Source organism: Fibrella aquatica (genome assembly GCF_041321135.1).
Lineage (GTDB): Bacteria > Bacteroidota > Bacteroidia > Cytophagales > Spirosomataceae > Fibrella > Fibrella aquatica.
This window is the reverse complement of the sequence record NZ_JBGGWF010000001.1, coordinates 288358-519043: the sequence shown is the minus strand read 5'-3', so window position 1 is coordinate 519043 and position 230686 is coordinate 288358. Positions and strand designations below refer to the sequence as shown.

General features: G+C 51.2%; 152 protein-coding genes, 1 tRNA gene and 2 pseudogenes (2 of these 155 running past the window's edge). 86 read left to right on the top strand and 69 right to left on the bottom strand.

Features of this window, described 5'->3' with window-relative positions; genetic code table 11:
• Window positions 1-581, bottom strand: partial view of a histidine phosphatase family protein gene (locus ACAW87_RS01825; RefSeq protein ID WP_370721438.1) — the 5' portion only. It extends 55 nt beyond the left edge of the window; only the first 581 of its 636 coding nucleotides appear in the window; it begins with the start codon at window positions 579-581; the stop codon falls past the left edge of the window.
• 65 nt (window positions 582-646) lie between these two features.
• Between ACAW87_RS01825 and ACAW87_RS01820 the strand changes: the two genes are divergently transcribed.
• Window positions 647-1066: a hotdog fold thioesterase gene (locus ACAW87_RS01820; RefSeq protein ID WP_370721437.1), complete on the top strand. Its 420-nt coding sequence runs from the start codon at window positions 647-649 to the stop codon at window positions 1064-1066.
• Window positions 1067-1114: 48 nt separating this feature from the next.
• On the opposite strand, the gene ACAW87_RS01815 is transcribed toward ACAW87_RS01820, so the two are convergent.
• The gene (locus tag ACAW87_RS01815) at window positions 1115-1435 is read right to left on the bottom strand and encodes a hypothetical protein (RefSeq protein ID WP_370721436.1); all 321 of its coding nucleotides are present in this window, start codon (window positions 1433-1435) and stop codon (window positions 1115-1117) included.
• A gap of 274 nt (window positions 1436-1709) precedes the next feature.
• On the opposite strand from ACAW87_RS01815, the gene ACAW87_RS01810 reads away from it, so the two are divergent.
• On the top strand, window positions 1710-2708 hold the full coding sequence (locus ACAW87_RS01810; RefSeq protein WP_370721435.1) for a c-type cytochrome: 999 nt from the start codon (window positions 1710-1712) through the stop codon (window positions 2706-2708).
• 87 nt (window positions 2709-2795) lie between these two features.
• Here ACAW87_RS01810 and ACAW87_RS01805 read toward each other — a convergent pair whose 3' ends face one another.
• Window positions 2796-2990, bottom strand: a complete 195-nt coding sequence (locus ACAW87_RS01805; protein WP_085412350.1) for a cold-shock protein — start codon at window positions 2988-2990, stop codon at window positions 2796-2798.
• Between the two features lie 385 nt (window positions 2991-3375).
• Between ACAW87_RS01805 and ACAW87_RS01800 the strand changes: the two genes are divergently transcribed.
• The 4 genes from ACAW87_RS01800 (at window position 3376) to ACAW87_RS01785 (ending at window position 5997) form a co-directional block, all read left to right on the top strand.
• The gene (locus ACAW87_RS01800; protein WP_370721434.1) at window positions 3376-3852 is read left to right on the top strand and encodes a hypothetical protein; all 477 of its coding nucleotides are present in this window, start codon (window positions 3376-3378) and stop codon (window positions 3850-3852) included.
• A 140-nt stretch (window positions 3853-3992) separates the two neighbouring features.
• Window positions 3993-4526: a hypothetical protein gene (locus ACAW87_RS01795; RefSeq protein ID WP_370721433.1), complete on the top strand. Its 534-nt coding sequence runs from the start codon at window positions 3993-3995 to the stop codon at window positions 4524-4526.
• Window positions 4527-4686: 160 nt separating this feature from the next.
• Window positions 4687-5295: a thioredoxin family protein gene (locus ACAW87_RS01790; protein ID WP_370721432.1), complete on the top strand. Its 609-nt coding sequence runs from the start codon at window positions 4687-4689 to the stop codon at window positions 5293-5295.
• A gap of 153 nt (window positions 5296-5448) precedes the next feature.
• Window positions 5449-5997, top strand: coding sequence for a sll1863 family stress response protein (locus ACAW87_RS01785; protein ID WP_370721431.1), 549 nt, complete (start codon window positions 5449-5451; stop codon window positions 5995-5997).
• A gap of 128 nt (window positions 5998-6125) precedes the next feature.
• Here the strand turns inward: ACAW87_RS01785 and ACAW87_RS01780 are convergent, their stop codons facing one another.
• Window positions 6126-8447, bottom strand: coding sequence for a glycosyl hydrolase family 95 catalytic domain-containing protein (locus tag ACAW87_RS01780; protein WP_370721430.1), 2322 nt, complete (start codon window positions 8445-8447; stop codon window positions 6126-6128).
• Between the two features lie 141 nt (window positions 8448-8588).
• On the opposite strand from ACAW87_RS01780, the gene ACAW87_RS01775 reads away from it, so the two are divergent.
• From ACAW87_RS01775 to ACAW87_RS01765, 3 genes are all read left to right on the top strand, one after another.
• Window positions 8589-9311 carry a DUF3291 domain-containing protein gene (locus ACAW87_RS01775; protein ID WP_370721429.1) on the top strand — a complete coding sequence of 241 codons (723 nt, stop codon included), beginning with the start codon at window positions 8589-8591 and terminating at the stop codon, window positions 9309-9311.
• A 161-nt stretch (window positions 9312-9472) separates the two neighbouring features.
• Window positions 9473-11587 carry a peptidylprolyl isomerase gene (locus ACAW87_RS01770; protein ID WP_370721428.1) on the top strand — a complete coding sequence of 705 codons (2115 nt, stop codon included), beginning with the start codon at window positions 9473-9475 and terminating at the stop codon, window positions 11585-11587.
• 162 nt (window positions 11588-11749) lie between these two features.
• Window positions 11750-12004, top strand: a complete 255-nt coding sequence (locus ACAW87_RS01765; RefSeq protein WP_370721427.1) for a hypothetical protein — start codon at window positions 11750-11752, stop codon at window positions 12002-12004.
• A 33-nt stretch (window positions 12005-12037) separates the two neighbouring features.
• On the opposite strand, the gene ACAW87_RS01760 is transcribed toward ACAW87_RS01765, so the two are convergent.
• Together ACAW87_RS01760 and ACAW87_RS01755 are read right to left on the bottom strand one after the other, a co-directional pair.
• Window positions 12038-13699, bottom strand: coding sequence for an FAD-dependent oxidoreductase (locus ACAW87_RS01760; protein WP_370721426.1), 1662 nt, complete (start codon window positions 13697-13699; stop codon window positions 12038-12040).
• 10 nt (window positions 13700-13709) lie between these two features.
• A complete protein-coding gene (locus ACAW87_RS01755; RefSeq protein WP_370721425.1) occupies window positions 13710-14213 on the bottom strand; it encodes a hypothetical protein in 504 nt (167 codons plus the stop codon).
• A 123-nt stretch (window positions 14214-14336) separates the two neighbouring features.
• Between ACAW87_RS01755 and ACAW87_RS01750 the strand changes: the two genes are divergently transcribed.
• Together ACAW87_RS01750 and ACAW87_RS01745 are read left to right on the top strand one after the other, a co-directional pair.
• A complete protein-coding gene (locus ACAW87_RS01750; protein ID WP_370721424.1) occupies window positions 14337-15407 on the top strand; it encodes an NADH:flavin oxidoreductase/NADH oxidase in 1071 nt (356 codons plus the stop codon).
• A gap of 63 nt (window positions 15408-15470) precedes the next feature.
• Window positions 15471-16730, top strand: a complete 1260-nt coding sequence (locus ACAW87_RS01745) for a metal-dependent hydrolase family protein (RefSeq protein ID WP_370721423.1) — start codon at window positions 15471-15473, stop codon at window positions 16728-16730.
• A 99-nt stretch (window positions 16731-16829) separates the two neighbouring features.
• Here ACAW87_RS01745 and ACAW87_RS01740 read toward each other — a convergent pair whose 3' ends face one another.
• Window positions 16830-18209 carry a sensor histidine kinase gene (locus tag ACAW87_RS01740; RefSeq protein ID WP_370721422.1) on the bottom strand — a complete coding sequence of 460 codons (1380 nt, stop codon included), beginning with the start codon at window positions 18207-18209 and terminating at the stop codon, window positions 16830-16832.
• Window positions 18210-18323: 114 nt separating this feature from the next.
• Between ACAW87_RS01740 and dtd the strand changes: the two genes are divergently transcribed.
• The 4 genes from dtd (at window position 18324) to ACAW87_RS01720 (ending at window position 22443) form a co-directional block, all read left to right on the top strand.
• Window positions 18324-18773: a D-aminoacyl-tRNA deacylase gene (gene dtd / locus ACAW87_RS01735; RefSeq protein WP_370721421.1), complete on the top strand. Its 450-nt coding sequence runs from the start codon at window positions 18324-18326 to the stop codon at window positions 18771-18773.
• A gap of 137 nt (window positions 18774-18910) precedes the next feature.
• Window positions 18911-19552 carry an O-methyltransferase gene (locus tag ACAW87_RS01730; protein WP_370721420.1) on the top strand — a complete coding sequence of 214 codons (642 nt, stop codon included), beginning with the start codon at window positions 18911-18913 and terminating at the stop codon, window positions 19550-19552.
• Window positions 19553-19555: 3 nt separating this feature from the next.
• The gene (locus ACAW87_RS01725; RefSeq protein WP_370721419.1) at window positions 19556-21868 is read left to right on the top strand and encodes a LysM peptidoglycan-binding domain-containing protein; all 2313 of its coding nucleotides are present in this window, start codon (window positions 19556-19558) and stop codon (window positions 21866-21868) included.
• Between the two features lie 5 nt (window positions 21869-21873).
• The gene (locus ACAW87_RS01720; RefSeq protein WP_370721418.1) at window positions 21874-22443 is read left to right on the top strand and encodes a DUF3109 family protein; all 570 of its coding nucleotides are present in this window, start codon (window positions 21874-21876) and stop codon (window positions 22441-22443) included.
• A gap of 26 nt (window positions 22444-22469) precedes the next feature.
• Here ACAW87_RS01720 and ACAW87_RS01715 read toward each other — a convergent pair whose 3' ends face one another.
• A complete protein-coding gene (locus tag ACAW87_RS01715) occupies window positions 22470-22634 on the bottom strand; it encodes a hypothetical protein (protein WP_370721417.1) in 165 nt (54 codons plus the stop codon).
• A gap of 139 nt (window positions 22635-22773) precedes the next feature.
• Between ACAW87_RS01715 and ACAW87_RS01710 the strand changes: the two genes are divergently transcribed.
• The 13 genes from ACAW87_RS01710 to ACAW87_RS01650 all read left to right on the top strand — a co-directional run bounded on the left by ACAW87_RS01710 (window position 22774) and on the right by ACAW87_RS01650 (window position 44089).
• Window positions 22774-23340, top strand: a complete 567-nt coding sequence (locus tag ACAW87_RS01710) for a 3-coathanger stack domain-containing protein (RefSeq protein WP_370721416.1) — start codon at window positions 22774-22776, stop codon at window positions 23338-23340.
• Window positions 23341-23491: 151 nt separating this feature from the next.
• Complete coding sequence (locus ACAW87_RS01705) at window positions 23492-25816, top strand: glycosyltransferase family 4 protein (RefSeq protein WP_370721415.1); 2325 nt, start codon at window positions 23492-23494, stop codon at window positions 25814-25816.
• 32 nt (window positions 25817-25848) lie between these two features.
• Entirely contained in the window at window positions 25849-27336 is a 1488-nt protein-coding gene (locus tag ACAW87_RS01700; RefSeq protein WP_370721414.1) for a glycoside hydrolase family 130 protein, read from the top strand.
• A gap of 352 nt (window positions 27337-27688) precedes the next feature.
• The gene (locus ACAW87_RS01695; RefSeq protein ID WP_370721413.1) at window positions 27689-30817 is read left to right on the top strand and encodes a SusC/RagA family TonB-linked outer membrane protein; all 3129 of its coding nucleotides are present in this window, start codon (window positions 27689-27691) and stop codon (window positions 30815-30817) included.
• Between the two features lie 10 nt (window positions 30818-30827).
• Window positions 30828-32411: a SusD/RagB family nutrient-binding outer membrane lipoprotein gene (locus tag ACAW87_RS01690; RefSeq protein WP_370721412.1), complete on the top strand. Its 1584-nt coding sequence runs from the start codon at window positions 30828-30830 to the stop codon at window positions 32409-32411.
• 10 nt (window positions 32412-32421) lie between these two features.
• Window positions 32422-33393 (top strand): DUF1735 domain-containing protein, encoded by a 972-nt coding sequence (locus ACAW87_RS01685; RefSeq protein WP_370721411.1) that lies wholly within the window; start codon window positions 32422-32424, stop codon window positions 33391-33393.
• Between the two features lie 434 nt (window positions 33394-33827).
• Complete coding sequence (locus tag ACAW87_RS01680) at window positions 33828-36968, top strand: SusC/RagA family TonB-linked outer membrane protein (protein ID WP_370721410.1); 3141 nt, start codon at window positions 33828-33830, stop codon at window positions 36966-36968.
• Window positions 36969-36978: 10 nt separating this feature from the next.
• A complete protein-coding gene (locus ACAW87_RS01675; protein ID WP_370721409.1) occupies window positions 36979-38568 on the top strand; it encodes a SusD/RagB family nutrient-binding outer membrane lipoprotein in 1590 nt (529 codons plus the stop codon).
• A 10-nt stretch (window positions 38569-38578) separates the two neighbouring features.
• Window positions 38579-39547: a DUF1735 domain-containing protein gene (locus tag ACAW87_RS01670; RefSeq protein ID WP_370721408.1), complete on the top strand. Its 969-nt coding sequence runs from the start codon at window positions 38579-38581 to the stop codon at window positions 39545-39547.
• A gap of 407 nt (window positions 39548-39954) precedes the next feature.
• Entirely contained in the window at window positions 39955-40467 is a 513-nt protein-coding gene (locus ACAW87_RS01665; protein WP_370721407.1) for a hypothetical protein, read from the top strand.
• Window positions 40468-40507: 40 nt separating this feature from the next.
• The gene (locus ACAW87_RS01660) at window positions 40508-40864 is read left to right on the top strand and encodes a hypothetical protein (protein WP_370721406.1); all 357 of its coding nucleotides are present in this window, start codon (window positions 40508-40510) and stop codon (window positions 40862-40864) included.
• A 187-nt stretch (window positions 40865-41051) separates the two neighbouring features.
• Window positions 41052-41489 carry a thioredoxin family protein gene (locus ACAW87_RS01655; RefSeq protein WP_370721405.1) on the top strand — a complete coding sequence of 146 codons (438 nt, stop codon included), beginning with the start codon at window positions 41052-41054 and terminating at the stop codon, window positions 41487-41489.
• A 185-nt stretch (window positions 41490-41674) separates the two neighbouring features.
• Window positions 41675-44089, top strand: a complete 2415-nt coding sequence (locus ACAW87_RS01650; RefSeq protein ID WP_370721404.1) for an endonuclease MutS2 — start codon at window positions 41675-41677, stop codon at window positions 44087-44089.
• A gap of 28 nt (window positions 44090-44117) precedes the next feature.
• Here ACAW87_RS01650 and ACAW87_RS01645 read toward each other — a convergent pair whose 3' ends face one another.
• The gene (locus ACAW87_RS01645) at window positions 44118-44765 is read right to left on the bottom strand and encodes a phosphoribosylanthranilate isomerase (protein ID WP_370721403.1); all 648 of its coding nucleotides are present in this window, start codon (window positions 44763-44765) and stop codon (window positions 44118-44120) included.
• A 276-nt stretch (window positions 44766-45041) separates the two neighbouring features.
• Between ACAW87_RS01645 and ACAW87_RS01640 the strand changes: the two genes are divergently transcribed.
• Entirely contained in the window at window positions 45042-46319 is a 1278-nt protein-coding gene (locus ACAW87_RS01640) for a citrate synthase (RefSeq protein ID WP_370721402.1), read from the top strand.
• A gap of 170 nt (window positions 46320-46489) precedes the next feature.
• Here the strand turns inward: ACAW87_RS01640 and ACAW87_RS01635 are convergent, their stop codons facing one another.
• Window positions 46490-47035: an REP-associated tyrosine transposase gene (locus ACAW87_RS01635; protein WP_370721401.1), complete on the bottom strand. Its 546-nt coding sequence runs from the start codon at window positions 47033-47035 to the stop codon at window positions 46490-46492.
• 234 nt (window positions 47036-47269) lie between these two features.
• Between ACAW87_RS01635 and bioA the strand changes: the two genes are divergently transcribed.
• Window positions 47270-48547, top strand: a complete 1278-nt coding sequence (bioA, locus tag ACAW87_RS01630; RefSeq protein ID WP_370721400.1) for an adenosylmethionine--8-amino-7-oxononanoate transaminase — start codon at window positions 47270-47272, stop codon at window positions 48545-48547.
• A gap of 61 nt (window positions 48548-48608) precedes the next feature.
• Here bioA and idi read toward each other — a convergent pair whose 3' ends face one another.
• A complete protein-coding gene (idi, locus tag ACAW87_RS01625) occupies window positions 48609-49181 on the bottom strand; it encodes an isopentenyl-diphosphate Delta-isomerase (RefSeq protein ID WP_370721399.1) in 573 nt (190 codons plus the stop codon).
• A gap of 108 nt (window positions 49182-49289) precedes the next feature.
• Here idi and gcvT point away from each other — a divergent pair, with 108 nt between their 5' ends.
• The 4 genes from gcvT (at window position 49290) to ACAW87_RS01605 (ending at window position 53591) form a co-directional block, all read left to right on the top strand.
• Window positions 49290-50381, top strand: coding sequence for a glycine cleavage system aminomethyltransferase GcvT (gcvT, locus tag ACAW87_RS01620; protein ID WP_370721398.1), 1092 nt, complete (start codon window positions 49290-49292; stop codon window positions 50379-50381).
• Window positions 50382-50489: 108 nt separating this feature from the next.
• Entirely contained in the window at window positions 50490-51200 is a 711-nt protein-coding gene (locus ACAW87_RS01615) for a 2-phosphosulfolactate phosphatase (protein WP_370721397.1), read from the top strand.
• Between the two features lie 113 nt (window positions 51201-51313).
• Window positions 51314-51805: an NADH-quinone oxidoreductase subunit C gene (locus ACAW87_RS01610; protein ID WP_370721396.1), complete on the top strand. Its 492-nt coding sequence runs from the start codon at window positions 51314-51316 to the stop codon at window positions 51803-51805.
• A gap of 121 nt (window positions 51806-51926) precedes the next feature.
• On the top strand, window positions 51927-53591 hold the full coding sequence (locus ACAW87_RS01605; RefSeq protein WP_370721395.1) for a hypothetical protein: 1665 nt from the start codon (window positions 51927-51929) through the stop codon (window positions 53589-53591).
• Window positions 53592-53701: 110 nt separating this feature from the next.
• Here the strand turns inward: ACAW87_RS01605 and ACAW87_RS01600 are convergent, their stop codons facing one another.
• The 4 genes from ACAW87_RS01600 to ACAW87_RS01585 all read right to left on the bottom strand — a co-directional run bounded on the left by ACAW87_RS01600 (window position 53702) and on the right by ACAW87_RS01585 (window position 57926).
• Window positions 53702-54634 carry a glycosyltransferase family 2 protein gene (locus tag ACAW87_RS01600; protein WP_370721394.1) on the bottom strand — a complete coding sequence of 311 codons (933 nt, stop codon included), beginning with the start codon at window positions 54632-54634 and terminating at the stop codon, window positions 53702-53704.
• 65 nt (window positions 54635-54699) lie between these two features.
• Window positions 54700-55872 carry a lycopene cyclase family protein gene (locus ACAW87_RS01595; protein WP_370721393.1) on the bottom strand — a complete coding sequence of 391 codons (1173 nt, stop codon included), beginning with the start codon at window positions 55870-55872 and terminating at the stop codon, window positions 54700-54702.
• Window positions 55873-55983: 111 nt separating this feature from the next.
• Window positions 55984-56739, bottom strand: coding sequence for a bacteriorhodopsin-like (locus ACAW87_RS01590; protein ID WP_370721392.1), 756 nt, complete (start codon window positions 56737-56739; stop codon window positions 55984-55986).
• A 248-nt stretch (window positions 56740-56987) separates the two neighbouring features.
• Window positions 56988-57926, bottom strand: coding sequence for a Brp/Blh family beta-carotene 15,15'-dioxygenase (locus ACAW87_RS01585; protein WP_370721391.1), 939 nt, complete (start codon window positions 57924-57926; stop codon window positions 56988-56990).
• Between the two features lie 457 nt (window positions 57927-58383).
• Between ACAW87_RS01585 and ACAW87_RS01580 the strand changes: the two genes are divergently transcribed.
• The gene (locus ACAW87_RS01580) at window positions 58384-59796 is read left to right on the top strand and encodes a site-specific integrase (RefSeq protein WP_370721390.1); all 1413 of its coding nucleotides are present in this window, start codon (window positions 58384-58386) and stop codon (window positions 59794-59796) included.
• 125 nt (window positions 59797-59921) lie between these two features.
• Here the strand turns inward: ACAW87_RS01580 and ACAW87_RS01575 are convergent, their stop codons facing one another.
• The 5 genes from ACAW87_RS01575 to ACAW87_RS01555 all read right to left on the bottom strand — a co-directional run bounded on the left by ACAW87_RS01575 (window position 59922) and on the right by ACAW87_RS01555 (window position 66648).
• A complete protein-coding gene (locus ACAW87_RS01575; RefSeq protein ID WP_370721389.1) occupies window positions 59922-62384 on the bottom strand; it encodes a DUF3987 domain-containing protein in 2463 nt (820 codons plus the stop codon).
• Between the two features lie 323 nt (window positions 62385-62707).
• A complete protein-coding gene (locus ACAW87_RS01570; RefSeq protein WP_370721388.1) occupies window positions 62708-63043 on the bottom strand; it encodes a hypothetical protein in 336 nt (111 codons plus the stop codon).
• A 244-nt stretch (window positions 63044-63287) separates the two neighbouring features.
• Complete coding sequence (locus tag ACAW87_RS01565; RefSeq protein WP_370721387.1) at window positions 63288-64571, bottom strand: hypothetical protein; 1284 nt, start codon at window positions 64569-64571, stop codon at window positions 63288-63290.
• 768 nt (window positions 64572-65339) lie between these two features.
• Complete coding sequence (locus ACAW87_RS01560) at window positions 65340-66197, bottom strand: relaxase/mobilization nuclease domain-containing protein (RefSeq protein ID WP_370721386.1); 858 nt, start codon at window positions 66195-66197, stop codon at window positions 65340-65342.
• Window positions 66187-66648, bottom strand: coding sequence for a hypothetical protein (locus tag ACAW87_RS01555; RefSeq protein WP_370721385.1), 462 nt, complete (start codon window positions 66646-66648; stop codon window positions 66187-66189). The genes ACAW87_RS01560 and ACAW87_RS01555 overlap by 11 nt, the downstream gene beginning before the upstream one ends.
• 247 nt (window positions 66649-66895) lie before the next feature.
• Between ACAW87_RS01555 and ACAW87_RS01550 the strand changes: the two genes are divergently transcribed.
• The 3 genes from ACAW87_RS01550 to ACAW87_RS01540 are packed head-to-tail and all read left to right on the top strand — an operon-like array spanning window position 66896 to window position 68510.
• Window positions 66896-67264 carry a hypothetical protein gene (locus ACAW87_RS01550; protein ID WP_370721384.1) on the top strand — a complete coding sequence of 123 codons (369 nt, stop codon included), beginning with the start codon at window positions 66896-66898 and terminating at the stop codon, window positions 67262-67264.
• Between the two features lie 12 nt (window positions 67265-67276).
• Window positions 67277-67990 (top strand): P-loop NTPase family protein, encoded by a 714-nt coding sequence (locus ACAW87_RS01545; RefSeq protein ID WP_370721383.1) that lies wholly within the window; start codon window positions 67277-67279, stop codon window positions 67988-67990.
• Between the two features lie 4 nt (window positions 67991-67994).
• Window positions 67995-68510, top strand: a complete 516-nt coding sequence (locus ACAW87_RS01540) for a hypothetical protein (RefSeq protein WP_370721382.1) — start codon at window positions 67995-67997, stop codon at window positions 68508-68510.
• Here the strand turns inward: ACAW87_RS01540 and ACAW87_RS01535 are convergent.
• The 5 genes and pseudogenes from ACAW87_RS01535 to ACAW87_RS01515 all read right to left on the bottom strand — a co-directional run bounded on the left by ACAW87_RS01535 (window position 68511) and on the right by ACAW87_RS01515 (window position 76029).
• Window positions 68511-69233 (bottom strand): annotated as a pseudogene (locus tag ACAW87_RS01535) (M48 family metallopeptidase).
• Window positions 69234-69235: 2 nt separating this feature from the next.
• Window positions 69236-72475, bottom strand: a complete 3240-nt coding sequence (locus tag ACAW87_RS01530) for a type I restriction endonuclease subunit R (protein ID WP_370721381.1) — start codon at window positions 72473-72475, stop codon at window positions 69236-69238.
• 183 nt (window positions 72476-72658) lie between these two features.
• Complete coding sequence (locus ACAW87_RS01525) at window positions 72659-73393, bottom strand: DUF3800 domain-containing protein (protein WP_370721380.1); 735 nt, start codon at window positions 73391-73393, stop codon at window positions 72659-72661.
• Between the two features lie 526 nt (window positions 73394-73919).
• Window positions 73920-75491: a type I restriction-modification system subunit M gene (locus tag ACAW87_RS01520; RefSeq protein ID WP_370721379.1), complete on the bottom strand. Its 1572-nt coding sequence runs from the start codon at window positions 75489-75491 to the stop codon at window positions 73920-73922.
• A complete protein-coding gene (locus ACAW87_RS01515) occupies window positions 75472-76029 on the bottom strand; it encodes a restriction endonuclease subunit S (protein ID WP_370721378.1) in 558 nt (185 codons plus the stop codon). Before ACAW87_RS01515 ends, ACAW87_RS01520 begins: the two co-directional genes overlap by 20 nt.
• A gap of 132 nt (window positions 76030-76161) precedes the next feature.
• Between ACAW87_RS01515 and ACAW87_RS01510 the strand changes: the two genes are divergently transcribed.
• The 11 genes from ACAW87_RS01510 to ACAW87_RS01460 all read left to right on the top strand — a co-directional run bounded on the left by ACAW87_RS01510 (window position 76162) and on the right by ACAW87_RS01460 (window position 93646).
• Window positions 76162-76932: a hypothetical protein gene (locus tag ACAW87_RS01510; protein WP_370721377.1), complete on the top strand. Its 771-nt coding sequence runs from the start codon at window positions 76162-76164 to the stop codon at window positions 76930-76932.
• Between the two features lie 154 nt (window positions 76933-77086).
• Window positions 77087-77278 carry an ATP-binding protein gene (locus ACAW87_RS01505; RefSeq protein ID WP_370721376.1) on the top strand — a complete coding sequence of 64 codons (192 nt, stop codon included), beginning with the start codon at window positions 77087-77089 and terminating at the stop codon, window positions 77276-77278.
• A gap of 380 nt (window positions 77279-77658) precedes the next feature.
• Window positions 77659-78642, top strand: a complete 984-nt coding sequence (locus ACAW87_RS01500) for a DUF4007 family protein (RefSeq protein WP_370721375.1) — start codon at window positions 77659-77661, stop codon at window positions 78640-78642.
• A gap of 7 nt (window positions 78643-78649) precedes the next feature.
• On the top strand, window positions 78650-82009 hold the full coding sequence (locus tag ACAW87_RS01495; protein WP_370721374.1) for a hypothetical protein: 3360 nt from the start codon (window positions 78650-78652) through the stop codon (window positions 82007-82009).
• A gap of 54 nt (window positions 82010-82063) precedes the next feature.
• On the top strand, window positions 82064-82894 hold the full coding sequence (locus tag ACAW87_RS01490; RefSeq protein ID WP_370721373.1) for a phosphoadenosine phosphosulfate reductase domain-containing protein: 831 nt from the start codon (window positions 82064-82066) through the stop codon (window positions 82892-82894).
• 7 nt (window positions 82895-82901) lie between these two features.
• On the top strand, window positions 82902-83738 hold the full coding sequence (locus tag ACAW87_RS01485; RefSeq protein WP_370721372.1) for a DUF4007 family protein: 837 nt from the start codon (window positions 82902-82904) through the stop codon (window positions 83736-83738).
• Window positions 83739-83789: 51 nt separating this feature from the next.
• On the top strand, window positions 83790-84272 hold the full coding sequence (locus ACAW87_RS01480; RefSeq protein ID WP_370721371.1) for a hypothetical protein: 483 nt from the start codon (window positions 83790-83792) through the stop codon (window positions 84270-84272).
• Between the two features lie 57 nt (window positions 84273-84329).
• On the top strand, window positions 84330-88652 hold the full coding sequence (locus ACAW87_RS01475) for a coiled-coil domain-containing protein (protein ID WP_370721370.1): 4323 nt from the start codon (window positions 84330-84332) through the stop codon (window positions 88650-88652).
• 10 nt (window positions 88653-88662) lie between these two features.
• Entirely contained in the window at window positions 88663-90960 is a 2298-nt protein-coding gene (locus ACAW87_RS01470) for a hypothetical protein (protein ID WP_370721368.1), read from the top strand.
• Between the two features lie 21 nt (window positions 90961-90981).
• Window positions 90982-92472 (top strand): BREX system Lon protease-like protein BrxL, encoded by a 1491-nt coding sequence (gene brxL, locus ACAW87_RS01465; protein ID WP_370721367.1) that lies wholly within the window; start codon window positions 90982-90984, stop codon window positions 92470-92472.
• Window positions 92473-92485: 13 nt separating this feature from the next.
• Complete coding sequence (locus ACAW87_RS01460) at window positions 92486-93646, top strand: cysteine desulfurase family protein (RefSeq protein ID WP_370721366.1); 1161 nt, start codon at window positions 92486-92488, stop codon at window positions 93644-93646.
• Between the two features lie 777 nt (window positions 93647-94423).
• Here ACAW87_RS01460 and ACAW87_RS01455 read toward each other — a convergent pair.
• The 3 genes from ACAW87_RS01455 to ACAW87_RS01445 form a co-directional block, all read right to left on the bottom strand.
• Window positions 94424-95275: a hypothetical protein gene (locus ACAW87_RS01455; RefSeq protein WP_370721365.1), complete on the bottom strand. Its 852-nt coding sequence runs from the start codon at window positions 95273-95275 to the stop codon at window positions 94424-94426.
• A gap of 19 nt (window positions 95276-95294) precedes the next feature.
• Window positions 95295-96467, bottom strand: coding sequence for a reverse transcriptase domain-containing protein (locus tag ACAW87_RS01450; protein ID WP_370721364.1), 1173 nt, complete (start codon window positions 96465-96467; stop codon window positions 95295-95297).
• 255 nt (window positions 96468-96722) lie between these two features.
• The gene (locus ACAW87_RS01445; protein WP_370721363.1) at window positions 96723-98081 is read right to left on the bottom strand and encodes an ATP-dependent DNA helicase; all 1359 of its coding nucleotides are present in this window, start codon (window positions 98079-98081) and stop codon (window positions 96723-96725) included.
• A gap of 80 nt (window positions 98082-98161) precedes the next feature.
• Here ACAW87_RS01445 and ACAW87_RS01440 point away from each other — a divergent pair, with 80 nt between their 5' ends.
• Window positions 98162-99145, top strand: coding sequence for a helix-turn-helix transcriptional regulator (locus ACAW87_RS01440; protein WP_370721362.1), 984 nt, complete (start codon window positions 98162-98164; stop codon window positions 99143-99145).
• An 84-nt stretch (window positions 99146-99229) separates the two neighbouring features.
• Here the strand turns inward: ACAW87_RS01440 and ACAW87_RS01435 are convergent, their stop codons facing one another.
• The 10 genes from ACAW87_RS01435 to ACAW87_RS01390 form a co-directional block, all read right to left on the bottom strand.
• Entirely contained in the window at window positions 99230-99673 is a 444-nt protein-coding gene (locus ACAW87_RS01435; RefSeq protein ID WP_370721361.1) for a hypothetical protein, read from the bottom strand.
• 252 nt (window positions 99674-99925) lie between these two features.
• Window positions 99926-101031 (bottom strand): IS3 family transposase gene (locus ACAW87_RS01430; RefSeq protein ID WP_370721360.1). Its coding sequence is split into 2 segments (ribosomal slippage): window positions 99926-100756 and window positions 100759-101031, totalling 1104 coding nucleotides; the frame shifts between segments, so codons are not numbered across the junction.
• A gap of 224 nt (window positions 101032-101255) precedes the next feature.
• On the bottom strand, window positions 101256-101654 hold the full coding sequence (locus ACAW87_RS01425) for a hypothetical protein (RefSeq protein WP_370721359.1): 399 nt from the start codon (window positions 101652-101654) through the stop codon (window positions 101256-101258).
• 666 nt (window positions 101655-102320) lie between these two features.
• The gene (gene dcd, locus ACAW87_RS01420) at window positions 102321-102977 is read right to left on the bottom strand and encodes a dCTP deaminase (protein ID WP_370721358.1); all 657 of its coding nucleotides are present in this window, start codon (window positions 102975-102977) and stop codon (window positions 102321-102323) included.
• Window positions 102959-104116 carry a hypothetical protein gene (locus ACAW87_RS01415; protein WP_370721357.1) on the bottom strand — a complete coding sequence of 386 codons (1158 nt, stop codon included), beginning with the start codon at window positions 104114-104116 and terminating at the stop codon, window positions 102959-102961. Before ACAW87_RS01415 ends, dcd begins: the two co-directional genes overlap by 19 nt.
• An 849-nt stretch (window positions 104117-104965) precedes the next feature.
• Window positions 104966-105042, bottom strand: a tRNA-Pro gene (locus ACAW87_RS01410).
• Between the two features lie 122 nt (window positions 105043-105164).
• A complete protein-coding gene (locus ACAW87_RS01405; protein WP_370721356.1) occupies window positions 105165-107753 on the bottom strand; it encodes a zinc-dependent metalloprotease in 2589 nt (862 codons plus the stop codon).
• Between the two features lie 571 nt (window positions 107754-108324).
• Window positions 108325-110739: a M1 family metallopeptidase gene (locus ACAW87_RS01400; protein WP_370721355.1), complete on the bottom strand. Its 2415-nt coding sequence runs from the start codon at window positions 110737-110739 to the stop codon at window positions 108325-108327.
• 102 nt (window positions 110740-110841) lie between these two features.
• Complete coding sequence (locus ACAW87_RS01395; protein ID WP_370721354.1) at window positions 110842-111426, bottom strand: Uma2 family endonuclease; 585 nt, start codon at window positions 111424-111426, stop codon at window positions 110842-110844.
• 54 nt (window positions 111427-111480) lie between these two features.
• Window positions 111481-112092 carry a HupE/UreJ family protein gene (locus ACAW87_RS01390; RefSeq protein ID WP_370721353.1) on the bottom strand — a complete coding sequence of 204 codons (612 nt, stop codon included), beginning with the start codon at window positions 112090-112092 and terminating at the stop codon, window positions 111481-111483.
• Between the two features lie 78 nt (window positions 112093-112170).
• Between ACAW87_RS01390 and ACAW87_RS01385 the strand changes: the two genes are divergently transcribed.
• The 4 genes from ACAW87_RS01385 to ACAW87_RS01370 all read left to right on the top strand — a co-directional run bounded on the left by ACAW87_RS01385 (window position 112171) and on the right by ACAW87_RS01370 (window position 115893).
• Window positions 112171-112983 carry a 4-(cytidine 5'-diphospho)-2-C-methyl-D-erythritol kinase gene (locus tag ACAW87_RS01385; protein WP_370721352.1) on the top strand — a complete coding sequence of 271 codons (813 nt, stop codon included), beginning with the start codon at window positions 112171-112173 and terminating at the stop codon, window positions 112981-112983.
• A 141-nt stretch (window positions 112984-113124) separates the two neighbouring features.
• The gene (locus ACAW87_RS01380; RefSeq protein WP_370721351.1) at window positions 113125-113724 is read left to right on the top strand and encodes a cytochrome c oxidase subunit 3; all 600 of its coding nucleotides are present in this window, start codon (window positions 113125-113127) and stop codon (window positions 113722-113724) included.
• Window positions 113725-113862: 138 nt separating this feature from the next.
• Entirely contained in the window at window positions 113863-114507 is a 645-nt protein-coding gene (locus ACAW87_RS01375) for an alpha/beta hydrolase (RefSeq protein WP_370721350.1), read from the top strand.
• A 195-nt stretch (window positions 114508-114702) separates the two neighbouring features.
• A complete protein-coding gene (locus tag ACAW87_RS01370) occupies window positions 114703-115893 on the top strand; it encodes a putative sugar nucleotidyl transferase (RefSeq protein WP_370721349.1) in 1191 nt (396 codons plus the stop codon).
• Here ACAW87_RS01370 and ACAW87_RS01365 read toward each other — a convergent pair.
• Window positions 115849-117351 (bottom strand): lipopolysaccharide biosynthesis protein, encoded by a 1503-nt coding sequence (locus ACAW87_RS01365; protein WP_370721348.1) that lies wholly within the window; start codon window positions 117349-117351, stop codon window positions 115849-115851. The genes ACAW87_RS01370 and ACAW87_RS01365 overlap by 45 nt on opposite strands.
• A gap of 48 nt (window positions 117352-117399) precedes the next feature.
• Between ACAW87_RS01365 and ACAW87_RS01360 the strand changes: the two genes are divergently transcribed.
• From ACAW87_RS01360 to ACAW87_RS01345, 4 genes are all read left to right on the top strand, one after another.
• Window positions 117400-117993: a YdeI/OmpD-associated family protein gene (locus ACAW87_RS01360; protein WP_370721347.1), complete on the top strand. Its 594-nt coding sequence runs from the start codon at window positions 117400-117402 to the stop codon at window positions 117991-117993.
• 72 nt (window positions 117994-118065) lie between these two features.
• A complete protein-coding gene (gene prmA / locus ACAW87_RS01355; RefSeq protein WP_370721346.1) occupies window positions 118066-118902 on the top strand; it encodes a 50S ribosomal protein L11 methyltransferase in 837 nt (278 codons plus the stop codon).
• Window positions 118903-118949: 47 nt separating this feature from the next.
• Complete coding sequence (locus tag ACAW87_RS01350) at window positions 118950-124046, top strand: hypothetical protein (RefSeq protein WP_370721345.1); 5097 nt, start codon at window positions 118950-118952, stop codon at window positions 124044-124046.
• A gap of 48 nt (window positions 124047-124094) precedes the next feature.
• Window positions 124095-124691: a 3-keto-disaccharide hydrolase gene (locus ACAW87_RS01345; protein WP_370721344.1), complete on the top strand. Its 597-nt coding sequence runs from the start codon at window positions 124095-124097 to the stop codon at window positions 124689-124691.
• A 58-nt stretch (window positions 124692-124749) separates the two neighbouring features.
• Here ACAW87_RS01345 and ACAW87_RS01340 read toward each other — a convergent pair whose 3' ends face one another.
• Window positions 124750-129003 carry a hybrid sensor histidine kinase/response regulator transcription factor gene (locus ACAW87_RS01340; protein WP_370721343.1) on the bottom strand — a complete coding sequence of 1418 codons (4254 nt, stop codon included), beginning with the start codon at window positions 129001-129003 and terminating at the stop codon, window positions 124750-124752.
• 337 nt (window positions 129004-129340) lie between these two features.
• Here ACAW87_RS01340 and ACAW87_RS01335 point away from each other — a divergent pair, with 337 nt between their 5' ends.
• Both ACAW87_RS01335 and ACAW87_RS01330 read left to right on the top strand, forming a co-directional pair.
• Window positions 129341-129919, top strand: coding sequence for an RNA polymerase sigma factor (locus tag ACAW87_RS01335; protein WP_370721342.1), 579 nt, complete (start codon window positions 129341-129343; stop codon window positions 129917-129919).
• A gap of 145 nt (window positions 129920-130064) precedes the next feature.
• The gene (locus ACAW87_RS01330; RefSeq protein WP_370721341.1) at window positions 130065-130970 is read left to right on the top strand and encodes a DnaJ C-terminal domain-containing protein; all 906 of its coding nucleotides are present in this window, start codon (window positions 130065-130067) and stop codon (window positions 130968-130970) included.
• A 30-nt stretch (window positions 130971-131000) separates the two neighbouring features.
• Here ACAW87_RS01330 and ACAW87_RS01325 read toward each other — a convergent pair whose 3' ends face one another.
• The 4 genes from ACAW87_RS01325 to ACAW87_RS01310 form a co-directional block, all read right to left on the bottom strand.
• Window positions 131001-132236 (bottom strand): 3-phosphoshikimate 1-carboxyvinyltransferase, encoded by a 1236-nt coding sequence (locus ACAW87_RS01325; RefSeq protein ID WP_370721340.1) that lies wholly within the window; start codon window positions 132234-132236, stop codon window positions 131001-131003.
• A 143-nt stretch (window positions 132237-132379) separates the two neighbouring features.
• Window positions 132380-132817 carry a response regulator gene (locus tag ACAW87_RS01320; protein WP_370721339.1) on the bottom strand — a complete coding sequence of 146 codons (438 nt, stop codon included), beginning with the start codon at window positions 132815-132817 and terminating at the stop codon, window positions 132380-132382.
• A gap of 130 nt (window positions 132818-132947) precedes the next feature.
• Window positions 132948-133598: a hypothetical protein gene (locus ACAW87_RS01315; RefSeq protein WP_370721338.1), complete on the bottom strand. Its 651-nt coding sequence runs from the start codon at window positions 133596-133598 to the stop codon at window positions 132948-132950.
• Between the two features lie 74 nt (window positions 133599-133672).
• Window positions 133673-134227: a DUF502 domain-containing protein gene (locus tag ACAW87_RS01310; protein ID WP_370721337.1), complete on the bottom strand. Its 555-nt coding sequence runs from the start codon at window positions 134225-134227 to the stop codon at window positions 133673-133675.
• A gap of 123 nt (window positions 134228-134350) precedes the next feature.
• On the opposite strand from ACAW87_RS01310, the gene ACAW87_RS01305 reads away from it, so the two are divergent.
• The gene (locus ACAW87_RS01305) at window positions 134351-135418 is read left to right on the top strand and encodes an Ldh family oxidoreductase (protein WP_370721854.1); all 1068 of its coding nucleotides are present in this window, start codon (window positions 134351-134353) and stop codon (window positions 135416-135418) included.
• 3 nt (window positions 135419-135421) lie between these two features.
• Here ACAW87_RS01305 and ACAW87_RS01300 read toward each other — a convergent pair whose 3' ends face one another.
• From ACAW87_RS01300 to ACAW87_RS01285, 4 genes are all read right to left on the bottom strand, one after another.
• On the bottom strand, window positions 135422-135976 hold the full coding sequence (locus tag ACAW87_RS01300; protein ID WP_370721336.1) for a hypothetical protein: 555 nt from the start codon (window positions 135974-135976) through the stop codon (window positions 135422-135424).
• Window positions 135977-135999: 23 nt separating this feature from the next.
• Entirely contained in the window at window positions 136000-136560 is a 561-nt protein-coding gene (locus ACAW87_RS01295; protein WP_370721335.1) for a hypothetical protein, read from the bottom strand.
• A 230-nt stretch (window positions 136561-136790) separates the two neighbouring features.
• Window positions 136791-138035 (bottom strand): fumarylacetoacetase, encoded by a 1245-nt coding sequence (gene fahA, locus ACAW87_RS01290; protein ID WP_370721334.1) that lies wholly within the window; start codon window positions 138033-138035, stop codon window positions 136791-136793.
• A gap of 135 nt (window positions 138036-138170) precedes the next feature.
• The gene (locus tag ACAW87_RS01285) at window positions 138171-139343 is read right to left on the bottom strand and encodes a homogentisate 1,2-dioxygenase (protein WP_370721333.1); all 1173 of its coding nucleotides are present in this window, start codon (window positions 139341-139343) and stop codon (window positions 138171-138173) included.
• A gap of 138 nt (window positions 139344-139481) precedes the next feature.
• On the opposite strand from ACAW87_RS01285, the gene ACAW87_RS01280 reads away from it, so the two are divergent.
• Entirely contained in the window at window positions 139482-140849 is a 1368-nt protein-coding gene (locus ACAW87_RS01280) for a T9SS type B sorting domain-containing protein (RefSeq protein ID WP_370721332.1), read from the top strand.
• Window positions 140850-141125: 276 nt separating this feature from the next.
• On the opposite strand, the gene ACAW87_RS01275 is transcribed toward ACAW87_RS01280, so the two are convergent.
• From ACAW87_RS01275 to ACAW87_RS25765, 3 genes and pseudogenes are all read right to left on the bottom strand, one after another.
• The gene (locus ACAW87_RS01275) at window positions 141126-141506 is read right to left on the bottom strand and encodes a response regulator (RefSeq protein WP_370721331.1); all 381 of its coding nucleotides are present in this window, start codon (window positions 141504-141506) and stop codon (window positions 141126-141128) included.
• Between the two features lie 114 nt (window positions 141507-141620).
• Complete coding sequence (locus ACAW87_RS01270; protein WP_370721330.1) at window positions 141621-143015, bottom strand: ATP-binding protein; 1395 nt, start codon at window positions 143013-143015, stop codon at window positions 141621-141623.
• A gap of 15 nt (window positions 143016-143030) precedes the next feature.
• A pseudogene (locus ACAW87_RS25765) lies at window positions 143031-144029 on the bottom strand (sensor histidine kinase); the annotation flags it as partial.
• A gap of 1477 nt (window positions 144030-145506) precedes the next feature.
• On the opposite strand from ACAW87_RS25765, the gene ACAW87_RS01260 reads away from it, so the two are divergent.
• Together ACAW87_RS01260 and ACAW87_RS01255 are read left to right on the top strand one after the other, a co-directional pair.
• Complete coding sequence (locus tag ACAW87_RS01260; RefSeq protein WP_370721328.1) at window positions 145507-159558, top strand: SdrD B-like domain-containing protein; 14052 nt, start codon at window positions 145507-145509, stop codon at window positions 159556-159558.
• A gap of 315 nt (window positions 159559-159873) precedes the next feature.
• Window positions 159874-168000 (top strand): SdrD B-like domain-containing protein, encoded by an 8127-nt coding sequence (locus ACAW87_RS01255; protein WP_370721327.1) that lies wholly within the window; start codon window positions 159874-159876, stop codon window positions 167998-168000.
• 144 nt (window positions 168001-168144) lie between these two features.
• On the opposite strand, the gene ACAW87_RS01250 is transcribed toward ACAW87_RS01255, so the two are convergent.
• From ACAW87_RS01250 to ACAW87_RS01220, 7 genes are all read right to left on the bottom strand, one after another.
• Window positions 168145-169209 (bottom strand): AI-2E family transporter, encoded by a 1065-nt coding sequence (locus ACAW87_RS01250; protein WP_370721326.1) that lies wholly within the window; start codon window positions 169207-169209, stop codon window positions 168145-168147.
• Window positions 169210-169413: 204 nt separating this feature from the next.
• Complete coding sequence (locus tag ACAW87_RS01245; protein WP_370721325.1) at window positions 169414-170349, bottom strand: phosphatase PAP2 family protein; 936 nt, start codon at window positions 170347-170349, stop codon at window positions 169414-169416.
• 17 nt (window positions 170350-170366) lie between these two features.
• A complete protein-coding gene (locus ACAW87_RS01240) occupies window positions 170367-171641 on the bottom strand; it encodes a DUF4833 domain-containing protein (RefSeq protein WP_370721324.1) in 1275 nt (424 codons plus the stop codon).
• A 19-nt stretch (window positions 171642-171660) separates the two neighbouring features.
• The gene (locus ACAW87_RS01235; RefSeq protein WP_370721323.1) at window positions 171661-174228 is read right to left on the bottom strand and encodes a DUF5686 and carboxypeptidase-like regulatory domain-containing protein; all 2568 of its coding nucleotides are present in this window, start codon (window positions 174226-174228) and stop codon (window positions 171661-171663) included.
• Entirely contained in the window at window positions 174225-174602 is a 378-nt protein-coding gene (locus ACAW87_RS01230; protein ID WP_370721322.1) for a GtrA family protein, read from the bottom strand. The genes ACAW87_RS01235 and ACAW87_RS01230 overlap by 4 nt, the downstream gene beginning before the upstream one ends.
• Before the next feature lie 5 nt (window positions 174603-174607).
• Window positions 174608-175069 carry a phosphatidylglycerophosphatase A family protein gene (locus tag ACAW87_RS01225; RefSeq protein ID WP_370721321.1) on the bottom strand — a complete coding sequence of 154 codons (462 nt, stop codon included), beginning with the start codon at window positions 175067-175069 and terminating at the stop codon, window positions 174608-174610.
• A 3-nt stretch (window positions 175070-175072) separates the two neighbouring features.
• Window positions 175073-176398 carry an inositol-3-phosphate synthase gene (locus ACAW87_RS01220; protein ID WP_370721320.1) on the bottom strand — a complete coding sequence of 442 codons (1326 nt, stop codon included), beginning with the start codon at window positions 176396-176398 and terminating at the stop codon, window positions 175073-175075.
• Window positions 176399-177072: 674 nt separating this feature from the next.
• On the opposite strand from ACAW87_RS01220, the gene ACAW87_RS01215 reads away from it, so the two are divergent.
• From ACAW87_RS01215 to ACAW87_RS01170, 10 genes are all read left to right on the top strand, one after another.
• The gene (locus tag ACAW87_RS01215; protein ID WP_370721319.1) at window positions 177073-179169 is read left to right on the top strand and encodes a TonB-dependent receptor plug domain-containing protein; all 2097 of its coding nucleotides are present in this window, start codon (window positions 177073-177075) and stop codon (window positions 179167-179169) included.
• A gap of 21 nt (window positions 179170-179190) precedes the next feature.
• Window positions 179191-181533, top strand: a complete 2343-nt coding sequence (locus tag ACAW87_RS01210) for a TonB-dependent siderophore receptor (protein ID WP_370721318.1) — start codon at window positions 179191-179193, stop codon at window positions 181531-181533.
• Between the two features lie 131 nt (window positions 181534-181664).
• Complete coding sequence (locus ACAW87_RS01205) at window positions 181665-182858, top strand: PepSY-associated TM helix domain-containing protein (protein ID WP_370721317.1); 1194 nt, start codon at window positions 181665-181667, stop codon at window positions 182856-182858.
• Between the two features lie 122 nt (window positions 182859-182980).
• Entirely contained in the window at window positions 182981-183616 is a 636-nt protein-coding gene (locus tag ACAW87_RS01200) for an HmuY family protein (protein WP_370721316.1), read from the top strand.
• A 136-nt stretch (window positions 183617-183752) separates the two neighbouring features.
• A complete protein-coding gene (locus ACAW87_RS01195) occupies window positions 183753-184091 on the top strand; it encodes a DUF6686 family protein (protein WP_370721315.1) in 339 nt (112 codons plus the stop codon).
• A 230-nt stretch (window positions 184092-184321) separates the two neighbouring features.
• Window positions 184322-185161, top strand: a complete 840-nt coding sequence (locus ACAW87_RS01190) for a heme/hemin ABC transporter substrate-binding protein (RefSeq protein WP_370721314.1) — start codon at window positions 184322-184324, stop codon at window positions 185159-185161.
• Between the two features lie 2 nt (window positions 185162-185163).
• Entirely contained in the window at window positions 185164-186252 is a 1089-nt protein-coding gene (locus tag ACAW87_RS01185; protein ID WP_370721313.1) for a FecCD family ABC transporter permease, read from the top strand.
• 3 nt (window positions 186253-186255) lie between these two features.
• Window positions 186256-187053 carry a heme ABC transporter ATP-binding protein gene (locus ACAW87_RS01180; protein ID WP_370721312.1) on the top strand — a complete coding sequence of 266 codons (798 nt, stop codon included), beginning with the start codon at window positions 186256-186258 and terminating at the stop codon, window positions 187051-187053.
• Window positions 187054-187068: 15 nt separating this feature from the next.
• Window positions 187069-188094, top strand: a complete 1026-nt coding sequence (locus ACAW87_RS01175; RefSeq protein ID WP_370721311.1) for a hemin-degrading factor — start codon at window positions 187069-187071, stop codon at window positions 188092-188094.
• Window positions 188095-188107: 13 nt separating this feature from the next.
• Window positions 188108-188416: a (2Fe-2S) ferredoxin domain-containing protein gene (locus ACAW87_RS01170; protein ID WP_370721310.1), complete on the top strand. Its 309-nt coding sequence runs from the start codon at window positions 188108-188110 to the stop codon at window positions 188414-188416.
• Window positions 188417-188611: 195 nt separating this feature from the next.
• Here the strand turns inward: ACAW87_RS01170 and ACAW87_RS01165 are convergent, their stop codons facing one another.
• The 3 genes from ACAW87_RS01165 to ACAW87_RS01155 form a co-directional block, all read right to left on the bottom strand.
• A complete protein-coding gene (locus ACAW87_RS01165; protein WP_370721309.1) occupies window positions 188612-189136 on the bottom strand; it encodes a ferritin in 525 nt (174 codons plus the stop codon).
• A 115-nt stretch (window positions 189137-189251) separates the two neighbouring features.
• Window positions 189252-189602, bottom strand: coding sequence for a hypothetical protein (locus tag ACAW87_RS01160; protein ID WP_370721308.1), 351 nt, complete (start codon window positions 189600-189602; stop codon window positions 189252-189254).
• A gap of 150 nt (window positions 189603-189752) precedes the next feature.
• Complete coding sequence (locus ACAW87_RS01155) at window positions 189753-191078, bottom strand: hypothetical protein (protein ID WP_370721307.1); 1326 nt, start codon at window positions 191076-191078, stop codon at window positions 189753-189755.
• A gap of 132 nt (window positions 191079-191210) precedes the next feature.
• Between ACAW87_RS01155 and ACAW87_RS01150 the strand changes: the two genes are divergently transcribed.
• Entirely contained in the window at window positions 191211-194423 is a 3213-nt protein-coding gene (locus ACAW87_RS01150) for a cyclic nucleotide-binding domain-containing protein (protein WP_370721306.1), read from the top strand.
• 313 nt (window positions 194424-194736) lie between these two features.
• Here the strand turns inward: ACAW87_RS01150 and ACAW87_RS01145 are convergent, their stop codons facing one another.
• On the bottom strand, window positions 194737-195567 hold the full coding sequence (locus tag ACAW87_RS01145) for a Rossmann-like and DUF2520 domain-containing protein (RefSeq protein ID WP_370721853.1): 831 nt from the start codon (window positions 195565-195567) through the stop codon (window positions 194737-194739).
• Between the two features lie 137 nt (window positions 195568-195704).
• Here ACAW87_RS01145 and ACAW87_RS01140 point away from each other — a divergent pair, with 137 nt between their 5' ends.
• The gene (locus ACAW87_RS01140; protein ID WP_370721305.1) at window positions 195705-197222 is read left to right on the top strand and encodes a 4Fe-4S binding protein; all 1518 of its coding nucleotides are present in this window, start codon (window positions 195705-195707) and stop codon (window positions 197220-197222) included.
• Between the two features lie 111 nt (window positions 197223-197333).
• Here ACAW87_RS01140 and tnpA read toward each other — a convergent pair whose 3' ends face one another.
• Window positions 197334-197777 (bottom strand): IS200/IS605 family transposase, encoded by a 444-nt coding sequence (gene tnpA, locus ACAW87_RS01135; RefSeq protein ID WP_370721304.1) that lies wholly within the window; start codon window positions 197775-197777, stop codon window positions 197334-197336.
• A gap of 264 nt (window positions 197778-198041) precedes the next feature.
• On the opposite strand from tnpA, the gene ACAW87_RS01130 reads away from it, so the two are divergent.
• From ACAW87_RS01130 to ACAW87_RS01115, 4 genes are all read left to right on the top strand, one after another.
• Window positions 198042-199484 carry a DASH family cryptochrome gene (locus ACAW87_RS01130; protein ID WP_370721303.1) on the top strand — a complete coding sequence of 481 codons (1443 nt, stop codon included), beginning with the start codon at window positions 198042-198044 and terminating at the stop codon, window positions 199482-199484.
• A gap of 229 nt (window positions 199485-199713) precedes the next feature.
• On the top strand, window positions 199714-200451 hold the full coding sequence (locus tag ACAW87_RS01125; protein WP_370721302.1) for a ferritin-like domain-containing protein: 738 nt from the start codon (window positions 199714-199716) through the stop codon (window positions 200449-200451).
• Window positions 200452-200482: 31 nt separating this feature from the next.
• Window positions 200483-201271, top strand: coding sequence for a ferritin-like domain-containing protein (locus tag ACAW87_RS01120; RefSeq protein ID WP_370721301.1), 789 nt, complete (start codon window positions 200483-200485; stop codon window positions 201269-201271).
• A gap of 94 nt (window positions 201272-201365) precedes the next feature.
• Window positions 201366-202052 (top strand): TIGR04283 family arsenosugar biosynthesis glycosyltransferase, encoded by a 687-nt coding sequence (locus tag ACAW87_RS01115; RefSeq protein WP_370721300.1) that lies wholly within the window; start codon window positions 201366-201368, stop codon window positions 202050-202052.
• A gap of 15 nt (window positions 202053-202067) precedes the next feature.
• Here ACAW87_RS01115 and ACAW87_RS01110 read toward each other — a convergent pair whose 3' ends face one another.
• Window positions 202068-205676 carry a CRTAC1 family protein gene (locus tag ACAW87_RS01110; protein WP_370721299.1) on the bottom strand — a complete coding sequence of 1203 codons (3609 nt, stop codon included), beginning with the start codon at window positions 205674-205676 and terminating at the stop codon, window positions 202068-202070.
• 367 nt (window positions 205677-206043) lie between these two features.
• Between ACAW87_RS01110 and ACAW87_RS01105 the strand changes: the two genes are divergently transcribed.
• Together ACAW87_RS01105 and ACAW87_RS01100 are read left to right on the top strand one after the other, a co-directional pair.
• A complete protein-coding gene (locus ACAW87_RS01105) occupies window positions 206044-209382 on the top strand; it encodes a SusC/RagA family TonB-linked outer membrane protein (RefSeq protein WP_370721298.1) in 3339 nt (1112 codons plus the stop codon).
• A gap of 95 nt (window positions 209383-209477) precedes the next feature.
• Window positions 209478-211232, top strand: a complete 1755-nt coding sequence (locus ACAW87_RS01100) for a RagB/SusD family nutrient uptake outer membrane protein (protein WP_370721297.1) — start codon at window positions 209478-209480, stop codon at window positions 211230-211232.
• 92 nt (window positions 211233-211324) lie between these two features.
• On the opposite strand, the gene ACAW87_RS01095 is transcribed toward ACAW87_RS01100, so the two are convergent.
• Both ACAW87_RS01095 and ACAW87_RS01090 read right to left on the bottom strand, forming a co-directional pair.
• Window positions 211325-213076: a RagB/SusD family nutrient uptake outer membrane protein gene (locus ACAW87_RS01095; protein ID WP_370721296.1), complete on the bottom strand. Its 1752-nt coding sequence runs from the start codon at window positions 213074-213076 to the stop codon at window positions 211325-211327.
• A 41-nt stretch (window positions 213077-213117) separates the two neighbouring features.
• Window positions 213118-216354, bottom strand: coding sequence for a SusC/RagA family TonB-linked outer membrane protein (locus ACAW87_RS01090; RefSeq protein WP_370721295.1), 3237 nt, complete (start codon window positions 216352-216354; stop codon window positions 213118-213120).
• 251 nt (window positions 216355-216605) lie between these two features.
• Between ACAW87_RS01090 and ACAW87_RS01085 the strand changes: the two genes are divergently transcribed.
• The 4 genes from ACAW87_RS01085 to ACAW87_RS01070 all read left to right on the top strand — a co-directional run bounded on the left by ACAW87_RS01085 (window position 216606) and on the right by ACAW87_RS01070 (window position 226020).
• Window positions 216606-220295, top strand: a complete 3690-nt coding sequence (locus tag ACAW87_RS01085; RefSeq protein ID WP_370721294.1) for a CRTAC1 family protein — start codon at window positions 216606-216608, stop codon at window positions 220293-220295.
• 276 nt (window positions 220296-220571) lie between these two features.
• Window positions 220572-223661 carry a SusC/RagA family TonB-linked outer membrane protein gene (locus tag ACAW87_RS01080; RefSeq protein WP_370721293.1) on the top strand — a complete coding sequence of 1030 codons (3090 nt, stop codon included), beginning with the start codon at window positions 220572-220574 and terminating at the stop codon, window positions 223659-223661.
• Between the two features lie 17 nt (window positions 223662-223678).
• The gene (locus ACAW87_RS01075) at window positions 223679-225226 is read left to right on the top strand and encodes a SusD/RagB family nutrient-binding outer membrane lipoprotein (protein WP_370721292.1); all 1548 of its coding nucleotides are present in this window, start codon (window positions 223679-223681) and stop codon (window positions 225224-225226) included.
• A gap of 32 nt (window positions 225227-225258) precedes the next feature.
• The gene (locus ACAW87_RS01070; protein ID WP_370721291.1) at window positions 225259-226020 is read left to right on the top strand and encodes a DUF4397 domain-containing protein; all 762 of its coding nucleotides are present in this window, start codon (window positions 225259-225261) and stop codon (window positions 226018-226020) included.
• A 481-nt stretch (window positions 226021-226501) separates the two neighbouring features.
• Here the strand turns inward: ACAW87_RS01070 and ACAW87_RS01065 are convergent, their stop codons facing one another.
• The 3 genes from ACAW87_RS01065 to surE all read right to left on the bottom strand — a co-directional run.
• Window positions 226502-228442: a M1 family metallopeptidase gene (locus ACAW87_RS01065; RefSeq protein WP_370721290.1), complete on the bottom strand. Its 1941-nt coding sequence runs from the start codon at window positions 228440-228442 to the stop codon at window positions 226502-226504.
• 52 nt (window positions 228443-228494) lie between these two features.
• Window positions 228495-230045 carry a GH3 family acyl-acid amido synthetase gene (locus ACAW87_RS01060; protein ID WP_370721289.1) on the bottom strand — a complete coding sequence of 517 codons (1551 nt, stop codon included), beginning with the start codon at window positions 230043-230045 and terminating at the stop codon, window positions 228495-228497.
• A gap of 110 nt (window positions 230046-230155) precedes the next feature.
• A protein-coding gene (gene surE / locus ACAW87_RS01055; RefSeq protein WP_370721288.1) for a 5'/3'-nucleotidase SurE crosses the window boundary here: on the bottom strand, window positions 230156-230686 show its 3' portion. The gene runs 258 nt beyond the window's last position; the window shows 531 of its 789 coding nt (coding positions 259-789); the start codon falls outside the window, past its right edge; its stop codon occupies window positions 230156-230158.

Genomic DNA, 230686 nt, shown 5'->3' with positions numbered 1-230686 from the left:
AACGAGGCCGTTTCCGATTGGTAGGTGAGTTTGTATAAGCACAGATTACTGTGCTCAAATTCATCCATGCGGGCCAGAGGCTTGTTAAGCAGCCACGAGAGCAGAATCCGCATAGCCCGCCCGTGCATGGCAACCAACACCGGCGATTCGTCGGTCTGGGCCATAATGTATTCTATGGCCGGGCGTTGACGGGCAACCACATCTTCAGGGCTTTCACCCTGCTCGGTGGGCATCGACGTATTTCCTGCCGACCAGTTTTCGATCAGGTTTCGGAAATAATCATCGGCCAGGGTATTTGGAATTTTGCCCTCCATAACGCCCCAACTAATTTCGTTTAGACCCGACAATTTCTCGAAGGGGATGCCCAGTTCGATAAAAGGCTCAACGGTTTGATAGGTACGTATGAGCGTGGAAGTATAAATCTTCGTAAACGCTACATGCTGATAGGCTTGGAAGAAGGCCATCGCCTGCGCTCGCCCCATGTCGTTCAGGTCGGCATCGACACCACTGCCCTGCACAACGCCTCTCCGATTGAAGTCGGTTTCACCGTGGCGAATTATATATATGTCTTTACGTGCCAAAGCGGTTGGTGTTACCCCCCGGGTAACCTAATTTGGCCGCGAAATTACGGATAAATCAGCGCATTATGAAGTCTACCCTATCACTGGACAATCTTATTGACCTCAATAAAAAATCAATCGTCGGCCACCTCGGCATTGAACTGCTCGAAGCAACCGATGCCCACGTAACGGGCCGTATGCCGGTGGATGAACGTACCCATCAGCCCTTCGGTATTTTGCACGGTGGCGCGTCGGTGGTATTGGCCGAATCGCTGGGGAGCATTGCGTCGGTATTGCGTCTCGACGACCCCGCCACACAGCGGGCCGTAGGGCTGGAGATAAACGCCAACCATGTTCGGTCGGTCAGTTCGGGGTGGGTATACGGCAAATGCACGCCTATTCATATCGGGCGCACCACCCACATCTGGGACATTCGCATCACCGACGAACAGGACCGCCTCGTCTGCATCAGCCGCCTCACCATCGCCATCATCGCCGCCAAGTAAAGACGCAAAATCTTGCGTCTCGGCATGCGTTAGCACACAGGTACGTTGCTACTCTTCCCGCACTCGCCGTTGCCTAACTGGATTAGGTTTGCCAAAGTGGTAGGCGATCATACCGGTATGCAACCAACCCGTTCCCCGGCTACTGATGGTAGCGGCATTGATTGCCGGATTCAGCGATGACTGGTAATCGATGCCGATGGTTGTAATGGGAGCCAGACCTAGATAACGCCCATACTGGTAACGCAAATGAACACGCCCACCCAGCATAATATGTGCATTGAGCCCAGCTTCCAGAGCCCATGATTCGGCACGGGGGAAATTGATAGTTGCCTGAGCACTGATCCCTTCAGGCTCGTTATGTTTTATCAAGCATACTACACAGGGGTAAACCAACCTCTTGGGTATAATCTATAAAAGCACAGTAAATCACGAGCGTGGTGGATACGTAATGTCCCGCAAGCTAGTCTGGCCTGAACACGTTTCCAAGAAAGAAAAAAATCGCTACAAGCAGTGACTTGCGACAAGGTAGGTATGGGGTCAGACTACCGTCTAATAAATCTTAAGTACATCTACGATATAATACACTCCAGAAAGATCACAAATAGCTAGTATTGAGTCTATTATCACTAAACCTGTTCTGGTCATGAAACTCATTCTACGCTTATTGGGAGGTCTTATGCTACTGCTGGTCATACTGGCAGCAACCGGTATGCTGTATGTTCGGTATGCCCTGCCCAATGTTGGCCCGCCGCCCCAACTAACCATCCGGGCCGACTCGGCACAGTTGGCGCGCGGTCATTATCTGGCTCATCACGTAGCCGTTTGCGTCGACTGCCACTCCACCCGCGACTGGACGAAACTCAACGGGCCAATGGTTGCCGGAACTGAAGGCAAAGGTGGTGAGGGCTTCATTCGCGAATGGGGATTCCCCGGAAACTTTTACGCCCCCAACATTACACCCGCCCACCTGGGTGAGTGGAGCGACGGCGAAATTTACCGGGCCATCACCACCGGAGTAAGCCGCGACGGGCATGCCCTGTTTCCGGTAATGCCCTACAAGAGCTTCGGACAGGCTGACCGGTCTGATGTTGAGGCCATCATTGCGTATATCCGGTCGTTGAAGCCGATCGAGAACAAAGCTATTCCCGCTTCGGAACCTGACTTCCCAATGAACTTCATTCTGAACACAATTCCGGGCAAAAATGAGCATACCCCCCGGCCCGACCCGTCTGATGAAGTGGCCTATGGTCGTTACTTGACCAGTTTTGCCAGTTGTAATGACTGCCATACACCCGTCAATGATAAGGGAGAGCCGTTGCCCGGTATGTACATGGCGGGCGGGCGCGAATTTCCGATGCCCGGTGGTACGGTTCGCTCAGCGAATATTACGCCCGACCAAACGGGGCTGTCCGCTTATACGAAAGAAGCATTCATTGCCCGGTTCAAAGCCTACGAAAATGTTGATATGGGTCACACACCGGTGGGCGAAGACGGCTTCAACTCAGTGATGCCCTGGGCTATGTATGCCGGTATGAGCGAACAGGATCTGGGCGCTATATACACGTACCTGAAATCGATAAAGCCGGTGAAACAGCCGGTAGAGCGGTTTACGCCCAAAGCACAGCAGGTAGCAAAGCTGTGAACGTACCTGCAACTCCATGAAAAAACCCGCTCTGAGACAGAGCGGGTTTTTTATGATTCATATACAGAGTGGGTTTCCCCATACTCTCTACATTTTCTTCACGTTAACGGCGTTGAGGCCTTTTTTGCCATCAACGATTTCGTATGACACTTGATCATTCTCACGAATGGTCAGGCCGTTTAGGCCGGTGATGTGTACGAAGATGTCTTTTTTTGACTCGTCATCGACGATGAAACCAAATCCTTTGCTCTCGTTAAAGAATTTTACTACTCCTGTTTGCATGATTGTAAACGATAAAAAATTGAAAAACTTAAAAGAAACACTTTTCTACAAAAGATGCAAAACAGGGATCCAAAGACGCAAGCAAACAAGAGTACTTGGTAATCAACTGAGCGCAATTTGTCAGACAGTGTGGTAGCCTCTCATAATTGAAAGAAGAAGCATCGTACAAAAAACGACATTTTTCCAATATAGTTCATTAAAATACTTAAAAACTGAATGAATTAATGAAAACGGCCCAAATAAGGGTGTTTTTGAGTGGTATATAGGGTAAAGAGCAGAATTTTTTAGCAGTCATTAAACCTTCTACAGCGGTGTGTCTCTAATCCATAGATTCCGTTGCAACGATCTGCCTGTCTGTTTCACCTCATTTTAAACAAGTATAACAATGAACAGTCCCCTGCTTTTTGCCGCCATTCTGTTAACCATGACAGGCGGAGCAACGCTCGCTCAACAACCAAACGCCCGCTACGACCGTGGCCCTTATAATACACCTGACCCACGCTACAACAACGGCCCCGGCTATGGTAATCAGGGTGGCCGATTCGATAATGACCGCCGCCAGGATCTTTTCCAGTTACGGCAGCTCGATAAAATCGTTGACCTGACTCGCCGTCAGAAGAAAGACCTCCTGATTGTCGAGAATTATTACGATCGCGAACTGAGTCAGGCGGCTCGTAATCCGGCCTTACAACAGCGCATTCTCTGGCAGAAAAGCCAGGATGTAATTGAAACTCTGTCGCCAGCCCAACGCAGCCGCCTGTTTGCCTACGAACAATACCGATCTTATAACCGGGGGGCCTACGCATCGGGACGGGGTAACTCAAACCGCGACTGGACACCACCCACCGGCCGCCGCTGGTAATATACGCTTTCCGATTTTTCCACCTTTCATGATACAACCCGCTCAGGCAACTGGGCGGGTTCTTTTTTTGTCGAAGCTTACTCAGAGCTATAATACCTTATCGACCGTTCTTTATCTTTCCACTCCTAAACAAATCCTTTATGAAACCTTCTCTCCTGGTCACCTTCATCATATCCACAGTGCTCATCGCCTGCGAATCCAAGAAGTCAGACTCACAGACCAACACCGGTTCATCGGCCGCTACCGCCGATAGTGCTGGTGCGCTTACGAAACGGCCCGGCCCAGACGCTCCCCGCTCGGCAGCCGATAGGCTGGTGCGGGCGCTTTATTTCGAGCACAACAAAACGGATAATCCGTTTCGCGAGACAAAAGACGGCGTACTCATCGACCAGTTTTTCACTCGGGCGGTGGCTGATAAAATCTGGCAAAAGGTCTCACAGCCCGGCTATAAAGCGCCAAAGGTAAACCCGCTCTTCAACGCACTCGATGCCGAGGTCAGCAAAATCTGGGTTGAGCCAGCAGCCATTGGCGGGTCGCGGGCCATTGTTTATGTAACGTACCTGCTGGCGGGCAAACCAGCCGAGGTTCGCGTTGATCTGATACAAACCGCCGGCCGCTGGCGTATCTCCGAGCTAACGTACCCAGCCGGTAAAACCCTGACCGCGCAATTGTGAAAAAGTTTGTGGTTTGTAGTTTGAGGTTTGTAGTTGCGCTGCTTGGTTAACGAGATGGCCAATAAGCAGCGCAACCACAAACCTCAAACTACAAACCACAAACGCCTCCTATTAATACTTTCCCGTTATTCGCTGTCTAACCGTTGTGAACAAAAACACCATGAAATTCTACCTGTTGGCCCTTCTGCTGGGAGTGTCTTCGTTTCCTGCTTTAGCACAACGTTCCTCATCGGGCTATACCCTGGGTGATGTGGCCGCTTCGTTTGCGTTGAAAAACGTAGATAGCCGTACTATCTCGCTGACCGATTATAAGAATCAGAAGGGGGTTATCGTGGTTTTTACCAGCAACCACTGCCCGTTCTCGAAGGCGTATGAAGACCGCATTCTGGCACTAGACCGCAAGTTTGGGCCTCAGGGCTTTCCCGTAATGGCCATTCTATCGAGCGATGCAAGCCTGTACGAAGAAGACAGCTTTGAGCGGATGCAGGTACGTGCCCGCACCAAAAACTACACCTTCCCTTACCTGCTCGATGATAGTCAGTCGGTAGCGAAAGCATTTGGTGCAACACGTACCCCGCAGGTATATGTGTTGAAACGCAATGGCGACCGCTTCACCGTTGAATACATCGGTAGCGTAGACGACAGCCCCCAAGATGCCGCCAACGTGCAACGCGCTTATGTCGACGACGCCGTAACCAGCCTTCTGTCGGGCAGACCGGTTGTGACGCCCCTGACGAAAGCCATCGGATGTGCGATAAAGATAAAATGAGTCGATAGTCAGTAGTCGATAGTCGCGCTGCTACATTTAACAGTGGTCATGTAGCAGCGCGACTATCGACTACTGACTATCGACTATCGACTTAATAGCTGGCACGATCTTCGCCTACTGCTTTTGCGTTAAACCAAACACGAACACAACGCGATGAAAAAGCACACAAGATCCTTCGCCTCTCTCTTCACCATTGGCCTGTTGGCCACGTCAATGACTTTGTTCCAGGCCTGTGGCTCTGACAACAAGAATGAATCGCGCACGGAAGACGCTATGGAGCGTACTGGCGACGCTATTGAAGCCGATTCTAAAGACGCTGCTGCCGATGCCCGTGAAGGCATGAATGAGGCGGGTGATAAAGTAGAAGCCGCTGGTGATGAGGCTGCTGCCGATTTCCGCCGCGAGCGCGACGAAGCCGTTGCCGGTATGAAAGAGCAACAGCGTAAGCTAGATGCCCGTATTGACGAAATGCAGGCCGACATCAAACGCCAAGGTGCGAAAGCAAAAGCCGAATCGAAGGAGCAACTTGCTGAATTAGAGCAGGAACGCAAAGAACTAGGCGATGATATGGACAAAGCACAAAACGCTACAGCCGCCGCCTGGAAAGATATTAAAGGTGGATTCAAACAAGCTGGCAAATCAATCGGCCGTGCGTTCGATAAAGCCGAAGACAAAGTCGATCCAGACGGAAAAGACGACTAGACTATAGAACAGTCCAAACGTTCAAAGTCCAGGGTTTAAAGTCGCTACTCCGATTAGCAGAGCGACTTTAAACCCTGGACTTTGAACGTTTGGACTGTTCTTCAATCCCCACTTTTGTAGAAAATAACCTACAGTGGCTTGAGCAATAGTACCTCGCCGGGTTTACAATCGCGGACCAGTTGCTCAGATTCCAGCGGTTGGCCATTGACGCTGACCTTTTTCCCGAACGGGTGGATCAGCGTTAGTTTTCCGCCAGCCAAACTCTTCACCCGCACCTCTGTTACAGTTCCCTCCTTCACAGTGGCACCGATCAGGAACGAGCCATCTGTCCGAACATCGTCGAAGCTTAGATTTTGCCAGGTACGTGGTCGATTGGGTAATACATAAATCCCATCGTCTCGGCTTTGCACGAGCAGTTCAAGCACAGCATTCAGCGCGCCAAAGCCCGCGTCAAGCTGCATCACTTCCCGATTCTGTTTTTCCAGTTCCCAGTCGGGCGAACCTAGCAGACTGGTGCCGTTTGTATTGGCGTTGCTTAACGTGCCTCTCCCTTCGTTGGTGTAGTTTTCCTTCCAGTAATGTAGCCACTTAATGGCAGCGTCGGTTTGGCCCATCCGGCTCAGGATCGTTGAGGCCCACGGTACTGACCACCCCGCCCAACCGCCCGCGCCTTTATAGCGCCAGGCTTGTAGGGTGTTGTCGACCAGTTCTCGTTCCGCAGGGTCGTTCAGATTGATCGTTGCGAACGGATACACGCCACCCAGATGCGAGTGATGGCGGTGACTTTCAATTAGATCCATCCCTTCCCAGAGAGCAATGCGCTCGTTGCTCTGATTCCATTCATCCACAAACTTCCCGCTAAACGTGGTGTAGGCTGGCAACCGCTTATCAACATCGGCCCAGCGCGGATCAACAGGTTTGCCCAGCGCGGCAGCGGCCTGTGGCAGAATACGACAGATACGGTGCAGTGCTGCCAGTTGAAACGACGCATCCCTCCCCCAGGCGTTCATATCTGCGCCACGGTATTCGGGACTTACCGACACCGGCAAACTGTATTTCTTGACCCCGTTGCTGGTCGATACTTCTTCCAGCATGGCAAAATAGCCTTCAAAAGCACCGTTCAGCAGCGGCCAGGCCGTTTGACTTAGTAGCTGAGGCGCATCGGGTTGTTCTAGGCCGTAGCGGTAATTCTGCCAGGCCATCATAGCCATCCAGGCCGTACAGGCATGATCGACGGTGCCGGTCCAGAATGTACCTACCACGTGGCACCGGTCATCGACAGCATGAGGCAACATGAGTGCCCCTTTTCGACCAAAAAACGCTTCCCCGTTTTTCTGCAACTGCGGCATCCAGCCCCCGATCATTTTCCACAACGGCCGGAAATTGGCCAACCGATTGGTAGCCAGCGCCGGTGTGTAAATCATCTGCACGTTGATGTTGAAATGGTAGTCGTTGCTCCAGGGCGGCAACTGGTAGTCTTCCATAAACGGCCCCTGTAGCGTACAGGCAAGCCCATTGGGCGACGTAGCGCAAGCCTGTTTGTAGAGGCCGTAATCAATAATTTCCTGCAACAGCGGGTCGGGCAGGGCAATGCGGGGGACTACGTTGTAATAACTCCGCCAAAACGTGTCGGCACTAGCTACGGCCGACGGAGCCCGGTCGAGCAGCGCCTGCATGGCCGGGTAATCGAAGCGGCGGGTTTTTCGGTTATAATACAGGTTGCTGGTTTGTATATACAGGTGTTGCTCGTTAACAAGGTCGTAGCCAACCAGCAATGGATCGTCTTCAGGCAGGGGCTGAATGAAGGCGCCTTTACCGTTATTGTCTTTCAGCACCCACTGCGGCTCTTCAATACTTGCCGCCCGCAAGGCCTCAGCCACAAATGTGTAGTGTGGAATGAGTTTGAAATTCAGTTTACCCCGCAGGTCTTTCGGAATCTCCAGTTCAGTCACCTCCAGACTCGCCGCCTGCCGAACGTTCATGACATGGCTTACCTGCTGCGGGTCGCGCACAATGAGTTGTAACAGACCCCGGTCTGTAAACAGATTGCCGTACAGAACAACCCAGCCTTCGGGCAACGTCACATCAAGTCGGCCACCACCAAGTTGCTGCGGGTGACCCAGTGACGGTTTTTCCAGTTTGGGAGCCGCAAACGCCGCGTCGATGGCGGCTTTGTCGCCCGACTGAAGTTTCGCTTTCAGGTCAGCGTAGGTTATTTTGGTATTGAAATCCACTCCACCCCGGTGATCCCAGAAGCCCGTTCGGCTAATGGTGAAGTGCAGCGTTCGTCCACCGCCCCACACCATGATTCCCTGCGTACCGTTACCCAGCAACACACCCGTATGGGGGCGAGGCAGTGGGAATTGCCACGTCAGTGTGCGCGGCGGTGTTTGCGCCAACGCTGTGCTGATTGTTAAAAAGAACAGAAAAGTAAAACGAAGTAGCTTCATAAGTGGAAAAGGTGGCTGGTAGAATTGGCCTACGTGTAGTTGCTGACGCGTAGGTCAAAGGTAGCCGATCATTGAAAGCACGACAAACCGTCAGCGTCTATTTGATGTTTACATGCCGAGCCTGATCTCTATTTACCTTCCATGTCGATTGTTACCGTAACCGTACTGAATTTTGCACCTGGTCAACGCTACCGGGCTTTTGCCAACATGGGTCGATGGCTCATGAACCCATTCAACATACCAGGTCTGCTTTTTCAGAAGATGATGGGCACTGGGAAGAACTTCGGCCTGTGGCCCGATTTTTCCCGGTATATCTTCATCGGCGTGTGGGAAGACGAAGCGCAAGCCCATACTTTTTTTGCGTCTGAGCAATGGCAACCGTTTTTACCCGTCAGCACTGATCAGGCCCGACGACAAACCGGTACACTTTACCTACAACCCATCAAATCGCAGGGGTTATGGGATGGGATCGATCCATTCAAATCCGTCAACAACGTACCCGACAGCAACGTACCCAATACCCTCAATCAGGCAGACCGACCTATTGCCGTTCTAACCAGGGCCAGCATCAGGACCGGTGCGCTCATCGACTTTTGGCGAAACGTACCTGAAGCCCGTAAACGTATTGACGAGCAGGGCGATAATCTACTGATGGCGCTTGGTGCCGGCGAAAAACCCCTAGTGCAACAATGCACGATCAGCGTGTGGCGAAATGCGGCGCTGGTAGACCAATTCGCCTATCGGCAGAGCGGCCATCGGGAGATTGTAAAAAAAACCCGGCAACGAAAATGGTACTCAGAAGAGCTATTTGCCCGCTTCACCGTGCTGAAAATGGATGGCTTTGCAATCAATGAAGCAAACTAACGAGAACGTACTGACTGTTTGTCAATACGTTACCTAATATTGAAATCCTGTTTATACCCCATTGTTGATTCTTCGTTAAAGTCTCCCCGTTTTTGGCCCTATTCTTGTATCCCTGCAGGAAAGATTGTTATTTTGCGGGCTAAATTCGTGTATAAACCGAGATGTCATTAATTAACAAAATCCGTGAACGCTCCGGATTAGCAGTAGGCGTAATCGCCGTTAGCTTGATTCTGTTCATTGTGGGGAGCGATTTGCTGGGCGGCGGAAGTTCGCTGTTCGGCAACAACAACCAGGAAATCGGAACAATCGATGGTCGAACCATTGATAATCAAGATTTCCAGGCAAAAGTAGAGCAGGTCCGTGCTCAGTATGAGCAGCAAACGGGCCGTGCACCGGGAGAACAGGAAATGACTCAGATTCGGGAACAGGCCTGGAATCAACTCATTTTTGAAACCGCCTATCAGAAAGAATTCGATAAGCTTGGCCTGACTGTGTCGCCCGAAGAACTCGTGGATATGGTACAGGGCAATAACGTTAGCCCTGAAGTTCGGCAGGCCTTTACAAACCCGTCGACCGGTGTTTTCGATAAAGGTCAAGTTGTTCAGTACCTGAAAGGGTTGCGCAACGTACCACCTGCTCAACAGGCACAGTGGGCTTCGTTTGAACAGCAAATCAGTGTTAACCGTCTCCGCGAGAAGTTCGACAACCTGATGCGCCTGTCGACCTACGCCACCACCGCCGAGGCACAGAAAGAATACCAGGCTCAGAATACCAAAGCCGACGTGAAGTTCCTGTTCGTGCCGTATTACTCGGTCAACGACACGACCGTGAAAGTAACCGACTCGGAACTGAGCGATTACCTGAGCAAGCACAAAGATGAATATCCTGGCGCCGACACTCGTTCGATCCAGTACGTATCGTTTGCGGTGAACCCATCGAAAGAGGACAGCGCATCGTTGTATAACGAAATCAAAACGCTGGCTCGTGGACTTGGTGGTGCTAAGAACGATTCAACGTTTGCCCGTCAAAACAGCGACATACCTGTTCCGCTTTACCTCACGGCTGGCGAAATGCCTGAGCAACTGCGGGCGGCGGTACCTACGTTCACGCCGGGTGGTGTGTATGGTCCTTTCAAAGAAGGCAACACGTATTTCATCTACAAATACGGCGGTACCAAGAAAGACACAAGCTTTACTATTCGGGCGAGCCACATCCTGATTCGGGCAACCGCTCAAACAGATTCGGCTAAATCACAAGCTCGTCAGCGGGCCGAAAGTCTGCTGAAGCAGATTCAGGGTGGTGCCAATTTTGAGGCACTGGCACAAAGCAACAGCGAAGACGGTTCTGCTCAGCAGGGCGGTGACCTGGGTTACTTCAAAAATGATGGCCGGATGGTAAAACCGTTCGAGTCAGCCATTTTCGGATTTGCTGGTTCAGGTTTGATTCCACGTGTTGTTGAAACCGATTTCGGCTATCACATCATCAAAATCACCGAGCCTAAAACCAATCAGTTGTACCGCGTTGCCGGTATTGGCAAAACCATTACCCCAAGCGAAGCCACTACGAACGAAGCCTACCAGAAGGCCAGTCAGTTTGCGGCCGACAGCAAGACGAAGGAAGCATTTGACGAAAATGCCAAGAAGGATAAATCGCTGGTTATTGCCAACGCCGACCGTATTCCCGAAACCGCGTCGAACATTAACGCGCTGACCGATGCCCGTGCTATTGTGCGTTGGGCTTTTGATGATAAGACAGACAAAAACAGCGTATCGGAGCCGTTCCAGGTGGGCGACCAATACGTAGTGGCTGTTTTGACAGGAAGCACGGATAAAGACAATGTGAAGGCCGAAGATTACCGCGCTGAACTAACTGCCAAGGTACGTAACCAGAAGAAAGCAGAGCAGATTCTGGCCAAATTGGGTACGCCAGCCGGTTCGCTCGAAAGCATTGCCCAGAAATATGGTGCCGGTGCTATCGTTGAAACAGCTGAAGACATCAACCTCGCAACGGGCTTCATGCGCAGCGCCGGTGTTGATCCTGTAGCGTTAGGCCGTGCTTTTGGCCTCAAGGCAGGAAAACGTTCGAAGCCATTTGCAGGTGAAGGCGGCGTACTGATTGTTGAGCCAACGCGCATCTCCCCCGCTCCAAGCGTAGCTGATTACGCGATGTACAAAACATCGATTCTCCAGAATCAGGGTCAGCGTACTACGGTTTACGTGAACGAAGCCATCAAAGAGGCCGCGAAAATCACCGACCGCCGCGCTAAGTTCTATTAAAGCCTGTTGGGCGGAGCGTTGCTCCGCATAGTACCATATAGAAAAGCTCTGCTATATCAGCAGAGCTTTTTTTACGCCCAAAGGCCAGAAATGCCTGTCGCTTTTTTGACTTGGACCTTGACATACATATCTTCCATTTTTTAGAGCTTCACTCATTGTAAGATGAATACAGAAAGCAAAAAATTCTACGATTATCTGGCCGCTTTCATGTTTGTCATCCTCATGATTGGCATGTTTGGCTACCAGTTGGTAACAGCCTGGTTTATTGCACCTATAGTTCTGGTGCTGCTTTTCATAAACTATAAACGGATTCAGCTTCTTGGAAAAGACCAAACTCGACCAGCGCTTACTAGGCTTGCGGTGGGCCTACTAGCTATTCTTGGCCTGTTTGTTTTCTACAACTTCTGGCCTGCTTAAACGATATCACGTACCTGTACCAACAACCACTGCTCAGCTATCGGCCAGGTATTTATGTACGAAGCTGACAGCCATGGCGCCTTCGCCAACGGCCGAGGCTACGCGAGCCATGGCGCCGGAACGTACATCGCCCGCTGCGAAAATACCGGGACTACAGGTTTCCAGCAGGTACGGTTCGCGTTTTTGCTTCCAGATGTCGCGGTAGCGAGCGTGATTGATCAGATCCCGGCCGGTCTGAATAAATCCTTTCTCGTCGCGGATAATATCCATCTCGATCCAGTCGGTGAGCGGTTTGGCGCCGATGAAGATGAATACCGCCGCCGCCGGGGCTTCGCGGCGTTCATTGGTATCCATATCCTCAATCACCAGCGATTCCAGTTTTTCGCCTCCTTTTCCCTCAATAATCTCTGTGCAAGGCAACACCTTGATGTTGGGCGTCCGCTCAATCTGATCGATCAGGTACTGCGACATAGTTTCGGATAGACTTTGGCGATGGATGCAGATGAACACCTCCGAAGCCGTGCGCGACAAGTACATAGCCCCCTGCCCCGCCGAGTTTCCACCGCCGATGATGTAGACCGGCTGCCCTTTAAACGCATAGGCCTCCGTAGTAGCCGCGCCGTAATACACGCCGCCGCCGGTAAACTTATCGAGGCTATCGTTGGCTAGTTTTCGGTACGAAACGCCTGTGCTCAGCAGAATAGCCCGCGCCGTCAGTTCGCTCCCATCGGCCATTTTGATGCGCTTATACTGCCCTTCCGACTGAATTTCGTTGACTTCCTGCGGAGCCAGAAATTCAACGCCAAACCGCTTAGCCTGCGTAATGGCCCGCTGCGTTAATTCTGATCCGCTTAGTCCGTTCGGGAAACCCAGGTAATTCTCAATCCGTGATGACGTACCTGCCTGCCCACCCGGCGCACGCTTGTCGATGAGAATGGTCCGTAACCCTTCCGAACCGCCATAGACCGCCGCCGCCAGGCCAGCCGGACCCGCACCAATAATGGCTAAATCATATAGATCACCCTCCGCCTTGGGACTCAGCCCCAACTTCTCGCCTACTTCCTGAATAGAAGGCTGTTTCAGAATAGACCCATCTTCAAAAACCACGACGGGTAGGTCGGCTGTAGTCAACCCATGCAACTCAAGCAGTTGATTTCCCCGCTCGTCAGCTTCCACATTGAGCCAGAGATACGGAAATAGGTTGCCCGCCAGGAAATCTTTCAGCACGTGTGATAAGGGCGAAAACTGATAACCAACTAATCTGAGCCCTACGTAATCGGGGATGTATTTAAATTTCCAGTCAGACAGCAGACCATCGAGAATGGGATACAGTTTCTCTTCGGGCGGGCTCCAGGGCTTGGTGATATAGTAATCGAGCTGAACTTCGTTGATAGCCCGTACTGCCGCGTCGATGTCGGAATAGGCCGTGAGCAGGGCTTTTTTAGCGTCGGGAAAAATGAGCCGGGCTTCGCGCAGAAAATCGACACCCAGCATATTGGGCATCTTCTGATCCGACAACAGCAAGGCTACGGTCTCCCCCCGTTTTTTCAGTTCGCCCAGTGATTCCAGTGCCTCGCGGGCCGATGACGTTGTCAAAATCCGGTACTCCTTCCGATAATGCGCTCGCAGGTCGCGGCGGAGTGCTTCAAGCACCTGTTCATCATCATCAATGGCAAGCAGAATAGGTAGTTTCATAACAGTTGTCTTAAAAAATACGGCTCCAGGCGAAGCGAATAATGAGCAACAGCGCCACAAAGCCAATAACAATATAACTGAAAGGCACGTAGGTGAAGGCAACCAACCGCAGTCGATCAACAAACCATAAAATACCGATCAACGCCGCTATAAGCGTCAAAAAACTGGATAATCGACCAAAGCCAGGTACGTATTGAAACGGAAGTTTACGTCGAACAAGCATTAGGGTGGCTACCATTGTGGCAATCGGTACCAGTTGTAACACTAGGTTCATGGCCCAGATACTTTGTCGTTCGAACAGAAATAAATAGATATTCAGCGTAACGGCAAACATGCCGGGAATACAGGCAGCATAGACCAGACCAGCATACAGGTAACGCCATTGCCAGATTTCTTCCGCCGTTTCTCCTGCCAGTATATTCACAACAAATGCCAGCACCGGAATAGCCAGTAGAAACAGAATAAACAGGCCGGGGTAGGCAGCAGCGTAATTGAATAAGTCGCGGAAAGTCATGCAGATACGAATAGAAGGCTAAAGGGGCAGCCAGTTAATTCTGACATTGCTAGTTAAGCATTTGGCATCCTCTCCCCAAACGTTCGGGCTCACTTTATGTTAATGGTAATAAATACAACCGTTATGTCCATTCTGTTATCACCGCTGACGCTGCGTGGCGTTAAACTCAAAAATCGCCTTGTCGTATCGCCCATGTGCCAATATTCCAGCGTCGACGGCTTTGCCAACGACTGGCATCTGGTTCATCTGGGTAGCCGGGCTGTGGGCGGCGCGGGGCTGATCATTACTGAAGCCGCCGCTGTTTCGCCGGAAGGCCGCATCACTCCGTACGACCTGGGCATCTGGAGCGATGAGCACGTACCTGTTCTGAAACGCATCACCGATTTTATCACCACCAACGGATCGGTACCAGGCATTCAGCTCGCCCACGCCGGTCGGAAAGCCAGTCATAACCGGCCGTGGGAAGGCGGCAAATCTATTGCGCCCGATGAACCAAGCGGCTGGCAGACCGTAGCCCCCAGTGCCTCACCCTTTACGCCTGATGAACCAACGCCCACGGAGCTTGACCGGGCTGGCCTCGAAAAAGTACGGGCTGATTTTAAAACCGCCGCCGAACGGTCGTTGCAGGCCGGGTTTGTGGTGGCCGAAATTCACGCGGCGCATGGCTATTTACTGCACCAGTTCTTGTCGCCCCTGAGCAATCAGCGAACCGACGAATATGGCGGTTCATTCGAGAATCGGGTCCGTTTTTTGGTCGAAATCGTTGACGACGTTCGGGCTATATGGCCCGCTGAATACCCGCTCTTCGTGCGCATTTCGGCTACCGATTGGACGGAAGGCGGCTGGACGGCTACTGATTCGGTGGCATTGGCTGCCTTACTGGAGAAACAGGGCGTTGATCTGATCGACTGTTCAACGGGCGGCAACGTACCCAAGGCCAACATTCCGAACGAACCGGGCTATCAGGTTTCATTTGCCGAACGGATCAAGCAGGAAACCAGCGTGATGACCGGTGCCGTTGGGCTGATTACTGACGCCGACCAAGCCGAGGCGATTCTGGCCAATGGGCAGGCCGATCTGATTTTTCTGGCCCGCGAATTTCTACGCGATGCTTATTTTCCACTTCATGCCGCCACCCATCTGGGCGACGATCTGCCCTGGCCGGTTCAGTATGAGCGGGCAAAGCCGCGATAATCGCATTGTGCCCGCTGTGGCGTATCTTGGACGGAAGACAATGTGTCGTTAAAATCCCCCCCTATGCGCTTCTGCTATACATTTCTGCTCCTGTTTTTTCTACTGCCAGCCCTAGCGCAGCCCGTTACCCTGCTACGCCCGGCCCGCGTGTTCGATGGCGAAACCATGCACGAAGGCTGGGCCGTGCGGGTACGTGGCGATAAGATCGAGGCGGTTGGCCCGGTAGCGGGTTTAACGGGCGCGAGCAACGTACCTGCCACTGTACTTGACCTGCCCAATACAACGCTGCTGCCGGGGCTAATCGAAGGGCATTCGCATTTACTGCTGCATCCTTACAACGAAACGCCCTGGGACGATCAGGTACTGCGCGAAGCCCGTTCGTTGCGGGTAGCGCGGGCAACCGTTCATGCCGAAAAAACCCTGCGCGCCGGTTTTACCACCGTGCGTGATCTGGGCACAGAAGGGGCTGACTACGACGATGTTGGCTTGAAGCAAGCAATTAATCAGGGCATTATTCCCGGCCCCCGGATGATTGTAGCTACCCGTGCTTTGATTGCCACTGGAAGTTACGCGCCCAAAGGATTTAGCCCCGACATCAACGTACCCCAAGGTGCCGAAGAAGCCGACGGACATGACCAGCTTATTCGGGCGGTGCGCCAGCAGATTGGCAAAGGGGCCGACGTCATAAAAGTATACGCCGACTACCGGTGGGGCCTCATGGCCGATGCCCGCCCCACCTACACGATCGACGAGTTAAAGCTGATTGTGGAAGTTGCAAAAAGCAGCGGCCGCGGCGTGGTGGCCCATGCGGGCACAGCCGAAGGCATGCGGCGGGCTATTCTGGCGGGCTGCGAAACCCTGGAGCATGGTGATGCTGGTACACCCGAAATTTTTGCGCTGATGAAACAGTACGGCACAGCGCTTTGCCCCACCATTGCCGCCGGTGATGCCGTTTCGCAATACCGGGGCTGGAAAAAAGAGGCGAACGTACCTGAGCCAGCCCGAATCACCCAGAAACGCGAAACCTTCCGGCAGGCACTGAAAGCGGGCGTTACTATCTGCGCCGGAGGCGATGTAGGCGTTTTCCCCCATGGCGAAAATGCCCGCGAACTCGAACTAATGGTCGAGTACGGCATGGCCCCGATCGACGTTCTGCGCTCGGCTACTTCCGTCAACGCCGATGTGTTCCACCTGGCTGACCGGGGGCGTATCAAAGCCGGTTTACTAGCCGATATGGTCGCCGTAGAAGGCGACCCAACCCGCCAGATCACGGCCATTCGTCAGGTACGTATGGTGATGAAGGGAGGAGTTGTAGTGAAATAATGTTTCGGGTTTGGGGTTTGACGTTTGATGTTGCGCTGCTAGTAATACAGCGGTGAAATAGCAGCGCAACGTCAAACGTCAAACCCCAAACCCGAAACGCTATTCAATCGGTAAACAGACCGTAAACGTTGTTTCGCCCGGTTTCGATTGGACTTTTATGCTGCCGTTGTGGTGTTTGATTACACCCTGAACAATATCGAGGCCCAGGCCTGAGCCTTTGCCAACGCCTTTGGTCGTAAAAAACGGTTCAAATATTTTCTGCTGAATGGCGTCCGGAATACCCGATCCGTTATCGGTGAAGGTGGTGTACAGAAATTTTTCACTGTCGAGGTAACAGCGAATAGTGAGGGTGCCCCCTTTTTCGGGTAGCGCGTCGAGGGAGTTGTCAATCAAATTGGTCCATACCTGATTGAGTTCACCGGGCCAGCCACAGAGTTCAGGCAGGTCGTTGGGTACATCAACGGTGACAGTGACGTTTTTGGCGCGCACCTTATGGCCCAGCAATGTGAGCGTACTGCGAATCCCTTCGGCCAGATTCACCAGTTCTTTACCCGAACCCCGATCCATGTGGGTGTATGATTTGATCGAAGCCACCAGCGTAGCCATCCGGCTCGATGCCTCTCCAATATCGACCACCAGTTTTTCGGTGACCAAATTATTGCTGACCCATTCCAGCACACCCGCCAGATTTGCCTCGCCCACCTGTTCGAGAATGGTATCGAGATCATCTTCCGAAAAGTTAAAACCGGCCAGCGAACTAGCCAGATCGGCCCCCTCAGGTACGTTATGTTCGTCGAGCCAATCGGTCAGGTCATCTTCCAGACTGCTTCGTTCCAGCAGTGAAAGGGGTTTTGTTTTGTTATCGAGCTTCTCAAACAGCCATTCGTCGATAAGATCGGTCTGCTCGTCGGTCATGGCCATGCGCATAATGACTTTGAACCGTTCGGGAGTGGCGCGCATGTGTGTTTTCAGCGCTTCGGCATTTCGCACAATGGCCGCAACGGGGTTATTCAGTTCATGCGCCAATCCGGCTGATAAACGACCGAGTGAAGCCATTTTTTCTTCCTGTTGCACCTGATGGGCAAACGTGCGCACCCGATCGGTCATCTGCTGCACAAACGCCTCGGTTAACTCGTAACACGTACTGGTCATCTCGCGCAAATGATCGCGGTGCAGAGCCAGCGTACGCACGGCCGTTTCGGCCACAATCGGGAAACGGGCTTCGGCCATGCGCGAGTAAGGCAGCAACCCCAATACCGCCGGAGCTAAGTACGTGATCAGGTCTTCTGAGGCCTGACCGCTTATGTTGATCTGCCCTTCCAGCAATAGCCGCAATGAATCGACGGGTTTTTCGGCTTCGTAAATGACGTGGCCTTTGGGCAAATCAGCCACCTCGACCCGCTCGAGTAGCCACGTCAATTGCTCGTCAGGTACGTGCTGGAACTGAGGGAAAACGCGAAGGTCGGCAAGAGTAGCCATAAGCAGTTAAGTGGGGTGACAGGGCCGAAATAATGATAATGATAGCTGATTTCACCGAAATGGACCAGCGGGTGGGTAATTTTGTCATTTATGCAAAGCAAATGACGTTTAACTATGATTGCTGTTGTACAACGGGTTTCTGAAGCATCTGTTCGGATCGAGGGGCAGGTACGCGGTCAGATTCAGCGGGGGTTTCTGGTTCTGCTTGGCGTAACCCATACCGATACCCCGGCCGATGTGGTGTGGCTGGCGAAGAAAATTGCCGGTATGCGCATCTTCAACGATGAAGCAGATAAAATGAACCTCGACCTCGCGGCGGTAGGTGGCAGCATCTTGCTGATCAGTCAGTTTACGCTGCATGCCGAAACCAGGAAAGGGAATCGACCTAGTTTTATCGAAGCAGCACGACCTGAAGTAGCTGTTCCGCTTTATGAGCAGATGATCAATCAACTTTCTACGGCATTGGGGCACCCCATACAAACCGGTGAATTTGGGGCGGATATGCAGGTATCACTGGTCAATGATGGACCGGTAACGATCGTTATCGACACAAAAAAGCCGTGAGTCGTGACGCTGATGACCGCAAAATCGTCCATTTCTGGCGAGTTCGTTTCCATCAACGTATACGTCTCACTGCGTTTCGGCCGTTTTTGGAGAAAGCCGTACTTTTATAGTCAATCATTGCTGTTACTGTGTACTGAATGAACTTTCTGCCTACCGATATTTCCGATTATGCCGACGCTCACACCTCGCCCGAAAGCAGTGTTTTACAGCGGCTTAACCGCGACACCTACGCTCATATCCTGCATCCGCGCATGCTATCGGGCCATTTGCAGGGGCGACTTCTGGCCATGCTGTCGCACATGATTCGGCCCCGGCGCGTGCTCGAAATTGGCACATATACCGGTTATTCGGCACTTTGCCTGGCCGAAGGGCTGGCCAAAGGTGGACGAGTAATTACCATCGACAAAAACGAGGAACTGGAATCGATAGCCCGTCGGTACTGGAATGAATCGCCTTACAGTGAGCAAATTGACCTGCTTATTGGCCATGCCAGCGACCTTATTCCAACGCTGAACGAAGAGTTTGACCTGGTTTTTATCGATGCCGATAAAGAGAATTATGGCCTGTATTACGATTTAGTGTTCGATAAAGTCCGGCCCGGCGGATTCATTTTGTCTGATAATGTACTTTGGAGCGGGAAAGTGGTAGAAACCGTGAAACCATCCGACCGCGACACGCAGGCAGTGATCGCTTTTAATCAGAAAATTCACCAGGATACTCGCGTCGAGAATCTGCTATTACCTGTGCGCGATGGCGTGCTTATTGCTCGCAAACTATAACATATGAAACACATCCTGACCTTTTTTCTGCTATGGTTTGTGTTGCCCGTAACCGGTCAGCCCCTCCCCACGCCAACGGTACCGGATCAGCTTACCTTCGCTGATTTAACCGTGCGTTTTCAACCCGATGCCCGTCGGTTGATTCAGCAGGACATCAATGCACTGATGAGCAACCGGCAATACTGGAATGCCAAGCTAGACCGCGCCCTGCTTTATTTCCCTATCATTGAAACCATACTACTGAGTAACGGCATACCCACCGATTTCAAGTACCTGGCGCTTCAGGAAAGTTCGCTGACTCCCGACGCCGTATCATCGTCGCAGGCGGTTGGGTTCTGGCAATTCAAGCGCGAAACGGCACAGGATTATGGCATGCTGGTGAACGGAGAAGTAGACGAACGGAAAAATATTTCGTCCTCGACCGCTGCTGCCACCCGTTACCTGCGCCGAAGCAATGGCATGTATAACAACTGGTTATCGGCTTTATTTTCGTTCTATCTGGGCACCGGTGGCATCAGCAAAATTGTTTCGCCCGATTGGGCCAATGCGAAGGATATTACACTCGATAGCCGCACCGACCGCTACATGTTGCGCTTTTTTGCGCACAAGCTAGCCGTAGAATACGCCATCAGAACGTATCAGCCCGTCAACACTTTTTCGCTGGTCGAGTATTCGGGTGGTGCCGGGAAAACCATTGATGAAATTGCCAATACATTGAACCTGAACGCCAACGACATACGTACCTATAACCGCTGGCTGCTGATCGACCACGTACCCATCGATAAGCCCTATGTGGTGGCTATTCCTACTCCGAACGGGCAAATCAACGATCTGCGACAGCGCATTGCCCAAACAACCGACAAGCCGGTAACGGCCGTAGCTACCGATGACATCGGCTTCCCGGTGCTGAAGCGCGTGACTCTGGCGACCAACTCGGCCACCGACCCGATTTTATATGAGATCAATGGCCTGCCCGGTATTCAGGCGCAGGCTGGCGATAATGCGGGATCGCTGGCCCGGAAAGCCAAAATCAGTCTGGCCAGTTTTCTGCGGTTCAATGACATGGGCGAGCGCGACGCCATCACGGCCGGTGAAGTGTATTACCTGGCCAAGAAACGCAAAAAAGCACTGGTGCCTTTCCATACGGCCCGTACCGACGAAACCATGCGCGGCATTTCGCAACGCTATGCCCTGCGGCTGAAAAAACTGTTGCGTTTCAACCGCATGGACCGGGTTCAGAAATTACAGGTTGGCCGGGTGTTGTGGTTGCGTGAACGACGCCCGTCTAAAACGCCGATCGAGATCATCACCTCTCCCACGCCACCCGTCTACGACAATTCACCCGCCACGCCATCGAACCGCCCCGTTGTTGAGCGGCCCGGTCGCGACGAATTGGCTGATCCGCAAACCGCCAATAACATTCCCCGCAATGCGTCGGAACGGAAACGATACCAGCCTAAATTGCTGGGCAACGCCACCCCTTCGACCGTACCCGACGAGCCGGTAAACCCTGCTCCCACGCGTACAGCACCCAAGCCAGCTACCCAATCGGCTACTGCGGCAGCAGCCCCTACACCAACCGTAACCACGGTGACAACACCCGATCGGGCTAATCCGGGCGAGACTGTGGAAGTGCCGGTGGCTGCGCCTAAAGATGCGGGGTCGCCCCAACGAACCATCATTGTGCGTTCTGAAGGCGAAACCGTGCGCGAACGCACCACACCCGCCCGACAGGTTTCAGGTACGTTCCCCGAAACGCCGGATCCGGTTGCCAGTCGGCCAGTTGCCACAGCTCAGCCAACCCAACAGCCCCAACAATCGGGAGAGCTTACACCCATTCCACGCAACAAGCCCGGTAGTGTTCCACCAATGCCGCCCATGACCACCAGCTCTGCTCCTGCTACAGGCAAAGGCCGAACCATGAAGCACACCATTGAAGCCGGTCAAACGTACTACAGCCTCTCGCGCTACTACGGCATAACTGTAGATGAGTTACTGGCGGCCAACAACCTGACGCTGGAAGGCAAACTATCTGTTGGTCAAACGCTGACCGTGGCTAATATTCCGGCAGGTTACCCAACCGGTCAGCCGGTTACCGCACCAATTCCGGCCAGCGAGCCCCGGTCCAACTCGCCCATTCCACCCGCAACGGTGGCTCCCCCTGTTGTGGAGACGACGTACCATGTGGTGGCCAAAGGCGAAACCTTATACCGTATTTCAAAGACCTACGGCGTCACCATCGAGCAATTGCTGCAATGGAACGATTTGCGTGATTTGGGTGTGAAAGAGGGTCAGAAGTTGAAAGTAAGCCAGTAACGCCCATGATTCTCATAGACCACACCGTCATCAGCGACGACATTGCTGAACAGTTTTTCGTTTGTAACCTCGACAAGTGCAAAGGAGCCTGCTGCGTAGAAGGTGATGCCGGTGCCCCGCTCGAGCGGAGTGAGCTGGAAAAACTGCGGGAAGTGTACCCGGAAGTGAAGCCCTATTTATCGGCAGCGGGTATTCAGGCCATCGAGGCTCAGGGGCTTTACGAAGCCGACGAAGACGGCGACTATGTGACCACTACCGTTGGCGGGCGTGAGTGCGTGTACGCCATTTACGACGAAAAAGGCATTCTGAAATGCGGCATCGAAGCGGCTTACAACGATGGGAAGATCAACTGGAAAAAGCCGATTTCGTGCCATTTGTACCCCATCCGCGTCACCAAATACGAACAGTATCACGCTCTTAACTATGACCGGTGGCCTATATGCGCCCCGGCCTGTGGTTTCGGCAAAGAGCTGAACGTACCTGTCTATAAATTTGTCCGCGAAGCCCTTGTTCGTGCTTACGGGCAAGTTTGGTACGACAAACTAGTCACCGAAATTGAAGGTGAGAAAGAATGATTACTGAAGGTGATTAACAACTCTAGTTAGTCACCTTTTTTTTTCGGCTTCGTTTTCCGAATCTGTTCTTCGTAGGCCTCACGCTGCCGTTTATCGGCCAAGAGGTTCCGGTATAAGCCGTTGAGTACGTAGATGTCATCTACCTCTTCGATGAGCAGATGGAGTTGTTCACGGATGTGTTCGACTTTCATGATTAAGTGCACGGGGCCATTGACTCTTTGAAAATAACCCCATCTTCTGAAAATCGTTTACCATACGGCACGCTATTTCCAGCATATTGGCCCAACTATTGCCCGGAATTATGTAAACTTGTGAAAACGATCGGCTTCCATGAAACAGACGCTACTTATTATTTCTTTTTGTTTTGCTGGCGTAGTTGCGCAGGCACAGAATATTGCAGTCCGGCCGGTAGCGGCAACGAACTCAGCATTGGTTGTTAACGCAGTAAGGGCAAACGCACCAATCGAAGTGCAGGCTGTTGAGCAGATCGAGGCCAAAAATGTAGTGGAACGTTCGGCAGTAGCCACGTACACCGCCGGCAAAGCGGTGTTGTTACAACCTGGTTTCGAAGCGCGGGCAGGTTCCGTTTTTTTGGCAACCATCGCTCCGGTATCGCTTCAATCGGCCGAAGCAGGTTCAGATCTAACTGTATCAGCCTGGCCCAATCCCTTTCAGGACCAGACAACTATTGATTATAAGCTTCCAGAAAGCAGCACAGTGAAGCATACCCTGACCGATTCGCGCGGGGTTGTGCTTCGGCAACACACACCAACTGAGGTTCAGCCCGCAGGTACGTACAAGGTTGACGTGGAGGGAACAAACCTACCCACTGGCGTATATATTTACCAGGTGCAGACAGGTAGCCAAACAAAGACAATCCGCCTGCTGAAACAGTAGCCAGTAGCTCTTTACTTACCTTTTTTACAGAAAAGCCAGCACGCGCGTGCTGGCTTTTCGCGTTTGGGCCACTCTATAAGGTGTTGAAACACGGGGTGGCCAATCTATGTTGACTTATCTACAAGCTCTCACTACTCAACCAGTTATGACCATGAACGCTGCACCCACGTCGGCCCGAAAACAAAACCCCAAAAACGTAGCCTTCATTGGTGATTATCTACCCCGGCAGTGTGGTATTGCTACGTTCACAGCTGATATGTACCAGTCGTATGCCCGGTATATACCTGAAGCTACGCCCTGGATTGTTTCGGTAAACGATACCACCGAAGGGTATGACTACCCCGATGAGGTGCGGTACGACTTTTTTCAGCATGACCTGGAAGCGTACCGTAAAGCCGCCGAGTTCATCAATTCTAAGAATGCCGAAGTCGTTTGCCTGCAACACGAATACGGCATCTACGGCGGGTCGGCCGGTAACTACATTCTGACCCTGCTTCGCGGGCTAACCATGCCTGTTATCACTACGTTTCACACCATTCTGAAAACACCAGACCAGGATCAGCTGCTGACTCTGAAAGCGATTGCCGATCTATCGGCGAGGGTAGTGTGCATGTCGGAGAAAGGGCGACTCTTTCTGACAACTATCTACGAAATTCCAGATGAGAAAATTGATGTGATTGCCCACGGCATTCCTGATATGGCGTTTGTAGATCCGCATTTCTACAAAGACCGGTTCGGACTTGAGGGCAAACAGGTACTGCTCACCTTCGGCCTGTTATCGCCCAATAAAGGCATCGAGAATGTCATTAACGCCCTTCCCCGCATTGTAGAGCAGTTTCCGGATGTTGTGTATATGGTACTCGGCGCTACACATCCGCACCTGATTCGGCACGAGGGCGAAGCCTACCGCGACAAGCTAAAGCAATTGGCAGAAAGCAACGGCGTACGCAGTAATGTGCAATTCTACAACCAATTTGTGGAGTTAGACGACCTACTTGAGTTTCTGGGCGCTGCCGATATTTACATCACGCCTTACCTAAACCCGGCCCAAATTACGTCAGGTACGTTGGCCTATTCGGTTGGGGTAGGCAAAGCTGTTATATCAACACCCTACTGGCACGCCGAAGAACTGCTGGCCGATGATCGGGGGCGTTTGGTGCCCTTCAACGATTCAGAGGCGATTGCCGATCAGGTCATCAATCTGCTGAGCGATGAACCCGCCCGCCATGCCATGCGAAAAAGAGCCTATCTGATGGGCCGGAGCATGACCTGGGAGAACGTCATTAACCAGTATGCTGACTCGTTTGCCCAGGCCCGGCGCGAGCGGATGAGCGCCACGTATACGCCAGGGCTTTATCCGGGTGGTTTAGGGGGCGGGCTACACCTGCCTACGCTGAAACTCGATCACCTGTATCGATTATCCGATTCTACCGGCATCATTCAGCACGCCCGGTATCACCTGCCTTTTTACGAAGAAGGCTATTGCACCGACGATAATGCCCGGGCACTTATTCTGACCCTGTTGCTGAAAGAAGCCGGGGTTCACGACCATCGGGTCGATCAGTTGGCCGATACCTATATGGCCTTTATCAATTACGCCTACTCGGCTGAGCACCGGCAGTTTCGTAACTTCATGAGTTACGACCGGCGCTGGCTCGAAGAGGTTGGTTCTGAAGACAGTACAGGGCGAACCATCTGGGCGCTGGGTACGTGTATTGGTCGTACCGACGAGCACAACCCGCTTAGCTGGGCCATGACACTGTTTGAACAGGTCTTGCCTACCACCCTCACCATGAAATCGCCGAGGTCGTGGGCCTTTGCGCTACTGGGCATTCATGAATACCTGAAACGATTCAGCGATGACCGACTGGCCAAAACCATTCGTAAGAAACTGGTGGCCAAATTAATGTTCCGCTTTAGTGAAACGGCTACTCACGACTGGCCATGGTTTGAAAACACCGTTGCCTACGACAATGGCGTATTGTGCCACGCGCTGCTGGTCTCGGGCGATGCCGAGGCGGTTGCTGTCGGATTGAAAGCGTTAACCTGGCTCATGGAATTACAAACACCGAAACAGACCTCAGCAAGCGAGAAACAAACTCACTTTCAACCTATTGGCTCTAACGGTTTCCACGCCAAAGGACTTCACCGGGCCGAATTTGATCAGCAGCCACTGGAAGCCCAAAGCTCTATTTCGGCTTGTCTGAAAGCGTATCGCCTCACGGGCGATACAGAATGGCAACGACGTGCTATGCGTGTATTTCACTGGTTCACAGGACATAACGATCTGGGGTTACCTTTATACGACGCCATGACCGGCGGTTGCCGCGATGGATTGCACATAGACCGGGTCAATCAGAATCAAGGCGCCGAATCAACCTTATCGTATTTACTGTCTCTGGCTGAGTTGCAACTCGCCTTTCAGCCATCAATCGAAAAATCAATTGCCCGGTCATCGGTAAGTACCTTATCTTAGCCGGGTAATTCTATATAGTTTACCGTTTTCTAATGAGCCTAAAAGCCACTCGCACGGGCGTTGTGTTGCGTCCTGACCCAGCCCGTGTTTTGTTTCGCCCATTCGACCTGGGAAACAGCACCCGTATTCTGAAAATCATCGCCCGCGTTAATTCGCTGACAGAAGATGAAGTGCGTCAGAAACTCGATGAAGTTATCCGGGAATTTGGAAATCGGCATCACAAGCTTAACCCGTTTTTCCTTCGCCGCTTCGATCAGGTAAAATCGCAACTCCTGACCGATGAGCCCCTGACAGACGAGCGTAAGCTGTTGCTTGGTGCGTATTTCACGATGGAATACTCACTAGAGTCGGCCGCCCTGTTCAACCCATCGATGGTATGGCATCCAGACCAGACAAACCTACCGGCGGGTTATAAACGGTTTATCCTTAGCCTGCGTGCTACCGGCGAAGGGCACATTTCGTCCATTTCCTTCCGCACAGGCTACATCGATGAAGAAGGCAATGTCATCGTTCAAAAACCGTCTAGGTACGTTACCTCGCCCGAAGCCATTGTTAGTCAGCGGTTCGACAAAAATACGTTTGTCAAGAAACTGTACGAACTTCGGTTGATCAACAGTATTTCGGAAGGTATTCTGGCCGGATTGAGTGATGAGTTCAGCCTGACAGATATTGAAGCGCAGGTGAAGCGGGTGATGAGTCAGTTTCGCCACAACGCCGAATACGAAACCATCACGAGTGGATTGATTGCACTGGCCCTGTCGAATTACGAAATGCATTTCGACGATGACCAGAGCATCGATGAACGGTGTATCTTTCCGCATTCACCCAACGAAACCAACGGCATTGAAGATGCCCGCTTTGTTGAGTTTCGCGATGACGACGGCGAAGTGACCTACTACGCTACCTATACAGCTTATAACGGGCGGGTGACGTTTCCTCAGTTACTGGAGACGAAAGACTTTACCCACTTCTCGATCAGTACCCTCAACGGAGCCGAAGTTCAGAACAAGGGGATGGCGTTGTTTCCCCGGAAAATAAATGGCCGGTACGCTACCCTCTCCCGGCAAGATGGGGAGAATATCTATCTGATGTTTTCTGATGATCTTTATTTCTGGCAGACCAAAGAATTGATTCTGAAGCCAACTTACCCCTGGGAGTATGTCCAACTGGGCAACTGCGGATCACCGATTGAAACAGAGGCAGGCTGGCTGGTACTGAGCCACGGCGTAGGGCCTATGCGCAAATACGCCATCGGGGCGTTCCTGCTCGATTTGAACGATCCTTCCCGGGTAATTGGCCGAACCAAAGAACCCCTGCTGAGCCCCGACGAGAACGAACGGGAAGGATACGTACCCAACGTAGTATACAGTTGCGGGGGGCAAATTCACGGCAACACTCTCATCATTCCCTACGCCATGTCGGACTATGCCAGCAGTTTCGCTACCGTAAACGTTACCGATTTATTGGCTGAGTTAACTGGAGGAAAGGTTGCAGCCAGAGCTACGGTTTCAGTCTCGTAAGCAATATTTTTAATTTTTCGATGAATAGGCGCTGCCCCGGTCATATGGCCGGGGCATTTTTTTTGCGTACTAATATCAAGACAAATAAAGATCTATAGCTTAAATACCTATTTTGTCTACCAATTTTATCAAGTAAATACTATCACTAAATACGGCACACTTTTTCTTCTATCTTAATTGCCATAAGTTCTACTAAAAAGCAAAATTCAGAATATTATGTACGTTTTTCGAGTATTATCAAAATTATAGTACATCTAAAAAGCTTTGTTTACAATTTGTTCGCTTAGCAACTAACTGGTAGTTTTGCCTAATTGTTAACAATTTTTAAACATAACTAATCAACTTTCTAACCATGAGAAAACTTTTACTGATAGCTCAGCTACTGCTGTGCTTCGTGAGTGTTCCTCTGCTGGCGCAAGACCGCACCATTGCCGGTCGCGTCACCTCCGCCGAGGATGGAGTAGCCATGCCCGGAGTTAACATCGCCATCAAGGGAACAACGCGCGGCGTAACCACCGATGTAGATGGGCAGTACAAAATCAGCGTACCATCGGGCACCGTCCGGCTCATCTACTCCTTCATTGGCTTTGTTAGCCAGGAAGTGGTGACCGGTAGCCAGACCACCCTCAACATCACCCTCACCCCCGACGCTACCAACCTCAACGAGGTGGTGATCACGGCCGGTGGTATCACGGCCCAACGCCGGGCACTGGGTAACCAGGCCACCACGGTGAAGTCGCAGGAGATCACGCAGGGTAAATCGTCGAACATTGCGGCGGGTTTATCGGGTAAAGTACCCGGTCTGCTCATCTCAGCGGTAAGCAGCGGGGTTAACCCTTCTTATCGTCTGGTGTTGCGGGGTAACCGCTCGCTGACGGGTAACAACCAGGCGCTGATCATCATTGACAACATCATCTCACCCAACAGCATTCTGGGTAACCTCAACCCTGAGGACATCGAAGACATTCAGGTGTTGAATGGTGCAGGTGCAGCGGCACTTTACGGATCAGACGCTTCGAACGGCGCTTTGATCGTGACGACCAAGAAAGGCAAGGCTGGTCAGACGCAGGTGAAGATCTCGAACACCACCACGTTTGAGCGTGTCAGCTACCTGCCTCAGTTGCAGCGCAGCTTCGGTTCGGGCACCACGCCGGATGACGTACCTACTTACACCCCTTACGAAAACCAACAGTACGGCCCCGCTTTCGACGGGTCAATTGTTGAGATCGGTAAACCACTGCAGGATGGATCGATTCAAACGACCCCATACCAATATGCGGGTTCGCGTGAGAAATTCTGGCAGACTGGCGCGGCTAACCAAACTGACTTCAGCCTGTCGTCGGGCGATGACAAATCGACCTACTATATCTCGGGTCAGTATTTCGATCAGAAGTCGACGGTACCTTACGATGGCTACAAGCGGTACAGCATCCGGGCCAACAGCACCCGCCAGATCTACAAGAACCTGACGGCTATCTTCAACACCAACTTCATCGCCAACCGCTACGATATTAGCAACGGTACTGGTGCAGCTTACAACGACCTGCTTATGTCGCCAGGTCAGGTTGACGTAACGAAATATGCAAACTGGAAAACCGATCCGTATGCTAATCCCAACGGCTACTTCAACGAATACTACGATAACCCGTATTTTACGTTGGAAAACAACCGGCAGGCAACGCGCAACGATTATTTCCAGGGTAACCTTGAACTGCGTTTCAAGCCGGTTGAGCGCCTGACTCTGACCTACCGTGTTGGTATCACTACCCGCAACGTATCGACTAAAAATACGACTGGTAAGTTTACCTTCTCTGACTATACCAAGAGCATTTCAGGTGGATCCAAGACCGACATCCCCGGGGGTGTATCTGACTTTAGCGGTTTCGACACGCAGCTGGTCAATGACTTCCTGGCGCAGTACCGGGCCAATGTAGGCACCAACTTCACCCTTGATCTGGTAGGTGGTGTAAGCTTCCGTGAAAACAGCGCTAAAAACGTAAGCGTGAGCGCCAATGGACTGGTAATCGATGGTTTGTATAACATTGGCAATTCGCTAAACAACCCTGGTGCTGGTGAGAGTAACTTCATGGCTCGTCAGGCAGGTGTATATGGCGAAGGCCGTCTGGGCTTCAAAGAGTATCTGTATCTGCACGTGACGGCCCGTAACGACTGGCGTTCAATTCTGGCCAAAGAGAACCGTTCGTTCTTCTATCCATCGGCCGACGTCTCGTTCATTGCTACCGACGCTATTCCTGCCCTGCAAAACACTACCTGGCTGCAGAGTCTGAAGCTGCGTGGCGGCTATTCGCAGGTAGGTCAGATCAACCTTCCAACTACCTTCGGTGCCTATGCGCTGAACACCACGTTTGGACAAGCCTACGGTTATCCTTACTCAAGCGGCGCTGGTTTCACCATCAACAATGGTCTGGTATCGTCGAGCCTGAAGCCTGAGATTACCACGGGTACTGAAGCCGGGTTCGACTTCGAGCTAAAGAAGTACAGCATCAACGGTGGCCTGACGGTTTACAAAACCAACACAGTTGACCAAACTATTTCGGTGTTTGTGTCAACGGCTTCGGGCTTCGATCGGTTGCTGACCAACGTAGGTGAAGTAGAGAATAAAGGTCTGGAAACGTACCTGAGCTTTACCCCAATCAAACTGGCTAATGGCTTTGAGTTCTCGGTAGGTGGTAACTATACCCTCAACCGGAACCAGGTCATCTCCCTGTCAGATCAGTCAGATCAACTTATCCTGTCGAGCATCGGAACATCAGCGCGGGTGCTTGCCAAAGTTGGTCAGCCGTTCCCTCTGTTGCAAACGACGACGTATAACCGGGATCCACAGGGTCGCATCATTGTTGACGGCATCACCGGCTTCCCAGCCAGCGACGGTAGCTTCAGCAACATAGGTATCACCAACCCACCGCATATCGTTGGTTTAAACACCACCCTGAAATACAAAGGCATCCGGTTCACCACCGTGTTTGAATACCGCAACGGACACTACATCTACAACGGTGTATCAACGGGTTATGACTTCTCAGGAGCCGGTATTCGCACGGCCTGGTATAACCGCGACCGTTTTGTGGTGCCAAACTCGTCGATCCTGCAGGCCGATGGCAGCTACGTAGCCAACACCAACATTGCCACCCGCACTGGCGGTGCTGACTTCTGGACCGATGGTACCCGCAACACCAACATTGGCGAGAACTACGTCAACTCAGCCGGGTTCTGGAAAATGCGCGAAGCAGCCATTTCATACGATTTCCCACGCGCTCTGCTGGCCAAAACGGGTTTCATCAAAGGAGCTACGTTGAGTGCGCAAGGCCGTAACCTGTTCATCTGGGTGCCTAAGTCGAACCTCTACACTGACCCTGAGTACAGTGCCAACGGTACCGACAGCAATGCCGTAGGTTTCACTACGCTCGGTCAAACTCCACCAGCCCGCTACTTCGGTGGCACGGTTTCGTTAACATTCTAATTGACTCCCAATGAAAAAGAACATTATATACGGAGTGCTCACCTTGCTGGTGCTGGTGACCACCTCCTGCAAAGATTACCTCGACATTAACACGAACCCTAACTCAGCCACGAGTGTGTCGGCTCAGTTGGTGTTGCCACAGGCCATTGTAGGTACAGCCGCACTGACCTCGTCATACAATAACTACGGCGCTCACTTTGGCGGCTACATGGCCAATGCCGGTGGTTTCTCGGGCTTTGGTAACCTGTTGAACTACAACATTGTACCGGGCGACTACAACGGTTTATGGGTAAGCACCTACGATAACCTGCAGGATTACAAGTACGTAATTGAACAAACAGCGGGTGTTGAAGGGCAGAGTTATTTCTCGGCCACTGCCAAGATCATGACCGTGCTTCAGTTTCAGCGTCTGGTCGATGCCTTCGGCGATGTGCCCTATACTGAAGCCCTGCAAGGCAACGCTAATAAGACACCTAAATACGACAACGCGGCCACGATTTATCAGGACCTGGTTGTTCAATTAGATGCCGCTATTGCCGAGATCAACGGAGCCAAATTTCCGGTAGCGCTCAACTCATCGTCGGACCCCATGTTTGCCGGTGACATGACCCGTTGGAAGCAGTTTGCCAACACGCTCAAGCTGCGCCTGCTGGTCCGGATGTCGGGCGTATCAGCGCTAGCGTCGGTGGTAACAACTAAGCTTGCTGCCATTGATCGTACGCTTGGTTTCCTGACAACGGATGCTATTGTGAATCCAGGTTACACGAAGCAAACCAACCAGCAAAACCCAACGTGGAATACCTGGGGCTACACCGTAGCCGGTGCATTGTCGAACTCATCGCGGATTCCGACCCAGTTTGTGTATGGTTTTTACAAAGGCCAGAAACTGACAGATAACGGCCGGGGTCTGGTTGTTTTCAAAAACTTCGCCTCGAACGGAACACCAGTGAATCAACTGGGTAACGAAGCCAATGCACCGTCGGTTATCACCAGCTATTCGACCTGGTACACAGGTACGTTCAGCAGCGCATCGAGTATTTCGAACTCGCTGGGTATTCTGAAAGGCCCATCGATGGGGCAACCCATTATGCTGGCTGCGGAGTCACTCTTCCTACAAGCGGAGGCTCAGTTGAAAGGATACATTCCGGGTACGTTTGCTACCACCTTCGATCAGGGTATCACCCAGTCGTTTACGTACCTCTACAAAGACGTGACCAACGCAATTGGCACCGGCAAAAACGTAACGGCCGATGTAGCCACCTACAAGACCGATAACGCAGCAAGCTATCTGGTAAACATCGGCCTGGCTACTACCGCCGCCGAACGTCTGGAAGCGATCATCACCCAGAAGTATATTGCCCTGAACATGATCAACTCGGAAGAAGGATGGAATGAGTACCGCCGCACGGGATTCCCTAAAACCAACCCGGTTGGTAACGGCTACACCAATATCGCTTCTAACAAGTCGAACTCGACACGGCCTGATAAATTACCTACCCGGATTCTGTATCCATCATCGGAGCAGTCGTATAACTCGGCCAACTTCAAAGCGGTCAACCAGTTTGCCGACTTAATTTTCTGGGATCCTAACTGATAAGCTGAACATGAAAACATTCTTCAAAGTAGTTGGCCTCTTTCTGGTAGGTGCAACCTTAACATCTTGTCTCGACGACAAGCTTACCCTCGACCCCACTGACTCGGTCAATGTAGTTGAGTTCAAAAACCCTACGGATTTTCTGTCGCCTTACGGTAGCAAGTACGCGCTGTATACCAAAGCGTTTGATGTAGCGCCAGAGAACGACTTTCCGATTACTGTAAGCTATTCGGGCGCCAATGTGGCCCCTGAAGACATTACTGTAACGTTGGGTATCGACGCAGCAGCCCTGACACAGTACAACACGGAACAGAAGACCACGTACGATCTGATTCCGGCGTCGCTCTACACGCTGCAATCTTCGGTTGTGATTCCGAAAGGCCAACGCACTGCCACTGTTTCTCTGAAGTTTAAGAGCAACAGTTTCGATTTCAGCAAAGCCTATGTACTTCCCGTTCAGATCAAATCGATCTCATCTGGAACGATCAGCGGAAACTTTGGTACGATCCTGATCAATGTAAACGCCAAGAACAAATTCGACGGCGTGTACAAAGTGACCGGAACAATGGTTGACGTGACGAATGCAGCCTTCAAGCACCTCACGCAGGTGGGCGAGACGCTGGAATATTCACTGGAAACTATTTCGGCAACCAAATGTGTGATCGTTGACCGCGATTATGGCATTGGCGCAGCAGCCCACGTATTCTACACCGGAACAGGTGCAAGCTATTATGGTAGTTTTGGTGCTATCCTGGAATTTGACCCTGCTACGAACAAGATCATTGCGGTAACCAACTTCTATGGTCAGCCAGCCGGTAACACGCGTTCAGCGCAGATTGACCCAAGCGGTGTGAATACGTATGACCCGGCTACCAAGTCGATGAAGATTAAGTATAACATGCGTCAGCCTAGCGTTGTGGCAGCGGCCCCCAATATTCGGGTAACCTGGGACGAAGTACTAACGTTTGTTCGGGCCCGGTAAGCCCGCTTACATACATTATCTGAACTGCCTCGATCTAGTTGATCGGGGCAGTTTTTTTATGGTCGTCTCCCCAAAAAACGCCCCCAATTTAAGTCAAACAAGTAGCGTATAAATACTAAAACCGTATACATACATCCCATACACTAAAAAGCTCAATTCCGGGCTTTTGCTGTACATCCAAACATTATACTTAAGTAAAATATGATATTTAGTTAATACAAAACAAGCATTACTTTTTATAGAGATATTTTATATGGATTAGTTTGCCAAAAAATACTCAATAACAAAATATTTCATAAGCATTTTCACAGATCGCCAAATAATAGATAACCAAAACATTTTACGAAAGCTTGTTCACATGAAAGGTTTATAATATTTTTGATGTCTGTTAATTTTCAATTAACTCTATAGATCTAATAATCAACTTTCTAACCATGAGAAAACTTTTAATGATAGCTCAGCTACTGCTGTGCTTCGTGAGTGTTCCTCTGCTGGCGCAAGACCGCACCATTGCCGGGCGCGTCACTTCCGCCGAAGACGGGGCAGCCATGCCCGGAGTTAATATCTCCATCAAGGGAACAACGCGCGGCGTAACCACCGATGGGGATGGGCAGTACAAAATCAGCGTACCATCGGGCACCGTCCGACTCATCTACTCCTTCATTGGCTTTGTTAGCCAGGAAGTGGTGACCGGTAGCCAGACCACCCTCAACATTACCCTGACCCCCGACGCCACCAACCTCAACGAGGTGGTTATTACGGCCGGTGGTATCACGGCCCAACGCCGGGCACTGGGTAGCCAGGCCACCACGGTGAAGTCGCAGGAGATCACGCAGGGTAAATCGCCGAACATTGCGGCGGGTTTATCGGGTAAAGTACCCGGTCTGCTCATCTCAGCGGTAGGCAGCGGAGTTAACCCTTCTTATCGTCTGGTGTTGCGGGGTAACCGCTCACTGACGGGTAACAATCAGGCCCTGATCATCATTGACAACATCATCTCACCCAACAGCATTCTGGGTAACCTCAACCCTGAGGACATCGAAGACATTCAAGTGTTGAATGGTGCAGGTGCAGCGGCACTTTACGGATCAGACGCTTCGAACGGCGCTTTGATCGTGACGACCAAGAAAGGCAAGGCTGGTCAGACGCAGGTGAAGATCTCGAACACCACCACCTTTGAGCGTGTCAGCTACCTGCCTCAGTTGCAGCGCAGCTTCGGTTCGGGCACCACGCCGGATGACGTACCTACTTACACCCCTTACGAAAACCAGCAGTACGGTCCGGCTTTCGACGGATCTACGGTAGTTATTGGTAAGCCGCTTCAGGATGGCTCGATTCAGTCGGTACCTTACGCCTACAAAGGATCACGTGAGAATTTCTGGGAAACCGGTGCGGCTAATCAGACCGACTTCAGCCTGTCGTCAGGTGACGACAAATCGACTTACTACATCTCAGGTCAGTATTTCGATCAGAAATCGACGGTGCCTTACGATGGCTACAAGCGTTACAGCATCCGGGCCAACAGCACTCGCCAGATCTACAAGAACCTGACGGCTATCTTCAATACCAACTTCATTGCTAACCGTTACGATATCAGCAGTCAAACCGGAGCGGCTTATGAAAACTTGTTGATGTCACCTGGCCAGGTCGATATTACCCAGTATAAAGACTGGCGGAACAATCCGTTCGCCAATCCGAACGGTTTCTACAATGAATATTACAACAACCCGTACTTCACACTGGAAAACAATCGGCAGTCGACCCGCAACGATTATTTTCAGGGTAACCTCGAGCTGCGCTTTAAGCCGATTGAACGCCTTACGTTGACCTACCGCGTGGGCATCACCACCCGGAATGTAACAGAGAAAGTTACTACGGGCAAGTTCACGTTTACTGATTATACCAAGAGCATCTCGGGTAGCGCGAAAACAGACATACCGGGTTCTGTTACCGACAACAGCAGTTTCAATACGCAGTTGGTCAACGATTTCCTGGCACAGTATCGCGCCAATATAGGCACCAACTTTACCCTCGATCTGGTGGGTGGTGCGAGCTTCCGTGACAACAGCTCAAAAAACATGAGCATAAACGCTAGTGGATTGGTAATCAATGATCTGTACAACGTCGGAAACTCACTGAACAACCCAACAGCTAACGAAGGTAACTACATGGCTCGTCAGGCAGGTGTATACGGCGAAGCACGTTTAGGCTTTAAAGAATACCTGTATCTGCACGTAACGGCCCGTAACGACTGGCGCTCAATTCTGGCTAAAGAGAACCGTTCGTTCTTCTACCCATCGGCCGACGTCTCGTTCATTGCTACCGACGCTATTCCAGCCCTGCAAAACACGACCTGGTTACAGAGTTTGAAGTTACGCGGTGGTGTCTCGAAGGTCGGACAGATTAACCTGGGCAACGCAACCACGTTTGGCGCTTACGCCCTGAACACCACATTTGGACAGGCTTATGGTTATCCGTATTCAAGCGGCGCCGGTTTTACCATCAACAACGGTCTGGTTACCTCGAGCCTGAAGCCTGAGATTACCACAGGTGCAGAAGCCGGGTTCGATTTTGAACTGAAGAAAAACAACATCAATGGTGGTTTGACGGTTTACCAAACCAACACGGTTGATCAGACCATTTCGGTGTTTGTGTCAACGGCTTCGGGTTTCCAAAACCTGCTGACCAACGTGGGTGAAGTAGAGAATAAGGGGTTGGAGACGTACCTGAATCTTACGCCAATCAAACTGGCGAATGGTTTTGAGTTCTCGGTGGGTGCCAACTATACGCTTAATCGGAACAAAGTTCTTTCGCTGTCAGATCAGTCGAACGAACTGATTCTTCCAAACGGAACGCAGGGAACAGCCGCCCGGATTTTGGCTAAAGTAGGCTCACCATTCCCTCTGTTACAGACAACGACCTACAACCGAGACCCACAGGGCCGTATCATCGTTGACCCCATTAACGGCTATCCGGCCAGCAATGGTAACTTCAGCGATGTGGGTATCACTAACCCACCCCACATTTTCGGGTTAAACACAGCCATCCGCTTTAAAGGCATCCGGTTTACCACCGTGTTTGAATACCGCAACGGACACTACATCTACAACGGTGTGTCAACAGGCTATGACTTCTCAGGAGCCGGTATCCGCACAGCCTGGTATAACCGCGATCGTTTCGTAATTCCGAACTCGTCGATCCTGCAGGCCGATGGCAGCTACGTAGCCAACACCAACATTGCTACCCGCAGCGGTGGTGCTGACTTCTGGACCGATGGTACCCGCAACACCAACATTGGCGAAAACTACGTCAACTCAGCCGGATTCTGGAAGATGCGTGAAGCGGTATTAGCTTATGATTTCCCTCGTTCACTACTGGCTAAAACTGGTTTCATCAAAGGCGCTACAGTGAGTGCTCAGGGCCGTAACCTGTTCATCTGGGTGCCTAAGTCGAACATCTATACCGATCCTGAATATAGTGCCAACGGTACCGACAGCAACGCCGTAGGTTTTACTACCCTGGGCCAGACGCCACCTGCGCGCTACTTCGGCGGCACCGTCTCGTTAACGTTCTAATCGACAAACAATGAAAAAGAATCTCATATTCGGAGTGCTGACCCTGCTTGTGCTGGTCAGTTCTTCCTGCAAAGACTATTTGGATATTAATGCCAATCCAAATGCAGCAACCGCCGCTTCGGCCCAGTTAGTGCTTCCACAGGCTATTGTGGGCACAGCCGCTCTAACGGTTTCGTACAATAACTATGGCGCTCACTTTGGGGGCTACATAGCCAATGCCGGTGGTTTCTCGGGTTTTGGTAATCTGTTGAACTACAACATTGTACCAGGCGACTATAATGGTCTGTGGGTAAGCACCTACGACAACCTGCAGGATTACAAGTATGTAATTGACCAGTCAGCGGGTGTGGCAGGACAGAGCTACTTCTCGGCCGCTGCCAAGATCATGACTGCGTTGCAATTCCAGCGGTTGGTCGATGCTTATGGCAACGTACCCTACACCGAAGCCCTGCAAGGCACCGCCAACCGGACGCCTAAGTACGATGACGCCGCTACGATCTATCAGGACTTGGTTGTGAAACTAGACGAAGCCATCGCTGAGATCAACGGTGCTACCTTCCCGGTGGCCCTCAACTCGTCGTCGGACCCTATGTTCGCCGGTGATATGAACCGGTGGAAGCAGTTTGCCAACACGCTTAAGCTACGCATTCTGATTCGTATGTCAGGCGTATCGGCGTTGGCACCTGTTGTTACAGCTCGCTTCGCTGCCCTTGATCAGACGTTGGGTTTTCTGACGGCTGATGCCATTGTGAACCCAGGTTACACAAGACAGACCAACCAGCAGAACCCAATGTGGAACTCATGGGGCTACACCGTAGCCGGTGCATTGTCTAACTCGTCGCGGCTACCAACTCAGTTCATCTTTGGTTTTTACAAAGGACAGAAGTTGACTGACAACGGCCGGGGTGCAGTAGTATTCAAAAACTTCGCCTCTACTACGGCTCCTACGCCGGTAAACCAGTTGGGTAACGAAACGAATGCACCGACCGTTATTACCAACTACTCAACTTGGTACACAGGTACGTTTAGCAGTGCGTCGAGTATTTCGAATGCACTCGGTATTCTGAAAGGCCCATCGATGGGACAACCCATTATGTTGGCTGCTGAGTCGCACTTCCTGCAGGCGGAGGCCCGTTTGAAAGGGTACATTGCCGGTGACTTTGCTGCTAGCTTCGACCAGGGCATTACTCAGTCGTTCACGTACCTCTACAAAGACGTTACCAATGCCGTTGGTGCTGGTAAAAATGTAGCTGCTGATGTAGCCACCTACAAAACGGCCAATCCGGAAAGCTATTTGGTGAACATCGGCCTGGCTACTACCGCCGCTCAACGCCTGGAAGCGATCATCACGCAGAAGTATATTGCCCTGAACATGATCAACTCGGAAGAAGGATGGAATGAGTACCGCCGCACGGGATACCCGGTCACCAACCCTGTTGGTAATGGTTACACCAACATCGCTTCTAACAAGTCGAACTCGACACGGCCTGATAGATTACCTACCCGGATTCTGTATCCTTCGTCAGAGCAGTCGTACAACGCGGCCAACTTCAAAACGGTCAATCAGTTTGCCGACTTAATTTTCTGGGATCCTAACTGATACATTGAACATGAAAACATTCATCAAAGTAATTGGCCTCTTTTTAGCAGGTGCCACCTTGACGTCTTGTCTGAACGACGAACTTACGTTAGATCCAGCCAATTCGACGAACGTCATTGAGTTTAAAAACCCCAGCAGTTTTGCCTCGCCCTACGGCAGCAAATATGCGCTGTATACCCGCGCCTTCGATCTGGCCCCGGAAAACGATTATCCAATCACAGTAAGTTACTCGGGGGCTAATGTCGCTCCTGAAGATATTACCGTGAATTTGGGTATAGACGAAGCAGCCATAACCCAGTATAATGCAGAACAGGACACAGACTATGAGTTGATTCCGACCTCGCTTTATACACTGCCAACTTCGGTAGTTATTCCAAAAGGCCAACGCACTGCAACGGTGGCACTCAAGGTTAGAAGTAGCCAATTCGACTTCACGAAAAGCTATGTTTTACCTGTACGGATTCAAACTGTATCGTCGGGAACTATCAGCGGTAATTTTGGCACCATACTCTTGAGTGTAAACGCCAAGAATAAGTATGACGGTGTTTATAAACCTACCGGTACGATGGTTGACGTGACTAACCCTGCATTTGCCAGTCTCGCGTCGGCAGGTCAGTTTGTTGAGTATACGTTAGAGACCGTGTCGGCAACGAAATGCGTGTTGGTCGATAATGAGTACTACGGCACGGCGATTACCCCTTTCTGGACTGGTAGCGGCGTAAGCGGTTATGGGTCATTCTCGCCAGTAATCGAATTTGATCCGGCTACGGACAAAATCATTTCGGTCACCAATTTCTACGGTCAGCCGGCTGGCAATACGCGCTCAGCTCAGATTGATCCAAGCGGAGTGAATACCTATGATCCGGCAACCAAAAAGATCAAAATCAAATACTGGATGCGGCAGCCCAGTGTGGTAGCGGCGGCACCAAATATTCGGGTGACATGGGATGAAGAGTGGACATTTGTCCGTCCGCGTTAAGCATACCCATCTAGTGGCCAAAAGGGTCGGTTCTGTTAAAGAATCGACCCTTTTTTCAGGTACTTGGACCAGATGCAACATACTGATTTAGCGAGAACACAAAAAAGCGAGTCGATAGTATCGGCTCGCTTTTTAATTACGCTTTATCCAACTATTAAGATCGATCAGCTGCCTTATGAAACAGCCTGTTACTACATGTTAGCTTCCTGAATAGCTTTAACTTATAGATTATGCCCGTTGTATAATTTGAGTTGCCAAATATCAGTGTTTACAGCATACAAATAGGTATGGCAATCACTTAAATTTATTAAAAGGAGGCCTATTCTGGTGTTCATACCCTGGTAATACCTAACTTTTTAGCTTTTCGCTTGTTTCCTATTTACTCAACAGGCAAAATCGACTAAGTTATGAACACAGATAAACACCGAACGACGTACAGTAGCGACGATTCGACAGATAGTGGTTTCGAAGGCGATAACCTGAACCGGGAGGAACAGGAAAACTCGGCAAACGGCCTGGACAGTACCGAAGTGACCGATGGTCAAAACGGACGAAACATCCGGGCAATGGGGAGCCAGGACATGGACAGTCAGAACGGAGTACTCCGCCAGAACGACACGGCCGACGGTGCTATGGACGTACCTGAAGAAGCTTTGGCCAATGCCGCCGCCAGCGAAGGACAAACCAAAACATCTACGGTTAGCGTGACTACAGCAGGCCCCGACGATTATGCTTCCGACTCAGTAGTGAGCGTACCAAACGCCCAACAGGAAGCGAAGAAGCAGGCCGAGAAAAAGGCCGACGATTCCAGTGAAGAAAATACCAGCGAGAGTGGTTCCAACTCATCGGTGTCGCAGGAAGAGACCGAAGATGATGTAGCCGAAACAGGTACGTCGACTGATCATCAGCCTACCTACTAAACTTACTTCGTTTATTACCTTACCTTAAACTCAACAAATCATGAGCGTTTCAAGCAACATCCGCAAAGAAAGTACTGAGTCGCACGCGGCTCGCCAGATGCACAGCACGATGGGCAACTCACCCGATGGTGGTATTGGTCAACTAAACGACCGCAGTCTGGATAATGAATTGCCCTCACGACTCAATGACCGGGCCAATAACACATCGGTGGCCGAAGATGTAGAAGCTATTAACGAGACTATTGCTGACAACGACGACGCTGCGCAGCCAGCCGCCGTGAGCGATGCCGAACAACCCGTTGCTCTTCCAGACGCCAACAAGGCAGCGCATATGTCTGAAAGCAACCGGCCAACTCATGTTGCCGATGCCGATTGGAATCGGAGCACGGAAGAATAAAATTCGTATTTTTAGATACGCTAAACGAGTTTTTCTGATGAGGTCTGCGGATTATACCGTGTGTCTCATTAAAAAAACTCGTTTGGCATTTTCAGCAAAGGGGGTAAATTTGGCTACTACATTGTTTGCCAGAAACGAAATAGCAGTATCTGTTCGTTACATAAGTGTTATAAACGTTCCCCGAATCATGCGTCAATTACTTAGCCTCTGCCTTGTTATCGTCTTCACCGCTTCGTCGTTCACAGTCACTCCCACACGGGGTATTACTGACGAAAAAGAAGTTGGTATTCAGTTTACAAGTACCAGTTGGGCCAATATTCTCAAGAAAGCAAAAGCTGAGAACAAGTTGATATTCCTGGATGCCTACGCTAGCTGGTGTGGACCCTGCAAAATGTTGCAGAAGAACGTATTCACCCAGAAAACGGTAGGCGATTATTTCAACAAGCGGTTCATCAATGTTAAGATGGATATGGAGAAAGGCGAAGGCCCGGCTTTGGCGCAGATGTATCCGCTCGAGGCCTATCCTACGCTGCTGTTCATTAACGGCAATGGCCGGGTGGTTAAAAAAGCCATCGGCTATATGTCGGCCGATGAACTGCTCAACGTTGGCAAGAGCGTAAAATAGTCAGTTAAGAGTGTAGAGATAAGAAGCAAGAGACAAGAGGGCTCTGCCTAGGTACGTACCTGAGCAGAGCCCTCTTGTCTCTTGCTTCTTATCTCTACACTCTTAATTCTTAATTCGTTAAGAACCCCTATCAGTTACTAGCTGTTATAGGATAAGGCCCGTTAACGAAAGGCCCTGACGCCTGAATGCTTTACCCCAATACACTCGAACAAAAACTAGGTTTCGACAAAATCCGCGAGCTGCTTCGGCAGGCCTGTATTTCCCCACTGGGGCAGGATTATGTGGATAAAATTCGCTTTTCCGACAATCACCAACTGATTGATAAACTGCTGCGTCAGACCTACGAGTTTACGCAGATCGTACAATACGAACCCGATTTTCCGCAGAGCAACTACCTCGACGTACGTCCTCAGTTACAGAAGGCCCGCATTGAAGGTATTACACTGATGGAAGACGAGTTTTTCAACTTGAAACTGGCCCTAAAAACCATTCAGGACTGTCTCCGATTCCTGGCCAATCAGGAAGAAGATCAATACCCCTACCTCGCCGAACTGGCGCAACCCGTTACTGTCGACAAGAATCTGCTGGCCGCGCTCGAACGTGTTATCGACGATCGGGGTCATGTACGCGACAACGCCTCACCCGAACTGGCCAGCATCCGTCGGCGGATTATCTCCGAGCAATCGAACCTGCGCAAACGTCTCGACAGCATTCTGCGCACCGCCCGTCAGCAAGGCTGGATTCCTGATGATCTGGGCCTAACCATTCGCGGTGGTCGACTGGTTATTCCACTCGCCGCCGAGCATAAACGGAAGATCAGGGGCTTTGTGCATGACGAGTCCGACACGGGCAAAACCGTATATATCGAGCCCGCCGAAGTGTTCGATGGCAACAACGAAGTACGCGAGCTGGAGTACGAAGAACGCCGCGAGGTGTACCGTATTCTGTTGGCGCTCACCGATCAGGTACGTCCCTTCTTGCCCGATCTGAGCAAGGCGGTCAACTTTTTGGCGCAAATCGACTTCATTCGGGCCAAAGCCAAACTAGCCGGTGAACTACAGGCGGGCATGCCTCAGGTGATGAATCGCCCGGTACTAAACTGGACCGCCGCGCGACACCCGCTGCTCTATCTGTCGCATCAGAAACAGAAGAAAAGCGTAGTACCACTCAACATCCTGCTCGACGAACGGCAACGGATTCTAATCATTTCGGGGCCTAACGCCGGTGGTAAGTCCATTGCTCTGAAAACCATTGGTTTGCTGCAGTACATGATGCAGTGCGGCCTGCTGGTGCCTATGGCCGAGTATTCGGATATGGGCGTGTTTCAGAACCTGTTTATCGACATTGGCGATGAACAGTCGCTGGAGAACGACCTTAGCACGTATTCGTCGCACCTGACCAACATGCAGAAGTTTCTGATCGGGGCCAATAAACGAACGCTCTTTTTGATCGATGAATTTGGTACGGGAACAGAACCCGGTCAGGGTGGCGCTATTGCCGAAGCTATTCTGGAAGAGCTGAACAAGTCGGCAGCCTACGGCGTCATTAACACGCACTACACCAACCTAAAGGTTTTCGCTGATAAAACGCCCGGCCTCATCAACGGAGCTATGCGCTTCGACGGCGAGAAACTAGAGCCCTTGTACGAACTGGAAATGGGTAGACCCGGCTCGTCGTTTGCCTTTGAAATTGCCAAGAAAATCAACCTCCCCAACGCCGTCATTGAGCGGGCTAAAGAGAAACTCGGCAATCAACAGGTGAACTTCGAGAAGTTGCTGAAAGAGCTGGACATTGAACGGCGCGTTTTTTCAGAAAAGAACCTCGATATCAGCATCAAACAGCGAAAAGTGTCGCAGCAACTGGCTGAATACACCGCGCTGAAAACGAAGCTTGACAACGAACAGAAGCAGCTGCTGAATACGGCTAAGGCCAAAGCAAAAACGCTGGTTCAGGAGGCGAATCAGCGCATTGAAAACACGATTCGCGAAATCAAAGAATCGAAAGCAGATAAAGACACAACCCGTCAGGTACGTGCCGAACTACAGCAGTTCGACCAGAAAGAGCTGAAGCAGGAAGTGGTTATTGAACCGGTAAACCCGAAAGAACCGGAAGAGGAGTTTGTGAACGACAACACTCCCATCGGAGTGGGCAGTTACGTACGCATTGCGGGGCAAACCGCTATCGGCGAAGTGTTGGCCCTGCGGGGTAAAGATGCTGAAGTGAGGATTGGTGAACTGAAATCGAACATCAAGCTGAACCGGCTGGAAAAAGTAAGTCGCAAGACCTACCGGGAAGCCGTTGGTATTCGCGAAACGCCGCGTAGTCAGGGTATGGACCTGAACGAGAAAATGATGAATTTCTCGTTCAACCTCGACATTCGGGGTTTCCGTGGTGAAGAATCGCTCGGTGAACTCGACCGCTTCATGGATAGCGCCCTGATGCTAGGCTATCCTGAACTACGTATTGTTCACGGCAAAGGCGATGGCATTCTGCGGACCCTGGTGCGTAATCACCTACGCTCCTACAAACAGGTTGCCAGTATGGCCGACGAACATCCCGACCGAGGCGGACAAGGCGTTACACTGGTGAAGATGAAATGATCTATAAACCTGTAAGGTTTTGGAAACCTTACAGGTTTACTGCCTTCATGAACGCTTCCAGCTTTACCGGATCGAGATGACCGTTGGTACGCACACCGCTGCAAAGATCCAGTCCAAATGGCTGAACGGCTTCGATAGCCTGCTGTACATTATCGGGTCGCAGGCCACCCGCCAGAAACACAGGTACGTTGACCTGTTCGCAAATTTGTCGGCTCAACGCCCAGTCATGCACCCGTCCGGTCCCTCCCAATTCTTTGATCGTCAGATGCGGGTTGCCGCTATCGAGTAGCAGCGCATCAACGTGGGGTGCAATCTGCAACGCTTCGTCCACTGATGCATCATTGATCACGTGAATGACCTGCACTAACCGAACACCAGGTAAAGCCGCCTTAATTTGATCGTATTGCCCGGTTTGTAAGGCATCAACAATCTGTATGGTGTTGGTATGTACTCGTTCCTGGTGAGCAATGATCTGACCGGCATCGGTCTCACTGGTGAGCAGAAACGTGGCAATTGGCGGTGGAACCAGTTTTGCGATAGCAGCAATCTGTTGGTCGGTAATTACGCCGGGGCCACTAGGCATCGGCCCAACGAGGCCCAGGGCAGAAGCACCCATCCGTATGGCCAACCGGGCTTCATCGGAACTACTGATACAGCATATCTTTACACGAACCATATATCAAAGAGTGAAGGAGTGAAAGTGCTTCGCTAAAGTAAGAAATGGAATATAGCAAAGCGCTTACACTTACTATCTCTTTTCTCCCTGTCACTCTTTGACTATCCTCGAAACCGGCGGCTTAGAATTGGAGTTGTATAAACAACCGTCCTTATCCTTGAACATTTCAGCGATTAGAGGGGGTTTTCGATTGCTTTTGGTACTAATTTCGCCCGTCGCCCTTTAGATGGGCACACAACCCATTAACGCTGACATTCTTTACACCCGCACGCACGTATGGCAAGCACTGCTGAACTGATCGTAGACGGCAAATCGTACAGTTTTCCCACGCTGGAAGGAACTGAAAACGAAAAAGCCGTTGACATTTCCAACCTCCGTGACCAAACAAGTTACGTTACCCTCGATCGGGGGTATAAAAATACAGGTGCTACTCAAAGTGCCGTAACGTTCCTTGATGGCGAGGAAGGAATCCTGCGCTACCGTGGTTATTCAATTGAAGATTTAGCCTCTAAGGCCTCTTTCCTGGAAGTATCGTACCTGCTGATCTATGGTGAACTCCCCACTCAGGAACAGTTCGATACGTTCTCGACCGGTATTCGTCGGCATACGCTGGTGAATGAAGATATGCGCAACATCTTCAACGGCTTCCCCGTCAATGCCCACCCTATGTGTGTGCTCGGGTCGCTCGTGAATGCCATGAGTGCGTTTTATCCCGATTCGCAGGATGGAAAAAACACCGATCTGCACATCACCCGCCTGATGGCCAAGTTGCCCACAATTGCAACCTGGTCGTACAAACGGACGCAGGGCCACCCGACTAATTACCCGAAAAACGAACTGGACTACATCCCGAACTTCCTGAATATGATGTTCGCGTTGCCAGTAGAAGATTATAAAGTTGACCCGGTTGTTGCCGAAGCGCTGAACGTGCTGCTGATTCTGCACGCCGACCACGAACAGAACTGCTCGACCAGCACGGTTCGTCTTGTTGGTTCATCGCAGGCAAACATCTACTCGTCTATTGCAGCCGGTGTAAACGCCCTGTGGGGCCCGCTGCACGGTGGTGCCAACCAGGAGGTAATCGAGATGCTGGAAGAGATTAAAGAAGGTGGTGGCGATGTGGCCAAGTACATCGATATGGCCAAGAATGCCAAAACAACGGGCTTCCGTCTGTTCGGTTTTGGTCACCGCGTGTACAAAAACTTCGATCCCCGCGCTAAGATCATCAAGAAAGCAGCCGATGACGTCTTGAGCAAACTGGGCGTAAATGATCCTGTGCTGGAAATCGCCAAAGGCCTTGAAGAAGCGGCCTTAAACGATCCGTATTTCGTACAGCGCAAACTGTACCCGAACGTCGATTTCTATTCGGGCATCATCTACCGCGCCTTGGGCATTCCGACCAACATGTTTACAGTGATGTTCGCCATTGGCCGCCTACCGGGCTGGATTGCTCAGTGGAAAGAAATGCGCGAGCAGAAAGAGCCAATTGGCCGTCCGCGTCAAATCTACACCGGCTCTACCCTCCGCGAATTCAAGTCCATCGGCGAGCGGTAGTGTCAGTTAACAATGAACAGTTAACAGGTATCAATTATCAGGAAAGGGTAGCTAATCGGAAGATTATCTACCCTTTCTTTATGCGCCCCTGACACTGCTTACACTACCGAAGCCGGAGCTTCGGCGTTACCTGTAGCACCGAAGCTCCAGCTTCGGTAGGGATTGACCAGCTAAAACATATCATACTCCTCCTTCACGTAACTCCACGGCCAGTCGCGCCATTGTGAGCAGAGCCCTGCTTTCACTGGGTTCTGCAATACGTACCTAACGATTCGAATCAGTTCGTCATCATCCCGAACCAAGCGATCGTACGATTCCTCTTCCCAAAATTTACCGCTTAGTCCTAGCTTCTTAGTAGCCTCTCTTGCGGAAAAGCTCTTCATCGATTGCAGCAGCGAATCGAGCGTATTGTCTTCGCCATCCAGCACCGTCAATACTACATGAACGTGGTTGGCCATGACACAGAAAGCGATTAGTTCAATTCGCTTGTTATCCCAATAGAACAGCGTATCAATCACAGTCTGAGCAATACTGGCTTGGCGAAGGTGAGTATTCCCGTAACGGCACTGATCCAGTAAGGAATCATAACGAGCAAAGTGCCGCTTGGCGAGTTCGTCTGCACTGATCTGTTTGCTCTCTCTTTTGAACCTGTTTACCTCGGCTTCATATTCTTCCTGCAACAACTGCTTTACCGCCGCGGGAATTGTCCCGTACAACCTATAAGTCGCGAAGAATGTACCGTTATATGGCTGTAGGTGAGGCAATTTTCGATAGTATATTTCATCCGCCATAATAATGAAGTAGGGTCAAGCTAAGGGCCAAACTTACTAACAAGTAAGCAATTAGTGCTGTAGCGCCGAAGCTCCAGCTTCGGTAGTCTGAGACTGAAGCCACTGCTTCCACTACCGAAGCTGGAGCTTCAGTGCTACAATACGCTTTACCTTTGCGGTATGACTACACTTTCTCAACGCGACCAGGCCGTTATTTGGCATCCCTTTACGCAAATGCAAACCGCCCCTGCTCCTATTGCCGTTGTTCGGGGCGAAGGATCGGTGCTTTACACAGAAGATGGACGCGAGCTACTCGATATGATTTCGTCGTGGTGGGTGAACCTGCACGGTCATGCCCACCCCTACATTGCTGAGCGCGTAGCGGACCAATTACGCACGCTGGAACATACTATTTTCGCCGGTTTTACGCACGAGCCCGCCGTTCAGTTGGCCGAGCGGCTGTTGCCAATCTTACCCTCCAACCAACGCCGGATTTTCTATTCCGATAACGGGTCTACGGCCGTTGAAGTGGCCTTGAAAATGGCGTTTCAGTATTGGCATAACATCGGAAAACCACGGCTAAAAGTGGTTGCGTTCGAGGATGCCTACCACGGTGATACCTTCGGTGCCATGGCCGTCAGCGGCCGTAGTGCTTTTACCGCCCCTTTTTCCCCGTTTCTTTTCGATGTAACGTACCTGCCCGCCCCCGTTCCCGGTCGCGAAGCCGAGGTGCTGGAGCTGGCACGCACGTTATTCACCGACGAAGTAGCCGCCTTCATTGTTGAACCGCTGGTGCAGGGAGCAGGCGGAATGAACATGTACGAACCCGACGTGCTCGACCAACTCTTCACCATGGCACGTACCCACGGAACATTACTTATCGCCGACGAAGTGATGACGGGATTCGGCCGAACGGGGAAACTCTTTGCCAGTCACTACCTCACCGAAAAACCCGACATGATGTGCCTGTCGAAAGGGCTCACCGGCGGCACCATGGCCTTGAGCATTACGACCTGCACAGACGCCATTTACAATGCGTTTCTATCGACCGATAAGATGAAGACGCTCTTCCATGGGCACTCCTTTACCGCCAATCCTGTTGCCTGCTCCGCCTCGCTCGCCAGCCTCGACTTACTACTGACCGACGAACGACAAGCTGACATTCAGCGAATTGCCGCTCAGCACACGGCCTTTACCGATCGCTTGCATCAGTCGCCGGTGGTCGGGAACATCCGGCAGCGGGGTACGTTGCTAGCATTTGACCTGATCACGAGTGGCCAAACTTCGTACTTCAACAACATCCGGGATGTGGCCTACAATTTCCTGCTGGAAAAAGGCGTGCTGATGCGTCCGTTGGGCAACGTGCTGTACTTTATGCCGCCCTACTGCACCACCAACGAGCAATTGCAGGTAGCCTATGACGCAGTGTTGGCGTTGTTGAAGAAGCTGGAAGGTTAATTGGGGGTTTTGTGCTTTAAGTAAGTTGCTGACGTTGCAAGTTGCTTAAAGCACAACGTACCTACCGCTGCTTTTCAATCGTATCGACCAGGATACGGAACCAGACGGTAAACGTGTCGGGGGCGGTGGCCATCTCGTGCAGCAACGCTTCGCGGCTAACCCAGCGAACGGCCATGACTTCGGCGGCGTTGAAAGGAATTTCACCGTCATACGTACCGGTAAAAACGTGATCGAATTCGTGTTCGGTCAGGCCATTGGGCAATGAGGCGTGATAGATAAAACTGAACGACGGCGATAACTCCGTACGGAATCCCATCTCTTCGTCGAGTCGCTGTTCGGCCTGCTGCAACGTACCGTCGGGTTGAGTAGGATGACCGCAGCAGGCATTCGACCACAGGCCGCCCGAATGATATTTCTCCAGCGCCCGCTGCTGCAACAGGTAATCGCCCCGATCATTATAGATTAGCACAGAAAAGGCTCGGTGCAAGACACCATCATGGTGAACCTGCATTTTCTCGGCCGTACCGATAATCTCGTCCTGCTCAGTAACGAGCAGCAAATCAGGGGATAACGTACCTACAGAAATCATGCAATGTGGCTGTATGAAGTGACTATCAGCGAAGGTAATATGCACGGTAAACGGACGCAACTCGGGATATGTCGATGACTGTATCCCGGCTTGTACTCGCTGTTACGCATTCCAGTTGAAAGGCTGTACTTTTGCGACCATAAAACCGTCAACATGTCGCTGAAGCAAGTTCCGTTAGACGCCGTACACCGGGCGTTGGGTGCCAAAATTGTTCCATTCGCGGGCTACGAAATGCCCGTTCGTTATAGCTCCGATCTCGACGAGCATCACACCGTTCGCAATGCCGTGGGTATGTTCGATGTCTCGCACATGGGCGAGTTCATGCTGAAAGGCCCCGGTGCCCTCGACCTCATTCAGCGCGTATCGGCCAACGATGCCAGCGTGTTGTTCGACGGAAAAGTACAGTACTCCTACCTTCCCAACGACCGGGGCGGCGTCATCGACGATTTGCTAGTCTACCGGATTTCGGCCCTCGAATACATGCTCGTGGTTAACGCCTCGAACATCGAGAAAGACTGGAACTGGATAAACCAGTATGCCTCTGAGTATGAGGTGGAGTTGACAAACATATCTGACGATATGTGCCTCTTCGCCATTCAGGGGCCACTAGCCGCCAAAGCGCTGCAACCGCTGACCAACGCCCTGCTCGACTCGATGTCGTATTACACCTTCGAGAAGACCGATTTCGCGGGCATGGCCAATGTTATTGTGTCGGCTACAGGCTACACCGGCGCGGGTGGTTTTGAGATTTACGTATCCAATCACCAAGCCGAAACCGTCTGGAACGCGATCATGGAAGCGGGTGCGCCACACGGCATTAAGCCTATTGGCCTCGGTGCCCGCGATACCCTCCGCCTCGAATCGGGTTTCTGCTTATATGGCAATGACATTACCGACGAAACATCACCGCTGGAAGCAGGCTTGGGTTGGGTCACCAAATTCTCGCACGACTTTGTCAATTCAGCAGCTTTGAAAGCGCAAAAAGAGGCCGGACTAACCCGCAAACTGGTTGGTTTCAGCATGATCGACCGGGGTATTCCACGCGGCCATTACTCGCTCTGCACGGCAGACGGAACGGTTGTTGGCGAAGTTACCTCGGGCACTCAATCGCCCACGCTTGGCAAAGGCATCGGCATGGGCTACGTACCCACCGAACTAAGCAAACCCGGCACCGAAATCTTCGTCAGCGTCCGCGAAAAGCTACTCAAAGCTGAGGTTGTTAAACTTCCATTCTTGAAAAAATAAAAAAGGTTTTTGACAGGATTTACATGATTAACAGGATTTGTCTTTGCTCTAGATAAAGTGTAAAATCCTGTTAATCATGTAAATCCTGTCAAAAAATCTTTATCTCTAATGAAACAAATTGACGTTTGCTTAACCCCGGACTTGCTGCACCTGCACACCATCGACAACACGATTGTGGTGGTAGCCGATGTGTTCCGGGCCACTTCCTGCATGGTTACGGCCTTTGCTTATGGTGTGGGAAGCATTATTCCAGTGGCTACCGTCGAGGAATGCCGGGCCCTGCAACAACGGGGCTATCTGGCCGCTGCCGAACGCAATGCCCAGACCGTTGAGGGATTCGATCTCGACAATTCGCCATTCAGTTATATGGACGACCGCCTGCAGGGAACCGATATCGCCATGACGACTACCAACGGTACCCTGGCCATCACCAAATCGCGGTCGGCGGTGAAAGTGCTCGTTGGCTCCTTCCTGAACCTCGACGCCATTGCCAAGTACCTACGTACCCAGAGTTACGACATCATGGTGCTGTGCGCAGGCTGGAAAGGTCGGCCAAACCTGGAAGATACGCTCTTTGCCGGTGCCCTGGCCCATCGCCTTCGCGACGATTATTCGATGAACGAAGATGGTGCCCTGATGGCACACCGCCTTTATTGCGACGGGAAAGATAACTTGATCGGTTACCTGTCCAACGCGTCGCACCTCCGTCGCCTGCAACGCCTCGGCATTCAGAAAGATATTGCCTACTGCCTGCAACACGACCTCTACGATGTAGTCCCTGTACTACGCGGCAGTTCACTGGTCAAAATGGACGTTTAAATACAGTTTCGTGTTTGATGTTCAGCGTTTGATTTTGTGTTGCTTCTTCCAATCTGGTGAGTTAGCAAAGCGACATCAAACGCTGAACATCAAACACGAAATTTGACGAATTTATGACTTTCACTAATATCACTACCCTTTTGCAGGAGCAGTTTACGGTTACGCCCGTTACTACTGGTCTGCAACCCCATCTGCTGGTAGAGGCTGATGAGTTGGTGAAGATCTGCCAATTTTTACGGAATGACGATCGGCTTTATTGCGATCTGCTGGCCTGCGTAACGGCAATCGATAACGGGCCAGAACTAAACACGATGGAGGTAGTTTACAACCTGACGTCGATTCCGTACCAACACGATCTGATGCTGAAACTGACCGTACCACGCCACAATCCCGACGATCCGCAACACCTGCCCAACGTACCCAGCCTGGCCGGTGTGTGGCGCACCGCCGACTGGCATGAACGTGAAGCGTTTGATCTGGTTGGCATTCGGTTTACCAGTCACCCCGACCTTCGGCGCATTCTGTTACCACTCGACTGGGAGGGCCATCCACTCCGCCGCGATTACCAGGAACCCGAACGCTACCACGGCATTTCAACGAAATAACAGAACAGTAAACAGTTATCAGTAAACAGTTATCAGCTCTGCGGGGTAAGTGTAAAGTAGCAAAGCTGTTTACTGATAACTGTTTACTGATAACTGATCACTGTTTACTGATAACTGACCCATGCTTCGCCTGCTTCACCTTTCTCTCCTGCTACTAACTACCGGTGTTTTTGCACAATCGGCGGTTGATTCGGTTATTGTTTCGGGACAGGTACGTCGGCTTTCGGCGCAGTTGTACCGGCAATCGCCAAACGTGCTTGTTACCCGGACCAACATTCTGCGCAATGGAGTAGAACAGGCATTTCCGGCTCCGCTTCAGCCCGATGGGACATTTCGGGTGGCGGTGCCAATCGTGTATCCGCAGGAAGAAATGCAGTTCGTTGTTGGCAACGCTACAACACCGTTTCTGGCGTCGGCCGGTAGTCTCACCATCAACCTCAACAATGATTCGCTGTATGTAGCCGCATTACCGTTTCAGTTTGGCGGTGTCAACGCGCAGGTAAATCAGCAGTTTGCTCAATACAAAGCATTTGAAGCGAAAAACAAGCCAAACGAATCAACCCAGAACAGGACATTCAAACGGGCGCTGAACGGTGATATTAATCAAACCTATTCAGCCCTTTATCAGGCATTTACAGCGCCATTTACCCAGTTTGCTGCCCAGCAATCTGTTTTTCCACTGGTGCAGGAATGGATACTTACCAACGCCCGCAACGATGCCGCCGCCTACGTATTTGATAAAGCCGTACAGGATTCGCATACGCTATCGGCCAGTTATTTTAAAGTGCTAACTACCGGCTCCGATGCACTGCTGACGCCTAGTAGGGCCATGGCCCTCAATCGATTTGGGACCTATGCGTCTATGCGCATCAACCAAAGCACGCCCAGCGGCGGGCGCGGCATTCGCATACGTACCCTGGCCCAGGTCATCGATCAATATGGCGTTGGCCTCACCGCCGATGACCGGCAACGACTAGCCGTTTTTAAGGAAACCAATACCGCCCGAACTGCCGACGTCCGCTACCTATCCAGGCTGCTCGAGCGCAACCCCGACACATTGTCGCGTCTGGTTGCCTACGAAAACGCGATACAGACTGCCCGACCCTTATTCGACAGCCTGTCGCTCGATTACCTGAAAGGATACACGCTGAACTCTACTATTTCCGAATCTACCCTCAATGCTGCGGCCTTGTTGGGCCAATATATTTATCCGCAGATTGGCAACACGTACCTGAAGCAGTCATTCAACCATATACTTAGTCAGGCCCTGCGCGATACGGCAGTGGTACGCAAAGCACGTACCGATTACCTGGCGCTGGAAAAACAGCCCGGCGTTAACAGCGGCTTCGTGAGCGAAGGTATTTACGTCACCACCGGCACCAATCGATATGGCACCGATGTGCTGAAGAAAGCCATTGACCAGAATCGGGGGCGCGTGATTTATGTGGTGCTGTGGAGTCCCACCAACGAAGAAGGCCGCCAGCTGGCCCGCGATGCCCAACGACTGCGCGACGTTTTTCCGGCCCGTGACTTCACGTTGTTGTACGTCAGCCTCAACGACGATGACGATAAACTATGGGTAGAATCGATGGTCAGAAATCGCCTCCGTGGCGAGCACATCCGCCTGTCGGAAACCCAAACCTACTCGGTAGTCTCTACGCTGAATCTGGAAGAGGCTTCACCCGTCAGGCTTATTTCTCCCCAGGGAAAGTTGCTTAAAAAAGGAGCGCTTACGCCCGATAAGTTCGATCAACTGGTGGATCAGATTCGGGCCCAGTTGCGTTAGTAAGCCTTCAATTTAGATTCCAGACGTTAATGTGCCGCGCTTTTGTCAGATTATCTAAATTGGTCGGGGCTTAGAACAAGCCCTTCCCGCCCACTATGGCCAGCCACGACCTACCGGATCTTTACGAACATTTTAAGGCAAAAAAGCCATTTACGAACGGCGCTGCGCTTTTTGGTGGCCAGAAGTTGATCCTGATATCGGAAGAAAGTCATCATTCTGGCGAAGTTATTGGGCAATGAAAAGCTTTTATAACTGTTGTTCAAGCGCCCCAGGACTTGTTTCTCTTCCTGTAGATCGGTGGGGCATTTATCGTAGAGCAACTGTATCCGTTCACGAATTTCGCGAAGCTTTTGCGCTTCATCTTTCTTTGGCCGGGGTCGGCGCACGCCATCGACCATACGGGTAATGCCAAACACATTGTTGGTATGCTGCCGGTAATCGACCAGCACTTGGGGCAAATAGCGAACCGGCTTTCGGAACGTAGCTACAAAGCACATCCAGTGATCGTGGGGAACAGTAATCGGAAACGGTAAGCTTCGATGCACCAGATCTCTGGCAATCAGCATGCCATGCCCCGATACCGTATTGCCGATTACGAAGGACAAGCAGCTGTCGAAGCTGATCAACTGACGCACATCCGAGAAGTTCTCGCCAATTGGTTCGCCTTTATCATCAATCAGGCGCGAGTCGGCATACACGATTTCCCGGTCGCCCATGGCCTCAGCCAGTGTTGTCAGCTTATCGAGGTGCCAGATATCGTCCTGGTCGCTCAGAGCAATCAGTTCGCCAGTGGCAAGCAGCATCCCCTTCTCGAAATTACGGATGTAGCCCAGATTCGTTTCGTTCACAAAAACCCGCATATTTGGATGCCGGGCAGCATACCGGTCAAGAATAGCCGTTGTTGAATCAGTAGATCGGTCATCTACCACAACGATTTCCAGGTTTGGGTACGTCTGTTGAAGAATACTGTCTAGTTGCGCTTCCAGAAAGCGCTCGCCGTTGTAGGTGGCCAACACAACTGAAACCAGAGGAAAATGCTGCATACCCGCAAAGGTACACACTCGGGTTAGAACAGCCCTTCTGAATCGGGGAAACGCAGTTTTCCGACTTATTGACCACTAAAGCGGCCCACTACCCGTTTCAGAATACTATCAACAGCACCAACCACAAAGGCGGTTTTGGGCATTGAGTAGATTACCTGCAAATCTTCGGTGAACGTTGTTTCTTCGTTCATAAACCGGAACAATACATTCGGGTCATTTTTGGTAAACAGGCGCGTAAAAATATCGGCGGCCGAGTGACGGTCGTGAATCAGTACGTTCAGAAAAACAATGTCCAGGGCGTGTTTCATCCAGCCACGGAAACCCGTTTTGGAGCGCGTGGGTTTGCCCGTACGAGCCAGATTCAGGACCAATTCGCTCAGATACTGCTGGGTACGCTGAAAGGTGTATCCGGTAGAGGGCTTGGTATAACCGCCCGACGTACCTATGCGAATCACGTGCGCAGCCGATGGCGTAACCGGTATTTCGTCTGACATCGGAATAACACCGCCTTCGGTTTCCCGGATGGTGTAGGCACCCGTATCCAGAAACTCACTGATGTAGTTCTTCAGGGCTATGGCATAATCCTGCTCGGTCAGCACCTGCTGACTAAACACGGTGTATTCGACCAGGGCCGTTCGCTGATCGAAAGGAAGCAGGTAAAAGAAACGGCAATCGTTCTGTTGCGACACCCGAAAATCCATGATACGCGGACAACTCGCGTCAAAACAGTCGCGCTCGGTGGTAATAACCCAGCCTCTGAAATGTTGCAGCAACTGTTGATTTCCGGGGCTGTGCGGTTTCAAGGGCGAGATGCTATCGAACACGTAGTTAGCAATAAATGTCTCTTCGCCTACCCGCACCGTTCCGCCGTCGGCCGTTTCATGAATCGCATCGACGGTGGCGTGCTTAATATCGATGTTGGGCAATCGGGTCAGTTGCTGGTAAGCGAACGTATAGAAGTCGATACCCCGCAGCATTTTGTACGAATACTGACTAACAGGCAACAGGCTCGACAACGTTTTGCTGTAGAACTCAATGGTTTTCCAGCTTCTGAATATGATTGACTCGAAGGGCCCGGAGCCTGTTTCCCAAAAGCACCAGGTGCGGTCGTTCTGGTTCTTAACTTCCCGATCAATCAGCAGAATTGATTTCGTGCGTAACGACGACTTGCTCAGGTAATAACACAAGCTGAGCCCCGCCATGCCGCCGCCCGCAATGATAATATCGTACCGCTTCATGGATAATCTGTCAGAGATGCTTTACCCTACACGATGTGTGTAGGTGAGTTATCAAACAGCCCGTCTCTGTTGAAGACGGGCTGTTTTAATGAGACAACGTTTGTTGCTGTTCTACACAGTAGCCGACGCCATCTTGGAAGCTCTTGACTCGTTCTGTGTTGATGTCATAGCTGCGTTATAAACGACCAGACCAAAACCGATTTTATTTACTGCATCGGCGATGTTGTAAATCAGGTCCAGGTTCAGGCCCATGCCAGCCAACAGGTTTCCGGGCATTGCCATGTAACCAATTGGGTAGATAGCCCAGCCTACAATGGCGAAGTTGCGCAGTAACCGGACCGCTTTACCCACTTCCGGGTTGGTCGATGCGTCGGCCACTTTCTTCACATCACCGGCTGTTGCTTCATAAATAACGCCCAGATAACCCAGCGTTGAAATGATACCCCACATGATGGTTTGATCTGGCCGGATTGCCTCACCGATATAGCCGGCTACCAGCATCACAACCGAGTAAAGAATCAGCTTGTAAAGAGTAGTTACTTTACCGCCGTAGGGCTTGATCAACAGGTAGAACTCCACGCACATCAGGGGCACGGTAAGCGTCCAGTCGATATAGCGGAATTCGGTTGGCGATGTTTTGGTGGTGAGCCATACATCACGCATGTAGAAGTAATGCACCGCCGCGATCATCGTGATCAATCCCGAGATTAGCAGAGACGTTTTCCATTTGCCATCGACCTGACTACGTTCCATGAAGAAGAACACAGAGGCGGCAAACATAGACATGTAGCCTGTGAAGAACGTGAACCCGATCACGTCGCCTGGCTGGAGTGCCTCCAGCAGAATAGAGGTAAGCTGATTAAACATAAAAGTACAGAATGTGGTGAATGAATTAGACTAATTGAACCATACCTTCCAAGAACCCCTTCTTGGAACACTACAATTAATTACTTAAATACAACTACACCAATTACCCTCCTTTTGTTTAATGATTTTAAAAATAAATTAAACAAATATTTTCAACAGAAGAAGCAAACCATAGAATATCTCGATTTACAACTACCTGAAAATCAATACTTAATTTAAAAAAAATTTCATAATACACTAATATTCAACTAGTTATTAACTATATTAAGTTTATGCATAACCCGTATATGAGGTAGCGTTATTGTTGAAAGAAGGATAAACAAAGTAGGTATAGGATCGAGGTTAGGTACGTAGGTATACCAAACGGCCGTACAAACACCCAGAAAAAAGAAGGCAGCGATGGTGAGCGGGAGTGCCTGCCACCACAAACGCCAGGCCGAATAGGCTGAATAAGCGGGCAATTTCAGGTAGGCCTGGATGCTGCCGAACGAGCTCAAGGCATGCCAGCCACCGAAATACAAGAGGAAAGCGGGCAGAAGAGGTAGCGGATAGGTAAGCAGTAGCACCACCCCCAACCGACCCAACCGCCACCCATTTATCAAGATTGGTCGATGACGAAATGCCACCCCTACGAGTAACAACGTTAAGCCGCACCAGCCCGCCAACACCAGCCCGGCCCGCTCCGATAGCACGTCCCATACGTGCATGGTGGCTGCGTTCTGTTGTACAATCCGGGCCACAATCGGCGTAGTTTCCGGAATATGAGTGAGTAAAATAAACGCTAGTACCAATCCACCCGCCATAAAACGGGCGGCCGACCAATAGGGGGTTTCGGGAGCATTTTCAAGGTCGGTCTCGCCAAAGTGCCAGGCCGATATACCCAGGAACAGCACCAGGCTCAGCACCGGCGCAACCAGCCATACAACGCCATAAGCGGCAATCAGCAACAGGTATTTCATGATGAAACGGCCCATAGAAAACGGTTGCTGCAACCGGGTACTATACTCCTGTTCAATGAGGTGATCGAGCGCTCCGTGTGGAATACCGGCGGCTAACAGCAGCATGATGCACACAATGAGTTGAGCCAACATCGGAATAGGACCCACCCAGTATTGATAGCCAACCAGTAGCATGCCCACCCCAATGGTTAGGTACGTGGGTGTTTTCAGAATAGCAGTACGAAGCATGGTGAGCAGAGTTGATAATAAACCTTATATGGTCTAAACACAGAAACCCGGCTAATCACCTGACCTGAGTAGTTTTTTTATCTGAAAAGGGAGAGGCAGACTAGCAACCACAAAAAAAGCCAGTCATTTCTGACTGACCTTGTTGAAGGCGAGATTCGAGTCGCAGCGGCGAACCGCCACCACCTATTGCACACCATCCAAGCACGATGGCATCAAAAAAGAAAAGCCAGTCATCATTGACTGGCTTTGGTCGGGAAGGCGGGATTCGAACCCACGACCTCTTGCACCCCATGCATAGTAGCTATATTTTCGAACAATTGCTTTTGTTGCTGATTATCAGCATATTTAGGCTCTTATTAGACGCTATTGTATTGGTTGTTTTTCAATATTACTGGTTGTTTTTAAGATTTGTTTTACCTAACGTCGCAACTGAACACTGGTTCATCCAACTCTTCTTATGGCAAGATCAACTCAGCACAAAGAAAGCCAAGCAACTGTTAAAATCGTTTATCGAACATCTAAAACACTGTCAGACGGGAGTCATCCATTCTGGGTTCGGATTACGAAAGACAGATATTCCAAGTATGTCGCAACACCCTACACACTTCTTCCTAAGTTCTGGAATAACAAACACACCTCTTATAGCCAGGCCATTCGCAAAAACTTAACTAAGGATATGATCCAAAGAAAGGATCTAGTTAAGGGCCTTGAAGCTTGGGAAGACAGATTTATTGAGGCTGCAAAAGAATTAGCCGATAATGACATACCTCATACTACAAACGATGTAGTCGAACGCGGCAGTGCAAAGCGACAGATCCAGCGTAAGTATACCGTTTTGCAGTATTTGAGTGAAAAAATAGATAGTATGCAGGAGTTAGGTAAACTGGGATATGCTAATGTGCATATTGATTTAAAAAACCAGCTCGTCCGTTTCTTGAGAGAGCAATCCCAAGGACGTAAGGACCTGCGCTTCGCTGATATTACAGTCAAGTTCTTAAATGACTTTGAACATTGGTTCTTAAAGCGAAACAATACTGGGACTAGCCTCTCGGTTCGTTTCCGTACTCTTCGCACGATATACAATCGGGCAATTGCTGAGGAAATCGTAGACGCTTCACATTATCCATTTGCACGTAATGTGGCTGAGACTAAAAAGTTCAGTATCGGCAAGTTCAACACTAAGACTCAAAAACGGGCAATAACTCGTCAAGAGATTACTCGCATTGAGGATTACAGGCCTGTTGGGACGGCAGTATCTACAGACTACAAGGGTATACGAAACCCCGGGGCGGCGGCTAAGATCAAAAATGCAGCCGATGTAGCTCGCTGGACTCGAGCTAAGCATATCTTCCTATTTTCTTTCAACGTAGCGGGTATCAACTTCGTCGATATGGCTCAGCTTCGTTGGTCTGATATTCGGCAGGATCCAGATGGTACTCACCGGATCAGTTATACTCGTCAGAAAACGGGTGGGTTCTTTAACATGAAGCTTAACGGCTCTGCTCTTGCAATCATTGATTTTTATCGGCCATTTACAAGTCACCAAGCGAGCAACTATGTTTTTGATCTACTGGATGGAGATATACATCAATCTCCTCAACAGATAAAGAACCGTCTTGGTAAGATGTTAAACCAAATAAATACCAGTTTGAAAGAAATTGGCGAGGAGCTTAATATTCAAACTAAACTAACCACTTATGTAAGCCGCCATTCATTTGCAACACACGCTACTACATTAGATTTAGGTATTGAAAAGGTTCGCCAGTTGATGGGGCACCAAACCGAAGCACAGACCCGAACATATATCTCGGAGCTTAGCTTCAATCATACAGACGATCTGTTAGACGCCTTGGTGTCAAAATCCAAATGACATCTCCATTACTCGAGACGTACAAGAACATGCGGGTTACCTTGTTAATTATTTACTTCAAAACGCATAAACGACGTGCCGACAAAACCGACAATAGAGATTTGTCGGTTTTGTCGGCACGTCGTTTATGCGTTTTGAAGTAAATGAGGGTGTATTCTATACCGAACAGCCTCAGGACGCCCCCATGGTTCCTGCCGAGAAGGAGGATCTTCGGCATATAACCAATTAGCCCTAATTAACTCATTTATCGAAGCATCAACCTCCGCTGTAGTCGTTAAATAGCTCCATCGCATACGTACCACATCACGTGTTTTAAAACCATCTGTCAGATTACCAGAGCGTATCTCCCGCAATATGCGATTTGCCCCAGCTATAGGAGCGGTCTCTAGTAACCCATAGATTCGGCGAGCATGGCTAGCCAGATAGTCGCACCATTGAGTAGCCATCCTAGCGGCCTCAGCGCTTATATGCTTTGATTGTTTTCCCTCATCCAAGCATTCGATGAGATGAAAAATTAAAGCTAAAGAAGGCATTAGACTGGAGTATTTAGAGAAATGCTCCTCCAATAGGCCTGATTCACCCGGAATAATATTAGTTTCTAAGTCAGTTAGCCATTCTCTAAATATTTCCTGCGCTACATCATCAAATCGTGTGTATGCAAAATTATTGTATTCGTCAGGCTGAAAACCCATAACGCTAATATCACTTTCGACCAGTTTTTGAATTAGATTGTACGCTTGATTACTGGCTGCTCTGTCTGGATATTCATCCGTGTATGCCCAAATGGGGCGGTCAGGTAACACAGCAACTTGTAGGCGCTGAACAAAACCATCATTTTCGCTGGTGGTAGCTGCCTGTAAATACGTTAGCAATTTTGCAGGCTGGATAGTCCCATAAAGAGCCAAGCAGACGTTTTCTATATAATGTCCTTTACGGCTAATCCGATCATCGCGGTTTGGTGTAGAACCGTCCCAAGCTGACAAATAGAATGCTCGATCTGCCTCGTGCCCCCTTCGGCTCCAACTAGCCAATAATCCTGTCAATTCATCTCTATAAACCAACAGACCAGCAAGGTTTTCGCTTAGAATCTCGCCTAGCTTTTCGACTGTAGCGTCATAAACGATTAACCGACGTTCAGCAGGTGGTTTTGCTGGCTCAGGGTAGGCAACCTGATTACTTACAGATTTACCGCGCAATAGGTCTGCCTGTTGTTGCTTGTACAACTTAAGCTGTTCCTCGGTGGCTATTCTTTCCGCCTCATAGCAGCTTACAGCTTCCTGATACTGTTGGTCCGCCTCTTTTTCAAGCCGAAACAGGGGCCTAAATACCTCCTTGACTGGAGGAGTTTTTTTAGCAGAAGGACGCCCTATGGCAGCTCCCCAGAGGTTAGGCACAACAATCCAATCATCCTTTTGCTTAGGTTTTATTGTTAGCCTGGTCCCTATTAAAGCTGAAATCATGACAATAGCCGCTGTTGCAGGGTAATCAGGCGGGCACTTCATCCTATCAGCGATATCAAACACCCACATTCGTAAAACAGAAGGTATCATATCCGGCTCTAAGGACGTTACAGGTAGCCATTCTTTCTGCAAAGGAAGAGGATTAGGCCAATCATCGGGCACCTGAACGACAGAAGAGGTTTCAGTGAGAAAAGGCACATAAGGTTCAATAGGCTTGTTACGACCATAATCAATCGAATCTCGTATAGTCCGCCGGGCCGCCTCAAAGTCGATGACATTCGGTTTAACTCTTATAGCTTCTTCAAGTGCCAGAACAGCCTCGTTTTCTTGAACTAATCCAGAAGCGATATATCCCCCAGCTAACTTGCCAGCTTTACAAAGTACATAGTGTTTTTGACCGTCAGGCGCGCGACGGATCATATCCAAGCTTCTATCAAGATACTGTGCCGGCGACCGAACTAGACCCACTGAAAAATCACGTTTATCAGCAGCCTTTACCTTTTGTACAAGAGGAGGATCATCAGTTAGGTATCGCTCCTCTAATGCCATTATTGTGCTGTCAGGATTGAAGTATATTCCTGGATCATGAGGAATGAAGCATAAGCGATCCACATTTTTACAACTGCTATCGAACTCGTACTCCTGGACTCTGTAATGATAAATATAGTAGTCGTGAATTTGCTGAAAAAATCGTTTATGGTCACCCGGATCTTTGTAGTCAATTTTAATGACAATTTTTAATCCATTTCCGGAAGGGCTGATAAAAAGTATATTTGTAAAGCTATCAGCTCTTAAAACTTCGCGTAATTCATGTAGCCTTCCAGGAGCGAGTTTATCAATGTCAACACAAATCAACTGACTATGCTGAAGGAGATCTGACGACTTCTTACCACCCAAAAAAGTACCGGACCAAGTAACCCCCCAAAACTGTCCAGGCTCTACTAGCCGCCCCTCTTCCCTGCGACCAGCCTTAACGTTTCTAGCTAACACCTCGTCTGTAATAGTTCGTAGATAGTCCGTCTGTTGCTTAAACTTGTCGGTACGTATCATATTCACAATATCTTCTGTTGCGAAGTTGCCCACAAATGACGCTGGGCTGACGTTTCTGAATACAGATAGTTCAGCCATTGTATTGTGTTTGAAAAAATTGTGGTGTACATACACTTAGGCCGACCGTAACCAAATAGGCAGAACGTTCATACCGTTTCCCATCCCAATACGCATCAGGAAAAATAAAAGGGATCGGTTCTGCAATACATGCAAACAAACATGTCTGTTTATTGCTGTACATCAGACGTAGTGTAAGTCTGTTGACTGCGCGTTTTTTGTGAACTGAGAAAATAGATGTCCACTCACGCGATTTCTCGCGAGTTTTTATAACTTTACGGTTCATAATTAGTGAGTTTAATGGACCGGATGTTGGCAGATATTCCGGTCCATTTTGTGTAATATCAGGACTTTAAGTTTCGCTTTGATGAACGGCTTGAGCGAACCGCTCTCTCAGGAAGATCTTGACTCTCTAACCACTCTAGTACAGTTTCTTTATTGTAGAGAAGCCGTTTTCCAATCTTTTTTGTGCCTGGAATCTCACCTCTAGAAGAGCGGATTCTCAAAGTACCTATAGGTATAGGAGCAACTAAACATAGCCATTTAAACGTCCCATAAGGCTCACTCATTGTCGAGCTTCTCTCTGCTAGTTTTTTGACTGTTGCTTTTAGCTCACCTATTTCACGAGTAAGATTAGTTACTGCTCCAGGCAGATCATTGAATGTCATTAGCTTTTGCATTGTGCTTGTTAGTTTAAATAACACAGTGCAACGATAAGTAGTGAAGGCTAATGAAAATTCACGATGGAATACATTAAATTATAATACACTTATAAACAAGAACTTATAAGATTACAGTTAGTAAATATTGTACCCTAAATGTATTCCAGAATGTATTCCAAATACTATCTGGAATACATTCTGAAATAACATTCTAGCATGGCTTCAGCTATCATCTTTAAACCTATTTCTTATCCACTCTAGACTATGCAATGCCTTTCATTATGTTCCTTAACGAGTCAAATTTCGTTTTTTCCCTTACACTAGGGTCAAACCTAATATCATAATCTATATTTTGGGAAATCCAGCGACAAAGTTGCGATTTATTTAATTTTATTTTTCGGTGTTTATCATTTTCAATTGCAGTAATAAAGGCAATACCAATTATTTTTACTGAAGTATGAATCCAAATACGTTTGCTAGTTACTTTACCCATCAGTATTAGGCTCAATGAATCATGTTCAGTCTCAGACCTTTTAGCTTGATCCACTACACTTTCGTTTTTGTTATAATAATCACTTATTAATCTGTTATCTTTTTCATCTACAAAGTGAGATAACTGTCCTAAAATATTATCTACCTCATCCTTAAAAAATACAAAACTATATCTGTTTTCTTTCTCGCCGTGTAAATTATCATCACTTTCATCAATATAATCATTAGATTCAGCATATCCGTCTTCTTCTACCGGTATAATACCTTCTGATGAAGCATTCAAATCACTTACATTCCTCCGTCCAAAAAGGTGTTCGATTAAATCGCTCGTCTTTACGGGAAACTCAATGTCCTTAAAAGAGTTAGGCCTTTCCTCATCACCTTCAAGAGGAAAATTTTCAATACGTATTATTTTAAAACCTCGTCTAAGATAATCTTTATCATCTTCTATCAAACCATCAATAAATAATTGTTCAAAATAATTCACATCCTGAAGTAAGTAAGATTCATAGCGCAATTTGTACTCTTTTTGTTGCTCAATAGAAATTTTTCCTATTTTATCAAATTCTAATTTTAAATATTCTTTAAAATATTTGCACTTATCTTCACCTAATATATCTAAATATTTGGACAATTCATTTAAGAAAATTTTTGTCAATTTTACCTGATCATACTTATTCTCAAGTAAAACTACCCAAAACTCACCAAATATATTCTCAAAATATCTCAAAGCAATATCAACAATTATCAATTCTGTACGTATGTATAAACTTGATTGTAATTGCTTATATAATGATCTAATGTATACGTTTTGTGATCTAATATACTCTCTGTTTCTATGAATATAAATTAGATTTTTATCTATATCAATCGAGTACCACTCTGTTAATACATGTGCGACTATTCCTATAATATTTCCTGAAATATCAATATCTGATTGAGAATATTGGTAGGGGGTATTGGGAACCTTTACATCTATCCCACCGTCTAATTCACCTATCATTATTTCTACAGCATTCAGTAATTCAAACCAAGGAAGGGTAGTCTGATACATATGTATCACCTCCTCTAATGACTGAAAGTTTAGCTCATTTACAAAAGTCCAATGGTTAATTTTAAACAATAAGTCGTCGGAACTTCGCTTCTTGGGCGGCTGGAAACTAATTGATACACTTTTATAAAGGTCAACCGCAAGACCCATCCTATTAACTTCAACTACGTTCGACTTTTCCCGGAACGGCAACCTTCGACTATTGATAGTATTAAGTATCTCCTTCCGCTGCCGAAGAAGTGTCTCACGCTTCTCTTCGACAGTACTCGTGAATCGTACTGTTAATGTTATGGATGACCAAATTTGATCTATCTCAGACTTTTCTTCGGAAGACGGCTGCAGAAGTAAGTAATAGATTCTCAAAAAATCAAACAGACAACAAACCTGATGTGTAAATCGGGCTTGGCTGCTTTCAAGCGAGGGCATCGCGCTTTCCTGAATAGCTAACTCTAAAATGTATGGTCTTCTCATAGATCTATTTTTAAATACCCCTCAATTTAATAATTAAATTATCACCTTGCGATAAATAGAAATAGATTCTTGAAGATTCATCAATTTGCTGCAGCTGTATTACTTTTCCAGCTAGTCCAATCATTAATTTAGTTATGACTTGAGTTAAATTGTATTATTTAATATCTAAATCCTGACTAACACTTGAATATATAATAAAACATATTTACCAAACTCACATAATACAAACTCTCTGTATCTATACACGATAAATAATAAACCTAAACCGGTTACAAGGCAGCAACGGATGTGAAAAATTTTTCACATCCGTTGCTGCCTTGTAACCGGTTTAGGTTTCAATTGGCTGTTTTTCTCAATTAGTTTAGCGTCATCTTTGCCATCAATTATTGTGGTCTTATGTGCCTCACTCAACCGCTTATAAAGCTTTGAACCACTAAATTCTTGACCTAGCGCACTTCCACTTACATTCCGGCCGTCCTTAACGAAGCGGACTCCCTTTATGGCACCTTCACTCTTTTTAGACGTTTTCCAAATCACCTCAATACCAACGGCAGCCAGGCTCTTTCTGAAATCTGATATCGTGTGGGCCTTCTGCAGTGCTGCCTCTACTAACTGCCGGACAGCATCAATCAGCTCATGACGCTTTTCAAGGTGAGGCCGCTTGATTTGATCTGGGCGATACACCTGCGTCTCGGCAACAGTTAGCCCCTCCTCTTCAGCAATTTTCTTCACAGCTTTTTTACTACGCATCTTGCTAAAGGACAGATCGATCGCCTTACCATCGAGCCCAATTTTGTTCATCAATAGATGAACGTGAGGATGATCCGTATCGCCGTGCTTGACGATGATCCACTGCGTGGTCTCTGGTTCTATCTTCATCTCGCGCATATACTTCAGACTCAGGTCAACCAGGCGCTGGTCGCTTAGTTTATGAATGTCCTGTGCCGAAAACGCGAGAGGAATGTGTAGTCCTGCCCGTTTGATATCAGGATTAAGCTGGGCGTGCCGCTCAAAATCAGCAGCAATCTGAGCTGCTGTCCCCATACGCACTCCATTGGCCTCCAGGAGTTCTGCCTTCTTGTCAACATCTCCGTAGCCTTCCTTAACATATCTGGCGGTAGATGAAATACTTTTTACGCCAATAATTTTAGCGACCATGATTTTTATCTAGGTGTTTGTTACGCTTCTGCTGTGTGTATTCGTCCAGTAAGTCCATTAGTTGTCCATAGAGTTTTTCTAACTGCCGGGCTACAACATCATACTCAATATCCTTCGCCATCTTGGTAAGCCGAGCCAGGTTGTTACTCATGTCAGCAATTTGAGTCAATATCCGCTCCTGCTCTACACTCATAAGCGGTCGGTTCGTTTGCATCATGAGGCGTACGAAGCCCGCGATCGAGCCATGCTCACGCTTGGGTCGTGCTGTCGGCTTTGCCGATCTGAACACCTTCTTATCATTAGCTTCGTGCCCAGCTAACGTTTTAAAATAATTATACTCGGTAGCTGTCAAAGCCAGCGTCACTTTGTGCACGCGTTTTTTATCGGCGGGTAACGTGGGCCGTCCTCGACAGCCCTCAACTAAAAAATCGCCTTCTATTTCCTTTTTCATTTTTATTTTCAGATAAATCTCAAATTAATAGCAAGGCTTAAAGACATCTTGCCCATTATTTTCGTGTGTAGTGTTAGCCGAGAATTAGCCAGTTGTTGAATTATTTTTTAAGGTCTGCCAATAATTAGCCAAGATTCTGCCAACATACTGCCAAGAATATTTTTTCTACTCATTTCTGCTTGAATTATGCCATAAAACTGCTTATTTTTATCCACTTAATCGATCATAACTACTTAAATTTTTTTATATGGTAATCACGAAGGAAGACGTGCAGCATGCTTTCAGAAACAAAAGAACTAAACGAAGAAAGCTACTTTATTGCTATTATCAGGATTTGTTTCTATCTCCCTTACCTGCTGTTACAATAGCTCAGAAGATTAGTCTCGATTTAGACTTGGGTTTGGATGTAAAGATTGATACCAATCTTATCTATCACACTAAACAAACTATAAAGAGAGAAGCGGCAAAGAGTCAAAAGCCGCCTATTCTTTCTGATTCAATAACGCCTCATACACTCACTACTAAACAAGCAGTAAACAAAAACAAAACGCCTATTCAATTACCAGACACTGGCACCGTCATTCCCACTGAAAACAAGTACATTAACTACAATTAAATCGAATCACTCATGAAAGAATTTCATTTTATTCTTCAGGCTAAAGGCGGTGTTGGAAAGTCTTATTTTGCCTATTTACAAGCTCTAAGGCTGGAAAACGAACCGGGTGCCTTATTTATCGACATCGATAACTCGACCCGTACCACTACCAGACAATTAGCTTTTTTGAAAAAGCAAAAAAGGGTCGCTAATATCTCACTTTTCAACGAGCGTGATAAGCAAGATCGGCAACGTCTGCCCGCTATTCTGGTAGAACTTGCAACAGAGCCTTTTAATAAGTACTACCTGGATTTTGGCGCGCCGGAATCAGAACAATTTCCAGCCATGCTGAGGCAGGACTTTTCGGCACAACTGCTACAGACTGTAGAACAGCATATTCAGGCTAAATTTATTTTCCACTGCATAATTGCAGGCAACACGGCCTTTAAATCGTGCATGGAATACCTTGTCGAATTGGCCAATCAACTTTATAATATCTTCCCGATCGAGGTCCAGCTTAATGAGTTTTCAGTGACAGGTCAATCTGGCGAATCAGAAAAGGAACAACGGGCTATTTTGGCCAATCTCTGCAAGCAACATTCGCTGCCCTTAAAATCGTTTGGCCGTATAGATCCTACCGATGCGCCAGGGCGGAACATTGTCCATTATGCCCAAACAGGTAAAGGCCTGAGCGAATTTGGATTCATCGAGGGGCTCATGATGAAGCAGGAATTAGAGAAAATGTAGCTGTATGGAGAAGCTAGGAACACGCGAGGTAGATACAGCCCGTTTCAAACTCAAAGAAAGGTATGGCGTAGATATGGGGGATACAGGCACTGTGCTGGTATTGGCTCATAACAGCGAATTGGCCGAGTCTAAAAAAGCCATACATCAGGCTACCGAGCGAATTAACCAGAGCACTACAGCGCTGCAAACAAATGAACCACGAGCCGCTTTTTGGTTCGGCGTCGGCCGATCATCTCCCTGGTGCCTGGTTTGTTTGGTTGCAGTCATCGCAACGATATTCTTTTACTATAAGTCAGACAAGTATCAACAGGAAGCAGACTATGTTAAGAAAATCCACCTTTACACTAATGTCATGCGGTATGGGAAACTGGTAGACGGCGAATATGAAAAAGCTGAAGATCTTTCAAATGGAGCTTATCTCAAACTATCTGCCCCTAAAAGCACAACCGACGCTGAAGCCGGAAAGCACTTCATCAGAAGCAAAAATGGGCAGGTCGTTTATGTACCGCTTTCCTTTTAATTATAATGACCATTCCGCCAAACGCCGTTGCCAGCGTTCCCAATCAGGCATAAGCTGAGTTTGCAGGGTGTAGAAAGCGCGGTTATGATGTGGTACGATCAAATGGGCGAGTTAATGCCAGATAATGTATTCGATGCACGCTTTGGGCGTCTTAATTAAGTCCGGATTGAGCCGGACAATGCCGCTGGGACTACAACTACCCCAGCGGTTTTTCATTTTCACCCACTTCAACACGATCCGGTCTTTCAGCAACTCGTTTCCCGGAAGTTTACCTAAACAGACATCAAAAAGTGGTGTGATCAGCGTGGTGGCTCGTTGGCGATACCAATCGTTTAGTTGCCGAGCGATCAACTCAGCATTATGACGATCCGGCGTCGTCACAGTCAACCAGCCCGCCTTCAGGCGAACATTAGTTGCTCCCTCGTCAACGCGCAACCGGTACTGGCGCCCCAGGTAGTAATGAGTTTCACCAGATACATAGCGCCGGGCAGTTTGGCGCTCAGTACCTATTTGCCGGAACCGCTCTTGCTGGCGGAGAATCCAGGCTGCTCGCTGGTAAACCCGTTGCTGAATAACCCATTCTGCCGTTTGTTCGGGAACCATAACCCGAACATCTCCCTCTGGCGTTACGGTAATAGAAAGCGTTTTGCGGGCCTGATAGCTAATCGAATAGGCAATCGTTGCAGACCCGTAACGTACCTGACTTTCTGTACTGTCAACCATCTTTAATAGCGGGCTTTAGCAATCTGCACTAACTGGGTTACGAGTGCATCCAGCTGATCGTTGCCCAGTTGTGCACTCAGGGTTTCATTTACATCCCAGGCCCACTCGTCCAGCGTAAATCGTAGTTGATTAAGCGTGTCAGACCTACTGGTCCAGTCAACCAGTGGCTGGCCGTGGTCGATTATAACCTGTTCCATCACAGTCTCAGCCTGCACGGCCCAATCGGCCAGGAGATCAGCTCCCGGCGTTGTGCTATGAAGCGTTTCTCCCAAGATACCGTAAATGGCCGTAGCTACGGGGCGGTCTTGCAGCGGAACAGGTAGTTCGTGTTTAGGTCGGTTTACAACCTCCTCTTTCACGTCGGTAACCCGCTTAAGAAACTCAACTTCGTCAATTCGTTCCTGGCGATAGGCTTCCAGCGTTTCTTTGATCAGGTCAGATAACCGCCGGTAAAAAGCAGGGTCCTCATCCATTCGTTCGGTGATGGTACGATCCGTGCGCGAGGCAATTGTATGGGCCCGTGCCGCTTTTCCCTCTACCCTTTCTAGTTCCCGTTCGAAGCTTTCCCGGTCGAAGATGTTTACCTGCTGGGAGAGCTGTACGATTTCGTCAGCCGTAACGTGCGTGTCAATCAGTTTCTGAATCTGAGGTTCGTATTGACGGTAGTCTACGGCCAGCGAAAACATATTGATCACTGATTTTCGCAAACCCTGGAAGAACGTAAAATCGGTTTGATAACGTGCTACTTCCGGTTCGGGTGTTGAGGACACATATTCGTAGTTGGAAAGGGCCATGCTCAGCAAACGACTAAACTGACTTAGCCGCTCAAAAAAGACAGCCCGCAAGGCGGCATCGCTCAGCAAATTCGCAAAAGCGGCCGTATCCTGCCGGTTAGTGATGGTTTTGAACAAGTCCCACACATCGGAATGACGCTGTGGTAGTTTGGCCAATTCACGACGCATATCGGTGACGGTACCCTCCAGGTCGGCAGTATCAAAGTCTTCGAACGTACCTCCGTATTGCTCCAGGGTCTGAGCCAGTTCGGCAATGACGCCGTCGTAATCGATGATGTAGCCGAAATCTTTGGCTGGTGCTTTACGGTTGACGCGGGTAATGGCCTGAAACAGTGTATGCTCCCGCAGTTTGGTGCAGAGGTATAACACAATGTTGATCGGGTTATCAAAGCCCGTCAAGAGCTTGTTCACAACGATGATTACTTCTGGCGTAGTGTCACGTGTTTTAAACGCTTTACGAAGCGACTCGTCGTAATTTTTAGCCGTTCCGAAACGATCCATCATGCGTTTCCAGAACAAGAGCACTTCATCGTGGACAGTACCGTAGGCGTCTTCGTTACCCTCCCGATCATCGGGTGGGGAAATGAGTACCTCGGTTTTTACCTGCCCAATTTCATCCATAAAGCGTTTGAAGCGTACGGCCGCCAGTTTAGATGAAGCCACCAGTTGCCCTTTAAATCCGGTGTTTTTCCAGGTCTTGGCGTAGTGCTCGCTGATGTCCCAGGCTTTCGCGTAAATCACCTGCTCGCCACTGGTTAAGGCATCACGTCGACTAAACTTCTGATTCAGGTCGCTGCGCTGGTAGTCGTTTAGGGGTTCGGCAATACGATTGAAATAATTGTCGATAGGGCGCTCATTGACACTAAATAGCGGCGCACGGCCCTCAAACAGCAAGGGCACAACAGCTTGGTCAGCCACCGCGTCGGCTACGGTGTAGGTATCAATGATACCGCCAAATTTTGAGGCTGTGTTCTTCTCCCGCCGCATCAGGGCCGTACCCGTAAAACCGATGAAGCAGGCCGTTGGGAATACCTGCCTCATTTTCACGCTCAGTTTGCCATATTGAGTGCGGTGGGCCTCATCGATGAGCACAAACACATTGGGCCGCGTGATCGGCTCTGATAGCTTACGGATCGCGGCGTCGAATTTGTTGATCAGCGTGGCCAGTATGGCATCTGAATCGTCTTCGAGGTACTCGACCAGCCGGTTACCGGTAGTCGCCTGGACTACTTCTTTATCGCAGCGCTTAAACGTCTGGTAAATCTGATCGTCAAGTTCAACACGGTCGGTAACCAGAATGATTTTAGGGTTCAGAATGCTCTGGTCGGCCGCCAACAGTTGAGCCAGCATAACCATCGTGTATGACTTTCCGCTGCCCTGCGTGTGCCAGATAACCCCGCCCTGCCTCATCCCTGCCTCATCGACCACACTCACGCGACGGAGGGTTCGGCCAACGCCGAAGAACTGCTGATGCCGTGCTACGATCTTGGTCATCCCGTCGAAGATGATAAAGTTGTAGATCAGGTTCAATAACCGTTCGGGGCGACATAGTCCATACAGGAGCAGGTCTTGCTCGGTAGGTGCCCAATCAGCGCCATCAGCCACGACTTTCTTTAGTTGCCAGGCTCGGCGATCAGGGTTTTGGAGCAGGGCATCGCGGCACTGAGGCTGGTAGCTCGCATTTTTAAGCGCCTGTACCCTGGCCTGAAGCCGCTCTGCCTCCTGCCGGTTTGAGGTACGTTCGCGCCAGTTCTGCCAGAACTCTTCGTTAGTGTCGTTGGTCGCATACAACGCCTTGTTTTGGCAGAGGCTCACCAACAGTTGTGCCATGACATACAGGGGCCGAATGCCATCTTCCTGCTGGTTGCGCAGGTGCTGGGAGATCGCCTGGGAAAGCGGATCTTTCATGTCGGGCCGCTTGCACTCGATAACTACCAACGGAATACCATTGACGTAGAGCACAATATCTGGCTGGTAATGGTCTGACCGGCCGGTTCGGGCTACGCTCAACTCTTCTGTGACGTGAAACGTATTCCGTTCCGGGTGTTTCCAGTCAATGTAGGTCAGGCTAAAGCTTTTCTTGTCGGCCCCAATCGTTTCTTCAAAGCTTTTGCCCAGTGTAAGCAGATCAAACAGATACCGATTGGATTGCAGGTAGCCCAGTTCGCGCGGGTAATCCTGCAAGGCGAAAATGGCGTTGGTTATGTTGACAGGCGAAAAGTGGTAAGATGCCCCCTTGAATTTAAACAGGTTCAACTCTTTTAGTTTTTCGCGCAGAATAGGCTCGAGCAGCACGTTTCCAGACCCTCCCCGATCGGCTGTGTTGCCACGCAAGCGCATGGTCTCAACAGGCGACAGGTACTGAAAGCCCATAGCCTGTAGCAGTAATAAAGCTGGTATCTGGCTGCTGTCGTCTTCGCGGAAAGAGGGAGTCGTTTGGTGTGTCATAGCCTGTGGAGCCCGATTTAATCAAGTCCTTTCTGTCTCTGTCCTTTTTAGCAATTACCTGGGCCACACGCTTAAATGTATTGACATTTCGAAGGGAGATGCCTATTTTTGTATCATCATTATCCTTTGGACCGGGGTGTCCCCGATCGGCATAAGCCAGACGCGCGTCTGGCTTATTGTTTTTTAGGGGAATACCTTCAAGCCGTACTGTTTGCCATACTTCGCATATATTCTGGGCTTGATCACCTCGAAAGCGGGGTTTGCCCGAGTTGGGTCAATTACGTGCTGGGCAACTGGGTATGCGATCAGATCAGCCATTTGCAAACCGTTGATATTCTCCTTTTTGTCACAGAAGTCAATGGTGATATTGTAGGCTTTCAGTCGATTAGCCTCAACGTAGCCAGTTCCTCTGGCCAACAGTTTGTTGAAATGCTCCTTCAGTTTCCCGTCTTCCTTCTTTCCTCGCTTTTCGAGCACAATAGCGAGCCGGGCGTCTGGTTGTCTGAGGTCATCAAGCCAGAAAATAGCCCGCTCAACAATAAATGACAGCGCGATTTCATAAACGTCATCGACCAGTTTACCATATTGCTGTACATACCGCTCTTTCTTAATCGCTGATGCAATGACCGTATGATGTTTTTCGGTCATGATCTGATTGATGCCTTCGTAGAATTGCTGCTTGATCGCTAAATCAAATAATACCTGAAACTCCTTTTCGCATTTTCGAATATCACGTGAATGAAATATGACTTTCTTATTGCCCCAGATCGACTCTTTCAATGCGTTTAATTGAGTACGACACAACTCATAACTGGTTTCTGAAAATAAAACGCCACAAAGCACAAACACCGGCGAAACCGGATTGATGTTATGTAGGCCGTGATCACCACTTTCATCTACATATAGGGTATAGGTCATCGTATGATCAGGTGGGATTTACGTTTTTCTGATTCTTGCTTTTACCTGAGACTTCAGGCAAAGCAAAAGGGTACCATAGTGAATGAATAGAGGGTCCCTTTCTATACATTTTGCTGAACGTCTGTCTGCCAACTTACTTAGGGTACGTAATATCAATATCCCCAAACCTTCACTCGTTTCTTCCCCGTCAGCAACTGCTTCTTCAATGCCTCTATCTCCGCTGTTGCCAGTTGAATTTCAACATCAGCCGCGCTTAACACTGCCGAAATAGCACGTTGTTCCTATGGAAATACTATCGAGCAGCGCCAAAAAGGAAAAGAGGCTCTCGCGATAGAAGCGTTTTAACTAAGCATATTTTTGAGCTGAATTAAGCTCTTCCTGAGAGGGACGGTTATTGGCGTCATTTTCCATGGCTTGTTAGGTACGTTCTTCTAGCATTTCTTCTGATTTGGTGAGCGGTTAAATAACCTGCCGAAGTTTATCTTCACAATCAACTTACCGACCACTGTCTATTTGATAATGGCGTTTAAAAGCCTAATTCCTTCAAGCACTGCTGCATTCGGGCTTTGGCTTCAGCCAACTCAGTTTCTAACTGAGCTATTTCAGCCTGTGTTTCCTGGGTATCAGTAGGTTCTTCCTCTTCAAACGTGTCTACGTAGCGGGGTATGTTGAGGTTATAATCATTCTTACGAATCTCTTCCAGGGTAGCTCGATAGGCAAATTTTTCGGCCACAATACCAGCCGCCTCTTCGGGCGATTGCCGGAACGTCTGCACTATGTTCACGATCCGGTCGATGTGTTCGGCACGCATGACGTTCTGATTTTTAGCCTCGGCATATTCCCGGCTGGCATCAATAAACAGCACGTCTGTTTTTCCTACAGACTGGGTGTTTTCAGGCCGGGTACGCGCCAGGTTGAAGAGCAGAATGGCCGTTGAAATCCCCGCACCAAAGAAGAGGTTGGCCGGTAAACCAATGACCGCTTCGAGCAGGTTTTCCTCGATAAGCTTTCTCCGAATCAGGCCCTCCGAGCTGCCCCGAAATAATACACCATGCGGCACGATAACGCCTACTTTGCCACGGCCTTCGCAGGCAGTTTCGATCATGTGCGAGATAAACGCAAAGTCTCCTTTCGACTTTGGGGGCGTTCCCCGATGAAAGCGGTTATGCCGGTCGATAGGTGCGTTTTCGGCACCCCATTTATCGAGCGAAGACGGCGGGTTGGCTACCACAACATCGAACTTCATCAGCCGGTCGTTCTCCAGTAGCAGCGGATTATTTAGCGTGTCTCCCCAGCGAATGATAGCGTCGTCGAACCCATGCAAAAACATATTCATGCGGGCCAGAGCATAGGTAGTACGGTTAATCTCTTGCCCATACAGCGCAAAATTGCGCGAGCCAACTTGCTGACCCACTTTGATCAGCAAGGAGCCCGAACCGCAGGTAGGATCGCTAATGCGGCTACCGGGCTGAGGGGTCATCAACCTGGCAAGCAATATTGAGATGGCCGTTGGCGTATACGACTCACCTACTTTCTTGCCCGCCTCAGACGCGAATCGTTCGATCAGCAGCTCATACACATCCCCAATGACGTCCTGACTTTCCAGATGCGATGGCGTTAAGTCAACATGTCTGAAGCCCTCAATGAGGCTCTTTATCCGGCGGTTACGATCACGCGTTGGCCCCAACTGCTTCTCCGAGTTGAAGCTGATATCACCAAAGACCCCTTCGAGTTTTTCACGGTTCGCCTCTTCCAGATGGGCTAGGGCTATATCTAATTTCTCACCAATATCCGGATCATTTCGGTGATCATACAGAAAATCGTACCGGCATTCTGCCGGTGTCTGAAATCGCTCATACTGCATAGCCCGTTGCGTTCGCACATCGTTGTCTGGGGTCTCATTATACCGGTCGAGGTAGAACTGATAACGGTCTCTGTAAAGATCAGACAGGTATTTAAGAAATAGAAAGACCAAGATGTAATCCTTGTATTGAGCACCTCCAAACGTGTCCCAGGTACGCAAGACAGCGTTATTGATTTCGCTGGCACTAACGAGTCGAGGGATAGACGGAGTTGGATTAGAGTCTTGGAAAAGCATATTGAACAAGGGCTTCTTGTTTTTTGAGAATGGCTAGCGATAAATCACGTACCTGCATATACGTCTCATGCAGGTTTACTAACTGGTGCTGTGTGGCCAGGTCTGGTACCGGCACAGATAAGTCCAGAAAATCTTTCTTGTTGAGTACTGGCACCGTCGTCATGCTGCTTACCCGCAGTTTTAATTGTGCCTGAGCAGCGGGCGTGTTGAGGTAGTAAGCCAGATAAGCGGGGAGCACATCCGAACGTTGCAGGCGTAAAATGAAGAACACGGTAGACGCTGCGGCTTTCGGATAGTCCGGCTCGTAATACACCGCTGTGTTTCGTGCCCCTTTAGCTACAAGCAGAATGTCGTGAGGCTGTATAATGCCCCGCTCTTCCACATCTGAGGATATCATTGTTTCTTCCCCAGTCTTCACTAAACGCCCTAACTCGTCGATATCCCGGCTTTGCAGATATACCATATCACCCCCAATGGCATCCGGCTTCTGGATACCCATTTGTGCACTGACAATAGAAGCGAGTGGTAGCTGAATCATTACACAAATCTACAATATATTTTACTACATAAGAATAATATTGAATTTACTTCTTGACAGTATAAACTTTATTTTGTATCTTTATTACAGTTAACCACCTAACAAACAAACAGTTAAACAACAAATAACAAGATGTTGACCTACATTTTCCAAAACAGTAAAGGGCTCGAAATCGCACAGCGCACAACAGATATGTCGATAGGTAGCAAGGGATTCGTTGAGCTTGATGGCGATAACTATCGGGTGTCGCCATCAGCAAGTACCGACAAAATACTCATATGCACGCCCGTCAATTCGAATTTGGTGAAGTTCAATCCGGTTACCGAGCTCGTTGAATTTTTCAATAAAATCGGATTTGACGACGTCACCCCGGAAACGATTAACGAAGACGGTCTCAAAGACGCCTTCTTTGCTTTGGTAAGCCCTTTTTTTGAGATTCAGAAGGAAGTAACAGGCGAATACAGATCACCTGACAATACAATCCACAGTCTACGTATCGATGCTATTCTAACTCCCAAGCGGGAGAAGCATCTGGATGTTTTTGGTAATTACAGAAACCTTTCGTTTGGTGTAGAGCTGAAAAGCCCAAAAACAATAGGCAAAACACCTCAACAAAGCCTATCGGGATTATTAGCACAGTCTACAGATTACGCCAACTGCTTCTATGGTTCCTTCGGTCAAGTTCCCGTCTTTGCTTTGCCTGTATTTAACCATCGTGCCCGAGTTGAACTGTTAAACTACACGGCGAATTTTCATGTAGGATCAATTACTACGCACATTCAGAATGACAACGCTTACTATGCTTTTCGACTAGGCGAAATGGCGATATGGGATAGCCGGAATGGATTCAGTGAGTTAGGGTTAACGCATAAATTCAAGCGAAAATACGGCAACCGCTCTTAGTACTATAACTCATCAATAATAGAGTCTGGTAGAGGAACAATCTTCTACCGACTCCCCCCCCTTCGTCACGTATTCACATAGACACACCCATCGAACGGATCTGGAAGAACATTCGTCATGAGCTAACTAAGGTAGGTCTGATAAGCGCGCTAGCGTGTTTGCAAACCCATATCCGGGCCAGCAGGCTGGGCAATCGGTTTTTAGCCTTCGGGATTCAGGCATCGGCATGTCGGAACAGACCCAGCAGCAGTTGTCGGGTCAGGTGACACCCAGTCCGGGTACGGCCAACGAGATGGGCATAGGGCTGGGCTTAAGGATCTGTCGGGAGTTGGTTTTACTGAACTAGGGGGAGATCACTATTGATAGCAAGCTGGGACAGGGTACCACCGTAACGATCCTATTTTGATTAACACCAAACAAAACCTGGCTCACCAAAGGGGGTAAGGACACGTCCGCTTTTAAATCCTGCCTATTTATGGAGTCTATAGCAAAGAGATATCAATGTCATGGCGATTGAGGCAAGTGTGTAGCTAAATCGGTTTCGCCTAGCGAAAATGTGCTCATGTAAGGTCATCATTCGTTTAGGCAATTGTTCTAAATAGGTATACACTTATACTATAGCCTGTAATAACCTTTTTTTTAAAATCAAGGTTATTCAACTTTCCTTTCCGATCTTTCTACTTTGATTACGCCAAATTCTACCCCGGCGAATTTCTTAAATAAAACATGAAATCTCAGCTTCCCGCTAACACCATCATCGAGTGGTTCGAGGCGGCCGTGGCTCAACCGCTGCTGCCCAGCTCGCCAAGCTTCGCCGGGCATCAGACCTTCGCTCTACGCTCGGCCTGGCTCAAAAAAGGTCTTGATCAGTTGACCATTAACCCGGGTGTTTTCACTGAAGATGATGCCCTTGTTCGTCTGGGCGTTGGCAAAAACATGGTGACCGCAATCCGGCATTGGGTGCTGGCCACCCGCCTGGCTAGCACCAGCGGCGAACGCGGAGCTCACATGCAAGCCACCCCTCTTGGCACCTTGTTGCTAGCCGACGAAGGGGCCGACCCCTACCTTGAAGACCCAGCCACCCTGTGGCTGCTGCACTGGCACCTCTGTGGCCCCGGTTCCCCGGCATACACCTGGGTCTATGCTTTCAATGTTTGGCGCGAGTGGGAATGGACCGCCCCCACCCTGGCCCAGGCCGTACAGGCAGCTGCCCGCGTCAGTTCGGCCAAAGCTGCTTCATCGGAAACTGTGCAGCGTGACGTGGCCGTATTTCTACAAACCTATGTGGCCAGCACTGAGCGCGGTCAGAACGCTGAAGACGGCCTCGACTGCCCCCTGCGCGAGCTGGGCCTGTTGCGAGCCGGTTTTGGCTCCGGGCAACAGTACAGCTTCGTCGTAGGACCAAAAGCTAGCCTACCGGCCCGTGTGTTTGCCTACGCTTTGTTGAAGTTCTGGCGTTGGAAATATCCTGGCAGCACCACTATTGCCGCCCGCGACATTGCCCAGACAGAGGGATCACCCGGAGTCATATTTAAGCTCGACGAAGACTCAGTACTAGCCTACCTCGACCAGCTCGACACTCTCACCGGCGGAGCCTTGCGCTTCGAAGACACCCCCTTGGTACGCCAGGTGATACAAACCACCGCTAACCCACCCGACCCGATGGCGCTACTGCATCAGCACTACGCCCTCGCCTCCCTTACCGCCTAACCTGTCCATGCTCACCGCAACTGCCCCACTCACCCTGGCCGATATTGTTTCCGTGCGGCCCCGTTTCGGCCGTTCAGTTCACCTTGAGCGCGATCTGGCTACCCACGCCACCACCCCTGACAACTACTACCTTACGCCCTCGGCTATGGAGGCCTTGCAGGGGGTGTTGCGCGCCCAGGCCACGCCCGCTGACCGCGCTCTGACCATCATTGGCCCTTATGGCGTAGGCAAAAGCGCTTTTGCCTCCTTCTTAGCCCGGCTGGTATCAGAGTCCGAATTTAGGCAGGCCGTGAAGCTTCCCGATAGCCTTCCCGCCGTTCCCCAGCTGCTGCCCGTACCGATAGTCGGCTCCCGTACCGCCCTCGGACCAGCCCTGCTGGCCGCCCTGCATCACGCCCTTGAAGCTGCTCCCGGTGCGCCTAAATTGCCACAGGAATTGTTCACGGCCGAAGTTGACCCCAGCCCCCGTGCCATCGCTAATGCGTACCTGGCCGCTGCTCAGGCCGTGGCCACCGTGGGTCTTCATACTGGCCTGCTGTTGCTGGTGGATGAGGCCGGTAAATTCCTTGAATACGCCGCTGCACACCCCCAGGCTGGCGACATTTTTGTGCTACAGGAGTTAGCTGAAGCTGCTGCTCGCGCTCCGCAGAATACCCCGCTGTGGGTGGTTACGGTGTTGCACCAAAACGTCGATGCCTACGCTTTCCGCTTGGGCCGTGCCCAGCAGGCTGAGTGGACCAAAGTAGCCCAGCGCTTCCGCCAGCTCCCCATGTTTCCAACCGACGTGGAACGCATGGACCTCATCGGCCGCGCCCTGCGCCACGACTCCAAGCTCAAACTGAATGGCAACCTCACGGCTGTACTCGCCCCGCTGCTCGACCCGCAAAATCACTTGCTGCCCAGCGGACTGGCACCACGCTTCGAGCAACTGGCTCGCAGTGCCTATCCGCTGCATCCGGTTGTGCTACTGGCCGTACCCGCCTTATTTCGACGGGCTGGCCAAAGCCACCGCAGCGTGTTCAGCTTCCTCGAAGGTCAGGAAAACGGGGCTCTCGGCCGCTTCCTACACGAACAGCTTTTTGACCAAGCTAACCCGGCTTTCTTTCCCCTTGACTGTCTTTTCGACTATAGCCACGATGTACTACTTGCCCAATACACCGGTCCCAATGCCCGTCCCTGGTTCGAGGCTGTAGAGTTAGTAGCCCAGGCCCTTGACCGCGAGCCGGCCCTAAGCCCTGCTGCCATGCGCGTCCTCAAGTGCATCGCTTTGCTCAGTTGGCTGCGTGAGCAGCGTCTCCCGGCTTCTCATGCGGTCCTCATGGCCGCCCTTGGTCCTGAGGCTCAAGTCGGCTGGCAGGAGCTGGAAAACCGCTCACTCGTGGTCTTCAGCCGTGCCCGCAACAGCTTCCGTCTCTGGGAAGCTGGCGACGTAGACGTGGAAGGCGAGCTAGCTAAGGCACGCGCCGCCCTCACTGGCGACGTGTTGCTGGCCGCTACGCACGACCCCGACTTGTTTCCGCTGCCGCGCCTCGTGGCCCGAAGGCACTCATTCCGCACCGGCACATTACGCCCAGTGGCGGTGGAAGTGCTACGCCCCGAAGATGTCGTGCCTCGTGCTGTCGACCGCCGCGATGAATTAGCCGTCCTGCTCTGCTTGGCACCCAATCTCCCCGCCCAAGACTCAGCTGAGCAGGACGCTCAGCGCCTAAGTCAACCTAACTTACTCGTAGCCGTAGCCCTTGAAACTGAAGCCCTGCGCGATGCGGCCATTGATCTGGCAGCTGCGCGCGTAGTGGCTACCGAGGTACCCGCCATTCAGGGCGACCGGGCTGGTCGGCGAGAATTAGCTCTACGCCGTCACGAGGCCGAAACCGTGTTCCGTGCCGAATGGAGCCGCCTTTTTGGCCCTGCTATGGGCGGCGATGCCAGCTTGGTCGCAGAGAAAGAAAGTGCTACCACGTGGTATAGCCAAGGCCAACCACTGGCTTTTTCTAATGCCCGAGATTTTAGCCGCCAGCTGTCGCACTTGGCCGACGCAACGTTCCCGCGCACTCCTATCCTGCGCAACGAGCTGCTTAACCGTCGGCAATTGTCTTCGGCAGGGGCCGCGGCTCGCGGGGCGCTGGTTAAGGCTATGCTGACCAGGGGCCAGCAGGCCCGATTAAATTTCGAAGGCTTCCCTCCTGAGTATGCCATGTACGCCTCTGTATTATTAGCCACTGGCCTACATTACCCTACGGCTACGGGCGAATGGGCTTGGCGTAGCCCTGCCGAGGCTAACCCCGCCGACCCCTATAACCTGGTACCCTTGTGGAAAGCCATTGAGGAACTGGTATTTCAGGCTGAAGGACCACTGCTCCTCACCACCCTTTATGACCACCTTCGGGCGAGGCCCTACGGGGTTTCTGAAGGTGTGCTACCGGTGCTGGTGGCCTTGTTCCGCCGAGTCCACGAAAACGATACTGCCCTCTACCGCGAAGGCTTGTTTTTAGCCGACGAGAAAGAGGCTGACTGGGAACTACTGCTGCGCCGCCCTGATATGTTTGCTCTGTCCGACAGCCGAGTGAGTGGCGCCCGCCTGGCTGTAGTGCAGCGCATTGCCGAACGTACCGGCGTTCGGCCTCAACTAATACCCGTGGTACGCCGCCTGCTGCGGATGCAGAATAACCTGACTGAATTTGCCCAGTACACCCGACGATTACCCGAGGCAGCTTTAGCTCTGCGTGACGCCTTCCAGGCCGCCCGTGCTCCCGAACAGCTGCTCTTCCGCGACACACCCGCCGCTCTGGGCCTGCCCGCGTGGTCGGCCGGAGGCGAAGCTGACCCAGTCCATGTCAATACCTTCTTTACGTTACTCAATCAGGCCCTGCAAGCTTGGGAACAGGCCTTTCCTGCTGCCCGCGATAAAGCCCGCGACTTACTGCTTCAAGCCTGCGGCCAGCCCATTGGCCCCGAGGGCTGGCTCACTCTGCATCAGAAGGTGCAGGAGCTGCCCGCCCGCACCTTGCCGCAGTTGTTAGTGCCTTTCGTTGGCCGCTTCACCAACCACGCCGACCCTGATGCCGACCTTGACCGGGTGCTGGCCCTCGTCACCAACTGCCCGCCCGAACGCTGGCGCGACCTGCACCTCGACAACTTCCCTAGTTACGCGGCTCCTTTCGGGGCAGCCCTGCGAGCAATTTGGGCTCCGGTTCCCGCTAGTTCACCCCGGCCTGAGCTAACTTCCACTACCGATAAAAAAGAGGTAAAGGAGTTGGTGAAACGGTTTAAGGTGCTGGCAAGCCCAACTAATGGGCCTGCTCCTTCGCGTCCGGTACTACGGGCGGCTCTGCTGGCCTGGCTCGATGAGCTGGACGCCAGTGAATAGCAAATTTTATATTTTCAGAAGTATCATTGGTCTTCTATTCTCAACAGTTACCTCGTGAATCTACCCAACTATACCGGCCCGCTCCACCCCAAAGGCCAAAAGGTGCGTCACATCCTTTGCCTCTCCGGCGGCAAGGATTCTACCGCTCTCGCCTTGTACATGCGCGACCGGGTGCCTGAAATGGAATATGCCTTTGCTGATACCGGCGAGGAACTGCCCGAAACGTATGAGTATCTGGCTCTGCTTGAGGCATATTTAGGCAAAAAAATTGACCGTCTGAATCCAGACAGACAGTTTCAGCATCATCTTGATATTCGGAATGGGTTCCTCCCCTCTGGCCGTCAGCGGTGGTGTACTGAATTACTTAAAATCAAGCCATTCGAGGAGTTCGTTGGCGACGACTTGGTGTATTCTTACGTTGGCATCCGCGCTGATGAAAACCGTTCGGGGTACATTTCTAGCAAACAGAATATTATTCCCATCTTACCGTTTAAAGATGACGGTTTAGGTTACGAAGACGTAAGGCAAATTTTAGATAGCAGTGGCTTAGGCCTACCCAAATATTATGAATGGCGCTCACGCTCAGGTTGCTACTTCTGCTTCTATCAGCAACGCAACGAGTGGGTTGGATTAAAGGAAAGACACCCCGAATATTTCGAAAAGGCCAAAGCTTTCGAACGGTTTGACAAAGAAACAGGTACACGATATACTTGGAACCAAAGGGAAAGCTTGAGCGAATTGGAGCAGCCGGAAAGAATGGCTCAAATAAAGGCTGACCATCAACAGCGTCTTGAGCGTCAAAAAAACTTAACACCAGCAAGTTTGCTAGATATTTTGGGAGAAGACGACGACAGCGAAACGGGTTGTCTGATTTGCCATTTGTAGTTTTAAAATGGAAGAGAAAGAAGTACTAATTAGAGAAGAAAAAGTAGCGGTTAGCTACCATAGAGGGTTTGGGCTAGTACGTTCGGCGGTAGCAGGCGTGTTACGTGCATTATCCGACGGAAAAAGGCGGCGCCAGGTAGAAGATGCTCTTACATTAGGCCCTGACCAGTTTACTGCTGCCTTTGGCTATTGCGAGCGTTGCGGATTAATAGCTAATGAAAAACCTACTGCATTTGGTCTTGCCGTACTGGAACATGATGCAACACTTTCCAGAGTTGCGACACAGTGGGCAATGCACTATTTTATAGCAAGTCCGTCCCTGAACTCTCCAAATTATTGGGCCGCGCTAGTAGCTAGCAGTTTAGGACTGGCGAGGCAGATAGGACAAGCAGAAATAGCTGGTTCGATTATAGGCTTTACAAAAGAGGCTTCAAATTGGGAGCCGTCGGAACGCACAGTTAAGTCAGGAGCAACAGCCTTTATCAGCACTTACAGCAAAGAGGAAGGTCTTGGTGCGCTCGGTATTTTGGAAGATGCTGGTCGCAATCAATACACCGTGCGCCAGCCCCGCGCCGTTGCGCCGTTGGTATATGCCTGCTTGCTGGCCGATTATTGGGAACGTCAGTGGAACGATCGGCCCGAAGTGCAACTGGAGGAGGTGACCCAGGGTGAACTGGCTCATGTGCTGTTACTGAGCGAAAACAAAGTCAACGACTTGCTAGGCGTACTCGCCGCTCCCGATATAGCCCTCATTAAGCGCCAGCGCAAGCATTTACCCTACCAGGTAAGTCGCCAGCCCGGCTTACAGGCTGCTAACCTTTGGGCCACCCATCTCTACAGCTAAGCTGGTCTTACTATGTCGCCCATTTCATCCCTTGAGGCTTCTTGGCCCGATATGGCCCCCTCTGCATTACCAGTAGAAGTGCCTTCGGCCCTGACCAACCTATATGCCACACTAGCCAGTAGCAGTAACAGCCGTCGTTCAGCTGTGCTATGGGCTTCACCCAGCACCTATGCGGTTGGCCCTCAGTGGGCGGCCCACGGCCTAGGCCTTGCTCCGCGCCACTTGGGCCGGGCGGTAGTCGCCACCTGCGAGGCGCAGGGTACACAACGTGTACCCCGCATTGGGGCCTTGCTCTGGCAGCATGTACTGGCCGTGCATGCCGCCACTGGCCCGGCCGGCACTTGGCTGGCGGGCCTTGATGCCCTACTGCTGCATCTGCCTGCCTCTGAGCGCGTCTTCTTTTGGCATTCACTCTGGGAGTTGCGGCAGCGCCCGCCATTGATACTCGTGTTGCCCGATTCCTTCCGGGACGTAGGTCCCACCGACCCAGGCCGTTGGCTTACCGCCGACCCTCCCCGGGGCCTACATCTATAGGCGCTGCCCTAGCTTGACTTTATATTAACTTTATTCTTTTCTGCAATTCACACCTATATGGCTGCAAGTTTTACAACTATTGGTGCAGTTACCGTTCCCAATCCGGAGTTTCGCTTCGTTTACGACGTTCGCCTTAGTCAGTACCCCGACGACCCTGACAATCTGGCATTAGCCAAAGCTTATCAGTGGACTAATCTGAAGATTGGGCGCGATGAGAGGCCCTCTGTGCAGGTGTTGGTGGATGTTTGCAATGCTTTCGAGTTCCAAAGCGAGGAAAACCGCCGCGTGCTGCTAGCTACTTACGGCCACGGCAAATCACACTTGGCCTTGGCGCTGGCCAACTTCTTTGGTCAATCTGCAGGTTCCGAGCCTGTCGAAGCTGTCATTAATGGCGTGGCCCACGTCGCACCCGGTATAGCGTCGCGATTGCGCTCTTTCAAGGATCAGAAAGCGCCCTATCTTATTTTGCGCCTCGTGGGTGGTGAGTCTGATAGCCTGTCAGCGGCTGTAGTGCGCGGCCTCGAAGTGGCGCTTAAGGAGCACCCCACCACAAAAGATGCCGAACTGGACCTCTGGTTCGATGAGGCACTCAGAGTGCTTGATACATTTAGCTCTAAAGAGAAGGACGATACCACTGCTTTCCTCGACGTTCACGCGTCTACCGAAAACCTCGACTTCGGTGCTCTGCGTGCCACCCTCGACCCCGCCCGACGCGATGGGCGATACCGCCAGCTCATCCACCAAGTCGTGCACCATGTGCGGGGGGTATATCCGCACTTTGATGCTGCCCTTTCGCCGCGTGATCTGCTAGTAAAGGTGGCGAGTAAGTTTTGTGGAGAGGGCAAGCCTTTCGCCGGTATACTCATCCTGTTCGATGAGTTTGCTGCTTTTGTCGAAGCTTATGCCAAACAGTACGGCCTGCACACCGAAAGCCTCCCCCTACAAAGCCTGCTTGACGGTGTCAGCCACCTGCGCCAGCACAACCAAGCGGTATTTCTGGCTTTCGCCCAGCAAGACCCTGACCTTGTAGCCGAGCTGGCCATGCAGGAGCGGGGTGCTGGTGCCAGCACGCTCAAAGACCTCAAGAAAGAGCTAACCCGCCTGCCCAGCGAAGGCCGCAGCCCGCTCTACTCACCTATGGAAGCCGTGCTTGATGCCTACCTTAAGCAGGATAAAAACATTTGGGACGAGCTTACTCCCGACGATTCCGTAGCCGACAATGACGTAATTGACTCCGTCGATGCCGTGCGCAACTTTTTCCCGCAACGCTATACTGATTCAGCTGGATGGACGCTAGATAAAATCCGTACGACAATAGCATACGGTTGTCACCCACTGCACCCGCTTACCACAGCCTTGCTCTGCTCGGCAACGCTCCGGGCTGGCACCGCTGCCCGCACGGTGCTTTCCTTCGTTAAGGACATCATGCAGCACTACAGCCGCCGCCCGGCACTAGGCTTCGATGGCCGACTTTGCTGGGTCCGGCCTATCGAGTTAGTAAAGTATTATCAGCGCCAGCTTGTTACAGAAGATGCCTGGAAACGCTACGACAATACGCGCATCAAAGCCGGTCCCGCCGCTATCGACGGGGCTGATGCCATTCTGCAGGGAATGCTGCTGTACGAATCAGCTGGCTTCCGCCCTGGCGACACTACTACTACCGACTACATCGGTACCCTAGCTGTTCTTACCGGCCTGACTCGTCCTGATGTAGAGCGTGCCCTGCATACCCTCTGCGAAATAGGAGGCTACATTGAGAAGGATGCTGTTAGCAATACGTACCGATTTTGGCCCATCGGCCAGGATGGCTCCAAGCTTCGCCAAACTCTGCTTGATCAAGTAGTCCAGCTGCGCCGCGACCCTGTCAACTCTGAGATAGCCCTGAGCGAAGGACTCGACCGGGCTGCATTGCCTAAGATCGAAGAGTTGACTTTCCATAATACCAATGGAGTTGAGTGGGGCGCTCGGGTACTGCTGGTACCCCGCACCCAGTGGACTACGCCCAATCTTTTCAGTCTGCTCAGAGCCCAAGGGCTCGAAACCAACGGTCACCTAACTGACGCTGCCCGTGGCTATGTGTTACTTCCGCTGGCGGCTGACGATGCCGAAATGCAGTGGCTACGCCAGCACGCAGCCAGCACGCTCGATACGATGCTTGCCGACAACTTCTCCGATCGCAGCCAAATTCCTCCAATTGTGCTGGTGCTACCCAAAAAGCCGCACGAAGGGCTGTTTAATGTATTACTCGAACTCCATATTCTCGACAGCTTGCCGCCGTCTACCAAGCGTAACCTAGGCGAAGAGCCGGTCAAACAGCGATATGCTAGCCTCCAGGCTAATCTGATCAACGCCGCACAGGCATTGAAAGAGGAACTATCTGCTGCAGCTAGCTGGGAGGTGCCAGCCCACTTGCGGGCGGGCGTAGCCGAACGTATCAGCGCTAAGCGCATAGTTAACCTCTCACACATACTCCAAGCTGCCTATGAAACTGCTTATTATCGCTTCGCGCCTTACCTCGGCGATTCTACCCGGGCCAACAAGCTGCGCGAAGCCGTAGGCTTAGCCGTTACGCGCCTCTACCGGGGTAGCTTCCTCGATTGGGATGAAGCCACCCGCGCTAATAACCTGGGCCGGGCTCGCGACCTCTACAACAAAGTGTTGCGTCGGGTTCCTGGTGCATGGGGGGTAGTTGACCTTAGCGACCGCGTTGTGGATCCGCAACTTACACAGGTTAAATACGCTTGGGAGGTGCTAGAGGCCGCCGTGCCGGCTGGGTCCGAAAACGTCCGCCTGCGGCCCTCCCTGTTGCAACTGCTCAATGCTCCCTTCGGCTACGATAGTTACGCACTTAGTCTACTATTCGCTGCCTGGTACGGAGTCAACCGCTACCAGCTTAAACTGACTTCTGCCGCTGGTCGACCCCTCGAGCCTAAAGACTGGCTTGGTACTACCAACGATTTCAAAGCCATTCTCGAAGGGTTGATGCACCACTTCGACGTGCGTGCTACCCGCCTCAACCTACCGGCTGGTAAAGGCTTAGCGCAGGAACTATTGGCCAAGCTCCGCTACCGTGAATCACTTTCCCTGGCCGATGCTGAAAAGGCCGTAGCCGACCTGCGGGACTACGCTTCCCAGCCTGATGCTGAGCCTCAGCTCCGCCAGGAAGCCGAAGAAGGTGCTCGCCAGCTCGAATACGAAGTCCAGCAGGCTCTGACCTTCGAGCAACGAATTAATGAGGCTACTACAGCACTTAATACACTCACCGCCGACGCTAACGGCGTGCGAAAGCTCATCGAGCTACATCAGTTATTCAGCAATCCCACTGTTGTAGGTCTGCCATTGGGTAGTGTAATTCCTCCAGCGCAAGCTACGCTTTCCACCAACCGGCACCGGGTAGCCGCTAAGCTGCGTCAGAATCTGACGGAAGTTTGCCAAAATACGGCCACCATCAGTTCTATCAAGGGCTATGATCTGGCCCGCCAACGTCTTGATGCCTTGAGGGCAGCCGTTGTTCCGCTAGGGGAGCCCGATCTTGAAAGCCGCATTCAGGATGCTGAGCAGATGTTGGAGGAGCAGCATGTGCAATACACGCGCATCGAACAGGATGGCCCTATCCGTGAGAAGCTGTCTGAAGCCCGCCGGGCTGCTACGTTGGCCGAGTGGCGCGAACTCCTAGCTTTCCTGAACACCGTCGAGCCTCAAGCTGAGGCCACTCGACAGCAGGTAGAGGATGTCATACAAAAGCTGACTACCCGTCAGCTTGAAGCTGAGCAGTGGCTTTTCGCTTCAATCACCCGTGCCGAAGCACTTACCGACACGGCTACTATCAACACTTTCACCCGCGACCTCGCCCGTCATCTAGACCAGTTCAAGGGTACTCCGGAAGCCGACACGCTTAAGCAACTCGAAGCTCGGGCTGATCGCGCTTCCACCTTGGTCAAGCAACTCGACGATTTGCGAGGTAACCGCCCCAAAACGGCTGATGCATTACGTACTGCTGTTCGTGATTACGAGACGCTGGCCGCCAGAACTGGCTGGTCACTCGCCCAAGTTGAGCGTATTCAGGAGGAACAAGCTAAACTGGAAGGGCGCTTCGCCGAGCAGCGGCAGGCAGCTAGTACTAAGTTGGCTGACCTAGTGTTTCGTAACACTGCCGGAGAGAGCGCAGCCGTTCTACTTTCTGAGTTAGAAACCCGCCTTTCTTTCCTGCCTGATGAAGAAAAAATCGAGCGTAACACGCTGGAAAAAGCACTGCGTCGCCGCATGGCACAGGATAAAGCTGCCCTGACCGAAAAAGCCTTCCTCGACATCGCCAACCGGTCCGAACAGAAAGCCTGTTTGGTTCGCTTACATCAGCTTCTCGAAACGATTACCGATTAAAGGCTATTCTGTGCAAGCTCCTACGACACTTCTTCTTGACGAACACGGCGACGCGCTACTGCCTCCCGGTTACACGGTCATTCAAACCGAGTTAGATTGGCTGCGCTATACTATATCCGCTTCTCCCTTGCAGCCTCCACTAGTAGTAGTGCGGGGCAGAATAATCACACACTGGGCTAGGAAGTGGTGGGAAGTTCAGGGTGGTACCTGCCGGGAATTGGTTTCACCCGGCGAGCGTATTCGTCGAGTGCTCCCAATGCTGACCGTGCTAGATGCTCAGGAATTGGCAGCGGTAATTCACGCTAGTTGGCCGGTTATCGAATGGCCTAATGTACTCAGCCTGCCGCAACTACTTACGGCGCTATATCCCGCTGCGCAGACCTTGTGGGAGTTGGTCCCAGAGCCTGAACATTTTCCAACTGCCGTTGCGAAGCTGCTGGAGTGGCTACGCGCTACACCCAGCTTGCCACCGGTTCAACTCCCTTTGCTTCAAGCTTGGCTAAGTAACTGGCAAATAGCTATTCGGGCTGCTGCCCAATTGCCTGATTCGGTGACCGGAGCTACCGCTCTGCTACGTGCTTGGGCCGGCATGCCCGACGAAGAGCCAACTACTGATTACTCGCTTATATTAGCTACGCTCGATGAATGCCTTTTACCGCTACCCCTTGAGTGGCGGGTCGAGGCCCGTCAAGGCTGGGATGCCAGCCTGCACCAGCAGGTTGCTGGGCGCTTACCTGGCACCGAGCCCGGCCTCGCACTCGCGGCTTGGTGGAGCCAGGTACGTAGCAACGTACGCCATCCTGACCTACGCCCAATCGCCCTACAAACCGTACTACGCTACCTAGACGACAATCCAGCGACGCTTTCAGATGATGTGTTACGTGCTATGTGCCCTGACCTGCCAGCTGCTGAATACCGCCGCCTGCAGCTCCTTTTGCCTCCGCCGGATCCCACGTCATTGCCCACTGATCCTGAAGCCGTTTTGCGGTGGGTTACCGATGAATATTTACCCTTCCGGGCGTGGCAAACCCAGCAACCCGACCGTCCCGAAGCTCTTGTCACGGTGCGCGCACACGCTCTTGCTTTCGGAGATTGGCTGCTGGCCAACTATCCCACTCGGCTAACAGGAGCTACCATTCCTTATCAGCAGCTATATTGGTCGCAGCCGGCACGTCTGCAACCTCAGCCACATGAGGTAGTTGTGTGGGTTATTGCCGATGGTCTTGGCTGGGAAGATGCTAAATCAGTGGCCCGGCAAGTACACGAGTTGTCTGCGGGTGAGTTGTCTGCTACTCACGCTACCCCTTGCTTTGGGCTGTTGCCCACTATTACGCCGTTCACTAAGATAGCTGTGCGCGCCGGCCTACCGTTTCCACAACTGGCGCCTCACCGCGCCCAAGTAGATGCCGATATGGAAACTGATGTGCGTGACAATCAGGACCCTGTTGACCGAGCAAGCCATCTGCGCGGCGGCGAATTGCTAGTATGGAGGCCTATGCAGCCTGATAAAGCCTACCACACCATCGGCGAAACGGCCGTTGTGTTGCGACAGGCCCGCGCCGCCCTCCGTTACTTGGCCGAAACCCTAGTTGATTTAGCCCACAAGGTTCCTCGTAGTGTTAGCCTACGTATTCAGCTCACCACCGACCATGGCCGGATGATGGGATCAGGATTGCGCACCATTGAAGTACCCGAAGACTTCGTTGCCGAGGGCCGCGCTGCTTATCGCGAGCAGGCCGGTCCCCCGCCCGCTCCATCCCCTGATATTACTTGGCTCGACCCTGCTACTTGGTTCAACCTTACGGGCTGGGTAGGTGTAGTGCGTGAGGAGAACTGTTTCCGTATTCGACGCCCTGATGGTAGCCAAGCGGGGGGTATCGCCAATTTCTCGCATGGTGGCATCTGGCCCGAGGAAGTAGTTGTGCCTTGGTTTACCATCGCTCGTGATGTTATGCCAGTACGAATCGTTGGTACGGCAAGTGGTCGAGCCCGCGTTGGTTCAACTGGGCGTATTACACTCCGCATCGTTCATCAAGGCGATCAACCTGTGCGTGCTCGTTGTCTGAATATTGCAGGAGCCACCGGTACCCTGCGCGAAAGTTATCTCGACATGCTAATACCGGGACACCAAACAATCACCCATGAAGCAATTATGGCTGATTGGCCAACCGGGCTTCAGCTGCACGCTGCGAAACTCACCATTATGGTGCAGCTAGCCGATGGACAAGAAATGACATTCACTCTGACCAATGAGTTGAGTGCCGACGAATTTCAAACTCAGCGAACCGACTTGCTAAGCGACCTATAATACTTATCTCGTGTTTTCCTTATGGCTTCCTCTACCGACGATCTATATAGCCTTTTTCCGCAGTCTGCCCCCATGCATCCAACGTTGGTGAATGGAGTCGACATGGCCGTTCTCGAAACAAAAGTGGAGCAGGTTTTTGGCAGTGTCGCCATAGACAAACGTCGACTTCCTGCCTCCAAGCTTCAAAGCCGGGGCATCCCTAGCTTCGTGGCCGAGTGGGTACTTGAATCCAAAGCGCCTGGTCGTGGGCCGCTGTCCGCCGAAGATGCCGCCAAAGTGCTAGACTGGGCCAGTCGGGTTGTCCCTAAGCCTGATGAGGGTAACCTTATTCGCAACCGCTTGCTCAATGGTGAGCAGGTTCGTATCCTGACACCAGTTCAGGTAGATGTTATCATTGCCGGAAATAGAGCCGAGCGCATTGCCAAGCTACCCATGATTGGGGAAGAGCGGGCTCGAATTGCGGAACACTTGCTCGATACCTACCCATCTTTATTGAAGCAAGGAATGTGGGGCGTAGCAACGTTGCTATACATTCACAATCAAGGTATCGTCATCACCGAATTTCAACCCATGCAAGCCACCGTCAGCCTTGACCGCTGGCGTGAGGCTCGCCGCGAGTTCTCGCTGCCCGAGTGGCGTGCCTTGCTGATGTTGACGATGGGCTATAATCCTGCCGCTTACACTCCCGAAGCCCAATTGCTGGTACTAGCCCGCCTCTTACCTTTAGTTCAGAAGAATGTGCACCTGATGGAGTTAGCACCCAAAGGCACTGGTAAGAGCTATATATATGAGAATATTTCGCCCCTTGTTCGCCTCATCAGCGGTGGCAACGTGTCACCAGCTGTGCTATTCGTCAACAATCAGACCAGCCAGCCCGGACTTCTTGCCCGCTACGCCGTAGTTGTTCTGGACGAAGTACAAACCCTAAAATTTGAAAACCCCGCGGAGATTGTTGGGGGCCTAAAAGGTTATCTGGCCAATGGCAAAATCTCTCGTGGTGGCAAGCACGAAATGGTTTCCGATTGCGGATTCGTACTCTTGGCAAATATCTCTCTCGGTGCCGATCAGCGCCCCACCAATGAGCCTATAGTCGTGCGCGAACTCCCACTATTCCTACAAGAAACCGCTTTCCTCGACCGAATAAAGGGCTTGATTCCCGGTTGGCAGATTCCCAAGTTGTCGCCTACCAGCTTTGCAGAACAGAGCGGCCTCAAAACCGACTACTTTAGCGACATCATGCTGCAGCTCCGACAGGAATTAGCTACCGATGCCTACTGTACCCGTCATATTAATCTAGGCTCAGAAGCGTACCAGCGCAATCAGGAGAGCGTGCGGGCATTAGCTAGCGGCTATATGAAACTGCTGTTCCCTCATGGCGAAGTGTCTCCCGAAGAGTTTAATAAGCACTGCATCCAGCCAGCTATCAAATTACGTCAGGGGGTTTGGGATCAACTCTATAACCTCGATGCTGAGTACCGCAAGTATGGCCGTTATGTCACCATAGAAAATTAGTAATACATACTCCATGCAGTTGATTTACCTTGACTACCACGCCACTACTCCTTGCGACCCGCTAGTTGTCGAAGCCATGCTGCCCTATTTCATTGCACAGTTTGGCAACCCTTCATCAGCGCATGCTGCTGGCACCCGCACTGCCGATGCCGTGGAGTTGGCCCGTGAGCGGGTAGCCGAGCTTGTTGGTGCTCAGCCTGGCGGGGTCATCTTCACTAGTGGAGCTACTGAAGCCAACAACCTAGCCATACTCGGTTACACCCGAGCGGCTCACGCCATTTCTCCTCGCCGACGCATCGTCATCTCGGCCGTCGAGCACAAAGCAGTCAGCAACCCTGCGAAGCAGTTGGCCCGCGAAGGTTTCGAAGTAATTGTGCTGCCCGTCGATGCACAAGGCACCATAAGCCTCGCCGCTGCTGCCGAAGCCATCACCACCGATACCTTGCTAGTATCCATCCACGCTGCCAACGGCGAGGTTGGTACCATACAACCCATTCCCGAGCTAGCCCAACTAGCCCATACCGTAGGTGCACTTATGCACACTGACGCTGCTCAGGCCGTTGGTAAAATCCCTGTTGATATGCTGGTTTGGGGAGTCGATATGATCTCTATTAGTGCCCACAAGATCTATGGCCCGCAAGGCATAGGAGCTCTCATCGTGCGTTCCCCCCGCCGGACCCAATTTCAGCCCCTTGGTTTTGGTGGCGGGCAGGAACGGGGCTGGCGGCCCGGTACCCTCAACGTACCGGGTATTGTGGGCTTTGGGACGGCCTGCGCCCGCTGCGCCGAACTACTAGCCACCGAAGCTCCGCACCTTGCTACCCTGCGCGATGAGTTTGAGGACACTGTGTTAGCCACTATCCCTGGCGCCTACCGCAACGGTAATCCTGCTCACCGTTTGCCTCACAATACTAGCCTCACCTTCCCCGGTCTGGAAGCCGACGCCTTACTAGCTCGATTACCTACTCTGGCCCTCAGCACTGGCTCTGCCTGTGATTCGGGGACAATTGAGCCATCAGCTACCCTATTAGCGTTGGGTATGACAAGGGACGATGCACGGGCCACAATAAGAGTGGGGCTAGGGCGATTTACAACTCGACGGGAAATAGAACAAGCTGGAAAGGCATTAGCTACTCAGGCCATTATGTTAGCACAAATACAAAGTTTATATTAAAAGTAGGGTTAGTCCGCCTACTTAACTCATCAGGGATTTCTTATAAAACCATTTGTTGAGTTAAAAACTGAATCAGTATATATTTAAGTAAATAGCTTCCTAATCAAGCAAGTCCAGAATCACTATCCAGGAAACGCACTGAGCTGAGATGAGCGATATATCCTCTCCTAATTGATCGCTTTCTATATTGTGCAACCTGGGTCTTATCTCTGTTTATATGCGCGTGTCGCTGGTTCCGTAATCAACGGGAACTGACCCTATGCCTATAAGATCAACTTGCTGGGTGGTAATCATACCCGGCCAATATATGTGCAACTGCTGTAGATAAGTGACAATTTTGCCTATGTTCCTTATTGCGGACACTTCCTTTGTACGATCATCACGGCGAAGTATAGCACCGTTGGTTTTAAACAGTAAATGGTGATATAGTGAACATACCCTAGTGTCTAAGGAATTGTTATAAACACGAATAGACTCACCCCAAAACATGTAAGCTAGATAGAACAAATTCTCAGCTTCTGTTTCTGTTAGGCTAGAGATATGCCTTAGAACTAACTTCACTCTACCGATATCATCGCGTTCGAGTATGCGAACCATCTCAGCGTCGAGTAGGTATGGCCCGCACTCAGCATCACTTTCGTCGAAATAGTAAATTTGAGCGCCAAAGTATGCAAGTATCGGTTGTAACTCCTGTGTGGTCATGAATAGTTTCTATTTCGAGATGTCAAACAAATACATACGCTGAAAAATGTTTGTGTGCTCTGATGAGTTTTGGTACTAAAATTTAGACACGTTCTCGACAAACCCAATTAGGAATCCATGATATAAAAAGTAATTTACGTATCTATTCTTATGCGCGTTAATGAACAAAGTTTCTTTTTCATCTAAATCTTGACCATCTATTATCTTCTGTTCAGTATCACTCATCTTACCACCATGGGCCATATGCCTAGATTGCCTTATTGATTCAAATACTATTAAATCGTTTTCAAAAATACTTTCCGAAACTGAAGCGTTATGTTTTACGATATATAAAACTAATTTGAATTTGTTAGGAAAATCTAGCTTTAGAAGCATTTGAGATATTTGAATATTATTTCCTTCAAATAAATTGTTCCAATCAGCCACACTGAGCCACTTCTTTGCAACTCTATCATAGTATTTCAAGAAACTATACTGAACATTATCCCCATGCTTTCTAATGTATTTCTTTAATTGATTTGTTAATTGATCCGTGCCCACGTTTTCGTTTTGGTATATAGGATTTTTTCTAACTAGTCTAAGCTTCTCAATAAACGCTGTGCTAGTGATTGAGTAATTTATACAGCATTCAATCTGCTTGTAAAGATGAAGACAGAAACTGAAGAATCTGTCTCTCCGAAGTTGATGTTCCATCTCAATGAACTCATACACTAACTCTTTCTTAATTGCTGTTGGAAAACCTTTATAAAATCCTTCCGCCTGCTTATTTAATATATCTTCAATAGTATACTCGTGCACTTCACCTAAAACCGATCGTTCAAATTGCTCTCCAGACAAATCATAAAATTTTGATTTTAGAGAATTTAACTCATGGCTATCTTTTATCTGCTTTTCAACATCACGTAGAGCTTCATCTATGTCCATCATAAATCTAAGCCGCTGTATATCATTTTTTTTCATTGCTGATTGCAGCGTCTATTCCGCCTGCCTCCCAAAGAGACAATAGTTTCTCCAGTTTTGCAAGCGAGTTCAAAGGACTACGACCATCAAGGTGGTCGTACTGTCGTTTATATCTCATATAGACTTCATCAGTCTCTCCCCGCACCATTTTTAAATAGTTCAGCTTTCCCTGCAATACATTCCTGAGTATTGGTTTGTCTTGCTTGACATGCCCTTTATCTCTATGGTAATGCTGTTGAAAAATAGCTTCAGCTTGTACATATTCAAGCTTTTGCCAGTTATGTAGCATAGCACGGACGGTACGTATATAGCGCTTTGAAACGTTTACTCTTTCATTTACACTTAAGCCAGTAACCTCTTGCCGGTACCCTCTACCTTGCAGCCGAACTTTAGCTTCGTTTATAGTAAAATGTTGCCCCGTTATTATACGACGCATCTCTTTCTCGAAGGTGCCATGAAATATGTTTGCATCTGCCGAAAAACTTATATCATCAGCATACCTAGTATAAACAGCCCCGAAACGTTTTGCAAGGCCATTTAACCTACGGTCTAATTGCTGACAAATAATATTGGAAAGAATGGGCGACGTAGGGGCTCCCTGAGGCAATGCACCTGCACCATCTGCAGATGTAAGACAGCATAGCCTGGCAATCAAGAAAGCTAATGGTTCACGTTCATCAGTCAGATTAAAAGGTTCTAGCTTCAGTACGGCTTTAACTCTATGCAGTTGAATACTGGGAAAAAAGTCTTTTATGTCAATATTGAAAATAAACCGTTTGCCTATATGAGGAGCTGCATTATCAACAATACTGCGTTCTGAGGTAAAACCAGTCACGTAGGCTTTCGGCTCATAGGCTGCTGACAATACAGAAGCAATACATTGCTGAATTACTTTTAGTGGATAGACAGGAGCAGATAAAAGCCGTTCTCCACCGCTCTTCTTTTTGATAGAGAAATGTAAGTAACGCCCGTCACGTGAAAGACGATGGTCTGAAAAAAAAGTTAACGTATTTAATTTGATGGGTTGAAATTCTTGATCCTTTTCAAGGTTATCTATCAAAGGCTTAATCGCATTTAGCAAATAAAGCAAATCTTCTTTACTCTGAATTTTGGCGAGAAAAGCCCTAACTTGATCTCGTTGAATACCTGTCAACTGCATATAGTGGGTTTAATAAAAAGAGGCATCCGCGTATTCTTTGTGTATTTTATCGATCACGTTCGTTTGTTTTATTTTAAAAGAATTCTTCTCTTCTTTTAAATATTAACTTCCACGATAAAGATCAATCCTAAACAGAACGTATAACGTTCAGTTCTGCCGAGACAGAACAGCAAGAGCGAAACGCTCTGCAAAATTCAATATCTTGCGAATGCCTCTTTAATAGAAAAGTAACCTACTAAGCACAAATAAAACTCTTTAAGCTGAGCATACCAACCGTTCTCGTGCTCGTGTCACGCCTGTATATAAAAAGTTCAGGTTGTGGTTGCCGTTTGGCGTCCATGTGTTTAGCAGTACAGTATCAAACTCGCTTCCCTGAGCCTTATATCCAGTAATACCGTATCCGTAGCGCAGGCGCATAGCCCCCAGATGAGGATTCAGATGTTTCTGAGTAGCCTTATTATCCCGGAAAACTTTGTCAGTACGCATCACTTCGCTGTAGAGGGTGTTTTCTTGTTCACGAATCAACTCGGGCTTCTCGGCCTGGATAAACTCTAAGCATACTTTCCCTTCAACACACTGGGCCTGGCCTCTTTCGTCTGTTACCTCAACTTTGATTTGCTGAAAGTGTAAGCCGCCAAAGTGTTCGACTCCGGATAGAAGCTCCGTAACTGTACCAAAATCGCCGTTGGAAGCCGTATATTCAGAGCCAACGAAGTTCTGGTGAAACACGACAAGATCACCAATCGACAACGTGCCAGCGTAACCGATCCGTTGGCGTACGGCTTTGTTAAACTGTGATAGCGATCTATGGTAGGGCGCAATATAGACAGCGGAGTCAAGTCGACTGGGGTTGAACGCCCGAAGATATCCATCTACGGCACCCTTTAGGCCCCAGAAGCGCTCACTATCAATATGCCAACTGCTGCCGAATCGCATTGAGTCGCGTAGGGAGGTAGCAGATTGAAGAATAACAGAGCCCTCTGCTTGTCGTTTGACATCTGTCAGCTCAACAGTACGTCCAGTAAAGCCAAACTGCTCACGAAAGTAGCGGTCAGATAAGGCCGGCGGGGTCTGGCCAGCTTCATAGCCGATAGGCGGTAGTTGATAGACGTCACCTATAAAAAGTACCTTGTTACGTTTGTTGCCACTCTTAACGTACTGCAAGAAGTTGCGTAACAGGCCCTGCGTTGATATAAATTTATCCTCGTCGGTTACTATGTCAGATATCATAGACGATTCATCAATAATGTAGAGCGTCGGTTGAGCGTCATCATTCATCTTCAAGGATGTTTTAACGCGTCCGTCTTCCAGTGGCTCAATGAGATAAATCCGGCTATGCAGCGTACGGGCCTCTCGTTCGGTTTTTCGGCCAATGATACGTGCTGCCCGTGTAGTGGGGGCCGAAAGAAAACAAGGAATCTGCTTTTCCGTCAGATAATCCACAACTGCCTTGGTAATCGACGTCTTTCCTGTCCCCGCTGATCCGCGTAATATGAAAAAGTCCTCTTGGGTTTCCATGAATTCTCCAATCTCAAAGAGAAACTGCGCTTGCTCGGCAGTAGGTGAAAAAGGAAGGAGGTCAAAAATCGTAGCTGTTGTTGCTATCATAGCCATTTTTGTGGTTGGTTTCTGATGCAAATGTTTGGGCCTCAACTACGCCGTTATTTACGTTGATAAAAATATCTCTTGAGCATATGAAAAAAAACGGATCAACCAGCGACACTCGTTTAAGACGCATTTTCGAGATACATAAAGCTCTTCGTCAGAGCGTAAGGGGCAAATCGGCAAAAGAACTATGTGTTATTTGCCAAACAGAAGATGACACCCCAGATGAGCGCACAATCGCGAATGATATCAAGTTTCTACGTGATATGGGTGCGCCCCTGCCAGATCGGGCAAACAAGTATGAGGGGTATTACTACAAGGTGCCTTATTCATTGCTAGAAGCCCTGGACGATTCATACATGGGGAGCATGAATGAAGCTTTAGCGCTTCTACGGCAGTTATCGAAGTCAACGGAGTTTATTGGCTTAGAAGATTTATTACTCCGACTTGAACAGCGCGTTGCGCTCACCTCTGCCGAGCATAATCCAATTATTGAGTTTGATGAGGCTGAGTTAACAGGGCGTCAGCACTTGATTGGATTGTACAACGCAACTCTAAAACAGACTTTCCTGCGAATTACATATCAGACTTTTCAGGGAGAAGAGGCCATGGTACGGCATATCTTCCCCTTACTACTTAAGCAATACAACAATCGTTGGGTTCTGGTCGGCTGGGAAAGTGGACGGGACACTCCACAAAACCTCCCCCTTGACCGGATCGTAGCTTTCCATAAGACAGCCGAGCGATTTGTCTATGGTAGGTTTGACAGCCGAACATATTTCCGGACCGTTCTAGGAACAACGCGTACTGGTCAGGAGCCGCAAGAAGTAGTGTTGCACTTCTCCTCCAATCGCGGCAAATACATTGAAACTAAAAAGATTCATCCGAATCAGAAAACGGCTTGGCTTCCCGACGGTCGGTTAGAAGTAAAGCTTTGCGTGGAATTAAACCGCGAGTTAGAGGCCCGAATATTGGAATTTGGAAAGGACGTAGTTGTTATGGAGCCGTCAACGCTACGAGATCGCATTAAAGAAAATTTGAAAGAGGCCTTAAGTATTTATAATCAAAATTAACTAGCTGAAAGCTAAATTCTTACGAAGAAAATGGTCTGCCTAAATTACACAGTCTTTCCCCTAGGCTGGATCTGTAGTCTTACCTCAGCCATATAATACAGGATCTTTTGACTCACCTCTTTCACTCTTCAAGGGGTACTTATCTAAGATAAAAGAAGGCACATCACCTTCATGTGAGACTTCCATTATTTTCAAAGGCCGCTTACGTTTATTCATATCAGGTGGACTCGGATAAGTACATATAAGGAAGTTCTCAACATCGTCGATGAATGCCAATGCCTCTGCAGTCAGCTTCCCGATGTAAAGCTTGGCTCCATGTTGTAAACAGCCTTCTATCCAATGCCTGTAACCCGCATTGTAACGACCACTCCTTTTCCCTTCTTCGTACTTACGTGAACCGCCGCAAAAAAAGCTTCTGTGAGCTTTTCCCCAATAGAAGGGTTTACCATCCCATTCATGGAGATAGATTACACCCGTGTGATCACATGCCTCTTTATAAGTTGAGCAGCGTTTCCAAGTAATTATCATATTATTTGAATATTAGCTTGTCCTTAAAGTAGCTTGTTGATCTAAAACCTCTACACTCCATACTTTGCTGGCTGAGGTACTCCCCATTGATTGGACAAAAAATGGGCGAGTTATAAATAGATACCACTCGGTGCAGGGGGCGATTTTCAGACCGTTTCGGACTGTTCTACCTTGCTTGAAACGAAGGACGGGCGAACCGTCCTGTCGTTTCAAGCCGATTGGGGGGGGGGGCGTAAAATTAACCGCCCTAGGCTATGATTCAAAGACCGCTTTCGGAGTCCGGCCACCCAGTGACGAATGCGTCCGTTGCTCGTTGTACCAGCGAATGTAACGATCCAACTGCTGATAAGCATCTTGACCATCCCGATAGCTTTTTAGGTACACTTCTTCATATTTCAGCGTCCGCCAGAAGCGTTCAGTGAATACATTGTCGATGGCCCGCCCCTTGCCGTCCATGCTTAGAGCAATACCCGCACCAGTAACCCGCTCACCGAAGATCAGGGAAGTATACTGCGCTCCTTGATCTTCGGTGAGCGGTTTACGTATCTTACAGGCGCGCTCGAAAGCCAGTAGGCAGAACGATGTATCAAGGCTATTGGACAACTCCCAGGCCAGCACATAGCGACTAAACCAGTCGATGAAAGCAGTCAGATACAAAAAGCCCCCGTTGAGTGGCAGGTACGTAATATCCGTACCATAGACCTGCCCCACTTGGTTGATAACAAGCCCATTAAGCAGATACGGATATACTTTGTGTCCATCTCCCTTGCCGGGTTTAGAGGTGTGCGGCCCCGGACACACGGCCCACAAACCCATCAGACGCAGCAGTCGCCGTACTCGTTTAGGATTGACTTCATGCCCCTGTTGGTGGAGCCAATCGGTGAACTGCCCCACCCCGAAAAAGGGGGTGTCCAGATACTGTTTGTCAATGAGTTTCATCAGTTCGAGATTGTAAGCCGACTCGCCACAGGGCGTATAGTAGAAACTGGACCGGGCCAGCCCCAACAGGGTGCACTGTCGCTCTATACTTAACGTACTGGCTGGGTCGACGCACTTTTTGCGTTGGATCAGGTCATGGTTTTGTGTTTTTTTTTGAGCCAGTCTAACTCGAACTGGAGCTGCCCAATCTGTTGATAGAGTAGTGCGATCTTGGCCTCCGTGTCGTCGGTCTGCGATTTGTTAGGCTGCTCAAAAAGGGTGATGACCCCTTCGGTAACTTGCTTTTTCCAGACGTTAATCTGTGTGGGGTGGACGTCATGTTGCTGGGCAATCTCACTTAGCGTCTTGCGTTCGCGGAGAGCCTCCAGGGCAATCTGACTTTTTTGTTGAGCACTAAATGTGCGACGGATACGTCCCATAAGGGCGATGGTTTGTGTGACAAAATATACATCAGTATCACATTATAACCACTGTCCGAATATTGGGGAGTACTTCAGTGTGACCGAGGCTCGAAAGGTCAGATTTACGAAATATTTACGAATTATTAGGTGGTTGGCATTCGCCGTTTCGTAAAAAATTCACCACACAGAGCCATCACCTTGTATAGCAATATGACTCAGCTGGTAGCAGTCAGGTATACTTTTTATGGTTCCAATCGTTTCAATAGACCTTGTAGAAATTCTTTGTCCTGTTTCAAATCTCGAATCTGCTCATCTTTCTCCTTTAACTTCTCGTGCAGAGCTTGTAGTTGTGATTGTATTACTCTGTGCTCTGAATCAGCTACATCTTGTACTAACTCAGAAGTTTTTTTATCAGTGTTTATCCTCTTACCGGTTAAGATGTATACCTCGTCAAACTCATCCCCATACCCCAGTTTGAAATTGAAAACAGTCTCAAGTGTTGGTGTGTATTTGCCTTTGGAAATATTGTGTACCACTGTGTAGTGGCAACCCGTTATTTTCGCTATTTCCGATAGTTTTCTCCCATTCAAAAACTCTTTAAACCTGTCTTTAACAGCTTGAGTAAGTAGGTCAGTGTTCATATTCTAAATAACTAACATTTAAAATTATCGCTTTTGCACTACAAATATAGCACAAAGAATTAATATATAGAAATATAAATCAAAATATAGCATGGATTTTATAAAACTATCCCTTTGTGAAGAGGAAGCTTTTCAATACGAGAGTATAAATTGCTGATAGTCAGGAATTTATTGTATCTGTTCGAACACAGATAGATAAGCATTAATAAGTAGATGGTAGATAAGGAGTTGCCTAAAAGCTGCTTAAAAAAAATTATACCATATACCACTTCTTTTGTCGTACATATAAACAATATGGTGACTTAAGTATTACGGATTTCTTATAAAATGCGAATCGCTTAATGTCTGGTTAAGTAGCCTAATATCTAAAAGCTCACTATAGGGCCTTATTTAAGAACAGATTATGCTTTTGCATTATAAACTATATTGAACACAAAAGCCCGATCTCATTGAGACCAGGCTTTATAAAGACTCTATCAGACTTACTTTCTTTTTGATAAAGCTTTCTCAACTATCTCTTGCTCAACACCGGTGACAGTGATCTTTTTCAAATCATCGCTAACTTTAACCTGAACTCTCGAAGAGCCAACGCTCTCTTTCTGTTTGTAATCAATATATTCCTAATAAACGCCCCTTGATTATCAACTCAAGTTTAACTTGTCGGACCTATCTTAGGTGATTTTCACTTTTCCAGAGCTTGTTAAGGGTCTCTAAATCGTTATCTTGGTTAGCAGCAGAAACTTCTGGTCTAACCTGGCACATGTACTTGCGCTGACGACCAAAATAGGAAACAGGAGATGCTGTTGGCATAAAGACGCCCTGAAATAGCCTAGCCCCAACAGTTAAATTAATTGGTGTGAAATTGTTATTGGTTAGTTCTAATGAGATACATCCGCAATAACCGGGCTGGAGAATTGTGGAAATTGATAAGCCTAGCCTACTGTAGGAGCTCCTCATAAATAGCATTACAAATAAATCCTCAGGAAGCTTAATATATTCAATGCTGGTTGCAAGTACAGTCTGATGAGGATGTAAGACAAAAGTTTCTCCTAGCTGACGACGCGTTTCTTGAAAAAACTGCTTTAGGTCTCTTGTATTTGGGGCTCCTAATGAGTTAAGCGAAGCATTTATATAAGCATCACGACTTGGTACATTCACCATAAAGTCATAGCCTAGTCTGAAATCCACGCTAGCTTCATTGATCTGTTTCTCTGGGTCAAGCAGCGGACGTATGAACAAGTCTCTATCTAAGCGAGATTTAATCAATGACCCAGTTAAAGCCTTATCAATAGGCTCTGTCGCTACTACAGGCTTTTCTTCCACTTTTCGGTTACAATATAATTTCCAATAGACTTTTCTATCAAATTATTCAGAATAGTGTAGAGAGTATCCCTGTTAGGGATAGTATCCATATTCATATTATCTTTAAATAAAGTCCAGTCACCCTGCCATATATCCCATCCGAGCGCAATCAAGCCATGCAATTGACGTTCGTTATCAATAATTGGTGGTAGGAAATTATATATATCATTTCCAGTCGGCTTGTCATGTCTTATACACAAAGGTTTACCTGTAATCCTTAGAACAGCACCCTTAATATAATCTACTAAGTAATTTGCATTGCCATCTATAAAATCGTCCACAAGTTGGCATCTAAGGCTAGAAGCGGGGTGAGACGTTGTTGAGTTAGGATTATTCTCCGTAATATAAAGTAAGTACGAATTTAAAGATCTACCTACATATTGACTTGCAAAGAGATCGCAGAAATATTCACCTAAGTGATTATATATAATTTGTTGCTTCGCTTGAGCACTATAGTTAGAATTATTTATAAAAGGAAAGAAGTTACCTAAAAGAGTAGTAGTTCCGACAGGATTGCTCGAATAGTCGCTAAACAGAGTACGGGTTAGAGTATTAGTAATCTTGAAAATAGTATCGACGAAATGGCCAAGCTCATGGTAGTATACCACACTTGCTAAATAGTCACGGGATAGAGCACGCGGAAAATTTATTTGAATTAGTCTACTCTTAAAATCGACCCCATAATTGTTTTTGAAGTCTTTATAGCGCTGCTCAAAGCCGACAACAAGAGTGGGATCAAAACTAAATCCATATAATTCGTTTATAAGACTTGTTACAATTATATAGTTGTCAGTATTTTTTGTCCAATCCCTTAAAGCTGATTTGAGACACTCTATCGTCTCATATGGAATTAGATTTAGTGTACTACTATCTAGAACCTCAAGACTTTTGTATATGAAATCAAGTGCTTGCTTAATTTCATATACAAAAGGATCTGGTGTATTTGTACTAGCTTCAACTCTCTCACTGATACATTTTAAGAGGTCAACCAGATTGTCTTGATATAGCTGTTTGTGTTGATCTGAGTAGTTATTATTCCTAGCACCTTGCAGAGATCTGCTAGCTTGGGCTAAATGTATATCAAGTAACTTGTGACTCATTAAGCAAATGAAAGTTGGCGTTGTTCTATCATTATGCTATTTATGCGCTGATAGTCAGTTAGTTGCAGCGAATTTACATTGAGATTCTTAAAAAATTCACAATCGTTTTCAACCAGAAAGACTATTATGTAATAATTGTCCCTGTCAATATTGTATAGGTCTTTAGTGCCAATAGAAAGACTATTTGCATCTGAAATTATAGGGTCTACAAATTGCCTATACGATTCTTCACCATTTAAAACGTGCCATAGCATTGACCGGAAGAATGTAAATTGACGGTCTTCTAAAGTCTGAGAGTATAGCATAATGGAAGAGGATTGCAGTTTATTGCCCAATAATAGATCAATTCACATTGTAAATGAAATAATTAGTGAAATTATTGCCTCTGGAATATTGTTTGATCCACTCTCTATTGAACGGATAGAGGCTATACTACGAGTCATTAGGGATATGAACTCATATACGGCTCAAAGGTTTGCGGGCAGGAAATGTCTCACTCAGTCATTTACAATGCATCAAGCAATTGCACTTTTCGAGCGTATAGCTTAAAATGCAAACCGTAGTGCAAACCACCATAAATTATAAACACTAACAGCCGGTTAAAGTGAAGTTTAACCGGCTGTTAATCAAGTGTTTGTTAGCGAGCGGGAAATGGGGTTCGAACTCACGGCCTGCAGCTTGGGAATACCACACCCTTAAGTTGGAATATCACACTCCCAATAAAGACCCCGTTGTTGTGTTTTGATTTATGCTCGACTAAGGTTTAACAAGCCTGCAATTGTTTTACCTAGCGTTGTACTTAACAACAAATCAGCCACTCACGATTTAACGTAAGTGGCTGATTTTCAATGGTCGGGAAGGCGGGATTCGAACCCACGACCTCTTGCACCCCATGCAAGCACGCTACCGGACTGCGCTACATCCCGTTTTGGAGTTGCAAAGCTAATAAATAAGGTTCAATGTCCAAAGTTTAATGTCTAAAGTTACCGCTGGAAGTGGCAAAGCAACTTTAGACATTGAACTTTAGACATTAAACTTTAGTCTACTCCTACCCCTTCTTCGGATCGAGTGCGCTTTGGATACGCGCCTGAAGATCAGCCAAATGGTATTTGCTCATGGTGTCGGTTTGGCGAGGCATAGCGGCGGCGATGCTACGCTGTAAGCTAACTAACTGACCGCGGGCAACCGACATAATATCTGATTTCCGAATATCCGTCATTGGCCCTGGGTTGAACCGGCCACCTGCCGCCTGTGCTGCTCCGCTACCGGCCGATGCAGGTGTGCTTAGCACTGACATCAATTTCTCGGCATACGCTTTCTGAAGATTACGACGGTATACATCGATCGTTTTACTGCTCGACAGTTCGCTGTAAATACCATTCTGTAAATCGGTCATAAACTCGATCAGCGTGTAACCCGGCTTACCAGCGCTGCCCGCTCCCGTTTCGATCAGGCGCGATAACCGGCCTACATCGATCAAACTATTAAGCGTCGTTTCCTGAAGGGTACGGATGTAATCGATACCCTGATCGGCACGTACGAGTGGCATGATCTTCGCATCCAGAATCCAGGTTGGCGTCTGGAACAACTGCGTATTCAGAAAGGTCATGGCTTCTTTTTGCAGCGCACGGGGCGTTGGCTCGTATACCACCAAACCTGTTTGATCGTAGGTACGTGGTGTTTCCTGAATACCACCAACGTACTTGGTTACGTGGCCCATATACCGACGGAACTGCCCAACTACTTCGCCGTACATTTCGCGCAGTTTATCGTAATCTTCAGCCTCCTCTTTTGTCCACTCAGTCAGATTGGGCATGATACGCTTAAGGTTCTTGATACCGTATTCGCTTGCCTTCATGGCATTATCACCCAAATCTTCGCTTTGTGAACGGGGGTCCATCGGGTTGCTTTCTGTACCGAACCAGTAACGAGGGTCTTTCTCGTGGTTTTTCACCCACGTATTCAGTACCAGTTTGTCCGCCGAAGCATCTTTGGTGTCGTAAACAGGCTTGTAACCCCACTCGATCGCCCAAATATCGTAGGTACCAATGCGTGGGAATAGGTCAGTAATACCATCTTCCGGCTGCGCTACGTAGTTGAAACGGGCATAGTCCATAATCGAAGCGGTGTGGCCATTTTGCTCAATAAATGATTTGTCGCGCAGTTTTTCAACCGGCGTAGCGTGGCTAGACCCAAAATTGTGGCGTAACCCCAGCGTGTGGCCTACTTCGTGGCTCGATACGAACCGGATCAGCTGACCCATCAGGGCATCGTCGAATTTAGGTTTGCGGGCGCGGGCGTCTACAGCGGCTCCCTGCACCATGTACCACTTCCGCAGGAGGTTCATCACGTTATGGTACCAGCCAATATGGCTCTCGATGATCTCACCCGAACGGGGGTCGTTTACGTTAGGACCGTATGCGTTCTCAATGTTAGAGGCGAAATAACGGATTACCGAGTACCGGGCATCTTCAAGGCTGAGGGTCGTATCGGCACTATTCCAGTCTTTGGCAATGATGGCATTTTTCCAGCCCGCTTTCTCAAAGGCTTTCTGCCAATCGGCCACACCTGCTTTCAGGAAAGGCCGCCATTTAGTTGGCGTAGCCGGATCGATGTAATACACGATCTGCTTCTTCGGCTCAATCAACTCACCTTTTTTCTGGCGTTCGGCATCGGCCTCACTTTTGGCCTCCAGCCGCCAGCGTACGGCAAACGTTTCATCTTCTGTCCGCTGTGAATTGTCGTCATATACGGTGTAGTTATTAGCGAAGAAGCCAACACGGCTGTCGAACAGGCGCTTGCGCATGGGTTCTTTCGGCAACAGAATCATCGACGTGTTAATCTCCATCGTCACGGCTCCAGCATTGTTCGCCCCCGGCAAGCTAGCTGTCTGCTGTGGCGATGTAGGCGAGAACGGTGTTGGTGTGTTGTTGACGTTAAACGTCTTCGTTACCCGCACTTCTGTATTGATCGGATACGACTTCACGGTCTGAATAAACGACCGATCGGCCGCAGCCGTTGTAATCCGGTACTGCGACTTTGTAGATGGTGTCAGGGAGACAACCTGGTTATCGTTGCGGAAGAAATCAGTCACATCGATAACGGTCGACGTATCGCGACGAATAGCCCGAACATCGAACGCCGCCGCAATGGGTTCAACGTTTGAGTTACGCACCGCCTGCGAAATTGGCATGGTGTCGCCCGTAGCCGTAGCCACGTTGATATAGCTCACCACGCGCAGCAGTAGCCGACGATCGGGGCCACGTTCCCAGCGCAATACCTGCCGGTTGGCCAGTTCACCACCATAACCCGCACCGGTTGGAGCTTTGGCAATGCGGGTAATGGCCATGAACTCACGACCAAGCAGTGAGTCGGCAATTTCGAAGTAGTACTTATCATCGACCTGGTGAGCAGTGAAAAGGCCCCGGCTGGTTTTGGCAGCGCGGGTAATTACTTCACGATAGGGTTTGATAGTTGCCCGGGGTGGGCCTGCAGCCGTCGGCGAAGCCGTGCTGGCCGTTGGCGGTGTAAGGGTGGTAGAGGTGGGTACGTCTGGCCGCCGGTTTTGCGCCAGCGCAGGCACAGAAAGTCCCAGTAGCAGCACGCCACGCAGGACATTCGTTAGATGTTGATGCATTGAAAAAGGATATATTTACGAGATAGACGCATGAACATGCGCATCTAAAATTACAAAGAATAGCCTGAGTAATTAGCGGTATATACCTGCATTTGAACATCTATTTCATGAAATATCCCCGGCGGCTCTCTTCGGGAGCTAACAATACGGTCATTGTGCTGTCAGATACAGAAGTAGCCAACTAATTTTCGGGAGATACACGCTCTGACTTAGGTTCTGAGGCCGAAAAAATGCGCTTTGCCAATACCGTCAACGAGTTGGTTGTTCAGTTTTTTCGGCTTGCCCTCTTCCGGGATTACTTCCTGAACAGGTGATCTATGCTAGGTACGTTGCCTGAGTTCTTCTACGAAAGCTGTTCAAGATTTTCAATCTTGAACTTAGTGACAGCGCGTTTGTAACGCGTCTGCATTGGCAGGAAGCTTTAGCTCAAACTAACATAACTTCGCTGTGGGCGCGTTACAAACGCGCTTTTAGCGGGTTCAAGATTGAAAATCTTGAACAGCCTATCTAGAAACAAAAAAAGGTCCTCCGGCAGTTTGTCGGGGGACCTTTTTTTATGGGTATAACGTACCTAGCGCCGCTGACCACTACCCTGTTGAGCAGGGGCAGGTACACCCTGCCGTTGCTGCTGCATGGGGTTTGGGTTCTGGCCACCGGGACCGAAACCGCCGGGGCGTTGCTTGAACAGTTGCAGGCGAGTTGGCTTAGACACCCGTGGGAATGCGTTGTTCTCGGTATCGATGTCAGCAATTTCCTGATACGGGTCGAGCGTCCACTGGGTTACCTTCTTGCTCGTAGCAAACACCTTGTTGATCTGGTTGGTGTTGTAGCGCCAGATTTCGGCCGGGAGACGGGCTATTGAATCCGTACCATCTTCAAACTCCATACGAATGATTACCGGCATCGGAATACCGCCCCGGTTTTTCAAGGTCACCGTATAGAAATTCTGGTTTGTCTCCAGCAGCTTCCGCTCATCGGGCGTCAGCGTGGCCAGGTAATCCTGGTATCTCTTCTTATCGTTATCAGTTACAGCAAACTGGTCGTAGCGATTGTAGAAATCCATCATGGTCGAGTCCTGAGCTACTACCGTTTCTTTCTGGGTTGCGGCGTCGCGTTGTTTCGACATTGTGTTCATCCGGCGTTTGTAGGCTTCCCGGGCTTCGGCTTTCACCACCTCCGGGTTCTGCGAGCTTGGCTGATACCAGTCTACTTCCACTAAATCCTGATCAACCGCGTCTACACCGAAGAACCAGCCTTTCCAGAAAAAGTCGAGGTCAACACCCGAGGCATCTTCCATCGTACGGAAGAAATCGGCAGGTTCAGGCGACTTGAAGGCCCAACGACGAGCGTACTCTTTAAAGGCGTAATCGAACAGTTCGCGGCCCATCACAGTCTCGCGCAGAATATTCAAGGCCGTAGCGGGCTTGGCGTAAGCGTTGGCACCGAGGTTGATGACGTTATCAGATGACGACATGATCGGCGACAACACAGCCTTATCCGACTTCATATAATCAACAATGTATTGCGGCTCACCCCGGCGGCTTGGAAAATTATAATCCCACTCTTTTTCGGCCAGATACTGGCAGAATGTGTTCAGACCTTCATCCATCCAGCTCCACTGACGCTCGTCCGAGTTCACAATCATGGGGAAGAAGTTGTGACCCACTTCGTGGATGATTACGCCAATCATACCCGCTTTCACCTGCTCCGAATACGTGCCATCCGCTTCGGGACGACCGCCATTGAACGAAATCATCGGGTACTCCATACCGCCGCCTGCGGTAGCGTGGCACGAAATAGCGACCGGATACGGGTACCGGATGGTGCGATTACCATACGATTTCAGCGTGTGCTCGACCACGCGGGTCGAATACTGCCCCCACAGTGGGTTGCCCTCTTTAGCGTAGTACGACATGCTCCAGATTTTCTTACCATCACCATACACGTCGGTCTGCATGGCATCCCAGATAAACCGGCGGCTGCTGGCGAAGGCGAAGTCACGCACGTTGTCGGCCTTGTATACCCAGGTTTTAGTACCTTTCACGTCTTCAGGTTTGGCTTTTAGCGCCTCTTCTGCTTCTTCCTGAGTAACAATCACCACCGGCGTTTTGCTGGTAGCGGCCTGCGCATAGCGTTTCTGCTGCGTGGCCGTCAACACCTGCTTATAGTTCAAACACTCACCCGTGGCACCAACAACGTGGTCGGCGGGGGCCGTGATAGCTACTTTGTAGTTGCCGAAGATCAGCGTGAATTCGCCAGTGCCCAGAAACTGCTTGTGCTGCCAGCCGTTTACATCATTATAGGCGCAAAGGCGGGGAAACCAGTGGGCAATGAAGTAATTGCTGTTGCCGTCTTTGAATTTTTCGTAGCCACTGCGACCGTAGTATTCGGTGACGAAGTAATTCCAGTCGACGTTGAAAGAGAACGATGTACCTGGCTTCATCGGCACAGGCAGGTCGATCCGCATCATGGTCTGATTGATCGTGTAGGGCAAGGCCTGACCTGTTTTTCCGGTCACTTTCGTGATTTTGTAGCCAAACTTATCACTGGCCTGCTGCTGACTACGCTCCCGAACCGAGGTCAGATTTTGCAGTTGGGCAAAGGTCATCCCGCTTTCGGGTACACTCCCCGTACGGGTGATGCTGCTGGTTGATCCTTTGGCAAACAGGTTCTGATCGAGTTGCAGCCAGATGTAGCGCAGTTCGTCGGTCGAGTTGTTGAAGTAGGTTACCGTTTCGGTGCCGATGATTTTTTGCTGGGCATCGTCGAGCGTGACTTTGATATCGTAATCGGCCCGGTTCTGAAAGTAATCTTTACCCGGCGACCCGGCGGCGGTCCGAAAGGTGTTGGGCGTGGGCAGTGCTGAGCCAAGCTGCTCAAACTTGTCGTTGGCACTGAAACTTGACGGAGCTGATTGAGCCATAGCCCGTTCGCCAATCAGAAGCGCCAGGGCGATAGCCAGTACCGACCCGATAGTGTGTCGCATAGAAGTAGGTTTGTTCATGAAATACAGCCTTAAAAATACAGAAAAAGCGGTTAACGTATGTCTAAACACGCTAACCGCTCATCACAAATGAAAAAAGCCCAATTAATTGTTGGCCAAATCGCTTAATCGAAGTAAAAAATTGGGTAATACGTCTCCACCGGAAAGAACTTCACAAAAAGGCACAACCTCCGGCTGCTGATCGGGCCGGTAAACGGTGGTCTGTTCAGTGAAGGGATCGATTTGCCAGCCAAGCCGAACGCCATTTTGCAAATACTTTTCCATCTTGGCAGGTAAGGTGTATTTCTCGTCGGTATCTGACATTAGCTCGATCACAAAATCGGGACAAACATGAGCAAACTTATCTCTGTCTGACTCCGGTACCAACGCCCATCGCTCACGACTGATCCAGGCAACATCCGGGGCACGTACCGAATTGTCGGGTAGCGTGAAACCGCCATTTGAGTCGGTCGTAAAACCGAGTTTGTGCTGGCGGTTCCAAAGATAAACTTCACCATTTAAGGCTGAATTGGTAATGCTTGTATTTATTCCGGTGGGCATTTCAAAAATAATTTGGCCAGTTTCTTCACGTTCGATGCGCAGACTTGGATTGGCCTGGCAAAACGCAAAAAACTCGTCGTCGCTTAGTCGCTCATCCTTGTTGAGGACGGGATTTAATGGTAATATCATGGTCGAGCAGATTACTATACTCAAGTATAACAAATTTTTTCAAAATAGCACCAACTACTTCGCCATGAGGGGGTTGGCAATGATCAGCGAAATGGCCATACCGGCTACAATGCCCGACACGATCAGGGTCCAGCGGAGACGGTTGATTTGAGCGATGGTCAGCATCAGGTACGTTATCAGTAGCATGAAGCTTACGATCAGCAGTTGACCGATTTCAAGACCAATGTTGAATGATAACAAGGGGGTTACGATATCGGCTTCGCGGCCCAGCAAACTACGCAGGTAGTTGGAAAAACCCATCCCGTGAATGAGCCCGAAAGCCAACGCCAATGCGTAACGCCAGGGTCGTTTCTCTTTACGCGCCGTTGGCGACAACAGCCTGGATTTAGGTTCCTGGTAGAAAAAATTGGCCAGTGCGGTAGCTAATATCGTAATCGGAATGAGTAATTCAATCACTTCGGTGCTGTAGGTGATCAGGTTCAGCGTAGCCAGCGCGAGGGTGATGGAATGGCCAAGGGTGAACGCCGTAATCAGAATCAGCACCTGCCGCCACTGACTCAGCGTGTACACGGCGCAAAGCGCAATCACGAACAGAATATGGTCGTAGCCGCTGGGGTCGGTAATGTGATCAAAACCTAGCCGGAGGTAGATAAAGAAGTCGCTCATAATGGCAAAGGTATACGCCGAACGCAAGCGACCAAATTGCCGCACAAAGAGCGTTGTTTCTGCCTTACCTTCGCCCCTATGATTGCCTTTCCTGCCTGCAAAATCAATATTGGGCTGCAACTGACCGATCGACGGCCCGACGGATTCCATAACCTGCTCTCGGCATTTTACCCCGTTGGCTGGTCAGACGCCCTCGAAATTATTCCGGCCCCGGCTTTCGGCTTCAGCACCAGTGGCTTACCCATTCCCGGCGAATCCAGACCCGGCGCCAACCTGTGCGTACGCGCCTACGAATTGTTGCGTGCCGATCACGAGTTGCCGCCCGTTCAGATGCATCTGCACAAGGTGGTGCCCATTGGCGCGGGTTTGGGTGGTGGCTCGGCCGATGCGGCGGCAACGATCAATTTGCTCAACACGCAGTTCAACCTGAACCTCTCTGTAGATCAACGGGAAGCGTACGCCCGGAAACTGGGTAGCGACTGCGCCTTCTTCGTTCAGAACCGACCGCAATACTGCGTAGAGAAGGGAGATGTTTTCGAGGAAATCGCGCTCGACCTGTCGGGGTATCATATCCTGCTCGTTTACCCGAATTTGGCCATTTCAACCGCCGAAGCCTATTCGGGCGTAACACCTCATCAGCCAGAGGTCCCTCTGAGAACACTATTGGAAGCGCCAATTGACGCGTGGCGCAACACGGTGCACAACGATTTTGAAGACAGCCTATTCCCAAAATATCCCCTACTGGCCGACATAAAACAGCGTTTGTACGACGATGGAGCCGTTTATGCCAGCATGAGCGGAAGCGGATCAACGGTCTACGGCATTTTTTCGGCACCACCGGAGAAAAGTCCACATTTTTCGCGTTACACAGTCTGGAAAGACAAATTGTGAATGAGTGCATGAGCGACGGTCCGACGTATCGGTGAGTGAATAGGCGCTGCATTGGATAAAGTGGTTTTAACAAGCAGCGCCTATTCACTCACCGATACGTCGGACCGTCGCTCATGCACTCATTCACTCATTGACAAAAAGATGAGTCGACTGACAAAGCGGCGGGAGCCGTTCCGGTTTATGGTCTGGTTAGGTATTGGGGGCAGCGTATTGCTGTTCACCGTCTTGCTGGGCATTTATATTGTTCGGCAAACCGGCCCTGGCTGGTCAGACGTGGCCTTGCCCAACGTGTTTGTAATGAGCACACTGGTGATTCTGCTGAGTAGCCTTACGCTGCACAATGCCAATCGGGCGTTTAAACACGAACAGTTCTCGGTATATCGCATCAACATGGCCACCACGCTGGCGCTGGGTACGTTGTTCATTCTGTTGCAGGCATGGGGCTGGCGGCAAATGATTCGATCGGGCGTTGGGCTGGAAGGAAACCCCGCCGGTGGATTCATCTTCATCATTTCGGGGCTTCACCTGTTACATATCCTGATCGGACTGATTTTCATTGCTATCACGCTACTTGAGGCCCTTCGGCGGAAGGCCTACGTAGAGTCGTTCGTATACAGCGTCAACCCACCAAATCAGCTAAAAATCAGACTCATCACGCTTTACTGGCATTTCGTTGATGTACTGTGGATCGTTCTGTTCGTCTTCCTGCTCTTCCACCACCGCGTCGACTGGCGGTTGTAATTGTATTGGTTAATGTGATAACCGTCGGTTGATGTGTAGGGGCGGCCCCTCGCCGAATCGGTTGTGGCCGCCCGCTTTCGGGCGCATCAGCGACCGCCCATAGAGAGATCCTCGTATCTGACTGTTGCGTACAAAGTAATGAAGAACATATACCTATTCAGCGGGTTAGGAGCCGACCATCGAGCTTTTGCCCCTCTTCAACTGACAGGCTTTTCCGTAACACATATTCGCTGGATTCAGCCATTCAGGAACGAATCAATGGAGCAATATGCTCGCCGGCTAACCAATCAGATTACAACCCCAAATCCGACATTAATTGGACTCTCTTTTGGCGGCATGCTGGCAGTCGAAGTAGCTAAACTTATTCCTTCAGAACGTGTAGTACTCCTGGCTTCAGCCAAAACACGTAGCGAAATCCCAGTTTACTTCCGACTTGCAGGAGCGTTGCACCTTCATAAGTTACTACCTGCTAGGTTATTAACTGAGACTAATCGACTCATTTACTGGCTATTCGGCGTAAAAACGAATAGCAACAAAGAACTACTTAGCGACATTCTACATGATACCGATCCCATTTTTCTGAAATGGGCCATTAATGCCATTGTAACGTGGCGAAACGTGGCATTTCCCAATAACGTCTTTCATATTCATGGAACTGAAGACCGTGTCCTGCCGATATGTTTTATACGAAGTTCGGTTCCAGTTATTGGTGGTGGACACCTGATGACACTTGAGTGTGCGCCTGCTATTTCATTGATCCTCCAACAAGTACTAGACTCGTAATAGATTGTTGAGGCATGTTAGGCATCGATTGTAACGTACCCAGCTACAGGCGGCCATGACGGTCCGAGATCGGGCAACCACGATGGGTTGCCCCTACAAATCAACCAACGGCCATGAAACCAACACTCAGCCAATCAATTAATGGTCAGTGGTTAGTGAATCGTAGAAAGCAATGTCGCCCCTATCTTTGCCCTTATGAATTACATTCTTTTCGATGAGCCCACTAGTCGGGCGGCGTTGTTGCCTTTTACGTTTACGCGTCCGGTTGCCGGTGTTCGGATGGGTATCTGGACAATTACTGAAAAGTGGCAGCATTGGCTAAACAGCCCGGTTTCGCACCTGACAGAGCCGTATCTACAGGCTATATTCCCATATAACACTGGGGCCGACAATCTCTATATCAACGGGGCGGTTTGCCCAACCGATGACCTCGTCGCGGCTATACAGGCACTCACCGACGGGCAGGCGCTATTGACTTCTGATGAAACACTCATTGCCGTTCGCACGAATTACCGGCTCGATCAAGCGCCCACGGCTGCTGATTTTTTCCCGGTCTACACGTCCGAAACGCCAGTTATACTTCGCCAACTACCCGATATCTTTGCCCTGAACGGCGATCAGATCAGGGCCGACTTCGCCAAAGTCACCACCGGACGTACCTCGGCACCGCTAATTGACCCGCATACATCCGTTTACGGCGCCGAAAATCTGTTTATTGAAGAAGGCGCTACTATTCGCTCGGCCGTGTTGAACGCCGAAGCGGGTCCGATTTACATCGGCAAAAACGCCACCATCAGCGAAGGGTCAATCATGATTGGTCCATTTGCCCTCTGCGATAACTCGACGGTAAATTGGGGCGGAAAAATGCGTAGTAACACCACCGTTGGCCCCTATTGCAAAGTAGGTGGCGAACTGGGTAACTCTGTTTTGTTTGGCTACAGCAACAAGGCGCACGACGGTTTTCTGGGCAACTCGGTCATTGGCGAATGGTGTAATCTGGGTGCGAACGTCAACAACTCGAACCTGAAAAACGATTACACCAACGTGAAGCTGCACAGCTACGCAACGGGCCAGTTAGAAGATACCGGTCGGCTGTTTTGCGGTCTGATGATGGGTGATTTCACCAAAGCAGGCATCAGCACCCTGTTCAATACCGGCACGGTAGTAGGCGTCAATGTCAACGTGTTTGGTGCGGGTTTCCAGCCCAAACACATTCCGTCGTTTTCGTGGGGGGGCGCGGCCGAAGGCTTCACGGATTATCGCCTCGACAAAGCGATGTACGTTGCCCGCGAAACGGTGGCGCGGCGTGGATTAGCGTTTGGTGAAACCGAAGAAGCCCTGCTAACGGCGATTCATGAAGCCACGCGCAGTCCAGAGTCGAATTAATAACGCGTTCAGATCGGGGTACAGGCGTAGGCTGAGCAACGTCCCCATATAAAGCACCACAATGCCCGCCGACCGCAACGCAATATCGATCAATACCAGCAGTTTGCTTCCCGACAGGTACGTTGGTCGCGAGGCCAGCCACCACACCAGGGCCGCCAGCACAATCACTGCACCGTTACGCCAGGTGAACGGCTGTAACCCAAAAACAGACCAGACAAATCCGGTTCGGGCTGCATTGAATAAAACTGTGGCGATGACGGCACCGATGGCCGCGCCTTCAATGCCGTAGGTACGTATCAGCCCCGGCGTTATAATAATCACGAGCACCATCATGGCAATGTTGAAGACCGAATCCCAGGCGTAGCGGCGCGACGTACCCAGAATCTGCCCATTTACGCCCGTCGACATGTCGACAAGTTTGCCGAAGCCAAGCCACAACACCACAAAGTAACCCGCCTCGTATTCCGGTTTTAGAAATTGGAAAATATTAGGCAGGTTGGCGGCGATACCAACAAAAGCCAGACTGCCGATAACCAATTGGCTCAGGCAGCTTTTGGCGTATATCGATCGGATACTGGTCAGGTTGTTTTCCTTCCACGCATCAGCAATCACCACGCCCGATACCTTATACAGCATGGTAGCCGGTGCGGCAATGACCGACCCAAACGCCGCACTAATACTGTATACACCGGTGCTGGAAAGGCCCTTTGTATCGTTTATCAGCACTTTATCCACATGCTGAATCAACTGTGTAGATAAACCCGTCATCAGCGTGAGCCCAGCATAACGAAGCAACGACCAGCGCAGGTCGGGCGGGAGTTTAAGATGACGGGGTAATAGCGTAAAATGACCATCTCGAATCAGGCTGGCCATCATCAGGAGCAATGAAATCAGGTAGGAACTTAGCCAGCCTGCCAACATTATAGGAAAACTGATCAGTCCCTGCCAGTAGAAGAGCACTGCGCCCAGAAATATAAATCGTTGCAAAAAATCTTTCAGAAACGTACCGGTCACACTATCATAGAGCAGGCGGGCGTAATTGTCGAAGAGACCGAAAAACAGAGTAGCAAAGGTGAGCGGTAACAGCAGCAGGTAATACTCAGAGAACAGGGCCGACTTAGCCCGATTAGCTTCCTGAATCTGGTCTTTGAAAACGAACACAGCAACGGTAGCGAGCGAGAAGCCCACTATCGACAGACTCAGTGACAGCAGCAAAAAGCCGCCATGTCCACGCTCGTAGTTTCGGAAATACGGAAAATAACGTCCGCCTGCACCGTTGATACCCAAATTGGCAAACTGCGTCAGAATGATGGCGTAGCTCATCAACAGACCGATAAGCCCATTCTCATCGGTTGTCAGAATGTTGGGAAGCAGGAGCCCGGTAGTTAAAAAACCGACGATAATTCCTGCATAGGAAAAGCCGGTTCCCAGTAAAGTCTGGCGTTGTATGGAACTCATAGAAAAAAGGAGTCCGTAAATTAACGCCAAAACAACGTACCTACGTCCATGATTCACACAGACGGTATTCCGATCGTTGCCATTCACAGCCGGGCCGAGTGGCGCAACTGGCTGATGGCCAATCACGCCCGTTCGAAAGGCGTTTGGTTGATGAGCTACAAAGCCGCTACCGGCAAACCTACTATAACGTATGCCGAAGGCGTAATGGAAGCGCTCTGTTTTGGCTGGATCGACAGTAAACCCAACAAGTTCGATGAGGAGCGATCACTCCTTTACTACAGTCCCCGCAAACCGCGCAGCAACTGGAGTGGCCTTAACAAAGTCCGAGTAGCCGACTTGATTGAACAGGGGTTGATGACCTCCGCCGGACAGCGCATGATTGATCTGGCTAAAGAAACCGGCACCTGGACCGCCCTCGACGAAGTAGAATCAGTGGTGATTCCAGCCGATTTGCAGGAAGCATTACTGGCTACGCCACCTGCCGAAGAAAACTTTTCTGCTTTCCCGAAATCGACAAAGCAGGGTATTCTGCAATGGATTCTGAACGCCAAACGGCCCGAAACCCGCGCCAAACGCATTCTGGAAACAGCTACGCTGGCGGCGCAGAATATTCGCGCCAATCAATTTGTCAAGAAAACGTAGATGAGAGCCATGGTCATGCTACGCCGTTGAGGCATTAGCCGTTGGTTCTGTTCATCACCGTACCTTTGAGGTATGAACTACATCGAACTACAGCTAACACTTTCGCCCGACTTTGCTGACATCCTCACCGCCGAACTCGCCGAGCTTGGTTTTGAATCGTTTACCGAGACCGACGAAGGCCTGAACGCCTACGTACCTGAAGCCAATTTTAACGCCGATGCCGTAACCGAATTGGTGGCTCGTTATCAGGCTCAAACCGCAATAGCCTACGTGGTTACTTCGTTAGAAAAGAAGAACTGGAATGCGGAGTGGGAACAGAATTACCAGCCTATCGAAGTAGTGACCGATGCAGCGTCAGTGCGGGTGCGGGCGTCTTTCCATGAACCCGACAGCCAATTTACCTACGACCTGCTGATTAACCCCAAAATGTCGTTCGGAACGGGCCACCACGAAACCACGCACATGATGATGCAGCACCAACTGGGGCTCGATCAGGCGGGGAAAACGGTGCTCGACGTAGGTAGTGGAACGGGAATTCTGGCCATTCTGGCCGTAAAACTCGGCGCTGTCGATGCCCTGGCGTTCGATATTGAAGAATGGGCGGTAGAAAATGCTATTGAAAATGCAGCTTTGAATCACTGCCCTCAGGTACGTGTCTTAGGCGGCACAATCGAAGGTGTTCCTGCCGATGAACGCTTCGACGTGGTACTGGCCAATATTAACAGAAACGTATTGCTGGCTGAAATTCCGGCCTACGTGTCGCATTTACAACCCGGTGGTCATTTGCTGGTGAGTGGTTTTTACGAGAACGACGCACCCGATATTACCCAAAAAGCGCTTGAATCGGGCCTGTCGGTTGTGACGCAACTAACGCGCAACCAATGGGCATCGGTGCTTTTCCAGAAATAGACAGTACGCTACGGACGGTGAAACGAACAACGATTAGTTAAGTTAAAATGAAGCGAATAGCCTTTTTACTCTGCTTACTGCTGCCGGTTTTAGCCCAGGCACAAAACGTGAAACTGTCGGATAAACCCGAGCAGTTTTTGCCTGATTTGCAGAAGTTGATGGCCACTGGCGGGCCGGGGGCCTTGCAGGTCGAAAAAGAGTTTGAATCGCTGTGGAGTGAATCGACGCTAACGCCTTCGCAACGCGACCGGCTGATGGTGTTGTGCCGGCAAATGAACCAGAAGCGGTATCAGCCCGCTGCGCATTTTGCGCCACTCCTCGCTTCGTTCTACCACATTGTGTACACGGCAAAACCCGCCGTGAACGCCCCCGATATTGACAACCTGATCACCGTTGCCGAGAAACAATTTGCGCTAAACGACCCCAAGGCCTTTACCAGGGTAATGAGTGCCGCCCGCGATTTTCTGCAACACCGAGCCTTGTACGCCGCCAAATTCAACCAGACTTATCTGCTAGGCGGCACTTTCGCATTTCGCTTCATCGACAAGGCAGGCACTACCTCGCCCGATGAGAACACCACTACGGCGGGGACAGCCAACGCCCCGGTTGTGGCCCCCTCGTCGAACTTCGATGGTTGGGATTCTCCTGTGGGTCTGGATACCACTAAACCCCGCGAAATTGGTGTGGTGTACAAACCCATTCAGCGGCAGCCTATACCGGCAGTATCCGGGGCTGTAGTAACGGTAAACAACGCATTTCTGGCCATTGTAGCCAACGGTGATTCAGCCCTGGTGAGCAATACATCAGGCGATTTTATGCTGAAAGAAGGCGTTTGGGTTGGAAAAGGCGGTACGTTCTCGTGGGCTTTGCAAGGTCGCGAAGACAGGTACGTTACCCTCACCAATTACAGCATGATCGCGATGAACCCCCGCCTAACGGCCGACGATGTGTCGCTGGTGATGGAGAAAGGGGCCAAGCCAATTTTAGGCGTATTTGAGTACCTCAGCAAAAAACGATTCAGCAACGTACCTGACCAATATCCCCGCTTTGCCTCATACCGAAACAACGAAGTGATTCCCGGCCTTGGCTCGGGCATCACCTACAAAGGCGGGCTGGCCCTGGCAGGTATGCAACTGGTAGGCGCTTCGGCAGATGGGCAACCTGCTTTACTGACCGTAGCCGACCGGGCGGGCAAAACCATATTTAAAGCCCTGAGCCGCAAGTTCGAGTTTCGCGATTCGCTGATTACAGCTCCCATTGCCCAATTTACCGGCTACATCGACGTGGCCGACTCTCTCTCCCACCCGGCCATTCAGTTCCGATTCGACAAAACGACGCGGGTGGCCTCGCTGGGCCGTATTGACCGTACCGGCTATGCCCGCGTTCCATTTTCCGATACCTACCACAAATTCTTTATCCAGCCCGAAGTAGTTCGGTGGGACGTCCCCCGGCAAAAAGTCGAATTTTATCAGATCGGGGCTAAACGGGAAGTACCCGTTCGGCTTGAGTCGTTCGATTATTTTCAACCACAGCGCTACTCCGATATTGCCACCGATTACGGCTTTCACCCCCTGCAAATCATTGGCAATTTCATCACTAAAACAAAACAGCAAACCTTCCTCGACGACGACATCATTCGATCGGTACCCAACGTAAGTGCGTCGGCGCTTCGCGGTTCGCTGGGACGTATGTTGCTGGAAGGCTATCTGGAGCAGGACGAACGCTCTAAAATGCTGCGACTAAGCCGGAAAGGAGCGCTCTACATTTTGGCGTATAACGACAAGCGCGACTACGATAATTTCGAGGTCAAGTCGTATTTCAACAGCAATGACTCGGTTCGGAACGCCAGCATTGATCTGGGAAGCAAAGAGAAATACCTCACCGTGCGGGGTGTTGATCGATTCACCATCAGCGATTCGCTGAAGTTGTTTGGCATGCCAACCAACAAAGTGCTGCGCATTGGCAAAGGCCGGTCGCTGGTGTTTACCGGGCAAATGAAATCGGGCAATATGCGCTATAACGGCGTTGACCTTGCCTTCGACTACGACAAGTTTGCCCTCAACATGAATAAGATCGAGTCGATCACCTTCACGCCGCAAAAACTGGCCGATCAGGGACGAAACGACGAGATTGGCGGCGATATCAAGTACGAAAAACCCGGCTCGGTTTTCTTCGCCACCGCCGACAATAAATCGGGCAAAGTAAAAGGCAAGAAGACCACACAGCGACTGGTGATGCCCGAGGGGATGACCGTTTACTTCGATCAGGAAGATCGTGGTGACCGGCGCTATAATCGCAAGGTATATTTCAAGATTCCGGCTATCGACAACGATAGCGTGGGTAAAGGCGACATCTCCTTTGTAGGTACGTTCCACTCCGACGGCATTTTCCCGCCGTTTCAGACCGAGCTAAAAACGATGCCCGACCAAACCCTGGGCTTCACCCATAAGGCCCCGGCCGCAGGTTATCCGCTGTATGGCATGCCTGCTTCGATTGTGAAACTCACGGGCGACCTCGTGATGGACAAAAAAGGTCTTCGCTCCTCTGGCGAACTGGCTCACCTGGCTGCTACCCTATCCAACAAAGACATTCTTTTCATGCCCGATTCGCTGATTGCCACCGGCGAAACCGGGCAGATCGTGGAAGCACAGGCAACGAAAGTGGCGGTAGTGAAACCCAAAAAAGGGCAGAAAGTGGTGCCCAAAGCCGCCGCTGCACAAACGTATTATCCCAACGTAGCGCTGACCAATTTTGGCATGAAGTGGTGGCCCAAAGCGGACAGTATGGTGATTAACACCCAGAAAAACAGCTTTACCTTCTTCAACGCCACCACCAAACTAGAGGGTAATCTCCTGGTGCGGGCTACTGGCCTGTATGGCAACGGTCTGCTGACGCGCACCGACTCGGAAGTAGAATCGGGCAGTATCAAATTCGGAAAAGACGGATTCCAAGCCGAAAACGCCAGACTAAAGATTCAATCGGTAGCCGATATTCGCGGCGTTGCCCCTAAACCCGTATTGCTGGGCACAGGTATCGACGTTGATTTTGATCAGGTAAAAGGCCTTGTCGACATGGCGATCAACCGGGATAATCGAGCCATCGATGATACGCTGGGTTCGAGCATGGAGTTTCCGTATGCTGCTTACCGAACCAGTATCGGACGGGCGCAGTGGAATATGAAAGGCAAGACCATTGCCATGAAAGGCGATGTAAAAACGTCGACGTTTACAGCCACCGGCGAAGAGCAGGAAGGGTTGACCTTCAACGCCGCCGCCGGTTTGTACGATGTTGAAAAAATGACCCTCAACATCAGCGGTGTATCATACATCAACTCGGCCGATGCCCGCATTTACCCCGAAAAGGGCCTGGTCACCATTCGCCGAAACGGAGATATGCTGCCGTTTAAAAATGCGCGTCTGGAACTGGATACCGTTTCCCGATTCCACCGCCTGCGTGATGGTAACATTCAGATTGTGTCGCGTACCCGTTTCTCAGGCGATGCAACGTACCTGTTTGCCAAAGCCAAGGGCGATACCTCGGCCATTAAAATGGGCAGTTTTGAGTTCAAGGAAGCAGACAAAGTGGCGGCTACTCCCGGCAAATCGGTTAGCCGGAAACGCGGTGCCGCCAACGCTAAACCCCTCACAACCTACTACACCGTAGCCCGCGCCGACATTGACGAAAACGACAAGCTGATGCTTACCTCGAAAATGCAGTTCAAAGGCGGCATTCAGATGAAGGCTCCTGAAAAAGACCTGGGACTGGACGGGTTTGTGAAACCGCTCCTGAAAAAGCGCCTCGACCTGATCAGCGGCTGGATTCCATTCAAAGCCAACGTGGTAGAAACAATTGACATTCCGGTTGACGATAAACTCAAAAATGAAGGCGATCAGGTGCTGGTAGCTGGTATTCAGAGTCGATTCGGAAGCCCCGGCATTTATCCCGCTTTTTTATCGCCTAAAGAAGATAACCGCGACGACGATGTTTTTCGGGCAACCGGCGTGATGCGCTATGACGAAAAAGAGAAGACTTTCGTCATCGGCCCTAAAGTAGGCACCGAAGGCCTGAACGACGATTTCGAAAGCAATTTCCTGTTCAACGACGACAAGGGTATCATGACCTTCCGGGGTGCCATGAACCTGATGAGCAGTAAGCCCAACACGTACCTGCTGGCCAGTGGCTCGGCCCGCGTCAACGTCGACAGTGCTACGTACCGAATCAATTCGTTACTGGCCCTGACCTTTGCCGTTCCCGAACAAATCAACGCTGCCATTGCCGGTAAGCTGGTAGAAGGCAACCTGGAAGAACAAAACAGCGATGCGGCCGATGATGATCTTAACCGGCTCTCCGACAAATTACTGCCGTTGATTGGTCAGAAAGCGGTAGACGATTACCGGAACAAGGCGCAGAATCAGCATGTATCGCTGGCACTGGCCTCGCCCAAACTAAACTCGGCCCTGGTTTTATCGAATACCAACCTACGGTGGTCTGAGAAGTTCAACGCCTTCTACAGCATTGGTAAGCTGGGCGTATCGAACCTGCAAAACGTAGATATCAACGCTCAGATGGATGGCCACGTCGAGATCAGGAAAAACGGCAATGGCGATGAGCTCACCTTGTACGTGGCAGCCTCTGACGACGTATGGGCTTTTTACGATTACCACCCCACCGGAAACGGCGGTGGCCAACTGGCTATTATCACCTCGGATCAGGAAACCAACGACAAGCTGACGGCCCTGACCAACAACAGCAAAAGCAAATCGCCACTGGTAATTGTACCCGCCACCGAAGACGAGAAAGCCCTCTTTCTGGAACGTTACGAAGCACAATATCGCGTCCGGGCAAAACCGGTAGCGAAGCCAAAAGCGAAACCCGCTGCCAAGCCCATAGCGGCAGAAACAACGGTTGCCAGCGAAGCCGATGGTTTTGGTGGTGCCGATGAATCGGCTCCGGCGGCTAAACCAGCAAAAAGTAACGCCAAACCGACTAAAGCCGAGCCTGTCCGCGCTACAGCAAAGACACCCGTGGTAAAAGGAAAAGCGGCGGCCACCGACACCACTAAAAAAGCACCGGTTGTAGCCAAGAAAGAACCGGTGAAGAAAGAGCCTAAAAAAGACAAAGAAGACGAAAAAGAAGGCTTTTGAGTAGGCCCTTCCGGTGTTTCTGTTTTATTTATAAAAACAACTCACTTCATGCTCCGATTTCTGCTTACGTGCCTCGTTGCAAGTTCGTTTCTGGCTCTGGCTCCTGCCAAAAAAGTGGCCCTCTTTAACGGTAAAGACCTGACCGGCTGGAAAATATACGGCACCGAAAAATGGTATGTTGATAACGGCGAATTGATCTGCGAAAGTGGCCCCGACAAGCAGTATGGCTACCTGGCTACCGAGCAAACGTATACCGATTTTGATCTATCGGTCCAGTTCAAGCAGGAAGCAAATGGCAATAGCGGCGTCTTTTTTCGCTCCTCTATCGAAGGCACTAAAATCAGCGGCTGGCAGGTTGAAGTGGCTCCCAAAGATCACGACACTGGCGGTATTTATGAATCGTATGGCCGTGGCTGGCTGGAGCAGATTCCGCCCGAAAAAGAAACTATTCTGAAACCTGGCGGGTGGAACACACTCCGTATGCGCGTAGAAGGCGACCATGTGCAAACGTACCTGAACGGAAAGCCAATGGTTGATCTGCACGATGCCAAAATCGGCGCGGCCAAGGGTTCCATTGCCCTTCAGATTCACGACGGCGGCGGCATTAAAGTGCGCTGGCGGAAACTGGTGCTGAAGGAGTTATAGGAACGTCATTTACCTACGGTGTCATCAAGTAGTCATTTATAGTAAAAACAATGAATGACTACTTAATGACCACCTGATGCGCCTCTGTCTGCTCGTTGATACGAAGGCTCGGGTGAACACCGAAACGTTGCTGGTAGAGCCGGGAGAAGTAAGACACTTTTTGAAAACCAACCCGGTACGCCACTTCTTTCACTGTCTTGTAGCGGTCTTCTTCGATCCACTCGTAGGCGGTTTGAAGACGTACTTCCTGCACAAACTGAATAGGCGATAAGCCGGTAAGCGTTTTCAAACGCCGGTAGAACTGACGTTGGCTCATGTTGGTAGCCTCGGCCAAGTCAGTCACCTGAAAGCGGCTGTCCGTTAGTTTGGCAACTACTAGTGCCTGAATATCCTGAATCCAGTTATCGTTGGGAAACGGATTATTTTTTCCCGTCGACTCTTCATCCTCTGGCTCGTCGGGGACTGTCGTTCCCCAGAAAGCACGTTCACGCGCCCGGTCTAGCAAATTCTGAATACGTACCAGCAGTTCATCTTCATCGAACGGTTTTGTCAGGTAATCAGCTACGCCCAGCTTCAAAGCCTGCAACCGCACCTCCTGATTGAACCGGGCAGTGAGCATAATGACCGGAATAGGCCGAAGGGCCGACTGTTTACGAATCATCTGTAGCAACGCGAGGCCGTCCATTTCGGGCATCATCATATCGGTCAGTATTAGGTGCGGTAGCGAATGGCTGGCTTGTTCACTTAACCAGTTCAGGGCATCGAACCCATTACGACACCAGTGGCAGGCATAGTGGGGAGCCAGTAATACCTGAATATAAGTAGCCATATCCGGGTTATCTTCCACGATCAGTATCAGTTCCCGACCAGCGCCTTCCGTTGTTGGCACCAAAAATTCCCGTTCGTTGCCAGGGCTACTTTCGGGCTGTAGCTCTTCATCAGGCAGTGCTATATCCATAGCTACTTTAGGATAGGTAAGCGTAATGGTGCATCCCCTGCCCAACTCGCTATCGATGGTTAACTGCCCCTGCCACAACTGGCAATATTCATGGCAGATGGCCAAACCAATTCCCGTTCCTCCCTGCAACGGTACGTTCGATTTTCCCGATTGATAATACCGCTCCATCACGTGCGGAAGATCGTCGGGATGAATGCCCCGCCCTGTATCTTTCACCGACAAACGAACCAGATCGGCCTCATTACCCAACATAATGGTTATGCTGCCTCCGGCCGGTGTAAACCGTAGTGCATTGGCGATCAGGTTACGGAGCACCGTTTCCAGTTTAGGTACATCGATCAGCATACAAACAGGTTGATCGAAGTTCAGGGTATCGAGCTTAATACCGGCAAAACTGGCTTGAGTAGCGAAAGCAGCAACCGTTCTGTTCACCACAGTAATCAGATTAGCTGGTTGGGAATCGAGTTGAAGTTGACCCGCTTCCAGCTTGCCCAATCCAAGCAGGTCGTTAACCAGTTCCTGAAGCTGCCGGGCATTGCGTTCCATAGTTGCCAACATCCGGTACGTTGCGCCATCTACATCGCGCTTCATCAGGTACGTTAGTGGCCCCAGCAGCAGGGTCAACGGCGTACGGAATTCATGAGTAACATTGGCAAAGAAACGGGATTTAAGCGTTGCGTTCTCCCTGAGTTCGGCCGCCTGCTGTTCAATAATCGATTTATCCTGCTCAATTTGGGCTGTTCGGTGCGACACTTCGGCTTCGAGCCGGATAGTCTCGTTGAGCAACCGCCGATTGCGCCAGCGGAAAATGGCTACCGTAACACCAACAATGGTTAACAAACACAAGAACACAAACCATAGACGCTGATAAATCGGTGGTTCAACAACCAACGAGATGGAGCGTACATTGGAAATCCAATGCCCGTTTAAATTTTGCATCCGCACCTCCAGTTCGTAGGCACCCGGCGGCAATCCGTTGACACGCAGATCAGTCTCTCGTTGCATAGACCACGCATTCTGCCATCCTTTAATTCGGTACCAAAGCTGCGTTTGACCAAGAAAACGGTAGTCTAGCAGGGTAAATGACAACATAAATGCCCGGCTCGACGATTCGATGTGGATGGGTTGCCCAAGTATGTACTCGGCCGTATGATTACCCATGATACCCGTGTTGCCGTCGAGTTGCTGAAACCCCGTCACCACCAGTGGCGCCTTCGTGGCCGTAGTCTCCTGAATCTGGTTAGGCCAAAAAGCAGTTATCCCGTTCAACCCACCCAGATACAACCGCCCATCGGAAGCCTGATAATGAGACGTAAAGTTGAATTCTTCGTGGGTGATACCATCTTTGGGCAGGTACGTCTGAAAACGCCCGGTCTTTTTATTGAAACTGACCAGGCCATAATCGGTTGTCATCCACAGCCGATCTTTATCGCGCCGTTTAGCGGGGTCCGGGTGATCGGTGTAGAGGCAATAGAGCGTTTTGTTCAATAGCCCATCGGCCTGCGTAAACTGCCGATAGCGCCCGGTGGCCCGCTCCCAACGAATAAGCCCACCACCACGCGTCGCCAGCCAGTAAAGACCCGGCTGATCGGGATCGATATGAATGTAGGCAATATGGTTGAACGGCAGGTATTTCGGGCCGGTCTGTTCTACGTTGTACCCGTCAACAATGCCACGCAGTGTATCCAGCACATATAAACCCGACGTTGATGCGACCCAAAAACCATTAACCTGCTTATCGAAGAAGAAGCCATTGATACGATTTTCGGCCAATTCCGGCCATTTGTTGTATCGCGTAAACGGAATATTACGCCGTTTGGCAACATCGAAATAACTGATTCCCTCGTTGTAGCCAAGCCATAGGTTTTGCCGCCCATCGGGTTTAATCGACCAGCACATGTTATTTCCTGTGCGCAAGGGGTATTGCACTATAGTTTTTTTGACTGGGTCAATGCGTGCAATTACGTCAAGAGCACTCCATATGGACCCTCCCGGCGCCGGTGCCACAGGCTGATGATAAAATAGATTTGCTTTTCGAATCGTTTGTGCTGGCATCGCTACTTCATGAGCACCTGTGTTCAGATTAACAAGCCAACTGCCCGCGGCATTAGCCCATAGCCTATTACCGACCTGTATTAATCCGCGGGTAGCTACATCCGCAAAATCGCGGGTATTAGGCGACTGATAAAGGTATCGGGAAAAGCGGTTTGGCGTTAGGGTTAGCAACAACACACCATTATTCGAATTTATCCAAATTCCACCAGTACGATCCACCATCATGTGCTCTAAAACGGGTGCTTGCGTTGCGGAAAACCCCGACGTAGCTAAATCAAACACGACACCCCGCGCCGGGTGCCAGGCAAACAGCGTTCCTTTGCCCCGATACCAGAACAGATCGTGGTAGGCATCATAGAAAATTTCATCATCAGTAATAGCATATACCCGGCCGTTCTGGTTGGCGAATTGTGGAAAGGGGCTACGGTCAAAATTGATGGGCATCTCGGCCAAATGCCCATCAGGCGCCAGGCGGTATAAATAGTTTTTAAGCTGGTTTGGAGTCAGCGCAGGCGCCTGTTGCGGCTTGTCTGAACTTAATACAACATGGTGTAAATAGATGTTTCCCTGCGCATCTGTTCCGATCGCTTTCAGGTATTTAGGTAACGCCTGTTGTTGTAACTGCCTGCCCAGCGAATCGATCTCGAGCAACGAATACTGCGTTTGGGTGCTGTTACTCAGGGTAAGTAACAAGGTTCCTTTCGCCGTTGAGCAGACCTTTTGAATTAAAAGCGATTGGGGCGCGATGTAGATCGCTTGTAGCCTTCCGGGAGCAGCATGCCGGTATATGCGGCTTGTACCCTGTACAACGAGCAATGAATTTACCGATTTGCTGATAATCGACCCACGATGTCCAACTGCCTCAACAGGATATAAGTGCTCTTTAGGCGTGCTCGCTTCGAAGCGAACAGGAAAAGTGGTTACTTTTTGGTCGTCCGCATTCCACCGCTCAAGCCATTGGTCAAGTTCTGAACGACCTTTAAAAAACCACAGATTACCAGACTGGTCAGCACTTATATTGTCTACATAAACGGGTGTCTGCCGCCGGGCGGCAATCACCTTGGCAGGCAATGGCATAAACCGATTACCGTCGAATCGATACGCGTTATCGAGTGTGCCGATCCAGACAAACCCCTGCCCATCCTGACCCATTCCGGTTACCGACCGATTGGGAAGCCCCTGCTCAACCGAGAAGTGCCGCACCTGAACAATGTAGGGCGGATCTGTTGACCGCGCTTTCGGGAACACTGGTTCATTACCAGCCAGACTGCTGGCAATGCGAGTTAGCCCAATGCTCATCAGCAAACAGTAACGAAGACAAATACGGAGGCAATCCACAAAAACAGTATAATAGTTATGTATAAATACTCACTTCAGTAAGTTAGTCTTTATTTTGGCCATTTAGGGGCTACTATTGGCCAAAATGGGAATGCTGTACCTAGCGTACTTTGATTCAGGCAATAATTACTGTGGCTTTAAAGTACGCTCTTTCCTTCAATTACCCAAAGAAATTCCCTCAGTTTGGTGGGGAGTATGAGGGCTACTTCCATATTCGGAAAAATGTCATGGATAATTACCTATAAATTCAATCTAGCTTATATACCACGTTAAGATAACAGCCTAATTTAATCATTGCATGGCCACCGTATTACTGAACGTTTCTCTAACCGACCAGGACTTGGTCAGACGATATCTTCATACAGAAGACCATCGTTATTTTAGTTTGCTCTACTCCCGCCATCGTCAGCGCGTGTACCAAACCTGTTTGTCCTACACCGGCGATGCGGATGAATCGGAAGATTTTGTACAGGAAATTTTTCTACGGCTGATGCAAAAGCTCAGCAGTTACCGGGGAGAAGCTCAGTTTACTACCTGGCTCCGCTCTATTGCGGCCAACTATTGCCTGGACCAGATACGCAAGAAAAAACGCGAACAGGCTGTTTGGTGTAGCTACGAACTCGAACTAGCCTACGGCCCAAGCTGGACACTGATCAACGAGGAGCAATGCAACTATACCTATGAGCGCATGCTGAATCAGTTACCAATCATGCAGCGCGAACTGCTCTACAGCAAATACAAGGATGGAGCCTCGATCAATGACATTGCTATTCGGCAGGGGCTGACGCCCAGCGCGGTAAAAATGCGAATAAAAAGGGCGCGGGAACTGGCAGGAAACATATATAAGCAACTGCAGGCCGAAGAAGACTACCACTAGTGGGTTGCTGTAAAAGGAAGATGACCAACAAGCGTCTGAGCCGTAATTTTGTAAGGTGTCACAACAGCCCGGTAACCTAAACCGGGTTGTTTGCGTTTGCAGAGTGGCTACGCAACGTAACGACCAGTCAACGACCTACTATATTATGGACTACATCGATTATTACAAGGTGTTGGGGGTTCCGAAAACAGCTACCGAAGAAGAAATAAAGAAAGCATACCGTAAACTAGCCCGCGAGCTACACCCTGATCTGAATCCGGATGATGCGGAGGCCAGCAAAAAATTCCAGCAACTCAACGAGGCCAATGAGGTGCTGAGCGATTCGGGAAAACGCAAAAAATACGATCAGTACGGAAAAGACTGGCAACATGCCGATCAGTTCGAACAAGCCCAGCGGCAACAACGTACCCAATACAGCGATACCCGGCAGCGTACGGGCGGGAGCTACTCAGCGGGCGGATTCGGCGACGATAGTTTTTCCGATTTCTTTTCATCGATGTTTGGCTCTGATAGTGGTCCACAAAGCAGCCGCCAACAAGCCATGTATCGCGGGCAGGATTACCAGGCTGAACTACGCCTAAGTCTTCGCGAAGCCTACACGACGCATAAGCAACCACTCACGGTAAACGGTAAAAGCATTAATATCACCATCTATGCCGGTGTTGAAAATGGCCAGAAGATAAAGCTTTCAGGTTATGGGGCACCGGGCATCAATGGTGGGCCAAACGGCGATCTGTATATCACCTTCTCGGTAGACGATGATCCCCGTTATAAACGGCAGGGAGACGACCTCGTTGTTACGGAAGAGATTGATCTGATAACTGCTTTGTTGGGAGGTGATCAGATTGTAGAAACGCTTGCGGGTCAAGTGAAGGTGGCCGTAAAGCCAGAAACCCAGCCCGGAACGAAAGTACGTCTTAAAGGAAAAGGATTCCCGCTCTACCGCCTGGAATCTACCTTCGGCGACCTTTACGTGCAGTGGCAGGTTAAATTACCAACCAACCTGACCGATTCACAAAAAGAGCTGATTCGCGAAGCACTTACCCGCTGATCAACCATTTTTGTGAATCGGTCTGCTAGTTTATACGGTTTCTACACCGGCTACAAGCTTGAAATCGTCCCAGAAAGACGGATATGATTTGGCAACCACACCCGGCTCTTCGATGATAACGGGGCGGAGCATGGCAATGGGCGCAAATGCCATAGCCATCCGGTGATCGTCGTAGGTCTCAATTGTCACTGGTTCGGTACTGGTCAGTGAGGCAGAACGTACCTCGTAACGGTCGTTGGGCACTACCTCTACCAGATCACCGCCAAATTTTCGTAGCTCGTTCTGGATAGCCACAACCCGATCGGTTTCCTTTATTTTCAAGCTTTCGATTCCCGTAAATGTGGCAGGAATACCTTTCAAGGCGCAACAAACGGCTACGGTCTGCGCCAGATCAGGGCAGTTGGTGAAATCGACGGTGAGTTGATCGGCGGCGTCTTTTTTGGTGAGCCGGAAACCCCGGCCCGTATACGTGGCCTGCACCCCCAGTTGATCCATAATGCCCACAATAGCGCTATCACCTTGCAACGACTGCTCTTTCAGACCCAGCAGTTCAATATCGGCATCAGCAGCCAGGGCTACGGTGCTAAACCAGTAACTGGCCCCCGACCAGTCTGATTCGATAGCGTAGGCCGTTGGCTGATACGTACCGGCAGGTATCTGAATGGTTTGTGCTTCCCAATCGGCGGTGGCCTTTACGCCAAATACCGCCATCTGTTGCAGGGTCATGGTCATATAGGGCACCGAACCCAATGTACCTGTCAGTTGAAGCGTAAGGCCAGTGGGTAAATACGGAGCCAACATGGCCAGGGCCGAAATGTACTGGCTACTCACATCACCCCGAATGCTCAACGTATTCACACCTGTCGATTGAAAACCAGCGGTTTGCAGGGGCGGATACCCATCCTGACCCAGGTACGTTATGTCGGCTCCCAACGTGCGCAGGGCCTCAACCAGTAATCCGATGGGGCGTTCACACATGCGGGGCGTACCGGTCATGATTTTTGTTTGACCCGTCAGCGCGAAGTAAGCCGTCAGGAAACGCATGGTTGTGCCCGCATCGAGTACGTCGGCAGTGGGAGCCTCGACGTCGCGGAGCAAACGGATCATTGTCTGCGTGTCGCGGGCGGTGGAAAGATTATCGAGTTGGCAGCGGAAGCCAGTAAGCGCATCGAGAATCAGCGCGCGGTTACTTTCACTTTTCGAAGAGGCCAGCGCAATAGTAGCCCGAATGGGCTGCGTAGGGGGCGTTAGTAAGAGGGCATTCATCCTGCAAAAGAACGCAATTTCCAGCTACGACTCCGTGGCTTTGCGGCAGGATTTACGGGAAATCCAAGATTTTACGAAACTCACGGTAAAATCACTGGTCGTTGTTGTTTTACAGATCAGGTCCGAAAAACAGTCGGAAAAACCTACAATAGTGGGTAAACCGCTTTTTTGTGTTGCGGAATACTAGCCGTCATGAGCCAGAATTGCTGAAGTTGCAACACCGTGCGCGTGAGATCGGCGTACTGATTTGGCTTGGTGATGAATGAGTTAGCCCCCAGTGAGTACGCCCGGGTAACGTCCTCGCGCTGACTTGATGTTGTCAACACCAATACGGGCATTGTTTTATACGCGTCGTGAGCCCGTAAATGGCTCAGCGTCTGAAACCCATCCATGATCGGCATATTCAGATCGAGCAATACCAGGGTGGGGCGTTGCGCGGAAGAAGCCAACTGATTGATTAACTCTTCACCGTTGGTAAAGAAGACAAGATCACACGACATACCCGTAGAGGCAAAGGCCGTTTTGAGGAGGAACTGGTCATCCTCATCGTCTTCTGCCACAAAGATGGTATGCTCACTCATGTCCCCTTGCTTTATAGGTTAACTATTTACGTATAAAGGTACCGGTACCCCCTCGAAAAGTCAAGTCTCACATACGTCATTTCTTAATAATTAATACTTACTTAATGCAATAGATACGGCCGACTTTTAATCAGTTGGTCCACAACACTTTAAGCCTATTCCGGTCATTGATGGAATAGCTTCGGTGCGATAATTTGTAGCATACTGCCCCGCCCAGTAGCAACAGCCCACCCGGCACCAACGCTTTTCTGTCGAACAGAAACCGTCCGCTGCGCCCATCCAGGCTTCGTGGGTTCACAAAGTCGGCAGCCACAAAGATGACCGCCGCCACCGGTAGCAGATAACCTAATTCACTCACAAAGGGAATACGCTGATTCAGGTACACGCGCTTTACATCGACCAGTGGAAACGAGAGAGGCTGCGCCTGATCGTACAGTTCATTCTGAAAGGCAATGGTAAAAGCGGTATCGCTCACCGCCGTAAGTGGGTACCGGTACTTGTCTCCGTCTGATTTGGCCCGGAAGGCCATGGTTTCGCCAGGAAAGATTCGGTAGCGCCGAAACCGACCGAACGTACCTGTGACATCGATCGATAAGTACCGATTTTTCGATACGCGTTTAACCTGTCCGTCAACGGCAGGCAGGGTATCAGTGGCCAACTGCTCAGGGCGTGGGTCGGGCTCCTGCATCCGTACCCCCGGCACGGTAGCGGGCTGAGCCAAACTAGTCTTTATACTCGAAAGGGCAATACCAGCCAGTAATAAAACGTGCAGCTTCTTCATACGTGTAACCAGTTATACGTGTTCAACGCGGTTCACGGAAGAAAGGTTATAGTAACACTATTCCGAAAAGGCTACTACTTACTGACGCCGCCCGATACAATCAACTTCATAGCTTCGGCGCTCGACAGGTTCAATAGCCTGATGTTTTCGGCAGGTACAATATACAATTCACCCGAGAATGCGTAGGAATGTGGACAGTAGACCATCACCGAGTCGGAAAGGTTGAAATGGCTCAGGTCTGTTTGCGTAATAAATCCGATTTTCTGAATACCCGACTCCCGGTTCATCATCACCAATACGGGCTGGTTAAACTTTTTCTTATCGCCAACAAAGGCCGAAATCAGGTCTTTAACTGAGAAATAAATCAGACTAACCAACGGTAAATGGCGGATAGACCCCTCGAAAAGCGACGCCACCGATTGCGGAATCACCGTTGAAATCAGCAAACCCGACGCCAGTATGATGCCGGTCATAATCAGAAAACCGATGCCAGGGATATGAAACGGCACCAGTCCATCTACCCAAACAAACACCCCATAAAGCATGTAGATAGTCAGTCCTAGCGGAGCAATAGCCAGTAATCCCCGTCCAAAATAAGCCAATAAGCGACTGGTAAATTTGTTAGTCATAGCACAAAAATAAGGTCCAATGGTCAAGGTCTAATGTCCAAGCTGCTCGATCCTGACACTAAATGGTACATAGTTGGAAACCTTGAACGTTAGACCTTGACCATTGAACCTTATTTTTACACCATGATTCATGCCAAGCAGTTGCGCTCGTTTACGGAGCAGATTTTTCAGGCCATTGGTTGTTCGGAGGCCGACGCCCAATTAGCCGCCGATGTACTGGTTTCTGCCGACCTGCGCGGCGTCGATTCGCACGGGGTTGCCCGGTTGGCCGGGTACGTTCGCCTGTACGACAATGGCCGACTAAACCCCACTCCTGCTATCAGCATTGTGCACGAAACGCCCTCTACCGCTGTGGTCGATGGGGATCGGGGGCTGGGGCTGGTTGTTGGGCCATGGGCCATGCGGGTAGCTATTGAGAAAGCACGTGTGGCCGGCACAGGTTGGGTAGCGGTCCGCAATTCAAACCACTTCGGCATTGCCGGTTATCATGCCCTACTGGCCGCTGAGCACGATATGATCGGGCAGGCCATGACCCACGCCGCGCCACTGGTTGCACCTACGTTTTCGTTAGACAAACTCCTGGGAACTAACCCCATAGCCGTTGCTATTCCAGCGGCAACAGAACCTACTTTCCTTGCCGATTTTGCCTCAACAGCAGTGGCGTATGGCAAGCTCGAAATTCTGCAACGTAAAGGGCAGGATATTCCGCTCGGCTGGGCACAGGACGCCAATGGTAACCCGACCACCGATGCTAATGCCGTAAAAAATGGCGGGGCCCTCCTACCCCTCGGCTCCGACCGCGAACATGGTAGCCATAAAGGCTACGGCCTGGGTGCCATTGTCGATATTTTTTCGGGTGTGTTGTCGGGTGCCAACTACGGCCCCTGGGTTCCGCCTTTCGCCACGGCGGGTTTCATGCAGGCAAACGAAGGTGTGGGGTCGGGAACAGGCCACTTTTTCGGGGCCATGCGCATCGACGCCTTCCGCCCAGCCGACGATTTCAAGCAACATATGGATACCTGGATTCAGCGCTTCCGGTCGGCCAAATCCGTTGAGGGACAGCAAGTTTTGGTTCCCGGTGACCCCGAACGAATGCTCGAAGCCGACCGACTGCAAAACGGAATTCCAGTCCATGAAACGGTGGTCAAAACACTGGAAGAACTCGGTGAGCGGTTCGGTGTGACGTTGTAAAAATCAAATCGCGACCTCGCCTTCGAACAGTTTGTACTGCCGGTAAACCGGAACGCTTAGCACGCGCCAGATCAGTTGGCCACTTGTGCTGTACCTGATTTGCCGGTTAGCCGACAGCGAGACCGACGAAGCTATCGGTTGCCATTGTAAACCTGCTGTAAATCCGCTGCCCCACGATACCATATTGATTGAAATGGCGTTCAGTTCGGCACTACCCGTTTGGCAGGAATCGCGCAGGGTGGTTGGAACAACGATGATATCGCCAATGACATCGAATGACGGACTTTTTATCAGCGTAACCTTCCGGGTTGTTATGGTCAGCACAGGCGGTTTGGGCTGCGGTTCCTGTAACAAATACGTGTCTTTATTTCCCCGAACAGCGCTTTTTGTATCGTCCGGTGATTTGCACATCGACACGCCGACTAAAAAAACCAGAGCGGCCGAGCCACAACCAAAATTCTGGCTAAATCGGCTAATGAAACGCATGAACAGCCCAATAGAACCCACCCAAACTAGCAGATTCAGAAAAGGCCAAATAGTTAACAGAGCAGTTTCCATGGCTCGAATAGCGTCAGTTTAGCTTAAATAGATACCTGGCCTACATACTCTTTAGGCTGGTTGTACACTGGAACTCCAAGCAGTCGCCACCGTATATATCCACTTGCCCTGTACACCAATTTCCGATTCGCCAGGACACGTACTGAGGTAATTTGAGGAATCCATTGAAGCCCCGGCATCATGTCTGTTGCCTTGATCAGCAGCGTAGTTTGAAGCGCATCGGGCAACAGGCCAGATTCAGGCTCAACCGGCTGCGAGACATCCGGGAGTTTAACGGGCCAAACAGCTACGTGGCTCTTGATGGTAAATACCGGGCTAGTCAATAACACACCGTCGTGATAAGCCTGATTGGTTACAGGAACTGCAGTTTGAGATTGCAGAAAGACCGATGTATACTCTCCCCCGTAGATTGTGGTTACCGACGGTGTCACGAACAAAACGCCCACTATCAGGACCACGAATGTGCTGAATACATACAGCCTGTTTTTGCTGATTCGGGAAGCGTAACGGATCATTGCCCCCCAGATACCAATAATCAGTAACAGGTTCAGGAAAGGCCAGATAGTCAGTAGCATAGTTTGCATGCCGTAAGTAATCAGAAAGCCTGATCACAAACAAATCAACTGTAACTGTTTAGTTAATATGTTGTCAGGTCCCCGGCCCCTCTACAGTACACTCAACCACCGCAGGTGGATCACTACTTGCATGCTCTTCGAGCGTTGAGTAGCCTCTGATCGGGTCGGGGACCCAAAAAATCGTCAGGTCGGGGATCTGACGACACACCCTACCTAAACAGTTACAATTGTGTGTATTTCTACGACATAATTTGACCGGAAACAGCACCGAAACCAACTCGTATACCTTCTTTTTCGGCAAAACCGCGAAACGTTACGGTGTCGCCATCCTGCAAAAAAGTTCGGGTTTCGCCGCTAGCCAGCGTGATTGGTTCGGCACCGCCCCATGAGAGTTCGAGCAACGAGCCCCACGATGATCGGTCGGGACCAGAAATAGTGCCCGACGCCATCAGGTCACCCACCCGAACGTTACAGCCGTTCACGGTATGGTGCGCCAGTTGCTGCGCCTGCGACCAGTACAAAAAACGCTGATTCGAGCGCGAAATAACGGTCTCTTCACCTCCGGCAGTCGTTAGCCCAACTTCCAGATGAATGTCGAGATTTGGTAACGGATTAGTTTCCGTCAAATACGGCAACGGAGCGGGTTCCTGAACATATCCGGGCACCCGGAAGGGCTCAAGGGCATCCATTGTCACGACCCAGGGCGACATCGACGAGCCGAAGCTTTTACCCAGAAAGGGTCCCAACGGCACATATTCCCACTGCTGAATATCCCGCGCTGACCAGTCGTTGAACAGCACCATACCAAACACGTGCTCTTCAAAATCGGCCGGGGCTAGAGACGTACCCAGTGAGGTGTCTTTACCCAAAATGAACGCCGTTTCCAGCTCAAAATCGAGCCGTTGCGATAACCCAAAAACGGGCTGTGTCTCCCCTTTCGGCAACCGCTGCCCATTCGGCCGTTTGATTGGCGTACCCGACACCACCACCGACGATGCTCGCCCGTGATAGCCAACGGGCAAATGACGCCAGTTAGGCAAGAGCGCATTAGCCGGGTCACGAAACATCACCCCCACATTCGTGGCGTGGTCGATGCTGGAGTAGAAATCGGTGTAATCGCCAATCTGCACAGGCAGGTGCATGGTAGCAGCGGCCTGCGGAATCAGCGCGTATTCGGCCAGACTACGAAATAGCGACGTTTCATCGGTCAGTTCAGCCTGTATCGCCGAACGTACCTGTTGCCAAACGGGTCGCCCCAGCCGGATAAAGTCGTTCAGAAAGTGGCTTCGAAAAACGGTGCGCTGTTGGTACGTCAAAAAGGCATCGAACATGGCCATGTCGGCGGCAAAGGCCAGATCAAGAATCTGATCACCAATGGCCACCCCTACGCGTGGCTCGGTCTGTTCGGCCGTTGTGAATAGGCCATACGGCAAATTATGAATCGAAAAGTCAGAATCGGGAGCAATGGAGAGCCAGGAAGTCATGTAGTGAGGGGTGAAAGGGTGAGGGGTGAAAGGGCGAGGAGTGAAAGGGCGACTGACGGCAGACATCCATCTCTATGGGTTCACAACGGCGCTACTCTTGAAACGGATGTCTGTCGTCAGTCACCCCTCACCTTTTCACCCCTCTCGCCAGGATTGAAAATAAACGCCGTCGTCGATGCCGAGGGCTTGTTTGGTGAGTTTGAGAGGACGGAACGTGTCGACCATGACGGCGAGTTCATCGGTTCCAGTTTTGCCTATGCTCCGTTCCATCGCGCCGGGATGCGGGCCGTGCGGAATGCCGCCGGGATGCAACGTCAGAATACCGGGCGAGATGCCGTTGCGGCTCATGAAATTACCATCGACATAGTACAGCACCTCGTCGGAATCGATGTTGCTGTGGTTGTAAGGGGCCGGAATCGCCTCGGGGTGGTAGTCGTAGAGGCGCGGTACGAACGAACAAACCACGCATGATTTGGTCTCGAACGTTTGATGTACCGGTGGCGGCTGATGGATACGACCGGTTATTGGTTCGAAATTGTGGATCGAGAAACCATACGGGAAATTGTAGCCGTCCCAGCCCACCACGTCGAACGGATGCGTCTCGTACACGAGCGTATGCAGGATACCCTCCTTCTTGATCTTCATCACAAAATCACCGCGCTCGTCGTGGGTTTCCAGGTCTTGCGGCAGCTTGAAATCGCGCTCACTGTAGGGCGAATGCTCAAGCTGCTGACCGAAGTGATTACGATACCGCTTGGGCGTGTAAATCGGCGAGGTCGATTCCAGATACAACAAGCGGCTTCCTTCAGGTACGTCCGTCGCGTCGAAGCTGATCTGATAAATCATCCCGCGCGGAATGAGCAGATAGTCACCGGGCACAAAGGGAATTTGGCCCAACAACGTCCGCAACGTACCTGAGCCACGGTGAACAAATAGCAGTTCATCGGCATCGGCGTTTTTGTAGAAATAATCGGTCAGCGACTGTCGGGGAGCGGCCACGCCAACGACCACATCGTTGTTGAAGAGAAGCGGCGTGCGGCTTTGCAAAAAATCATCGGCAGGCGGCACATCGAACCCCACCAGTTTACGCGACATGATGTTGTGCTCAACGCCCGCCACCGGCCGCAAATCAACCGAATCGAGCACCGCTTTTACCTGCGTGGGCCGATGAATGTGGTACAACAGCGACGACATCCCATCGAAGCCAATGGTGCCAAACAGCTGTTCGTAGTGAAATGCCCCCGCCGGACTCTTGAAAATCGTGTGCCGTTTTGGGGGTAACGTACCCAGTTTATGATAGATAGGCATGGCTGTTTGCTGATGAATTAGTTGTCAAAGCAACAAAATTATCTTCCTTTTGTCATAAACGAACATGGTTAAGCCTTAGTTTATTGACGGGCAAAATCAGGCATGGTTTATGATATGGGTCAGGTACGTTGTAAAGCCATGCTCATACGTATCACCCATAAACATCTATTAATCTGTCTGTTAGTGTGCCTAAGTCTGACTACTTATGGTCAGCGGCATGCACGTGCGCGCACGGCAAAAATTGGGTCACGTGCGGCAAAAAAGACTTGTTTTCCCGCCGAAATCACGGCTAGTAAGACCGTTCTCTGTACGGGTGAAACGCTCGACCTGCGCTCTAATATTCTGCCTTCCTACAAGTATCGGTGGTTTAAAAACGGCTCGGTCATCGTGGGCGAAACCGCATATCTGCTAACGGTTAGCACACCGGGCACCTACCGACTCGAGGTAACTAATACAGCAACAGCGGGTTGTGTAGAAACCGACGAAGTGACTATTCGCCAAAGTAATCTCAACAGGTTGTCTATTCTTCCCCTCACTCAATCGGCAGCCTGCGAAGGAGAACCGCTTGTAGCCGCTATCGAGGCTGGCACAACCGAACCGGTATCAGGCAGTCTCACCTATAACTGGCAACGAAACGGATTATCGCTACCCGGCAACAGCCCAACCATAGTAGCCAGCCAACCCGGCTTTTACAGCGTTTTCGTGCTCGATGCCGATTGCGAAGTCAGCGCTGGTCCCGTTCGGGTTTTTGCCAAACCCACGCCTCAGTTTCCGGTTATTCCCGCTGTGTGTGCTGCATCGGTTGATCAGCTTACGTTGACAGCAACACCGGCTGGCGGCGTTTTTTCAGGCATTGGCGTTCAGAATGGACAGTTTTTTCCCGGTCAGGCGGGCAATGGCACACATACGGTTACTTATTCGGTCACCAATACAGCTGGCTGCCAGGCAACGGTTAACCAGACTGTCCAGGTTATCAACGTACCTCAGCCTGACCTCGGCGCCAGTCAAACAATTATTGCCGGTATGCGGGTGACGTTGCAAGGCCCAACAGACCCAAACCTTACCTACACCTGGGACCCGATTACGGGCCTGCTCATCAACGGCGACCCGGCACCGGGCGACGAGCGACTGAATTTACCCCGCGTTACGGCTCAACCTAACATTACCACGACTTACCGCCTCACGGTGAGTCAAAACGGTCAGTGTCCGCTGACCAGTAGTGTCGATATTATCGTGTTACCGGGCCTGTTTTTCCCGACGGCCTTTACGCCTAACGGCGATGGGCAAAACGACGTTTGGGCACTCACCGGCATTGAAGCCTATCCATCTTGTTCGGTTAAAATCTATAACCGTTGGGGCGAACTGATTGTGAACCAATCACCTTACACCCAACCCTGGGATGGCCGTGTTGATGGGGAAGCCGTAGCGCCCGGCCCCTACCAGTACGTCATCAGCCCGGCTCCTTTTCTGCCCGACCGCTCAGGTACGTTAACCGTGTTGAGGTAAAGAATCCACCAGATACTATAAACGTATTAGCCCAAATAGCATTAATTCGGCTAATACATTAGCTAAATTAACGCTATTTGGGCTAATAGGGAAAAATGCAGGTGTGGTGTATCTTCGCCAAAAAAATCCGCGCAAATCATTTTAAATCCCTTTAATCCGTGTACCTATCAAAATCCGCGCAAATCGTTTCAAATCCGTCTAATCCGCGTACCCAAAAAAATCTGCGCAAATCATTTTAAAATCCCTTTGATCCGCGTACCCAATAAATCCGCCATGTCACAACGGCAGGTTGGCCAGTTTTTCTTTTAACGAATTAAAATCCAGCGGTTTGGCCAGAAAGTCATCGGCTCCCAGATCCATAGCCTGTTTGTGGCTATCGGCATCGCCATAGGCCGTTATCATCATCACTACCGGTGGCCGTTCGGGCGTTACCGTGCGGATATGACGTAGCAATTCCAGCCCGCTCATACCCGGCATATTAATATCCGATAGAATAAGCACGGCTTCGTGCGGGCGATCAGTGAAAATCTGTAACGCCTCTTCGCCCGACGAGGCGAAGGTCATGTGAACGGCACCGCTCCTAATTTCGCGCCGAAACCGCTGCTCAAACAGCGGTTGTACATCAGGTTCGTCATCAACGACAAGTATGTGAGTCATAGGGGAAGAAGTTTTGAGTTTGTAGTTTAGGGTTTGATGTTGCGCTGCTCATTGACTATCTCGTGAACCTGGCAGCGCAACATCAAACCCTAAACTACAAACTCAAAACTCATTTTAAGTTGCTGGTAATAAGATGGTAAACGTGGTGCCGACGCCGTCTTTACTATCTAACAATAGTGTGCCGCCGTGGCCTTTGGTAATGATGTCGTAACTCAGGCTCAGGCCGAGGCCGGTGCCGCTGCCCGAGGGTTTTGTGGTAAAAAAGGGTTGAAAAATCTTTTGCTGCACCTCTTCCGGCATGCCCGTCCCGTTATCGCGGACTTGAATTTCGACGCCAACCGGTGTTTGCATGGTCATCACCACTACGGTTGGCTGATAGGCAAACCCTTTCAACGTACCCGATTCCCGCTCCGCAATTTGTCGTTGCTGCACGGCGTAGAAGGCATTGTTGAAAAGGTTGAGCAATACCCGGCCGATATCCTGCCCCACTACCTTCACCGGGGGCATATCCGGGTCTAGCTCGGTGCGAAAACTGGCGTTGAAGCTTTTGTCTTTGGCCCGCAAGCCGTGGTAACTCAACCGCAGGTACTCGTCGGCCAGAGCGTTCAGGTCGGTGGGTTCGCGCAGACCGGTGCTGGTACGGCTGTGTTGCAGCATGTTGCGCACAATGCCCGAGGCCCGCTGCCCGTGGTGGCTGATCTTGGTCAGGTTCTGGCTCAGATCGGCCAGCAGTTCGTCTTCCAGGCCTAGGTCGCGTTCGGTGTCGGGCCGTTGGCGTTCTTCCAATAGTTCATTGACCAGATCCACCGATACCTCCGAGAAGTTATTAACGAAGTTGAGCGGGTTCTGAATCTCGTGGGCAATACCCGCTGTGAGCTCACCCAACGAGGCCAGCTTTTCGCGTTGCACCAGCTGCACCTGTGTGGCCCGTAACTCACTCAGAGCCAGCTCCAATTCTTCTTTCTGACGGGTGATTTCGGCGGTACGTTCCCGCACTAGCCCCTCTAGCATTTGCCGTTCGCGACGTTCGGCAGCTTCGCGGTCTATCTGCGCCTGATGCTCTTTACTATATGATTTTCGCTGGCGAGCCGCATAGCCAAACAGCGAAAATACCCATACATAGGCAAAGCCCACCGATGTGTCGAATACTTCCCGGTAAGGTCGGTACAACGATTCTTCCAGTAAGCCTCGGATCAGAGACGTACCTGCCAGCACCACCAAAAACGGAACCAGCGATAGTAAAAGAGCGCGGGCCGGCGGAAAATGTCTTGACCCAATATGAACGACATAGATAGTAAAGACCAGCACAAAATAGCAAACGAACGTAGCTTTTAACTGATACGCGGCCCCGCTGCTTTCGAGAATTTTATCGAGTATAAATAAGCCACCCAACCCAATGGCTACCCTGACCAGCCATTGATCCCAAACCGGCATTTTCTCTTTCGTATTCAGAAAGTTGCGGGTTTGAAACAGGAAGAAGATAGTAACGGCTAAAAGCGGGGCGTTCATAATGGCGGATGTGGCTTAGGCAACCTGCATAGGCAAGGTAATACGAAACTCGGTAAACTCGCCCGCTTCTGACTCAACGTCGAGTGTGCCGCCGTGGCCCTTCGTGATAATATCATAACTCAGGCTCAGCCCCAGCCCCGTACCAGAACCGGTGGGTTTGGTGGTGAAGAAGGGCTGAAAAATCTTATTCCGTACCTCGTCGGGAATACCTGTACCATTGTCACGTACCCGAATGTCGACCTGTTTGCCAACCACTTTGGTATGTACAGTTACCGTTGGCTGGTAGTTCGCCTCCCCCTGCTGACTGCGTTGCTGCACGGCGTAGAAGGCATTGTTGAAGAGGTTGAGCAATACCCGGCCGATATCCTGCCCCACCACATTTACCGGTGGCAAGTTAGCATCAAGGTCAGCGTTGAAACTGGCGTTAAAGCTTTTGTCTTTAGCCCGCAAGCCGTGGTAGCTCAACCGCAGGTACTCGTCGGCCAGAGCGTTCAGGTCGGTGGGTTCGCGCAGGCCCGTGCTGGTGCGGCTGTGTTGCAGCATGTTGCGCACAATGCCCGAGGCCCGCTGCCCGTGGTGGCTGATCTTGGTCAGGTTCTGGCTCAGATCGGCCAGCAGCTCGTCTTCCAGGCCTAAGTCGCGTTCGGTATCGGGCCGTTGGCGTTCTTCCAATAGTTCATTGACCAGATCCACCGATACCTCCGAGAAGTTATTGACGAAGTTGAGCGGGTTCTGAATCTCGTGGGCAATACCCGCTGTGAGCTCACCCAATGAGGCCATCTTCTCTTTCTGCACCAGTTGGTTTTGCGTTTCCCTCAGTTCATCGAGCGACTCCTGCAACTGGGCAGTTCGTTCGGCTACCTGTTTTTCCAGCGTCTCTTTCTGCCGGGCCAGCATGGTTTGTCGTTCTTTCTCCTGCTCGAACGATTGCTTTGATAAGCGCTGAACTTCAAGCAGTTGACCAGCCATGCGGCGTTGGGTAAACACAAACGACCTGGCAATATAGAGCGATATCGAGACAGGAATAAATAGTACAGCCAGGTAATAAATGAGTTGTTGGGTAAAATCAGAGAGGGCAACCAAACGGAGTGGTGCCAGTTCATCGAACAGGTAAATGCTGTACACGGAAAAAAGGATCAACGCGCTGATCAGCCCCGTAGAGATAAAGCCCTCTCCCCATTGCCGCGACGCTTTAATCAGGGTAATACGGCTTCCTTCAGCAGTAGCCAGCAATGCCGGGCCAAACTCTGCCCAGTAGGCACCCGTTTTGGCATTGACGAACAGCAAGGCACCACAACCAATGATAAGCGCCAGCACCAGGAAGTATACCACGCCGAACGGCTTTTTGTAAATCGTGTAAATAGCCGTTATCAGAGCAACGTACCCCACCGGATAAGCCAACGTACCCCACAGTGCCCACTGTACGTAAATCCGATACGAGTCAACGATGCCGAACGTAACGGCTATACCGACGAAGGCTACCGCAAACGCCAGACAGGCCAATGCCATAGACCCGTTGGTTCGGTCGGTGCTGTTGTAGCTGTAAAAAAGGCCGTGCAATAGGGCCAGTATAAAGAACAGGCCGGCCACAAACGCCGCTGATATACGTTGCCAGCGAATAATAAACGACTCAACTACAGGCTGATTTCCAGGCATCAATTTAGCCCAGAACAAGATAGTAGGCACGTTAAGTGAGCCCATTTCCATGTCAGGATCTACGGCAAATCGAACGGCTACTACCAATTTACCTGTGGCATCGGGCACAACCACTACCGACTGTTCGTTGGCCGGGCTTGAGGCGTTGGCCGGTTGACCGTTGGCGGGAAACACACCTGTTTGCCGTACTCGTTGCCCGTTAAAGAACAACTCGGTAGCAGCGGTCTGCTTCCAAATCAGTACAACGCCCTGTTTAATCAGGCCCGGTTTTAGTTGCAAACGAAGCCGAAGCCAGCCAACACCGTTGGGAAGTAGGGGTAGAAGGTCAGAGACAGGCCGCGTCGGCTCAATGCGTTGCCAGGTTGAATCGGGCAGGTCGGGGCGTCTCCAGTCGGGGTCGTCGCCCGCTCGAAACGCCCAGGGAGTTTTAATTGGAAATCCCGCTTCGGGCAAACTATCGACAACGACAACCTGACCCATCGCCAGCGAAGCCAGTAGCCAGCCAATCAATACAAACGCTAAGCGGGACATAGGAAGGTGGTTCAATCCCCTAAAGAAACGCCTTTCGGCTCAAACCGGCAAGTTCAGCCCTGTTGGCCGGGTATATGCCTTCATATTTATCACCAACCATACCAGCCCGCAACAGTCAATAAAATTTTAATGTGAACCTCTTATCATTCGAAATAAGAGAAATCAATTAGACACAAAAAGGATAGTCGTTCAACACATTAAAAGACACATTCAACACATATGAAAACCAACTAGTCATCAACCAGATCGTTGCGGCACAGTTGTAGTAACCCCGGATTGAGTTACGGGATACTACTACCACAACATGACACACCTCACTACGTTTTCCAGCCTCAATAGTGTGATTTCTTCGATTGGCAAGGAGAAATCAATCAGCCAAAACAGGTATACCTACGGGTTTATCGTGCTGTTGTATTTGTCATTTTTAACGTATGGTATTCCGGCCTCGTCTGCCGTGGCGGGCCTATCACGCCCCGGCGATAAGGACACGCCACCAAAGGCAGCCGCTGGCAAAACCAACGCCTCCCCCGAGGCAAGTGCGTTCGCCTGTCCCACGGTCACGTTCACAGCCCCTGCGGCTGCTACGGTGACTCAGTGCGCCAACACCACCATTAATCTGAGTGTATCTACAACGGCAAAAGGGCCCGATGCCATCCAGTTTGTCTATTTCACCAGCCCACTATCTACCACCGCCGATGCCTACACAGCTACGGGTGGTACGGTGCTGGGTACAGTCAATTCGGGAACGGCCACGACCAATACCGTCTCGCTCAATAACGCCCAACTACCTGATAATGTAGGCACAACGACATCGACCATTTACATCTATGCGTTACTGCAAGCTGCCGACGGCGTTTGCCAGGTTGTTGCCCAACGCACCATCAGACTCAGCCCACGACCTGAGGTAGTCATTCTGGGCAACACCGTCTTCTGCCAGGGCACAACCACCATACTGACTGCCGCCGGACCTACCAGCACTACTTACCAATGGTTCCTCAACAGTGGAACGGCCGTGGCTGGCACAACGAACCCGTTTACAACACCAGTTGTCAGCACCACTACAACTTACCGGGTACGGGGCACACTTGCCGGTTGCGTATCGGATGAGGCCTCCATTGTGCTGACGCCGGTGGTTTGTACACCCTGCACCAACAGCCCTACTGCTATTGGTGGGGTAGCGTTCCTTGATTTTAATAGCGACGGTACAAAAGCTACCACCGATGCCGGTGTCAATAACGTGACCGTTACGCTCTTCAGCTGCGATGCCAGCGGGGGAAGTGTGCAAATTGCCCAAATGCCGACCGACCTGAATGGTGCCTATAGTTTCACAGGCCTAACCGCCGGGACAACCTATCGGGTTGAGTTTAGCAACTTACCGCCCGGCTATGACCCAACTTACCAGGGTACTAACAACGGCACGACAGTACAGTTTACTAAGCCCGGCAGTTGCACTACCAGCGTTGGACTCAATCAGCCTGGTGATTACTGCCAGGGAGATCCGAAATGGGTAACGGGCTGCTACGTCAACGGCTTGGCCAATTCGACCGATGTGGCACTTGTATCGAATAATTACAGCGCAAGTGGTATCCCAAGCTCGCCAAACTATGTAAAAGTGGCCACCACCAATGATGTAGGTTCGACCTGGGGATTGGCCTATTCTAAACAAACCAAGAAACTCTTTGCCGCCAGTTACCTCAAACGCCATGTAGGCCTGGCCGATGGCCCCGGCTTTGTGTATTATTTTGATTTTACGGGTACTACTACACCAACTGCATCGGCAGGGAAATTCGATTTGCAGGGTGTGACCCCCGCTAACGGCGGGTTAGCCATTGATTTGGGTGACGTCTGCCGTACGGCCAGTTGCACCGTATCAGGTGGCACTTCGGCTAGTTATGTGCTGGGCTCATCCGGCGCACAAAACCAGGATGTTGATGCCTTCGCTAAAGTCGGCACCATCAGCTATGGCGATGCCGACGTAGACGAAGCTACCGGCAAACTCTGGCTGGTTAACCTCAACCAGAAAGCCCTCATTAGTGTGGATATATCGGGGGCTACCTTGCCTGGCACAGTCAATCAATATCCGTTGAGCAGCATTCCCGGTTTTCCGACCTGTACCAGTGGTTCGGCCCGGCCGTTTGCATTAGCTTTCCGAAATGGGAAAGGTTACGTGGGCATAGTCTGCGATGCAGGTACTAGCCAGAATGCGGCTGATATGCGTGCCTATGTCTTATCGTTCGATCCAGCCAATCCAACAGCCGGTTTAACGAAAGTATTGGACTTTAGTCTCGACTATCAATTGACCGCGACCGGTAGTCCACTGTTTTCCTGGAATAGTTGGATCACTACAGCTAGCCAAATACTGCAAGGCGGTGGGTTCTGGCCACAGCCAATGCTGAGTGATATTGAATTCACACCGGACAATTCCATGATAATAGGCCTGCGTGATCGCTTCGCCGATCAGACAGGCCCCGGTAGCCTACTGCCAAATGGCTCTAACCAGGTAGGTGGTGCTACGGGGGATATGCTCAAAGCCTGTTACGTGAATGGTGGCTGGATTATGGAGGGATTCCCCGGCGGTTGTCCGGTAAGTACCCTAGGTGGTAATATCGGAGTCAATGGCAATGGGGTATTCTTTAAACAAACTCGGGCAGATAACCTGGAAAAGGGTTCAGAAGGTGGTTTAGCTGTGTTACCAGGCACTAACGAAGTCGTTACCACATTTATTGATCCCTGGAGTGGCGTTGGCAGCCCGCCAGCTAACTCGCAATATTATGGATCACAAGGTCTACAATATTTTAATACCAACACGGGAGCTATCACTGACTTTTACCGCGTTTATCTATCTTATTTCCCCCTGTTTGGCAAAGCCAATGGCCTGAGCGATCTGCAATTCCTTTGCAACGTTGCTCCCATTCAGATAGGCAACCGCGTTTGGCGCGACGATAATAGCAATGGTATTCAGGACCCCTGCGAACCGGCTATTCCGGGCGCGGTGGTGAAACTCTACGATGCTGCCAAAACAACCGTCATTGCCAGTGCCACCACCAATGCCGCCGGGGAATACTACTTCTCGTCGGCGGCAACCGTGGCAGGTACGTCGACCTCATCGGTATCGACGTCGCTGTTGACGTACAACACCAACTATGCGCTGGTGGTGACCAGCTTAGGCAGCAGCACGGTGGTTACGGGCCTGAGCCTGACCAGCGTAACACCGCTCACACCGGGCGAAAGCAGTGCCACCAACACAGGCAACACCCTGGCCAACAACGACGCGAAACTCGATGTGGTGGGTGGCATCAGCAGCCCCACCATTCTGCTCACCACGGGCGGAATGGGCGAGAACAACCATACCTACGATTTTGGCATCACGGTACCGCCCTGTGCCAAACCGACGCTGGCCACCATTACCTCGCAGTCGATCTGTCAGGGAGCAACATTCAGCTTCCCGCTGGTTTCCAGCATCGTCAGCAATACGGTTACCTCGCGGCAATGGTACACCACCAATGCCGCAGGTACGTCCTTCACGGCCATCAGCGGGGCAACGAGTCTGAGCCTAACTTCGGCACAGGCCGTAGCCCCCACCGCCGGGCAGATCAAATACTACGCCCTGGTTGGGCAGAATGGCCTCTCGGCGCTATGCTCGGATACGGTCTTGGTGAACCTGTACATGAAGCCCACGCAGACCATCGCGTTCACCGCCCCGACGGCCGCTGCGGTGACCCAATGCGCCAACACGACGATGAACCTGAGCGTGAGCACCAATGCCAAAACGCCCGATGCGGTTAAGTTTGTCTATTTCACCAGCCCGCTGGCCAGTGCGGCTGCGGCCTACACGGCTACGGGCGGTACGGTGCTGGGTACGGTCATGTCAGGTACGTTGGCGACCAATACGGTTTCGCTCAACGCCCAACTACCCGATAATGTGGGTACCACAGCACAGACAATCTACGTGTATGCCCTCCTGCAATCAACCGATGGCATCTGTGTGGCATCACCAGCCGATTCATTTACACTCACCCTCAGCCCCCGACCTGAGGTCATCATTCGCGGCAACCCGATCCTGTGTCAGGGTGCATCCGCAACACTTACTGCGGCCGGGCCAACCGGAGCAACCTACCAGTGGTTCTTCAACAGTGGAACGGCAGTGGTGGGTACAACGTCAACGAATCCGTTCACGACATCAGCCATCAGCACCACAACGACCTACCGGGTGCGGGGTACACTGGGCACTTGCGTATCCGATGAAGCCTCTATTGTGATCACACCGGTTGTTTGTACGTCGTGTACGGCCAGTCCTACCAGCCTTGGCGGAACGGCTTACCGCGATTTTAACAGTGATGGCGCTCAAGGCAGCAGCGAGCCGGGCATGAGCAACGTGACCGTCACCCTTTTCAGTTGTGATGCCAATGGGGCCAGCGCTCAGATAGTCACGATGCAAACCGACATCAATGGCGACTATAGCTTCACCGGACTAACCGCCGGTACAACGTACCGCGTTGAGTTCAGCAACCTGCCTGCGGGCTATGCTCCCACCTTCCGGGGAACCGAAAACGGCACCACTGTGCAGTTTACCAAACCGGGTAGCTGTTCAACCAATGTAGGCCTGAACTACCCCGACGACTACTGCCAGACCAGCCCCCGTTTGGTGACGGCCTGTTTCATAAACGGATCGGCCACTAACACAACCGCACCAACTGATGTGTTGGTCTCGGTCGGCTACCTGGCTACGTCGGGTAAGCTTATGGAAAGCGCTAAAAATCAGATTGGTTCTGTTTGGGGTGTAACCTACAGCGGCAGCCGCAAAAAAATCTACACGGCTACGTTCCTCAAACGGCACGTAGGCCTCAAAGGCGACCTCGGGGCTGTCTATGAAACATCGGCGGGTACCCCCAACGACGGAGCGTTGTTCGTGACCATACCGAATGCAGGCACCATCGGCAGCGACGCCGTACGCGGTTTGGGCTTACCAGCAGGGCAATCGCTCGATGCCGAAGCCTTTGCCAAAATAGGCCGGGTGGGTCTGGGAGGCATTGATGTGTCAGACGATGACAAGACGCTCTATGTGGTTAACCTGAACGACAAAAAACTCTACAGCGTCGATATCGATAGCAAAGCCATTCTGGGCAGTGTAGCCATTCCGAGCAACTGCGATGCGAACACAGGGCAAACGGTTCCTTTTGCCGTAAAAGCATGGCGTGGTAAAGTATACGTGGGTACCGTGTGCGATGCATCGATCTCGAAGGATCGGGCCGACCTGGCCGCCAGCGTCTTTGTCTACGACCCCGCCACCAGTACTTTCTCGGCGAGTCCGGTGCTTATTTTCCCCCTTGATTACCAGCGCCAACCGGCCTCTACGGCAGGATTTGGCATAGGAGGTGAGTCGTATACCGTCCACTCGGCGCGTTGGTATCCGTGGTTAGACGTCTATGATCGTGTTACGCTCAATGCAAGCAATAACACCATTGTTCACCCCACACCAGCGCTATCCGACATTGATTTCGATGCGCAGGGCAACATGATTCTGGGTTTCTTCGACCGCATGGGTCACCAGATGGGGGTGCTTAATCTGCCACCCGATAACAATACGATTAGTCTGGCGAACAACATCATAGGTGGTGAATTATTGAAAGCCAATGCTACCGGTAACAGTGCCTGGACGATCGAATACCTGTCTAAAACCACACCTTTTGAAACATTTGACGGCGAGTTCACACCTGGTACGTTACACTTCGAGACCTCGCAGGGTGGCGTTGTATTCCTGCCAGCGGCCAATGCAGTAGCTATAACGGCCATGGATCCACTCGTTGAGGGAGGATCAGGCGGGCTTATTTACCTGAGCAATACAACAGGCGACAAAATTCAGAATGGCATTGAACTCTACACAAACACGGCTGGAACATTCGGCAAATCGGCCGGATTAGGCGATTTGGTAGCCCTCTGCGACCTGGCTCCCATCCAGATCGGTAACCGCGTTTGGCGCGACGATAATAGCAATGGTATTCAGGACCCCTGCGAACCGGCTATTCCGGGCGCGGTGGTGAAGCTTTACGATGCCGCCAAGACAACCGTCATTGCCTCTGCCACCACCAATGCCGCTGGCGAATATTACTTCTCGTCAGCGACCGTAGTGGCCGGTACATCGACCTCTGCGGTATCGACCTCGCTACTGACCAACAACACCACCTACGGCCTGGTCATCACCAGCCTGGGTACCAGCAGCGTGGTTACGGGCCTGAGCCTGACCAACGTATCGCCCCTGACACCGGGCGAAAGCGGCACGCTCAATTCCGGCAACACCCTGGCCAACAACGATGCAAAAGTCGATGTGGTGGGTGGCCTCAGTCTGCCCTGTATTAAACTCACCACGGGCGATGTGGGCGAGAACAACCATACCTACGATTTTGGCATCACGGTACCGCCCTGCGCTAAACCGACGCTGGCCACCATTGCCTCGCAGTCGATCTGCCAGGGCAACGGCGCGTTCAGCTTCCCGCTGGTTTCCAGCATCGTCAGCAATACGGTTACCGGGTTGCAATGGTACACCACCAATGCCGCAGGTACGTCCTTCACGGCCATCAGTGGGGCAACGAGCCTCAGCCTGAGTGCGGCACAGGCCGTAGCCCCCACCGCCGGACAGATCAAATATTACGCGCTGGTTGGGCAGAATGGTCTGCCGGCGCTGTGCTCAGATACGGTCTTTGTGAATCTGTATCAAAAGGCCACCCAGACCATCACGTTTCCGATCACGGCCACCACGGTTTGCGGCAATGCGAAACTCAACACCAGCGTGACGACCAATGCCAAAGCGCCGGATGCCATCAAGTTTGTATACTTCACTAGCCCGCTGACCAATGCCACCGATGCCTATACGGCTACCGGCGGCACGGTGCTGGGTACCGTTACCTCAGGCACGCTGGCAACCAATACGGTTTCACTCAGTAATATTCAATTGCCGGACAATGTAGGGGCGACCGCGCAAACGCTGTACGTGTATGCCTTGCTGGAATCAGCCGATGGACTTTGTCTGCCGACGGACATGTTTACGCTCACGCTAAACCCACGGCCAAGCGTAACAGTTGGTGGCCCAACAGTTTTCTGCCAGGGCACAACCAGTATTCTGAATGCGGGCGGGCCAACTGGTACGACCTACCAGTGGTTCCTCAATAGCGGCACCGCTGTGGTGGGTACCGCAAATCCGTTCACCACGCCTGTCATCAGCACGACCACGACGTACCGGGTACGAGGCACATTGGCCGGTTGCGTTTCTGATGATGCGTCTATTGTGCTGACGCCGGTAGTTTGTACCTCTTGCGCGGCCACACCGACCAGCGTGGGGGGCGTTGTCTACCGCGACTTTGGCAGCGATGGGGCGCAGGGTGCCAACGATCCGGGCCTGAGCAGCGTCACGGTGACAATCTTCACGTGCGATGCGACCAACCAGAGCACGCAGGTAGCCACGATGCAAACCGACATCAACGGAGCCTATAGCTTTACGGGATTAACAGCGGGCACCATCTATCGTGTAGAATTCTCGAATTTCCCGGTAGGCTATGACCCAACCTTCCGGGGTACGCAGAACGGCACCACGGTGCAGTTTACCCAGCCCGGCAGTTGCTCGGTTAGTCTGGGCCTGAACGTACCCATGCAGTATTGCCAGACCAACCCAAAACTGGTTACCCCCTGCTATCTGGATGGGGCCGTTACGCCAAACACCACGGCACTGAACGATGTATTGGTCAGCATCAATTATGACCTGACCGGAAAAACGGTTGAAGCCACCCGTACCGAAATCGGTGCGACCTGGGGCGTAGCCTATGCCCGTTCGACCAAGCAGTTGTACGCGGGCGCTTTCCTCAAGCGCCATGTGGGTTTGAAAGATGGTAAACTGGGCCAGATTTACGTATCTGATTTTGCTACGGCCGGAACGCCCACGACCCCCTGGCTGGATGTAAGCACCCTGCCCGGCATTGCGGGAAACTGGACGTACCTGACCGATGCCCAGCGTGGCCTTGGCAATGCCGGCACACCCACCCGTGATTCACTTGCCTTCAGTCAGGTGGCCGCGATTGGCTTAGGCGACATCGACGTCAGCGCCGATGGCAAAACACTGTATGCCATGGACTTAACCAACCGGCAGTTACTGGCTATTGATATTGTCACCAAAACCCTGATTGGTAAATACCCCGTACCGAGCGTTTGCGCCACCACCCCCACCACGAGTTATTTCTCGGCGGGGTCTAATAATACGGTCTTTACGGCAGCCAATGGAAAGCTCTGGCAAAAAGGATATCTCTTCGATCTGGCAGCTACCTCGGGTGGCTCCAGTCTGGCCACGATTACAAACCCCAATAACGTTGCCGCCGGTACAACTGACGTTGCGATGTATAGTAGGTCGGCCGGTACCACTACAGCTATGCAATATAGTTTCCCGGTGGGCAATGGTACGTTTGGGGTCAAGCTCCACTTCGGAACCAACTCAACGTCGGTTGGGCGGAATATGACCGTCTCGGCCGAAGGCGTGGCTGTACCCTCACTAACCAATTTCGATATCTATGCCCAGGCAGGTAATCAGGTAAATTTGGGCATTACCCGCTCCTTTACGGCAACGGTTACCGATGGCGTACTTACGCTTCGGTTTATAAATAATACAGGCGGGGGAGGTGCCATTGTTTCGGGGTTCGAGTTAACTCCGCTGAACGGTTCACCTGCCGGCGAAACACGGCCGTTTGGCCTGGCCGTCCGCAATGGCAAGGTCTATGTGGGTGCTATATGCGACGCGAGCTACTCGCAAAGCCGCAACGACATGCAGGCCAGTGTGTTTGAATTTAATCCGGTAACCGGCACCTATGCAGCAACCCCAACCCTAACCTTTGCGCTGGATTACACAAAAGGTCCATCTGCATTTTCAACCGTCCCCTGTAATAATAGCTGGGAGCCCTGGACATCGGTATATCCAAACAATACTACTGCTGGTATAAGGTGTAATTCCTTTGATATCTATACGCAGCCTGTTCTCTCCGATATTGAGTTCGATGTCGACGGCAGCATGATGCTCGGTTTCTTTGATCGGATGGGCCACCAGATGGGTGCCAATACCAATCTTACCCCTGACGGTCGCACGAATCCTACTGCAGTCGTTGGCGGAGACATTCTACGGGCCTATTTCAACGGGACTTCGTATGAACTGGAAAATAATGCCCTGGAAGGAATTAGCAGCAAGACACCTGCTACATCCGGTAAAAACACGAACGAGGGGCCTGGTGGTGGCGAATTTTATTATGGCGATTACCTTACACCAGCAGGAGGTCATCAGGAAACCAGCGTGGGTGGACTGGCTTACAAGCCGGGTGCAGGTGATATTCGGCTCACCGCAGGCGATGTTATAGGCGCTGGAACCGGCGGGCTCCTGTCGTTGGATAATACGACCGGTGCCAAAATAACAGCCAATTTATATACGCTTTATTCAGGTTATTCCGGTGGCGTTCAAGGTAAATCCAACGGCTTGGGTGACCTCGAAATCCTCTGCGATCTAGCGCCTATTCAGATTGGTAACCGTGTTTGGCGCGACGATAACCAGAACGGCATTCAGGATCCCTGCGAACCGGCTATTCCGGGGGCGGTGGTGAAACTCTATGATGCCGCCAAGACAACCGTCATTGCCTCTGCCACCACCAATGCCGCTGGCGAATATTACTTCTCGTCGGCAACCGTCGTGGCCGGTACGTCGACCTCATCGGTATCGACCTCGCTACTGCAATACAACACCACCTACGGCCTGGTGATCACCAGCCTGGGCAACAGCAGTGTAGTGACGGGCCTGACGTTGACGGATGTATCGCCGGTGACACCGGGCGAAAGCGGATCTATTAACTCAGGTACGTCGCCCATCAACAACGACGCGAAAGTCGATGTAGTGGGCGGCCTTAGCTTGCCGTGCATCAAGCTCACTACGGGTAGGCCGGGCGAGAGCAACCATACCTACGACTTTGGTATTGTGAAGTTCGTCTGTAACATCGCGGCTACGGCTCAGGCCAGCAGCCCAACGGTTTGTACGGGTCAGCCCGTGACGATCACGGCGCTCGCCAGCCCCGTCGGCAGCTATACGTATGTATGGTCGGCACCAGCGGGCGTTGCCCTGACCGGTGGCAATACGGCTACCGCCACGGCAACGGCTTCGGTGGCAGGTTTGCAGACGTTTACGGTCACGGTGAGCAGTTCGCCGGGGTGCTTCACTACGGCGGTGGTGAGCGTATCAGCGGTTGTTTGTACGATACCACCAGCCAGCCTGGGTGACTATGTGTTCGTCGATAAAAACAAGAATGGTATCCAGGATGCGGGCGATACGCCGATTCAGGGTGTTGTGGTGACCCTGTACCAGAATGGGTCGCCAGTGGCTACGACGACCACCGATGCGTCGGGTCTGTACAGCTTCACGGGCTTAACGCCAGGTACGTCTAATAGCTACGTGGTGGGCTTCACGGCTCCGGCTGGTTACACAGCTACATCTCCACTGTCGGGCACCGACACCACGAACGATTCAAATGCTGATCCGATCACGGGACGCACGGCGGCGGTGACGCTGGCACCGGGCGAGAACAACCCGACCATCGACGCGGGCTTCTACCTGCTGCCCGCCAGCCTGGGTGATTACGTCTGGCTGGACACCAACAAGAACGGTCAGCAAGACCCCACCGAAACGGGTATTGGTAGTGTAACAGCCATTCTGTGCGACGCTGCTTCGGGCACCGTCATCAGCACCACCGTAACGGATGGAGCAGGTAAGTATCTGTTCACCAACCTGGCTCCGGGCAGCTACATTGTCAAGTTCACCGCACCGGCAAACATGACCTTCACCACGCCCAACTCAGGCACAGACGCCACCGACAGTGACGTAGCGTCGCTGACAGGCAATACCGGCGCAACGGGTGTGTACGCACTAACGGCGGGTCAGCAGAACCTCACCGTCGATGCCGGTCTGATTCCGTTGACGGCGGGTCTGGGTGACTACGTCTTCGAGGACAAGAATGCCAACGGTATCCAGGATGCGGGCGACGTACCCATTCCGGGTGTGGCGGTGACGCTTTACACGAACGCCTCGGCCATTGCTACGACCACGACCGATGCCAACGGGCTCTACAGCTTCACAGGTCTGACGCCGGGTACGCCGTACGTGGTGGGCTTCGGTAAGCCAGCCGGGTACGTACCCACAACGGCCAACGTGGGCACCAACGATGCCATCGACTCCGATGCCTCCGTGGCTACGGGCCTGACGGGTACGTATTCGCTGACCGCCAACGAGTACAACCCAACGGTCGACGCTGGTTTCTACAAACCTGCCAGCCTGGGTGACTACGTCTTCAACGATACGAATAAAGACGGTGTACAGAATGCCGGTGATACCCCAATTCCGGGTGTAGTGGTGACGCTGTACCAGAACGGTTCGGTGGTCGCTACGACAACTACGGGTGCCACTGGTCTGTACAGCTTCACGGGCCTGACGCCCGGTACGTCGAACAGCTACGTAGTGGGCTTCACGCCACCGGCGGGCTACACGGCTACCACGCCGTTGAGCGGCACCGATGCCACGAAAGACTCGAACGTCGATCCGATCACGGGTCGCACGGCGGCGGTGACGCTGGCCTCGGGTGAGAACAACCCAACGGTGGATGCTGGTTTCTATCAGCCAACGGCCAGTCTGGGTGATTACGTCTGGCTGGATGTTAACAAGAATGGCCAGCAGGACCCTACCGAAACGGGTGTTGGTAGTGTGACCGTTACACTTTGCGACGCCACCTCTGGTACGGTTATCAGCACCACACTGACCGATAGCAACGGGGCGTATCTGTTTGCGGGCCTGAATCCGGGAAGTTACACGGTGAAGTTCGCCGCCCCGGCAAACATGACCTTCACCACACCACTAACTGGCGGCAGCACCACCGACAGTAATGTTAGCTCGGTGACGGCTCAGAAAGGCAGTACCGCTCCCGTTAGCCTGAGTGCCGGCGAAAACAACATGACTATCGACGCCGGCCTGATTCCGTTGACGGCGGGTCTGGGTGACTACGTCTTCGAGGATGTGAACGCCAATGGCCAGCAGGATGCAGTTGATAAACCCATTGCGGGCGTAAACGTGACGCTGCTCTTGTCAGGTACGTTGGTGGCTACCACAACAACAGACGCAGCGGGCTTCTACAGCTTCACGGGTCTGACACCGGGCGTGCCTTACTCGGTGAGCTTCACGGCTCCGGCGGGCTTCACGGCCACCAGCCAGAATACCGGCGCTGACGCCACCGACAGCGATGGTAACCCGGCAACGGGCCTGACGGGTCCGTATTCGCTGACAGCCAATGAGTTCAACCCAACGGTCGACATGGGCTATTACAAACCAGCCAGTCTGGGCGATAAAGTCTTTGCCGATAATAACCGAAACGGTATTCAGGACACAGGCGATACGCCAATTCCGGGGGTGAACGTGACGCTGCTCTCGTCAGGTACGTTGGTGGCTACGACGACCACTGATGCTTCGGGCCTCTACAGCTTCACCGGTTTGACGCCAGGTGTACCTTACTCGGTCAGCTTCACAACGCCATCGAGCTTCTCAGCGACTACGCCACTGACGGGCACCGACACGGCCATCGACAGCAACCCCGTGGGCGGTATCACGGCACCGGTAACACTGACGTCGGGCGAGAACAACCCAACTATCGACGCTGGATTTACACCGCCGCTCAAAGCCAGTCTGGGTAACTACGTTTGGTTCGATACTAACGGAAATGGTCAGCAGGACCCCACCGAAAGTGGCGTATCCAGTGTAACCGCCGTGCTTTGCGATGCGGTTTCGGGTTCGGTTGTCAGCACGACCGTCACCGACGCAACGGGTAAGTACCTGTTCACCAATCTGAATCCGGGCAGCTACATTGTCAAGTTCACTACGCCATCAGGCACCACCTTCACCAGTGGCAACACAGGCGGCGACGGTTCAGACAGTGACGTATCTTCGCTGACGGGCAACACCGGGTCAACGGGCGTCTACAGCCTCTCGGCGGGCGAGCAGAACCTCAGCGTGGCGGCGGGTATCAAACCGCTGACGGCCGGTCTGGGCGATTACGTCTTCGAGGATGTGAACGTCAACGGTCAGCAGGATGCGGGCGATATGCCAATTCCAGGCGTGACGGTGAGCCTGTTCTCGTCAGGTACGTTGGTCACGGCGACAACGACCGACGCGTCAGGTTTCTACAGCTTTACGGGCCTGACACCGGGCGTGCCTTATTCGGTCAGCTTCACGGCTCCAGCAGGCTTCACGGCCACCTCACCGAACACCGGCGCTGACGCCACCGACAGCGATGGTAATCCGTCGACAGGCCTGACGGGTACGTATTCGTTGAGTGCAAACGAGTACAACAACACCGTGGACATGGGCTATTATGTCCCGGTTACGGGTGCCCCTGCTTACTCGATTGCTAAAATGGTGGACTTAAACCGGACGGTTAAAGGCGGTATTGTCACCTACACCGTTTCGCTCACCAACACGGGTAGTGCCACGGGCACCAACGTTGTTGTTACAGATCAACTCAGCACTACCGCTGTGACGTTCATCGGCAGCGCTACCGCCTCGGCAGGTACGTTCACCCCCGCTGGCAATAGCGGAAGTTGGACCATTGCCTCGCTGGCCCCCGGTCAGGTAGCGACGCTGGCCTTGCGGGTGCAGTTAAACGCAGAAGGCATTACGTACAACACGGCTACAGCTCCTGATGGGCAAACGGCCACCGTCTGCACCAGTGTACCCTTCAAGGTATGCGCGACTGAAGCGTTTCAGATCAACCTAGCTGTACCAACGGGCTATGCGCCCTACCAGTGGAGCAAAAACGGACAATCCATTGCGGGGGCTACAAGCAATGTACTTTCGGCAACTGCCCTGGGCGAATATTCGGTGGTTGGCTCAACAATGGGTAGTTGCCCAAGTAGCTCATGTTGTCCGTTCATCATTGAAGCCAATCCAGTGCCGAGCTTGACTGCTGTGGCTACGGCGGCGACCTGTACCGGTAGCACACCACTCAATGACGCCAAAATCAGTCTGGTGAGCAGTAGCACCAATGCAGTGAGCTACAATATCACGATGGGTAACAGTTTCACCGCCAGCGCACCGCTGTTTGCCACAAACCAGTCATTGCCTTCAGTGGGTGGGGTACTCAGAGGTGAATTGACAAACTCAGACAGTGCACCGGGTCAGGTGTACACCATCCGGGTTTATACGGCTGATGGCTGTTATGCCGACACGGTAGTAACCATTCCACCAGCTCTGTGCAACTGCCCGGACCCTGTGTGTGTACCAATCAAAGTGACACGACTGCGTTAATTTGGCAGCGTGTCACAGATACAGCAAAGGCCAGCCTTAACGGGGCTGGCCTTTGTCTTTTTCAGGAGTAATGATTGGCACAACAAACTTACTGGTAAGTTAAACACCGTTATCATTAATTATACCAGCGCTGTATTTACCCGATTTCTCCCATAAAGCAGTACGGGCACACCGTGCATATTAACTCCATACGAGCAAAAAAATAAATACTTACGAGCTATTTAACAACACATTAGGCGCATATCATGACTGGCAACTGACTATGGGCATAGTATTGGTGTGTAAGAATAGATTACAGTCAATTCAAGCCCCATTATGATGCAACTCTTTACGTTTCCCGGATTCAAAACGGTAGCTTTTTCAGGTTGTAAAGAGACGGCGAAGCCAGTCGTCAGGAGTCGGTTTATAGACGGATTACTTCTCGTTCTCTACCTGTCTTTTCTGATCACTCACTCCTCAACTTCCATCGCAGGAGGACCGACAGCACCTGGTAAAGACCTTCTGCCAAAAGCTACTTTTAGCAACAGCACGGCGACCGTGAACACCTTCGCGTGCCCGACGCTGGCCTTCACGGTTCCGTCGGCAGCAGCCGTAACTCAATGCGCCAACACGACACTGAATCTGAGCGTATCGACCACCGCAAAGGGACCTGATGCCATCCAGTTTGTGTATTTCACCAGCCCACTCACCACCCCTACCAATGCGTACACGGCTACGGGCGGTACCGTGCTGGGTACAGTAGTTTCGGGGACAGCCACGACCAATACAGTTTCGCTCACTAACGTACAACTCCCTGATAACGTAGGCTCAACAGCGAAGACAATCTATATCTACGCGTTATTACAAGCTGCCGACGGCCTTTGCCAGGTAGCTGCTCAGCGTACTGTCATACTCAATCCCCGGCCTGCGGTAGTCATTGGCGGGGATGCTATTTTCTGTCAGGGAACAGCTACGCAACTCACAGCCCTGGGCGTATCGGGCGGTACGTATCAATGGTATTTTAACGGGGGAACTGCACCCATCAGTACGGCTAACCCCTACAACACGACAGCCATCAACACAACCACAACCTATCAGGTGCGGGCTACGCTGGCAGGCTGCGTTTCTGATTTGGTCTCCTACACGCTCACGCCGGTGGTCTGTACATCTTGTGCGGGAGGACCGACTACTATTGGTGGTCAGGTATATCAGGATTTCAAAAGTGAGGGCGCCAGGCAAACCAATGATCTGGGCGTAGGTGGTGTAACTGTTACGATTTTCCAGTGCGATGCAACGGGCCAAAGCACACAGGTGGCTCAGATGCCTACCGACATAAACGGGGCGTACAGCTTCACCGGTTTAACGGCCGGGGCAGACTACCGCGTCGAGTTTAGCAACCTGCCAGTCGGCACAGAGCCAACCTTCCGGGGGTCCCAAAACGGCACAACTGTTCAATTCACCAAACCCGGTAGCTGCTCCATCAGCCTGGGTGTCAATTATCCAGCTGATTTTTGCCAGGCCACGCCCAAGGTAGTAGTTCCCTGTTACGAGAATGGAACCGGAACGGGAAGCACAGCCGCCGGGTTTGTCTCGTTCGACTATAGTTCAACCACCAAACGGGTCGATGGCACCATCGGTGAAATAGGTTCGGTATGGGGAGTGGCTTATCAGCGCAGTTCTCGTAAGGCCTTTACAACGGCGTTTTTGAAACGACACGTTGGATTTGCCGCTCAGGGACCAGGTGGGGTGTATGTATATGATTACAACAATCCGGCAGTAGATCCTCCGTTAGTCGCCAGTTTTAGTTTACAGAACGTGGTTGCTGCCAATGGTGGGCCTGCTATCGACCTCGGTACCGTGACGCGGGTTACGAGTCCTGCTACTGACCCCAATTATATTTCTACGGATAAAAACGCACTCAACTACGATATTGATGCCTTTGCTAAAGTTGGGAAGATGAGTTTCGGCGATGCCGATATGGATGAGACCAATAGCCGACTCTGGCTGGTTAACCTCTATCAGCGCGCTATCATTAGTGTGAACATCAGCGGTACGGCCACGGCACTGAACGGAGCTTCAACCGCCACGCTGTCGCCCCTGACTCATCAATACCTGCTCGATAACCTGCCGGGCGTACCTGCCTGCGGTACCGATGGCGTGTTCCGCCCGTGGGCGCTGGCGTTCCACCGGGGCAAAGGCTATTTGGGGGGCGTCTGCACGTCGGAAACATCACAGGACAAATCGAAGCTACAGGCCTACGTACTGGAGTTTGACCCCAATAACGTTGAAGCGGGTTTTACAACAGTTATGACGGTGCCGATGAACTACCCACGCGAACAGGTTGAAAACAAAAGCATTACCAGCTTTTTTGAATACCGGGTTGGCGGCACCTGGAAAGCCTGGATCAACACGTACGCTGACATAGTGGGCGCACCGGCTGCTCAGGGACGCATTGCCTGGCCCCAGCCTATTCTGTCTGACATTGCTTTTGCCGACAATGGAGATATGGTGATGGGCTTTACAGACCGCCTGACCCATCAGTGGGGGAAAGACAACCGCCCACCCATTGCCGGCAGCACAGCCCAGTCGGATGCCAACGGGGGAGGTGACATTCTTCACGCCTGTTTTGTCAATGGCAAATGGGTACTGGAAGGCACCGCCGGCAGTTGCAAGACCAACGACATACTGACAAACAGCGGGTTTGTGCTGGCCAATGATGGCCCCTCGAAAACGGGTGAGTTTTATCCAAACGACCAATATTTTGACGGAACGAACGGCCATTATGAAACGTCCAATGGAGCGTTGGTTATTCAGCCCGGCCAGAACGAAGTGATTACCACTGCGTATGACATTACGGGGCTCTTCCAGCAGGGGGTTAAATACTTCAGCACGACCACAGGTGCCAACAAGCCGGGCTCGTTTGCCGTCATTCCCAACGGGAATACTATATCCGCATTTGGTAAGGGGAATGGCCTGGGCGATCTGGAAATTTTGTGCGATCTAGCGCCTATTCAGATTGGTAATCGCGTTTGGCGCGACGATAACCAGAACGGTATTCAGGACCCCTGCGAACCGGCTATTCCGGGGGCGGTGGTGAAGCTTTACGATGCCGCCAAGACAACTGTCATTGCCTCTGCCACCACCAATGCTGCCGGGGAATATTACTTCTCCTCGGCTACGGTCGTGGCCGGTACGTCGACCTCATCGGTATCGACCTCGCTGCTGACCTACAACACCACCTACGCGCTGGTGATCACCAGCCTGGGCACCAGTAGCGTAGTAACGGGCCTGAGCATAACCAACATATCACCCGTTACACCCGGCGAAAGCGGTACTACTAACACCGGCACCACGCTGGCAAACAACGACGCCAAACTCGATATGGTGGGTGGCATCAACAGCCCCACCATTCTGCTCACCACGGGCGATGTGGGTGAAAACAACCATACGTATGATTTCGGCATTACGGTACCACCCTGCGTAAAACCAACGCTCGCCACCATTGCCTCGCAGTCGATCTGCCAGGGCAGTGGCGCGTTCAGCTTCCCGCTGGTTTCCAGCATCGTTAGCAACACGGTTACATCGCTGCAATGGTACACCACCAATGCGGCAGGTACGTCGTTCACCGCCATCAGCGGAGCTACCAGCTTGAGCCTGAGTGCGGCACAGGCCGTGGCACCCACCGCCGGGCAGATCAAATACTACGCCCTGATTGGCCAGAATGGTCTCTCGGCACTGTGCTCAGATACGGTCTTTGTGAATCTGTATCAGAAAGCCACCCAGACCATCAGCTTCGTCAATGGCAACATTACCCAGTGCGCCAACACGACGATGAACCTGAGCGTAAGCACCAACGCCAAAGCGCCGGATGCCATCAAGTTCGTGTATTTCACCAGCCCGCTTAGCTCGGCCACCGATGCCTACACGGCCACGGGCGGCACAGTGCTGGGCACGGTCACCTCAGGTACGTTGGCAACCAATACGGTTACGCTTACCAACGCCCAACTGCCCGACCTGGTAGGGTCGACAACCAAAACGCTGTACGTGTATGCACTACTGCAATCGCCAGATGGACTTTGCCTGCCAGCGGCTCAGCTTGCGCTCACGCTCAATCCACGGCCAAGTGTAGCGGTTGGTGGCAATCCTGTCTTCTGCCAGGGTAAAACAACCGTCCTGACGGCTTCCGGTCCGGCGGGCAGCACCTTCCAGTGGTACCTAAACGCGGGTACGTCGGTGGTGAGCACCGCCAATCCTTACACCACACCGGCCATTAGTACAACGACCACTTACCGCGTACGGGGCACGCTGGCTGGTTGCGTGTCGGATGATGCGTCTATTGTGCTGACGCCGGTAGTTTGTACCTCGTGCGCGGCCACGCCGACCAGCCTGGGGGGCGTAGCCTACCGCGACTTCAACAGCGATGGTACCAAAGGAACCGACGATGCCGACCTGAGCAATGTGACCGTTACTATTTTTACCTGTGATGCCAACGGAGCCAGCACCCAGGTGGCCACCATGCAAACCGACATCAACGGGGCCTACAGCTTTACCGGCCTGACGGCGGGTACCACCTACCGCGTGGAATTCTCGAATCTACCCGCAGGCTATGACCCAACTTTCCGGGGTACACAGAACGGCACCACCGTGCAGTTTACCCAGCCCGGTAGCTGCTCAACCAGTCTGGGCCTGAACGTACCTGTCGAGTATTGCCAGACCAATCCAAAACTGGTTACCCCCTGCTATCTGGACGGGGCTGTTACGCCAAACACCACGGCCCTGACTGATGTACTGGTCAGCCTCAACTATGACCTGACCGGTAAAACGGTTGAAGCCACCCGTACCGAAATTGGCTCGACCTGGGGTGTAGCCTATGCCCGCTCAACGAAACAGTTGTACACGGGCGCTTTCCTGAAACGCCACGTTGGCTTGAAAGATGGTAAGCTCGGCCAGATTTACGTATCTGATTTTACTACGCCCGGAACGCCCACAACCCCCTGGCTGGATGTGAGCACCCTCCCCGGCATTGCGGGCAACTGGACGTACCTGACCGATGCCCAACGTGGTCTTACCAATGCGGGCACAGCTAGCCGGGATTCGCTGGCCTTCAGCAAGGTCGCCACAGTCGGGCTGGGCGATGTCGACATTAGCGATGATGATAAGACACTGTATGTAATGGATTTGACCAACCGGCAATTACTAGCTATTGATATTGCCACCAAGACCCTGATTGGCAAATATCCAGTACCGAGCGTTTGTACTACTACCCCAACGACAAGCTATTTCTCGGCCGGAGCTGGCAATACACTCTTCACATCAACTGACGGAAAGCTTTGGAAAAAGGGATATGCCTTTGATCTGGCGGGTACATCACTCAATTACTCTCAGCCGATTACCAACCCCAACAGTGTTACTGCCGGTACGAACAACGCTGCACTCTATGCAAACTCGGCCTATACGCCAACCACCATGCGGTACAGTTTCCCGGTAGGAAATGGCACGTTTGGCGTTAAGCTCCATATGGCAACGAATTTGGCGGGGAATGGTCGGAATACGACCGTATCGGCCGAAGGCGTGGCCGTACCGTCGTTAACCAATTTTGACACCTATGCGCAGGCAGGCAATCAGGTGAATGTGGGCATCACACGCTCCTTTACAACGACCGTAACCGATGGCGTACTGACACTGGACTTTAGAGCGAACCCCGGTGGTGGCGCTGCCCTTGTATCTGGTTTTGAGTTAACCCCGCTGAATAGTACATCTGCCGGCGAAACACGGCCGTTTGGTTTGGCCGTTCGTCATGGAAAGGTGTATGTAGGAACCGTTTGCGATGCCAGCTACTCACAAAGCCGCAACGATATGCAGGCGAGTGTGCTTGAGTTTAATCCGGCAACGGGCACCTACGCAGCAACACCTGCTTTAACGTTTGCACTCAATTACAAAAAAGGCGCTAATGCAGGTGGCTGTAATAATAGCTGGGAGCCCTGGACATCCGTGTATCCCAACAACACAGCCAATGGTATCGGTTGTACACCCTTTGAGTTCTATGCACAGCCTGTGCTTTCTGATATTGAGTTCGATCTGGATGGCAGCATGATCCTCGGCTTTTTCGACCGGATGGGCCACCAAATGGGCGCTGTTAGCAATTTTACCCCCGATGGACGCGTGAGCAACAATGGAGCCGTAGGTGGCGACATTCTGCGGGCCTATTTCAATGGAACTTCGTATGAACCGGAGAGTAACGGCAGAGAAGGAGTTAGTAGTACGAAGCCTGTTACGACCGGCCAAAACAATAACGAAGGCCCCGGCGGTGGTGAGTTTTATTATGGAGACAATACGTCTACAGGACCGTCGATAGGCCATTTTGAAATCAGCATGGGTGGGCTTGCCTACAAACCGGGTGCGGGCGACATCCGGCTGACGGCGGGCGATCCGCTAGTCTATAATACAGGTGGTATCTTATCGCTGGATAACACGACTGGTGCCAAAATAACCGCTAACTCAATTGCGCTTTACACAGGCGGAGTAGGTGGTGTTCAGTATAAATCCAACGGCCTGGGTGATCTCGAAATCCTCTGCGACCTGGCTCCTATCCAGATTGGTAACCGCGTTTGGCGCGACGATAACCAGAACGGCATTCAGGACCCCTGCGAACCGGCTATTCCGGGGGCGGTGGTCAAGCTCTACGATGCTGCCAAGACAACGGTTATTGCCAGTGCCACCACCAATGCCGCCGGAGAATATTACTTCTCCTCGGCGACGGTCGTGGCCGGTACGTCGACCTCATCGGTATCGACCTCGCTGCTGACCTACAACACTAATTACGCGCTGGTGATCACCAGTTTAGGCACCAGCACAGTGGTTACTGCGCAGGGCCTGTCGCTAACGGATGTGTCGCCCCTGACGCCGGGCGAAAGCGGGTCTGTAAACTCAGGTACGTCGCCCATCAACAACGATGCGAAAGTGGATGTAGTCGGCGGTCTCAGCCTGCCTTGTATCAAACTCACCACCGGCGGGCCGGGCGAAAACAACCATACCTACGATTTTGGTATCGCCAAATTTGTCTGTAGCCTGAGCGTTACAGCCGCGCCATCCTCTACCCTGATCTGCGCCACCAGCTCGGCCACGCTGACAGTAGGTTGCCAGACAGGTACGCCGCTCTGGAGCACAGGGGAAACCATCCCGTCGATCATCGTAACGCCGCCCAATACTACGACCTATTCAGTGGTATGCCAGTCGGGAAGCTGCGTTAGTCCACCCGCCGTGGCAATTGTCACGGTCGCGCCACAACCCAGCGTGGGTCCAGACCAAACCTTGACTTGTTCTAACGGTGTGGTGCCGAGCAGCGCCACGCTGACAGCCCAGACGAACAGTTCGGTGCTGACGGGGCAGTGGTACGCCCAACCGGGTAACCCATCGGCCACCACCTTCGCCAACGCCACCAGCCTGACCACCACCGTATCGGGTCTGTTACCAGGCCAGACTTACCGCTTTGTCTGGGCCAACACCACCACCGGATGTGCCAATGGCGTGGTCATAAACGTCGGTACCTGTGGCCCTCTACCAGCTACGTACCGGTTAGCCAAAAGCGTGGATCTGAATCGAACCGTTAAGGGAGGAATAGTCACCTATACCATTTCGCTGACCAACACGGGCGGCACAACCGGCACCAATGTTGTCGTTACGGATCAGTTCAGCACCACCGCCGTGACCTTCATCGGCAGCGCTACCGCCTCATCGGGTACGTTCACCCCTGCTGGCAACAGTGGTAGCTGGAGCATCGCCTCGCTAGCTCCGGGCCAGGTAGCGACCCTAGCCTTACGGGTGCAGTTGGACGCGGAAGGCATCACGTACAACACGGCTACAGCCCCTAACGGCCAAACGGCTACAGTGTGCACCAGCGTACCTTTCAAGGTCTGCGCCAACGCGTCGTTCCAGTTCATCCTAACCGCCACCACTGGGCAGGCCAGTTACCAATGGAGCCGAAACGGGCAACCCATTACAGGCGCCACCAGCAATACGCTCTCCGCCACTGAAGTAGGTGAGTACACCATAAGCGGCGGTTGCCCCAATGGGACATGCTGTCCGTTTATCATCGAAGCCACCCTATTACCCAGCCTGACAGCCTTGGCTACGGCAGCTACCTGTACCGGAGCTACACCGCTTAGTAATGCCAAAATCAGTCTCGTAGGGTCGAGCACCAACGCCATTAGCTACAACATCAGCCTGGGCAACAGCTTCACCGCCAGCGCTCCCCTGTTCGCCACGAATCAGTCGTTGGCTTTGGTTGTGGGTAGCGTGCTCGCCAGTGGATTGCCCAACCCTGCTTTGGCTCCGGGTCAGGTGTACACCATTCGGGTATACAGCGCCGATGGTTGCTACAGTGATACGCTGGTAACGATTCCACCAGCTCAGTGTAACTGTACGCCAGTATGTGTGCCGGTGAAAGTACGTCGTACAAGATAGACTTTGTTTTCACTGTAAAAGCCCGGCTGGCTCGTCTGACATTCAGGCGGACCAGCCGGGCTTTTTTTACGGAGAAGGATTGAAGCTGAATCCAAAAGCAACGTCCAAAATCCGCCATCCCAAATCCAAAATCCGTAATCCCACTCAGCTTGCTTTGTCACCCAGCATATCTTCCTGATACAGCGTTTTCACCAGCACCATCGTGATCACCAGCAGCGGCGCGGCCATGACCAGACCCAGCGTACCGGCAAACGCACCGATCACGACCTGAACAACCAGCAGTAATGCCGGTGGAATATCATTGAGCCGTTTCTGAATAATGGGCGTGATAATATTACTTTCAACGGCCTGAATGGTCACGTACAGGATAATCACATACAGGGCTTGCTGAGGTCCGTCGAGAAGCGCGAACAATACCGCCGGAATAAGCGCCAGTATGGGTCCCAGGTTTGGAATGAAGGTAATGAGTGCGGCAAACAGCGCCAGAATACCCGCCAGCCTGACATCGAGCAGCCACAAGCCCAGGCCACTCAAAATTCCCACAATGCTCATCGACATAACGGTTCCGGCTAGCCAGCCTAGCAGCGACGTACCCAGCTTATCTAAAATATGCCGAGCCCGTTGCCGACCCGCAGGCGGTACCAGCCCAACTATGCCGTCGACGTACAGAGTAGGTTGAGCCGCCAGAAACAGGGAAATGAAGAAAACGATGTAGAAATCGGCCAGTGCGCCAAACGTGGTCGAGGCTACGCCAAACGCGCGGTTGGCCAGCTTACTTCCCCCGCCATCTTTCACCAGCTGCTGAGGTGAATCAGGAAGCTGATCAACCAGTTGCCGACCGATCGAACTTTGCTCAAGTTGCTTTTTAGCGTTTTGTAAAACTTTAGGCAATTCCTCCTGCAATTGGGTAATCTGTTCACCAATCTGCGGGGCCACCAACGTACCTACGCCCGTCAACAAACCAAGCAGCAGAAGCCCCACCACACCCAGCGAAAGGCCAACAGACCAGCGCGTTTTGTGGCTTATCCACCGAGCAGCAGCCCGTAACGGCAGGGCAATTAACACACCGGCCAGCAACAGCAACAAAACGTTGAATGAGGACCCCAGCAGCCAGATTAACCCAATAAAAAACAAGGTGATGCCGACGGCAATGCACACGCGCTGTACAAAAACGCGGTGATCGACAGGAGATTCATTCGATGTATTCATCGTTATTTTCCAGACTAAACGTTGAGTAGTTGCCTGAGAAGATGGACATCAATGAGCGTAAATTCCCACGCGTTTCTTCGACAAACTGTTCAGAAGAAACGGTAGGCTGGGCTGATTGTTTAGCCCGAGCCGTTTGGCGAAGCGTGATTAGCAATTTTGGGGCTTCACGCTATAGGTTGCTGTCGCGTGGCCACCAAACCAGCATCAGGCGGTGAGCCTTTCCATGCGCTGAATGAACGTTCTGAGCCAGCTTGTTTTCAGTAGCAGGCCGAAAAGCAGGATACCGGTCAGGGCACAGGTTATGCCCGCCAGCACGTCGAGTACATAATGATGACTGGTGTATACGGCCGAAAACCAGATACCCACCATGACAATGGCAAACAAAACGTTGACTAGCCCCAACCTATTTTTTAGCCCGTAATACAGCACAATTACCGGGTACGATGAGTGGAGCGAGGGCATGGCCGCAAACACGTTCGAGCTTTTGGCGTAAATGGAGCTGAACACCGACAACCCCGTTAGCTGATCGAACTGAGCAAGGCCGGCCGTATTGCCGGGGGTGTTGGCCTGGAAGTCGAAACCGTGCACCTGCACGTACCAGGGCGGCGCGGCCGGGTAGAGGTAATACACCACAAAACCAAGCAGATTGACCAGCACGAACGTTAGCGAAAACAGGAAGAATTCGGAGCGCTTTTTCACGAAAAGCCAGGCGGCAAACAGCAGAGGAATAGGCACCCAGGTCAGGTAAAAAATTCCGGTCGCGATGGTCAGCGGGTTAGCTCGGTGCAGGAGCCAGTACTCATTAGGCGTCAGTATCGACGTAGCTGTAGTGATGCCGAACAGCTGCTTCTCCAGATTGTACAGCGACTCGATGTGGACGCTGTTGTACGCGTAATTCGGAAACGCTTTCATGTAGTCGAAAACGATCCAGTATACCACGAAGATGGAGAAGCCGATGATAAATTTTCGGCTCTGTTCCGAGGCATAATACAGGCCGTTGACCAGCCCAACCAGCACCAGCTGATCCGTTTTAAAACCAACTAGTTTATAGGAAAGAATCAGGTACGTGAGCGTGGCCAGACTCAGCCACAACGAACCCCGGCGGGAGATCGGTCGGGGAATGTCAGAGAGTTGATTCATACTCGTTTTATCCCTTCCTACACCATAATGCGTTCTACCAGCGCCTCCCCGGTCGATGCGTTGGTGCCTTCAAACTGAATATATTTTACGTTGGGCGACCACATGGTACCACCTTCGATACGCAGATACACTCGTTTCACAATCACCTTTTTCTGGTTTACCGTTGCATATACGTAGTAGCTATTCTGTGCTGTTTTCGCCAGATGAAACGGCAACTTTTTGTAGGAAACAAAGTTGAATTCGTACTCCTCATTCCGCAGCGGACGGGTTTTAACGCCGTAGGCAAACGTACGTTGAATGTACGAAAGCTCCTGTTGCTGGCTTTGCTCAGTGTAGCGAATCCAGAAGACCTTTATCGGCTCTTCTTTATCAATCTGACCATTTTTCAGGTTCAGTGCACAAATGATCGTGTTTGGATTTGGGTCGCGTTGCAGGTAAAACAACTGGTTAGGAATATTCTTTGGCACCGGAAACGTTACCAGCGGATTTACCCGGTCGGGTACGTTGGCCGCTACCGGTTCACCAGCCATGCCGCCCAGCAGCAACAACACCAGCATCAGTGCCGTTGGCGGTTTGGGAGTTTTCTCTTTCTGGTCGAGAGCTTCTTTGGCGTCGAGCAACCGGTTATACGCCGTAATGTTGGTCATAACGGCCATCACCGCCAGCGGCAGCGTGAAGATCGACATGGTTTCAAAAACATGAACGGGAATTCCCGGTATGAACAATTTAAAATCGGAGCCCAACACGGGGGCCAGTATACCGCAGGCCAGCGCCGATACGCCAATAATAATGACCCGTTCGGGCCGTTGCATGAGGCCACCTTTGCACTCGACACCCAACCCCTCGGCACGGGCACGAGTGTAGCTGACCATCATCGAGCCAATCAGGGCAATGAAAGCAAAGAGAGAGCTGAAAAAGTAGTGCTGCGCAATGAGGTAATAGCAGATACCCAAAAACAGAATCAGTTCGCTGTACCGATCGAGCACCGAGTCGAAGAGAGCCCCGTAGAGGGAACTCATCTTGCCCAGACGCGCCACCTGACCGTCGAGCATATCGAACAAACCGGCGAAGAGCACCAATGCACCCGCCCAGCCAATGTAGCTGAAATCGCCCCGCTGTTCGGGTTCGCCCCCGGCAATGAAGATCAGCGCCACGCCAATATTGAGCACCAAACCAATGGTAGTAACCATGTTCGGTGTTAGCCCAACCCGAATCAGCAGCCTGACAAACGGGTTGATGAGGGTGTAGATACCCAGTTGTATTTTGGTGCGAAATGGAAGAGCCTGTGACATACCGGAATGGCGTTAAGCATTAAAAATCAAACGTAGCGCGAGTGCGTATACCCCACTGCGATACGTTTGGATGATCGAGATAATTGAGTCGCTTGACCAGATCGATCCTAAAAAACTTCAATACGTTGGCAACGCCCACACTGGCTTCCATATACGGCGTTTGTTTCAGCGCGTAGGTATAAGGCACACCAAAGGCATCCGTCGGAAACTGGTAGAGCGAGGGGTTCAGCTTAGGGTCATTTTCGGGACGTAGTCCGCCATATAACGCTTTTACCGACACCGCTTCGCGCCATTTCAGTTTCTTCAGCAACGGGACTTTGTTGAAAAAGAACCCATTGAATGAATGGTCGATGCTCACACTGGCGTACCGGTCAGAGACAAATTCCAGAAAATTCATCAGGTTGTAAGAATTTAACTGATACGCGTAGGTTTGGTTGGCCCGGTGAATAGTTAAGAGCGGAAAAGGCACCTGCCCAAACAGATAACCGCCCTGCACCGTCACGTTCGAGAAACCAATTGGCGACATAAAAAGTCGTTTGCTGACAACAGCCGTCAGGTTGTGGTAATTGTACTGGCCATTAAACGGGCCTTTGAGCCCGGCCGTGTACCGCACCGTAAACACAGGATAACGACCAATGATGGGTACGCGGTAAATCTTGCCCTGAAAGAACTGTTCGTTTGGTGCCCAACGAGCCTCGACCGAGATTTCGGACGTAGTAACCGTAGGCGTAGGTACGTTCTCTCCATCGCCCGGCCGCATGAATGCCAACGTACCTGCAGGCGACTGTTGCCAGTTTTTCAGGCCAATGCTGTACGAAAAGTGATTCTCGAACTCGTGCATGTAGTCGATCCGGTAAGTGTCGTTGTATAGCCATTTGTCGTTTACGCCGCGTTTGAACGACAGCAGAAAATTATCTTCCTGCACAAACTGAAGCTCCTGCCCCGGAATCTTGGTATCGCGCTGGAAACTGCTCCGAACGTAATGCTGCGGAAACTGGTAGATCGATTTGTTATTGATGGAATAGGTGCCGCTTAGAAAATACTTCCACCGTTCGTCTTTGAAACCATAAGCGGCGTAGGTTTCGGCATAGTAGCGTTTGCTCAACTCCGGTGTGGTGCGCCCGCCAATGCGGAGTCGAAAGCCTTCGATGGGGTTGAAACTGTAGAAGGTATTGGCCGGACCAACTTCAAAGGCACCAAACGATTTATAGCCCGCAAAGAGGAACGTGAGCGTTTGCATAGTGCGCCGAAACGATGGCATTCGTTTCAGGCTGTCGATGTTGGCATACACCTTCGATTCGGCGGCCGAGAGCGTATCGTGGCGGTTAGAAGCCCAAAACTGATCGGGTTGCGTGTCGGCCTGCGTGTCCATTACCTGAGGCGGACCATCATAGAACGCCTCAGTCTGAGGCTGACCGGTTTTGTAATTTCGGTACGATAGGGTTCGCTGCCCGAAGATACCGCCGCCTTTGCTCTTACTCACGCCGAAATCGGCGAGCAGATCACTCCGGCTGAGGTAATATTTACCGTCGGTGTTGGGCTCGAACTGCTGCCGGATTTGCAGGTCACGTACCCAGTTCAGGTTGATGCGGGGGTTTACCGAGAGGTTGATGCGCTGAACGGCGTAATTGCCGTCCAGGGTGATGTACATCTTGCCTTCGAACAACATATCGGTGGTGTTGCGCGGTACAAAGTGCAGACCAGCCAGTTTGGTATTGCCAACGGTGATGGTATCGGCCAGAAAATACTGGTAAAAGGTGGGCGCACTACCGGCAATCGGACTCAGAAACTGATTGGTCATCAGGAAGATGGCATTCGAGTAAATATCGACTTTCGAATACATCCGATTCAGGTAAATGCTAAGTCCGTTGCTATCGAAGTACTCGCCAAAATCGACCCGCTTGTTTCCTTTTACAATGACCTTCTCTCGGCCGGGGCTTTTGCGGAAGTAATGCTCGGCCAGTTTTTCTTCCAGGTAAATGGGCAACAGCGATTTTCCCGGTAGGGTGGTTGTATCGCGATTGGCCAGCAGGAACCGGTATTTCTGAAAAATCTTACGGTCGGCAACGTTGGTCGATACGCTACTTAACGAAAACTGGAGTTTATCGTATTCTTCATAGGCCGCGTAATCGTAGCTTCCGATCTGATTTTGCTCTTTGCGGCTGATCACATTCCGAATCAGTTCCACGGCCGGATTGTCTTTGTTGCGGTAACGTTCCCGCTTACCGCTCCGAACTACCAATTCATTGAGTACCTGCGAGTCAGCTTCCAGCTTGATAATCAGGGTTTGGGTAATACCGGGCGTAATTTCTTTGGTGTAGGGCTTGTAGCCAATAAAAGATACCGCCACTTTGGTAAAGTTACCGGCGCCCTTCAACGAATAGCGGCCTTCATCATCGGTAGTGGCTCCAATGGAAGAGCCCACAAAAATGATGTTGGCAAACAAAAGAGGTTCCCCGGTTTTGCCATCTACGATAGTGCCGGTAACGGTAGTCGTCTGTGCGCGGGTTAGGGTACTACTCAACCATAGTAGTCCGCTCAGCAACAGGGCCGAATACCGAAATACCTTACGTAGTGATGAAGTCATGACAAACTGAAGACAAAGTCTTTCTGTAAGACGTAATTGTAGCTTACGCCAACTAAAACGGCTACGGTCGTTTTGGCTACCAGATACTGGACATCCATAAACTGCGTAGCAACAAACAGGCCACCGGCATTAAGACCGGCATTGCCCAGCCAAACGAGAACAAACCGCCCAAATTGCGGCCCTATGGGTTGCTTATTATCAGCGAATACCCATTTTTTAGAAACACCAAAACTGACAAGCCCCCCCGAAACAGCCCCGAGCACACTGGCAACGATGAACCAGTAATGCCACCACTGAACGATGACAACCGTGGTCAGAAAGTCAACAACAGAGGCAGCCAGCGAGGTGGTTTGTACTTTGGCGAAAGTGCGCATTTGCTTTATAAAAGACTGAAAGCCAGAGCCATTTGCAGAACTATATTGGCGTATAGACCAGCCAGCAGGTCATCGAGCATAACGCCCCATCCGCCCCGTAATTTCTCCAGTTTTCGGATACCGAATGGCTTTGCGATATCGAACAGGCGAAACAGAAATAAACCCAGTAGCATGCTTTTGATCGTGATGGGAACAAAAAGCAGGCTAAGGCACATGCCCGCTACTTCGTCAATCACGACCCGGTAACTGTCTTTTCCCCACTCCGCCTCCACTACGTTTGCCGACCAGATACCGACCGCCGTTATCACCAGCGTAATGAGTAAGGGAACCATAACCAGATAACCACCCGGCTGGGCCACACTTGGGTGCAGGGCGTACCATACGCCGCAACAGACCAATGAAGCTACGGTTCCTCCGCCTTTACGGATGTAGCCGATGCCCAACCCGGTGGCTATCAGTTTATGCATAACTTATACGGTCTGAGAAAAATTTTCGAAAGCTTCCAGCTCAAGTGGTGTGATGAGATCTTCACCCATCATAAACCGCAACGTATTTTCCAGCGTAGTCAGTTGCTTGAAAATATCGTGTTCGGGAGCCTTGCCGTCTTCTGTTTGTGGCGATTTAAAGTAGAACGACAGCCATTCCTGAATACCGCCCATCTCGGCCCGCTTGGCCAGATCCATGAACAGAGCCAGATCGAGCACCAGTGGGGCGGCTAGAATAGAATCGCGGCAGAGGAAGTTGATCTTGATCTGCATCTGGTACCCCAACCAGCCAAAAATGTCGATGTTATCCCAGCTTTCTTTGTTGTCGCCGTGGGGTGGGTAGTAGTTGATACGTACCTTATGATACATCTCGCCATACAATTCGGGGTTCTGCTCAGGCTTGAAAATCTCGTCGAGTACGCTCAGTTTCGATACTTCTTTGGTCTTGAAATTATCGGGATCGTCCAATACCAGCCCGTCGCGATTACCGAGGATATTGGTCGAAAACCAGCCCGAAACGCCCAGCGCCCGGGCGTGCAGACCCGGTGCCACAATCGTTTTCATCAGGGTTTGTCCCGTCTTGAAATCTTTACCGGCAATGGGTGTATTGGTGATGTGCGATAACTCCAGCAGAGCCGGAATATCGACCGTTAAGTTGGGCGCTCCATTGGCAAACGGCACGCCACATTTGAGGGCTGCATACGCATACAACATGCTCGGTGCAATGGCAGGGTCGTTGGCGTGCAGACCGGCTTCAAAGCTGGCCAGGCTGTTGTGCACGGCGCTCTCTTCAAAGTAGATTTCCGTTGATCCGCACCAGATCATGACCAGGCAGCTACAATCGTTGGTTGCCTTAAACGTTTCGATGTCATCGATCAGTGCCTGCGCCAGTTCGTAGCGGGTAGCGGCCTCTTTAACGTGGGTACCGTTCAGGTTTTTGGCGTACCGCTTATCAAACGCTGCTTTCATGGGCACGATCGATTCAAGATCTTCGCGCACAGCATTTAACAAGCCTATTTCCAGCACCTTAGCCTGAACAGCAGCCTGATACACATTATCAGAATAGACGTCCCAACCACCGAACACGAGATCATTCAGCTCAGCAATAGGCACGAAATCTTTGATGCGTGGGCTGTTGTTATCCGATGGTTTACCCACCCGGATATTCCCCATCTGAGTCAGCGAGCCGACCGGTTGAGACAGGCCTTTTTTGATGGCGGCCACGCCAGCGATCATCGTTGTTGCCACGGCTCCCAATCCGGGAAGCAGAATACCCAATCTACCAGTAGGCTGCGTAATATGTTGTTTCATAATGTAAGAGTTAACCGCTTCATATTGGGCCTACGCCAGATTTTATACGCACAACAAACAGAGTTCCGCACGCCTGCCCCGTTTATTTTTTATACGGTACCAATAAGTGAGTGGTACGTTACAGAATTACGGGATTTTAATCGTCATGGGTTTCCTGAAGGTAAACACGCCAGGGTCTGGTAAGGTTAGTTATGGGCGACGAAACTGAAGGTATGAGGTTTGATCAATTGCTTTAAACAGTTGATCAAATCAATTCGCAAAATCTAAATAAAGTTCAACTCTGCCACTTTTCTAATCCGGCGGTATTGAGTAGATACATCAGGTACTATTTGCCCCCATGCCTCGGCAACCGGAGTAGCGGGATATCGTAAGCGACATACGGGTTCTGTTTATCCCTTCCCCACGCCCGTTTCAGGACTCTAAACTCAGCCCAAAAGTGTGACCCCAAAACAGTTTAGGGCCGAACTGTAAGAAGAGGAGGTCAGACTGACCATAAAGTCAGATGAACTGGTTTTGTCTCGACACATGAATTGTCACTATTTGCCCACCCGATCAAATTCAGTACAAGAGCAGAAAATGAATTATTTAGATTTTTTCTAAATAGATCCTGCTTTTATTTGGAATAAATATAAACAAGGTCTACGTTTGCAGCGAACTTTCTGATTCGCTCAACGATGTTATTGGCTTTACTTATCCTGTCGGCACAACAACTGCCCGCGCAACAGCCCGATTCGGTGCGGTTGAAGCAGTTGGACGCCGTAGTGGTTACCGCCACTCGGACCGAACGGCAGGTAGGTTCATTGCCAATGCCAGTCACGGTGATTGGCCAGCCTCAGATTCGGCAGTCGGGAAGTCTCCGGCTGAACGATATTCTGCGGGAACAGACGGGGCTGGCCATCGTGAACGATCACGGACAGGGATTACAGGTGCAGGGCTTTGGCCCAGATTACACGTTGATTTTGGTCGACGGCGAGCCGCTGGTTGGTCGCACGGCCGGGACACTTGAGTTGAGCCGTCTGACAGTTGGCAACATCAAGCAGATCGAGATTGTGAAAGGGCCGTCGTCTAGTTTGTACGGATCCGAAGCGCTGGCAGGCGTTGTCAACATCATCACTGATAATCCAGGACGAACAAGCGGTAGCCTGTCGGCGCGTTACGGGACTAACCAAACCAGCGATCTGACGGGCGACGTGTCGCTTCGGGCGGGTAAAACGGGATTGTATCTCTTCGGGAATCGCTACCAGTCGAGCGGTTATGACCTAAACCCGGAAACAGCGGGCGCTACTGTATCGCCATTTCTGAATCACACGCTGAGCGGTCGGCTGACAACAACGTTCGGTTCACGATTGAAACTGAGCGTATCAGGTCGCTATTTCGCTGAACAACAAGACAACGCCTTCAGCCTGACTGATCAGCGTTTGGTAACGGGCGAGGGCGCCGTTCGCGAGTACACGGTCAACCCGGTGCTGACGCATCAGGTGTCGGACAAGTGGAAACTGACCTACCGCTATTACCGAACCGGCTACCAAACCACCACCGGCTTATCGTACCAGGACACCCGCGAAGCCTACGATGATAGCTATTTCCGGCAGACCTTTAACCGGGCCGAGGTAGTCACGGAGCGAACCATCCAGAACCACCACTTCCTGACCGTAGGGGCGGGGTTCATCGGCGAAAGCGTCGAGGCCACCCGCTACCCCGGTCAGCAGCAGTTTACGACCCGCTACGGATTTGCCCAGTTCGAATGGGTGCCGACCCAACGGTTCACGCTCATTGCCGGAGGGCGTTTCGACGCACACAGCCAATACGCGGCTCAACTCAGCCCAAAACTGTCGGCGCGGTATGAATTGAGTCAGACAGTGGCTTTACGGGCTAGTGCGGGCGTGGGCTTCAAAGCGCCTGATTTTCGGCAACTCTACCTCAACTTCGATAATGCCGTGGCTGGTTATAGCGTCTTTGGCACGCAGGAAGTGGCGGCCGGTATTGCCCGTTTACAGCAACAGGGGGCAATTGCCGACATTTTGCTCGACCCCGCCCGCTTCGGCAGCATCAAAGCAGAAAGTTCGACGGCCTTCAATCTAGGGGCTGTGGCTGATTTCCAGAAGAGACACGATTTGCCGCTCCTTCTGTCGGTCAACCTGTTCCGCAACGACATTCGCGATCTGATTGAAACGCAGGTGGTGGCCCGCAAAACAAACGGCCAAAATGTGTTCAGCTACACCAATCTGAACCAGGTATTCACGCAGGGGATAGAACTGGATGGCCGCTACCGACTGATGGTGGGCACGGGGTTACTGACGGTTAGTAGCGGCTACCAGTTTCTGGATGCCAGAGACAAAACCGTGATTGAGCATATCCGTAACGGGCAGGTATTCCGGCGGAACCCGCTGACGCTGGTTACCGAGCGCGTTCAACCCGCTGAATACGGCGGTTTATTGAACCGGTCGCGGCACATGGCCAACCTGAAATTCTTCTATGAACTGCCTAAACGTGGCCTGTCGGCATCGTTGCGGGGCGTGTACAGGAACCGCTACGGCTTCGCCGATACCAACGGAAACCTGATTCTCGACGAGGCTGGCGAGTACGTTTCCGGGTACGTTACCTGGCACGTCACCGCGTCCAAAACCGTTAAGGCGCTCACCATCCAGGCGGGCATCGACAATCTGACGGGCTACACCGATTCACCATTCATTCCCTCACTGGCCGGACGGCTCTGGTACGCCAGCCTCCGCTGGAACTGGGCACGCAAGCTTACCAATAAACAAGTCTGATTAAATAAAAATACAACCTGAATGAACCGTTTACTGACCATATCGCTCCTGCTTTTCAGCTTCTGTGCTACTGCGCAGACCGCCACGATAAAAGGGCGCATCACTACCTCAGATAATCAACCCGCCGAGTTTGTCAATGTCGTTATAAAGGGTAGCAACAAAGGCGTAGTTGCCGATGCCGACGGTAATTACCAAATCCAGAATCTGAAGGCCGGTAGCTATACCGTACAGGCCAGTTTCGTGGGCTTGAAAGCTGAAAATAAGCAAGTCGCCGTTGAGGCTGACCAGACCGTTACGCTTGATTTCATGCTCGAATCAAGTGCCAAACAACTACAGGAAGTGCTGGTGATGGCCAATCCAAGCAAGTACGTAACGGATTACCCGTCTATCTCGCTGCGCTTGAAAACGCCCCTGCTCGAAGTACCCCAGAACATTCAGGTTGTTACCGCGCAGACGATCAAAGACCAGCAAATTTTCGATATGTCGGAAGGGGTGATTCGGAACGTGAGTGGCGCTACCAAATCGGAACATTGGGAAACGTACGCTCGCATTGTCATGCGTGGCTCGCGCATTGCCGCTTTCCGGAACGGCATGAATGTGCAGGAAACCTGGGGTCCACTCACCGAAGATATGAGCATGGTGGAGCGGATTGAGTTTGTGAAAGGGCCGGCCGGGTTTATGCTGGCTAGTGGCGAACCCAGCGGATTTTACAACGTGGTGACGAAAAAGCCAACGGGTATTACTAAAGCAGAACTTGGCATGACGGTAGGCAGTTTCGGCCTGTACCGCAACACGCTGGACCTGGACGGTAAACTGAGTAATGACGGAAAACTACAGTACCGGCTCAACCTGATGGGTCAGATGAAAGGCACACACCGCGATTTTGAATACACGAACCGAGTGTCGGTGGCGCCCGTGATCAAATACCAGATCAACCCAAGAACTTCACTGACAGCCGAATACACCTATCAGTATGTCAACATGTCGCCTATTGGCTCGAATTACGTTTTCTCGCCCAATAGAGTAGGCGATTTACCGTACGATTTCTCGATTCTGGAAGGCAACATGAAGGCCAATACCATCAAAGACCAGTCGCTCTTTGTTACGTTCTCGCATAGCATCGACGATAACTGGAAATTCACCGGCCAACTCGCCTACCTGCACTACGATCAATTGGGGTCAAGCCTGTGGGCGTCTGGTTTCAAAGGCGATACGCTGCAACGGACTATCTCGAACTGGGATATTCTGGGCATGACCAAAGTGGGGCAGTTTTTTGTGAACGGCGATGTACAGACCGGCGGCATCAAACACCGCATTCTAGCGGGCATCGACATGGGTGATAAAGATTACTACCATGATTTCGCCCAAACCGGAGCCATTACAGGCCGGGTCGGATTCAATGTATACAATCCGGTGTATGGCAACGTACCTGGCAGTGCTTACCCCAACTATGACCGTAGTCTGGATATACGGCAGCGGGCAGTACACTACAACAACATGTATTCGGCCATCTATGTACAGGATGAGATCAGGCTGTTCAACGAAAAGCTCCGTCTGACGCTGGCCGGTCGATACACGACCACCAACGACGAAGACCCGTATTCAGGCTCGGTAAAAGCCGAGAAATTTACCCCACGTCTGGGACTGAGTTATTCGCTGAATCCGACCACAAGCCTCTACGCAGTCTACGATCAGTCTTTTGTGCCACAGGCCGGAGCCAGTTTCGCCGGGCAACGATTTGACCCGATCACGGGCGATAACAAAGAGATTGGCCTGAAAAAAGAATGGTTCGATGGTCGCTGGACGGCTTCGGTGGCCGCTTACCGGATAACCAAGAACAACGTACTGACACCCGATCCCCAGAATCAATTTTTCTCGATTCAGTTAGGTCAGACGCAAACACAAGGGCTGGAATTTGATGTTCGCGGACAACTTTTCCCTGGCCTCGATGTCACGATGAACTATGCCCTGACCGATGGAAAAGTAACAAAAGACACAGAAAACCAGCAGGTTGACAAACAGCTACCCGGCACCGACCGGCATATTGCCAATGCCTGGTTGAACTATCGGGTGCAGTCGGGTAAGGCAACGGGCCTGGGTGTATCGTTCGGTGCTCAGCACGCGGCCGGACGTACGGCCTGGTACGGTGCTTACGACCGAGCCCTCGACGCAACGATGCCGAATTACACCCGCTTCGACGGAGCAGTATCCTATCAGATGAGCAAATTCGGTGTGGCGCTCAACGTAAACAATCTGTTCAACGCCACGTTGCTATCGGGAGCCTACTACTCGTTCAGCGACTTTTATTACTGGCAGGCAGAGGCACACCGAAACGCACGTTTAAGTATCAATTACAGATTCTAGATAGTTTTTAGACAGGATTTACAGGATTTGATTTTACTCGAAATTGCTCTAATGCAAAAATAAATCCTGTTAATCCTGTCTAAAAAATTCTCTCGAAAATTAAGCGATATACACATCAATCTGACGCTGGCATGACAGGCAAAAAACTCATAGGGAAAATTCACCTCTGGCTCGGGCTATCCTCCGGCATTGTGGTGTTTATTGTGAGCATTACGGGTTGTCTGTATGCGTTTCAACAAGAGATTCAGGACGTTACACAACCGTTTCGTTTTGTAAAGCAGGAACAGCGAGAGATTCTTCCTCCCTCTGTTTTTGAGGCAGTAGCCCGGAAAGAATTGCCCAAATTGCATTTGCACGCCATTAATTATCCGGCCAAAGGGCGTAGCGTCGAATCTATTTTTTTTGGATTCGATCCTGAGCACTATTACGTGATCTACCACAACCCCTACACGGCTGAGATTATCCACGTTCAGAACATGAACGAAACCTTTTTCCGGTGGGTGCTCAATGGTCATTATTACCTGTGGCTCCCACCCGAAATTGGTCAGCCCATTACGTCATATGCTACGTTGATCTTTGTGTTTCTGCTCATTACAGGCCTTGTTCTGTGGTGGCCAAAAAACAAAGCGGCTGCCAAACAGCGTTTCTGGTTTCGCTGGAAAGACGTTACCCGGTGGAAACGCAAAAACTACGATTTACACAATATCGTAGGCTTTTACTGTTCGTTTCTGTTACTGATCATCGCGGTTACGGGTATTTTTTTCGGTATTCAATGGTTCACGTATCTCGTTTATACGGCGACAGGTGGCGAAAAATCGTTGCTATTCACCGAGCCTGTTTCGCAAAAAGCCATCCCCACCAATTTCAGCAAACCGGCTACTGATTTGGTCTGGGAAAAAATGCGTGCTGAAAACCCGAATGCCGTTTCGCTCGAAGTACATGCGATCGAGTCAGACTCCTCGACAATCGGAGCCAACGTAAACAGCCGGGAGGGCGTTTTCTGGAGTATCGATTATCGCTATTTCGATCAATACACCCTAAAAGAAATTCCCGTAACCAATGTGTATGGCCGGTTAAAAGATGCCAACACAGCCGATAAACTTATTAGAATGACCTATGATATTCATACGGGCGGCATTCTGGGTTTTGCGGGGAAAGTGCTGGCTTTTTTACTCTCGCTGGTGGCCGCCAGTTTACCCGTCACCGGTTTTCTGATCTGGTGGGGCCGACGTAAAAAAGCCAGAAAAAGCGCGCTTGTTTCATCAGCCCAACCCCCAACAGCCAACAAGACCCCGGTAACCTATTCGTTGCGGGTACGTAGCTAACAAATCAGGACTTTATCGTAAAAATTTTCAGTACAAAAAGCTGACGCATAGCCCTCCTGTTGGGTAGGGGCGATCTATGTCATTAACTCAATACAATCAACCATTTACACTGATTTACTCCGATGAAAATCACCTGTCAACTACTGCTTTTAACAGCTACACTGGCCACTACTCTGGCGTGTAAAAAAGAAGACGTTACCCAACCTGTTGTTCCTGTTCAGGCGCAAACGGTGAGCAATCTGGCCGCCGACCCAACCACAGGTGTAGACCCAGTTACGGGGCGGCCAACCGGCTCCACCAATAAATACACGTTCTACAGTCTGCGCGAGAACAAAGTCATTGCCAGTACCGATTCTGCCTCCAACAAATGGGATGTTGGTTTCCGGGGCACCAGCATTATTGTGAACGGCGGAGCCATTCGCAGCGGGCAGGGAGGCGCATACGTTTACACAGGTACGTTCGAGGAATTGACGACTGTACCGGCCTCGGCTACGTTTGCGCAGGATCAGAGCGCATCAGCGCTGGCTATTCCGGCCGTTTCGGGAAATGGCTGGTACAACTATAACTCATCAACGAACATCGTCTCGCCGATTCCGGGTCGGGTACTGGTGGTCAGAACGGGTGATGGCAAATACGCCAAAGTAGAAATTTTGAGCTACTACGAAAACGCACCGGCTGCTCCTACCGCTACCAGCCGGTCCCGGTTCTACACCTTCCGGTACGCCTACCAACCCGACGGCTCTACGAAGCTTAACTGACCTTGCCGCCAAAGCGGTGATTCAAGTCCTGGCGTGGCGGCTGGTTGTCACGAAATAGCCGCCCGCGCAGGCACCACTCCCGTTTTTATCAACTCTATTTTCTAACCAACCGGGCAACCGGCTAACCACGCTCGTTATGCATCACAACCATAAGTTTAGAACGTTTGCCGAAACCGAATTTGGGTACGTCGGTATGTGTGCCGGTTGCCGCACGATCAACATCGCTTATCAGAACTCGCTATTCTGCCTGACGCTCGATCAGTTCGACGCCTTTGCTGAGATGATGCACAACCGGCGGGCCATGCGCCCGGTCAGTACGACGCACGGGAAGGAGTTTATGCTGCCCACGCCCATGCCGAACTACTTCCTGCTGTTTTCCGACGACGATCTGACGAGCCTTTGCGCCCTGCTCAACGAAGCGGCCCCGATACTGGAAGCCGAACGTATTCTGGATTTGAGCCAACGCCTGAACTGATCGTTATGTCGGCTAATCCGAACCCATCGCTGGCGCGAGCATGTGCTCGTGCCTTTCATAGCGCAAGCATCCGCTTGCAGTCCGTCAGGATAATACGCGGATGCAGATGCTCTATTGGATTGCCCTGACGGGCAGCAAACGAATGCTTGCTAAATGAAAGGCACGAGCAGATGCTCGCGCCAGCTTCGCGAGGCTTTCGCCGAATCAATCCCCCATAAAACTCACGAACAATGAACTACGTAAAGATTTTCCTTCTCGTCTGCGTGTTGGCCATTGGAACCGCCCGCGCACAAACCCCGCCACGGATCGTTTCGCTGGATGGAACGGTGAGCGAAATCCTGTGCGACCTGGGCTTGCAGGCCCGACTGGTGGGCATCGACGTGACCAGCACGTACCCCGAAAGTCTGCAAAAAGTGCCCAAAGTAGGTCATAACCGAAACATAGCTGCCGAAGGCGTACTGGCACGACAACCAACGCTGGTACTGACCACCGAAAAAGCAGGGGCTAAAGCGGAGGTGCTTGACCAACTGCGTTCGGCGGGCGTTCAGGTGGTCATTTTTAAGCAGGACTTTTCAATAGACGGCACCAAAAAGCTGATTACTGACATTGCCACGGCCTGCCGTGTACCCAGCAAGGCTAAGAATATCATTCGCCGGATGGAAGGCGAAGTGGCCAAAGTACAGAAGGCCTCCGGCCGCCCGAAAGTGCTGTTCATTTACGCTCGTGGTGCTGGTACCATGTTCGTCGCCGGACGAGGAACACCAGTCGAAAAGATGATCGAGTTGGCGGGTGGACAAAACGCAACGCCCCAGTTCGAGGATTTTAAACCGCTGACCACAGAAGCACTCGTAGCCGCTAATCCTGATATTATTCTGCTTTTCGACAGCGGCCTGGAGAGTCTGGGCGGTACTAATGGGCTGCTGAACGTACCTGGCGTAGCGCAGACCAGCGCGGGTAAAAACAAGCGATTCGTAACGATGGACGGTCATTTACTAACCGGATTCACGCCACGACTGGGCAAAGCGCTTGGTGAACTGGCCCAAAAAATTGGCCCGAACGGCACGCTGTAATCATGGAAGCTACCACGCTCGCACCCACGCCAACAACCCGGCCAACCGCCCCCCTGGCAACGCTGCATCGGCCCTGGCTGATGCCTGCGCTGGCTGTTGGTCTCGTTGTAACCATGCTGCTGTCGGTTGGGGTAGGCGCGGTAGCTATTTCACCGGCTGAAGTGTTTGCTATTATGGAAAATTGGCTGGGACTGACTCCGGCCGTCGACGAAACAAAGACCGCCATTCTGCTGACCATTCGCCTGCCGCGCGTTTGTCTGGGGTTACTCATCGGGGCCGGGCTGGCCGTGGCGGGGGCTGCCATGCAGGGCCTGTTTCGTAATCCGCTGGCCGATCCAGGTTTGATCGGTATCTCGTCGGGGGCTTCGCTGGCGGCGGTCGGGATGATCGTACTAGAAGTAACGCTATTTCAGAAACTGACGGGTTTGCTCGGTTACTACGCCCTGTCGCTGGTAGCGTTTGCTGGGGCTTGCGGCACTACGTTAGTGGTGTACCGGCTGGCCCGGGTGGCGGGCCGGTCGGTGGTAACGACCATGCTGCTGGCGGGCATCGCTATCAATGCACTGGCGGGGGCGTTAACAGGCCTGCTAACGTACCTGGCCACGGACGAGCAACTGCGCACCGTCACGTTCTGGGCGCTGGGTAGCCTCGGCGGGGCAAGCTGGACCACCGTACTGACTATACTACCGTTTACAGTGGTTGTGTTGCTGGGCTTGCCTCGTCTGGCCAAATCATTGAACCTGCTGGCGCTCGGCGAAAGTCAGGCGGCGATGCTGGGCGTCGACGTGACCGGCCTGAAACGCCGGGTTATCGTGCTGGCCACGCTGGCTGTGGGTACGTCGGTGGCCGTGGCGGGTATTATCGGATTTGTGGGGCTTGTTATTCCACACCTGATCCGGCTGGTGGCTGGCTCCGACCATCGACGGTTGCTGATCGGGTCGGCGCTGGGTGGCGCTATCGTGCTGACAGCCGCCGATGCCCTGGCCCGTACCATCGTGGCCCCGGCCGAACTGCCCATTGGTATTCTGACCGCCCTGCTGGGTACGCCTGTTTTTCTGTGGATGCTCGTTAAAGAACGATCAACGACCTAAGCCATGTTGCAAGCCAATCAACTGACCTACAAAATTGGGGAGCGTACCCTACTGAACGGCGTCTCGTTTCAGGCGCGGGCGGGTGAACTGCTGGCCATTGTCGGCCCAAACGGCGCGGGGAAATCGACTTTACTCAAACTCTGCGCGCGCGAAACAACCCCCGCTTCCGGTTCGCTCAGTATGTTGGGCAAACCGTTACAAAATTATACGGGTCGGCAACTGGCGCTTTTCCGGGGTATGCTGCATCAGCAAAACACCATGACCTTTCCGTTTCGGGTGGGTGAACTGGTGCTGATGGGACGCTACCCGCACTACGGTTCGCACCCGGCCGCTACCGATTACACCATTGCCGAAACCGCGCTGGATACCGTCGGCATGCGCCCGTTCAGCGACCGAATTGTATCGACGCTCTCGGGTGGGGAACAGCAACGCGTTCAGCTTGCCCGTGTGCTGGCTCAGGTTTGGGACGTACCCAACGGACTGTTGCTGCTGGATGAACCCACCACCGGCCTCGATCTGCTTCATCAACACCATATGCTCGATGTGGCCCGACAAATGGCCCGCCGGGGCTACGCCGTTGTGGCCGTGTTGCACGACCTGAATATGGCCGCTCAGTATGCCGATAAAATGCTGATGCTCAGGGCCGGTCGGTGCGAAGCCTACGGTACACCCCGCGACGTGTTAACCGCCCCCCTCATCGAACGGGTGTTTGGTATGCCGGTGCAATTGCTCGATAATCCCTGCCATCAATGTCCACTGATTGTTCCTATTCCCAACTTTCAGGCTGCTTTCAGCCACTAAACAACGCATTGCTTTATGACGACCGACACGATTTCTCTCAAAGAACGCTGGGCCGATTTTCGCCAGCAACATCCCAAATCACGCATCCGTGATGCTGCGAAACAACTGGGCGTCAGCGAAGCCGAACTGCTCGTTACCGCCGTAGGTACGGCGGTTGTTCGGCTGGCGGGCGACTTCCGTGACCTGCTCAAACAGGTACCGACGCTTGGGTACGTCATGGCGCTGACCCGCAACGATGTACTGGTTCACGAACGAAAAGGCATCTACGAAAAGGTGTCGTTTACGAATCACATGGGTCTGGTGCTGGGTCCCGACATTGATCTTCGGCTGTTCATGAACCGCTGGCAGTTTGGATTCGCCGTCAACGAAAACGACCGGCGTAGCCTTCAGTTTTTCGACGCGCAGGGCGAAGCGGTCCACAAAATTTACCTCACCGACCAGTCCGATCTCTCCGCCTATGGAAAGCTGGTCGATGACTTCTGGTCAGACGACCAAAGCGATACCCTGACGGTTGCAACTGCCGACGAAAAAGTAGCCGACGTACCTGACTCGGAAATTGACGTACCTGGTTTTCAGGCTGCCTGGCTGGCTATGCAGGATACGCACGAATTTTTTGGCTTGCTTCGTCAATACGGCGTGGGGCGGCAGCAAGGCTTGCGGTTAGCCCCCGAAGGGCACGCTCAACTGCTGTCGATAGACGTGCTGAAACAGGTGTTTGCCACGGCTGCCGACCGTGAGGTGTCAATCATGGTTTTTGTGTCGAACCCGGGTTGTATTCAGATCCATACCGGGCCGGTGAAGAAATTGGTGCAGATGGGGCCCTGGTACAATGTGCTCGATCCGGCGTTTAACCTCCACCTGAACGAAACGCTGGTCGATCAGGTCTGGCTTACTAAAAAACCAACGGCTGATGGCATTGTCACGGCCCTCGAACTGTTCGACAAGGCGGGGCAGAATGTGGCGCTGGTGTTCGGTGAGCGGAAGCCGGGTAAACCCGAACTCGAAAGCTGGCGGACCGTAATTACCGATTCAGTGGCGTAATCAACCCGATTCCGTGCGTAGCGATTCGCCCTATCTTTGTGGCTCAATCAACGCCTTTAGTCAGGAGACCCGCGTGAGTCATAAACTATCTTTTCCCGAAAAAGCCATTTTTGTGTGCGACGGCAGCAAGTGTAGCAAGCACAAAGAAGTGCGTAAGCAGTTGAAAGAGTCGATCCGCGACCACGGTTTAAAAGACACTGTGGAGTTGATCAAAATAGACTGTACAGATCGATGCAAAGAAGCGCCAATCGTCTGTTTTCAACCGCAAAACCGCTGGTTCGGTAACGTCTCAATCTGGCAGGTGCAGTCGCTCTTCAACTAACTGATCCTCGAAAAATGAAAATGTGCTTCGTCAGGGGGCAGGGACCCCCTGACGAAGCACTTTTTTGACTGTTTAGGGATCGTGAACCCTTTTTTCGTCAGGTCGGGGACCTGACGACACTCCCAACGAAAAATGAAAAAGTCCAGCTCCTGATGAGGGGCTGGACTTTCTTTATAAACTCATGACTCAGGTACGTTAGTCGTTGTCGCCAATTTTGGCAATCTCTTTGTCGAGCACAAACTTACCGGTGCTGGTTTCTTCAATCAGTTCAATGAGTTCGAGGGCGCGGCGGGCATTGCGTTCCTCTTCGCGTTGTTCCTTAACAAACCACATCATGAACTCTTCGGTAGCATAATCTTCAACCTGACGGCACTTGGTAACGATGCGGTTGATGGCATGCGTAACGTTGATTTCGCTTTGCAACGCCAACTCAAATATGCTCCGGAAACTGGCAAACTCCTGCTGTACTTCACCTACAGTTGGTGTAATGGCAATACCACCCACTTCAGTAATATACCGGAAAATCTTCAGGCTGTGAGCACGCTCTTCGTCCGACTGCTTATACAGGTAGTTGGCCGATTTCTCGTAGCCGTTCAGCTCCAGCCAGGCGGCCATAGCCAAATACTTGCTCGAAGCCTCGGCTTCCATTTTCACCTGAGCGTTTAACGCAATTTCAATTTCCTCTTTTAACGAGGTGCGCATGCGAAGCAAATCTTTCATATCTACTTAGTTTAAGCCGTTACTTACCTAAAAGACACAAGTTATCTGCCAATTGTTTCGGCAGAAAGGAGTTGTCAGAAATTTGGAATCAGTCTAATACAACGAAATCTGATCCTCAAATAGTTACAAGTTCGCCCAGCGTTTCCTGCAACATGGATTTAAGATCAAGGGCAAAACGGGTGCCATTCAGTAGGTCGCGCAACTGAATAATTTCACAAAGCGTGAGGCGGCGAGACAACTGATTGGCGGGTGATTCCAACACCTTAAAATCCCCGTTATCCGACAAATCGAATAACATCGACTTAATGTCTACATTATTGACCTTTCGCCGGAAGGCAGCGAAGTCCTGCACTTTGAACTGAACGTCAAAATCAATAAACCGAACAACGATCCGGTTTGTCAGATCACACTGATACGTTGATCCTTTCTCGTTACGGTATAATTCAGCAGTGTACGTCGATTGCATAATCAGGCAGAAATTTCAACCTCTATTCACCACAAAGATACGGGCTAATGACCAACATGAATTAATCTATTTGAAATCTTTCTAAATAAATTCATACGCAACCGATGACAAAATCGCTGCTCACAACTACCCTGAAAGAAGGGTGCTCGTCTAGCGGTTGAATTCCACAATATGTGCCGACATGTAGACGCTCTTTTCGGGACGGATATTTTTAATAAATAGCCGTGCTCGTTGCCCCAGTCGCAGACAGGTATGCTTTTCAGCCAGATCGTCCGGGTTGTTCATAGGTTGCAGTGACGGGTACCACAAAAAATAGCCTGGGCGATCCAGCAACAACTTCGGCGTTGTCCAGGCCTGTGAATGCAGGGCCTCACCCAGATCGGCATGCGGATTGAAGGCAATATGCACACTGCTTCCCGCCCACGACGGTCCGGTTGCTTTCGCCATCAGCATTACCCAGGCATTCAGGTGCGTATTCCAACTGACCGACGGCCCCCAATAGTAGCCCGCTTCGGGCGACGAGGTTGGTCCACCGCCGCTGGCTTTCGGAATTTGCAGGGAAGCAATAGGTACGCCAATTCCGTCGTGCGGCGCATTGAAGCCATTTCCGTCCCAGCGGCGGGCTTTACCCTCGGGGTTGTCGAGATCAGTCAGGCGAATTCGGGCCACGCTGATACATTGCCCGCTTTGCTCTTTGTCAGGATCATACCCAGCCCGCTGATACGTACTTGGATAGCCATATTCGCCGTAGAACAGATACAGGTAGTCGCCACTAACAACCGCCGACGGGTCACCAACACCACCGGCAAACGTTTTCGACGTGTTGTGGGGGCTCAAAATCATTCGGGGTTGATTGTCTTCCAGAAACAGCCCTTTGTTCTGCCAGCTTCGCCCCCCGTCGGCTGATTTCATAATGCCAATTCGACAAACGGCAGATGGCGAACCGGGCTCTTTAATTCCTTCCGGCCAATTTTCATTCTTATAGCCCCGTCCCGTTTTCGCATCATAGGGCAACGTACTGGGGTAGTTTTCGTTGTGGTACACGGCGTACAAGGTCCGCCCCGATTTGTCGTTGGCAGCCTGATACACTGTTTCGAACCATACGGCCCCGTGCAATCCCGACTGGCCAACGGGCGCATTAACGGGCATAGCTGGCTCCGTAAATGCATCCTGCTTACTCAAAAAAGCTTCTTCGGCATTGCGCCCATCGGCAAATTTCAACTCGCGGGAATCACCCCACAAGGGATCTTCCCCGTATTTGCCCGGAAAAATGCGGAACGTGTCACCCACCCAGGCTTCGGCCATATTGCAGTCGACAAACGAATTAAAGTTGAACGTATCGGCGGGAATTAACCTGAATGTGGGTTGAAACGCCTCATCGGTATTAGCCTCTTCTTTAGACGAACAACTCATGGCCGTCAGTAATGCCAGACCAACGAGCAGGAAGCGGCAACGTGTGTAAACAGATTGATTCATAAGGAGGTAGACGTTAAAAGCTATGGACAGGAACAGCAGTATGCCGACTCACCTAAAAGTAGTGCACCAGGCGTCTATTACTGATCACCTGCTTTTCGACTGTTATCTGACTGTTAAGTCCAGATCTGCGTTGTGAGAAAGAGACGATGGTTGACCGTTTTTGGCTTTCTTTGCTTTATGGTCGAAACGGGTTCAGTACAGCGGGTCAATCGTTCTCTCGGCATCCGGGCCGAGGAAGGAAAAACCGTTCGTTTGTTTTTTCTACACAACTTTTTGCTGGGTATCGGCACCGTGCTGGTCTACGTAGCGGCCAACGTGCTGCTGCTCGAAAACCACCCCGAATCCAGTTTACCCATTGCCTACATGGCGTCGGGTGTGGGCATGGCTGTGGTGGGCCGGATCTACGCGCATTTTGAACATCACCTGGCGTTGCAACAATTGGCCACCCGCGTGCTGTGGTCGGTTATTACCCTGACGGGCGTTATTGCCGCCTTTGTGGTGTTTGGGCACTCAGTAGCCGTAGCCATTGCCATTATGGTTGGTTACCGGATCATTTACCTGCTCACCAATCTGGAGTTCTGGGCGGTGTCGGCCCTGGTGTTCGATGTGCGGCAAAGCAAGCGCTTGTTTGGCGTTATCAGCTCGGGCGATATGCCCGCCAAAGCGCTGGGTGCCCTACTTGCCGCGCTGATTCACGGACATGGTCCACTGGTGTGGTTGCTGTTAATTGCTTTCGGATGCTATGGCGCGGCTCTACTCATCACGAGCCGAACCATTAAACTCCACAACGTTGAAGCTACGGCGCGCCCCGTCAGAAGTGCCGGCCGTACTACCCGCCCCTGGGTAGAGCAGCTTTTTGGCGGTAGTGATCTCATCTCGGCCGTTTGCCTCACGCTGGTACCGGTGGCCATGATGGCGGCGGGTATCGAGTACGAATTCTTCATCAACGTAAAACATAAATTTCACGATCAGGGCGACGTGATGCAGGCGCTGGGCAAGATACTGGGTGTAACGTACCTGCTGGCTATGGCCGTAAAAGCCCTGTTCTCGCGCCGGGTGCTCGACAAATTCGGCATCATGCCCACCCTCGGCGGACTACCCGTACTGGCAGCGGTCGGTTTTTCGGCCTACGGACTCATTGCCTGGCGCCCCACCAGCGAAACGGCGCAATTGCTGTACTTCAGCCTGCTGTATATCAGCTTCGAGGTGGTCCGCCGCGCTATTTTCGACCCGGTGTTGCTGGTTCTGTTTCAACCACTTCCTCCGCAGCAACGTCTGAAAGGGCATACGCTGGCCAAAGGCCTGTACGAACCAATGGGTATTGCGCTGGCCGGGCTAGCGCTCTGGCTGGTTTACACCATCGGTGAATCATCGTACCAGTGGCTACTGCTGGCGGGTTTTGTGCTTAGTGCACTACTGTTTGTGTTTGTGCAACGTACCTACCGTCACTACATCAACACGTTACAGGATGCCCTCAGTCGCCGGTTTATGGCTCCCGACGAGGTAACCCTGCGGGGTACGGCCGCCACATTTATTGAGCAGGCGCTAGACAGCCCTAATCCGGTCGACGTGATCAACGCGCTCGACTTTGCCCACTCCCTACCCGCCGAAACGCTTCAGAAACGGGTTGAATCGTTGCTGAGTCACCCTGAAGCGGTTGTTCGACAACGGGCATTGAGCATTGCCGATCCGCTGCATATGCCTTCACTGATGACTGTTCTGGGCAATCTGGCACAGCACGACACCGATACAGGGGTGCGTCGGGAGGCGGCCGAAAAGCTTACCCGTACGGCGCTGGGGAATGTGTCGCTCATGCCCACCCGTTCGCTCGACATTGCCCGGCTGTTGCTGAACACCGCTGATATGCCCGCGCGCGAAGGAGCCATTATTGGTCATCTTCGCGTTGATGAACACGATAAGGCTGCTCGAAAAAGTTTACATGAACTGGCTACTTCCAGTCAGCCCGATCAGCAAATTACCGCTCTGAATTGCCTGGCTACACTCGGTAACGAAGCGGTGACTATTCCCGACCTGACGCCGTTTGTCGCCCAACGCTTACGCGCAACCGACCCGGCAGTAGTCGAAGCAGCTATACCCGTAGCCGCCTGGCAACCCGATCAGGCGTTGAAACAGGCGCTGGTCGACTTTCTGCCACACCGCCGCCATGGCCGCACCGCCATGACAAGCCTGGTGGCGATGGGCGAGCAGGCGCTGGCGCTGCTTCCACCGATTAGCGGTCTGTCGGGCCAGCGACTGCTGATAAAACGGATAGCCAGCGTGGCCGGAAAAATCGGGACAGAGCCGGCACGTACCTGGCTGCTCAATCAACTGGCCGAGGCAACACCAACCCTGCGCGGCCCATTGCTCGACGCCCTGAACACGTACCCACCCACCGACCGTGATAATATCTTATACAATCGACTGTTGACCGACGAGTTAGCTCTGACTTACCGGCTACTTCATGGCAAAACGGAGACCATTGACCCTTTGCTTGCTGATGCCCTCGACTACGAACTAACGGTGGTAACGGATCGTATTTTGCTCTTGCTAATGGGCCTTTATGATCGGGAAACGGTTCGTAACGTTCGCCAGAGCCTTAGCCATCAGACCGCCGAACGCCGCGCCAACTCACTCGAACTGCTGGAAAACATGGCCGGGTCAAAAACAACGGTCACCAATCCAAGAGCCGTCTACGCTGGTTTGCTGGCCCTGTCAGACACAGCATTGCTCCTCCCCGACCGATTGGCCTTACTGAATCCATTCGTCAGCCGACCAGCCGTTGAGCAACCCATTCAAACCTACATCTGCCAGACCGGCGTAGCCACCTTCACCGATTGGACCGTGAACCTGTGTCCCGTTGCCGATACTGTTCTTTCTGACTCTTCCCAAGCCATGCACCATTCTACCACGACGGCCTCGACCTCGACCATTGAGCGGGTTTTTCTACTGAAAAGCACCAGCCTGTTTGCCGACACGCCCGCTAACGTGCTGGGCAGCATTGCCCCGATCATGAACGAAGTGTCGTTTGCCGATGGTCAGGAGATTGTGCGCAAAGGTGATCTGGGTACCAGCCTGTTCGTCATTTTCGACGGGCGCGTGGGTATCTACAACGGGCAGCAATTACTGGCCGAAATGAGTAAAGGCGATGTGTTTGGTGAATTAGCCCTGCTCGACGCCGAACCCCGTTCAGCTACCGTTATTGCTCACGGCGACGTACTGTTGTTCCGTATAGATCAGGACGATTTCTACGATCTGATGGAAGAACGCGACGAACTCCTCCGCAACATCATCCGCCTCCTGAGCCGACGTATCCGCACGCTGAATCAAGGGATGAAGAAGGGCTGATAGTACGCGGATTTACATGGGTACGCGGATCAAAGGGATTTAAAAGGATTGACGCGGATTTTGGGATTTAAATGGATTGGCTCTGCAGCGCTGGCGCGAGTGTGTACTCGTGCCTTTTATATCGCAAGCATTCGCTTGCTGCGCGAAAGCGCAAGGGTACAGGCTAAACAAATTTTGCGCTATCATAATTTTTATACTACCGTATTGCGCTTTCGCGCAGCAAGCGAATGCTTGCGACATAAAAGGCACGAGTACACACTCGCGCCAGCGCTGCAGAGCCAATCCGTGTACCCATTAATCATCCGCGTACCCATCAGCCTCGCGTTCTATTTATAATACTTTCGGTTAGGAGTTCGTAGAGGCGGGCTATGTCGGGGCGGGGGCGCAGGTACGTTAGGTGATTTTCGATGACTTGCGTGTCGTTACGGCGGGCGGGGCCGGTTTGTACATTGGCGGGGTGATCGGCATCAAGGGCTTTGCGCATCGTTTCGCGGATCAGCGGCTTTAGCAGGTCGAACTCAAGGTCTTCTTCATCGGTGATGTCTTTAGCCAGCGCCATCAGGTGATTGGTGAAATTGCAGGCCAGTACTGCCGCAACGTGTAGTACCCGCCGCTCGGCCGAATTAACCAGATACACGATTGTGCTCATCTCCTGCCCTATCGTCACCAATTGTTGCTCCGTTTCGGCATTATCAGCTTCAATGCAGAGCGGAATCTGTTCAAAATCGAGCAGGGCGCGGCCGCGCGAGAACGTTTGCAACGGATAAAAAACGCCCGTTTTAACCGGTACGTCGCTGTAGACGCTCACCAGCTTTTGCAGTGTCGAGAGCGACAAACCGCCAGAGGTATGCACAAGGGTGGCATTTTCGGGCAATACCAGTCGGGCGCACACATCCTCGAGCGCATTGTCGGGAACGGCCAGTACAAACAACTGCGATGGATTGTCGGCCAGGTTCAGGTCTGAAATGGGCCGGGCGTCATACAGCATCGACGTTAGTTGCCGGGCATGGGTCAACTGTCGACTGTAGACGGCCAACACATGATGTCCCGCATTTTCGAGAGCCGGAGCCAGATGCCAGGCCACATTCCCCGCGCCAATAAAGGTGATGGTCATTTTCTCAGTTAAGAGTTTAGAGTTAAGAATTAAGAGTTGGCCTGCTCCCAGAAACAGTGATAAAACATGGCAACTCTTAATTCTTAACTCTAAACTCTTAACTCCAAACTAAGTATCCAAACCTTCCCCAACATCATCACGTATATTTGGGAAGATACTCCTGCCTTATGCACTTCCCCGCTTTTCTACGTCCCGCTGGTCTTGGCCTGTTTTTGGTCGGCTTCGCCGCTTTTATCTATGTGCTTAGCCTCGGCCAGTTCCAACTAACCGACGATGTACTGAAGCAAACGCTGAAGCCAGAACATCAGGCTGTGTTGCAACCCCGGCTGGCACCGCTGGTGGGAAAAACGTATAGCAATAACATCAGCTTTATCAGCGATGTACGCGGGGTAATCGATACCTACAACAAGGAACAGGAAGCCAAACAGAACTGGAAAGCAGTCATTTACGACGACTACCTGTTCGACCTCACCAAACGAAGCACTACGGGTGGCCCGGCTGATCATGGCGTTTGGTTCTGGCTCAGTATTGGGCTGGCATCGCTGGGTACGTTGCTCTATGCGCTTCCCCGCCTGAACGACAAGCCCGGCATTCGCAACAACGGCATCATGCGCAACCCCGCCACCCATCGCGGCTGGATCGGCATCATCGTGGGCACGTTCCTGATCGGGTTCTACATCCTGCTTTATTTTTACTCCGAATACCTTACCAACTGGACCGCTCTGGTCGATCCGTTTAGTCGTGCGCTGAACGGCGGTCCGGCCAGCAAATGGTTTCTCTACGGCTTTCTGTACACGGTGGCGGTGGTGGTAATGGGCGTCAGAATGCTGATTAAGTACCGCCACAGCCGGTATCAGCAATACCGCACCTGGTCGGTCATGGCATTTCAGTTGTTTTTCGCGTTCCTGATCCCTGAGGTGATGAGCTTGCTGAATGCGCCCTATCAGGATCTGAAAAGCATCTGGCCCCTCGATTATGACTTCTTCTTCGACTACGAAATTAACGCCAAGCTACAGGCGGGTACGTTAGGTATTTTCATGTTCGTCTGGGGCACGGCCCTCTCGACGGTGGGTGTGCCAACGATCACCTATTTTGTGGGTAAACGCTGGTATTGCTCATGGGTTTGCGGCTGTGGTGGCCTGGCCGAAACCCTCGGCGACCCGTATCGGCATTTATCAGACAAAAGCTTAAAAGCCTGGAAGATCGAGCGTTGGCTAGTGCATGGCGTATTGGTTTTCGCCGTGGTCATGACCTTACTGGTCCTCTACAGCTACTTCTCGGGACAAAGCGCCCTCTTCGGGTTTCTCGACTCCTACAGCATTCGTAAAACCTACGGCTTCCTGATCGGCTCCATCTTCGCGGGTGTGATCGGCACGGGTTTTTATCCCTTGATGGGTAATCGCGTGTGGTGCCGATTCGGCTGTCCACTGGCGGCGTATCTGGGTATGGTTCAGCGGTTCAAATCACGTTTTCGCATCACTACCAATGGCGGTCAGTGCATCTCCTGCGGCAACTGCTCGACCTACTGCGAAATGGGCATCGACGTGCGCGCCTATGCCCAGAAAGGGCAAGACATCGTACGGTCGTCCTGCGTTGGCTGTGGCATTTGTTCATCCGTCTGCCCCCGCGGTGTACTGAATCTGGAGAACGGCCCGGTGAGTACGCGGAAGATTTCCGTCCGCTAAAGCAGACGGCAACGGGTTGCAAGTCCCGTCGGGACTTTTTCTTCTTATTGTTTTATATCCCGGCGGGACTTTTAGTTCGTTGCTCCGTTTGCTTTGGCGGACGGCAACGAACTAGCTGCTAATCTTTAGGTCAAAACCGTATTTCTCAGCCATGCGTTGTACCTCTTGGTAGTAGGTCATACCCAGATGGTGCTCCTCTTGTCGGTTGATATATTGGATCACGCTTTGGGCATGCGATTCACTTACCGAAACCGCAAAGTAGTCATCTTGCCATATCAGGCGGCTCAGTTCAACGTGTCCGCTCTGGTTGTTAAACCAATAGGCTGATTCGCCTTTAATTGCTTGCATAATATCAGCGATGCATTGCTTTGGGCCAATACTGATCAAGCAATGAAGATGGTCAACATGTCCATTGATTGCCATAAGTCGGATTGATTTTTTCCAGGCCTCTTCCATAATATGCTCACAGATAGCATCTTTAACAGACTTGGATAAGCTAATTTCCCGGTTTTTTGTCGAGAAAACAGCATGAACTAACATACGGACATAAGACATAAATACGGAGGGTTTGTAGCGACTACTAGTTACAAATTCTGCCGGAAATTTACATATCAGTCGTCCGCTTCCGTCCGCTAAAGCAGACGGCAAGGAGACACAAGTCCCTTCGGGATTCTTTGATCGGAAAAGTCCCAAAGGGACTTGCAACCTATTGCCGTCTGCTTTAGCGGACGGAAGCGCGGAAATTCCGAACCGATCGCTAACCTTTTTCGATTGGCTGAGGTTGCTAGACTGTCCCCCTTTTGGGTACGTAACTTCGCTATGGCATCTCACAATCGCATACTTTACTGGTTCCGCAACGATCTGCGGTTACACGACAATCCGGGTTTTTCGGCCGCCTGCAACGACGCCCTTCACGTATTACCCGTCTATATTTTCGACCCCAAACTATTCCGGGAGTTGCCCGCCATTGGCGTTAAAAAAACCGGGATTTTCCGGACCAATTTCCTGCTCGAATGCGTAGCTGATCTGCGCGCTTCGTTGCAATCAAAAGGCGCTGACCTGATCATCCGCGTGGGTGATCCCGCCCGTATTCTGGCCGATATGGCTGAGGAGATCGATGCTACGGCGGTATATGCCAGCAAAGAAGTTACTTCGGAAGAAACGGATGCCGAATCGGCCCTGTCGAAGCGGTTGAAGCCATTGAACATCGATATTGAGTTGTTCTGGGGCAGCACGCTCTACCACATCCGCGACCTGCCATTCGGTGTAGCCAAGCTGCCCGATGTGTTCACCCAATTTCGCAATCAGGTAGAGAGAAGGGCTGAAGTTCGTGAACTGGACCCAGCGCCCGATCAGGTACGTATGCCCGGCGATATTGATCCGGGTGAGCTGCCTACGCTAGGTACATTCGGGTTCACGGAATCCTTCACAACCGATGCGCGGGCGGCCGTTGCCTTCAAAGGCGGTGAAACCGTAGCGCTTGCCCGGCTGGAACGCTACCTCTGGACAACCGATTTGATACGTACTTACAAAGAGACCCGCAACGGCCTGGTGGGCGAAGATTATTCGAGCAAGTTTTCGGCCTGGCTGGCCCACGGATGCTTGTCGCCGCGACTTGTTTACCACGAAGTAAAACGATACGAACACGAACGTAGCGCCAACGACTCGACCTACTGGCTGATCTTCGAGCTGATCTGGCGCGATTTTTTCCGGTTTGTGGCCCTTCGCTTTGGTTCACGATTGTTCAAACCCAGCGGTATTAAGCATGATTTGCAGAAGAAATGGCGGCACGACTACGACCTGTTTCAGCGTTGGGCACAGGGGGAAACAGGTATTCCGTTTATCGATGCCAACATGCGCGAGTTGAACGAAACCGGGTTTATGAGCAACCGGGGGCGGCAAAATGTGGGCAGCTTTCTGGTGAAAGATCTCGGCATTGACTGGACCTGGGGCGCGGCCTATTTTGAAAGCCTGCTGGTCGATTACGATCCGTGCAGTAACTGGGGCAACTGGAACTACGTGGCCGGGGTTGGCAACGACCCGCGCGAAGACCGGTACTTCAACATCTACAGTCAGGCAACGCGTTACGACGAGCAGGGTGAGTTTGTGAAACACTGGCTTCCCGAACTGGCCAACGTACCCGGACGTGATGTGCATATGGTGTCTCGATTGCCCCGCCAGCAACTGAGCGATTATGACGTAGCACTGGGTGATAATTACCCCATGCCTATTGTTGACCCTGCAAAATGGCTGAAAAAATAGCTGGAAAAAGGGCATAATATATATATTACCCTATAGAGTTAAAATAGTACTACCCTAATAATTTGTTACCAAAACATATAATTAGGGTAGTTATTCAAGTGTTTTAACAAAAAAAAAGTTTTTTTTCCCATATGCTCAGAATGTAAAATCCAAAGTCGTGTAAGAGTCGTATACACTACACTTTCCCGAACAACCGGAGAAAGATTAACCGATTCTTATTTCTACGATTATGGAAGAACTTAACACATTGCCCGAGTCGCCGACCCGCGTGGAAGGTGTGGGCCGTCGGTCGTTCCTGCGTTATGTAGGTGGGGCTGCAGTAGTGGGTGGAATCCTGGCATCCTGCTCACCAAATGACGAGGTAGCAGTATCGTCAACTCCCGTTAACAACCTGAATAAGTATGCCCGCCAGATGAGCAACGGCATTACCGTAAATTTAGGATCGGGCGAAATTGCTATCCTCAACTACGCCTACGCTCTGGAGCAACTCGAAGCAGCGTATTACGAAATGTTGCTGGCCAACCCGTATGAGGGCATGACATCCATGGAACGTACCATGTTCATGGAAATTCGTGACCATGAAGTCATTCACCGCGAATTTTTCAAAGCAGCGTTGGGTTCAGCCGCCATTCCAGGCCTGACACCTAACTTCAGCGGTATCAACTTCAAACAGCGTTCAGTAGCTATCGACGTTGCCCGTCAGTTTGAAGATGTAGGTGTTACAGCTTACAACGGTGCCGGTAAGTTCCTGAAAACGGCTAACTACCTGCTCACCGCTGGCAAAATTGTATCGGTAGAAGCACGCCACGCAGCTTTACTGAGCGAATTGCAGTTCCCATTCGAAACGGCTTTTGCGGGCGACACCCCAGTTGACGGTCAGGGCCTGGAGCGCTCACGTGAGCCAGGTGCCGTGTTAGCGATTGTGGCTCCGTTTGTACAGGAGACTATCACCTACACTTTAGGTTAATCAATCTTTCATCGAAAAAAGAAACTCAGCAATGAATCTGCAAAATATTCTCAACGAGCTGGAGTCCGTCGATGGCGAGATTTTCGACCGTCTGGCTCATGTATCACGCCGCAACATGTTCAGCATGTGGGCGAATAAAGCCGCCAAAGTAGCCGTAGCTGCTCCGGTAGTAATGGCCTCGGCCCTATCTAACGCTTACGGCCAGTCAGGCCTGCCAGCGGGTGTGGTCGATGTACTTAACTTTGCCCTTACACTCGAATACCTCGAAGCTGAATTCTACGTTCGTGGTACCGAAACTCCCGGCCTGATTCCAAGCCGGAACATGATGATCTTCCGCCAGATTCGTAAACACGAAGAAGCGCACGTTCGTCTGTTGAGAGCTGTGCTGGGTAGCCAGGCAGTAGCCAAACCAACGTTCGACTTCACCGGCAAAGGTATTTTCCCAACGGTATTCTCTGATTTCCAAACGTATGCAGCCCTGGCTCAGGCGTTTGAAGATACAGGTGTACGGGCCTACAAAGGTCAGGCAGGCAATTTGATTGCAGCGCCTGCTATTCTGGAAGTAGCCCTCAACATTCACTCAGTAGAAGCGCGTCATGCGGCCCGGGTTCGTGCCCTGCGTGGTTTCAAAGGCTGGATTACCAATGCCGATTCATCAGGTCTGCCAGCAGCCATTTATGCCGGCGACAACGTAACCAATCAGCTTGGTGTTGAATTGACCAGCATCTCTGGCAAATCAGTAGAAGCCGTAACGGAATCGTTCGACGAGCCGCTGACCAAAGAAGCCGTGTTGGCTATTGCCGGTCAGTTTATCGCCTAAGGGTAAACTACACAGTTCCTTCAGTAAGGAGTAATAAAACGCCCGACAGGTCAATAGCTTGTCGGGCGTTTGTTTTTTACGATTTTTGCAGACCATGACCATCAGCGTAATCATCCCGGCTTTTAATGAAGCAGCCTCTATTGGGCGGATGGTAAAAACTATACTGTCCCACGCTCAACATCAGGTTGCCGAGATTCTGGTTATCGACGGCGGAAGTACCGACGACACAGTAGCCCTTGCCCAACGCGCCGGTGCCACCGTGCTGACGTCGCCCCGGTTAGGTCGCGCGGCTCAGATGAACTATGGGGTTCAGCATGCTACCGGCGAGGTACTTTATTTTGTGCATGCCGATGTACAGATTCATCCCGACTTTGCCCACGATATTGCCGAAGCCCTGGCAACTGGATATCAGGCTGGCCGCTACCGATTCCGCTTCGACTCCGACAAAGTGATGTTGCGCGTCAATAATTACGGCACCCGCTTTGGCGGACTTATGAGCCGGGGCGGCGATCAGACGCTATTTATCACCCGACACTTGTTCGATCAGCTTGGTGGTTTCAATGAGCACTTTGTCATCATGGAAGATTTTGACATGATCCGCCGCATTGAGCAACAGGCCCGATTCGCCGTGATTCCGAAAGACGTAGTGGTTTCGGCCCGGAAATACGAGCACAATTCGTGGCTACGGGTTCAACTGGCCAACCTTACCGCTGTGTTGCTGTTCACGTGCAAGGTCTCCCCCACCCGAATAGCCCACACGTATCGCACTTTTCTGAAGTAACCCGCGCCCGAAACACTACTGTTTCGCCAAACCATCCACCAAACCTGCCTGGCGTTTTCGCCCTTGGGAGTCAGTCAGTTCAACCGATTTTACCTGAGGACTAAGCCATAAGACCCGCGCCGACTGTGATAAGAATGAGCTGCCGTAACTACAGTCTACTTTTTGCTTTTTCCCGTCGGCAAAGGTCAGTAAGGCGGTTGCATCGGTTGGGCGAAGTCTGAGATGGCGGGCTGGTTTTGTGTTTCTAAAGATCCGCAACGTACCCCGATTTTGGGTGGCCACAACTAGTTCAGTTCCGTTGCTGCCCGTTAGTTGGGCCAATCCTTTAGCATTTCCGGGTACGTAGAAGCCACTACTGGCAATTGATTGCGGTGTAAACTGGCCTGTTCCGTCGCCTCGAAGCCACAATCCATTCATGGCGTCGTACCGACCAGCCAGTAGTTCACCGCTATAATCGTTGCCAACCAACAGCACATCCAGGTTTCCGTCGCGGTCTACATCATTGGCAACCATACCAAAAATAGGAGCCAGTTGAGCCTGCACAGGCAACGGATGGAGCGCAAATGTGCCATTACCCTTGTTTTCTATGTAAGCAGATTCCAGGTAATTGGCTTCCAGCACCAGCGCATTTTTCAACTCGTCGGACGTCAGGAGTTTATCGATGCTGGCTTGCGCGAAATCTTTGTAGTAGGGAAACCGCCGCCGCATGATGATCATTTGCTTGATCAGGTCTTCCCGCCCATGAAAAGTGTATTCTTTCCGTCCCCCATCAGCATCGGGAAAAAACAGGGTAGGAATGGCATCGTAGAAACCGTTGTTGTCGAAATCACCCGCATAGATGCGTACGGGTTCGGTAGTGGTAGCGCGCATTCGGGCATTCAGGCCGAGGTTACCCGCCACATAGTCCATATCCCCATCGTTGTCGAAATCACCGGCCGTGATTGAATTCCACCAGCCAATGGCTTTACCCAGGGCGGTATTGGTAGCTTTTTTCAACTGCCCTTTTTCATTGGTCAACAAGGTGATGGGCATCCATTCGCCCACCAGCAACAGGTCTGGGTCACCGTCGTTGTCGGGGTCGGTCCACAAGGCGTCGCAGATCAAACCAATGTCTTTCAGGCCGGGAGCCAATTGCGCCGTTACATCAGTGAAACGCGGTTGGCCCGGCTTACTGTCGTTGCGCAGCAGCAGGCTGGAGGCGGCTTTAGGGTATTCATCGGGAATGACCCGCCCACCAATGAACAAATCCAGATCGCCATCCTGATCGAAGTCGGCGGCCCTGACGCATGATTTACTGGTGGTATTGGTAGGCAACGTACCTGGCGGTGCCAGTGCGAAAGTGCCTTTCCCGTTGTTGAGGTAAAGTCGGTCCTGATAAGCGGGAGTGTTGGCGGGCGCTTCCACGCTGCCGCTGGCGATGTAGAGGTCGAGGTCACCGTCGGCGTCGGCATCGAAGAGCAGGGTACCCATGTCTTCCTGTTGCTTATCGGCTGGCGTGTTCAGGGTAGGCAGGCCGGGAGTTTCCACCAATGCACCGGTTTGGGTCTGCATCAGGAAATGCCCCTGCTTTTCTCGTGAACCGCCGATAAACAGATCATCCAGCCCATCGCCGTTTATATCGCCCACAGCCACCGACGGGCCATATTGCGACAGCTTGTGGGGCAACAGCTTCTGGTTATTGTAGTCAATAAACTCGGGTTCCGTGTGTTGATACGCCACCTTCAGCGAGTCGGTTACGTCATTAAACAAACTGGCCGGTGAGCTCGTCGGTGGTCGAACGGATTCTGTAGCCTTGCCATATTCAGCCAGAATTACCTGATTAGCTTTCACATTACGCAGCGTTTGTTGCCGGGCAGGTTGCAAACCAGTAGCCGGCCACGTGATACGTACCTCGTTGATGGTGTTTTCGGCCCCTAATCCAAAGTGCGCAACGGGCTCTACCGTTGAGAGGTAACCCCGATACGGGCTGTGTTCGTAAAGCTGTTGCTGATCGTTAGTTTTCCCGTAGCGCAGTTCTACAAAGGCCCCCAATCCCATTCGGTTCTGCGGCGAACCCGCAAACTTCACGCGCAGAAAATTGGCCTTCGCTGCTTTTTGCTCGATGAGATTATTACGATAGACGAAGGCCGAATCATTGATGTTGTTGACCACGTAATCGAGATCGCCATCATTGTCGAGATCACCATAGGCGGCACCGTTCGAGAACGACGGATTATTGATTCCCCATGCTTCGGTAACATCGGCAAACGTGGGTACGTTGCCGCCCTCATTCCGAAAGGCGTAGTTACTGATCTTAACCACCGGAATCTGAGCCAGTGTATAGTCTTTCGTGGCGATCTTTCCATTTTCGGCATGAAACGTCATAAAATCCCGGTCGGTCACATCTTTCGGAAATCCGTTGGTAATGAGCAGGTCACGAAACCCGTTGTTATCAAAGTCGACTACCATGGGTGCCCAGCTCCAGTCTGTTTCCGCCACATCAGCCAGCAGACTTACTTCGCTGAAGGCTGGCGTACCGGCGTTTGGGCGCGATCCCTGATTGAGTTGCAGCGTGTTGCGCACATACTGGTAGCTAACGCCAAACTGATCATTGTTCAGGTACGTCTGGTAATTGTTGGCAGCCAGTAACATCTTCTTGCGATAATTGTCGCGGGGCATCATATCCACCGCGATTACATCCGCCAATCCGTCGTTGTTAATATCGGTCACGTCGTTACCCATCGCCGTGTTGCTCGTGTGTTTGAAGGTCTCGGCCGACCGGTCGGTGAATGTGCCGTTGTGGTTGTTTATGTATAGTAAATCGTCGGAGAGGTAATCGTTGGTCACGTAAATATCTTTCCAACCATCCCGGTTTATATCCACGATATTCAGGCCGAGCCCGTAGCCATCATGTACGATACCTGCCTGTTTAGATACGTTCGTAAAGAACGGGTGGCCCCGTTTCGGGTCGAAGTCATTGCGGTACAGGCGGTCGGCATTCAGTGATGAGCCATCATTCACCCGGGCACGATACACGTTGGGATACTCATCGATGCGGTCGGTGAGCAGATAGAGGTCCAGATCACCATCGTTATCGTAATCGAAAAAGGCGGCGTTAGTGGTATGGCTATCATCGGCAATGCCGTATTCGCGGGCCATTTCCAGAAACACCGGCTTCCCGTTTTTGGCTCCCTGATTTACGTAGAGCAGATTCTGGCGTTTGGTGGCGTCGTTACTGAGTGTAGCGCTTACGTACACATCCAGCCAGCCATCATTATTGACGTCAATCAGCGTAGCGCCCGAACACCATTTTCCGTTGCCAGCTATGCCCGCCGTTTCGGTAATGTCGTCGAACTTAAAATCGCCCTTGTTAAGATAGAGCCGATTAGGCACCTGATTCCCGGTGAAGAACACATCGGGCAGACTGTCGTTGTTAAAATCGCCGAGCGCCACCCCGCCGCCATTATAGATATATTCTACATCCAGAATACTCACCGAATCGGAATCGGTGATGCGGTTGGCAAAGGTGATGCCTGTGTCTTCGGCTGGGAGCAGGGTGAAGAGCGACTCCGATGACGACCGACAGGCAATCACAAGAGTACTGAGTATAATAAGAAAAGCAACGGCTAAAACTCGACAAACCATGAGTATTTACTTGAAATTTTTAACAATACTACTTAAAACAATTTTTGCAATTGAGTTAAATAAAAATGAGCATATCGTATTTATACGGACAATTAACTAAGTACATTATACACATAATTTTTTCAGAATCCGTACAATTAGAAATATAGTATAAAATTATAATTTAAAAATATAAAAATACAAAAGATTACATTTTTCAATTGCAACTTTCTACAAATCAACACTTTACAATAGTACATTTTCATTATTTTTATAATATTTAACATTTTAATATCATACAAGAATCAGAAATAGTCAAAATATACTTTGAAACATGAAAGAGTCGATATACATTGATTCGATTTAACACTTTAATGGTCTCGGCCTTATGAACACAAAATTTTACAAGACCTTACAGTATTTATTACTGGGGGCATTTATGCTTTTGGGGGGCACAGCAGCCATGGCACAGGAGCGCCGAATTACCGGGTCAATCACCAGTAATGCAGAGCCTGTCCCGGGAGCAACCGTTGTTGTGAAGGGCACGACAACAGGAACGACAACAGATGCCAACGGTGTATTTACACTAACCTTACGCGGAGCCGCTGACGTGCTAACGGTATCGGCTATTGGTTATAAGTCAACCGATATCACCGTGGGCAACCGGACTAGCGTTGATGTTCAGCTTCAGGAAGATGCCTCTTTATTGAACGAGGTAATCGTAACCGGTTACTCGACCGATAGCAAGCGGGATAACACGGGGGCGGTCTCCACGGTGAAGGCCCGCGATCTGGCCGCTGTACCGTCGGCCAACGTTGAAACCCAGTTACAGGGTCGTATTGCGGGGGTAACCGTTATTGCCAGTGGACAACCCGGTGCCAACAATACCATCCGGGTACGTGGCTTCGGCGCTTTTGGTGGTAACGAGCCGCTGTATGTAGTCGATGGGGTACCTACGGGCGGAATCGGCAACATCAGCCCCGACGATATTGAGACAACGACCGTACTGAAAGATGCCGCTGCTGCCTCTATCTACGGTGCGCGGGCTGCCAACGGAGTAATCGTTATTACAACCAAGAAAGGGCAGCGTAAAGCACAAAAACTGAGCGTTACTTATGATGGCTTATATGGTATAACCGATCCGGGTACGGCTCCGGCAGTTCTCAACCCACAAGAGCAGGCCGAATGGACCTGGAATGCTATTCGCAACCGGCGGCTGGCCGATGGCGAAACTATTGGGCCCGACAGTTTCACAGGTATTGCCAGTGGTCAGTATGGTTCAGGTCAAACACCCGTGTTGCCTGAATACATTCAGGTTGGTAATCGGTTTGGCGTGACCGGCGGCGTTGACCTGGCCGCCGAGCGGTTACGTTATAACATTGACCCGTCATTAGGTTCTATTTATCAGGTTACGCGCGCCAATCAGGCGGGTACCGACTGGTATAAAGCCATTACCCGCACAGCCCCGCTGATGCGTCATACGCTTGGTTTTTCGGGCGGTGGTGAGGCTAGCCGCTTCTATATCAGCGTTAGCCAACAAACGCAGGCCGGTATTCTGCTGAACAACAACTTCAGCCGCTACACCTTCCGGGCCAACTCAGACTACGACCTTCTGAAAAACAAGAAACTGCGTTTCGGGGAGAACCTGCAGGTTACCTACATCGACAATTCGGGTCAGGTAGGCGGCAACGCAGGTCAAAACCTGTCGCAGGAAGAAAGTGAAATTCTGACGGCTTTCCGTATGCCACCGATCATTCCGGTTTACGACGAGTTTGGCGGGTATGCCGGTACGGCAGCACGGGGTTTCAACAACCCGGCCAACCCGGTTGCTTCACGCGAAGGAGCCCGGAACAACCGGAACTTCAACATCGGTATTTTTGGTAACGCTTATCTGGAATATGATGTGTTGCCAGATTTAACTGTTCGCAGTAGCATTGGCGGTTCGATGGGCAACTATTACAACAAAACGACCAATCGCAATACATACGAAAATGCAGAAGGAAACAACGGTGGTTTCCGCATTAACGAAAGCGCGGGCTACTTCATGGCCTGGACGTTTACCAATACGGCTCAGTACAAACGGCAGTTTGGTATCCACAGCATCGACGTACTGGCTGGCCTGGAAGCGTTGAACACGGGAGCGGGTCGTAATTTGAGCGGAGCGGGTTTGAACCCATTCTCAACAGACCCCAACTATGCCAACATCTCGACCTCGTCGGGCACGGGTCGGCAATCGAACAGCGATTTATATAGCGGTGTGAATTTCTACTCGCAGTTTGCCCGGGTGAACTATAGCCTGCTGGATAAATACATCTTCACCGGTGTTATTCGTCGGGATGGTTCGTCGCGTTTCGGGTCTGCTAACCGGTATGGCGTATTCCCGGCTCTATCGGCAGCGTGGCGCTTATCATCCGAGCCATTCATGAAAGATTTGCCATGGGTAACTGACCTGAAAGTTCGGGGTGGCTGGGGACAGATGGGCAACTCGAATAACGTAGACCCCAACAACCAGTATAGCCTCTACCAGTCGAATATTGCCAACTCATATGATATCGCTGGCGGCAACACGGCCGTAACACCAGGCTTTTTCCGGAGCCGGATTGGTAACCCGAACGCACGATGGGAAACCAGCACAACCACTAACCTGGGTATTGATGGATCGTTCCTGAACGGTAAGTTCGATGTTGTATTAGACGTGTGGCGTAAAGACACCAAAGACCTGCTCTTCGAAGTACCTATTCCGGGCGTAGTTGGTCAACGGGCACAAGCACCGGCCGTAAACATTGCCAGCATGCGTAACCAGGGCATCGACGTTCAGGTGATCACCCGCGGTAAGGTGACAAACAGCGGTGTTGGCTACGAACTGAACGTGACTGGTAGCTTCCTCAGCAACCAAATTCAGTCACTGGCACCCGGCGTTCCGTATGTCGACGTAGCACCAGGCACCAACCGTTTAACGCTGGCCCCAACCCGGAACCAGCCTGGTCAAAGCCTGGCTTCGTTCTTCGGTTATCAGGTAGTTGGTCTGTGGCAGAACCGTGAAGAAATTAATTCAGCTAACGCCGTTGCTTTAGCCGCTGCCAAAGCCGCCTCTACAAACCCTGCTTCCATCACTGCCGCCACTTTTCAGGAAGAAGCTGGCCTGGGTCGTTTCCGTTACGCGGATGTAAACAATGATGGCGTGATCAATAACGATGACCGCACGTTCCTGGGTAGCCCGGTGCCAAAATTCACTGGTGGCGTAAACCTGCGGGTAACGTTCAAGGGCTTCGATGTAGCCACCTACCTGTACACTTCGCTGGGTGGTAAAATCTTTAATATGTCGAGGTGGTTCACCGATTTCTATCCGTCGTTCTCTGGTGCGGCCATCAGCGCGCGAGTGAAAGACTCATGGACACCAACCAACACGGAGACCATGCAGCCCATCTTTGAGGATAAGGGTAACTTCAGCACCAACACGGTGCCTAACTCTTTCTACGTAGAAGATGGTTCATTCCTGCGGATGCAGAACATTACGATTGGCTACACCTTACCGGCTCCCCTGTTGGGCCGACTGGGTCTGGGCCGGGTACGTTTCTCACTGGCTGCCAACAACGTATTCACCATCACCGGCTACAAAGGGCTCGACCCAGGCGTTGGCGGAGGTGCTGACCGGAACTTTGGTATCGACGTGGGTAACTACCCCATTACACGGAGCTACAACGCTGGTTTGAGCATTGGTTTCTAACACGCGATGTTCAATCGACCAGCCTGCTTTCACCGCGAACAGCCGGGCTGGTCAACTAGCTACTCACGAATTAATCTGTTTTAAAAATTAGTAAGATGAAAAAGTCATTCATGAAAGGAGTCAGTCTACTGCTGACCCTGACTGTAATTACGATAGCCTGTAAAGATTCATTTCTCAACGTAGCCCCAACAGGTCAGTTGGTTAGTACCCTGCTCACCACCAATAATGGTTTGCAGGGATTACTAATCAGCGCTTATGCCCAGTTGAATGGTCGTGGCTACTCACAAACGGCCAGCCCAACCAATTGGGTATATGGCAGTATTATGGGCGGCGACGCCAACAAGGGGTCTGACCCGTCCGATTTCGGCGCAATCACGCCTTTCGAGACGTACCTCATTAGCCCGGCCAACGCTGAGTTGAATTTTCGCTGGCAGGCACTTTACGAAGGTGTTAGCCGCGCCAACTCGGTATTACGGCTCTTGCCAGATGCCGCCCCAACGGTGACTGACGCCCTCAAACAGCAATTAGCTGGAGAATCTCGTTTTCTGAGAGGTCTCTACTATTTTGATTTGAAGCGGACCTTCAACATGGTGCCTTACGTTGATGAAACGGTCGATTATGGCGCTGGCATCACCACGATCCAGAACAATGTGGATGTCTGGCCCAAAATCGAAGCTGACTTCAAATACGCCTACGACAACCTGCCCGCTACGAATTCGCAGGCGGGTCGCGCCAACAAATGGGCGGCGGCGGCTTATCTGGCCAGAACCTATATGTACCAAAAGAAGTATGCAGAAGCAAAAGCGTTGTATGACCTGATTGTGGCCAACGGCGTAACCACCAATGGCAAAAAATTTGGTCTGGTACCTCAGTACGCACAGGTATTTAATTCGGCCAACGAGAACAACGAAGAGACCATTTTCTCGACGCAGAACGTAGCCAACGCAGGTAGCTCAGATGCCGCTTCGGGCGATTTGAACCTGAACTATCCCTACAGCGCCGGTATTGGGGCCACTTGCTGCGACTTCTTCAAGCCCAGCTTCGATTTGGCCAACTCATTCCGTACCAACGCCAACGGATTACCCGTAGATATTGCCCTGGCCAACGGAGCGTACAACAGCAGCGACAACGAGTTGAAAACGGATATGGGTATCTTGCCCGATGGTGCTTTCACCCCCGATACGCGCACAATTGACCCACGCCTCGACCATTCAGTTGGTCGCCGCGGCATTCCTTACCTCGACTATGGTCCCTTCTCAAGCGCCTGGACCCGTAACCAATCGTTTGGTGGTCCATATTCAACCAAGAAATACGTTTTTTATCTGGGCCAGCAAGCTCAGGTAGCCGACGTATCGAACTGGACAAAGGGCTGGTCTGCTACCAACGTGGTACTGATGCGTTATGCGGATGTGTTGCTGATGGCGGCTGAAGCTGAAGTTGAAGTGGGTAGCCTGCAAACGGCCATGAACTACGTGAATCAGGTTCGGACGCGGGCGGCCAATCCGGCTGGCTTCGTTACGGTAACTGGCGGTGCTCCGGCAGCTAACTACGTAATTAGCCCTTACCCGGCAGCTTCGTTTGCCAACAAGGATATTGCCCGGTCAACGGTGCGCTTCGAGCGGAAGCTGGAATTATCGGGTGAAGGTCACCGTTTCTTCGACCTGGTTCGCTGGGAAGTTGCCGCGCCGACGCTTAACAATTTCCTGTCATACGAGCGGGTTAAGCTGTCGAGTGGTGCCTATAGCGGTGCTGTGTTCACGGCTGGCAAAAATGAATACCTGCCACTTCCCCAAACGCAAATTGACTTACAGGGTCGGGATGTGTTGAAACAAAACCCTGGTTACAATTAATTTCCAGGTACGTTAATAGTACAAAAAAGGGGCTGGTGAAATCACCAGCCCCTTTTTACTTTATGTGCCAGTGTCAACACTGGTTTACTGAATTAATAACCAGGGTTCTGCTTCAGGATGCTTTTACCCTGAATATCGATTTGATCCTGTGGAACAGGAAGCAACTCATCCTGACCAGCCGTGAATGTAGCACCACCCAACGTGGTTGGCAGGCGAGCCGCCGCACCTTCATACTGTAAGTAGGCGTTGATTGTCTGCGCGGCAATACCCCAACGAACCAGGTCGAAGAAACGGTGACCTTCATCACCTAATTCCAGACGACGCTCGAAACGTACAGCCGCCGTGGCCGATGCTTTAGAAGCAAATACCGAAGCCGGATATTCAGCAATGGTGTACTTCGCCGCTGGTGCGCCCGCTTTTGTAACGAAGCCAGCCGGGTTGGCTGCCCGCTTACGGACCATGTTGGTATACTCCAGCGCTTTAGTCAACGAACCAACTTCAATTTCGCACTCAGCCGCCATCAATAACACGTCGGCGAAACGGATGAGAGGCACGTTCAACGCCGTATAGCCGGGTGTCCATGAGCTGTTATCCTGCAGCGAACCTACGTCTGATTTGTAGTACGTAAACTTCTTAGGCGAATAAGGCCCACCGTTTGGCTGGTTCCGAATCCAGTCGGCACCTGGGTGATCCTGCCAATCCAAGTAGGGGATACCACGACGGCCAACCGTGTGGTCAACGCGTGGATCGAGGTTACCGGCATCCGGTGTGAACGACTCTTTCGAGAGTACACCCATATCATTTTTCACAGCATTGGTAGCGGCATTGTACGTGCCATCGAGCAGGGGCAAGCCATTGGCCGTTGTCCGGAACGAGTTTACGTATTCGAAGCTTGGCTGATTAAATCCGCAGCAGTTACCCGGACCGTTTGGCCCCGTGTTGTAGGGGAAGTTCAAGTCAAACTCGGGGTTAGCGTTGTTTACACTACCGGTGTTGGCCGCCGCCTGAATGGCGAATACAGACTCTTCGTTGTTATCATTCGATGCTTTGAAGATATCGCCATACTTTGGCACAAGACCATACTTCTTACCATTCGACGTTTTACCGTTAGTGATAATCAGGTCAAACAGTGCTTTTGCCTCGGTGTATTTCTTTTGGTAGAGATATACCTTAGCCAGTTGAGCCGCTGCAGCCCACTTATTTACCCGGCCAACGGCTGGTGGTGTTTCGGCGAGGTTGTCGTAGGCAAATTTGGTATCAGCCTCAATTTTGGGCCACAGGTTTACGCCATTAGCTACTTTTTCGATTCCGGTACCATAATCAACGGATTCGTCGATATAGGGAGCACCATCGCCATAGATACGTTTAAGGTCGAAATAATATAACCCACGCAGGAAGCGAGCTTCAGCGGTGATCCGTGTTTTATCGGCCGCCGACATATCTGACGGTGCATTTTTTAGCAGGTTCAGCGTCGTGTTGGCACGGCTAATACCCTCGTATTTACGCTGCCATGTCTGACCAACCTGATCGCTCGTTGAGATTGTCTCGAAGCGTTGCAGTGCATTTATCGAAGAAAAGTCACCAGGGTCAGTGCCCTTGTTAAAATCTCCTCCGCGAATACTACCCCACACCCAGTTGTTGAATGAAGCCAATCGTTCGCCCCGTCCGTTCAGGATAGAGTATACCGCAATCAATGACCCTTCGATACCCGCCTTCGAGCTGAGCTGAACGCCAGCCAATTGCCCGGTTACAGGTACATCCAGAAACGTATCTTTACAAGCAACTGTGGCTAAGCTTAGCGTAGTTGTAACTCCCAAAATCAAGAGTTTTGTATTTGTTCTCATTGTGTTTGTTTGTTTTGATCGGATTTAAAGAACCCTTTTACTTAAAATGCCAGCGAAAGACCACCCAACAGGCTACGCGTGATTGGGTAGTTACCTACGTCGATACCGAAGTTGGTATCTGCGTTACCACCTACGCTTGGATCAAGACCCTGGTATTTGGTGATCGTGAACAGGTTGTTCGTTGACACGAACACGCGCACGCGCTGCAACTTAACTTTGCTCAGTACGCTGCTTGGCAGGTTATACCCGAAAGACAGGTTCTGCATACGGAAATAAGAGCCGTCTTCTACGTAGTATGAGTTCGACTGCGTGTTGGTGCTGAAGTTAGAGGCAGCTTCAAAGATGGGCACTGTACCGCCTGTGTTCTGAGGCGTCCATGAATCTCTTACACGAGCGCTGATGGCTGCACCAGCAAACGATGGATAGAAATCAGTGAACCACTTCGATACGTTGAAGATTTTGTTACCGATTGATGTGTATCCATACATCTCAATATCAAACGCTTTGTACGTAAATTTCACGTTCAGACCACCGGTGAATTTTGGCACCGGGCTACCCAGGTACGTCCGGTCATCGGCGTCGATTTTCTTGTCACCATTAATATCAGCAAACCGGAAACGGCCTGGAGCAGCACCCTCCTGCGTAGGAGCAGCGTCTACTTCAGCTTTGCTCTGGAATAGGCCCAGCGTTTGGTAGCCATAGAATGACGAGAGTGAATAACCCAGTTGGTTCCGAATTGGGTTGATACCGCGGAAACCTGGATTAACCGTAGTCAGGTACGTTAAGCCTGGTGCGAGAGCAACGATTTTGTTGCTTAGGAAGCTAGCCGTAACGTTGGCTTCGTAGCCGATTTCTGAAGCAATCCGACCACGACCAATCACCTGAATATCAATACCCTGGTTACGCATTTCACCAATGTTCACCGAAGGTGCATCTGCGTAGGTACCAATTACAGCTGGAATGGGCACCTGGAACAGCAGATCCTTGGTGTCTTTCCGCCAGATGTCGAAAATCACTTCCAGACGGTTGTTGAAGAATGAACCGTCTACACCGATGTTGCTGGTGATTGATGTTTCCCATTTCGCATCGGGGTTACCGATCCGCGACCGGTAGTATCCGTCAACCGTACTTGAGTTAGAGCCGTTGATATCGTAAGCCGAGTTACCCAGGTTGGCTGCATACAAGCTGAACTGGTTGTTTGGGTCTACGTTGTTCGAGTTACCCATCAGACCGTAACCACCGCGAATTTTTAGGTCAGTTACCCAGGGGAGGTTCTTCATGAAAGCCTCTGACGATAAACGCCACGCCGCCGACATAGCCGGGAATACACCATACCGGTTGTTGGCACCAAAACGGCTCGAGCCATCCCGACGAATTACACCAGTAACAATGTACTTGTCATTATAGATATAGTTAACCCGTCCAAATAGCGAGTAGAAGTTAACGCCCTTGAACTGACCGCTACCAACAACCCGTCCGGTTGACGCTACTGTAGACAGCGTGATGTAGTTAGGGTCGGTCGAGAACGGGTTCTGCCCATTACCAGAGATACCTTTACCAGCACCTGTGTTCAGTGCTTCCTGACCAACAATGACGTCTACCCCGTGAATACCAAACTTACGTTTGTAGGCCGCGGTGTTGGTCAATGTCCAGGCAAGTGAATAGTTACCGCCTTCGCCATAACCAAACGCCGAGTTGTTTTCCGAGTTCTCGTACTGCAAACGGGTGTAGTTGTAGTTGTAGCCGTTGTTATACTGACCACCAATGCTACTGCGCAGTGTCAGGTATTCGATCGGCTCCACTTCCAGGTACAGGTTACCAAAAGCACTGGCACCAAACCCGTTATTGTTCACCTGACCGTCACGGTTAGCTACCGGGTTACGGGGATTGTTAAATCCTTTTGCCGCCGTACCTGCATAGCCACCAAACTCATCATAGACCGGGATGATCGATGGCATACGGAACGCCTGTAACACGTCGTTCTCGTCAGCCGCTACACCCTGACCTTCACGGCCACCACCCTGACCCAGGATAGACAGGTACGTGAACTGAAGGTTTTCACCGATACGCACTTTCTTACCCAGGTCGAACTCGGTATTAGCGCGGAATGTGTAGCGCTTAAAGTCATTGTTCAACAGAATACCAGCCTGGTTTTGAGCGCTAAAACCGATATAATAACGGGCTGCCTCACCGCTTCCAGAGAAGCCAAAGCCATGCCGTTGCACAGGAGCAACACGCGTAATGGCTTTATACCAGTCGGTACCTTCCTTATTGGCACGAACGACCTGATAAATGGCACCAGCCGCTGGATTGACGTTATACTTGAGCTTTTCAGCCGCCAAATCAACCGAACCTACCACACCGGCGGCACCGCCTACGTTGATATAGTCAGGAATGACTGGGGTTGAGCCCGTACCAAATTGTGGGTGGCTATAAGCAGGGGTAGTTCCATTCTGGAAAGCCGTGTTGCGGAACTGCTGCCAGGTCCAGTCGGCAAATTCCTTGGGCTTCAACATCTCCTGGCCTGTGCCCGGGTTAGTTGCGCCATACTGTCCGTCGTAGGTCACCTGCATTTTGCGTGGCGTCTTCGACCCTTTGCGCGTGGTGATAACAATTACACCGTTGGCGGCCCGTGCTCCATAGATAGAAGCAGCAGCGGCGTCTTTCAGTACAGTGGTTGTTTCCACGTCATCGGGAGCCACCGTATTTACCGAACCAATGGGTACACCATCAACTACGTAGAGTGGCTCGTTACCACCAAAGGCACCAAAGCCCCGAACACGTACCTGACTGGCCGTACCTGGCTGCCCGTTTGAAATAACAGTTACACCTGATACGCGGCCCTGCAACTGCTGCTCTACGTTACCTGATGGTTGTGCCTGCAGCGCACGTGCTTTCACGGTCGATACAGCACCCGTTACCGTTCTGCGATCGTCAGTGGTGTAACCCGTAACAACAACTTCGTTCAGTACCGAGGCATCTTCAGCCAGGGTTACATCAAGATTAGTACGGCTGCCTACAGTAAATTCCTGCGATTTGTACCCAATACCAGAAATAATAAGTACATCGGTGTTACCGCGCAGGTTCAGGCTATACCCGCCGTTTGCATCCGTAGATGTACCGGTTGAGGTGCCTTTAATTACGACGTTAATACCCGGAATCCCTCCATCGGGTCCAGAAACGCGCCCAGTAATGCGCCGGCTCTGCGCAAAAGCACCAATTCCAATCAGGAAAAAGGCTAAGCTCAGGCAAGTAATTTGTAGAAGCTTACTTCTCATGTAAGTAATAGGTTTAAAAAAAGTTAGTTAACAGCATGAGTACATTCTTGAAAAGACACAAGAATATACCCGGTACTTTATACACTCAATAAGTGCGCAATAAACAGCTTATACTTTATATTTTTTTGAAATAATACAATATTGATGTAAATAAGGATAAAATTGTTCTGATAAGGCACAAATGCAGCCAAATAGCCAGTAAGTACAAAACCCTAGTGCGTTTATTAAATACACATTTTTCAGTAACAAATATGCTTATCTACTACTGCAGACTAGTACTAATTGCCATTTTATTTCTAGTAATCAACTCGTGTCAGTTTGGTCAAAAACCGCTCTTTTCGCGTCTAGAGGCCAAAATCACAGGCATAACCTTCGCCAATCGTATTATTGACAGTGACACAATGAACATTGTCGACTTTGAGTACATATACAATGGTGGCGGTGTAGCGATGGGTGATTTTGACAATGACGGGCGAACAGATGTGTTCTTCACCGGCAACCAAGTACCCAACCGCCTCTTTCTAAATCAGACCGAATCAGGATCGTCTGACCTTCGCTTTCGCGACATCACACAAGAAGCGGGTGTGGGCGGGGCTGGCAAATGGTGTTCCGGCGTAGCCATGGTCGATATTAACAACGACGAGCGAATGGACCTCTACGTGGGAGCCACAGTGAGCAAAGACTCAGTAAAGCGGGAAAATTTGCTTTACGTGAATCAGGGCGTGAAAAACGGGGTACCGCTTTTCCAGGAAATGGCCCGCGAGTATGGCGTGGCCGACAATGGACATACCACCAACGCCGCTTTTTTCGATTATGATAATGACGGCGACCTGGACCTGTATGTGCTGACCAATACGATTGAAGAGCGCAGCCCGGGTACGTATCATTACAAAGTAGCCAACGGCGCTTCTAAAACGACCGATCGGCTTTACCGGAACGACTTCGACGCCAAACTAGGCCATCCGGTATTTACCAATGTGTCGCGTCAGGAAGGCATTCAGATGGAGGGGTATGGCCTGGGCCTGAACATAACCGATCTGAATCGGGACGGGTGGCGGGATGTGTACGTCACTAATGATTACCTGACCGACGATCTGCTCTGGATCAACCAGCATACGGCGGGTAAACACACCGGCTTTCGGGATGAGGCGGCACAGTATTTCAAACATACCAGCAGCTCGGCGATGGGTAACGACGTGGCTGACATCAATAACGACGGACTGATGGACGTGGTGGCCGTTGATATGCTGCCGCGCGACAATTTCCGCAAGAAGATGCTGGTAGGACCTAATAACTACCAGGCCTACCTGAACAATGACCTTTACGGCTTCAACTACCAGTATGTTCGCAATACGCTGCAACTCAATCAGGGGCCACGCCCCCAGGCAGTTAATCCGGGCAAACCTATGCCGTCCAATAGTACAGGGGCTCCACTTTTCAGCGAAATCAGTCTATTGGCCGATGTGGCCGAAACCGACTGGAGTTGGGCACCGTCGCTGGTTGATTTTGACCACGACGGTCACCGTGATTTACTAGTTACCAATGGCTTTCCGAAAGATGTGACCGACCGAGATTTTATTTCGTTCCGCGAAGAAAGCTCTACCGTGACCACAAAGCGGTTTCTGCTGGATCAGATTCCGGTGGTTAAAATACCTAACTACGCGTTTCGTAACCTGGGTGGCAACGTACCTACGTTTGCCGATGTCACCGAAGAATGGGGGCTGAAAACGCCCAGTTTCTCGAATGGAGCCGCCTACGGAGATCTCGACAATGATGGCGATCTGGATTATGTAGTCAACAACATTAACGATTCCGCCTTCGTGTATCGCAACAACCTCATCGAGCAAAAAGGCAAAGCGGCCACGTACCTGCGCATCCGTTTTGACGGACATGCCCGCAACCGAATGGGACTGGGCGCACTGGTGACCATTATATACGACCAACAGAGCGGGCCGAAAAATCAGCAACAGGTATATGAACACAGTCCGTACCGAGGCTACCTCTCTACGGTTGAACCCGTGGGCCATTTCGGATTGGGGAATGTAAGCGTCGTTCGGGAGGTGCGTGTGGTATGGCCCGCCCACGATGGTCAGCCTGCGCGGCAACAAACGCTCCTTAACGTAAAGCCCAATCAGGTGCTGACCTTGCACCAGGCCGATGCCACTGAAACACCCGCCATAGATGGCGCGGTCCCCACTCCCCTGCTTCGCAACGTAACCGATTCGCTGGGGCTGACGCTGGTACACACCGAGCCGGAGTTTATCGATTTCAACAACCAGAAGCTGCTACCCCACAAACTATCGCAGTTTGGACCACCGGTGGCCGTGGGCGATGTAAACGGCGATGGGCTGGATGATGTTTTTGTGGGTGGCTCCCGAAAACAGCAAGGACATTTTCTGATGCAGACAAAGACAGGTACGTTCGCCAAAACGGCCGGCCTACCTCCCCTAAATACGACAGTCGATAAGCAACAGGAAGACATGGGTACCCTGCTCTTCGATGCCGACGCCGACGGTGACCTCGACCTCTACATCGCCAGCGGTAGCGTGGAAGCGCCTGCCAACACGTCTGCTTATCAGGACCGACTTTACCTCAACAATGGAAAAGGCACTTTCGCGCTGGCCCCATCAGGTACGTTACCTACCAACACCACCAGTAAATCGTGCGTCAGAGCTGCCGATTTTGATCAGGATGGCGATCTGGATTTGTTCATTGGCGGGCGGGTCATTCCCGATGAATACCCTAAAGCCGCCTCCAGCCTGCTGCTGCGCAACGACAGTAAGCCGGGCCAACCGCGTTTCACCGATGTAACGGCGCAGTTGGCTCCAAGCCTGAAAGACATTGGTCTGATCTGCGATGCCTTGTGGACCGACCCCGACAACGACGGCGACCCCGACCTGTTGCTGGTGGGCGAATGGATGCCCATTACCCTCTTGAAAAACGAAAAAGGTAAACTGAGCCGGGCAGTGAACAGTGAGTTGAGCAAAGCCATTGGCTGGTGGAACTCAATCACAGCTGGTGATTTCGACAACGACGGAGATATGGACTATGTGGCGGGTAACCTCGGCCTGAATGCCCGAATGCGCGCCAACGAACGTCAGCCCGTACGCATCTATGCGGGCGACTTCGACAACAACGGTTTCTACGATGCCATTCCCACCGTTTTCATTCCCGACGAAACCGGTCAGGTACGTGAGTTTACCTTTCACGGACGCGACGATCTGATTAAGCAAATGATTGTGCTGCGCGGTCGTTTTCAGCAATACAGAGACTTCACCCAAGCCAGCATTGACAAACTGCTGAAGCCGGAGGAACGGCAACAGGCCATGGTACTGGAAGCGAACGAATTGCGCTCGATGTACCTGGAAAACAAGGGCAACGGTGACTTTATGATGCGGCCCCTGCCTATGCAAGCCCAGCTAAGCCCTTTATTCGGCATGCTTGCTACCGATGTTGACCGCGACGGCAATCTGGACATACTGGCGGTGGGCAATGATTTTAGCGGTGAGGTGCTGGCTGGTCGGTACGACGCCCTGAACGGCCTGTATCTGCGTGGCGACGGGCGAGGGCACTTCACGGCAGAGATGATGCAAAAAAGTGGCCTTTGTGTAGCGGGTAACGCCAAAGGACTGGTTCAGGTAGCCGGTGCAACGGGGCATCTTCTTTACCTGGCAACGCAGAACCGGGGACCACTTTTAGCCTTTCAATCGAACGTACCCAGCCAATCGCTTACGCCCAAACCAACCGATGTTGCCGCGATGATCACCTTTGGCAACAACAAAACACGCCGGGTCGAACTGCCTTTTGGCAGTTCATTTCTCTCCCAGTCGAGCCGAATGCTTACGCTGGATAATGGCGCGAAGTTGGTGGTTTGGATTGATGGCAAAGGACGCAGAACGGCTCCGCAGCGCATTCAAAAACAGATTGTGGCCAGCCACTAAGCTACCTGATTCACTTACTTTCAGTGCGCAGGGCGTTCCGGTTTCGATCAGGGCGCCCTGCGCTTTTACTCGTCAGATTTGTGTCAACAATACACTAACCAGCAGTATTACTTGGTAAACAGCGTGTTTCAAAAAATTATGTTGGGTTAAAACAAGGTTTGCCACAATTAAACCATTAAATTCTTCGGCTACACTTTTAATCGTGGTCGTCTATCTAGAACTTTGCTAATACCTCAGTTAGGGGAACCGTTTTCTCATCTCAAACCAACGTACATCATGCAGCAGTCGCTACGTAGATGCCTGTTGTTCCTATTTTGTCTCGGCCTGTCACTATCGGCAGCCTGGGCGCAAAACCGGGAACTTCGAGGAAAAGTAACTTCATCAGAAGACAACAAACCAATTCCGGGGGCCAGCATTGTTGTGCTAGGTACGTCGCGCGGAACCACCACCGACGCCGAAGGCAATTATCGGGTTCAGGCCGCTACAGGCCAAACGCTCCGGTTCAGCTACATTGGCAATAAATCCCGCGATGTGATCGTGGCCAATTCCGATGTAATCAACATGACGTTACAGGCCGATGACAACCAACTCAACGAAGTAGTGGTAACGGCTTTGGGCCAGAGCCGTAAATCACGTGAGTTGGGTTATTCCGTCCCGCAACTGAAAGGGGATGACATCGCTAATTCGCAGCGTGACAACTTCATTAATGCCTTGCAGGGCCGGGTGGCCGGTTTGCAGGTAGGTACGTCGAGCGGGATGCCGGGGGCTTCGTCAGGTGTTCAAATTCGGGGGGTGAACTCGATCAGCGGAAACAACCAGCCCTTGTATGTAGTAGACGGGATGCCGATCGATAACCGCACGGCGCAGAATAACCAGTTTGTGGCCGGTGGCATTACGGGCCAATCGACCGAGAACCGGAACATCGACTTCTCGAACCGGGCACAGGACATTAACCCTAACGATATCGAGAGTATCACGATTCTGAAAGGGCCCGAAGCAGCGGCTTTGTATGGCGTTGATGCCGCCAACGGTGCCATTCTGATTACGACTAAAAAAGGCAAAGCCGGTCAGGGACGCATCACCTACACAGGTACGTATACGCTCCAGAAGGTAGGCGCGCTGCCTGAGGTGCAACGCGTGTATAGCCAGGGAAACAACGGCGTGTCGCAAAACACCAGTTTCAACGCCTTTGGCCCTCGCTACGCCGAGAACGTTCAGTTGTACGACAACGGAGCCGGTTTTCTGCGCGATGGTACAGGGCAGCGGCATAACATCTCGTTCGATGGGGGTTCTGATCGGTACACCTATCGCCTATCGGCCGGTTATTTCAATAGCCAGGGAGTTATTCCAACTACCGACTATAAGCGTCTGAATATTAGTCTGGGTGGCACGGCGAAGATCACCAATAAACTCTCGATCGAGTCGACGTTACAGTATATTAACACGGCCAACACCAAGGTATCGAAGGGAACCAACTCGTTTCTGCTGGGTCTGGTTTCGTGGCCTGCCAACGACGATATGTCGGCCTATCTGAACGCCGATGGATCACGGCGTCGGGTAACGACAACATCCAGCGAAATTGAAAACCCATACTTCGACGTCAACAAGAATAAACTTCGTGACGCCGGTAACCGGGCAATTACCAATATCAGCATGAAGTACGCCTTTACCGATTGGCTGTCACTGACGGGCCGCGTTGGTCTCGACGTATACTCGACCCGGTATTTGTTTATGTATCACCCCGAATCGAACCGGTCGGGTGGCGTTATTGGCGGTGCGCTCGATCAGGCGACGGACAATAACCGGACACTAACGGGTCAGTATGTGCTGGCAGCCAACAAAGACTTCGGTAAGCTGAGCTTGTCGGGTCTGGTTGGTCAGGCGCTGTATGATTTCGATTATGTGTCGCTGGCAACACGCGGTGAGAAATTCCTGGACCCCAACTTCGTGTCGATTAATAACACGGACCCGCTTACCCAGAAATCAAGAGAGTTTATCCGTAAACGTCGTCTGCTCGGTGTCTTTGGTTCTGCTACGGTGGGCTATAACGACGTTGCTTATCTGACCGTAACGGGCCGGAACGATTGGTCGTCAACCTTCCCGATCGAGTCACGGTCGTTCTTCTACCCGTCGGCTTCGTTTAGCCTTATATTCTCCGACCTTTTGCCCGAAGGCAAATTTCGTAATGTGCTGAGCTACGCCAAATTCCGGGCCTCGGCCGCGCAGGTAGGTAAAGAAGCACCTGAATATGCTACGTCGCAGGCCTATGAGAGTCAGACCACGACAGGCGGCGGTTTCAGCTATGGATTTACCGCGCCTAACCCGTTCTTGGTTCCAGAGAAAGTAAATTCGTATGAGATCGGTACGGAGATGAAGTTCTTCAACAACCGGATTGGTTTCGATCTGGCGTATTACCGTACCGACAGCCGCAACCAGATTATCCGGGATTTGCGGATCAGCTACGCTACCGGTTTCATCCTGAAAACGATCAACGCAGGTCGTCTCTGGAATAATGGTGTTGAATTGACCATCAATGCTGAGCCTGTTCGCGCCACCAACTTTAGTTGGACAACAAACCTAAACTTTACCAAAACCAATAGCCGCCTGGCTGAATTACCAGCCGGTCTGCCCGAGTTTTACTCGTCGGACACCTGGATTTTTGGTAACGTGCGTAACGGTATTCGCCTGAACAATCCGCTGACTACGTTTACCGGTAACAGCTATGTACGCAACACGCGGGGCGATATTCTGGTAAGCCCGCTGACCGGTTTGCCGCTGACCGAAACGGTTTGGAACATTGTTGGTGACCGCAACCCTGATTTTGTGATCGGCTTCGTGAACTCATTCAATTACAAAAACTTCGGACTGAGCTTCGTACTCGATGTTCGTAAGGGCGGTGATGTGTTCAACGCAACCGAAGCGTATATGTATAGCCGGGGTCTGAGCATGAAAACGCTGGACCGCGAAACGCCATACACCTTCCGGGGCGTGTTGAAAGACGGGCTGGAAAATACCGACAACCCAACGCCAAACACCATTCAGGTGACGCCTTACTACAACAACACGTTTTACGGAGCTCTTTCAGACGAAAACTTCATTGAGCGCGACGTGAACTGGATGCGTGTAAAAGAACTGACGCTGCGGTATTCAGTGCCCTCTTCGACGCTGAGCCGGTCAAAAATGTTTAAAACGGCCAACATCTTCGTAACGGGTAACGACCTCTTCCTGCTGACCAACTACACTGGCGGCGACCCCGGCGTGAACGGTAACAACACCGCTACAGGCGGTTCGGGTGGTCAGGGTATCGATTATGGCAACCTGCCCCTGCCAAAGGTATTCAACGTAGGTATCAGCCTCGGCTTCTAATATTGACAAGACTTCACATGAAAAAGATACCGTTTAAACGTACTCTTGCCCTGCTACTAACCGGCCTCACGCTGGGTCTGAGCGGCTGCAACGACTACCTTGACATCAATAAAAACCCCAACAACCCTGATCAGGTAGAAGCCGCCTTGCTGCTGTCTCCTATTCAGAATCAGTACGTGCTGGGTATTCAATTCGACGCCCGTTACATGGGCTCGTACGTGCAGAACTGGCACAATGTTACTGCCGGTGTTGTCTGGGATCTGCACGGCTACGCAGTTAATAGTGATGCAGGCGGCGAAATCTGGCGGAACGTATACTGGCGGGGCGGGCGCAACCTGATCAACCTCATCAATAATGCGCAGGCCAACGAGCGCTGGGATTATGTGGGTGTAGGGAAGGTGATGCAAGCCTGGGGCTGGCAAATGCTGACCGATCAGCACGGCGAGATTATTATTAAAGAAGCCTACGATCAGGACCCAACCAAGAACACATTCAACTACGACACGCAGGAGTTTGCCTACGAGGAAGTGGTGCGTCTTACCAGAGAAGCCATCACAAACCTGAGCCGCTCTGATGGAGCCGTATCGACCGCTTCGCTTGGCCGGGGTGACCGGATTTACGGCGGCGATCGTCTGAAATGGAAGAAGTTTGCGTACGGGTTGCTGGCGATCAACGCGCATCACCTGTCGAACAAGAAGAGCCTGTATAAGCCCGATCAGGTAATTGCTTATGTAGACAGCGCCTTCACCAGCAATGCTGACGATGCACAATTTACGTTCAATGGCTTAAGTACTGCCGACGGTTCGTTCTTTGGCCCGCTTCGTCAAAACTTACAGTCTTACGGACAATCCTCGTTCGCCCTTCGCCTACTCGACGGAACCGTGTTTGGCGGTGTCAAAGATCCCCGGTTGCCCGTTATGCTCTCTGCTAGCGGCGATGGCACTTTCCGGGGTATTATCCCTGGTCTGGGCCAATCAACAGCGGCCAGTGCTCCTATTCCTACTCGTGTTCCAAGCCCGTGGGGTACACAGTTGGCCCTTGCTCCGCCCGCTGGCACTACAGGACGCTACATCTTCACGGATAAAGGCCCATTCCCACTGATGACATTTGCCCAGTTGCAGTTCATTAAAGCAGAGGCTGCCTTTATCAAAGGCGACAAAGCGACGGCATTGGCTGCTTATCGTCGGGGTATCGAGGCGCACATGACGGCTTCGTATGTGAACATTTCAGCTACTGACCGCAACGCATACCTGAACAATCCACTTATTGTACCAACAGCAGCCGATCTGAAACTGAATCAGATCATGTTGCAAAAGTACATTGCCCAATGGGGCTGGGGGTTCCTGGAGCAGTGGGCTGATATGCGCCGCTACAACTACAGCACCGACGTGTTTACCAGCATTACATTCCCGCAGACGCTGTTCCTGAATAACAACGGGTTATTGGCTCAGCGGGTACGTCCCCGGTATAACTCCGAGTACGTCTGGAACGCCGAAGCATTGCGGCCGTTGGGTGGCTTAGAACTCGATTATCACACGAAACCCGTGTGGTTTGTACAACCGTAATCCTGTTTCAGGATTGAAACGACAAACTGACCATGTTCAAACACATTTTATATCTTTTCTCGGCGGCCGCGCTTCTGCTGTCGTGCGAGAAAAACAGCCTTCAGCTACCCATTGATCCGGTAACGTCCGGGGCGCGGCTTAAGTTAGTTCACGCTGCTCCCGATCTATCGAGCCTCGATTTACTGATCGGCGGGAAGAAGTTCAGCGGCTTTACCCCGGTTGGCGCTACGGCTACATCGCCTGGTCGACCAACAGGCATTCCTTATAACACCACGTTTCCTGCGGCAGGCTCTAATTACGCCATTGTCACGCCGGGTGCTCAATCGATTAGTCTTTCGGTGCCGGCCAGCACTACAGCCAGTAGTGCCACGGTGATCACCACGCAGAACCTGACGCTGGAAGACAATAAATACTATTCGTTGCTGGTTGCCGGGGCGGGTGTACAACCCGAAGTGATGCTGGTAAACGACGTGTTCGACGGAGCCGAAGAGGTGACCAAACTATATGTGCGGTTTATCAATCTCGTTCCTGGTTCGACCTATGATCTGGCGCTTAACAACCCTAACACGGTACTGGCTAGCAATCTGGCTTATAAGGCAGTTTCGCCCTATACAGCTGTTGATGCTATTACCGGACCCGTATTTGCGTTCCGGGCTCCGGGCAGTGCCACCAACCTGGGTACGGTAACGTTTACCAGTTCGTCGGCGGGTCGGGCCATTACGGTGTTTATCCGCGGCATACAAGGCCGCACCGGTACGGCTGCACCTGGTCTTAACGTGTACGTGAACCGGTAAAATAATCTGCTTTTTCATAAAAATGCCCCTCTGGTTACGGAGGGGCATTTTTTGTGGTTATTTGTTGGCCTCAGCCAACGGTATCAACTGAAAGTTTTTTCTGGGCTTATCTATCTCGGTCAGTGTCTTATTAGGTAACCAGGTACTTAGTATAAAGACTGGGTAATGAGAAAAGCGCATGCTGCGCCCCGCTGGGGCTGAGCGTGAGCAAGGCTGTTAAAAGCTACCGACGCTACGGCCCGCTGGGCCTTTCCAACAATGCTCATCCGTTTACTTTGTCGAATTAGAAGCTAAAACCGATTCACACTCAAGCCCAGCGGGCCGTAGCGTCGGTAGCCTCTGGCAGGCAGCTTGCCTACACCAAGCCCCAGCGGGGCGCAGCATGCACTTCCGGTAATTTGGCTAATCAACTAAAGTTGAAAGACTCATCCGCCTATTTTATAAATCGACAGAGGACTGACTTTAAAAACGAACTCAGACCCTACACCAGCCACGACAGCCACTGAATGGTGTTTTCGATCCAGAACAGGAACTTGACCGCGTATTTGGCTGATGGTGCCGATGATGGACTGGTAGACAAGCTGTTATTGACCACGTTGACATCCATGTACAGCTTTTGCTTCGGGTCAATCTGCGCCCAACTTACGCGGCCTTTTTGAGGCATGGTAAACGTGCGCGTCCGTGATTTTCCATCCCAGAAGAGCATCACTTCCTGCCCGTTCTCGAAATGAACCAGCACATCTACGGGCAGTTGCATGTCGCCCAGCCGATCGACGCGCAGGGTGGCGGGGCTGTTGTCGCGGTTACTCAGCTTGGCCAGTTTGTAATCGCAAACGCGGTCGCCGAAGAGTACCTGATCGAAGAACCAGTTCATGTCCGGCCCATACTTTTGACCAAGGCGGCGGGGAACAACCTCGTTCACCACGTCGATAAAACTCTGAGCGTTGGGGTGTTTGAATCGCCAGCGGATAAAGTACGTCTGCATCACCTCATCCATCACCGGTCTACCCAGCAAGCCTTCGAGCGTACGCAACCAGGTGGCGGTTTTCAGGTACGTTAACGCCCCATAGTAGCCCGACGGCAGTTGCCACGTATTGCCATAAGCTGGACCAATAGCCGGATTATCGAGGTGAACATACCCATCGCGCGACGCTTCCATATCACCCATCTTGAAACCAAACCAGTCGATCTGCGCGCTTCGCGGTCCGTAGGTTTCGTCCATGATTCGGCCTTCATAATACTGGTTAAACCCTTCATCAAGCCAGGCTTCTTCAAATTCGTTACTGGCCAGAAGCAACATGAAATACTGATGCCCAAATTCATGCACCGTCACCACTTCCGGGAAGCGCAACCCGGCCGGTAATTTCCACGACGTACCGGCGGTGATAAACGTGGGGTACTCCATTCCTCCCGCCCCCGACGCCCGCAACGGCGGATCAACGATAGTCAGGGTCGAATACGGATACGTACCCAGATGCTGATCGAAATACGCCAAGGCTGCTTTGGCCGCGTCGAGGTGGCGCTGCGCCTGATCGTTATGTTCGGGCTGCATCATCAACCGAATCTTAACCGGCATACCCACCTTTCCCTGCCATTGATTATCTGTGATGATATAGTGCGGTGAAGCTGTCCAGGCAAAATCGATCACATCGTCGGCATGCCAGCGGGTAGTTTTTGTGCCGTTTTTAAGAGCTGTTTCACCTATTTGTTGCCCCGTTGCGCCAATCTTAAAAGCGGTTGGTGTGGTAATAGCTACGTCGTAGGTGCCATAATCGGCGTAAAATTCGGAATGGGCGTGAAACTGATGGCAGTTCCAGCCGCCAACGGTGCGGCCCCGCATACCGGCTGGCTCATAAACACCAATTTTCGGGAACCACTGACCTACCAGAAAGAAATCTTTGCTGAAACCAGTGCGGGCAAAAATCTTAGGCAATTTGGCCTGAAATGCCATATCGAGCACAATAGTCTCGCCGGGGGCCACGGGTTGGCTCAACGGCACGCGAATCACCGTTCTGTCGTCGGTATTGAACGTACCTGCTTCTTCATCGTCGGGCTGAATAAACTGCACCTTTGCAATCAGACTTTCGCCCGTTCGTTGGTCGGTTAGCGCCGTCAGCTTCGTCCAGCCAAAATTTTCGGGTTTCGACTTGTCCAGTGCATCCCCCCGCAATTGCCCACCCGACTCCCGCATGAACGTTGAGTTAGCATCTTTGAAGGCGTTGAGGTACATGTGAAACCGCAATTCCCGAATCTGGTCGGGCGACGTATTTCGCCAGGTCAACGTCTGCTTTCCGTCTAGCCGTTTCGTATCGGTGTTCAGCCGCACATCAATCCGATAGTTTGCATTGCGCGGACTCAGCGGCGACGCAACAGCGTTCGCCAGGCTGGGAATGAACAGGAGGAATAAGTAGAGTGGGCGCATGGATTTTTGGGGGAGTAGAGACGCAAGATTTTGCCGGTCCGCCGGTGCGGTCTCAGCTCGCGTCAGCAATAAACGCCTGCCATTCGGCGATTTGGGCTTTTTTCAGCACACGGGGGAATTTGTGCTGTCCACCCATTTTGCCGCGGGCTGCCATCCAGTCGTAGAATGTTTGTGCGGGCAACACCGTCAGAAATATGCTTTTCAGGGCATGTTGCCGCTCGGTGGCGTAGTCATCATTCAACGCTTTCAGATGGGCATCGATCTTATCCCGAAGCTGATCGGCGTCAACATATCCGTCAGCACCAATATACCAGTGATGCGCGAACAGCGGATCATGGTTAATGCCCGCTACGGTGAACTCCCGAACATCGATGTTCATCTCCCGCGCCGATAGGTCAACGGCCTTGTTCATGTTATCGACAGACAGGTGTTCGCCACACAGACTCAGGAAGAATTTGGTGCGGCCAGTAATGACGATCTCCGCTTTCTTGACCGACGTAAACTTGATCGTATCCCCAATCAGATACCGCCACGTACCTGAGCAGGTCGAGAGCAGCAGGGCATATTCTTTACCTTCCTCCACTTCGTCGATCATCAGCGTTTCCGGGTTAGGCACCATTACGCCATCGGCCGAAAAGTTGGTTTCGTTGAATGGTACAAATTCGTGAAAAATGCCATTATTGAGCACCAGTTGCATACCCTCGGCCTGTGGGTGCGTCTGATAGGCAATAAAACCCTCTGAGGCCAGGTACGTCTCGATGTAGGTGATTGGTCGGGCCAGTAGTTTCTCAAACCCTTTTTTATAGGGTTCAAACGACACCCCGCCGTGGCAGAAGACTTCCAGATTTGGCCAGATGTCGTGGATGGTTTTCACCTTATAATGGGCGATAATCTTCTCCATCAGCAACTGAATCCAGGCGGGCACCCCCACAATGTAGCCAATGTCCCAATCGGCGGCCTGTTCGGTGATTTCGTCGAGCTTAATGCCCCAATCGCGCTCCTGAGCAATTTCGGGACCGGGCTTGTAGAACCGCTGAAACCAGAATGGAATCTTCCCGGCTGTAATTCCGCTCAGGTCGCCTTCGTAATGCCCATCACGGGCGTTCAGTTTGGTACTTCCGCCCAGCATGAGGTAGCCTTTTTCGTACAGGGAAGCGGGTAGGTGCTGATATTTCCCCAACGTCAGAATCTGGCGGATGCTGGTTTTCTTGATGGCCTTAATCATGGCCTTCGTCACCGGAATGTACTTCGAAGCCGCCTCCGACGTACCTGAGCTGAGGGCAAAATACTTCACTCGTCCCGGCCAGGTAATATTTTTCTCCCCGGACAGCGATCGGTTCCACCAGGCATCGAACAGCGAGTTATAATCGTAGACAGGTACGTTCCGTTTGTAAGCTTCGTAGAATGAGCGCTCGTTGCCGAAGTACCCTTGATGTAACACGTCATCGAAGCTGAAAGCTTGCCCGAACTCCGTATGGCGTGCCTTCCTGACGAGTTTCAGTAATGTTCGTTTTTGCGCCCGAAAGGGATTCAGCTTTTTACGCCGCTGCACCACGTTCGTCAGCCGGATTCCGCGTTTCAGTAAGCTGCCAAGAATAGCCATTTTTAGATGTTCAAGGTTTAACGTTCACGCGGTCCGCCGCTGCGGGTCCAAACAGAGCAACGTAACGTTGGACTTTAGACCCGCAGCGGCGGACCGCTTGAACGTTGAACTTACATTCCCCACTCATTCATTGTCACCATCGTATCGTACGCCGTGAGGTCGTATTGGCAAGGGACCACCGACACGTAATTGTGCGACAGGGCGTATTCGTCGGTGTCTTTACCGGGGTCGTTGTTTACAAACTCGCCGGCCAGCCAGAAGTACCGACGGCCATTCGGGTCGCGGCGTTCGTCGAAAATCTCCTGCCATTTGGCATCGGCCTGCCGGCATATTTTTACCCCTTTCAGTGGCTCCGGACTTCTGGCCGGGAAGTTTACGTTCAGGGCTACACCTTTCTTGATACCCCGCTCCAGCACGTTCCGGGCAATGCTCAATACATATTCGCGGGTGTGCGAAAAATCGGGTTCACGGGTGTAATCAGCCAGTGAAAATCCGATGGCCGGAATGCCTTCAATAGCCGCCTCGATCGCGGCCGACATGGTACCTGAATACAGGACACTAATGGCCGAATTGCTACCGTGGTTGATACCGCTCACAACCAAATCGGGGGCGTTATCTTTCAACACATGGTGTTTGGCCAG

Excerpts from the sequence above, each read along its gene's own strand:
- ACAW87_RS01230 (WP_370721322.1), bottom strand. The coding sequence starts at position 174,602 with ATGCGCACTTTCGCCAAAGTACAAACCACCTCGCTGGCTGCCTCTGTT.
- ACAW87_RS01255 (WP_370721327.1), top strand. The coding sequence starts at position 159,874 with ATGATGCAACTCTTTACGTTTCCCGGATTCAAAACGGTAGCTTTTTCA.
- ACAW87_RS01060 (WP_370721289.1), bottom strand. The coding sequence starts at position 230,045 with ATGGCTATTCTTGGCAGCTTACTGAAACGCGGAATCCGGCTGACGAAC.
- ACAW87_RS01810 (WP_370721435.1), top strand. The coding sequence starts at position 1,710 with ATGAAACTCATTCTACGCTTATTGGGAGGTCTTATGCTACTGCTGGTC.
- tnpA (WP_370721304.1), bottom strand. The coding sequence starts at position 197,777 with ATGTCTTATGTCCGTATGTTAGTTCATGCTGTTTTCTCGACAAAAAAC.
- ACAW87_RS01155 (WP_370721307.1), bottom strand. The coding sequence starts at position 191,078 with ATGAATCAATCTGTTTACACACGTTGCCGCTTCCTGCTCGTTGGTCTG.
- ACAW87_RS01425 (WP_370721359.1), bottom strand. The coding sequence starts at position 101,654 with ATGAACACTGACCTACTTACTCAAGCTGTTAAAGACAGGTTTAAAGAG.
- ACAW87_RS01250 (WP_370721326.1), bottom strand. The coding sequence starts at position 169,209 with ATGAATACATCGAATGAATCTCCTGTCGATCACCGCGTTTTTGTACAG.
- ACAW87_RS01645 (WP_370721403.1), bottom strand. The coding sequence starts at position 44,765 with ATGGTTCGTGTAAAGATATGCTGTATCAGTAGTTCCGATGAAGCCCGG.
- dtd (WP_370721421.1), top strand. The coding sequence starts at position 18,324 with ATGATTGCTGTTGTACAACGGGTTTCTGAAGCATCTGTTCGGATCGAG.
- ACAW87_RS01235 (WP_370721323.1), bottom strand. The coding sequence starts at position 174,228 with ATGACTTCATCACTACGTAAGGTATTTCGGTATTCGGCCCTGTTGCTG.
- ACAW87_RS01100 (WP_370721297.1), top strand. The coding sequence starts at position 209,478 with ATGAAAAAGTCATTCATGAAAGGAGTCAGTCTACTGCTGACCCTGACT.
- ACAW87_RS01345 (WP_370721344.1), top strand. The coding sequence starts at position 124,095 with ATGCTCCGATTTCTGCTTACGTGCCTCGTTGCAAGTTCGTTTCTGGCT.
- ACAW87_RS01240 (WP_370721324.1), bottom strand. The coding sequence starts at position 171,641 with ATGTCACAGGCTCTTCCATTTCGCACCAAAATACAACTGGGTATCTAC.
- ACAW87_RS01600 (WP_370721394.1), bottom strand. The coding sequence starts at position 54,634 with ATGCAGCATTTTCCTCTGGTTTCAGTTGTGTTGGCCACCTACAACGGC.
- ACAW87_RS01300 (WP_370721336.1), bottom strand. The coding sequence starts at position 135,976 with ATGGAAACTGCTCTGTTAACTATTTGGCCTTTTCTGAATCTGCTAGTT.
- bioA (WP_370721400.1), top strand. The coding sequence starts at position 47,270 with ATGACTACACTTTCTCAACGCGACCAGGCCGTTATTTGGCATCCCTTT.
- ACAW87_RS01655 (WP_370721405.1), top strand. The coding sequence starts at position 41,052 with ATGCGTCAATTACTTAGCCTCTGCCTTGTTATCGTCTTCACCGCTTCG.
- ACAW87_RS01685 (WP_370721411.1), top strand. The coding sequence starts at position 32,422 with ATGAAAACATTCTTCAAAGTAGTTGGCCTCTTTCTGGTAGGTGCAACC.
- ACAW87_RS01315 (WP_370721338.1), bottom strand. The coding sequence starts at position 133,598 with ATGAAGAAGCTGCACGTTTTATTACTGGCTGGTATTGCCCTTTCGAGT.
- ACAW87_RS01500 (WP_370721375.1), top strand. The coding sequence starts at position 77,659 with ATGAAATCTCAGCTTCCCGCTAACACCATCATCGAGTGGTTCGAGGCG.
- ACAW87_RS01765 (WP_370721427.1), top strand. The coding sequence starts at position 11,750 with ATGAATACAGAAAGCAAAAAATTCTACGATTATCTGGCCGCTTTCATG.
- ACAW87_RS01520 (WP_370721379.1), bottom strand. The coding sequence starts at position 75,491 with ATGCTTTTCCAAGACTCTAATCCAACTCCGTCTATCCCTCGACTCGTT.
- ACAW87_RS01105 (WP_370721298.1), top strand. The coding sequence starts at position 206,044 with ATGAACACAAAATTTTACAAGACCTTACAGTATTTATTACTGGGGGCA.
- ACAW87_RS01540 (WP_370721382.1), top strand. The coding sequence starts at position 67,995 with ATGGAGAAGCTAGGAACACGCGAGGTAGATACAGCCCGTTTCAAACTC.
- ACAW87_RS01455 (WP_370721365.1), bottom strand. The coding sequence starts at position 95,275 with ATGATGGACATAGATGAAGCTCTACGTGATGTTGAAAAGCAGATAAAA.
- ACAW87_RS01675 (WP_370721409.1), top strand. The coding sequence starts at position 36,979 with ATGAAAAAGAATCTCATATTCGGAGTGCTGACCCTGCTTGTGCTGGTC.
- ACAW87_RS01695 (WP_370721413.1), top strand. The coding sequence starts at position 27,689 with ATGAGAAAACTTTTACTGATAGCTCAGCTACTGCTGTGCTTCGTGAGT.
- ACAW87_RS01065 (WP_370721290.1), bottom strand. The coding sequence starts at position 228,442 with ATGCGCCCACTCTACTTATTCCTCCTGTTCATTCCCAGCCTGGCGAAC.
- ACAW87_RS01310 (WP_370721337.1), bottom strand. The coding sequence starts at position 134,227 with ATGACTAACAAATTTACCAGTCGCTTATTGGCTTATTTTGGACGGGGA.
- ACAW87_RS01525 (WP_370721380.1), bottom strand. The coding sequence starts at position 73,393 with ATGACCTATACCCTATATGTAGATGAAAGTGGTGATCACGGCCTACAT.
- ACAW87_RS01745 (WP_370721423.1), top strand. The coding sequence starts at position 15,471 with ATGCGCTTCTGCTATACATTTCTGCTCCTGTTTTTTCTACTGCCAGCC.
- ACAW87_RS01590 (WP_370721392.1), bottom strand. The coding sequence starts at position 56,739 with ATGTTTAATCAGCTTACCTCTATTCTGCTGGAGGCACTCCAGCCAGGC.
- ACAW87_RS01640 (WP_370721402.1), top strand. The coding sequence starts at position 45,042 with ATGGCAAGCACTGCTGAACTGATCGTAGACGGCAAATCGTACAGTTTT.
- ACAW87_RS01665 (WP_370721407.1), top strand. The coding sequence starts at position 39,955 with ATGAACACAGATAAACACCGAACGACGTACAGTAGCGACGATTCGACA.
- ACAW87_RS01575 (WP_370721389.1), bottom strand. The coding sequence starts at position 62,384 with ATGGCTGAACTATCTGTATTCAGAAACGTCAGCCCAGCGTCATTTGTG.
- ACAW87_RS01435 (WP_370721361.1), bottom strand. The coding sequence starts at position 99,673 with ATGATAATTACTTGGAAACGCTGCTCAACTTATAAAGAGGCATGTGAT.
- ACAW87_RS01185 (WP_370721313.1), top strand. The coding sequence starts at position 185,164 with ATGGAAGCTACCACGCTCGCACCCACGCCAACAACCCGGCCAACCGCC.
- ACAW87_RS01545 (WP_370721383.1), top strand. The coding sequence starts at position 67,277 with ATGAAAGAATTTCATTTTATTCTTCAGGCTAAAGGCGGTGTTGGAAAG.
- ACAW87_RS01510 (WP_370721377.1), top strand. The coding sequence starts at position 76,162 with ATGTTGACCTACATTTTCCAAAACAGTAAAGGGCTCGAAATCGCACAG.
- ACAW87_RS01555 (WP_370721385.1), bottom strand. The coding sequence starts at position 66,648 with ATGAAAAAGGAAATAGAAGGCGATTTTTTAGTTGAGGGCTGTCGAGGA.
- ACAW87_RS01260 (WP_370721328.1), top strand. The coding sequence starts at position 145,507 with ATGACACACCTCACTACGTTTTCCAGCCTCAATAGTGTGATTTCTTCG.
- ACAW87_RS01275 (WP_370721331.1), bottom strand. The coding sequence starts at position 141,506 with ATGACTCACATACTTGTCGTTGATGACGAACCTGATGTACAACCGCTG.
- ACAW87_RS01580 (WP_370721390.1), top strand. The coding sequence starts at position 58,384 with ATGGCAAGATCAACTCAGCACAAAGAAAGCCAAGCAACTGTTAAAATC.
- ACAW87_RS01360 (WP_370721347.1), top strand. The coding sequence starts at position 117,400 with ATGATTCACACAGACGGTATTCCGATCGTTGCCATTCACAGCCGGGCC.
- ACAW87_RS01445 (WP_370721363.1), bottom strand. The coding sequence starts at position 98,081 with ATGGCTATGATAGCAACAACAGCTACGATTTTTGACCTCCTTCCTTTT.
- ACAW87_RS01320 (WP_370721339.1), bottom strand. The coding sequence starts at position 132,817 with ATGAGTGAGCATACCATCTTTGTGGCAGAAGACGATGAGGATGACCAG.
- ACAW87_RS01680 (WP_370721410.1), top strand. The coding sequence starts at position 33,828 with ATGAGAAAACTTTTAATGATAGCTCAGCTACTGCTGTGCTTCGTGAGT.
- ACAW87_RS01340 (WP_370721343.1), bottom strand. The coding sequence starts at position 129,003 with ATGAGCATTGGGCTAACTCGCATTGCCAGCAGTCTGGCTGGTAATGAA.
- ACAW87_RS01725 (WP_370721419.1), top strand. The coding sequence starts at position 19,556 with ATGAAACACATCCTGACCTTTTTTCTGCTATGGTTTGTGTTGCCCGTA.
- ACAW87_RS01605 (WP_370721395.1), top strand. The coding sequence starts at position 51,927 with ATGCTTCGCCTGCTTCACCTTTCTCTCCTGCTACTAACTACCGGTGTT.
- ACAW87_RS01440 (WP_370721362.1), top strand. The coding sequence starts at position 98,162 with ATGAAAAAAAACGGATCAACCAGCGACACTCGTTTAAGACGCATTTTC.
- ACAW87_RS01670 (WP_370721408.1), top strand. The coding sequence starts at position 38,579 with ATGAAAACATTCATCAAAGTAATTGGCCTCTTTTTAGCAGGTGCCACC.
- ACAW87_RS01160 (WP_370721308.1), bottom strand. The coding sequence starts at position 189,602 with ATGCAATCGACGTACACTGCTGAATTATACCGTAACGAGAAAGGATCA.
- ACAW87_RS01115 (WP_370721300.1), top strand. The coding sequence starts at position 201,366 with ATGACCATCAGCGTAATCATCCCGGCTTTTAATGAAGCAGCCTCTATT.
- ACAW87_RS01595 (WP_370721393.1), bottom strand. The coding sequence starts at position 55,872 with ATGAAGCGGTACGATATTATCATTGCGGGCGGCGGCATGGCGGGGCTC.
- ACAW87_RS01700 (WP_370721414.1), top strand. The coding sequence starts at position 25,849 with ATGAGCCTAAAAGCCACTCGCACGGGCGTTGTGTTGCGTCCTGACCCA.
- ACAW87_RS01210 (WP_370721318.1), top strand. The coding sequence starts at position 179,191 with ATGAACCGTTTACTGACCATATCGCTCCTGCTTTTCAGCTTCTGTGCT.
- ACAW87_RS01750 (WP_370721424.1), top strand. The coding sequence starts at position 14,337 with ATGTCCATTCTGTTATCACCGCTGACGCTGCGTGGCGTTAAACTCAAA.
- ACAW87_RS01285 (WP_370721333.1), bottom strand. The coding sequence starts at position 139,343 with ATGCCTATCTATCATAAACTGGGTACGTTACCCCCAAAACGGCACACG.
- ACAW87_RS01070 (WP_370721291.1), top strand. The coding sequence starts at position 225,259 with ATGTTCAAACACATTTTATATCTTTTCTCGGCGGCCGCGCTTCTGCTG.
- ACAW87_RS01400 (WP_370721355.1), bottom strand. The coding sequence starts at position 110,739 with ATGCGACACACTATCGGGTCGGTACTGGCTATCGCCCTGGCGCTTCTG.
- fahA (WP_370721334.1), bottom strand. The coding sequence starts at position 138,035 with ATGACTTCCTGGCTCTCCATTGCTCCCGATTCTGACTTTTCGATTCAT.
- ACAW87_RS01200 (WP_370721316.1), top strand. The coding sequence starts at position 182,981 with ATGAAAATCACCTGTCAACTACTGCTTTTAACAGCTACACTGGCCACT.
- ACAW87_RS01120 (WP_370721301.1), top strand. The coding sequence starts at position 200,483 with ATGAATCTGCAAAATATTCTCAACGAGCTGGAGTCCGTCGATGGCGAG.
- ACAW87_RS01375 (WP_370721350.1), top strand. The coding sequence starts at position 113,863 with ATGAAGAACATATACCTATTCAGCGGGTTAGGAGCCGACCATCGAGCT.
- ACAW87_RS01110 (WP_370721299.1), bottom strand. The coding sequence starts at position 205,676 with ATGGTTTGTCGAGTTTTAGCCGTTGCTTTTCTTATTATACTCAGTACT.
- ACAW87_RS01245 (WP_370721325.1), bottom strand. The coding sequence starts at position 170,349 with ATGAATCAACTCTCTGACATTCCCCGACCGATCTCCCGCCGGGGTTCG.
- ACAW87_RS01280 (WP_370721332.1), top strand. The coding sequence starts at position 139,482 with ATGCTCATACGTATCACCCATAAACATCTATTAATCTGTCTGTTAGTG.
- ACAW87_RS01480 (WP_370721371.1), top strand. The coding sequence starts at position 83,790 with ATGGCCCCCTCTGCATTACCAGTAGAAGTGCCTTCGGCCCTGACCAAC.
- ACAW87_RS01690 (WP_370721412.1), top strand. The coding sequence starts at position 30,828 with ATGAAAAAGAACATTATATACGGAGTGCTCACCTTGCTGGTGCTGGTG.
- ACAW87_RS01165 (WP_370721309.1), bottom strand. The coding sequence starts at position 189,136 with ATGAAAGATTTGCTTCGCATGCGCACCTCGTTAAAAGAGGAAATTGAA.
- ACAW87_RS01475 (WP_370721370.1), top strand. The coding sequence starts at position 84,330 with ATGGCTGCAAGTTTTACAACTATTGGTGCAGTTACCGTTCCCAATCCG.
- ACAW87_RS01085 (WP_370721294.1), top strand. The coding sequence starts at position 216,606 with ATGCTTATCTACTACTGCAGACTAGTACTAATTGCCATTTTATTTCTA.
- ACAW87_RS01530 (WP_370721381.1), bottom strand. The coding sequence starts at position 72,475 with ATGACACACCAAACGACTCCCTCTTTCCGCGAAGACGACAGCAGCCAG.
- ACAW87_RS01380 (WP_370721351.1), top strand. The coding sequence starts at position 113,125 with ATGAGTCGACTGACAAAGCGGCGGGAGCCGTTCCGGTTTATGGTCTGG.
- ACAW87_RS01650 (WP_370721404.1), top strand. The coding sequence starts at position 41,675 with ATGCTTTACCCCAATACACTCGAACAAAAACTAGGTTTCGACAAAATC.
- ACAW87_RS01790 (WP_370721432.1), top strand. The coding sequence starts at position 4,687 with ATGAAATTCTACCTGTTGGCCCTTCTGCTGGGAGTGTCTTCGTTTCCT.
- ACAW87_RS01760 (WP_370721426.1), bottom strand. The coding sequence starts at position 13,699 with ATGAAACTACCTATTCTGCTTGCCATTGATGATGATGAACAGGTGCTT.
- ACAW87_RS01180 (WP_370721312.1), top strand. The coding sequence starts at position 186,256 with ATGTTGCAAGCCAATCAACTGACCTACAAAATTGGGGAGCGTACCCTA.
- ACAW87_RS01615 (WP_370721397.1), top strand. The coding sequence starts at position 50,490 with ATGAAACAAATTGACGTTTGCTTAACCCCGGACTTGCTGCACCTGCAC.
- ACAW87_RS01805 (WP_085412350.1), bottom strand. The coding sequence starts at position 2,990 with ATGCAAACAGGAGTAGTAAAATTCTTTAACGAGAGCAAAGGATTTGGT.
- ACAW87_RS01270 (WP_370721330.1), bottom strand. The coding sequence starts at position 143,015 with ATGAACGCCCCGCTTTTAGCCGTTACTATCTTCTTCCTGTTTCAAACC.
- ACAW87_RS01550 (WP_370721384.1), top strand. The coding sequence starts at position 66,896 with ATGGTAATCACGAAGGAAGACGTGCAGCATGCTTTCAGAAACAAAAGA.
- ACAW87_RS01370 (WP_370721349.1), top strand. The coding sequence starts at position 114,703 with ATGAATTACATTCTTTTCGATGAGCCCACTAGTCGGGCGGCGTTGTTG.
- ACAW87_RS01495 (WP_370721374.1), top strand. The coding sequence starts at position 78,650 with ATGCTCACCGCAACTGCCCCACTCACCCTGGCCGATATTGTTTCCGTG.
- ACAW87_RS01405 (WP_370721356.1), bottom strand. The coding sequence starts at position 107,753 with ATGCATCAACATCTAACGAATGTCCTGCGTGGCGTGCTGCTACTGGGA.
- gcvT (WP_370721398.1), top strand. The coding sequence starts at position 49,290 with ATGTCGCTGAAGCAAGTTCCGTTAGACGCCGTACACCGGGCGTTGGGT.
- ACAW87_RS01390 (WP_370721353.1), bottom strand. The coding sequence starts at position 112,092 with ATGAGCGACTTCTTTATCTACCTCCGGCTAGGTTTTGATCACATTACC.
- ACAW87_RS01205 (WP_370721317.1), top strand. The coding sequence starts at position 181,665 with ATGACAGGCAAAAAACTCATAGGGAAAATTCACCTCTGGCTCGGGCTA.
- ACAW87_RS01770 (WP_370721428.1), top strand. The coding sequence starts at position 9,473 with ATGTCATTAATTAACAAAATCCGTGAACGCTCCGGATTAGCAGTAGGC.
- ACAW87_RS01660 (WP_370721406.1), top strand. The coding sequence starts at position 40,508 with ATGAGCGTTTCAAGCAACATCCGCAAAGAAAGTACTGAGTCGCACGCG.
- ACAW87_RS01710 (WP_370721416.1), top strand. The coding sequence starts at position 22,774 with ATGAAACAGACGCTACTTATTATTTCTTTTTGTTTTGCTGGCGTAGTT.
- ACAW87_RS01305 (WP_370721854.1), top strand. The coding sequence starts at position 134,351 with ATGATTCATGCCAAGCAGTTGCGCTCGTTTACGGAGCAGATTTTTCAG.
- ACAW87_RS01785 (WP_370721431.1), top strand. The coding sequence starts at position 5,449 with ATGAAAAAGCACACAAGATCCTTCGCCTCTCTCTTCACCATTGGCCTG.
- ACAW87_RS01485 (WP_370721372.1), top strand. The coding sequence starts at position 82,902 with ATGGAAGAGAAAGAAGTACTAATTAGAGAAGAAAAAGTAGCGGTTAGC.
- ACAW87_RS01295 (WP_370721335.1), bottom strand. The coding sequence starts at position 136,560 with ATGCAAACTATGCTACTGACTATCTGGCCTTTCCTGAACCTGTTACTG.
- ACAW87_RS01450 (WP_370721364.1), bottom strand. The coding sequence starts at position 96,467 with ATGCAGTTGACAGGTATTCAACGAGATCAAGTTAGGGCTTTTCTCGCC.
- ACAW87_RS01610 (WP_370721396.1), top strand. The coding sequence starts at position 51,314 with ATGACTTTCACTAATATCACTACCCTTTTGCAGGAGCAGTTTACGGTT.
- ACAW87_RS01090 (WP_370721295.1), bottom strand. The coding sequence starts at position 216,354 with ATGAGAAGTAAGCTTCTACAAATTACTTGCCTGAGCTTAGCCTTTTTC.
- ACAW87_RS01325 (WP_370721340.1), bottom strand. The coding sequence starts at position 132,236 with ATGAATGCCCTCTTACTAACGCCCCCTACGCAGCCCATTCGGGCTACT.
- ACAW87_RS01460 (WP_370721366.1), top strand. The coding sequence starts at position 92,486 with ATGCAGTTGATTTACCTTGACTACCACGCCACTACTCCTTGCGACCCG.
- ACAW87_RS01820 (WP_370721437.1), top strand. The coding sequence starts at position 647 with ATGAAGTCTACCCTATCACTGGACAATCTTATTGACCTCAATAAAAAA.
- ACAW87_RS01715 (WP_370721417.1), bottom strand. The coding sequence starts at position 22,634 with ATGAAAGTCGAACACATCCGTGAACAACTCCATCTGCTCATCGAAGAG.
- ACAW87_RS01775 (WP_370721429.1), top strand. The coding sequence starts at position 8,589 with ATGTCGATTGTTACCGTAACCGTACTGAATTTTGCACCTGGTCAACGC.
- ACAW87_RS01125 (WP_370721302.1), top strand. The coding sequence starts at position 199,714 with ATGGAAGAACTTAACACATTGCCCGAGTCGCCGACCCGCGTGGAAGGT.
- ACAW87_RS01195 (WP_370721315.1), top strand. The coding sequence starts at position 183,753 with ATGCATCACAACCATAAGTTTAGAACGTTTGCCGAAACCGAATTTGGG.
- ACAW87_RS01720 (WP_370721418.1), top strand. The coding sequence starts at position 21,874 with ATGATTCTCATAGACCACACCGTCATCAGCGACGACATTGCTGAACAG.
- ACAW87_RS01330 (WP_370721341.1), top strand. The coding sequence starts at position 130,065 with ATGGACTACATCGATTATTACAAGGTGTTGGGGGTTCCGAAAACAGCT.
- ACAW87_RS01075 (WP_370721292.1), top strand. The coding sequence starts at position 223,679 with ATGAAAAAGATACCGTTTAAACGTACTCTTGCCCTGCTACTAACCGGC.
- ACAW87_RS01215 (WP_370721319.1), top strand. The coding sequence starts at position 177,073 with ATGTTATTGGCTTTACTTATCCTGTCGGCACAACAACTGCCCGCGCAA.
- ACAW87_RS01190 (WP_370721314.1), top strand. The coding sequence starts at position 184,322 with ATGAACTACGTAAAGATTTTCCTTCTCGTCTGCGTGTTGGCCATTGGA.
- ACAW87_RS01730 (WP_370721420.1), top strand. The coding sequence starts at position 18,911 with ATGAACTTTCTGCCTACCGATATTTCCGATTATGCCGACGCTCACACC.
- ACAW87_RS01220 (WP_370721320.1), bottom strand. The coding sequence starts at position 176,398 with ATGAAACAACATATTACGCAGCCTACTGGTAGATTGGGTATTCTGCTT.
- ACAW87_RS01515 (WP_370721378.1), bottom strand. The coding sequence starts at position 76,029 with ATGATTCAGCTACCACTCGCTTCTATTGTCAGTGCACAAATGGGTATC.
- ACAW87_RS01560 (WP_370721386.1), bottom strand. The coding sequence starts at position 66,197 with ATGGTCGCTAAAATTATTGGCGTAAAAAGTATTTCATCTACCGCCAGA.
- ACAW87_RS01800 (WP_370721434.1), top strand. The coding sequence starts at position 3,376 with ATGAACAGTCCCCTGCTTTTTGCCGCCATTCTGTTAACCATGACAGGC.
- ACAW87_RS01175 (WP_370721311.1), top strand. The coding sequence starts at position 187,069 with ATGACGACCGACACGATTTCTCTCAAAGAACGCTGGGCCGATTTTCGC.
- brxL (WP_370721367.1), top strand. The coding sequence starts at position 90,982 with ATGGCTTCCTCTACCGACGATCTATATAGCCTTTTTCCGCAGTCTGCC.
- ACAW87_RS01385 (WP_370721352.1), top strand. The coding sequence starts at position 112,171 with ATGATTGCCTTTCCTGCCTGCAAAATCAATATTGGGCTGCAACTGACC.
- ACAW87_RS01415 (WP_370721357.1), bottom strand. The coding sequence starts at position 104,116 with ATGAGTCACAAGTTACTTGATATACATTTAGCCCAAGCTAGCAGATCT.
- ACAW87_RS01130 (WP_370721303.1), top strand. The coding sequence starts at position 198,042 with ATGGCATCTCACAATCGCATACTTTACTGGTTCCGCAACGATCTGCGG.
- ACAW87_RS01570 (WP_370721388.1), bottom strand. The coding sequence starts at position 63,043 with ATGCAAAAGCTAATGACATTCAATGATCTGCCTGGAGCAGTAACTAAT.
- ACAW87_RS01140 (WP_370721305.1), top strand. The coding sequence starts at position 195,705 with ATGCACTTCCCCGCTTTTCTACGTCCCGCTGGTCTTGGCCTGTTTTTG.
- ACAW87_RS01335 (WP_370721342.1), top strand. The coding sequence starts at position 129,341 with ATGGCCACCGTATTACTGAACGTTTCTCTAACCGACCAGGACTTGGTC.
- ACAW87_RS01565 (WP_370721387.1), bottom strand. The coding sequence starts at position 64,571 with ATGTATCAGACTACCCTTCCTTGGTTTGAATTACTGAATGCTGTAGAA.
- ACAW87_RS01755 (WP_370721425.1), bottom strand. The coding sequence starts at position 14,213 with ATGACTTTCCGCGACTTATTCAATTACGCTGCTGCCTACCCCGGCCTG.
- ACAW87_RS01705 (WP_370721415.1), top strand. The coding sequence starts at position 23,492 with ATGAACGCTGCACCCACGTCGGCCCGAAAACAAAACCCCAAAAACGTA.
- ACAW87_RS01395 (WP_370721354.1), bottom strand. The coding sequence starts at position 111,426 with ATGATATTACCATTAAATCCCGTCCTCAACAAGGATGAGCGACTAAGC.
- ACAW87_RS01095 (WP_370721296.1), bottom strand. The coding sequence starts at position 213,076 with ATGAGAACAAATACAAAACTCTTGATTTTGGGAGTTACAACTACGCTA.
- ACAW87_RS01225 (WP_370721321.1), bottom strand. The coding sequence starts at position 175,069 with ATGCATAAACTGATAGCCACCGGGTTGGGCATCGGCTACATCCGTAAA.
- ACAW87_RS01740 (WP_370721422.1), bottom strand. The coding sequence starts at position 18,209 with ATGGCTACTCTTGCCGACCTTCGCGTTTTCCCTCAGTTCCAGCACGTA.
- ACAW87_RS01795 (WP_370721433.1), top strand. The coding sequence starts at position 3,993 with ATGAAACCTTCTCTCCTGGTCACCTTCATCATATCCACAGTGCTCATC.
- ACAW87_RS01585 (WP_370721391.1), bottom strand. The coding sequence starts at position 57,926 with ATGCTTCGTACTGCTATTCTGAAAACACCCACGTACCTAACCATTGGG.
- ACAW87_RS01350 (WP_370721345.1), top strand. The coding sequence starts at position 118,950 with ATGAAGCGAATAGCCTTTTTACTCTGCTTACTGCTGCCGGTTTTAGCC.
- ACAW87_RS01780 (WP_370721430.1), bottom strand. The coding sequence starts at position 8,447 with ATGAAGCTACTTCGTTTTACTTTTCTGTTCTTTTTAACAATCAGCACA.
- ACAW87_RS01080 (WP_370721293.1), top strand. The coding sequence starts at position 220,572 with ATGCAGCAGTCGCTACGTAGATGCCTGTTGTTCCTATTTTGTCTCGGC.
- prmA (WP_370721346.1), top strand. The coding sequence starts at position 118,066 with ATGAACTACATCGAACTACAGCTAACACTTTCGCCCGACTTTGCTGAC.
- ACAW87_RS01365 (WP_370721348.1), bottom strand. The coding sequence starts at position 117,351 with ATGAGTTCCATACAACGCCAGACTTTACTGGGAACCGGCTTTTCCTAT.